Annotated in this window: 200 protein-coding genes, 4 tRNA genes and 2 pseudogenes (2 of these 206 running past the window's edge); 105 read left to right on the top strand and 101 right to left on the bottom strand. The window is 70.7% G+C overall.

The features are described 5' to 3' along the window. Positions 1 to 1054 carry the 5' portion of a cytochrome P450 gene (locus CRP49_RS22040; RefSeq protein WP_097254939.1) on the bottom strand. The gene continues 182 nt to the left of window position 1, outside the view, so the window shows 1054 of its 1236 coding nt (coding positions 1-1054); the start codon lies at positions 1052 to 1054; its stop codon lies off the left edge, out of view. 230 nt (positions 1055 to 1284) lie between these two features. Between CRP49_RS22040 and CRP49_RS22035 the strand changes: the two genes are divergently transcribed. After that, entirely contained in the window at positions 1285 to 2454 is a 1170-nt protein-coding gene (locus CRP49_RS22035; RefSeq protein ID WP_097254938.1) for a steroid 3-ketoacyl-CoA thiolase, read from the top strand. Here CRP49_RS22035 and CRP49_RS22030 read toward each other — a convergent pair. After that, positions 2438 to 2695: a DUF397 domain-containing protein gene (locus CRP49_RS22030; RefSeq protein ID WP_097254937.1), complete on the bottom strand. Its 258-nt coding sequence runs from the start codon at positions 2693 to 2695 to the stop codon at positions 2438 to 2440. The genes CRP49_RS22035 and CRP49_RS22030 overlap by 17 nt on opposite strands. After that, positions 2676 to 3503 carry a helix-turn-helix transcriptional regulator gene (locus CRP49_RS22025; protein WP_097254936.1) on the bottom strand — a complete coding sequence of 276 codons (828 nt, stop codon included), beginning with the start codon at positions 3501 to 3503 and terminating at the stop codon, positions 2676 to 2678. The genes CRP49_RS22030 and CRP49_RS22025 overlap by 20 nt, the downstream gene beginning before the upstream one ends. 72 nt (positions 3504 to 3575) lie before the next feature. On the opposite strand from CRP49_RS22025, the gene CRP49_RS22020 reads away from it, so the two are divergent. The 3 genes from CRP49_RS22020 to CRP49_RS22010 are packed head-to-tail and all read left to right on the top strand — an operon-like array spanning position 3576 to position 6588. Next, complete coding sequence (locus tag CRP49_RS22020; protein WP_306459745.1) at positions 3576 to 4073, top strand: ATP-binding protein; 498 nt, start codon at positions 3576 to 3578, stop codon at positions 4071 to 4073. 56 nt (positions 4074 to 4129) lie between these two features. After that, entirely contained in the window at positions 4130 to 4576 is a 447-nt protein-coding gene (locus CRP49_RS22015; RefSeq protein WP_097254935.1) for a hypothetical protein, read from the top strand. Further along, positions 4573 to 6588, top strand: coding sequence for a hypothetical protein (locus CRP49_RS22010; RefSeq protein WP_097254934.1), 2016 nt, complete (start codon positions 4573 to 4575; stop codon positions 6586 to 6588). The genes CRP49_RS22015 and CRP49_RS22010 overlap by 4 nt, the downstream gene beginning before the upstream one ends. Here CRP49_RS22010 and CRP49_RS22005 read toward each other — a convergent pair whose 3' ends face one another. Beyond that, positions 6589 to 8616, bottom strand: coding sequence for a bifunctional glycosyltransferase 87/phosphatase PAP2 family protein (locus CRP49_RS22005; protein WP_179851706.1), 2028 nt, complete (start codon positions 8614 to 8616; stop codon positions 6589 to 6591). It abuts the gene before it with no gap. 364 nt (positions 8617 to 8980) lie between these two features. On the opposite strand from CRP49_RS22005, the gene proP reads away from it, so the two are divergent. Together proP and CRP49_RS21995 are read left to right on the top strand one after the other, a co-directional pair. After that, entirely contained in the window at positions 8981 to 10324 is a 1344-nt protein-coding gene (gene proP / locus CRP49_RS22000; protein ID WP_257033690.1) for a glycine betaine/L-proline transporter ProP, read from the top strand. A 364-nt stretch (positions 10325 to 10688) separates the two neighbouring features. Further along, positions 10689 to 11360, top strand: coding sequence for an O-methyltransferase (locus CRP49_RS21995; RefSeq protein ID WP_097254931.1), 672 nt, complete (start codon positions 10689 to 10691; stop codon positions 11358 to 11360). Between the two features lie 18 nt (positions 11361 to 11378). Here the strand turns inward: CRP49_RS21995 and CRP49_RS21990 are convergent, their stop codons facing one another. Beyond that, a complete protein-coding gene (locus CRP49_RS21990) occupies positions 11379 to 11771 on the bottom strand; it encodes an FHA domain-containing protein (protein ID WP_097254930.1) in 393 nt (130 codons plus the stop codon). Positions 11772 to 11897: 126 nt separating this feature from the next. Between CRP49_RS21990 and CRP49_RS21985 the strand changes: the two genes are divergently transcribed. Beyond that, positions 11898 to 12341 carry a DUF1992 domain-containing protein gene (locus CRP49_RS21985; RefSeq protein ID WP_097254929.1) on the top strand — a complete coding sequence of 148 codons (444 nt, stop codon included), beginning with the start codon at positions 11898 to 11900 and terminating at the stop codon, positions 12339 to 12341. A gap of 4 nt (positions 12342 to 12345) precedes the next feature. On the opposite strand, the gene CRP49_RS21980 is transcribed toward CRP49_RS21985, so the two are convergent. Further along, on the bottom strand, positions 12346 to 12870 hold the full coding sequence (locus CRP49_RS21980) for a hypothetical protein (RefSeq protein WP_306459744.1): 525 nt from the start codon (positions 12868 to 12870) through the stop codon (positions 12346 to 12348). Between the two features lie 222 nt (positions 12871 to 13092). On the opposite strand from CRP49_RS21980, the gene CRP49_RS21975 reads away from it, so the two are divergent. Then, positions 13093 to 13611, top strand: a complete 519-nt coding sequence (locus CRP49_RS21975) for a GNAT family N-acetyltransferase (protein ID WP_097254928.1) — start codon at positions 13093 to 13095, stop codon at positions 13609 to 13611. Here CRP49_RS21975 and CRP49_RS21970 read toward each other — a convergent pair. Further along, complete coding sequence (locus CRP49_RS21970; RefSeq protein ID WP_097254927.1) at positions 13604 to 15643, bottom strand: MDR family MFS transporter; 2040 nt, start codon at positions 15641 to 15643, stop codon at positions 13604 to 13606. The two genes, CRP49_RS21975 and CRP49_RS21970, sit on opposite strands and share 8 nt — an antisense overlap. 161 nt (positions 15644 to 15804) lie before the next feature. Here CRP49_RS21970 and CRP49_RS21965 point away from each other — a divergent pair, with 161 nt between their 5' ends. Next, a complete protein-coding gene (locus CRP49_RS21965) occupies positions 15805 to 16740 on the top strand; it encodes a peptidoglycan-binding domain-containing protein (RefSeq protein ID WP_097254926.1) in 936 nt (311 codons plus the stop codon). A 114-nt stretch (positions 16741 to 16854) separates the two neighbouring features. Here the strand turns inward: CRP49_RS21965 and CRP49_RS21960 are convergent, their stop codons facing one another. Both CRP49_RS21960 and CRP49_RS21955 read right to left on the bottom strand, forming a co-directional pair. Further along, complete coding sequence (locus CRP49_RS21960) at positions 16855 to 17511, bottom strand: HAD-IA family hydrolase (RefSeq protein WP_097254925.1); 657 nt, start codon at positions 17509 to 17511, stop codon at positions 16855 to 16857. Positions 17512 to 17656: 145 nt separating this feature from the next. Next, the gene (locus CRP49_RS21955; RefSeq protein ID WP_097254924.1) at positions 17657 to 18238 is read right to left on the bottom strand and encodes a TMEM165/GDT1 family protein; all 582 of its coding nucleotides are present in this window, start codon (positions 18236 to 18238) and stop codon (positions 17657 to 17659) included. Positions 18239 to 18615: 377 nt separating this feature from the next. Between CRP49_RS21955 and CRP49_RS21950 the strand changes: the two genes are divergently transcribed. Beyond that, complete coding sequence (locus CRP49_RS21950; protein WP_097254923.1) at positions 18616 to 19260, top strand: HNH endonuclease family protein; 645 nt, start codon at positions 18616 to 18618, stop codon at positions 19258 to 19260. A gap of 102 nt (positions 19261 to 19362) precedes the next feature. On the opposite strand, the gene CRP49_RS21945 is transcribed toward CRP49_RS21950, so the two are convergent. From CRP49_RS21945 to CRP49_RS21920, 6 genes are all read right to left on the bottom strand, one after another. Next, the gene (locus CRP49_RS21945) at positions 19363 to 19968 is read right to left on the bottom strand and encodes a DedA family protein (protein WP_179851705.1); all 606 of its coding nucleotides are present in this window, start codon (positions 19966 to 19968) and stop codon (positions 19363 to 19365) included. Between the two features lie 226 nt (positions 19969 to 20194). Beyond that, entirely contained in the window at positions 20195 to 20650 is a 456-nt protein-coding gene (locus tag CRP49_RS21940) for a DoxX family protein (RefSeq protein WP_097254921.1), read from the bottom strand. A gap of 122 nt (positions 20651 to 20772) precedes the next feature. Continuing rightward, positions 20773 to 22695 carry an FAD/NAD(P)-binding domain-containing protein gene (locus CRP49_RS21935; RefSeq protein WP_097254920.1) on the bottom strand — a complete coding sequence of 641 codons (1923 nt, stop codon included), beginning with the start codon at positions 22693 to 22695 and terminating at the stop codon, positions 20773 to 20775. 145 nt (positions 22696 to 22840) lie between these two features. Continuing rightward, complete coding sequence (locus tag CRP49_RS21930) at positions 22841 to 23419, bottom strand: GNAT family N-acetyltransferase (RefSeq protein ID WP_097254919.1); 579 nt, start codon at positions 23417 to 23419, stop codon at positions 22841 to 22843. A gap of 29 nt (positions 23420 to 23448) precedes the next feature. Then, on the bottom strand, positions 23449 to 24399 hold the full coding sequence (locus CRP49_RS21925; protein WP_097254918.1) for a MerR family transcriptional regulator: 951 nt from the start codon (positions 24397 to 24399) through the stop codon (positions 23449 to 23451). 107 nt (positions 24400 to 24506) lie between these two features. After that, a complete protein-coding gene (locus CRP49_RS21920) occupies positions 24507 to 24740 on the bottom strand; it encodes a DUF2277 domain-containing protein (protein WP_097254917.1) in 234 nt (77 codons plus the stop codon). 93 nt (positions 24741 to 24833) lie between these two features. On the opposite strand from CRP49_RS21920, the gene CRP49_RS21915 reads away from it, so the two are divergent. Together CRP49_RS21915 and CRP49_RS21910 are read left to right on the top strand one after the other, a co-directional pair. Further along, complete coding sequence (locus CRP49_RS21915) at positions 24834 to 25730, top strand: ketopantoate reductase family protein (RefSeq protein ID WP_097254916.1); 897 nt, start codon at positions 24834 to 24836, stop codon at positions 25728 to 25730. Between the two features lie 83 nt (positions 25731 to 25813). Beyond that, positions 25814 to 26167 carry a hypothetical protein gene (locus CRP49_RS21910; protein WP_097254915.1) on the top strand — a complete coding sequence of 118 codons (354 nt, stop codon included), beginning with the start codon at positions 25814 to 25816 and terminating at the stop codon, positions 26165 to 26167. Positions 26168 to 26216: 49 nt separating this feature from the next. On the opposite strand, the gene CRP49_RS21905 is transcribed toward CRP49_RS21910, so the two are convergent. Next, positions 26217 to 26291 (bottom strand) — tRNA-Val (locus CRP49_RS21905). 208 nt (positions 26292 to 26499) lie between these two features. On the opposite strand from CRP49_RS21905, the gene CRP49_RS21900 reads away from it, so the two are divergent. Beyond that, positions 26500 to 27876 (top strand): hypothetical protein, encoded by a 1377-nt coding sequence (locus CRP49_RS21900; RefSeq protein WP_097254914.1) that lies wholly within the window; start codon positions 26500 to 26502, stop codon positions 27874 to 27876. A gap of 77 nt (positions 27877 to 27953) precedes the next feature. Beyond that, the gene (locus tag CRP49_RS21895) at positions 27954 to 28502 is read left to right on the top strand and encodes a DUF4383 domain-containing protein (RefSeq protein WP_097254913.1); all 549 of its coding nucleotides are present in this window, start codon (positions 27954 to 27956) and stop codon (positions 28500 to 28502) included. Here CRP49_RS21895 and CRP49_RS21890 read toward each other — a convergent pair. The 3 genes from CRP49_RS21890 to CRP49_RS21880 all read right to left on the bottom strand — a co-directional run bounded on the left by CRP49_RS21890 (position 28490) and on the right by CRP49_RS21880 (position 33211). Continuing rightward, complete coding sequence (locus CRP49_RS21890; protein ID WP_179851704.1) at positions 28490 to 29668, bottom strand: amidase domain-containing protein; 1179 nt, start codon at positions 29666 to 29668, stop codon at positions 28490 to 28492. The genes CRP49_RS21895 and CRP49_RS21890 overlap by 13 nt on opposite strands. A gap of 108 nt (positions 29669 to 29776) precedes the next feature. Next, complete coding sequence (locus tag CRP49_RS21885) at positions 29777 to 31057, bottom strand: hypothetical protein (RefSeq protein WP_097254912.1); 1281 nt, start codon at positions 31055 to 31057, stop codon at positions 29777 to 29779. Positions 31058 to 31108: 51 nt separating this feature from the next. Beyond that, positions 31109 to 33211 (bottom strand): transglycosylase domain-containing protein, encoded by a 2103-nt coding sequence (locus tag CRP49_RS21880; protein ID WP_097257482.1) that lies wholly within the window; start codon positions 33209 to 33211, stop codon positions 31109 to 31111. 360 nt (positions 33212 to 33571) lie between these two features. Between CRP49_RS21880 and CRP49_RS21875 the strand changes: the two genes are divergently transcribed. Then, positions 33572 to 33793 carry a zinc ribbon domain-containing protein gene (locus tag CRP49_RS21875; RefSeq protein WP_097257481.1) on the top strand — a complete coding sequence of 74 codons (222 nt, stop codon included), beginning with the start codon at positions 33572 to 33574 and terminating at the stop codon, positions 33791 to 33793. Between the two features lie 5 nt (positions 33794 to 33798). On the opposite strand, the gene CRP49_RS21870 is transcribed toward CRP49_RS21875, so the two are convergent. The 3 genes from CRP49_RS21870 to CRP49_RS21860 are packed head-to-tail and all read right to left on the bottom strand — an operon-like array spanning position 33799 to position 38247. Then, positions 33799 to 34611: an HAD family hydrolase gene (locus tag CRP49_RS21870; RefSeq protein WP_097254911.1), complete on the bottom strand. Its 813-nt coding sequence runs from the start codon at positions 34609 to 34611 to the stop codon at positions 33799 to 33801. Then, positions 34611 to 37058: a phosphoribosyltransferase gene (locus CRP49_RS21865; protein ID WP_097254910.1), complete on the bottom strand. Its 2448-nt coding sequence runs from the start codon at positions 37056 to 37058 to the stop codon at positions 34611 to 34613. Before CRP49_RS21865 ends, CRP49_RS21870 begins: the two co-directional genes overlap by 1 nt. A gap of 22 nt (positions 37059 to 37080) precedes the next feature. Then, positions 37081 to 38247: an HpcH/HpaI aldolase/citrate lyase family protein gene (locus tag CRP49_RS21860; RefSeq protein WP_097254909.1), complete on the bottom strand. Its 1167-nt coding sequence runs from the start codon at positions 38245 to 38247 to the stop codon at positions 37081 to 37083. Positions 38248 to 38422: 175 nt separating this feature from the next. On the opposite strand from CRP49_RS21860, the gene CRP49_RS21855 reads away from it, so the two are divergent. After that, on the top strand, positions 38423 to 39220 hold the full coding sequence (locus CRP49_RS21855) for a TerD family protein (RefSeq protein WP_097254908.1): 798 nt from the start codon (positions 38423 to 38425) through the stop codon (positions 39218 to 39220). Between the two features lie 26 nt (positions 39221 to 39246). Here CRP49_RS21855 and CRP49_RS21850 read toward each other — a convergent pair whose 3' ends face one another. The 6 genes from CRP49_RS21850 to CRP49_RS21825 form a co-directional block, all read right to left on the bottom strand. After that, entirely contained in the window at positions 39247 to 39981 is a 735-nt protein-coding gene (locus CRP49_RS21850) for a Tellurium resistance (protein WP_097254907.1), read from the bottom strand. Positions 39982 to 40127: 146 nt separating this feature from the next. Beyond that, a complete protein-coding gene (locus tag CRP49_RS21845; protein ID WP_097254906.1) occupies positions 40128 to 41273 on the bottom strand; it encodes a DUF475 domain-containing protein in 1146 nt (381 codons plus the stop codon). A gap of 163 nt (positions 41274 to 41436) precedes the next feature. Continuing rightward, a complete protein-coding gene (locus CRP49_RS21840; RefSeq protein WP_097254905.1) occupies positions 41437 to 42015 on the bottom strand; it encodes a TerD family protein in 579 nt (192 codons plus the stop codon). A gap of 105 nt (positions 42016 to 42120) precedes the next feature. Next, entirely contained in the window at positions 42121 to 42696 is a 576-nt protein-coding gene (locus CRP49_RS21835) for a calcium homeostasis/redox stress adaptation protein (RefSeq protein ID WP_097254904.1), read from the bottom strand. 140 nt (positions 42697 to 42836) lie between these two features. Continuing rightward, positions 42837 to 43295: a peroxiredoxin gene (locus CRP49_RS21830; protein WP_094218011.1), complete on the bottom strand. Its 459-nt coding sequence runs from the start codon at positions 43293 to 43295 to the stop codon at positions 42837 to 42839. A gap of 161 nt (positions 43296 to 43456) precedes the next feature. After that, a complete protein-coding gene (locus CRP49_RS21825) occupies positions 43457 to 43897 on the bottom strand; it encodes a DUF3052 domain-containing protein (RefSeq protein ID WP_067314036.1) in 441 nt (146 codons plus the stop codon). Positions 43898 to 44301: 404 nt separating this feature from the next. Here CRP49_RS21825 and aceE point away from each other — a divergent pair, with 404 nt between their 5' ends. Together aceE and CRP49_RS21810 are read left to right on the top strand one after the other, a co-directional pair. After that, positions 44302 to 47049 carry a pyruvate dehydrogenase (acetyl-transferring), homodimeric type gene (gene aceE / locus CRP49_RS21815; protein ID WP_097254903.1) on the top strand — a complete coding sequence of 916 codons (2748 nt, stop codon included), beginning with the start codon at positions 44302 to 44304 and terminating at the stop codon, positions 47047 to 47049. 74 nt (positions 47050 to 47123) lie between these two features. Continuing rightward, complete coding sequence (locus CRP49_RS21810) at positions 47124 to 47867, top strand: potassium channel family protein (RefSeq protein ID WP_097254902.1); 744 nt, start codon at positions 47124 to 47126, stop codon at positions 47865 to 47867. A gap of 328 nt (positions 47868 to 48195) precedes the next feature. Here CRP49_RS21810 and CRP49_RS21805 read toward each other — a convergent pair whose 3' ends face one another. Next, complete coding sequence (locus tag CRP49_RS21805; protein WP_097254901.1) at positions 48196 to 49815, bottom strand: MFS transporter; 1620 nt, start codon at positions 49813 to 49815, stop codon at positions 48196 to 48198. 67 nt (positions 49816 to 49882) lie between these two features. On the opposite strand from CRP49_RS21805, the gene CRP49_RS21800 reads away from it, so the two are divergent. From CRP49_RS21800 to CRP49_RS21790, 3 genes are all read left to right on the top strand, one after another. Beyond that, a complete protein-coding gene (locus CRP49_RS21800; protein ID WP_097254900.1) occupies positions 49883 to 50509 on the top strand; it encodes a TetR family transcriptional regulator in 627 nt (208 codons plus the stop codon). A gap of 92 nt (positions 50510 to 50601) precedes the next feature. Continuing rightward, entirely contained in the window at positions 50602 to 51819 is a 1218-nt protein-coding gene (locus CRP49_RS21795; protein ID WP_097254899.1) for an alpha/beta hydrolase, read from the top strand. A gap of 66 nt (positions 51820 to 51885) precedes the next feature. Beyond that, positions 51886 to 52734 carry a DUF4429 domain-containing protein gene (locus CRP49_RS21790; RefSeq protein WP_097254898.1) on the top strand — a complete coding sequence of 283 codons (849 nt, stop codon included), beginning with the start codon at positions 51886 to 51888 and terminating at the stop codon, positions 52732 to 52734. Here CRP49_RS21790 and CRP49_RS21785 read toward each other — a convergent pair whose 3' ends face one another. After that, positions 52735 to 53178 (bottom strand): MerR family transcriptional regulator, encoded by a 444-nt coding sequence (locus CRP49_RS21785; RefSeq protein ID WP_097254897.1) that lies wholly within the window; start codon positions 53176 to 53178, stop codon positions 52735 to 52737. A 96-nt stretch (positions 53179 to 53274) separates the two neighbouring features. Here CRP49_RS21785 and CRP49_RS21780 point away from each other — a divergent pair, with 96 nt between their 5' ends. Together CRP49_RS21780 and CRP49_RS21775 are read left to right on the top strand one after the other, a co-directional pair. Further along, positions 53275 to 53745, top strand: a complete 471-nt coding sequence (locus tag CRP49_RS21780) for a GNAT family N-acetyltransferase (protein ID WP_097254896.1) — start codon at positions 53275 to 53277, stop codon at positions 53743 to 53745. 18 nt (positions 53746 to 53763) lie between these two features. Further along, entirely contained in the window at positions 53764 to 54585 is an 822-nt protein-coding gene (locus CRP49_RS21775) for a serine hydrolase (RefSeq protein ID WP_097254895.1), read from the top strand. Positions 54586 to 54703: 118 nt separating this feature from the next. Here CRP49_RS21775 and CRP49_RS21770 read toward each other — a convergent pair whose 3' ends face one another. Further along, positions 54704 to 55357: a pirin family protein gene (locus tag CRP49_RS21770; protein ID WP_097254894.1), complete on the bottom strand. Its 654-nt coding sequence runs from the start codon at positions 55355 to 55357 to the stop codon at positions 54704 to 54706. Positions 55358 to 55431: 74 nt separating this feature from the next. Between CRP49_RS21770 and CRP49_RS21765 the strand changes: the two genes are divergently transcribed. From CRP49_RS21765 to fabF, 5 genes are all read left to right on the top strand, one after another. Next, a complete protein-coding gene (locus CRP49_RS21765) occupies positions 55432 to 56637 on the top strand; it encodes a CdaR family transcriptional regulator (RefSeq protein ID WP_094218000.1) in 1206 nt (401 codons plus the stop codon). 89 nt (positions 56638 to 56726) lie between these two features. After that, positions 56727 to 57650 (top strand): ACP S-malonyltransferase, encoded by a 924-nt coding sequence (locus CRP49_RS21760; RefSeq protein ID WP_097254893.1) that lies wholly within the window; start codon positions 56727 to 56729, stop codon positions 57648 to 57650. Positions 57651 to 57665: 15 nt separating this feature from the next. Next, a complete protein-coding gene (locus tag CRP49_RS21755; protein WP_097254892.1) occupies positions 57666 to 58697 on the top strand; it encodes a ketoacyl-ACP synthase III in 1032 nt (343 codons plus the stop codon). A gap of 79 nt (positions 58698 to 58776) precedes the next feature. After that, positions 58777 to 59025: an acyl carrier protein gene (locus tag CRP49_RS21750; RefSeq protein WP_097254891.1), complete on the top strand. Its 249-nt coding sequence runs from the start codon at positions 58777 to 58779 to the stop codon at positions 59023 to 59025. An 87-nt stretch (positions 59026 to 59112) separates the two neighbouring features. After that, the gene (gene fabF / locus CRP49_RS21745) at positions 59113 to 60375 is read left to right on the top strand and encodes a beta-ketoacyl-ACP synthase II (RefSeq protein WP_097254890.1); all 1263 of its coding nucleotides are present in this window, start codon (positions 59113 to 59115) and stop codon (positions 60373 to 60375) included. A 57-nt stretch (positions 60376 to 60432) separates the two neighbouring features. Here the strand turns inward: fabF and CRP49_RS21740 are convergent, their stop codons facing one another. After that, on the bottom strand, positions 60433 to 60927 hold the full coding sequence (locus CRP49_RS21740; RefSeq protein WP_094217995.1) for a DUF3145 domain-containing protein: 495 nt from the start codon (positions 60925 to 60927) through the stop codon (positions 60433 to 60435). Positions 60928 to 61183: 256 nt separating this feature from the next. Between CRP49_RS21740 and CRP49_RS21735 the strand changes: the two genes are divergently transcribed. Both CRP49_RS21735 and CRP49_RS21730 read left to right on the top strand, forming a co-directional pair. Further along, positions 61184 to 62080, top strand: a complete 897-nt coding sequence (locus CRP49_RS21735; RefSeq protein ID WP_097254889.1) for an SGNH/GDSL hydrolase family protein — start codon at positions 61184 to 61186, stop codon at positions 62078 to 62080. Between the two features lie 15 nt (positions 62081 to 62095). Continuing rightward, positions 62096 to 63070, top strand: coding sequence for an aldose epimerase family protein (locus CRP49_RS21730; protein ID WP_097254888.1), 975 nt, complete (start codon positions 62096 to 62098; stop codon positions 63068 to 63070). Positions 63071 to 63115: 45 nt separating this feature from the next. On the opposite strand, the gene CRP49_RS21725 is transcribed toward CRP49_RS21730, so the two are convergent. Next, a complete protein-coding gene (locus CRP49_RS21725) occupies positions 63116 to 64567 on the bottom strand; it encodes an endonuclease/exonuclease/phosphatase family protein (protein WP_143670017.1) in 1452 nt (483 codons plus the stop codon). 238 nt (positions 64568 to 64805) lie between these two features. Further along, entirely contained in the window at positions 64806 to 67244 is a 2439-nt protein-coding gene (locus tag CRP49_RS21720) for a beta-glucosidase (protein ID WP_097254886.1), read from the bottom strand. A gap of 104 nt (positions 67245 to 67348) precedes the next feature. On the opposite strand from CRP49_RS21720, the gene CRP49_RS21715 reads away from it, so the two are divergent. Together CRP49_RS21715 and CRP49_RS21710 are read left to right on the top strand one after the other, a co-directional pair. Continuing rightward, positions 67349 to 67930, top strand: a complete 582-nt coding sequence (locus CRP49_RS21715; protein ID WP_097254885.1) for a TetR/AcrR family transcriptional regulator — start codon at positions 67349 to 67351, stop codon at positions 67928 to 67930. Positions 67931 to 68099: 169 nt separating this feature from the next. Further along, positions 68100 to 69356, top strand: coding sequence for a pyroglutamyl peptidase (locus CRP49_RS21710; RefSeq protein WP_097254884.1), 1257 nt, complete (start codon positions 68100 to 68102; stop codon positions 69354 to 69356). Here CRP49_RS21710 and CRP49_RS21705 read toward each other — a convergent pair. Both CRP49_RS21705 and CRP49_RS21700 read right to left on the bottom strand, forming a co-directional pair. Then, complete coding sequence (locus tag CRP49_RS21705; protein ID WP_097254883.1) at positions 69346 to 70137, bottom strand: EI24 domain-containing protein; 792 nt, start codon at positions 70135 to 70137, stop codon at positions 69346 to 69348. The two genes, CRP49_RS21710 and CRP49_RS21705, sit on opposite strands and share 11 nt — an antisense overlap. Before the next feature lie 39 nt (positions 70138 to 70176). Beyond that, the gene (locus CRP49_RS21700; protein ID WP_097254882.1) at positions 70177 to 70614 is read right to left on the bottom strand and encodes a MarR family winged helix-turn-helix transcriptional regulator; all 438 of its coding nucleotides are present in this window, start codon (positions 70612 to 70614) and stop codon (positions 70177 to 70179) included. 90 nt (positions 70615 to 70704) lie between these two features. Between CRP49_RS21700 and CRP49_RS21695 the strand changes: the two genes are divergently transcribed. Both CRP49_RS21695 and CRP49_RS21690 read left to right on the top strand, forming a co-directional pair. After that, positions 70705 to 71703, top strand: coding sequence for an NADP-dependent oxidoreductase (locus CRP49_RS21695; protein WP_097254881.1), 999 nt, complete (start codon positions 70705 to 70707; stop codon positions 71701 to 71703). 108 nt (positions 71704 to 71811) lie between these two features. Then, positions 71812 to 72231: an organic hydroperoxide resistance protein gene (locus tag CRP49_RS21690; protein ID WP_097254880.1), complete on the top strand. Its 420-nt coding sequence runs from the start codon at positions 71812 to 71814 to the stop codon at positions 72229 to 72231. A gap of 186 nt (positions 72232 to 72417) precedes the next feature. On the opposite strand, the gene CRP49_RS21685 is transcribed toward CRP49_RS21690, so the two are convergent. Continuing rightward, positions 72418 to 73575: a serine hydrolase domain-containing protein gene (locus CRP49_RS21685; RefSeq protein ID WP_097254879.1), complete on the bottom strand. Its 1158-nt coding sequence runs from the start codon at positions 73573 to 73575 to the stop codon at positions 72418 to 72420. Positions 73576 to 73780: 205 nt separating this feature from the next. Beyond that, positions 73781 to 74734, bottom strand: a complete 954-nt coding sequence (locus tag CRP49_RS21680) for a hypothetical protein (RefSeq protein ID WP_257033461.1) — start codon at positions 74732 to 74734, stop codon at positions 73781 to 73783. A 297-nt stretch (positions 74735 to 75031) separates the two neighbouring features. On the opposite strand from CRP49_RS21680, the gene CRP49_RS21675 reads away from it, so the two are divergent. The 8 genes from CRP49_RS21675 to CRP49_RS21640 all read left to right on the top strand — a co-directional run bounded on the left by CRP49_RS21675 (position 75032) and on the right by CRP49_RS21640 (position 85369). Continuing rightward, positions 75032 to 76192 (top strand): mandelate racemase/muconate lactonizing enzyme family protein, encoded by a 1161-nt coding sequence (locus tag CRP49_RS21675; RefSeq protein ID WP_097254877.1) that lies wholly within the window; start codon positions 75032 to 75034, stop codon positions 76190 to 76192. Beyond that, on the top strand, positions 76189 to 77202 hold the full coding sequence (locus CRP49_RS21670) for a zinc-binding dehydrogenase (RefSeq protein WP_097254876.1): 1014 nt from the start codon (positions 76189 to 76191) through the stop codon (positions 77200 to 77202). The genes CRP49_RS21675 and CRP49_RS21670 overlap by 4 nt, the downstream gene beginning before the upstream one ends. 113 nt (positions 77203 to 77315) lie before the next feature. Continuing rightward, positions 77316 to 78284, top strand: coding sequence for a hypothetical protein (locus CRP49_RS21665; RefSeq protein ID WP_097254875.1), 969 nt, complete (start codon positions 77316 to 77318; stop codon positions 78282 to 78284). Positions 78285 to 78320: 36 nt separating this feature from the next. Further along, positions 78321 to 79430 carry a multiple monosaccharide ABC transporter substrate-binding protein gene (gene chvE, locus CRP49_RS21660; RefSeq protein WP_094217979.1) on the top strand — a complete coding sequence of 370 codons (1110 nt, stop codon included), beginning with the start codon at positions 78321 to 78323 and terminating at the stop codon, positions 79428 to 79430. 44 nt (positions 79431 to 79474) lie between these two features. Further along, positions 79475 to 81025, top strand: coding sequence for a multiple monosaccharide ABC transporter ATP-binding protein (mmsA, locus tag CRP49_RS21655; protein WP_097254874.1), 1551 nt, complete (start codon positions 79475 to 79477; stop codon positions 81023 to 81025). Further along, positions 81022 to 82266 carry a multiple monosaccharide ABC transporter permease gene (mmsB, locus tag CRP49_RS21650; protein WP_094217977.1) on the top strand — a complete coding sequence of 415 codons (1245 nt, stop codon included), beginning with the start codon at positions 81022 to 81024 and terminating at the stop codon, positions 82264 to 82266. The genes mmsA and mmsB overlap by 4 nt, the downstream gene beginning before the upstream one ends. 58 nt (positions 82267 to 82324) lie before the next feature. After that, entirely contained in the window at positions 82325 to 83488 is a 1164-nt protein-coding gene (locus CRP49_RS21645; RefSeq protein WP_097254873.1) for an aldose epimerase family protein, read from the top strand. A 132-nt stretch (positions 83489 to 83620) separates the two neighbouring features. After that, complete coding sequence (locus CRP49_RS21640) at positions 83621 to 85369, top strand: histidinol-phosphate transaminase (protein ID WP_097254872.1); 1749 nt, start codon at positions 83621 to 83623, stop codon at positions 85367 to 85369. 129 nt (positions 85370 to 85498) lie between these two features. Here CRP49_RS21640 and CRP49_RS21635 read toward each other — a convergent pair whose 3' ends face one another. The 3 genes from CRP49_RS21635 to CRP49_RS21625 form a co-directional block, all read right to left on the bottom strand. Next, complete coding sequence (locus CRP49_RS21635) at positions 85499 to 86455, bottom strand: arabinan endo-1,5-alpha-L-arabinosidase (protein WP_097254871.1); 957 nt, start codon at positions 86453 to 86455, stop codon at positions 85499 to 85501. Positions 86456 to 86913: 458 nt separating this feature from the next. Beyond that, a complete protein-coding gene (locus CRP49_RS21630; protein ID WP_097254870.1) occupies positions 86914 to 88344 on the bottom strand; it encodes a family 2B encapsulin nanocompartment shell protein in 1431 nt (476 codons plus the stop codon). Between the two features lie 195 nt (positions 88345 to 88539). Beyond that, positions 88540 to 88977 (bottom strand): ATP-binding protein, encoded by a 438-nt coding sequence (locus CRP49_RS21625; protein ID WP_097254869.1) that lies wholly within the window; start codon positions 88975 to 88977, stop codon positions 88540 to 88542. Between the two features lie 171 nt (positions 88978 to 89148). Here CRP49_RS21625 and CRP49_RS21620 point away from each other — a divergent pair, with 171 nt between their 5' ends. Both CRP49_RS21620 and CRP49_RS21615 read left to right on the top strand, forming a co-directional pair. After that, the gene (locus CRP49_RS21620) at positions 89149 to 89934 is read left to right on the top strand and encodes a helix-turn-helix transcriptional regulator (RefSeq protein ID WP_097257480.1); all 786 of its coding nucleotides are present in this window, start codon (positions 89149 to 89151) and stop codon (positions 89932 to 89934) included. Beyond that, entirely contained in the window at positions 89931 to 90116 is a 186-nt protein-coding gene (locus CRP49_RS21615; protein WP_097254868.1) for a DUF397 domain-containing protein, read from the top strand. The genes CRP49_RS21620 and CRP49_RS21615 overlap by 4 nt, the downstream gene beginning before the upstream one ends. A gap of 97 nt (positions 90117 to 90213) precedes the next feature. Here CRP49_RS21615 and CRP49_RS21610 read toward each other — a convergent pair whose 3' ends face one another. Together CRP49_RS21610 and CRP49_RS21605 are read right to left on the bottom strand one after the other, a co-directional pair. Then, complete coding sequence (locus CRP49_RS21610; protein ID WP_097254867.1) at positions 90214 to 90861, bottom strand: DUF4360 domain-containing protein; 648 nt, start codon at positions 90859 to 90861, stop codon at positions 90214 to 90216. A gap of 176 nt (positions 90862 to 91037) precedes the next feature. Continuing rightward, positions 91038 to 91496: an Rrf2 family transcriptional regulator gene (locus CRP49_RS21605; protein WP_097254866.1), complete on the bottom strand. Its 459-nt coding sequence runs from the start codon at positions 91494 to 91496 to the stop codon at positions 91038 to 91040. 75 nt (positions 91497 to 91571) lie between these two features. Here CRP49_RS21605 and CRP49_RS21600 point away from each other — a divergent pair, with 75 nt between their 5' ends. Further along, positions 91572 to 94541 carry a beta-galactosidase gene (locus CRP49_RS21600; protein WP_097254865.1) on the top strand — a complete coding sequence of 990 codons (2970 nt, stop codon included), beginning with the start codon at positions 91572 to 91574 and terminating at the stop codon, positions 94539 to 94541. Positions 94542 to 94547: 6 nt separating this feature from the next. Here the strand turns inward: CRP49_RS21600 and CRP49_RS21595 are convergent, their stop codons facing one another. From CRP49_RS21595 to CRP49_RS21575, 5 genes are all read right to left on the bottom strand, one after another. Beyond that, entirely contained in the window at positions 94548 to 96062 is a 1515-nt protein-coding gene (locus tag CRP49_RS21595; RefSeq protein ID WP_097254864.1) for an alpha-N-arabinofuranosidase, read from the bottom strand. 81 nt (positions 96063 to 96143) lie between these two features. Next, a complete protein-coding gene (locus tag CRP49_RS21590; RefSeq protein WP_097254863.1) occupies positions 96144 to 97112 on the bottom strand; it encodes an arabinan endo-1,5-alpha-L-arabinosidase in 969 nt (322 codons plus the stop codon). Positions 97113 to 97124: 12 nt separating this feature from the next. Further along, a complete protein-coding gene (locus CRP49_RS21585) occupies positions 97125 to 97976 on the bottom strand; it encodes a carbohydrate ABC transporter permease (RefSeq protein WP_097254862.1) in 852 nt (283 codons plus the stop codon). Continuing rightward, positions 97973 to 98920 carry a carbohydrate ABC transporter permease gene (locus CRP49_RS21580; RefSeq protein WP_097254861.1) on the bottom strand — a complete coding sequence of 316 codons (948 nt, stop codon included), beginning with the start codon at positions 98918 to 98920 and terminating at the stop codon, positions 97973 to 97975. The genes CRP49_RS21585 and CRP49_RS21580 overlap by 4 nt, the downstream gene beginning before the upstream one ends. Further along, entirely contained in the window at positions 98917 to 100275 is a 1359-nt protein-coding gene (locus CRP49_RS21575; protein ID WP_097254860.1) for an extracellular solute-binding protein, read from the bottom strand. The genes CRP49_RS21580 and CRP49_RS21575 overlap by 4 nt, the downstream gene beginning before the upstream one ends. A gap of 222 nt (positions 100276 to 100497) precedes the next feature. On the opposite strand from CRP49_RS21575, the gene CRP49_RS21570 reads away from it, so the two are divergent. From CRP49_RS21570 to CRP49_RS21560, 3 genes are read left to right on the top strand one after another with little or no spacing between them, the layout of a single operon-like run. Beyond that, the gene (locus tag CRP49_RS21570) at positions 100498 to 101103 is read left to right on the top strand and encodes a toxin-antitoxin system, toxin component family protein (protein ID WP_179851703.1); all 606 of its coding nucleotides are present in this window, start codon (positions 100498 to 100500) and stop codon (positions 101101 to 101103) included. Then, positions 101100 to 102329: an MAB_1171c family putative transporter gene (locus CRP49_RS21565; protein WP_097254859.1), complete on the top strand. Its 1230-nt coding sequence runs from the start codon at positions 101100 to 101102 to the stop codon at positions 102327 to 102329. Before CRP49_RS21570 ends, CRP49_RS21565 begins: the two co-directional genes overlap by 4 nt. Continuing rightward, positions 102322 to 103725 (top strand): NAD(P)/FAD-dependent oxidoreductase, encoded by a 1404-nt coding sequence (locus tag CRP49_RS21560; protein WP_179851702.1) that lies wholly within the window; start codon positions 102322 to 102324, stop codon positions 103723 to 103725. The genes CRP49_RS21565 and CRP49_RS21560 overlap by 8 nt, the downstream gene beginning before the upstream one ends. Before the next feature lie 171 nt (positions 103726 to 103896). Here CRP49_RS21560 and CRP49_RS21555 read toward each other — a convergent pair whose 3' ends face one another. Further along, entirely contained in the window at positions 103897 to 104742 is an 846-nt protein-coding gene (locus CRP49_RS21555) for an SMP-30/gluconolactonase/LRE family protein (RefSeq protein WP_097254857.1), read from the bottom strand. Further along, positions 104739 to 105512 (bottom strand): IclR family transcriptional regulator, encoded by a 774-nt coding sequence (locus tag CRP49_RS21550; protein WP_097254856.1) that lies wholly within the window; start codon positions 105510 to 105512, stop codon positions 104739 to 104741. The genes CRP49_RS21555 and CRP49_RS21550 overlap by 4 nt, the downstream gene beginning before the upstream one ends. 131 nt (positions 105513 to 105643) lie before the next feature. Between CRP49_RS21550 and CRP49_RS21545 the strand changes: the two genes are divergently transcribed. Further along, positions 105644 to 106207 carry a hypothetical protein gene (locus CRP49_RS21545; RefSeq protein WP_373560361.1) on the top strand — a complete coding sequence of 188 codons (564 nt, stop codon included), beginning with the start codon at positions 105644 to 105646 and terminating at the stop codon, positions 106205 to 106207. A gap of 6 nt (positions 106208 to 106213) precedes the next feature. On the opposite strand, the gene CRP49_RS21540 is transcribed toward CRP49_RS21545, so the two are convergent. Then, positions 106214 to 107044 (bottom strand): oxidoreductase, encoded by an 831-nt coding sequence (locus CRP49_RS21540; RefSeq protein WP_097254854.1) that lies wholly within the window; start codon positions 107042 to 107044, stop codon positions 106214 to 106216. Positions 107045 to 107142: 98 nt separating this feature from the next. Here CRP49_RS21540 and CRP49_RS21535 point away from each other — a divergent pair, with 98 nt between their 5' ends. Then, a complete protein-coding gene (locus CRP49_RS21535; protein WP_097254853.1) occupies positions 107143 to 108048 on the top strand; it encodes a LysR family transcriptional regulator in 906 nt (301 codons plus the stop codon). Here CRP49_RS21535 and CRP49_RS21530 read toward each other — a convergent pair. Beyond that, on the bottom strand, positions 108039 to 108914 hold the full coding sequence (locus CRP49_RS21530) for a RimK family alpha-L-glutamate ligase (protein WP_097254852.1): 876 nt from the start codon (positions 108912 to 108914) through the stop codon (positions 108039 to 108041). The two genes, CRP49_RS21535 and CRP49_RS21530, sit on opposite strands and share 10 nt — an antisense overlap. Positions 108915 to 109067: 153 nt before the next feature. On the opposite strand from CRP49_RS21530, the gene CRP49_RS21525 reads away from it, so the two are divergent. Genes CRP49_RS21525 through CRP49_RS21510 form a run of 4 tightly spaced genes read left to right on the top strand, consistent with a single transcriptional unit; the run spans position 109068 to position 113600 of the window. Further along, entirely contained in the window at positions 109068 to 110138 is a 1071-nt protein-coding gene (locus CRP49_RS21525; RefSeq protein WP_097254851.1) for a MerR family transcriptional regulator, read from the top strand. A 10-nt stretch (positions 110139 to 110148) separates the two neighbouring features. After that, positions 110149 to 110754, top strand: a complete 606-nt coding sequence (locus CRP49_RS21520) for an O-methyltransferase (protein ID WP_097254850.1) — start codon at positions 110149 to 110151, stop codon at positions 110752 to 110754. Between the two features lie 52 nt (positions 110755 to 110806). Next, complete coding sequence (locus CRP49_RS21515; RefSeq protein WP_097254849.1) at positions 110807 to 112255, top strand: acyl-CoA synthetase; 1449 nt, start codon at positions 110807 to 110809, stop codon at positions 112253 to 112255. After that, a complete protein-coding gene (locus tag CRP49_RS21510) occupies positions 112248 to 113600 on the top strand; it encodes a carboxyl transferase domain-containing protein (RefSeq protein ID WP_097254848.1) in 1353 nt (450 codons plus the stop codon). The genes CRP49_RS21515 and CRP49_RS21510 overlap by 8 nt, the downstream gene beginning before the upstream one ends. 1 nt (position 113601) lies before the next feature. On the opposite strand, the gene CRP49_RS21505 is transcribed toward CRP49_RS21510, so the two are convergent. Next, the gene (locus CRP49_RS21505; RefSeq protein ID WP_097254847.1) at positions 113602 to 117219 is read right to left on the bottom strand and encodes a S8 family serine peptidase; all 3618 of its coding nucleotides are present in this window, start codon (positions 117217 to 117219) and stop codon (positions 113602 to 113604) included. A gap of 211 nt (positions 117220 to 117430) precedes the next feature. Between CRP49_RS21505 and CRP49_RS21500 the strand changes: the two genes are divergently transcribed. Together CRP49_RS21500 and CRP49_RS21495 are read left to right on the top strand one after the other, a co-directional pair. Further along, positions 117431 to 117793 (top strand): CU044_2847 family protein, encoded by a 363-nt coding sequence (locus tag CRP49_RS21500; protein ID WP_097254846.1) that lies wholly within the window; start codon positions 117431 to 117433, stop codon positions 117791 to 117793. Between the two features lie 127 nt (positions 117794 to 117920). Next, the gene (locus CRP49_RS21495; protein ID WP_097254845.1) at positions 117921 to 118958 is read left to right on the top strand and encodes a rod shape-determining protein; all 1038 of its coding nucleotides are present in this window, start codon (positions 117921 to 117923) and stop codon (positions 118956 to 118958) included. A gap of 239 nt (positions 118959 to 119197) precedes the next feature. On the opposite strand, the gene CRP49_RS21490 is transcribed toward CRP49_RS21495, so the two are convergent. From CRP49_RS21490 to CRP49_RS21465, 6 genes are all read right to left on the bottom strand, one after another. After that, positions 119198 to 120415 (bottom strand): serine/threonine-protein kinase, encoded by a 1218-nt coding sequence (locus CRP49_RS21490; protein WP_097254844.1) that lies wholly within the window; start codon positions 120413 to 120415, stop codon positions 119198 to 119200. 80 nt (positions 120416 to 120495) lie between these two features. Beyond that, complete coding sequence (locus tag CRP49_RS21485; protein WP_097254843.1) at positions 120496 to 121413, bottom strand: hypothetical protein; 918 nt, start codon at positions 121411 to 121413, stop codon at positions 120496 to 120498. Further along, complete coding sequence (locus CRP49_RS21480) at positions 121410 to 122582, bottom strand: ferritin-like protein (protein ID WP_097254842.1); 1173 nt, start codon at positions 122580 to 122582, stop codon at positions 121410 to 121412. Before CRP49_RS21480 ends, CRP49_RS21485 begins: the two co-directional genes overlap by 4 nt. Then, positions 122579 to 124516 carry a GMC oxidoreductase gene (locus tag CRP49_RS21475; RefSeq protein ID WP_097254841.1) on the bottom strand — a complete coding sequence of 646 codons (1938 nt, stop codon included), beginning with the start codon at positions 124514 to 124516 and terminating at the stop codon, positions 122579 to 122581. The genes CRP49_RS21480 and CRP49_RS21475 overlap by 4 nt, the downstream gene beginning before the upstream one ends. A 4-nt stretch (positions 124517 to 124520) precedes the next feature. Beyond that, positions 124521 to 125192: a hypothetical protein gene (locus CRP49_RS21470; RefSeq protein ID WP_097257478.1), complete on the bottom strand. Its 672-nt coding sequence runs from the start codon at positions 125190 to 125192 to the stop codon at positions 124521 to 124523. Between the two features lie 2 nt (positions 125193 to 125194). After that, complete coding sequence (locus tag CRP49_RS21465; RefSeq protein ID WP_218892966.1) at positions 125195 to 126925, bottom strand: GMC oxidoreductase; 1731 nt, start codon at positions 126923 to 126925, stop codon at positions 125195 to 125197. A gap of 333 nt (positions 126926 to 127258) precedes the next feature. On the opposite strand from CRP49_RS21465, the gene CRP49_RS21460 reads away from it, so the two are divergent. After that, positions 127259 to 127729, top strand: coding sequence for a TNT domain-containing protein (locus CRP49_RS21460; RefSeq protein WP_097254840.1), 471 nt, complete (start codon positions 127259 to 127261; stop codon positions 127727 to 127729). Positions 127730 to 127749: 20 nt separating this feature from the next. Here CRP49_RS21460 and CRP49_RS46915 read toward each other — a convergent pair whose 3' ends face one another. Next, positions 127750 to 127914 (bottom strand): hypothetical protein, encoded by a 165-nt coding sequence (locus tag CRP49_RS46915; RefSeq protein WP_179851701.1) that lies wholly within the window; start codon positions 127912 to 127914, stop codon positions 127750 to 127752. Positions 127915 to 127950: 36 nt separating this feature from the next. Here CRP49_RS46915 and CRP49_RS21455 point away from each other — a divergent pair, with 36 nt between their 5' ends. Further along, complete coding sequence (locus tag CRP49_RS21455) at positions 127951 to 128334, top strand: hypothetical protein (protein ID WP_097254839.1); 384 nt, start codon at positions 127951 to 127953, stop codon at positions 128332 to 128334. Positions 128335 to 128404: 70 nt separating this feature from the next. Here CRP49_RS21455 and CRP49_RS21450 read toward each other — a convergent pair. From CRP49_RS21450 to CRP49_RS21440, 3 genes are all read right to left on the bottom strand, one after another. Beyond that, a tRNA-Ile gene (locus CRP49_RS21450) sits at positions 128405 to 128481 on the bottom strand. A gap of 176 nt (positions 128482 to 128657) precedes the next feature. After that, a tRNA-Asn gene (locus CRP49_RS21445) sits at positions 128658 to 128730 on the bottom strand. A 6-nt stretch (positions 128731 to 128736) separates the two neighbouring features. Further along, positions 128737 to 128809, bottom strand: a tRNA-Asn gene (locus CRP49_RS21440). A gap of 159 nt (positions 128810 to 128968) precedes the next feature. Between CRP49_RS21440 and CRP49_RS21435 the strand changes: the two genes are divergently transcribed. From CRP49_RS21435 to CRP49_RS21420, 4 genes are all read left to right on the top strand, one after another. Then, positions 128969 to 129274 (top strand): hypothetical protein, encoded by a 306-nt coding sequence (locus tag CRP49_RS21435; RefSeq protein WP_097254838.1) that lies wholly within the window; start codon positions 128969 to 128971, stop codon positions 129272 to 129274. A gap of 110 nt (positions 129275 to 129384) precedes the next feature. Continuing rightward, positions 129385 to 130827 (top strand): FGGY-family carbohydrate kinase, encoded by a 1443-nt coding sequence (locus tag CRP49_RS21430; protein WP_097254837.1) that lies wholly within the window; start codon positions 129385 to 129387, stop codon positions 130825 to 130827. A gap of 131 nt (positions 130828 to 130958) precedes the next feature. Beyond that, positions 130959 to 132692, top strand: a complete 1734-nt coding sequence (locus tag CRP49_RS21425) for an ABC transporter ATP-binding protein (protein ID WP_097254836.1) — start codon at positions 130959 to 130961, stop codon at positions 132690 to 132692. Beyond that, on the top strand, positions 132692 to 134620 hold the full coding sequence (locus CRP49_RS21420) for an ABC transporter ATP-binding protein (protein ID WP_097254835.1): 1929 nt from the start codon (positions 132692 to 132694) through the stop codon (positions 134618 to 134620). Before CRP49_RS21425 ends, CRP49_RS21420 begins: the two co-directional genes overlap by 1 nt. A 50-nt stretch (positions 134621 to 134670) precedes the next feature. Here the strand turns inward: CRP49_RS21420 and CRP49_RS21415 are convergent. The 5 genes and pseudogenes from CRP49_RS21415 to CRP49_RS21395 form a co-directional block, all read right to left on the bottom strand. Beyond that, positions 134671 to 135910: pseudogene (locus tag CRP49_RS21415) on the bottom strand (RNA polymerase sigma factor). Between the two features lie 143 nt (positions 135911 to 136053). Next, positions 136054 to 137958 (bottom strand): DNA primase, encoded by a 1905-nt coding sequence (dnaG, locus tag CRP49_RS21410; protein ID WP_097254833.1) that lies wholly within the window; start codon positions 137956 to 137958, stop codon positions 136054 to 136056. A 29-nt stretch (positions 137959 to 137987) separates the two neighbouring features. Continuing rightward, the gene (locus CRP49_RS21405; RefSeq protein ID WP_097254831.1) at positions 137988 to 139253 is read right to left on the bottom strand and encodes an NAD(P)/FAD-dependent oxidoreductase; all 1266 of its coding nucleotides are present in this window, start codon (positions 139251 to 139253) and stop codon (positions 137988 to 137990) included. A gap of 104 nt (positions 139254 to 139357) precedes the next feature. Beyond that, entirely contained in the window at positions 139358 to 140632 is a 1275-nt protein-coding gene (locus CRP49_RS21400; protein WP_097254830.1) for a deoxyguanosinetriphosphate triphosphohydrolase, read from the bottom strand. Between the two features lie 172 nt (positions 140633 to 140804). Then, the gene (locus CRP49_RS21395) at positions 140805 to 141665 is read right to left on the bottom strand and encodes a sirohydrochlorin chelatase (RefSeq protein ID WP_097254828.1); all 861 of its coding nucleotides are present in this window, start codon (positions 141663 to 141665) and stop codon (positions 140805 to 140807) included. A 181-nt stretch (positions 141666 to 141846) separates the two neighbouring features. On the opposite strand from CRP49_RS21395, the gene CRP49_RS21390 reads away from it, so the two are divergent. From CRP49_RS21390 to CRP49_RS21380, 3 genes are all read left to right on the top strand, one after another. After that, positions 141847 to 142524, top strand: coding sequence for a vancomycin high temperature exclusion protein (locus tag CRP49_RS21390; RefSeq protein WP_097257476.1), 678 nt, complete (start codon positions 141847 to 141849; stop codon positions 142522 to 142524). A gap of 103 nt (positions 142525 to 142627) precedes the next feature. After that, positions 142628 to 145204: a molybdopterin oxidoreductase family protein gene (locus CRP49_RS21385; RefSeq protein ID WP_097254827.1), complete on the top strand. Its 2577-nt coding sequence runs from the start codon at positions 142628 to 142630 to the stop codon at positions 145202 to 145204. A 58-nt stretch (positions 145205 to 145262) separates the two neighbouring features. Next, entirely contained in the window at positions 145263 to 146093 is an 831-nt protein-coding gene (locus CRP49_RS21380) for an arylamine N-acetyltransferase (RefSeq protein WP_097254826.1), read from the top strand. 1 nt (position 146094) lies between these two features. Here CRP49_RS21380 and CRP49_RS21375 read toward each other — a convergent pair whose 3' ends face one another. Continuing rightward, positions 146095 to 146526, bottom strand: coding sequence for a gamma-glutamylcyclotransferase family protein (locus CRP49_RS21375; protein WP_257033460.1), 432 nt, complete (start codon positions 146524 to 146526; stop codon positions 146095 to 146097). A 228-nt stretch (positions 146527 to 146754) separates the two neighbouring features. Here CRP49_RS21375 and CRP49_RS21370 point away from each other — a divergent pair, with 228 nt between their 5' ends. Beyond that, entirely contained in the window at positions 146755 to 148404 is a 1650-nt protein-coding gene (locus tag CRP49_RS21370) for a M4 family metallopeptidase (RefSeq protein WP_097254824.1), read from the top strand. 65 nt (positions 148405 to 148469) lie between these two features. On the opposite strand, the gene CRP49_RS21365 is transcribed toward CRP49_RS21370, so the two are convergent. Further along, positions 148470 to 149966 (bottom strand): MFS transporter, encoded by a 1497-nt coding sequence (locus CRP49_RS21365; RefSeq protein ID WP_097254823.1) that lies wholly within the window; start codon positions 149964 to 149966, stop codon positions 148470 to 148472. A 154-nt stretch (positions 149967 to 150120) separates the two neighbouring features. Between CRP49_RS21365 and CRP49_RS21360 the strand changes: the two genes are divergently transcribed. The 9 genes from CRP49_RS21360 (at position 150121) to CRP49_RS21320 (ending at position 159360) form a co-directional block, all read left to right on the top strand. Beyond that, complete coding sequence (locus CRP49_RS21360) at positions 150121 to 150846, top strand: TetR/AcrR family transcriptional regulator (RefSeq protein WP_097254822.1); 726 nt, start codon at positions 150121 to 150123, stop codon at positions 150844 to 150846. 287 nt (positions 150847 to 151133) lie between these two features. After that, entirely contained in the window at positions 151134 to 151655 is a 522-nt protein-coding gene (locus CRP49_RS21355) for a hypothetical protein (RefSeq protein WP_097254820.1), read from the top strand. 153 nt (positions 151656 to 151808) lie between these two features. Continuing rightward, positions 151809 to 152429 carry a class F sortase gene (locus tag CRP49_RS21350; RefSeq protein WP_097254819.1) on the top strand — a complete coding sequence of 207 codons (621 nt, stop codon included), beginning with the start codon at positions 151809 to 151811 and terminating at the stop codon, positions 152427 to 152429. A 129-nt stretch (positions 152430 to 152558) separates the two neighbouring features. Then, positions 152559 to 153773, top strand: coding sequence for an NAD(P)/FAD-dependent oxidoreductase (locus CRP49_RS21345; protein ID WP_097254818.1), 1215 nt, complete (start codon positions 152559 to 152561; stop codon positions 153771 to 153773). Beyond that, complete coding sequence (gene nirB / locus CRP49_RS21340) at positions 153773 to 156370, top strand: nitrite reductase large subunit NirB (RefSeq protein WP_097254817.1); 2598 nt, start codon at positions 153773 to 153775, stop codon at positions 156368 to 156370. Before CRP49_RS21345 ends, nirB begins: the two co-directional genes overlap by 1 nt. Beyond that, on the top strand, positions 156367 to 156726 hold the full coding sequence (gene nirD, locus CRP49_RS21335) for a nitrite reductase small subunit NirD (protein WP_097254815.1): 360 nt from the start codon (positions 156367 to 156369) through the stop codon (positions 156724 to 156726). Before nirB ends, nirD begins: the two co-directional genes overlap by 4 nt. A gap of 131 nt (positions 156727 to 156857) precedes the next feature. Continuing rightward, positions 156858 to 157901 (top strand): hypothetical protein, encoded by a 1044-nt coding sequence (locus CRP49_RS21330; protein ID WP_097254814.1) that lies wholly within the window; start codon positions 156858 to 156860, stop codon positions 157899 to 157901. A gap of 33 nt (positions 157902 to 157934) precedes the next feature. Continuing rightward, a complete protein-coding gene (locus CRP49_RS21325) occupies positions 157935 to 158519 on the top strand; it encodes a TetR/AcrR family transcriptional regulator (RefSeq protein WP_097254813.1) in 585 nt (194 codons plus the stop codon). A gap of 73 nt (positions 158520 to 158592) precedes the next feature. Further along, positions 158593 to 159360: an SDR family NAD(P)-dependent oxidoreductase gene (locus tag CRP49_RS21320; RefSeq protein WP_097254811.1), complete on the top strand. Its 768-nt coding sequence runs from the start codon at positions 158593 to 158595 to the stop codon at positions 159358 to 159360. A gap of 144 nt (positions 159361 to 159504) precedes the next feature. Here the strand turns inward: CRP49_RS21320 and CRP49_RS21315 are convergent, their stop codons facing one another. The 4 genes from CRP49_RS21315 to CRP49_RS21300 all read right to left on the bottom strand — a co-directional run bounded on the left by CRP49_RS21315 (position 159505) and on the right by CRP49_RS21300 (position 163487). After that, positions 159505 to 160338, bottom strand: coding sequence for a carbohydrate ABC transporter permease (locus tag CRP49_RS21315; protein WP_094217918.1), 834 nt, complete (start codon positions 160336 to 160338; stop codon positions 159505 to 159507). Then, complete coding sequence (locus CRP49_RS21310) at positions 160331 to 161233, bottom strand: carbohydrate ABC transporter permease (protein ID WP_097254810.1); 903 nt, start codon at positions 161231 to 161233, stop codon at positions 160331 to 160333. The genes CRP49_RS21315 and CRP49_RS21310 overlap by 8 nt, the downstream gene beginning before the upstream one ends. Further along, on the bottom strand, positions 161230 to 162477 hold the full coding sequence (locus CRP49_RS21305; RefSeq protein WP_179851700.1) for an ABC transporter substrate-binding protein: 1248 nt from the start codon (positions 162475 to 162477) through the stop codon (positions 161230 to 161232). The genes CRP49_RS21310 and CRP49_RS21305 overlap by 4 nt, the downstream gene beginning before the upstream one ends. 86 nt (positions 162478 to 162563) lie before the next feature. Further along, a complete protein-coding gene (locus CRP49_RS21300) occupies positions 162564 to 163487 on the bottom strand; it encodes an oxidoreductase (RefSeq protein WP_097254809.1) in 924 nt (307 codons plus the stop codon). A gap of 211 nt (positions 163488 to 163698) precedes the next feature. On the opposite strand from CRP49_RS21300, the gene CRP49_RS21295 reads away from it, so the two are divergent. Both CRP49_RS21295 and CRP49_RS21290 read left to right on the top strand, forming a co-directional pair. After that, the gene (locus CRP49_RS21295) at positions 163699 to 164166 is read left to right on the top strand and encodes a hypothetical protein (protein ID WP_097254808.1); all 468 of its coding nucleotides are present in this window, start codon (positions 163699 to 163701) and stop codon (positions 164164 to 164166) included. A gap of 128 nt (positions 164167 to 164294) precedes the next feature. Continuing rightward, complete coding sequence (locus CRP49_RS21290; protein WP_097254807.1) at positions 164295 to 164828, top strand: DUF4232 domain-containing protein; 534 nt, start codon at positions 164295 to 164297, stop codon at positions 164826 to 164828. A gap of 82 nt (positions 164829 to 164910) precedes the next feature. Here CRP49_RS21290 and CRP49_RS21285 read toward each other — a convergent pair whose 3' ends face one another. After that, a complete protein-coding gene (locus tag CRP49_RS21285) occupies positions 164911 to 165375 on the bottom strand; it encodes a hypothetical protein (protein WP_257033459.1) in 465 nt (154 codons plus the stop codon). 104 nt (positions 165376 to 165479) lie between these two features. Here CRP49_RS21285 and CRP49_RS47995 point away from each other — a divergent pair, with 104 nt between their 5' ends. After that, positions 165480 to 166178, top strand: a complete 699-nt coding sequence (locus CRP49_RS47995) for a nitronate monooxygenase (RefSeq protein WP_097257473.1) — start codon at positions 165480 to 165482, stop codon at positions 166176 to 166178. A gap of 389 nt (positions 166179 to 166567) precedes the next feature. Continuing rightward, entirely contained in the window at positions 166568 to 167368 is an 801-nt protein-coding gene (locus CRP49_RS21275) for a hypothetical protein (protein WP_097257472.1), read from the top strand. 373 nt (positions 167369 to 167741) lie between these two features. Here CRP49_RS21275 and ppdK read toward each other — a convergent pair whose 3' ends face one another. Together ppdK and CRP49_RS21265 are read right to left on the bottom strand one after the other, a co-directional pair. After that, a complete protein-coding gene (gene ppdK / locus CRP49_RS21270; protein WP_097254805.1) occupies positions 167742 to 170462 on the bottom strand; it encodes a pyruvate, phosphate dikinase in 2721 nt (906 codons plus the stop codon). Positions 170463 to 170880: 418 nt separating this feature from the next. Then, positions 170881 to 172101 (bottom strand): ROK family transcriptional regulator, encoded by a 1221-nt coding sequence (locus tag CRP49_RS21265; RefSeq protein WP_179851699.1) that lies wholly within the window; start codon positions 172099 to 172101, stop codon positions 170881 to 170883. A 120-nt stretch (positions 172102 to 172221) separates the two neighbouring features. On the opposite strand from CRP49_RS21265, the gene CRP49_RS21260 reads away from it, so the two are divergent. The 3 genes from CRP49_RS21260 to CRP49_RS21245 all read left to right on the top strand — a co-directional run bounded on the left by CRP49_RS21260 (position 172222) and on the right by CRP49_RS21245 (position 177946). Beyond that, positions 172222 to 173652: a hypothetical protein gene (locus CRP49_RS21260; RefSeq protein WP_097254803.1), complete on the top strand. Its 1431-nt coding sequence runs from the start codon at positions 172222 to 172224 to the stop codon at positions 173650 to 173652. Further along, complete coding sequence (locus CRP49_RS21255; protein WP_097254802.1) at positions 173649 to 175586, top strand: glycogen debranching N-terminal domain-containing protein; 1938 nt, start codon at positions 173649 to 173651, stop codon at positions 175584 to 175586. The genes CRP49_RS21260 and CRP49_RS21255 overlap by 4 nt, the downstream gene beginning before the upstream one ends. A gap of 290 nt (positions 175587 to 175876) precedes the next feature. Further along, the gene (locus CRP49_RS21245) at positions 175877 to 177946 is read left to right on the top strand and encodes a sulfatase-like hydrolase/transferase (RefSeq protein WP_373560360.1); all 2070 of its coding nucleotides are present in this window, start codon (positions 175877 to 175879) and stop codon (positions 177944 to 177946) included. Between the two features lie 18 nt (positions 177947 to 177964). Here CRP49_RS21245 and dusB read toward each other — a convergent pair whose 3' ends face one another. Beyond that, on the bottom strand, positions 177965 to 179107 hold the full coding sequence (gene dusB / locus CRP49_RS21240) for a tRNA dihydrouridine synthase DusB (RefSeq protein ID WP_097254798.1): 1143 nt from the start codon (positions 179105 to 179107) through the stop codon (positions 177965 to 177967). An 82-nt stretch (positions 179108 to 179189) separates the two neighbouring features. Between dusB and CRP49_RS21235 the strand changes: the two genes are divergently transcribed. Beyond that, positions 179190 to 180641 (top strand): MFS transporter, encoded by a 1452-nt coding sequence (locus tag CRP49_RS21235; RefSeq protein WP_097254797.1) that lies wholly within the window; start codon positions 179190 to 179192, stop codon positions 180639 to 180641. Between the two features lie 51 nt (positions 180642 to 180692). Here the strand turns inward: CRP49_RS21235 and CRP49_RS21230 are convergent, their stop codons facing one another. Beyond that, positions 180693 to 181568 (bottom strand): helix-turn-helix transcriptional regulator, encoded by an 876-nt coding sequence (locus CRP49_RS21230; protein WP_097254795.1) that lies wholly within the window; start codon positions 181566 to 181568, stop codon positions 180693 to 180695. Positions 181569 to 181669: 101 nt separating this feature from the next. On the opposite strand from CRP49_RS21230, the gene CRP49_RS21225 reads away from it, so the two are divergent. The 4 genes from CRP49_RS21225 (at position 181670) to CRP49_RS21210 (ending at position 185906) form a co-directional block, all read left to right on the top strand. After that, the gene (locus CRP49_RS21225; RefSeq protein ID WP_097254794.1) at positions 181670 to 183097 is read left to right on the top strand and encodes an MFS transporter; all 1428 of its coding nucleotides are present in this window, start codon (positions 181670 to 181672) and stop codon (positions 183095 to 183097) included. A gap of 113 nt (positions 183098 to 183210) precedes the next feature. Then, entirely contained in the window at positions 183211 to 183435 is a 225-nt protein-coding gene (locus tag CRP49_RS21220) for a hypothetical protein (RefSeq protein ID WP_097254793.1), read from the top strand. A gap of 81 nt (positions 183436 to 183516) precedes the next feature. Further along, a complete protein-coding gene (locus CRP49_RS21215) occupies positions 183517 to 184662 on the top strand; it encodes a serine hydrolase (RefSeq protein ID WP_097254792.1) in 1146 nt (381 codons plus the stop codon). 122 nt (positions 184663 to 184784) lie between these two features. Beyond that, entirely contained in the window at positions 184785 to 185906 is a 1122-nt protein-coding gene (locus CRP49_RS21210; RefSeq protein WP_097254791.1) for a sorbosone dehydrogenase family protein, read from the top strand. Here CRP49_RS21210 and CRP49_RS21205 read toward each other — a convergent pair. Together CRP49_RS21205 and CRP49_RS21200 are read right to left on the bottom strand one after the other, a co-directional pair. Beyond that, the gene (locus CRP49_RS21205; protein WP_097254790.1) at positions 185899 to 186486 is read right to left on the bottom strand and encodes a TetR family transcriptional regulator; all 588 of its coding nucleotides are present in this window, start codon (positions 186484 to 186486) and stop codon (positions 185899 to 185901) included. The two genes, CRP49_RS21210 and CRP49_RS21205, sit on opposite strands and share 8 nt — an antisense overlap. A 25-nt stretch (positions 186487 to 186511) precedes the next feature. Next, complete coding sequence (locus tag CRP49_RS21200) at positions 186512 to 187522, bottom strand: aldo/keto reductase (RefSeq protein ID WP_097254789.1); 1011 nt, start codon at positions 187520 to 187522, stop codon at positions 186512 to 186514. 178 nt (positions 187523 to 187700) lie between these two features. Here CRP49_RS21200 and CRP49_RS21195 point away from each other — a divergent pair, with 178 nt between their 5' ends. Beyond that, positions 187701 to 188753 (top strand): chitinase, encoded by a 1053-nt coding sequence (locus tag CRP49_RS21195; protein WP_097254788.1) that lies wholly within the window; start codon positions 187701 to 187703, stop codon positions 188751 to 188753. Positions 188754 to 188759: 6 nt separating this feature from the next. Here CRP49_RS21195 and CRP49_RS49140 read toward each other — a convergent pair whose 3' ends face one another. Next, positions 188760 to 189491 carry a helix-turn-helix domain-containing protein gene (locus CRP49_RS49140; RefSeq protein ID WP_097254787.1) on the bottom strand — a complete coding sequence of 244 codons (732 nt, stop codon included), beginning with the start codon at positions 189489 to 189491 and terminating at the stop codon, positions 188760 to 188762. Between the two features lie 238 nt (positions 189492 to 189729). Here CRP49_RS49140 and CRP49_RS21185 point away from each other — a divergent pair, with 238 nt between their 5' ends. After that, the gene (locus CRP49_RS21185) at positions 189730 to 190395 is read left to right on the top strand and encodes a DUF4097 family beta strand repeat-containing protein (RefSeq protein ID WP_097254786.1); all 666 of its coding nucleotides are present in this window, start codon (positions 189730 to 189732) and stop codon (positions 190393 to 190395) included. Between the two features lie 34 nt (positions 190396 to 190429). On the opposite strand, the gene CRP49_RS21180 is transcribed toward CRP49_RS21185, so the two are convergent. Beyond that, the gene (locus CRP49_RS21180; RefSeq protein WP_097254785.1) at positions 190430 to 191041 is read right to left on the bottom strand and encodes a LysE family translocator; all 612 of its coding nucleotides are present in this window, start codon (positions 191039 to 191041) and stop codon (positions 190430 to 190432) included. Positions 191042 to 191238: 197 nt separating this feature from the next. On the opposite strand from CRP49_RS21180, the gene CRP49_RS21175 reads away from it, so the two are divergent. After that, on the top strand, positions 191239 to 192351 hold the full coding sequence (locus CRP49_RS21175) for an endonuclease/exonuclease/phosphatase family protein (protein WP_097254784.1): 1113 nt from the start codon (positions 191239 to 191241) through the stop codon (positions 192349 to 192351). Between the two features lie 115 nt (positions 192352 to 192466). On the opposite strand, the gene CRP49_RS21170 is transcribed toward CRP49_RS21175, so the two are convergent. Beyond that, positions 192467 to 193849 carry a glycine--tRNA ligase gene (locus CRP49_RS21170; protein WP_097254783.1) on the bottom strand — a complete coding sequence of 461 codons (1383 nt, stop codon included), beginning with the start codon at positions 193847 to 193849 and terminating at the stop codon, positions 192467 to 192469. A gap of 163 nt (positions 193850 to 194012) precedes the next feature. Between CRP49_RS21170 and CRP49_RS21165 the strand changes: the two genes are divergently transcribed. The 4 genes from CRP49_RS21165 to CRP49_RS21150 are packed head-to-tail and all read left to right on the top strand — an operon-like array spanning position 194013 to position 197139. Next, positions 194013 to 194969, top strand: coding sequence for a metal ABC transporter substrate-binding protein (locus CRP49_RS21165; RefSeq protein ID WP_097254781.1), 957 nt, complete (start codon positions 194013 to 194015; stop codon positions 194967 to 194969). 5 nt (positions 194970 to 194974) lie between these two features. Beyond that, positions 194975 to 195763: a metal ABC transporter ATP-binding protein gene (locus tag CRP49_RS21160; RefSeq protein WP_097254780.1), complete on the top strand. Its 789-nt coding sequence runs from the start codon at positions 194975 to 194977 to the stop codon at positions 195761 to 195763. Beyond that, on the top strand, positions 195763 to 196665 hold the full coding sequence (locus CRP49_RS21155) for a metal ABC transporter permease (RefSeq protein ID WP_094217892.1): 903 nt from the start codon (positions 195763 to 195765) through the stop codon (positions 196663 to 196665). Before CRP49_RS21160 ends, CRP49_RS21155 begins: the two co-directional genes overlap by 1 nt. 60 nt (positions 196666 to 196725) lie before the next feature. Further along, a complete protein-coding gene (locus CRP49_RS21150; protein ID WP_094217891.1) occupies positions 196726 to 197139 on the top strand; it encodes a Fur family transcriptional regulator in 414 nt (137 codons plus the stop codon). A 110-nt stretch (positions 197140 to 197249) separates the two neighbouring features. Here CRP49_RS21150 and CRP49_RS21145 read toward each other — a convergent pair whose 3' ends face one another. The 4 genes from CRP49_RS21145 to CRP49_RS21130 form a co-directional block, all read right to left on the bottom strand. Next, positions 197250 to 198575, bottom strand: coding sequence for a histidine-type phosphatase (locus CRP49_RS21145; protein WP_097254779.1), 1326 nt, complete (start codon positions 198573 to 198575; stop codon positions 197250 to 197252). A gap of 40 nt (positions 198576 to 198615) precedes the next feature. Next, entirely contained in the window at positions 198616 to 199464 is an 849-nt protein-coding gene (locus CRP49_RS21140; protein WP_097254778.1) for an isoprenyl transferase, read from the bottom strand. 17 nt (positions 199465 to 199481) lie between these two features. Next, positions 199482 to 200231, bottom strand: a complete 750-nt coding sequence (gene recO / locus CRP49_RS21135) for a DNA repair protein RecO (protein ID WP_097254777.1) — start codon at positions 200229 to 200231, stop codon at positions 199482 to 199484. Between the two features lie 278 nt (positions 200232 to 200509). Further along, positions 200510 to 200725 carry a hypothetical protein gene (locus CRP49_RS21130; RefSeq protein WP_094218243.1) on the bottom strand — a complete coding sequence of 72 codons (216 nt, stop codon included), beginning with the start codon at positions 200723 to 200725 and terminating at the stop codon, positions 200510 to 200512. Positions 200726 to 200931: 206 nt separating this feature from the next. On the opposite strand from CRP49_RS21130, the gene CRP49_RS21125 reads away from it, so the two are divergent. The 6 genes from CRP49_RS21125 to CRP49_RS21100 all read left to right on the top strand — a co-directional run bounded on the left by CRP49_RS21125 (position 200932) and on the right by CRP49_RS21100 (position 208963). Beyond that, positions 200932 to 202245: a (2,3-dihydroxybenzoyl)adenylate synthase gene (locus CRP49_RS21125; protein ID WP_257033457.1), complete on the top strand. Its 1314-nt coding sequence runs from the start codon at positions 200932 to 200934 to the stop codon at positions 202243 to 202245. A gap of 218 nt (positions 202246 to 202463) precedes the next feature. After that, positions 202464 to 204098 (top strand): ABC transporter substrate-binding protein, encoded by a 1635-nt coding sequence (locus CRP49_RS21120; RefSeq protein ID WP_097254776.1) that lies wholly within the window; start codon positions 202464 to 202466, stop codon positions 204096 to 204098. A gap of 4 nt (positions 204099 to 204102) precedes the next feature. Then, positions 204103 to 205059: an ABC transporter permease gene (locus CRP49_RS21115; protein WP_097254775.1), complete on the top strand. Its 957-nt coding sequence runs from the start codon at positions 204103 to 204105 to the stop codon at positions 205057 to 205059. Next, positions 205059 to 207035, top strand: coding sequence for a dipeptide/oligopeptide/nickel ABC transporter permease/ATP-binding protein (locus CRP49_RS21110; RefSeq protein ID WP_097254774.1), 1977 nt, complete (start codon positions 205059 to 205061; stop codon positions 207033 to 207035). The genes CRP49_RS21115 and CRP49_RS21110 overlap by 1 nt, the downstream gene beginning before the upstream one ends. Then, positions 207032 to 208036: an ABC transporter ATP-binding protein gene (locus CRP49_RS21105; RefSeq protein WP_097254773.1), complete on the top strand. Its 1005-nt coding sequence runs from the start codon at positions 207032 to 207034 to the stop codon at positions 208034 to 208036. Before CRP49_RS21110 ends, CRP49_RS21105 begins: the two co-directional genes overlap by 4 nt. Further along, on the top strand, positions 208037 to 208963 hold the full coding sequence (locus CRP49_RS21100; RefSeq protein WP_097254772.1) for a dihydrodipicolinate synthase family protein: 927 nt from the start codon (positions 208037 to 208039) through the stop codon (positions 208961 to 208963). On the opposite strand, the gene CRP49_RS21095 is transcribed toward CRP49_RS21100, so the two are convergent. Both CRP49_RS21095 and CRP49_RS21090 read right to left on the bottom strand, forming a co-directional pair. Then, positions 208960 to 209154 (bottom strand): DUF397 domain-containing protein, encoded by a 195-nt coding sequence (locus CRP49_RS21095; protein WP_097254771.1) that lies wholly within the window; start codon positions 209152 to 209154, stop codon positions 208960 to 208962. The genes CRP49_RS21100 and CRP49_RS21095 overlap by 4 nt on opposite strands. A gap of 9 nt (positions 209155 to 209163) precedes the next feature. Further along, positions 209164 to 209982: a helix-turn-helix transcriptional regulator gene (locus CRP49_RS21090; protein ID WP_306459743.1), complete on the bottom strand. Its 819-nt coding sequence runs from the start codon at positions 209980 to 209982 to the stop codon at positions 209164 to 209166. A 236-nt stretch (positions 209983 to 210218) separates the two neighbouring features. On the opposite strand from CRP49_RS21090, the gene CRP49_RS21085 reads away from it, so the two are divergent. Beyond that, on the top strand, positions 210219 to 210626 hold the full coding sequence (locus tag CRP49_RS21085) for an ATP-binding protein (protein WP_097254769.1): 408 nt from the start codon (positions 210219 to 210221) through the stop codon (positions 210624 to 210626). Between the two features lie 33 nt (positions 210627 to 210659). Then, on the top strand, positions 210660 to 211544 hold the full coding sequence (locus CRP49_RS21080) for a hypothetical protein (RefSeq protein WP_097254768.1): 885 nt from the start codon (positions 210660 to 210662) through the stop codon (positions 211542 to 211544). A 537-nt stretch (positions 211545 to 212081) separates the two neighbouring features. Here the strand turns inward: CRP49_RS21080 and CRP49_RS21075 are convergent. Then, positions 212082 to 212987 carry a LysR family transcriptional regulator gene (locus CRP49_RS21075; protein WP_097254767.1) on the bottom strand — a complete coding sequence of 302 codons (906 nt, stop codon included), beginning with the start codon at positions 212985 to 212987 and terminating at the stop codon, positions 212082 to 212084. Positions 212988 to 213133: 146 nt separating this feature from the next. Between CRP49_RS21075 and CRP49_RS21070 the strand changes: the two genes are divergently transcribed. The 3 genes from CRP49_RS21070 to CRP49_RS21060 are packed head-to-tail and all read left to right on the top strand — an operon-like array spanning position 213134 to position 216123. Then, the gene (locus CRP49_RS21070) at positions 213134 to 214252 is read left to right on the top strand and encodes a PrpF domain-containing protein (protein WP_097254766.1); all 1119 of its coding nucleotides are present in this window, start codon (positions 213134 to 213136) and stop codon (positions 214250 to 214252) included. Further along, entirely contained in the window at positions 214249 to 215664 is a 1416-nt protein-coding gene (gene dctA, locus CRP49_RS21065; protein ID WP_097254765.1) for a C4-dicarboxylate transporter DctA, read from the top strand. Before CRP49_RS21070 ends, dctA begins: the two co-directional genes overlap by 4 nt. A gap of 30 nt (positions 215665 to 215694) precedes the next feature. Next, positions 215695 to 216123, top strand: coding sequence for a transposase family protein (locus CRP49_RS21060; RefSeq protein WP_179851698.1), 429 nt, complete (start codon positions 215695 to 215697; stop codon positions 216121 to 216123). Between the two features lie 636 nt (positions 216124 to 216759). Here CRP49_RS21060 and CRP49_RS21050 read toward each other — a convergent pair. From CRP49_RS21050 to leuA, 10 genes and pseudogenes are all read right to left on the bottom strand, one after another. After that, positions 216760 to 217179, bottom strand: a complete 420-nt coding sequence (locus CRP49_RS21050; protein WP_257033686.1) for a contact-dependent growth inhibition system immunity protein — start codon at positions 217177 to 217179, stop codon at positions 216760 to 216762. A 20-nt stretch (positions 217180 to 217199) separates the two neighbouring features. Further along, a pseudogene (locus CRP49_RS21045) lies at positions 217200 to 220200 on the bottom strand (polymorphic toxin type 28 domain-containing protein); the annotation flags it as partial. A gap of 31 nt (positions 220201 to 220231) precedes the next feature. Continuing rightward, on the bottom strand, positions 220232 to 221077 hold the full coding sequence (locus tag CRP49_RS21040; protein WP_097254763.1) for a hypothetical protein: 846 nt from the start codon (positions 221075 to 221077) through the stop codon (positions 220232 to 220234). Further along, entirely contained in the window at positions 221074 to 221394 is a 321-nt protein-coding gene (locus CRP49_RS21035) for a PadR family transcriptional regulator (protein WP_097254762.1), read from the bottom strand. Before CRP49_RS21035 ends, CRP49_RS21040 begins: the two co-directional genes overlap by 4 nt. 89 nt (positions 221395 to 221483) lie before the next feature. After that, a complete protein-coding gene (locus tag CRP49_RS21030) occupies positions 221484 to 222665 on the bottom strand; it encodes an exo-alpha-sialidase (protein ID WP_097254761.1) in 1182 nt (393 codons plus the stop codon). Positions 222666 to 222668: 3 nt separating this feature from the next. After that, positions 222669 to 223334 (bottom strand): response regulator transcription factor, encoded by a 666-nt coding sequence (locus CRP49_RS21025; protein ID WP_097254760.1) that lies wholly within the window; start codon positions 223332 to 223334, stop codon positions 222669 to 222671. Beyond that, positions 223331 to 224518, bottom strand: a complete 1188-nt coding sequence (locus tag CRP49_RS21020; RefSeq protein ID WP_097254759.1) for a sensor histidine kinase — start codon at positions 224516 to 224518, stop codon at positions 223331 to 223333. Before CRP49_RS21020 ends, CRP49_RS21025 begins: the two co-directional genes overlap by 4 nt. 15 nt (positions 224519 to 224533) lie before the next feature. Further along, positions 224534 to 226612, bottom strand: coding sequence for an MMPL family transporter (locus CRP49_RS21015; protein WP_097254758.1), 2079 nt, complete (start codon positions 226610 to 226612; stop codon positions 224534 to 224536). Positions 226613 to 226806: 194 nt separating this feature from the next. Next, complete coding sequence (locus CRP49_RS21010) at positions 226807 to 227502, bottom strand: TerB family tellurite resistance protein (protein ID WP_097254757.1); 696 nt, start codon at positions 227500 to 227502, stop codon at positions 226807 to 226809. A gap of 197 nt (positions 227503 to 227699) precedes the next feature. After that, on the bottom strand, positions 227700 to 228599 hold the 3' portion of the coding sequence (gene leuA, locus CRP49_RS21005) for a 2-isopropylmalate synthase (RefSeq protein ID WP_097254756.1). It continues 822 nt past the right edge of the window; 900 of the gene's 1722 nt are visible here — the last part of the coding sequence; its start codon lies off the right edge, out of view — the gene reads right to left on this strand; its stop codon occupies positions 227700 to 227702.

Below are 228599 nucleotides of genomic sequence, written 5' to 3'. Positions count from 1 at the left end.
GGTGGGGGTTGGGATCGCGGGTGATGTCGAAGGCGTCGGGGTCGGTGAAGACCTCGGGGTCGTGGTTGGCGGAGGCGTAGAAGAGGCCCACCCGGTCGCCCTTCTTGATCTGGACTCCGCCGAGTTCCGTGTCCTGGGTGGCCGTGCGCTGGAAGGAGTTGACCGGGGTCGCCCAGCGGACGATCTCCTCGGCCGTCGTCGCCGGGCGCTCGCGCTTGAAGAGGTCCCACTGGTCGGGGTGGGTGAGGAAGGCGTGCATACCGTGCGTGATGGCGTTGCGGGTCGTCTCGTTGCCCGCCACCGCCAGCATCAGCACGAAGAAGCCGAACTCGTCGGAGTTCAGGTTGCCTTCGTCCTCCGCGGCCACCAGGGTCGTCACGATGTCGTGGGCCGGGCACTGCTTGCGCTCGGCGGCCATGTTCATCGCGTAGGCGAGGATCTCGGTGGCCGACTCCGCTCCGACCTCCTCGGTGATCGCGTACTCGGGGTCGTCGTAGGCGATCATCTTGTTGGACCAGTCGAAGATCTTGGACCGGTCCTCCTGCGGTACGCCGATCAGCTCGGCGATGGCCTGCAGGGGCAGTTCGCAGGCGACCTCGGTGACGAAGTCGAAGGGACCCGAGCGGGCCCGGGCGGCCGCGACGATCGCCCCGGCGCGGGCGCGCAGCCGCTCCTCCAGGGCGCGTATGGAGCGTGGCGTGAAGCCACGTTGCACGATCTGACGCACCCGGGTGTGCTCGGGCGGGTCCATGTTCAGGAGGATCAGCCGCTGGGCGTCGATCGCGTCGCGCTCGATGTGCTCGTTGAACCGGATGATCGCGGTATTGAGGGTCGAGGAGAAGAGTTCCGGGTGCGTGGAGACGTACTTGACGTCCGCGTGCCGGGTCACGGCCCAGTAGCCGTCGTCGGCGAAGCCCGCCAGGCCGTGCGGCTGCGGGATCCAGCGGACCGGCTCGGTACGGCGCAGCTCGGCGAACTCCGGGAGCGGAACGCGGTGGTGCAGCAGGTCGGGGTCGGTGAAGTCGAACCCGTCGGGCAGCGCGGGGCAGTGCATGGGCGACTCCCAACCATCTGACGGCCCATCAGTAAGTGCCGAGAACGTAGTAACGGGTTCTAAAACTGGCAAGAGGTACGGCACCCCCAATCCGTGCGGAGTTCGTGCAGATCACGCCTTCGGCACCTGCAAGACCCTTGCGGCGATGGACATCACGTCAGCAGACTGCACAGGGAACTAGAACGCGTACTAGTTCTGGAGGAGAGCCCTCTCGGAGAGGACCCGCACCCATGGCCGCCGAACCCGTGATCGTCGAAGCCGTACGCACCCCCATCGGCAAGCGCGGCGGCGCGCTCGCCAATCTGCACCCCGCCTACCTCCTGGGCGAGACCTACCGTGAACTCCTCGGCCGCACCGGCATCCCCGCCGACGCGGTGGAACAGATCGTCGGCGGCACGGTCACCCACGCCGGCGAGCAGTCCATGAACCCCGCGCGCACGGCCTGGCTGACCATGGGGCTGCCGTACGAGACGGCGGCGACGACCGTCGACTGCCAGTGCGGCTCCTCGCAGCAGGCCTCGCACATGGTGGCCAACATGGTCGCGGCGGGCGTGATCGACGTGGGGATCAGCTGCGGCGTCGAGGCCATGTCGCGCGTACCGCTGGGCTCGGGCTCCAAGCACGGCCCGGGCAAGCCCTTCCCCGACGAGTGGAACGTCGACCTGCCCAACCAGTTCGAGGCGGCCGAGCGGATCGCCCGGCACCGGGGGTTGACGAGGGAGAACGTGGACGCACTGGGGCTGTTGTCCCAGGAAAGGGCGGCCCACGCGTGGGCGGAGGAACGTTTCAAGCGGGAGACCTTCGCCGTGCAGGTGCCCACCACCGAGGAGGAGCAGCACGCCGGGCAGGGCATGTGGCGCCTTGTCGACAAGGACGAGGGGCTGCGGGACACGTCGATGGAGGCGCTGGCCGGGCTGAAGCCGGTGATGCCGACGGCGGTGCACACGGCGGGCAACTCGTCCCAGATCTCGGATGGGGCCGCGGCCATCATGTGGGCGTCGAAGCGGATGGCTCGCGCCCTGAAGCTGAAGCCGAGGGCGCGGATCGTGGCCCAGGCGCTGGTGGGTGCCGACCCGCACTTCCATCTGGACGGGCCGATCGACGCGACCAAGGCGGTGCTGGGGAAGGCCGGGATGTCCCTGAAGGACATCGACCTGGTCGAGATCAACGAGGCTTTCGCGTCGGTGGTGTTGAGCTGGGCTCAGGTCTTCGAGCAGGACCTGGAGAAGGTCAACGTGAACGGCGGTGCGATTGCCCTGGGGCACCCGGTCGGCGCGACGGGCGCCCGCCTGATCACCACCGCCCTGCACGAACTGGAGCGCGCGGACAAGGAGTTCGCACTGGTCACGATGTGTGCGGGCGGTGGGCTGGCTACCGGGACGATCATTCAGCGGCTGTAGAGGCCCAGTTCACGAAGGTGGTGAAGGTGGCGGGGTCGATCGTGAGGATCGGTCCCGCCGGGGTCTTTGAGTCGCGGATGGCGAGGGTGGCGCAGGGGGTGTCGGCGATCTCTACGCAATCGCCGCCCTGGTCACCGCTGTACGACGACTTACGCCAGGCGAGCGGGCCGAGCGGCACGCACTCGACGCATTGGCCGCCCTGGTCGCCGCTGTAGCTGGACTTACGCCAGTTGCTCCCCATAGCGGTCCTCCATCACCTCTCGGATCAGCCCCGCCGAGTCCTTGATCGAGAGCGCGGCGGCTCGTAGATGATCGTAACGGAGCGAGCAGTCCCTGACGGTGTCCGGGTTGGCGGTCGTATGCCCGCTGCCGTACCCCTCGGTATAGACGATGGTCGGATCGCCGACGAAGCGGTAGACGTTGAACGAGCCTTGCAGTCCCGCGTGCGCCCCGGCCGAAAACGGCAGCACCTGGATGTTGATCCGCAGGTTGTTCTCGAAGCTCAACAGGTGGGCCAGTTGCCCGCGCATGATCTCCGGCCCGCCGATCTCCTGTTTCAGCGCTGCCTCACTGAGCACGCTCCAGAAGACCGGCGGCTCCTCCCTCTCGAAGATGCGCTGGCGGGCCAGCCGTACGGTCGAGCGGTCGTCGAGGTCGGTGTCGTCCAGCGCGCCGAGCACCGCACGCACGTACTCCGGAGTCTGCAACAGCCCGTGAATCATGCCCATCTGGAACGTACAGATCTCCGTCGCCCGCACCTCCAGCTCCGCCACCTGCTGAAACCACGCCGGAAGTTGACTTCGCATCACCAGCGGATGGAGCCGGGACAGTAACCCACCCGTCCCCAGCGCCGCATCCGCACGCTCGCTGAAATCCAGGGTTGGCAGCTTTCGAGCCGTCTCCACCTGGCCGACCAACGACCCCGTGAAGTTGATGATGTCCCCGAGCTGCCGCTGGGTCAGCCCCGCCGCCTCCCGGCACCGGCGCAGCTCGAAGCCGTAGTAGTCGAGCGGCGAGGCGCCTGGGTCGAGGGCGTTGATGTTCACCATGCCAAGTCCCCTCTCGGACCTGTTGTGTTCATCCCGTAGCCCAGAGTAGTGATGCGAGGTCAGCCTCGTACTGTGAACCTCTACTTTCCCCAGTACCGCATGAACCTCACCGTCGGCGAGCACTCGGTCCGCCACATCCGCCGTATCGTCCGCTCGCTGCTCGGGGAGTGGGAGCTGGCCCACCTGACCGACACCCTCGAACTGGCCGTGAGCGAGCTGGTCACCAACGTCGTACGCCATGTCCCCGACCGCCGCTGCTCCCTTGTCGTGCTGCGGCAGGCGGCGGGGGTGCGGGTGGAGGTGACGGACGGGTGGCTCCAACTGCCGTGCGTTCCCGACCAGTCGGCGCCGGAGGCGAATGGTGGACGTGGGCTGCTGCTGCTCGATGCCCTGGTCGGGAAGTGGGGGGTGGAGCCCGCGCCCGGGGCGGCAAGACGGTGTGGTTCGAGTGCGTGGTGGCCTGACCAGTCGACGTCCGCCGCGTATTCCCGCAATCCGGGGACGGAGAGTGCCCCGAGGATTACTGTGCTCGGCATCGCGGTCGACGGGGGGCGTTTCACCGGGGGGTGACGGCGCGAGGACCGCGTGGTGCGCGTATCGGGTGATCCGGCTTGGGGGGAGTGGGCATGGCGCTGCTCGACGAAATGGCGGTTCTGGCGCAGGCCGGAGGAGCGGCGGTCATGGCGGCGGCGGCCACCGACGGCTGGCACCGGTTCAGCGACCGGGCCGCGCGTCTCCTCGGGCGGGGCGATCCCGCTCTGGAGGGCGCGGCGGCCGACCGTCTGGACCGCACGGCCGCCGCCCTGCGAGCCGCCTCCGACGGGGACGAGCAGGAGCGGGTACGGACGGAGCACGCGCGGCTGTGGCGGGACGAGTTCGCCGACCTGTTCGCTGCGCCCGGGCCCACGGACGTGAACCGGGTGATGGCCGAACTCCGCGCTCTCGCCGAGGAGTTCGGTGCCGCGCCGAGCACGTCGGGGCAGACCATCGTCAACACGACCTTCCACGGTCCGGCCAACGTCCAGTACGGCCACCACAGCCGCCAGGACATCCGCTTCGGATCCGCGGAATGACCGGCTCGGACCACGAGTTCCACGGTCCGGCCTTCGTCCAGTACGGCTCCGGCAGCGTCCAGGAGATCACGACGAGCTACACGCTCGCCGCGTCGCCCCTGGACCGGGCCGCCGACAGGCTGGCGGAGCAGGTGTACGCCTGGTGGGACGAGGAGGCGGGCAACCGGGGCCTGCTGAGCCCGGCTCCGCTGCCCGTCCGCTGGCAGCTGAGCGAGGCGGGCAGCACCGCGCGGGTTGCCGCGGCCACCGCCGAGGGCACCCGGCGCCGGTTCGCTCCGCTGCCCGGTGCCACGGCGGTCACCGAGGAGCGGCTTCGCGCGGGCGGTGGCCTCACCGAGCTGTTCGAGGTCTACGCGGGCCTGGCCTCCGGCCGGATCCTGCTGGTCGGACCCGAGGGATCGGGCAAGACGGCAGCCGTCGTCCTGCTGCTTCTGGACGCGCTGCGACACCGGCAGGACGAGCCGGACCCGCAGCGGCGGGCGCGCATCCCGGTGCCCGTGCTGATGTCACTGAACGGGTGGGAGCCGCAGGAGGAGCGGCCGATCGACTGGGCGGTCAGGAGACTGTCCCGGCGGCACGGGCACAACGTCCGTGAGCTGCTGAAGGCCGGCCGGATCGCTCTCCTGCTGGACGGCTTCGACGAAGTCGCCAAGGAAGTGCGGGCCGACGCGGTCGCCGCGCTGGCGGCTGCCCCGTACCGCGTGCTGCTGGTCTCCCGCACCGTGGAGGCACTGCACACCCCGGGCCAGGCGCAGCTGAGCGACGCCGTGGCCCTGGCTCTCCGGTCGGTCCGCCCCGCCGACGCGGCCGACCATCTGCTCAGGCTGCCACTGCCCGATCCCGTACCCGAGGCCTGGCAGGAACTCAGTCGCCGCCTGGTGAAGCAGCCGAACAGCGCCGTGGCCAAGGCGCTGACCAAACCCCTGGCCATCAGCCTGCTGCGGGAGCTGGGCCCCGACAGCGGGGCGGTGGAGGAGATCCTCGGCCTGCGCGGCTCCCGTGCCGTCGAGGACCGCCTGCTCGATCACGCGGTCCGGGCCGCCTACACGCCGAGACCCGGCTGCAAGCGTCCCCGCTACTCCCCCGAGCAGGCGGAGCGGACGCTCAGGTACATCGCCGAGCGGCTCACCGAGGAGAAGACGTACGACCTGCGGTGGTGGCAGATCCCCTGCTGGGGCCGCCCGCGAGCCAGGGCGGTCCTCACCTGGTCGCTTTCCATCTGGATCTATCTGGCGATCATGGCGTACATGCTGACGCTCGCGACGAGTTACCTGACCGTCGTCACGGCTCTGGGAGTGCCGGTCGGGGCCGGTGTCGACCTGGCTCTGCGGCTGCGGCAGCTCAACCACCCGCAGCCGCTGGAGAGCGCGGGCTGGCGGGATGTGTTCCCCCGCGGAGCGATCGCCGCGGGCATCGCCACCTGGCTCGCCACGGTCGCCGTGTACGGGGCCTCGCGGTGGCTCTGGGGCAGCCCCGCCCCGGTGTGGATGTGGTTCCTGATCACCGTTCCTTTCGGCCTCGGCATCGCGATGGGCAGTGGCCGTGGTGCCACGCTGATGGGCCGCACCATGCTCGCTCCCCAGGCGCCTTCCCCGTACGAGCCCCGTGAAGAGGAGTTCCTCCCGAGCCCGACGTCCGAGAGCCGGGTGATCGACCCGAGCGACGTGTGGCGGCACCACGTCCGGCTGCGGCTGCCGCTCGGCCTGATGGTCGGCGCGGCCATCGGCTCGTTCTGGGGCTGCGTGGCCGGGGACGCGGCCGGGCTCGTGCCCGGCATCGTCGTCGGCGTGATCACGAGCCTCGGACCCGCCGTCAGGTGCGGCGTGGTCCCCAACCTCGCCGTCGCCACCACCCTCACCGCCGTACAGCTGTCGCGGAGCGAGGGCACCCCCGTCCGCCTGATGTCCTTCCTGAAGGACGCCCACGAGCGCAACCTGCTGCGCGCGACGGGCCCGGTGTACCAGTTCCGGCACGCCCGGTTGCAGGAACGGCTGGCCCGGCCGGTGAAGTGATCAGCCGGCCTGCACCGGGTCCAGCTCCTCCTGGGCCGCGACCGCCGTGACCACCCGCGCCCGCGGCCCCTGGAAGACGTACGACAGCCCGAAGCCCGCGGCGACGACCACCGCGCCGCCGACCGCGTCCAGCACCCAGTGGTTGCCGGTCGCGACGATGGCCGAGACGGTGAAGAAGGGGTGCAGCAGGCCGAGGGCCTTCATCCACCACTTCGGGGCGAGGAGCACGATGACGATCCCGCACCACAGCGCCCAGCCGAAGTGCAGGGACGGCATCGCCGCGTACTGGTTGGTGAGCGCGGTCAGGGTGCCGTAGTCCGGCTTGGAGAAGTCCTGGACGCCGTGGACGGTGTCGATCATGCCGAGGGTCGGCATCAGACGCGGCGGGGCCAGCGGGAAGAGCCAGAAGCCGATCAGGGCGAGGAAGGTGGCGAAGCCTAGGGAGGCGCGGGCCCAGCGGTAGTCGACCGGGCGGCGCCAGTACAGGACGCCGAGGATGGTCAGCGGGACGACGAAGTGGAAGGACTCGTAGTAGAAGCCGAAGAAGTCCCGCAGCCAGTCGATCTTCGCCACCGCGTGGTTGACCGCGTGCTCGATGTCGATGTGCAGGAAGCGTTCGAGGTCGAGGACGAGGTGGCCGTGCTGTTCGGCGGTGGCGCGGCCCTTGGAGTTGCTGCCGCCGGTCGCGGCCAGGCGGACCTGCTGGTAGGCGGCGTACACCACGCGGAGGAGCAGCAGCTCCAGCAGCAGGTTCGGGCGGGTCAGCACCCGGCGCAGGAACGGCAGCAGGGGGACGCGCCGGAAACGGGCCGGGACCGCCGGGGCGTACTGCGCCGGGATCGGCTGCTGGTAGTACGGCGAGGTGCGGGACAGGAACGGTACGGCGGTGGCGGCGGCCAGGGCCGCGAGCAGCACGATGTTGTCCCGCAGCGGGTACAGGGCCGACATGTGCGGCAGCATCATCTCGGCCGGCAGGGTCGTGACCAGGACGACGGCGACCGGCCAGACGTAGCGGTCGGAGGCCCGCTTGCCGACCCGGCCGACGACCGCGAGCAGCACCCACAGCAGCTGGTGCTGCCAGGTGGTCGGGGAGACGGCGACGGCGGCGCAGCCCGTGATGGCGACGGCGAGCAGCAGCTGGCCGTCGCGGGCGTAGCGGACGGCGCGGCGCAGGGAGAGGGCGGCGACGGCCACGCCGAGCAGCAGGAAGAGGACGATCTCCAGGTTGCCGGTGAGGCCCAGCCGGAGCAGGCCGCCGTGCAGGGACTGGTTGGCGAGGGCGTCGGCCTTGCCGCCGAGGCCGACGCCGGCCATGTGGTGCACCCAGTAGGTGTACGAGTCGTGCGGCATCGCGGCCCAGGCGAGCGCGGTGCACGCGGCGAAGGTGCCGGCCGTGGTGAGGGCGGCCCGGCGGCGGCCGGTGAACCACAGCAGCGGGGCGAACAGCAGGACGGTCGGCTGGAGCGCGGCCGCCAGGCCTATGCACAGGCCGCTCTCGCGTTGCCCGCGTGCGGCGAAGCAGCCGAGCAGCACCAGCAGGACCGGGATGATGCTGGTCTGGCCGAGCCACAGGGTGTTGCGGACCGGCAGCGACAGCATGAGCAGGCTGATCGCGATCGGTGTGGCCAGGAGTGAGGTGCGCCGGCTGACGGGCTTGGGCAGCGCCCGGGCGGCGACCACTCCGAGGGCGACGACCAGCAGCAGGGTGCCGAAGGTCCAGCCCCAGCCGAGGGCCTGCTCGGCGGACTTGGTGAGCGGCTTCAGCACGAGCCCGCCGAAGGGGGTGCCGGTGAATCTCGTGGAGTCGTACAGCGAGCCCTTGACGTGCAGGACGCCGTTGGGCCCGACCCAGGTCTCCAGGTCGGTGAGGCGTTCGCCGCTCGGGGTGGTGAGGACGACGGCCATCTGCCGTACCGCGAGGATCGCGGCCACCGCCCACAGGGCCAGCCGGGTCGCTCTCAGACGAGCTCCGTGCGCCGTCTGCTCGAAAGCTTCCGTCGATGCCCCGCTGGGCTCCAGGTTCGCCACGCCGCGTCGGCCTCCCGCCCCGTTCGCTCGCTGGGGGAACCCTCCGAGGGTCCCACCCCCTCTGGACGGAGACGCAGGCAACCCCCTCTTCACCTGACGTCCGCCCGCCTTTGGTCCGGAAGACGCCGGTGCGCGGGGGGTGAGGTTGCCCCGGCCGGGCGCGACAAGGATCACAGTGCGGGGCACGCTTGCGGCCGTGGGAGCGGGCACACGTACCTGCGTACACCGCATTTAGCTGCACTCTGCATCGATTCACGTACGCCACGTAACAGGGCGAAGTGCACCTAGGGTCGCTTTCCGTCCCGTCCCCGATGAAAGGTAGGCGAGTTCCGTTTTGGCGTCCGCCACAGCAGTCACCCCGTCCCTGAAGACCCCCGGGGCCCGGAAGGCCTCCGACGTCACCGTCACCGACCCCGCTCTCGTCAAGCGCGCCGTGAAGGCGGCCGCGCTGGGCAACGCGATGGAGTGGTTCGACTTCGGTGTGTACAGCTACATCGCGGTCACCCTGGGCAAGGTCTTCTTCCCCTCAGGCAACCCGACCGCACAGCTGCTCTCGACGTTCGGCGCCTTCGCCGCGGCCTTCCTGGTCCGCCCGCTCGGCGGCATGGTCTTCGGCCCGCTGGGCGACCGCGTGGGCCGCCAGAAGGTCCTCGCCCTCACCATGATCATGATGGCGGCGGGCACGTTCGCGATCGGCCTGATCCCGTCGTACGCGACAATCGGCGTGGGCGCCCCACTGCTTCTGCTGGCCGCTCGCCTGGTGCAGGGTTTCTCCACCGGTGGTGAGTACGCGGGCGCCTCGACGTTCATCGCCGAGTACACGCCGGACAAGAAGCGCGGCTTCTTCGGGAGCTGGCTGGAGTTCGGCACGCTGGCCGGTTACATCGGCGGCGCGGGTCTGGTGACGGTGATGACGGCCGTGCTGTCCTCCGACGACCTGCTGTCCTGGGGCTGGCGGATCCCGTTCCTGATCGCGGGCCCGATGGGCATCATCGGGCTGTATCTCCGGATGCGCCTGGAGGAGACCCCAGCGTTCGCCGCCGAGGTCGAGAAGGCGGAGGCCGCCCGGCCGAAGGTGCCGCTGCGCGAGATGGTCGCCGGTCAGTGGAAGGCCCTGCTCATCTGTATGGGCCTGGTGCTGGTCTTCAACGTCACCGACTACATGCTGCTGTCGTACATGCCGAGCTACCTCACGAGTGAGCTGAAGTACGACGAGACGCACGGGCTGCTGGTCGTGCTCGGTGTGATGGCGCTGATGATGATCGTCCAGCCGTTCGCGGGCGCGCTGACCGACCGTGTGGGGCGCCGGCCGGTGATCGCGGCGGGCTGTGCGGGCTTCCTGCTCCTGTCCATCCCGGCCCTTCTGCTCATCCGCCAGGGCAGTCTGCTCGCCGTCGCCCTCGGCATGGGTGCGCTGGGTCTGCTCCTGGTCTGCTTCACGGCGGCCATGCCGGCCGCGCTGCCCGCCCTCTTCCCGACCCGGGTGCGCTACGGCTCCCTGTCCATCGGCTTCAACGTGTCGGTGTCCCTGTTCGGCGGGACGACTCCGCTGGTCGTGACGGCGCTGATCGGGGCGACGGGGAACATGATGATGCCCGCGTATTACATGATGGCGGCGGCTGTGGTGGGCGGGTTCGCGGTGTGGCGGATGGCGGAGTCGGCGGGGCGGCCTCTCCCTGGGTCGGCGCCGTCTGTTGAGCAGCGGTAGCGCCGTAGGTCTGCGGGCGGTCTTTCGGGTGCGGGTGCGTGGGGGGCTGGTCGCGCAGTTCCCCGCGCCCCTGGGGGTTGCAGCGCCGTCGGCCGCATAGGTGCCGCAGCCTGCCGCGGGCGCGCACTCCCCGCATAGCTGCGGGCAGTCGTGCCGCTGGGGCGGCACGGGTGGGCGCAGCGGCACCCTGGCAGCGCCGGGAAGCGTGCCCACCCCCGGCCGGCGCCGACACCGGCACCCTCTGTAGCCCCGCCCAACGAACAGTCGTTGCCCCCGTCCGCGCCCCTCGGCTGCGACCATTCAAGGTGAAGCCAAGGAGCCTCGGAAAGAGACTCCAGCGGACACTCGGGAAAGGCAGCAGGCGATGAGCGGGTCGCAGCTCTGGGACGACGTCGACTTCTACTTCAGCAGCCATCTCTCACCGGAGGACGATGCGCTCCAGGCGGCCCTGCGCGACAGCGAGGCCGCGGGCTTGCCGCACATCAGTGTCACGGCCCCCCAGGGCAAGTTCCTCCAGCTGCTCGCCGAGATCCAGGGTGCCCGCAACATCCTGGAGATCGGCACGCTCGCGGGTTACAGCACGATCTGGCTGGCCCGCGCCCTGCCGGAGGACGGCAGGCTGATCTCGCTGGAGTACAGCGCCAAGCACGCCGACGTGGCGACCCGCAACATCGCCCGGGCCGGTCTCGACCGGATCGTGGAGGTGCGGGTCGGCCCGGCCCTGGAGTCGCTGCCCAAGCTCGCCGACGAGAACCCGCCCCCCTTCGACCTGGTCTTCATCGACGCCGACAAGGCCAACAACCGGCACTACGTGGAGTGGGCGCTGAGGCTGTCCCGGGCCGGCAGCCTCATCGTCGTGGACAACGTGGTGCGCGGCGGCAAGATCGCCGACGCCGACAGCACCGAACCGGACGTCGTGGGCACCCGCGCCGCGATCGAGCTGATCGCCGCCCACCCGAGGCTGACCGGTACGGCGGTGCAGACGGTGGGCAGCAAGGGGTACGACGGCTTCGCGCTGGCCCGGGTGCTCGGCTGAACCGTGCCGGGCCGGGGCTCACGCCTCGTGGTAGAAGCCCACGTTGATGCTGCGCGGCGCGGTGCGGTCCTGGACGACGACCTCGCCGGAGCCGCCGCGCGGCAGCGCCACGAGCCCGCCGTAGGGGACGGTCTGCGCGTACTCGCCTACGATCAGCCGCACTTCGGCGGACGGCTCGGCCTGTGAGCCGCGCAGCCAGGACAGTTGCCAGCCGCCGTCGGGGCCGCACAGGAACTCCAGGTGGACCCGGGAGACGAACAGCCAGTCCTCGGGCGTGACCAGCCGGCACACGGACGCGTCCCGGCCCACCCGGAGCACGGCGCCCGGCTCGCTGGGCGCGTCGGCCATCGTCATGCCGGCCGTGGCGCCCGCGTCGGCCCCGGAGACGGTGGCCATGGTCAGTTCGAGCACGTGCGTTCCCCCTGGAGAACCCGAAAGAGCTGCGACGTCGGAAACGTCCTTGTGCGGTGGTCCGATTGCCGTACCGCCGCCGCATGATAAAACGCCCGGCCGGGCCGCGTCCGGCACAATGGGTTCATGACCGAGCGAAAGCCACCGGGTGTCCCGTTCGAGTCCTGGGTCGACCACCAGATCCGCGACGCCCAGCAGCGCGGAGAGTTCGACCATCTGACTGGCGCGGGCGAGCCGCTGCCCGCCGACCTCGACTCCACGTACGACGAACTGTGGTGGGTCAAACGGAAGATGGCCCGCGAGGGGCTGGCGGTGCTGCCCCCGGCGCTGGCGCTGCGCAAGGAGGCCGAGGACGCGCTCGCGGCGGCCTATGCGGCGCCCTCGGAGCGGATCGTCCGGAAGATCATCACCGACGTCAACGTGAAGATCCGCGACATGATGTTCAAGCCGCCGCCCGGCCCGCCGCTGGGCAAGAAGCCGTACGACGTCGAGGAGGTCGTACGGGAGTGGCGACAGCGCAGGGCCGCCGCCACAGGGGACGTACCGGGGTCTGCGGGGTCGGCGAGATAGCCGGTCAGAAGTGCAGCAGGCGTCCGGCCAGCTCCTCGTAGTCCCGCAGGGCCAGACGCAGCTGCTCGGTGTCGCTCTCCACTCCTTCCTGCCAGGACATGCGCAGCGTCCGGCGGCGTCGCGTCACGGCCTCGGTGAACCGCGCGGCGATCTCCTCCAGCTCCCGGTCGGCCTCCTCGACCGCGGTGCGCGGCGCGTCCAAGAACCCGGCGGCCGTCTGCAGCAGCCGGGTCTCCCACTGCTCCCGCTCCGCGTGCGGCAGCAGCGGGACCCGCAGCCCGGTGGCCGCCGGGCTGGGCGGGGCCGGCCAGGCGTCCGCCGCCCGGCCCTCCGTCGTCGCCGCCTCGCGCCCGGTGATCTCACCCGGGGAAGGTACGCCGAGCCCGTCCTCGGGCATCTCGTCGTCCATCGCATGGGCCTTCCGACGGGACCCGACCGAACCCAGGGCCTGCTCCCCTCGCGCATCCGCCGCCGGCCCCTGCGCAGCGGACCCGGGCCGCACCGGCCCGGTCTCCCAGTCCTTGACCATGGCCCACCTCTCCTTCGGCCGGTTCTCCCCCCCGGGTGACCCGGAAGCCGGGCGACAAAACGCCGGCCTGGGCGCGAAGCGGCGCAATACGATCAGCGGCCCCAGACGCCGTCGCCCGACGGTGCGGACGCGGCACACGGCCCGCACCCCTACGGCGCAGGTGCTGGACTCTCCGGAGGTCACGCATATTCGCTTGCGGGAGGTCCGCGACGGCGCCTGAGAATGGCCCGCATGACCTGGACGACCGCCCCGGAACCGTACGACTGCCCGGCCGCCGCCGCCCTCTGGCGGGCGTACTACACGGAGGTCAGCGACCGCTGGTACCTCCTCCACGAGGGGCGCCGCACCGACCCGGACGAGTTGGAGCGCGAGATCGCGGCCCGGAGCGGTTCCGAACTCGCGCCGCCCACCGGGCAGTTGCTGATCGCCCGGTACGACGGTGAGCCGGCCGGCTCGGCGGGCGTGCGGCTGCTCGACGCGGACACGGCCGAACTCACCCGGGTGTTCGTGTACGAGGGGATGCGCGGCCGGGGCGGGGCGGCGCTCCTGGTCGCCGCCGCCGAGGAGGCCGCCCGCGCCCTGGGTGCCCGGCGGCTGATCCTCGACACCCGCGGCGACCTGGTGGAGGCCCGCGCCCTGTACGCCCGTCTCGGCTACACGGAGACCGGGCCCCACAACGACGACCAGTACGCCGAACACTGGTTCCGCAAGGACTTGTTGGCCGCCGGGGCCGTCAACTGAGCCTCGTCGCCGCCCCGTCGCGCGGTCGCTCGCGTTCCGAGCCGCACAGTTCGCCGGTGAGTTCCTTCACCAGCCGGTCCAGGTCGGGGGACCGGCCCGGCTGCCACCAGTCGCCGAGCAGCTCGGCCAGGGACTCCTCGCGCGCTTTGTGGAGCCGTTCGGCGACCTCGCGGCCGGACTCGGTGAGGGTCACGTCCAGGCCCCGGCGGTCGACCAGGCGCCGCTCCTCCAGCTGGCGTTCGGCGGTGAGGACGACCTGCAGCGGGACATCGGTGCGCTCGGCGAGCACCCCCGGTTCCACCGAGCCGTACCTGCGGATGCGCAGCAGCATCCAGCTGGCGGCGGGCAGCAGGTCGTACCCGGCCCGCTCGGTGATCTTCCGGTAGATCTCGCGGCGCCCCTCGCGGGTGCCGAGCACGGACAGCGCGCGGCAGCACTCGTCGTAGGAGGAGCGTTCGACCGGGTTGGGCGGGATGGTCTCGGAGACGTCCGGCGCGGTGACCGAGCCGCGCAGCCGGTCCTCCTTCAGGAACCACGCCAGCACGAAACCGAGGAAGGCGACCGGGGCGGCGTACAGGAAGACGTCGGTGATGGAGGACGCGTAGGCCTGCAGGGCCGCCGGGCGCAGCGCGGGCGGCAGGGCGGCGATGCCGCGCGGGTCGGACTTGAGCGTGTCGGCCGAGACACCGGGTGGCAGGCGCACGCCCCGGAAGGCGTCGGTGAGCTTGTCGCCGAGGCCGCTCGCGAAGACGGTGCCGAAGATGGCGACGCCGAAGGAGGCTCCGATGGAGCGGAAGAAGGTGGCGCCGGAGGTGGCGACGCCCAGGTCCTCGTACGAGACCGCGTTCTGCACGATGAGGATCAGGACCTGCATGACCAGGCCGAGGCCCAGTCCGAACACGAAGAAGTAGACGCTCATCACGGCGGTCGAGCTGTGCTCGTCCAGCCGGTGCAGCAGGAGCAGGCCGATGGCGGTGACGGCCGTGCCCGTGATCGGGAAGACCTTCCAGCGTCCGGTGCGGCTGACGATCTGCCCGGAGACGGTCGAGGACAGCAGCAGGCCGATCACCATCGGCAGCATGTGCACACCGGACAGGGTCGGCGAGATCCCGTGCACGACCTGGAGGAAGGTCGGCAGATAGGTCATCGCGCCGAACATGGCGAAGCCGACGATGAAGCTGATGACGGCGGCGAGGGTGAAGGTGCGGATACGGAAGAGCTTGAGCGGGAGGACGGGTTCGGCGGCCCTGCGCTCCACCGCGACGAACGCGACGGCGAGGACGACGCCCAGCACGGCGAGCCCGATGATCTGCGCGGAGCCCCAGGCCCACGTCGTACCGCCCAGCGACGCGACGAGCACCAGGCAGGTGGCGACCGCGGCGATCAGGAAGGTGCCGAGGTAGTCGATGACGTGGTGGGCGGCCCGGCGCGGGATGCGCAGGGCGGTGGCGATCACGGCGAGGGCGACGACGCCGACGGGAAGGTTGACGTAGAACACCCAGCGCCAGCTCAGGTGCTCGGTGAACACCCCGCCGAGCAGCGGCCCGAGCACACTGGTGGCGCCGAACACGGCACCGAACAGCCCCTGGTAGCGCCCGCGTTCCCGGGGCGGCACGATGTCGCCCACGATCGCCATCGACAGCACGATCAGCCCACCGCCGCCGAGCCCCTGCAGCGCCCGGAACCCGATCAGCTCGCCCATGTTCTGCGCCATCCCACACAGCGCGGAGCCGATCAGAAAAATGACGATCGCGGTCTGGAACAGCCGTTTCCGCCCGTACTGGTCGCCGAGCTTGCCCCACAGCGGGGTGGCGGCGGTCGAGGCGAGCAGATAGGCGGTGACCACCCACGACAGATGTTCCAGCCCACCCAGGTCGCTGACGATGGTGGGCAGCGCGGTCGACACGATGGTCTGGTCGAGCGCGGCGAGCAGCAGCCCCAGCAGGAGCGCACCGATCGGCACGAAGACGTTGCCGGGAACCTGCTCGGCGGCCTTCGCCTCCTTCTCCGTGCCGTGCGTGTCCAGGGTCATGGAGACCTCCCGGGGCTCGGGTACTCCTACCATCCTCGGCGGTGCGGCCGTTTATGGCCTGTTGAGGTCCCTGTATGGCCGGTTTGCCGCGTGTTCCGGTTCGGCGGATGTGGAGGAGGTCTGCATAAACTCGGGAGTTCCCAAGGGGAGGGGACGAACGCGTGACGGAACCGACCGGACACACCTGCCCGGAGTGCGGGGCGCCGAGGGGGGCGGACAACACCCCGTCCTGCGACTGCACCCAGCGGGCGTCGGACGCCCTGCGCGAGGCGCGTACGGCACAGGCGGCAGCGGCGGAGGACTTCGACCCGCTGCGCATCCGCCCGTACGTCGAGGTCGCCGACGCGGGCATCTCCGACGAGGGTGCGGCGGCGGAGACCCACTCGCTACCGGCCGTCGAGGCCACCCTGCCGCTACGCCCGGTACCCGGCGCGCACACCGCCGACCTGCGCCTCTTCGAGCCGGAGCCGCCGCACGAACCCGAGGCGAGTCCGAAGCCGCGGCGTCGCCGTTCCCGCCGCACGGTCCTGCTGTCCGTCGCGGGTGCGGGGGCCGCGGTGGTGGCGGCGGCCGGCATGGCGAGCGGCCTGTTCGCGTACCACCCGCCGGCCCGGGACCGGGCGGCGGCCCAGGAGGTACGGCCGAGCGTCCCGGTGTCGTCGCCTGCGGCCACCTCGTCGGCCCCCGCGCCCCCCGCTTCACCTCACCCCGCCGCGCCGCCCGCTTCCCCCTCGACCGACCCGAGCCCGACCCCTACGGCCACGTCCGCGTCCCCGACCCCCACGGCATCCCCCAGCCCGTCCCGCTCCTCCGCCTCCCCCACCCCCTCGGCGACGCTCGCCCGCACCCCGAACGCGGCGCCCACCGCCTCGGCACCCGTGCTGCAACGCGGCGACAAGGGCCCAGAGGTCACCGAACTCCAGCTCCGCCTCAAGCAGTTGAACCTCTACGGCGACCAGGTGAGCGGCGCCTTCACCCGCCCCGTGGAGGACGCGGTGAGCAACTACCAGTGGGCCCGAGGCATCACCGACGACCCCCTCGGCGTGTACGGCTTGGCCACCCGAAAGAGCCTGGAGTCGGAGACAACGAAGCCGTGAGCCTCTCCGGCCCATCCAGCGGAGTTACGCCACCGTCCCAGGGGGCTCCGACCTATACCCACCCACCACCCGACTCGGTGGGCAGAAAAGCGGAGGTCCGGGTGAAAACCCCGCTCACCCCACGTGCAGTCGGATGAATCCGTCCCCCACGGCCTCGACCCGCACCTGCGTGAGGTCCCGCACGACGACATCGGGCCCATGGAAGCCGGCCCGCGGCCCCACCCCCACCACCCGCATCCCAGCAGCCCGCCCAGCCGCGATACCGGCCCCGGAGTCCTCGAAGACCACACAGTCCCCCGGATCGGCCCCCAGCTCGGCGGCCCCCTTCAGAAACCCCTCGGGATCAGGCTTGCTCGCCCCGACCGACTCCGCCGTGATCCGCACCTCGGGCAGCGGCAGCCCGGCGGCGGCCATCCGCGCGGTGGACAGCGCAACGTCCGCGGAGGTCACCAGCGCATGCGGAAGCCCCTGCAGAGAGGCGAGAAAGCCGGCCGCCCCCGGAACCTCGACCACCCCCTCCACATCAGCGGTCTCCTCCGCAAGCATCCGCGCATTGTCGGCAAGGTTCTGCTCCACCGGCCGCTCAGGCAACAGCACCGCCATCGACGCATGCCCCTGCCGCCCATGGACGACCTTCATCACCTCGTCACCGTCCAGCCCGTGCCGCTCGGCCCAGCGCCGCCAGATGCGCTCGACCACGGCGTCCGAGTTGACGAGGGTGCCGTCCATGTCGAGCAGGAGGGCGCGGGCGGTGAGGACGGTGGCCGGCATCGGCAGCTCCAAAAGGGGAGAACGGGACAAGGCGGCCCCGCCCGCCGGTCAGGGAAAACGGGCGGGAGCCACTTTGTTCCTCCACGGTACAAAACCCGGCCCGCTCCCGCCACCGCCTCCGGCAAGGGTTCACCGACCGTTCAGCTCAGCCCGCCACAGCCTCGTACAGGCTCCACGCACCCAGCCCCAGCATCAGCAGCGCCGCGATCTGCGTGATCAGCCGCAGCGGCACCCGCTTCATCAGTGCCTTTCCGCCGACGATGCCCAGCCCGGCCACCGCCCACAGACCGAGCACCGCACCCAGACCGACGGAGATCGGGTCGTCGTAACGGGCCGCGAGGTTCGCGGTCATGATCTGCGTGAGGTCACCGAACTCGGCGACGAGGATGAGCATGAAGCCCGTACCCGCGACCTTCCAGAAGGACTGGTCGGCCGGCTTGCGGATCTCCTCCTCGTCCTCGTCCTTCTTCATCAGCAGCACCGCGGCACCACCGAGGAAGAGGACACCGGTGATCGCGTGCACGATCTGCTGCGGCAGCAGGGTCAGCACACTGCCGGCCGCGACGGCGAGGACGACATGCAGGAGGAAGGCGGCGGCGACGCCCGCGAAGACGTACGAGGCGCGGTAGCGGGTGCCGAGGACGAGGCCGGCGAGCGCGGTCTTGTCCGGCAGTTCGGCAAGGAAGATGACGCCGAAGACGAGCGCCGTCACGGTGATGCTGATCAAGATCCCTCAATCGGTCGGGGGGCTGCCCCACCGAGAGTGCTGAACCTCACATGAGACACCTCGGCATGGCAGCACACTCGGCGCCCGTGCCGTGGGGCACGGGCGTGCACTGCTTGCCGAAGGTCTCGCTGGGCGGTCCTGGAAGGACCCGCCTCCGGGCGCCGGCTCAGGCTGGCTGAGCAGTATGTCGACGGTCCGGCGAAGAGCTACTCCCCTTCTGCGCATCCCATAGTACGCGACGCGAAAGTTCCGCCCTGGAGCTTGTCGTGTCATGAACACGTCACTAAGTTCTTACCGAGCGCTCACCTTCCGGCAACACGGCACCGCGAGCATTCCCTCGCTCGCGCCCAACACCCCCACCCCACCAGGGAGTTCGCATGCCGAAGTTCTACGCGCGTCGACGGCTGAGCATACTCGGCGTCCTTACCGGACTCATAGCCTCTGCCGCCCTGTTCAACTCCCCGAGCGCCTCCGCCGCCCTCCCGACCCCGGTCAGCGCCGCCACCGCCCGCAGCTACCTCTCCCAGCTGACCGTGGCCACCGAGGACCGCACCGGTTACAGCCGCTCCCTCTTCCCGCACTGGATCACCATCAGCGGCAGCTGCAACACCCGCGAGACGGTCCTCAAGCGGGACGGCTCGAACGTCGTCACCGACTCCTCCTGCGCGGCCACCAGCGGCTCCTGGTACTCCCCGTACGACGGCGCCACCTGGACCGCCGCCTCCGACCTGGACATCGACCACCTCGTCCCGCTCGCCGAGGCCTGGGACTCCGGCGCCAGCCAGTGGACCACCTCCCAGCGCCAGGCCTTCGCCAACGACCTGACCCGCCCGCAGCTCATCGCCGTCACCGACAACGTGAACCAGGCCAAGGGCGACCAGGACCCGGCCACCTGGATGCCCTCGGTCACGTCCTACCGCTGCACCTACGTTCGCGCCTGGGTCCAGGTGAAGTACTACTACGACCTCTCGGTCGACTCCGCGGAGAAGACCGCGCTGACGAACTACCTGGCGAGCTGCTGATCGCCGCCCACCTCGTGAGCCGCTGATCGCCGCCGCCCTCCGCCCTCCTCGACCACCGCCCGCGGGCGGACCGTCGCGGAGGGCGGTCCCCTGTCCGGACGGCTACGCCGGCCGCCGCCGCACCAGGAAGCCGGCCGCGGCCCCCGCCCCGAACAGTGCCGCCACCGACACACCCGTGGCCAGCCAGGTGGCGCCGAGCCAGCGGGCGCCGTAGTAGCCGAGGGCGACGCTGTAGGCGGCCCAGGACAGGCCGGCCAGGGCGGACCAGGGGACGAAGTCGCGGGCGCGGCGATGGGCGGCGCCGGCGCAGAACGAGACGATGGAGCGGCCGGCGGGGGCGAAGCGGGCCAGGACGACCAGGGCGCCGCCGCCCCGGGACAGGGCCTCGCCGAGACGTTCCTGCGCGGCGGTCAGACGGCGGGACCGGGCGATCGCGCGGTCCAGGCGCTCACCGCCGCGCCAGGCCAGCCGGTAGGCCACCAGATCGCCGAGGACCGAGGCGGTCGCGGCGGAGAGGATCAGGGCGAGGATGTCCGGCACGTCGTGGCCGCTCGCCGCCGCGCCCGAACCCGCCGCCGCTGCCGTGGCCGCCGTGATGACGAGCACTCCGCTCGGCAGCACCGGCACGAACACGTCGAGCAGTACCGACAGGGCCACCATGACGTAGATCCATGGGCCGGCGGCCAGTGACCCCACGCTCTCCCACACGACAACTCCCCCATTGCTCCCCCGATGACAGCCATACAGCGTACGCCGGGGGTGTGACAGGAGGTTCGCGGGGGGCACGTGTGATCGACACAGCGCGTTCACGCAGGTGCTCGTGCACGACCTGTTCACGCACCCGCTCATGCGCGACGTGTTCACACAGGTGCTCATGCGCGACGGCGCCCCTCCCCACGCAGCAGGGGAAGGACGCCGTCGGCGGGCGGGGCGGTCAGGCCGCTATCGGGGCCTGCTCCGCGGCCGGCTGCTGCGTCGCCGCCGTACGCCGGGCGAGGAGCCGGTCCAGGCCGAAGGCGCCGGAGCCGGTGAAGACCAGCAGGAAGAACGTCCAGCTGAACAGGGCCGACAGCTCGCCGCCGTTCTGGATCGGCCACAGGGCGGCCTGCTGGTGGACGTCGAAGTACGCGTACGCCATCGAGCCGGAGGCGATCAGCGCGGCGCCGCGGGTACCGAGGCCGAGCAGGACCAGGCCGCCGGCGACCAGCTGGATCACGGCCGCGTACCAGCCGGGCCAGGTGCCGGACGGGATCGTGCCGCCGTTGGTGCCGGCGGCGCCGCCGAGGACGCCGAAGAGCGAGGCGGCGCCGTGCACGGCGAACAGCAGGCCGATGACGATGCGGAAGAAGCCGATGACGTACGGCTGAGCGGAGTTGAGGCGTGCGGACATGGGGGGTTGCTCCTCTTCGGTGTCGGTGGGGCCGGCCAGGCCGTCCGGCGTTGCCGGACAAAGCGGTGCCAGGCCGGTCGTGGGGGCGGCGGTACCGAATGAGGGACCCAGGTTAGGCGGACCTAATCGATGCTTGCAAGTTCAACATTTGGCCATGGTTCCGCTTCCGCTTGCGGTTCCGCATCGGCCACAGCCGCACGTAGGACGGCTCGCGCCACCGCGTCGGCGTCCGAAAGCGTGACCGAATCCACTCCTGGACGGGCACCCGCGGCGGTCACCCAGTGCACACCCTCGGTCGGCACACCGAACGCGAACCGCCTTGCGTGGACGCGTTCTTGACGATCGATCAGACGATAGGGCCGCTGTGTTACATCCAGCCCTCCGGTTTCGTAACCGTCCACCGTGTGCGGCCGGCAGCCGCCGCTCGCCAGCAGTCCCGCGAGCAATTCGTCCGCCGTCCGCCGTAGATCGGGTTCCGGAAGACGCGCCTCTATGAGGGTGGTCACACGCACCGCCGTCCCCGGCACGTCCGGCGAGTGCGCCACCCACGCCCCCTGCTCGGCCCGCACCTTGAGACCCGGACCCAGCACATCGACCACACCCGCCTCGACCAGGGCCGCCAGTTCCTCGATCCGGCGCCGGGGCGGGCCGATGGACAGGAAGGCGTTGAGCGGGGTGTACCAGCGGTCCAGGTGCGCACGCCGGGAGTCGCCGGTCAGGCCGCCGTGGTCCACCACCAGGCGTATCTCGTTGCGCAGGTCCCGCAGCACGTCCAGCGCGGCCTTCAGCGGACCGCGTACGTTGCCCAGGGCGGCCTGCGCCGCGTCCTCCCGCAGATACCCCAGCAGCCACGTCCGCCACTGCCCGGCATCCGCGAACTCCCGGTCCCCGTACGGCCTGGAGATCCGCTCCCAGCTCCAGCGGTCCTCGGCGCCGACCCCGAACTCCGCCAGCAGCGCGGCCTCGCGGGGATCGCCGTGCGGCACGGCGAGGAAGCGGTCGGCGAAGTCGGGCCTGCCGGTCAGCGCGCCGTAGTAGACCGTCTCCACCTCCTTCGCGACCAACGGCCATATCTCCGCGAGGAAGTCGGGCGCCTCACCGGAGTCGGCGCGCTTGCGGAAGCCCGCGATCACCTCGGGGGTGAGCACCAGCGGGAGGTGACGGCCGTACGGGCCCTTGGCGTTGTCGCCGCGCGCCTGGTACGGCACCCCGCGCCGCGAACCCGCGTACAGACGCGGCTCCCGCCCGGAGGGCCGGTAGCGCAGGACGCCGTCGGCACCGCGGACGAAGCGGCCGCCCCGGCCGGTGGTCAACAGGGCCATGTGGTCGAAGAAGTTGAGGCCCAGGCCGCGCAGCAGCACCGGTTCGCCGGGCGCGAGCGGGGAGAGGTCGACGTCGGCCGGATTGGCGGGGGGTATGTGGCGCAGGCCGTGCCGCTCGGCGTATCCCGCCGCCCGCCGCTGCTCCTCGTCCGCGGCCGCCGGCAGGTGTCCCTGGGCCAGCACCACCGCGGCCAGGCCGGACAGCACCCGGCCGTCGTCGAGGGTGAGCACCTGGCCGCCGTCGGGGCCGTCGTCCAGTCGTACGGCGCGGGCCCGATGGGTCTCGACGCGCACCGCGCGCGGGGCGGTGCGGACGGTCCGCGCGAACACCCACTCCAGATAGCGGCCGTAGTGGGCGCGGGTGGGGTACTCGTCCGGGCCCAGCTCGCCGTCCGCCCACTCGTGCAGGCTGGGGCCCGGGCGGATCGGGCCCGAGCAGTCCACGCTGGCGTCGGTGAACAGCGTCACCTGGCTCGCCACGGTGTTCATCAGCAGCTCGGCCGACTGCGCGGTCCGCCAGACCCGGCCCGGGCCGGGCGGCGCCGGGTCGATCACGTGGACCGCCAGCCGGACGCCCGGCGGAAGGAGTTCCGGTGCGGAGGCGCAGAGGCGCTCCAGGACGCTGGTTCCACGGGGTCCGGCCCCGACCAGGGCGACGGAGACCGTGGGGGATTCCTGGATCGGTGCAGACAACGGCGTGACTCCCGGGCGTGTGGGGCGCATGGCAGCAGACCGCCCACAGGAAGCGGACGGTCCGCCTCATCATGCCTGTCCACGACTCGCCGAGCGGGGAGACCCCTGGGCCCGCCCGGTTCAGGACCCCTTTTCCGGGCCCGAGTTGTCCGTCATTACGGTCATGGGCGCACACTCAGGGCGCGACGGCCTCGCGCGACCGGCCGTTCTCCCGCACGTGCACATGCCCGTCTCGGGGGTAGGCGGGCGGCGCCGCCGGCAACAGCCCGGTCAACTCGTAGCCGCACTTCCGCGCGACCCGGCACGAGGCCGCGTTGTCCGCCTGGTGGAGCAGTTCGAGGCGGGTCAGCCCGTCACCGCCGAAGGCCGCGAAGGCCCAGTCGCTCAACGCGTCCAGCGCGCGCGGTGCCACTCCCCGGCCGCGCGCGGGGGCCGCCGTCCAGTAGCCGACCTCGGCGGAGTCGCCCGGGGCCTCGGCGAACTTCAGGACCGCGTGCCCCAGCACCCGTTCCGGCCCGGGACCGGACTCCACGACGGCGAAGGAGAACCGGCGCCGCTCCTCCCACCCGCGCGCCTGCTCCCGAATCCACCGGGCCGCGCCCGCCTCGCCCTCCACCACCCCGCTGGTCCAGCGGCGCAGGGCGTCGTCGCGGTACGCCTCGACCAGGGCGGCCGCGTCCGCCGGGCACCACGGCCTCAGCAGGAGAGCGGGGCCCGTGGGGGTGGCGGCCACTTCCAGCCGTGCCGTGGGCATGCGGTCCCTTCGGTCGCTCGACGGCCCCGTCACCGGGCCGTTGCCGTTCCCGTGTTGCCCAGCGCCTCAACGGCCCAGTCAATCACCGGAGTCAGCGAATCCGGTGCGGGCCAGCCGTTGATCAGGGCGAGGAGTCGGGCGTACCGGTCCCGGCGGGGATCGTTCGCCGTGGCCAGGTGACGCACCAGCCAGGCGCGCAGCTCGGTGTCGTCGGGCCGGCCGACGGCGACCGCGCAGGCCGCGGTGAGCCGGGCGACGACGGGCTGGGCCTGCGGCGACCCCGGTTCGACCCCCGAGGACACGGCCGCCGCCACGACATCACGGGTGACGGCGACGGCGCCCGGCCGCGGCGGCACGGCGGCGCCGTCGGGCCGCGCGCCCGCATGTTCCTCGACCAGCCCCCGCATCCGGGCCCGGAAGTCCGGGTCCAGGGACAGTTCCGCCAACTCCACCCACGCCGTGACCTGCTCCTCCGTGGGCCGCTCTGGCAGCTCGGGGGTCAGCGACCGCCGGGCGGCCGCGGCAGGGCCCGTACGATCCACCGGGCCGCCGAAGACGGTGCCGAGGAAGTCGTCGATCAGGCGCCGGCGTTCGGCCTCGGACAGGGTGGCGAGCTGATGCATGCGTTCCATCTCCTCGAAGGTGGCCTCGCGCCCGGCCGCCGCGACCAGCACCGCCCGTCGCAGCCGCAGGATGCCGATCTGCGCGTCCAGGGCAGCGGCGTGCTCCGCGGCGACCCGGCCGAGCGGGAGGTCCCGGTCCAGGACACGGCGGATCGTGTCGAGGCCGAGCCCCAGCTCGCGCAGGGTCCGTACGAGGGCGAGACGGGCGACGGCGTCCGGGCCGTAGCGGCGGTAACCGGCGGGCGTGCGGTCGGCCGGCGGCACCAGGCCGCGATCGGAGTAGAGCCGGATCGTCTTGACCGTCAGCCCGGTACGCCGGGCCAGCTCACCGATCGAGTAAAGGGTGCCGTCGTCCATGACCCCACCTTCGGGTCTCCCCCGGCGGGAGACTCAAGCGCCCGGCCATGGCACGACCGACCAGAGCGCCGACCGGCCGCGGCTCCGGCATCTCGAGACGCGGGCCCCTACCCCGCCGCCCCTCGCACGGACTGCCCCCGCACCTCCAGATCTCCCAGCAGCTCCGCCGTGGCCTCCGCCACGGCCTGTACGGCTCGTTCGAACACCTCGCGGTTGTGGGCGGCGGGCGCCCGGAACCCCGAGACCTTGCGTACGTACTGCAGCGCGGCGGCGTGGATGTCGTCCTCGGTGGCCTCACCGGGCAGTACGGGCGGACGCAGCGTCTTGATACTCCGGCACATGCCCCCAGTCTCACGCACGGATCGCGCCCCTGCGAAGATCCCGGCGAAGGCGGCCACCGAACCCCGGGGCCGACCGACGAGAGGAACATCCTCATGACGAAGCACACCGTGGCGATCCTGGGCCCGGGCGGTACCGGCGGCCTCCTCGCCGCCCTCCTGTCCCGCTCCGGCCACCGCGTCATCTGCCTGGCCCGGGAAGCCACCGCCGAGACCCTGCGCGGCACCGGCATCCAGGTCCGCAGCCGCCACTTCGGCGACTTCACGGCACCCGTCGAGGCGGACACGGAGTTGCGCGAGCCGGTGGACGCCTGCCTGATCGCCGTCAAGCACACCTCGCTGGACGCCGCCCTCACCCGCGTCCCGCCCGCCGCCCTCGGCGACGCCCTCGTCGTACCGCTCCTGAACGGCGTCGAACACCCCGCGGCCCTGCGCACCCGCTACCGCCCCGACCACGTGGCCCCCGCGGTGATCCGCGTGGAGTCCACCCGCCTGACCCCGGGCATGATCGAACACGGCAGCGGCTTCATCGAGATGGACCTGACGGGGGACACGACCCCCCGCCCCCGCCTCGACGCCCTGGCCGCCGTCCTCTCCACCGCGGGCGTGACCACGCGCGTACTGGAGGACGAGACGACCGCCCTCTGGTCGAAGATGTCCTTCCTGGCCCCCTTCGCCCTGCTCACCACCCGCTACGGCCTCCCCCTCGGCGAGATCCGCACCCGCCACCGCGAGGAACTGGAGGCCCTGGTCGCCGAGACCACCGCGGTCAGCCGCGCCTGCGGCGCCCCCACGGACCCGGCCCAGGCCCTGGCCCGGTACGACGCCTTCCCGGCCGCCACCAAGTCCTCCATGCAACGCGACGCCGAGGCGGGCCGCCCGCTCGAACTCGACGCCATCGGCGGGGCGTTGCTGCGCGCGGCGGACCGGCACGGCGTACCGGTGCCGGTGACGACCCGCCTGGTACGGGAGCTGCGCGCCGCCGGCCACTGAGCCGGCGGCGCGGGCACTACCCGTTCGCGTGAACCTCACAACCGAACTCGCCACCCAAAATCGAACAGGCGTAGCATTGCCGCGTGGCTACGACCTATGAATTCCCCAGTGACCTCCTCGCCGGTCAGGAGGAGCTGCATCAGGTCCGGGCCGAGCTGTCGGCCCTGCTCAAGCGGCTGCCCTGGTCGGTCGAGCCGATGGACGGCTTCAGCGACGACAACGGCTGGCGCAAGGTGGAGCGGCCCGCCTCCCCCGGCTGGACGGCGGACGAGCAGGCCGAGGTGGAGAAGCTGCGGCGCCGCGAGCACGAGCTGGCGGTGTTCGTCAGCGGCCACCGGTTCTGGTCCGAGGTCGCGGGGGCGGAGCGGGTCGAGGCCCGCACGAAGCTGAAGCACGCCCACGAAGAGGCCGCCGAGGACACCCCGGACAAGGAGTGAAGCGAGAAGCCCCCCGACCGGGACCGGTCGGGGGGCTTCTCGCTCGTGCTGGTGGGCGCGGACGGTTTCGAACCGCCGACATCCTGCTTGTAAGGCAGGCGCTCTACCCCTGAGCTACGCACCCGATCCCCAGGCCATACGCCCAGGACGAGTCGACAGCCTACCTTGCCGGGGGCAGTGCACGGCAAACCCGTATCGCGGGATCACGGTCCTCTCACCTCCTCGGACGGGAAAGTGACGGTGCCCACGGCGAACTGACCGACCCGTGTGTTCGTCTTCAACGGGTGGGAGAATGACACCACCCAGGGCGAACAACAGCACGGGAGAGGGATGTGACGGCGACACCGGGCACGCCAGCGAAGCGGTCGTACCCGCCGGCGGCCGTCCCCTCGGTTCTGCGGGACACCCTCACCCTGATGAGCCTGCCGCTGCTCGCCGCGCTCGCGCTGCCCGCCGCGTTCGCCGGCGGCGGCACCCGGCGCTGGTTCGGCGGGCGCGCGGAGAGCCAGCGGGCCCAGGCGCAGGCCGCGAAGGACGCCGCGGCGGCCGCGTTCTACGAACTCGACACCGCCCAGCGGGACCTCCGGATCTCCATCGAGACCATCTCGGCCGTCGACGACTCCCCCGCCGCCCGGCGCGCGGTGGCCGACTTCGCGGCGCTGGGCGGGCGGATCGACGAGGTCAGTCAGCACTACATCCAGGCCGTGGACGCCCACGACCTGGACCGGGACGACCTGGAGGCAGCGACGGCCGCCCGGGCGCGCGGCGAGCTGAACGCGGCCAAGGACGAACTGCTCCGGGTCAAACAGGAGCTGGACCGTTTCGGCAGCTCGCTCGGGCCGCTGCTCGGCAAGGCCGAGACCCAGCTGGCCCGGCTCGCCCCGGCCGTGGAGCGCGCCCGGCAGGCGCTGCTGGGCGCGAGCAACGCGCTGGACGCCGTACGGGAGCAGGGCCTCAGGGCCGACGACCTGGCCGCGCGGCTCGCCGTGCTGTCGCCCGAGCTGACCAAGCTGAACCAGGGCGCCGGTCAGCACGGGGTCGCGCCGACGCTGGAGCGGGCCGAGCGGGTGCAGCGGGAGGCCGCGGCGATCCGGGCCGAGGCGGAGCGGCTGCCCGAGAAGGCGGCCGAGATCGACCACCGCCTGGTGAGCCTGCGCACCCGGGCGCAAGCGCTGACCACCCGGGCGGGGCAGGTGGACCCGGTGCTGAGCGAGCTGCGGCGGCGGTTCGCGGCCGCGTGCTGGCAGGATCTGCAGCAGGTGCCCGCGCAGGCCCAGGAGAACGTGCGGCAGGCCGAGCTGAAGCTGCGCGAGGCCCGGGCCGCCCGGGACGCCCAGCGCTGGCCGGACGCCACCTCGCTGCTGTCGACGGTACGGGCGCTGCTGAACACCACCGACGAGGCCGTGTCGGCCGCCGGTGACCGGCTGACCCGGCTGAACGCCGTGCAGAAGGATCCGCAGCAGGAGATCGAGCGGACCCGGTTCGCGATCCGGGACGCCCAGCGGCTGGCCATGACCGGCCGTACGACCCCGGATCCGCGGCACGCCCGGCCGCTGGACGACGCGGTGGCCCGGCTGGAGCGGGCGATCGGCACGCTGGAGGGCCGGCACCCCGACTACTGGCACTTCCTGACCGAGACGGAGGCCGTGCGGCAGACGGTGGCCCGGGTGGTGGGGCAGATACGGGAGGAGCGCGGGGGCGCCCACTGAGCCGTTTGCCGTCCAGGCGTGGCGGGCGGATATTGGGACGTACGTATGGCCACCGCTGGCACACGAAGGAGGCGGATATGGCCACACATTCAGTGCACCGGGAGACGCGGCATCGGATCCGGATCGACGATCATCTTCCGGTCGACCACCGTCTGAACATGGTCTACCGGATCGGTGCGGGCCTGATGGGCCTGTTTCTGCTCGCCTTCGGCATCCTCGGCCTGACCAACAACATCGGCTTCTTCGACACCGGCGGGAACACCGCCATGGGTCTGAACACCAACGGCACGCTCAGTGTCCTGTCCGTGTGTGTCGGGCTGCTGCTCTTCGTCGGCATGGTGATCGGCGGAAACTTCGCGTCGACGCTGAACATGACCCTCGGGATCCTGTTCATCCTCAGCGGCTTCCTGAACCTGGGCCTGCTGGACACCTCGCAGAACTTCCTGGCCTTCAAGATCCAGAACGTCCTGTTCAGCTTCGTGGTCGGTGTGCTGCTCATGGTGTTCGGGATGTACGGCAGGGTCGGCTCCACCCTGCCGCACGACAACCCGTACTGGCGGGCCCGCCACCCCGACGCGGTGCAGCCGGAGCAGCGGGCCGTTGAGGGCGGGGATCAGGTGCGGTAGGCGTAGTAAGCCGCGTTGGGGTACGACGCGACGAGGCTCGCCACCGACCGGTTGTACGTGTTGTTGGAGTGGTACGTCACGTACGGCACGCCCTGCGGGCTGCGGTACGTGACGATCATGGAGTGGTCCTTGGACCCGTCCTTGTTGAAGTCCATCTGCAGCACGTCGCCGATGTCCATCTGGTAGACGTTGGCGAGGCTGGTGACGCGCTTGGAGGACAGGGCGAACCAGGAGAACTCGTTGACGCCGACGAACGAGTCCGACTGGATGTCGGCGTTGCCGAACCACTTGTGGAAGTCGTACGTGTAGCCGGGTACGTGCTTCCAGCCGCCCGCCTTCAGGGACTGGCTGACGAAGTTGGTGCAGTCGCCGCCGGCGCCCTGCCCGTTGTAGTCCGGGTAGGCCGGGTTGTAGTTCTTCCAGTACTTGGTCGCGTACGTCACCATCGCCTTGTAGTTGTACGCGCCGGTGGTGATGTTCTTCCGCTTGGCCGGAGCGGGCCAGCTGGTGGCCGCGCGGGGCGCCACGGGCGGGCTGTCGTCGGCCGGGCTGGCCTTCACCGAGGTCGGCTGGGCGACCTGGTTCACCGCGAGGTAGCCGCCGTCCGTGTCACGGACGCTCGCCAGCTGCCAGTTGCCCTGCTGGTCGGCCTTGAAGGTCAGCTCGTGGTGGGCCTGGAAGCCGGTGGTCCTCGGCTCGGTGCCCGTGGCCTTCGCGTAGGTCAGCGTCGTGGTCTCGGTGACGTCGGCCTTGGCCTGGCGGCCGGTCACCCGCGTCGCGTCCAGCGTGACACGGGTGCTGGCCTTGCTGTACTTCTCGCCCAGCTTCGCGAGGCGGGACTGGCGGCCGCGCAGTTCGGTCAGCGCGGAGTTCTCCTCGCGCGACTGCCCGGCGGACAGCTTGACGTCGCCGGAGAAGGCGGCGGCCAGCGGCTTGGCCCGGTGCTGGTCGCCCCGGTCCACCAGGGCGTCCGTGCGGTCGGTGAAGACCGCGTCGGCCAGCCGCTGGAAGGTCGCCTTGGTCGCGGCGTCCACCGTCGGGTCGTCGATGACCGCCGCGCCCGCGCTCCAGTTGGGCACCAGGGCCACTCCGGCGACGACCGAGGCGGCCGCCACCGTGACTATGCCGGCGCGGCGCCCCTTACGGCTCAGTTTTCTGGATTTCAATGATGTTCCCCTCTACACCGGCACACCGGCCGGGCGAGGGCATCTTCGCATGACGTGTGTGCACGTTGTGAAGGGGGTTGCACAAGTGGAACTCGCGGCGCACATACGTCACTTGACCACCGAGGACCAGTCGGGCGCCTGGGCCGGGTCGAGGGCGCGCAGCCGCTGCAGGGTCGCCGGCTTCTGTACGTCGAGCCAGTCGGCCAGTTCCTTGAAGGAGACGCACTTGACGCCCTTCTTGGTGCACACCTTCTTGACCACCTGGTCGATGGCCTTCATGTAGATGCCGCCGTTCCACTCCTCGAAGTGGTTGCCGATGAACAGCGGGGCACGGCTGCCGTAGTACACGCGGTCGAAGCCGGCCAGGTAGGTGTCGACGGTCTGCTTCTCCCACTGCGGGTAGTCGGCGGGGTTGCCGTGGGTCTCGCCGTCGGACTGGTTGGCGAGGAAGTTGAAGTCCATCGACAGGCCCTGGTACTTGCCGCCCTCGTACGGGAGCAGCTGGAGCGGGAAGTTCCACATGCCGTTCTTCTTCGCCGGCCAGATCTGGAAGTCGCCGGTGGAACTGGCGTCGTAGCGCCAGCCGTAGCCCTTGGCGGCCTTCAGCAGGTTCTTCTGGCCCTCCAGACAGGGCGCGCGGCCGCCGGTGACCTCCTTCCTGAAGTCGAAGGGCAGTGCCGGAACGTCCTTGAAGCCGGTGTGGGTCTTCCAGTGCTCCACGAGGCCGTAGAACTGGTCGATCTCGCTCTTCCACTCCTCGACGCTCCAGTCGTCGCCGCCCTTCTTGTCGCAGAAGTGGCCGTTGAAGTGGGTGCCGATCTCGTTGCCCTGGTCGTAGGCCTGGCGGAGCTGGTCCAGGGTGGTGCGTATGTGGTCGTCGGTGGCGTAGTCGATCGCGGCCTCGCCGGGGGCGTGCTGCGGGCCGTGGTAGAGGGTCTTCTTGCTCTGGGGCAGCAGGTAGATGCCCGTGAGGAAGAAGGTCATGTGGGCGTCGTACTCCTCGGCCAGCTCCCGGTAGTGCGAGAAGAGGTGGTCGCTGCCCTCCAGCGCGCCGTCCCAGGAGAAGACGACGAACTGGGGCGGCTTCTCACCGGGTTTGAGCGGCTCTGCCTTCAACTGCCCTTCCTGGGGGCCGGTGTAGGAGGTGGAGCCGTCGCCGAGGATCTTCGTCCTGCCGTCCCACTCGGGCTTCTTGGCCTTCGGTGCCGAGGTGGGGGTGTCCTTGGCGGAGGCCGTGGGCGTGGTGCCGTCCTGGCGGTGGAGCACCAGGAAGCCCGCGATCGCCGAGGCGACGGCGAGGAGGGCGGCCAGGGTCCGCATCCCGAGGCCGGCGGGACGGCGGCGTGGTTTGGCCCGGCGGCGACGGCCGGTCGGCGGCTTCTTGTTCATGAGGGGGGCTCATTCTGCGAGGGGTGGGGGGTCGGCGCGGGGCCTCGGGGGTCAGCCGAGGCCCGTGGCTCGCGCCCAGACGCCGTACGGGACGCTGTCGGCGGTGGTGCCGGCGACGCCGTCGAGCGACAGGGGTTCCAGGGACTTGGTCAGGTCGATGCGGTAGACGACGACGGCGGTGGACACGGACGCGGAGGTGCCGACGTACCAGGCGGCGCTGTCGTCCTCGGCGGTGCCGGCCTTGCCCGACACCTTCGCCGCGGCGGGGGCGTCGGCCGGGTGGGCGGTACGGAAGGACTCCGTCAGCGCTCGCTCGACGTGTTCGGCGACGTCCGCGCCGACCGCCCGTTGCGGGCGCGGGGCGGCCATGGGCACCGTGGAGCCGTTGCGGGTGATGCGGCGCACCGAGTACGGCTCGGTGTGGTCGCCGGCGGCGGCGAAGGTGGCGTACCCGCTCGCCATCCGGATCGCGCTGGGCGTGGAGTTGCCCAGGGACAGGGCGGGCACCTGCGGGCCCATGCTGGAGGAGAGCAGGCCCGCCGCCACCGCGGTCCGGCTCACGTTGTCCAGGCCCGTGTCCATGCCGAGCTGCACGAACGGTGTGTTCACCGAGCGGGCGAGGGCCTTGTCCAGGGTGATCCGCCCGAAGGACTTCCCGCCGTCGTTGTGGGCGGCGACCACTTTGCCGTTGCGGTCCCAGTAGGGGCCCTCGGGCGTGGTGACGGCGACGGCGTCGTCGCCGTCGTAGACGGTCTCGGGCGTGACGGGTGTCGCGGGTCCGCCGCGGGTCTTCTTGACCCCGTGCTCCAGACCGGCGGCGTAGACGAACGGCAGGAACGCCGAACCGGCCTGCACGGTGGTCGCGTTGGACTCGTTGTAGCCCTGCTTACGGTGGTCGGGGCCGCCGTAGACGGCGAGGATCCGGCCGTCGGTGGTGACCGAGGCGGCGCCGTAGTGGGCGGTCTTCGCCTGCTCGGGGTGGTCCTTCCGCGCCTGCTTGCGGGCCTTGGCCACGGCCTCGGTCAGCGCGGTCTCCCGCTTGCGGTCGAAGGTCGTGTAGATCTGGTAGCCGCCGAGGTCGAAGTCCCGGTCGGAGATGTGGGCGGCCTTCTTGGCGTACTGCTGGGCCAGTTCGACCAGGTAGTCGCTCTGCTTGCCGGTGTCGTAGGTGCGGCCGGACTTGAGCGGCTCGGGGAAGGTCCGGTACGTGGCCCGCTGGGCCGGCGACAGTTTGCCGATGTCGACCATCCGGTCCAGGATCCAGGACCAGCGCTCGACGGCCCGCTTGTGGTTGGCCTTGCTGAGGGTGGGGTCGTAGAGCGCGGCGCCCTTCAGCAGGGAGGCGAGCACGGCCGCCTGACTGGCGTCGAGCCGGCTGACGTCCTTGCCGTAGTAGGCCTGGGAGGCGCGCTGGATGCCGTAGGTGCCACGGCCGAACCAGCTGGTGTTGAGGTAACCCTCCAGGATCTCGTCCTTGCTCATCTTGTTGTCGAGCTTGAGGGAGATCATCGCCTCGGTGAACTTGCGGCTGAGGGTCTGGTTCTGGGTCAGATAGACGTTCTTGACGTACTGCTGGGTGATGGTGGAGCCGCCCTCGGTGTCCCCCTCCCCCACCGTCCGCCACAGGGCGCGCGTGATGCCCTCGACCGAGATGCCGGGGTCGGAGTAGAAGTCCGCGTTCTCCGCCGCGAGCACCGCCCAACGGACCTGCTCGGGTATGTCCTTGAGCGGCATGTCCTGGCGCCGCACCCAGCCGGTGCGGGCCATCGGCGTCCCGTCGGACCAGAAGTAGACGTTGTCCTGCTGGGTGGCGAAGGAGTTGAGGTTCTTCGGAACGTCCGTCAACTCGTAGGCGACGAACAGCGACAGGCTGAGCACGACGAAGCCCGACAGCACGCCGCCCACCCACTGGCGCCAGGAGGGTATCCAGCGGCGCCAGCCGCTGCGGCCGGGGCGCGGGTAGCGCGGTCTGAGGCGACGGGCGTACGGCGCGAGCGGCGCGAGCCGGGGGCCCGCGGCGGCTCGCAGTCGGGCGAGGGCGGAGCCGGCGGCGGCGGTGAGGCGGGCGCGCACCGATCGGCGGGCGCTGCGCCGCCGTTGTGCGCGGCCACCGGTGGCGGAAGGTTCCGGCGGCGGGGGCACACGCAGTTGCATGGTGACGTCGGCGCGGAGGGCGTCGACCTTCAGATGCAGGGTGGCGTCCGCCTCCTGTGGCTGCCGCTCCCCGGGCCGGTCGTTTCCCCCGCGGCCATCCGATCGCTGCCATGACTCGGCCAAGGCTGCGTCTCCCCTCGCACTGGTCCTTGCGCGCGTGGTTCAGACACAGCAGGTGGACACGGCCGCGTGGTCATCGCGGCGCGGTGAACCCGCTCTTTCCCCCGGTCTTACGGCCCTCGCGGCTCAGCTAAGTTATCAGCGATCTTTTCAAAATCTCCGCACAAGTTTCGGGCAGAAGCGAACACTCATAAAACTTTGAAGTGTTGTGACAAGCGCCACTCCGGTTAGCCTGTGCGCATGCCTCGCTACGAGTACCGCTGCCGTACCTGCGGTGACACCTTCGAACTGAGCCGTCCGATGGCGGAGTCCGCCGCCCCGGCGTCGTGCCCTGCGGGGCACGACGACACGGTCAAGCTGCTGTCGACGGTGGCGGTGGGCGGCTCGTCCGCCGCGCCCGCCCCGGCACCCCGGGCGGGCGGGGGCGGGGGCGGTTGCTGTGGTGGGGGCTGCTGCGGGTAGCTCCGCTAGGTGGGCTGCCGTACCGCTCTCAGGAACTCCCGTGCGATGCGTTCCCCGGCCAGCACCCCGCGCTCGGGGAGCGCGCTGATCGCCGGTGCGCTCCAGCCGCTGTCGGCCAGCTCGCCATGTCCCGGGCGCCAGCCCTGGTCGGCGGCCAGCAGCAGGTCGGCGTCGAGCAGGGAGTCGCCGGCGGCCAGGGTGAGGTGGGCGCCCGTGCGGCGGGCGACCTCGCGTACGGCCGCGCTCTTGGTGAGGGGCTTGGGGACGGCGTAGATCTTGCGGCCCTGGAGCGAGACGGTCCAGCCCCGGTTCTCCGCCCACGCCGCCAGCTCCTTCACCCACTCCTCGGGCAGCAGCTCGCGTTCGACGACGAGATAGGCGAACAGGTCTTCGGCGACCCGGTGCTTGCGCACCCAGGCGGGGTCGGCGGAGGCCATCAGATGCTCGCGGATCTCGTCCAGCGGCGCGCACTCGTCGGCGAGCCGGGCCAGCACCTGGGCGTGCCAGTCCTGGTCCGTGACGCCGTCGACCAGCAGATGGCCGCCGTTGGCGCAGATCGCGTACGCCGGCTGGGGGCCGGGCAGGTTGATGCGCTGGTACTGCTTGCGGGTGCGGGTCGTGGTCGGCACGAAGACGGCCGAGTCGCCGAGGTCGGTCAGCAGCTGGGCCGCCGTCTCGGTCATGTAGGACAGCGGCCTGCTCTCGTGCACCTCGACGCAGAGCAGCCGGGGCGCCCGCGCGTCCGGCATGGTCAGCGCGAGGGCCGCCGAGGAGTAGATCAGCGTGCGGTCGAGGTCGCTCGCCACCAGCACCGGCATCAGACGTTCACCGTCCGGCCGTCGGCACCCGTGGCACCCCGGGTGTACTGAGGGTGGATCAGTCCGACACAGGTGTACGGCAGTTCGCCGACCTCCTCCACCGGGACTCCTCTCTGCTCGGCGAGCAGCCGCACATGGTCGAGGTCGGCGCCCGCGCCCGCCTTGGCGAGGATCTTCCACGGTACCCGGCGCAGCAGCACCCGGGTGGTCTCGCCGACGCCGGGCTTGACCAGGTTGACGTCGTGGATGCCGTACTCCTCGCTGATCCGCTCGACGGCCCGCCAGCCCTCCCAGGTCGGGGTGCGGTCCTCGGCCATCAGCTCCTTGGCCGCCGCGTCGACGGTGTCGGCGACCTCGGGGAAGCGGGCGGAGACGGCGTCGAGGAAGGCCACCGAGACGTCGGCGCCGGCGAGTTCGCGGTAGAACTTCGCGCCGTGGAAGTCGTTCGGGCCGACCAGGTCCGCGCGCAGGACCGTACGCGAAATCAGCCCGGACACGGTCGAGTTGAGGCAGGCGGACGGGATGAGGAAGTCCTCACGGGTGCCGTACGTCCGCACACAGGAGCCCGGGTCGGCCAGCACCGCGATCTCCGGGTCGAAGCCGGTGATCCCCTCGGCGGCCTCGAACTCCTCGATGGCCTGGGTGAGTTCGCGGGTGATCGCACCCTTGCCGGTCCAGCCGTCGACGAAGACGACGTCCCGGGGGTCGTGGTGGGCCGCCAGCCAGCGCAGGGCGTTGGCGTCGATGCCGCGGCCGCGGACGATCGAGACGGCGTAGTGCGGAAGTTCGAGGCCGTGCCGGAACCGGGCCCAGCGGCGCATCAGCACGCCGACCGGAGTGCCCGCGCGGGCCAGGGACACCAGCACCGGGCGGGGCGACCGCTCGGCGATGACGGTCTCGGTCACGACACCGACCGCCTGGGCTATCCGGGCGGCGGAGGCGTCCAGGGCGGAGTGGAACAGCTCCTGGTACTGCTCGCTGGGCTGGTACTCGACCGGCAGCGACTCCGCGTAGTGGGCGCCACCGCTCTGGATGGCCTCCTCGCGCTCCTCGGTCGGCGCCTCCAGGGTCACGTCCGAGAGGTCCTGCAGCAGCCAGCCGACCTCCTCCGGGGCGTACGAGGAGAAGGCGGGGCCGCGGAGGGGCTCGGGCAGCATGGCCGGCCTTTCGGGGGAGACGAGGGGCTCGGGGGCGTACGAGGGGACGACCGCGAGCAGGACGTGCGGAGTGTGGGCGGCGAGACGGGCCGGCAGGCCGTCCGGGGCGTGCAGTGCCGGGGTGTCGGCGACCGAGTCGACCACGGCGACGACGGCGTCGAAGCCACCACCGGCGACGTTGTAGGCGTATCGCTCGCCGGGGCCGTCGGCCGGGTCGTCATGGGCGGGGAAGACCAGGCGGCTGCGTATCGCGTACCCGGGGTCGTCGACCGCGAGAACGGGCGAACGGGTGGTGGTGGAGAACCGCACCTCGGCGGAGATGACCTGCTCCAGTTCACGGGCGATCCGCAGCGGGGCGTACATCAGCTCCTCGAAGCCCAGCACGAGCACCCGCCGGGCGTCCGCGGGCAGCGCCTCGGCAACCCGAGCGGCCATGGCGGGCAGCGCGGCCTCCAGCCGGGCCCGGTGCGCCGGGGTGAACCCGTGCCGACCGCCGTCGGGGAGGCCGGGGGGCCAGTGGAGGTCGACGCGGGTGATCCGGCCGTATGACGGCTCGGGCTCCTCCTGAACCGTCTCGTGCTGGGCGACCAGCTGCTGCCCCATCTCCAGCACGCCCTCCGGCAGCCGTACGGTCCCGGTTGCCGCCGCGACGAGGTCCACCCTGGCGCCGATCTCCGCGGCGAACCGTTCCAGCCGGGCGGAGTCCTCAGCAGAACGCATATCGACCAGGGCCACCACCACATACCGCCGCCGCGGATAACGCTCATGCAGGTCACGGATGGTGTTGAGCACCGTGTTACCGGTGGAGAACTCGTCGTCGACCAGCACCAGCGGTCCATCTCCGGCCAGGAGCCCCGCATCCTCGGGAAGCAGCAGATGGGACGTGGCGTGGGAGTGGGACTCCTCGAAGCCGCCCGCCCGGGCGACCCCGGCCACCGGGCGGCGCGTGGAGTGCAGGTACGGGGCGAGGCCCAGCCCGTCGGCGACCGAGTGACCGAGGCCGGTGGCGGTCTCCGCGTAGCCGAGGACGACCGCCGACGCGGCCTCCGTCTCGCCGAGCAGCTCGCGGACCCGGCGGCCGAGGCGGAAGCCGTGGCCGTAGACCACGGACGGCGACTGCGGTACGTGCTTGCCGAGCACGTGGGAGACCAGCAGGTGGGCCCGCTTGGGGTTGCGCCGCAGCGCCAGCCCGAGCAGGGCCTGGAGCCCGTCGTCGCCCTCCAGTCCGACCCCGAGCCGCTCGGCGACCCAGGTGCCGGACCAGACCCCGTCGTTCACTGCGTTCTTCATGCGTTCCTTGGGTTGATGCGGGTCAGCCGGGTATCCCGGCGGCGAGCAGCTCGACGAAGCCGACGTCCTCGCCCGCGACGCCGAAGACCTCGGCTCGCAGCAGGGTCCGCTCGGCCCAGGCGCGGTGCGGTTTCACTTCATTCATCTTGTTCGTGTAGGCCGACCGGAGTACACCCCCGCCACCGCGTTCCGGCCGCAGAATGTCCTGGGCGTCACTGAACTCCTCATGGCTGACCACGGACAGTGCGTGCACGGGCAGGACGTGGGAGGGGTGGATGCAGGTCTTGCCGAGCAGGCCGTTGGCCTGGTCGAGGGAGATCTCCCGCAGCAGGCCGTCCATGGCGTGCTCGATGAGCTTCTCGCGCAGCTCGACGGCCTGTACCTCCAGGAAGGGGCTCTGCCGCAGCTGCGGCTTGAACATGCGCTCGGGGACCCGGAAGTACTCCCAGACGGGCCCGGTCACGGTGAACCCGGTGCCGTCGGCACGGCCCAGCATGTTGACCACGTCGGCGATCACGGAGGCGACGATCTGGACGTCGTAGGCGGTCATGTCGGGGGCCCGGCGCAGGCCGTAGGAGGAGCAGAAGTCGGTGACGCCGAGGCGCAGGGCCAGCACGCGGTCGCGGAACTTGTCGACCGCGCGGGCGATGCCCTCCAGGGTGTCCACGCGGGACTCGCGGTACAGCAGCTCGGGCGACTCCAGGACGGGCATGGCGAACAGCCGGCGCCCGCTCTCGGCCTCGGCGGCGGTGAGGGCCTCCAGGAACGGGATGCCGCGCTCCTCGGTGAACTTCGGCATGACGAACCCGGACAGCAGCCGCGCGGAGTCGCCCAGGCGCCGTACGAGGTCGGGGATCTGCTCGGGGACGCGCACCCGGATGAAGAGCAGGGGCGGTTCCACCCCCGCGCGGGAGTCGAGGTCGGCGAACTGCCGGACGAGGTTCTCCTCGCCGGCCACGACGTCCGCGTCGTCGATCGAGTCCTCCAGGCACAGCACCATCGAGACCACGCCATTGCCGGCCTGCTTGACGATGTCGTCGGCGAGCCGCGGCCGGGTTGCCGGGCTGTACAGCGTGGCGCCCAGGGCCGCGGAGAGCAGCCGGGCCGAGGAGTCGACGGTGAACTCGCACGGCTCCTGGTGGAAGAGGCGCTGCCGCACCTCGGGGGCGATGTGCCCGAAATGACGCATAGCACTCCTCAGTGCGCAAGCCGAGCTTGTGGATTCGGTAAAGGGTGGCCGGTAATAGTACGTAGGGATCCATGTCGAAGGTTCCCCTCGGGCATGAATTTCCGGTAACTCGCCCGTGTCGGCGACAACACCCCCCGCATTGTCGTGGCCAGGACCGAGAAGGCAGGATGACGGCATGACGCACGCGATGCTGAAGGGGTCGAACGTCCCGCTCGAAGCCACCACGGTGCGCGCCGTGTTGCGCTGGACGCCCGGGCAGGGGGTCCCGGACGTGGACGCCTCGGCGCTGCTGCTGGGCACCGACGGCCGTGTGCGCTCCGACGAGGACTTCGTCTTCTACAACCAGCCCCGGCATCCCTCGGGCAAGGTCTGGCGGCTGGGCAAGAAGCGGATCACCGAGGGCCTGACGGACACGATCCAGTCAGACCTCTCCGGGGTCGAGCCCGGCGTCGGCCGCATCCTGGTGGTCGCCTCCGCGGACGGGGTGTCCTTCGACCGCGTCCCGGCCCTGTGCATCCTGCTGTACGACGCCGCCGTCACCGACGGTGAGCCGCTGGCCCACTTCGAGATCAAGCCGGAGACGGGCGCGGAGACCGCCATGATCTGCGGCGAGCTGTACCGGCGCGGGGAGGGCTGGAAGTTCCGCGCGCTGGGCGAGGGCTACTCGAACGGCCTGAAGGGTCTGGCCACGGACTTCGGCATCTCGGTCGACGAGTCGGAGCCGGAGGAGGAACCGCGCCACCCCCTGCCCGAGACCACGTCCCAGCCCCTGCCCCCCGAGCAGCCGACGTCGGTCCCCGCCCAGCCGGCCTACGGATACCCGCAGCCCACGTCACCCCAGCAGCCGGCGTACGGCTATCCCCAGCCGGCCGGCCAGCCCGCCTACGGCTATCCCCAGCCCCAGCCGGCCCTGACGGCTCCGGACCCGAACTTCCAGCTGCCGCCCCAAGGGCCCCAATTCATCGGGCGCTGAGGGCAGCCCGCCCAGGGGCGCGGGGACTACTTCTCCACCTTCGTCTTGTATCCCCGCCCCCAGGTCAGCCCCCACCCGTACAACCGGTCCAGCTCGCCCTGGAACCCGTACACGAACTTCACCTCGCGTCGGACGACCAGCTCCCCCTTCACGTTCTCGATCATCACAACCGCACATGACCGAGCCTGGGGATGCCGCTCGTCCAGGCCTATCTCGATACGAGGGCCATTGCTCGGGTAAAGAGTGACGATCGCGTGCGTACGGTCGAACGCCGGCGTCTGGTCGTAGATGTACACGAAGACCAGCAGCCTCTTGATCGCGTCCCGGTGGTCCAGGTTGACGTACATCGTCTCGCCGGACGCCGACCCGAAGCGGTCGTCCCCGCTGAGCTTGATGTACGGCGGTGCGTTGACATCGCCGAGGTAGCCGCCGAGCGGCTGGACGACCCCCTTGGTGCCGTCGGCCAGCTCGTACAGACAGCCCAGGTCGAGGTCGACATTGACCATGCTCTGCCCGTGTCCGAGCACCTCCGGCGGCTTGAGCGCCTTGAAGGGGTGCCGGAAGAGACTCGTGCGCTGGTTGCTGTCGAAGTCGGAGGTCCGCATCCGCCAGGTCAGGTTGATGCGCAGATGCCCGGTGGCCGCGTCCTGCTTGGTCAGTGACACCTGGTGGTGCCGCCTGGTCAGCTCGATCGCGTTGCTCGCGGCGCTGCCCGAGTCGAACTCGGCCCGGCCGCCCCGCAGCCCGTCGAAGAACCCCATTCCCGCCCCCACGTACTCGTCCCAACGCCGTCGGGGCGGCCGACCACGTCGGCCGCCCCGAACAGAGCGTTCCTCACCGGACGGGATGCCACACCCCGTCCCGTCCCTGATCTTGCCCGTAGGGGGCGCTCAGGGCTTGCCGGACGTCAGACGCCGGACGGGATCTCGGCCTTCTCGTCCGAGCCCGCTTCCCCCTCCGCGGCCGCCAGCGCGCGGTTGCGGCGGACGGAGGACCAGAAGGACCAGGCGATCAGGACGACGCCGACGAGACCGGTGATGACCTCGTTGATCTCGTACTGGATGGTGACCATGAGGAGCACGGCCAGGGCGCCGATCGCGTAGTGGGCGCCGTGCTCCAGGTAGACGTAGTCGTCGAGGGTGCCCTGGCGGACCAGGTAGACCGTCAGCGAACGGACGTACATCGCGCCGATGCCGAGGCCCAGCGCCATCAGGACGATGTCGTTGGTGATGGCGAAGGCGCCGATCACACCGTCGAAGGAGAAGGAGGCGTCCAGGACCTCGAGGTAGAGGAACATGAAGAACGCGGCCTGTCCGGCCAGGACCACCGGCGAACGTTTCTTCCCGCTGCGCGCGGCCTCTTCCTCCTCCTCGTGCTCGCGCTCCTCCTCTTCCTCCAGCTTGTCCTCGAAGTAGCCGGAGAGACCACCGACGATCATGTACGTGATCAGGCCGGCGATACCGGCGATCAGGACCGTCTGCGCCTTGTCGGCATGGGCGCCGCCGTGCTGGTGGGCGTGGGTGGCGAAGGTGAAGGAGGTGATGAGCAGGACGATCAGGGAGATGCAGACCGACAGCATGTCGACCTTGCCGAGCTTGGCCAGGGGCCGCTCGATCCAGCGCAGCCACTGGATGTCCCGGTCCTCGAAGATGAAGTCGAGGAAGATCATCAGCAGGAACATGCCACCGAAGGCAGCGATCGCCGGGTGGGCGTCGGTGACCAGTTCCTGGTAGCGGTCCTTGTTGTTGAGGGCGAGGTCGACGGCCTCGATCGGGCCCATCTTGGCGCTGATCGCGACGATGACGACGGGGAAGACCAGGCGCATGCCGAAGACCGCGATGAGGACGCCGACCGTGAGGAAGATCTTCTGCCAGAAGGCGTTCATCTTCTTCAGGATTCCGGCGTTGACCACCGCGTTGTCGAACGACAGCGAGATCTCGAGGACGGAGAGGATCGCCACGATGCCGAAGGCCTCCCACCCCCCGTAGAAGACCGCAGCGACCAGACCGATCGCGGTGACCGCGAACGACCAGCCGAAGGTTTTCAGAAGCACTGGCTACCCCATCGTGTTGGTACGGGTCTCCCCCGCGCCGTACTCAGCTTTGCTAAACGTTGACCACGAGTCTAGAGGGGCGCCCTGTCCGCGGTCCCCGCCAGGGCGACGTACACGGAAAAGCCACAGGTCCCGAGGGGTGGGTCCGAAGGCCCGTGCGGTCTTACGAGACGTTGACCCCGAAATCCAGGGCGATGCCCCGCAGCCCGGACGCGTACCCCTGGCCCACCGCGCGGAACTTCCATTCGCCCTGGTAGCGGTACAGCTCGCCGAAGATCATGGCGGTCTCGGTGGAGGCATCCTCGCTGAGGTCGTAGCGGGCCAGCTCCTGGGCGTCGGCCTGGTTGACCACGCGGATGAAGGCGTTGGAGACCTGGCCGAAGGTCTGGCCGCGCTCGTCGGCCTGGTGGATCGAGACGGGGAAGATGATCTTCTCGCACTGGAGCGGGACCTTGGTCAGGTCCACCAGGATCGATTCGTCGTCGCCCTCGCCCTCACCGGTGAGGTTGTCACCGGTGTGCTCGACCGAGCCGTCGGGGCTCGTGAGCTGGTTGTAGAACACGAACCACTCGTCGCCCAGCACCCGGTTCCCGGCGCCGCACAGCAGGGCGCTGGCGTCCAGGTCGAAGGGGGCGCCGGTGGTGGAGCGCGCGTCCCAGCCGAGCCCGATCATGACGTTGGTGAGGTTCGGTGCGGCCTTGGAGAGGGAGACATTGCCTCCCTTGGCGAGCGTGACGCCCATGATGCTGGTCCTCCCCTAGTGGTGCTTCCCTGTTGTCCTGCGCGTCCGGCGCCGACCGTAAACGGTGCGGCGCCGGACGGTAGGGGTGTCGGAACCCTGCCGGGATCAGACGTTGACGCCGAAGTCCTGGGCGATGCCGCGCAGGCCGGAGGCATAGCCCTGACCGATGGCGCGGAACTTCCACTCCGCGCCGTGCCGGTACAGCTCGCCGAAGACCATGGCGGTTTCGGTGGACGCGTCCTCGCTCAGGTCGTACCGGGCGATCTCCGCCTCGTTGGCCTGGTTGACGACGCGGATGAACGCGTTGCGGACCTGGCCGAAGGACTGCTGGCGGTTCTCGGCGTCGTAGATCGACACCGGGAAGACGATCTTCTCGACGTCGGCCGGGACGCCGGCCAGGTTGACCTTGATCTGTTCGTCGTCGCCCTCGCCCTCACCGGTGATGTTGTCACCGGTGTGCTCGACCGAGCCGTCGGGGCTCTTGAGGTTGTTGAAGAAGACGAAGTGCTGGTCGCTAGCGACCTTGCCGGAGGTGTTCAGCAGCAGCGCGCTGGCGTCGAGGTCGAAGTCCGTGCCGGTCGTGGTGCGCACGTCCCACCCCAGACCGACGATGACGGCGGTCAGGCCGGGGGCCTCCTTCGTCAGCGATACGTTGCCGCCCTTGCTGAGGCTGACTCCCACGAGTCCTCCATGTGGTGTCCAGGGGCGGGGAGCCCCGTCGTGCTTCGGATATGGGATCAACGTGCAGATCCTAGTGACGGGTTCCCGCCCCCCGCAGACCCTGGACCCGAGCAATCACAGGTGTCGGCCCCGAGGCCGGATCACAGGGTGTCGAGCGCCTTCACGTACTCGTTCAGGTCGCGCGCGTCCGGCAGGCCGTTGACCACGGTCCACCGCACGACGCCCTCCTTGTCGATGATGAAGGTGCCGCGGACGGCGCAGCCCTTGTCCTCGTCGAAGACGCCGTAGGCACGCGAGACGTTGCCATGCGGCCAGAAGTCGCTGAGCAGCGGGTACTCCAGGCCCTCCTGCTCGGCGAAGACGCGCAGGGTGTGGATGGAGTCGTTGGAGACGGCGAGCAGCTGGGTGTCGCGGTCCGAGAACTTCGGCAGGTTGTCGCGCAGCTCGCACAGCTCGCCGGTGCACACGCCGGTGAAGGCGAAGGGGTAGAAGAGCACCACCACGTTCTTCTCGCCGCGGAAGTCGGAGAGCTTCACGGTGCGGCCGTGGTTGTCCTTGAGCTCGAAGTCGGGCGCCTTGTCGCCGACCTGGATCGCCATCGTCGTGCATCCCTTCGGTGGGCTGATCGGGTGAGCGCACAGCGACGCTCGGAACCACCCTACGCAGCGATCACCGCGGGTTCAGCGCGGACTTTCGGACGGGCCGGGTGCTCCCGGCCCGTCCGACGCCCCGGGGGCGGGGCGGTTTGCTTCCTGCCGGGCTACTTCTTGCCGGACTTCGCGGCCTTCGGCGTCGCCAGACGCGAGCCGCTCCAGTCCTTGCCGACGCTGACGCTCTTGGACGCGGTCAGACCGGCGGTCGTCGCGGCTTCCGAGATGTCGCTCGGCTCCACGTACCCCGTACGGCCGGTCTTCGGCGTGAGCAGCAGGATGGCGCCGCCCTCTTCGATGTACGTGGTGGCGTCGACGAGTACATCGGTCAGGTCGCCGTCCTCGTCACGGAACCACAGCACGACGGCGTCGGCCACGTCGTCGTAGTCCTCGTCCATGAGGTCGCTCTCGATGGCTTCCTCGATGGCCTCGCGGAGCTCCTGATCGACATCGTCGTCGTAGCCGATCTCCTGGACCACCTGCCCGGGCTGGAAACCCAGCCTGGCGGCAGGGTTAGTCCGCTCCTCCGCGTGGTCCGCGGTCGCGCTCACGGGTTGCCTCCTGATCATGTCTTGGTGAATATCTCAGCCACGCGCGTGCGCGAAGCATTGGCCGTAGTCCACACGGGCGGGACGGATCGCGCAAGTACCCGGCCGTTCAGACCGCCGAAACGGTGACGATCCCGGCCGTGTCGCCGCAACTTCTGGCACCGTACCCCGATTCATCGTGGCCCACATCACACCGATGTGCCCGCTTTGTGCGGTTCGGAATCATCCGGCGATACGACCCTCGAACACTTTGCCATGCCCGTCACACCCCGGGCGTATCGTTGCGTTTTGACCGGCCCGCGCCTCGGTTACCCCACGGTAGAGGTGACGTGCGCCTTCCCGAGGTACACGATGGGGAACGGTGTAGGCACCAGGAAAAAGTGGCCCTCTGACAGGTAAGGAACAGCGTGGCTTCCGGATCCGATCGCAATCCGATCATCATTGGCGGCCTTCCGAGTCAGGTTCCTGACTTCGATCCCGAAGAGACCCAGGAGTGGCTCGACTCCCTCGACGCCGCCGTGGACGAGCGGGGCCGTGAGCGGGCCCGCTACCTCATGCTGCGCCTGATCGAGCGGGCCCGCGAGAAGCGCGTGGCCGTGCCCGAGATGCGCAGCACGGACTACGTCAACACGATCCCCACCCGCGCCGAGCCGTTCTTCCCCGGCAACGAGGAGATCGAGCGCAGGATCCTCAACGCGACCCGCTGGAACGCGGCCGTGATGGTCTCGCGCGCGCAGCGCCCCGGCATCGGCGTCGGCGGCCACATCGCCACCTTCGCCTCCTCCGCCTCCCTGTACGACGTGGGCTTCAACCACTTCTTCCGCGGCAAGGACGAGGGCGACGGCGGCGACCAGGTCTTCTTCCAGGGCCACGCCTCCCCTGGCATCTACGCGCGCGCGTACCTGCTCGACCGGCTCACCTCGGACCAGCTCGACGGCTTCCGCCAGGAGAAGTCGAAGTACCCGAACGCGCTGTCCAGCTACCCGCACCCGCGCTCCATGCCGGACTTCTGGGAGTTCCCGACCGTCTCCATGGGCCTCGGCCCGCTGGGCGCGATCTACCAGGCGCGGATGAACCGCTACATGCAGGCGCGCGGCATCGCGGACACCTCCAAGTCGCACGTGTGGGCGTTCCTCGGCGACGGCGAGATGGACGAGCCGGAGTCGCTCGGCCAGCTGACCATCGCCGCGCGCGAGAACCTGGACAACCTGACCTTCGTCGTCAACTGCAACCTGCAGCGCCTGGACGGCCCGGTGCGTGGCAACGGCAAGATCATCCAGGAGCTGGAGTCGGTCTTCCGGGGCGCCGGCTGGAACGTGATCAAGCTGGTCTGGGACCGCACCTGGGACCCGCTGCTCGCCCAGGACCGCGACGGCGTGCTGGTCAACAAGATGAACACGACCCCGGACGGCCAGTTCCAGACCTACGCCACCGAGTCCGGCGACTACATCCGCCGGCACTTCTTCGGCGACGACCACCGGCTGCGCGCGATGGTCGAGAACATGACCGACGACCAGATCCTGCACCTGGGCCGCGGCGGTCACGACCACCGCAAGATCTACGCGGCCTTCAAGGCGGCCGTCGAGCACAAGGGCCAGCCCACGGTCATCCTCGCGAAGACGATCAAGGGCTGGACGCTGGGCCCGAACTTCGAGGGCCGCAACGCCACGCACCAGATGAAGAAGCTGACGGTCGACGACCTCAAGGGCTTCCGGGACCGTCTGCACCTGCCGATCTCCGACAAGGAGCTGGAGTCCGGCGTGCCGCCGTACTACCACCCGGGCCGGAACTCGGAGGAGATCCAGTACATGCACGACCGGCGCAAGGGGCTCGGCGGGTACGTCCCGACCCGCGTCGTGCGCTCCAAGCCGCTCGCGCTGCCGGACGACAAGACGTACGCGACCGTGAAGAAGGGCACCGGCCAGCAGTCCATCGCGACGACCATGGCCTTCGTCCGGCTCCTCAAGGACCTCATGCGGGACAAGGAGATCGGCAGGCGGTTCGTGCTGATCGCGCCCGACGAGTACCGCACGTTCGGCATGGACTCCTTCTTCCCGAGCGCGAAGATCTACAACCCGCTCGGCCAGCAGTACGAGGCGGTCGACCGCGATCTGCTGCTCGCGTACAAGGAGTCGCCGACCGGCCAGATGCTGCACGACGGCATCTCGGAGGCCGGCTGCACGGCGTCCCTGATCGCGGCGGGCTCGGCGTACGCCACGCACGGCGAGCCGCTCATCCCGGTCTACGTCTTCTACTCGATGTTCGGTTTCCAGCGCACCGGCGACCAGTTCTGGCAGATGGCCGACCAGCTGTCGCGCGGATTCGTGCTGGGTGCGACCGCCGGACGTACGACCCTGACCGGCGAGGGCCTCCAGCACGCGGACGGCCACTCCCAGCTGCTCGCCTCGACGAACCCGGCATGCGTGGCCTACGACCCGGCGTACTCGTACGAGATCGCGCACATCGTGCAGGACGGTCTGCGCCGGATGTACGGCTCCGACGCTGAGCACCCGCACGGCGAGGACGTCTTCTACTACCTCACCGTCTACAACGAGCCCATCCAGCACCCGGCCGAGCCGGCGAACGTGGACGTCGAGGGCATCCTCAAGGGCATCCACAGGATCGGTGAGGCCACGGCGGGCTCCATCCCGGCGCAGATCATGGCGTCCGGTGTCGCGGTGCCCTGGGCGCTGGAGGCCCAGAGGATCCTCGCCGAGGAGTGGAACGTGAAGGCCGACGTCTGGTCGGCGACCTCCTGGAACGAGCTGCGGCGCGAGGCCGTGGCCGTGGAACAGCACAACCTGCTGCACCCGGAGGAGGAGCAGCGGGTGCCGTACGTGACGCAGAAGCTGAGCGGTGCCGAGGGTCCGTTCGTGGCCGTGTCCGACTGGATGCGCTCGGTTCCGGACCAGATCGCCCGGTGGGTGCCCGGTACGTACCAGTCGCTGGGCGCCGACGGCTTCGGCTTCGCGGACACCCGTGGCGCGGCCCGCCGCTTCTTCCACATCGACGCCCAGTCGATCGTGGTGGCGGTGCTGACCGAGCTGGCCCGGGAGGGCAAGGTCGACCGGTCCGTGCTGAAGCAGGCCATCGACCGGTACCAACTGCTGGACGTCTCGGCGGCGCATCCGGGGGCCGCGGGCGGCGACGCGTAGCCCTGCGCGGCTTGAGCGGTCAAGGGGGCGGTGCCTGTGCACCGCCCCCGTTACTTTTTCTTTACTATGCGGCCATGAACGAACAGTCGGCGCAGGCCCGTTGGGAGCAGCGCACCCAACGGCCGCTGCTGGCGCTCGCGGTGGCGTTCGCCGTCGCGTATGCCGTACCGATCGTGGACAACCCCGCCAGCCGGTCCCTGACAGTTGCCTGCACGGCCACGGAGTGGGTGGTGTGGGGGGCGTTCGCCGTGGACTACGTGATACGGCTGGCGCTCACCCGGCGGCGCCGGGAGTTCGTCCGGACGCACTGGATAGATCTGTGCGCCGTGGTGCTGCCGCTGCTGCAGCCGCTGCGGTTGCTGCGGATGGTGTCGACGCTGCTGCTGGTGGGGCGGCGGGCGCGGATGGCCTCGCAGATCCGGCTCACGACCTATGTCGGCGGGGCGGTGGTCGGGCTGTTGATGTTCGGGTCGCTCGCCGTGCTGTCGGTGGAGCGGGAGTCGCCGGACGGGAACATCCGGACGCTGGGTGATGCGGTGTGGTGGTCCTTCACGACGATGACGACCGTGGGGTACGGGGATCACGCGCCTACGACCGGGCTGGGGCGGATGATCGCCGTCGGGCTGATGCTGTCCGGGATCGCGCTGTTGGGTGTCGTCACCGCGAACATCGCCGCGTGGTTCATCTCGCGGTTCGAGAAGGATGACGTGGAGGAACGGCGGCAGACGGAGGCGATCGCTTCTTTGGCGGAGGAGGTTCGGCTGCTGCGGGCGGAAGTGGCTCGGCTGGCTGCGGACCGGGAATCACAGCGGAGTTGACCTGGCATCCGGTGCCGATGCTGGGCGGGGGTGGGTTTCGCTCGCCCGCGCTTGCGGGGTGCCGCTGCGCCCACCCGTGCCGCCCCAGCGGTACGACTGCCCGCAGCTACGGTGCGATGTGAGTACGGCCGCCGCAACTCCCCACCGGCCCGCAGACGAAGCACAGCCAATTCGCCGAAGGCGAAGGCGCGCGCCGCCCCCTCCGCAGCGCGCGCCGCGGCCCGGTCGTCCTCCTATGCCCTGCGGAGGACTTGACCCACTGTGACCTGCGGCGCGCGTCGAGGGCGAGGGATCTTTAGGGGAGTCACCCTGATAGGGGAAACTCCCCTCAGATGTGGCCGACTCCCGCGCCCGCCTCCGCGTTCTGCCCCCGCTTGGTGAGCAGCGCGACGAGGACGGCGACCGCCGCCACGCCCGCCGCCACCAGGGACGCGAGGCTCATGCCGGAGATGAACGTGTCGTGGGCGACGGCGGTGATCTTCGCGACGATCGGCTCCGGGGTGCCCTTGGCGACCGGGGCCACGCCGACCTGAACGGCCTCGGAGGCCTTGTCCAGCTGATCCGGGGTCAACTTCGGCAGCCCCGCACCGGTCCAGTTGCCCGGCAGGTCGCTGTCGACCTTGGAAGCCATCACCGCACCCAGCACCGCCGTACCGAGGCTGCCGCCGATCTGCATGGCCGCCTGCTGGAGGCCGCCCGCGACACCGGACAGCTCCATGGGCGCGTTGCCGACGATGACCTCGGTGGCGCCGACCATGACCGGTGCGAGGCCGAAGCCGAGGAGGGCGAACCAGATCGACATCACGCCGCTGCCGGTGTCGGCCTCGAGCGTCGACATGCCGTACATGGCGATGGCGGTCGCGGCCATGCCGCCGGCCAGCGGGATGCGCGGGCCGAGCTTGGTGATCGCGGCGCCCGCGAGCGGGGAGCCGACGATCATCATGCCGGTGAGGGGCAGCAGGTGCAGACCGGCGTCGATGGGGCTCATGCCGTGCACGTTCTGGAGGTAGAACGTCACGAAGAACAGGCCGCCCATGAAGGCGATCGCCATCAGGACCATCAGCACGACGCCCGCGGACAGCGGCACCGAGCGGAACAGCCCCAGCGGGATGAGGGGTTCGGCGACCCTCGTCTCCCAGAAGGCGAAGAGGCCGAAGAGCAGCACCGAGGCGGCGATGAACGCCCAGGTCTCGCCGGAGCCCCAGCCCCACGTCGGCGCCTTGATCAGGGCCCACACCAGGCAGAACATCGCGCCCGACAGCAGGGCGATGCCGAGGATGTCGAAGGAGCGCGGCGCGTTCTCGGCGCGGTGGTCGAGCAGGATCAGCACGCCCAGGACCAGGGCCAGCAGACCCACCGGCACGTTGATGAAGAACACCGACTGCCAGTTGACGTGCTCGACCAGGACGCCGCCGAGGATCGGGCCGCCCGCGGTGGAGGCGCCGATCACCATGCCCCAGATACCGATCGCCATGTTGAGCTTCTCGGCCGGGAAGGTGGCCCGCAGCAGACCGAGCGCGGCCGGCATCAGCAGCGCGCCGAACAGACCCTGGAAGACACGGAAGGTGACGACCGCGGCGATGCTGTGGGACAGGCCGATGGCGCCCGAGGCGGCGGCGAAGCCGGTCACGCCGATGAGGAAGGTCTGCCGGTGCCCGAAGCGGTCACCGAGCTTGCCCGCGGTGATCAGGGAGACCGCGAGGGCGAGGAAGTACCCGTTGGTGATCCACTGGACGTCGGCGAAGCTCGCCTTGAGGTCCTTCTGGATGGCCGGGTTGGCGATCGCCACGATGGTGCCGTCGAGGGCCACCATCATGACCCCTACGGCGACGGTTATGAGGGTGAGCCACGGGTGGCCGCGCAGCCCCGTGGCCGGGGTCGCCTCCGACGGGGCTGCCGGTGCCTTGTCCCCCGGCCCCGTCGTCTCGATGGTGGTCTGACTAGTCATGCGCGCGAGGCTAGTGACAGCCACTGACAATTGACAAACCAATTCACAAGTCGGTAACTGACACATCATGGAAACTCTGCGTGAGCGCAAGAAGCAGCGCACCCGGGACGCCCTGCTGCGCTCCGCCCTCGAACTGTTCACCACCCAGGGGTACGAGCACACGACCGTCGACGAGATCGCCGAGGCCGTCGGGGTCTCGCAGCGGACCTTCTTCCGCTACTTCGCCGGCAAGGAGGAGGTGGCCTTCGCCGTCCAGGACATGGCGGAGGCCCGCTTCGTGGCGGCGGTGCGGGAACGGCCGCCGCACGAGGCCCCGATGGAGACGCTGCGGCAGGCGGTGCTGGAGGGCTGGGACGGACTGAGCGAGGCCATCGAGGCCGTCGTACCGGTCGAGTTGTACGTGCGCATGTACCGGGCGATCGAGTCGACCCCGTCGCTGCTCGCCGCCCATCTGCTGCGCTCCGCGGCCACCGAGGAGACCCTCGCGCGGCTGCTCGCCGAACGGGAGGGTGTCAACGTGGACGCCGATCCTCGGCCGCGGCTGGCCGTGGCCGTCTTCGGCGGAGTGATAAGGGTCACGGAACGGCAGTGGAGCACGGGCGACGACTTCAGCCTGGAGGCGATCCGCGAACTCACCGCGTCGTACCTCGATCAGGTGGGTTCGGCACTCACCGGGAACTGGCGCGTCGCGTGAGGTCGTTCGCGGTTCGTTCGACGCTTCACGAAACGTGATACCTGTCACTCGGTTACCCCGAGACCCTCCCGTTCTCCTAGTGTGTCCTCCCAGTGACTTCCTTCGACACCTCCCCGCAACTCAACGTCTGGCGCATGCTGCTCGCGCTGGCCGTGGTGTTCGTGATGCTCGCGACCACCGGCTGGACCGCACTGCGCACCCACCGGGAGTCGACCGCACTGCAGGCCTCGCTCGCCAAGTGGGAGCACGGCAGCATCCACGGCCTGCACCTGCCGGACCCCGAGGCATCCCCCGCGCAGCTCGCCCGCTTCTTCGCCTCGCTCACCCCGCACGAGCAGGACCGCCTCGCCCACCGCTACCCCCTGGCGGTCGGCAACATGAACGGCGCGCCCGTCTCGCTGCGCTACCGCGCCAACCACGTCGCGCTGGACCAGGCGCGCAAGGTCGAGAAGAAGCGCATGCACGACAGCAGGCTCAGCACGGCCGGCCAGCAGGACGCGGGCCGCCGTATGCACCGCTACGAGTCGCTGCTGAACCCCGGGCGGCACATCCTCGCCTTCGACCCCGAGGGCTCCGGCCGGGTCGCCGAGGTGTTCGGGAACCTCACCAAGGCCGAGCGGATCTCCGTCGTCGTCCCCGGCGTCGACACCGACCTGCTCACCTTCCAGCGCACGAACCGCAGGTACAGCGCCCCGGTCGGCATGGCCAAGGCCCTGTACGCGGCCGAGCGGGAGCAGAGCCCCACGACCCGTACGGCCGTGATCGCCTGGGCCGACTACACCACGCCGGACGGGCTCGGCGTGGACGCGGCCACGGGGCTGCGCGCCGCGGAGGGCGCCCTGCGCCTGAACGCACTGCTGGACGCCCTGCCCGGCCGGGCGCCGGTGTCGATGTTCTGCCACAGCTACGGCTCGGTGGTCTGCGGGGTCGCCGCGGACGACATGCCCCGCCGGGTGACCGACATAGCGGTGGCCGCGAGCCCCGGCATGCGCGTCAGCAAGGCCTCCCGCCTGGGCACCTCGGCCCGGGTGTGGGCGATGCGGGACGCCACCGACTGGGTGCAGGACGTGCCGTACCTGGAGGTCGGCGGACTCGGGCACGGTGCCGACCCGGTGTCCTCGTCGTTCGGCGCGCGAGTGCTGTCGGCGCGGGACGCACAGGGGCACGCGGGCTATTTCCAGCCGGGCACGGACAGCCTGCGCAACCTCGCCGACATCGGGGTGGGCGCGTACGACGCCGTCACGTGCGCACGCGAGAACGATGCGTGCCGGGCCGATCTGCCCCGCACGTCGACGGCCCAACGCGCGTAGAAACAGCAGGAAGTGCGGTCTGCGCGGGTGGCGACGGAGGAGCACGTGCCGCATACGATGAGCCGCATGGGTGACGTACTGGCGGGTTTTCATGCCGTCTGGGAGTTCGAGTCCGACTCCGTGCTCATCCGTTACGAACGGGGGATTCGAACACCGAAGCTGTTCCAGGCGCTGGGCGAACGGCGGATCCCGCTGTCCGCGGTCGAGGAAGTGACCCTCACGCAGGGCAAGCGCGGCACCGTCGCGCTGCGGCTGCGGCCGCGCCCCGGCGCCGATCCGCTGATGGAGGCGGCGGCCGGGCAGCTGCGCGAGGGCTCCGATCCGTACCGGCTGGCGCTGCCGGCCGAGCGGTCGACGCTCGCCGAGTACTACGCCGACGAGCTGAAGGGGCTGCTGACCGAGTCCGGGCCCACCGACCGCTATCTGGTGGCCGCGCCCGAGGCGCCGCTGCAGTTCAAGGCGTACGACGGGAAGGCGTCCTTCGACGGGACGACCGTACAGTTCCGGTGGTCCTGGACGGGGGCGTCCTCGACGAAGTGGAAGGCCGGGGACCAGAGCTTCGCGGTCGCCGGCCTCAGCGGGGTGGAGTGGCGGTCCCCGGAGGTCTTCGAGGGGCATCTACGACTGCTGCCCCGCGAGGGCGGCTCCGCCCGGCCGACCCAGCCCGACCAGGATCCGGCGTCCGTCGTCTTCGGGCTCGGGTACGGGCCGGTGCACGAGTCACTGCCGTTCGCCGCGGCTGTCCTTGCCGGGGTGCGCTCGCGAGGGCCGGTACCGGCGGTACCGGCCCCGGCGCGTCGGGATCCCGCCGACATCGCGGAGCGGATCCGTCACCTCGGCGAACTGCATCAGGCAGGGCTGGTGACGGACGAGGAGTTCGCGTCGAAGAAGGCCGAACTGCTGGCGGAGCTGTAGTCAGCGCTCCGTGGCGTAGAAGCTGATCTTCCGGTCCAGTACCGCGAGGGTGTCATGCAGTTCCGCGATCCTGGACAGCACGTCGCGGCGGGTCGACTCCAGTAGGGCCTGGCGTTCCGCGTAGGTGGTCTCGCCCTCGCGTACCAGTTCCGCGTAGCGGACCATGTCCGCCACCGGCATGCCGGTCAGGCGGAGCTTGGTCACGAAGTCCAGCCAGTCCAGATCGCGGTTGCTGTAGCGGCGCTGGCCGGTGTGGGAGCGGTCGATGTGGGACATCAGCCCGATCCGCTCGTACCAGCGCAGGGTGTGCGCGGTCAGGCCGGTGAAGGCGACGACCTCGCTGATCGTGTAGCGGTCCTGGCCGTCGGGGCGTGGGTGCCGCCGGGGCGGGGCTGCGCAGATGTCGGTCCCGCTCGCGTTCTCCTCGGTCTGCATCACCGTCATGGCCCCACGCTATGGCCTTGGAGTGCACTCCAAGCAAGCGGAACCCGGTAAGAAATCCCACGACGGGCCCGGGGCGCGGTCGTTAGCGTGCGGGACATGAGTCTCGTACGCCGGGCGCTGCCCGAGGATGCCGAAGAAGTGCTGCGCCTGCGGCAGGTGATGATCGACTCGATGGCCGACGCCGATCATTCCACCGACTGGCACGCGAAGTCCCTGCCGGGGCTGCGGGCCCGGCTGGGCGAGCCGGACGGGGACTTCGCGGCCTTCGTCGTGGACCACCCGGAGCGGCCGGGGGCGCTGGCCGCACTGGTGGCCGGGACGGTCGACTACCGGATCGGGAAGGCGGGCGATCCGTTCGGGACGGTCGGGTTCGTCTTCAGTGTCGCCACCGACCCGGGCACGCGCCGCCGCGGGTACGCGCGCGCGTGCATGGACACGCTGCTGGAGTGGTTCTGCGAGCGCGGCGCCGGTCGCGTCCATCTCACCGCGTCCGCCGAGGCCGCGCCGCTCTACGCCGACCTCGGCTTCCTGCCCAAGCCCGACCCTTTGATGGAGCTGAAGCTCTGAGCGCTTAGGCTCGACGGCATGTCGCTGAAGAGCCTCGCGTTGATCGAGAACTGGCCGGTTCCCACCGCCGCGGCGGGTGTCGTACGGGCCGACGGGACCGTCCTCGGGACGCATGGGCCCGTCGGGCACCGGTTTCCGCTGGCCTCGGTGACCAAGCCGCTGGCGGCGTACGCGGCGCTGGTCGCGTACGAGGAGGGTGCCGTCGAGCTGGACGAGCCGGCGGGCCCGCCCGGGGCGACCGTCCGCCATCTGCTCGCACACACGTCCGGACTGGCCTTCGACGAGCACCGGGTGACGGCGGCTCCCGGGGAGCGACGGCTGTACTCCAACGCCGGGTTCGAGCAGCTCGGGGATCACATCGCCAAGGCGACGGACATTCCGTTCGGGGAGTATCTGCGGCAGGCGGTGCTGGAGCCGCTGGGCATGACGCGGACCTCGCTGGACGGGTCCCCCGCCAAGGACGGGGTTTCGACCGTGGAGGACCTGCTGCGGTTCGCGGCGGAGGTGCAGGCGCCGCGGTTGCTGGATCCGCGTACGGTCGCTGCGGCGATGACCGTGCAGTATCCGGGGACGAAGGGGGTTCTGCCGGGGTACGGGCACCAGAATCCCAACGACTGGGGGCTGGGTTTCGAGATCCGTGACTCCAAGTCGCCGCACTGGACGGGGTCTTCGTCTTCGCCGCGCACGTTCGGGCATTTCGGACAGTCCGGTACGTTTCTGTGGATCGACCCGGATGCGGGTGTGGCCGGGGTTGCGCTGACGGACCGGGCGTTCGGGCCGTGGGCGATCGAGGCGTGGCCGGTGTTCACGGACGCGGTGCTCGGCGAGTTGCGAGGCTGAGGTCCGCTGCTGCTGGCCGGGGGTGGGCTTCGCTTGCCCGCGCTTGCGGGGTGCCGCTGCGCCCACCCGTGCCGCCCCAGCGGCACGACTGCCCGCAGCTATGTGGCGCAGCCAAGCGTTACGGCGCCATCTCCCACAGCAGCAGTTCCGCCGGCGTGACCCCGACCGCCTCCAGTCCCTCCGCCCCCGTGATCCGCGCCGAGTCGCCCGGGGCCAGAAGCTCCCCCGCCAGTTGGACCTCGCCCCGCACCACGTGCACGTAGACGTATGCCGCGTCGGGCACCGCCGTCCGCTCCCCAGGCGCCAGGCGGCGTACGTGGAGCATGGCTCCGGCCTCGGGGACGGCGTACGGGGTGGAGTCGGCGATGCCCGGGATGATCGAGTACGACGGTTCGCCGCCCGGCTCCAGTGGCGCAAGCCACATCTGGATGAAGGTCAGGGTGGCCGTACCGTCGTTGCGCTCCACGTGGCGCACGCCCGCCGCGGAGCTGAGGCGCTGCACGTCTCCTGGGCGGACCCGGGTCTCGTTGCCTGCCGAGTCCCGGTGGGTCAGCTCGCCCTCCACCACCCACGTCACGATCTCGGTGTGGCTGTGCGGATGCTCGTCGAAGCCGGCGCCGGGGGCGAGCCGCTCCTCGTTGCAGGCGATGACCGCGCCGAAGCGTAGGTTGTCGGGGTCGTAGTGCGGGCCGAAGGAGAAGGCGTGGCGGGACTCGATCCCGGCCTCCGGATCGCCCCCTGGGTAGCGCTCGGCGGCGCGCCTGACGTCCATCACGCACACCACCGTAGACCGCAGTACCGACCCGGCAGCGCACGCTCCCGTCCGGATAAGGCAGTCTTGTCCACGTGCCCGAACCCGAATCCCGTCACAGCGAACCCGCAGTACACGCCGTCCACCCGCACTCCGCGACCCTGAAGCGGCTGGAGAAGTCCTCCGGGAGTCTCGCCGCGCAGGCCATCGCACGCATGGACGAGACCCTGCCGTGGTACCGGGCCATGCCCCCGGAGAACCGTTCCTGGATCGGGCTCGTGGCCCAGGCGGGCATCGCCGCGTTCACCGAGTGGTTCCGGCATCCCGATGCTCCCCAGGCGATCTCGACGGATGTCTTCGGGACGGCGCCTCGCGAGCTGACCCGGGCCATCACGCTCCGGCAGACCGTGGAGATGGTCCGGACCACCATCGAGGTCATGGAGAGCGCCATCGACGAGGTGGCGGCTCCGGGGGACGAGAGCGTGCTGCGCGAGGCCCTGCTCGTGTACGCGCGGGAGATCGCCTTCGCGACCGCCCAGGTGTACGCCCAGGCCGCCGAGGCACGCGGTGCCTGGGACGCGCGGCTGGAGTCGCTGGTCGTCAACGCCGTGCTGAGCGGGGAGGCCGACGAGGGGGCCGTCAGCCGGGCCGCCGCCCTGGGCTGGAACTCGCCGGAGCATGTGTGTGTCGTGCTCGGGACCGCACCCGACGGGGACAGCGAGCTGACCGTGGAGGCGATCAGGAGGGCGTCGCGGCACGCGAAGCTCCAGGTGCTCACCGGGGTGCTCGGCGACCGGCTCGTCGTGATCGCGGGTGGCAGCGCCAATCCGCTCGGCGTCGCCAAGTCGCTGATCGGTCCGTTCGCCGCGGGGCCGGTCGTCGCCGGGCCCGTCGTACCCGATCTGCTGGCCGCCACCCGGTCCGCGCAGGCCGCCGCCGCGGGGCTGAAGGCGTGTTCTGCCTGGCAGGACGCTCCGCGGCCGGTGCTGGCGGACGATCTCCTGCCGGAGCGTGCCATCGCGGGCGATCCGGGCGCCCGAGACCAGCTGGTGGAGGAGATCTACAGACCGCTGGAGGAGGCCGGCTCGGCGCTCCTGGAAACGCTGAGTGTCTACCTGGAGCAGGCGAGCAGTCTGGAGGGCGCGGCCCGAATGCTCTTCGTTCACCCGAACACCGTGCGCTACCGGCTCCGACGTGTGACAGACGTCACCGGCTGGTCGCCTTCGGATGTACGATCCGCCTTCACACTGCGGATCGCGCTGATCCTGGGGCGTCTGGCCGAAGGAGACGCCCAACCCTAGGCTTTTGTCGGGGCCCCACAAAAGCCACTCGTGTTCTTCGTCCCTGTCCCCACGGGCGGCCTCGGCCGTCCCCAAGAGAGAGTGTGAGAGTGCTCGTACTCGTCGCTCCCGGCCAGGGCGCCCAGACGCCCGGCTTCCTGACTCCCTGGCTCGACCTCCCCGGTGCCGCCGACCGTGTCGCCGCATGGTCGGACGCCATCGGACTGGACCTGGTCCACTACGGCACCCAGGCCGACGCGGACGCCATCCGCGACACCGCGGTGGCGCAGCCGCTGCTGGTCGCCGCCGGGATTCTGTCCGCCGCGGCACTCGGTGACATCTCCGAGATCGCCCCGGGCGCCGTCGCCGGCCACAGCGTCGGCGAGATCACCGCTGCCGCCTTCGCGGGCGTCCTGGACGACACCGCCGCGCTCGGCCTCGTCCGCAAGCGGGGTCTGGCCATGGCCGACGCCGCCGCGATCACCGAGACCGGCATGTCCGCGCTGCTCGGCGGTGACCCCGAGGTCTCCGTCGCGCACCTGGAGAAGCTGGGCCTGACCCCGGCGAACGTCAACGGCGCCGGCCAGATCGTCGCCGCGGGCACGCTGGAGCAGCTCGCCGCGCTGAACGAGGACATGCCCGAGGGTGTCCGCAAGGTCGTCCAGCTGAAGGTCGCCGGCGCCTTCCACACCCGCCACATGGCTCCTGCCGTGGAGGCGCTGGCCAAGGCGGCCGCGGAGCTGGCCCCGGGCGACCCGAAGGTCACCTACGTCTCCAACAAGGACGGCCAGGCCGTCGCGACCGGCGCCGAGGTGCTGGAGCGGCTGGTCGGCCAGGTCGCCAACCCGGTGCGCTGGGACCTGTGCATGGAGACCTTCAAGGCGCTCGGCGTCACCGCGCTCATCGAGGTGTGCCCGGGCGGCACGCTGACCGGCCTGGCCAAGCGGGCCCTGCCGGGCGTGAAGACGCTGGCCCTGAAGACCCCCGACGACCTCGAAGCGGCCCGCGAGCTGATCTCCGAGCACACCGCCTAAGGAGCCGTACCGATCATGGCGAAGATCAAGCCCAGCAAGGGCGCCCCGTACGCGCGCATCCTCGGTGTCGGCGGCTACCGGCCGACCCGGGTCGTGCCCAACGAGGTGATCCTGGAGAAGATCGACTCGTCCGACGAGTGGATCCGTTCGCGCTCCGGAATCGAGACCCGGCACTGGGCCGGCCCCGACGAGACGGTCGCCGCGATGGCCATCGAGGCCTCCGGCAAGGCGATCGCCGACGCGGGCATCGACGCCGAGCAGATCGGCGCCGTGGTCGTCTCGACCGTCTCGCACTTCAGCCAGACCCCGGCCGTCGCCACCGAGATCGCCGACAAGCTGGGCACCGACAAGGCCGCCGCCTTCGACATCTCGGCGGGCTGCGCGGGCTTCGGCTACGGCCTCACGCTCGCCAAGGGCATGGTGGTGGAAGGTTCCGCCGAGTACGTGCTCGTCATCGGCGTGGAGCGGCTGAGCGACCTGACCGACCTGGAGGACCGGGCCACGGCCTTCCTGTTCGGTGACGGCGCCGGCGCGGTCGTGGTCGGCCCCTCCCAGGAGCCGGCGATCGGCCCGACCGTATGGGGCTCCGAGGGCGACAAGTCCGAGACCATCAAGCAGACCGTCCCCTGGGACCGGTTCGCCATCGGTGACGTCTCCACCCTGCCCCTGGACAGCGAGGGCAACATCAAGTTCCCTGCGATCACGCAGGAGGGCCAGGCGGTGTTCCGCTGGGCCGTGTTCGAGATGGCGAAGGTCGCCCAGCAGGCGCTGGACGCGGCCGGAATCACCCCGGACGACCTGGACGTCTTCATTCCGCACCAGGCCAACGTGCGGATCATCGACTCGATGGTGAAGACGTTGAAGCTGCCGGAGCACGTCACGGTCGCCCGTGACATCCGCACCACCGGCAACACCTCGGCCGCCTCGATTCCGCTCGCGATGGAGCGGCTCCTGGCGACCGGGGAGGCGAAGAGCGGCGACACCGCGCTCGTCATCGGATTCGGGGCGGGTCTCGTCTACGCCGCCACGGTCGTTACCCTCCCCTAGGCACTCCGTGCCGGATCATGCGAACCGGTGCGGGATCATCTGCCACAAACCGTCTGATTATCGAAGAAGGAGCGCCAACATGGCCGCCACTCAGGAAGAGATCGTCGAAGGTCTCGCCGAGATCGTGAACGAGATCGCCGGCATCCCGGTTGAGGACGTCCAGCTGGACAAGTCCTTCACCGACGACCTGGACGTCGACTCGCTGTCCATGGTCGAGGTCGTCGTCGCCGCCGAGGAGCGCTTCGACGTCAAGATCCCCGACGAGGACGTCAAGAACCTCAAGACCGTCGGCGACGCCACCAGCTACATCCTCACCCACCAGGCCTGAGCCACCCCTTAGGCCCGAGGGCTGCAAGGCCCCGCCACCCGGCGGTGGCGCCGTATGAATCCCGCATCCGTTGGAGAAAGAATTCCCGTGAGCCCGACCAATCGCACCGTGGTCGTCACCGGTATCGGCGCAACCACACCGCTGGGTGGCGACGCAGCTTCGTTCTGGGAGGCCCTGATCGCCGGCAAGTCCGGCGTCAGCGCCCTCGAGCAGGACTGGGCGGCCGAACTGCCGGTCCGTATCGCCGCGCAGATCGCCGTCGAGCCGGGCGAGATCATCCCCCGCCCGCAGGCCCGCAAGCTGGACCGGTCCGCGCAGTTCGCGCTGATCGCCGCTCAGGAGGCCTGGAAGGACGCCGGTTTCACCGCCAAGGCCGGTGAGGACGCGTCCGTGAACCCCGACCGGCTGGGTGCGGTCATCGCCTCCGGAATCGGCGGTGTGACGACGCTCCTGGACCAGTACGACGTGCTCAAGGAGAAGGGCGTACGCCGTGTCTCCCCGCACACCGTGCCGATGCTGATGCCCAACTCCCCGGCGGCCAACGTCGGTATCGAGATCGGTGCCCGCGCCGGTGTGCACACCCCGGTCTCGGCCTGCGCCTCGGGCGCGGAGGCCATCGGGTACGCGATCGAGATGATCCGCACCGGGCGTGCGGACGTGGTCGTGGCCGGTGGTACCGAGGCCGCCATCCACCCGCTTCCCATCGCCGCGTTCGGCAACATGATGGCGATGTCCAAGAACAACGACGACCCCGAGGGCGCCTCGCGTCCCTACGACTCCGGTCGTGACGGCTTCGTGCTCGGCGAGGGCGCCGGTGTGATCGTCCTGGAGTCCGAGGAGCACGCGAAGGCCCGCGGCGCGCGGATCTACGCGGAGGCGATCGGCCAGGGCATCTCCGCCGACGCCCACCACATCACGCAGCCCGAGCCGTCCGGCAACGGGATCGCGCACGCGCTGCAGAACCTGCTGGACAGCACGGATCTGAAGCCGGCCGAGATCGTGCACGTGAACGCGCACGCCACCTCGACGCCGCAGGGTGACGTGGCCGAGATCAAGGCGCTGCGGAAGGTGTTCGGCGACGACGTCGACCACATGGCGATCTCCGCGACCAAGTCGATGACGGGTCACCTGCTGGGTGGTGCCGGTGGTATCGAGACGGTCGCGTCGATCCTGGCGCTGGTGAACCGTACGGCTCCGCCGACGATCAACGTGCGCGAGCTGGACCCCGAGGTCAACGCGGACGTCGTCATCGGTGAGGCGCGTCAGCTGCCCGAGGGCCGTATCGCCGTGCTGAACGACTCGTTCGGCTTCGGCGGGCACAACGTGGTCCTGGCGTTCCGGACCATCTGAGAGACATGAGGAAGGGCCCCCGCCGGCAGGCGGGGGCCCTTCCTCATGTCCCGGTACTCACACCACCTGGTGCAGCCAGCGCACCGGTGCTCCCTCTCCCGCGTAGCGGAACGGCTCCAGTTCGTCGTCCCAGGGCTTGCCCAGGAGCTTGGAGAGTTCGGCCTCCAGGTCGGTCTCTCCGCGCTGGCTGCGGAGCAGGGCCGCGCGGAGGCGGTCCTCGGGGATGAGGATGTCGCCGTGGATGCCGGTGACGGCGTGGAAGATGCCGAGGTCGGGGGTGCAGCTGTAGCGCTCGCCCTCGGCGGTGGGGCAGGGCTCCGCGGTGACCTCGAAGCGCAGCAGGTGCCAGCCGCGCAGGGCGGAGGCGAGCTTGGAGGCCGTGCCCACCTCGCCCTGCCAGGAGAACTCCGAGCGCCAGGTGCCGGGGGCCGCGGGCTGCCGGATCCAGTCGAGGCTGACGCGCGTGCCGAGCACCCCGGCGACGGCCCACTCGACGTGCGGGCACAGCGCGCGCGGCGCGGAGTGCACGTACAGAACTCCACGTGTCGTCACCGGAACCTCCGGGCAGAGCGGGACATCTTGCTGACTGGCTGGGCGGCAGTGGCGCGACGGCCGCGTTGATGGCGAGGCTACCGTGCGGCGGCGCAAGGAGTGTGACGTACCGTCGGTCCCAGTGCCAGGAAACTCCCACCATTCACCCAGGGGGACGCTTGTACGGGGGTGAGCCGTTCCAAGGTCCCCGGGCCGGGAACCCTCGCGCGTTGTCATAAGAGCGACCACTCCACATCGAGCGAGGAGATCAGCAGGGATGCGGAAGCGAAGCCACCGTGCGCGGGCTGCCCTTGCCGTCGTGGCGGCGGCCGTGCTGAGCATGGCGGGGTGTGACGCCTTCGGTGGCGGCGGCGGGACGAAGGATTCCGGGGCGAGCGCGTCCCGCCCCTCGGCCCGGCCCGCGCCGGTGTGGAACCGCAGCCCGGACTCGATCGCCGCGGTCGGGGACTCCATCACGCGCGGGTTCGACGCGTGCACGGTGCTCTCCGACTGCCCCGAGGTGTCGTGGGCGACGGGCAGCGACGCCAAGGTCGACAGCCTGGCGGTGCGGCTGCTGGGCGTGACGGGGGCGGCGGAGCGCAGCTGGAACTACGCGGTGACCGGTGCCCGGATGGCCGATCTGCCGGAGCAGATGACCCAGGCGGCCGCCCGCGCCCCCGAGTTGGTGACGGTGATGATCGGCGCGAACGACGCGTGCCGCTCCTCTGCCCGGGCGATGACCTCGGTGGCCTCCTTCCGCGCGGACTTCGAGGAGTCGCTGGCCACCCTGCGCACGGCGCTGCCGAAGACGCAGGTGTACGTGGCGAGCGTGCCGAACCTGAAGCGACTGTGGTCCGAGGGCCGGACGAACCCGCTGGGCAAGCAGGTGTGGAAGCTGGGCATCTGCCCGTCGATGCTGGGTGAGGCGGACGACCTGACCGGCAAGGCCACGCTGCGCCGGGACAAGGTGCAGAAGCGGGTGGAGGCCTACAACACGGTGCTGAAGGAGGTGTGCGCCAAGGACCGCCGCTGCCGCTTCGACCGGAACGCGGTCTTCGACTTCCGTTTCGACACGGAGCAGCTGAGCCACTGGGACTGGTTCCACCCGAGCCGGAACGGCCAGGCCCGGCTCGCCGAGATCGCCTACCGCACGGTGACCGCGGAACGCCCGTGACCTAGGGTTTCCCACATGAGCGAACTTTTCGGCACACTTTCCGACGGCACCCCGGTGCACCGCTTGACGCTGGAGCGGGCCGGGGTCCGGGTGCGGGTGCTGTCGTACGGCGGGATCGTGCAGTCGGTCGAGGTCCCGGACCGGGACGGGCGCACCGCGGACGTGGTGCTCGGGTTCCCCGGGCTCGACGGCTATCGGGAGCACCCGGAGCCGTATCTGGGCGCTCTGGTCGGCCGGTACGCCAACCGCATCGCGGGCGGCCGCTTCCCGCTGGACGGCCGCACGTACGCGCTGGAGCCGAACAGCGGGCCCAACACGCTGCACGGCGGCGAGCGGGGCTTCGACAAGCGGGTGTGGGACGTGGAGCCGGTCGAGCACGGGCTGCGGCTGAGCCGGGTCAGCCCGGACGGCGAGGAGGGGTTCCCGGGCCGGCTGGAGGTGACGGCCACGTACACGCTGGACGCCTCGGGTGCGCTGCGGATCGCCTACGAGGCCGTCACGGACGCGCCGACCGTCGTCAACCTCACCAACCACACGTACTGGAACCTGAGCGGCTCCGGTCACGCGGGCGGCCACGAGCTGCGGCTGGCCGCCTCCCGCTACACCCCGGTGGACGCCGACCTGATCCCGACCGGAGCGCTTGCGGACGTGTCCGGCTCCCGCTTCGACTTCCGTACGGCCCGCAAGGTGGGCTCCGGCTACGACCACAACTTCGTGCTGGACAAGGGCGTGACCGAGTCGGCCGAGGAGGTCGCCGAGCTGTACGACCCGGCATCGGGGCGGGTGGTCACCGTGGCCACGACCGAGCCGGGCCTCCAGCTCTACACCGCCGACCACCTCACGGACCCCTTCTCCCCCGGCGACGGCATCGCCCTGGAGACCCAGCACTTCCCGGACTCCCCCAACCACCCGGACTTCCCGAGCACCGAGCTGCGCCCGGGCGGGGTCTTCCGCTCGGAGACGGTGTACGGCTTCGGCGTGCGGGGCTAGGACCGGCGCCGTCCCCGGTGTGATCGCCGGGGACGGCGGGCCGGCTCACTTCGCCGGCAGGGTCACCAGGCCGTGCAGGGACCAGTGGTCGGACTTGCCGTCCGTCGCCGAGACCTTGCAGTTGACGAACTTGGCCGTCCGCGGCGCGAAGATGTAGTCCAGCTTCCTCGTGGGCTTGCCGCCCGAACCGTTGGCGGTGAAGTCGCCCTTGCGCGGGTTCGAGGGGTCGTCCCCCTGGGAGCACTCCAGGTAGTGGTCGTAGACGGGGACGAGCGCGGAGCTGGGTCCGCCATGGGCGACGTCCGCTTCGAGAGCGGGCGGTACGACGTTCATGTCGCCGCCGAACACCGGGCGGTAGCCCCATTTCTCCCACTGGGCCGCCAGCTCCTGCAGCTCACGGCCCTGCGTGATGCGCCAGTAGCCGTCCTTGGTGAGGTCGTCGTAGGGCGGGCCCGCGCTGAGGTGTCCGGTGCACAGGACCGCGGCCTTCGAGGGGATCGACGCGCACAGCCCGCTGCGCTGCTCCTTGTCGGACGGGGAGGAGAAGTCGTACCGCTGGTAGAAGGTGTTCTCCTCCGGCACGGCGATCGCCACGCCGTAGGCGCCCCGGTCGAGTCGGTCCGGGGCCGGGCCCATGGCGCACTGCTTCTGGACGTCGACGCCGTCCACCCGGTTGTGGATGGGCGCGAACCTGACGTCCCACTGGCGGCCGGTCTCGGTCTCCAGCATCCGCTCGACGGGCTTGGCGTGCTTCTCGCAGAACTCCTGGAAGAAGACGGCGTCGGGATACTGCCCGTTCACCTTGAGCCGTGCCTTGATGGCATCGGTGAGTTCCGCGGCCCCGGCGCGTTCGTCCGTCCAGTCGCAACCGTCGTTGTTGTTGCCGCAGACGTTCCAGGTCATCACGTTGAGCTGGGTCTCGGCGACCGGCCCGAAGGCCTGCGGAGGAGTTCCCTGTCCGGGATTGCGCGAGCTGTCCACGGGCTGCAGCAGGAACTTGACGGGGGTGTCGGACGTCGCCCGCAGCGTGCCGTCGGTGTCGATGTCGACGTACCGCTGGGCGTATCCGTCCGCCACGGTCTTGAAGGTCACCCAGTGGGACCCGGCCTTCTCGCCCGGTGCGTCGGAGAAGTCCGTCTCGAACTGCTGCCACGAGCCGAGGTTCCATCCCCGGGCCCGCAGCATGCCCTGGCGGTCACCGGTGTCGACGAATTCGGGCGTGGCGAAGAAGCCTGTGCTCTCGGAGCGCAGGCTGGTGATGTTCTGATTCGGGTGGTTGGTGTGGACCGTGAACCGCTCCCAGGACTTGACCTCGGAGCTCACGGCCTTCAGCCGCCACTCGTACTTCCCGGTGTCGTTCATCTCGACCCGGACGTACTTGTTGTTGGGTGCGCGCAGCGCGTACTTCTGGCCGGCCGACTTCTCGACCCACTCCTGGTCCGCCGACACGTCGGTGGCGGCGGCGGTCCCGGCCGCGGCCAGAACGAGTGCGGTCAAGAGCGTGACGACGGATGCGAATGCGCCTGTCAGACGACGCATGTACTCCCCCTGATGTGCGGTGGCCGGCTCCGCACGGGTGCCTTGGTCACCGCACCTTCGGGGGCCCTGGGGCCACGGCCCGGATGATCGCCCCCCACCCGACCCTACCTGCACGATTGCCCCGGTCCAGGGGTCAGGTCCCGGACCGGGGCGGTTCGTGGGGGCTTTGTCCCCGGTGTGTGGGGACTGTCCCGGATCAGACGTTAATCGTCGCGGTCAGTCTGTGGTCCGAGATCGAGCGGGCGGCGGTGATCTCGTACGAACCCTTCACAAACGCCCACGCCTTCGCCGTGTCGTCCCAGACCTCGAAGGTGCGGCGGGGCAGTTCGACGGTCACCTCGACGCTCTCGCCGGGTCCGGCCTCGGCGCCCGCGAATCCGGCCAGCCGGCGTGCCGGGCGCTCGGTGTCGGGCTCGGCCGGGGAGACGTAGACCTGGACGACCTCGCGGCCGGGCCGCTCGCCGGTGTTGCGCAGGCGGACGCGGGCGGTGGTGCCGTCCGTCTCCAGGGCCTCGTAGGTCCAGTCGGTGTACCCGAGGCCGTGCCCGAAGGGGTACGACGGGGTGCGGCCGGCCTGCTCCCAGGCGCGGTAGCCGATGAAGAGGTCCTCGGTGTAGGGAAGTTCGCCGTCGGCGGGGACGACCTGGGTGACGGGGGCGTCGGTGAGGGAGCCCCAGGTGGTGGGGAGCCGGCCGCCGGGCTCGTGGGCGCCGGTCAGGACGTCGGCGAGGGCGGCGCCGCCCTCCTGGCCGGGGAACCAGGTCAGCAGCACGGCGGCGACCTCGTCGCGCCAGGGCAGTTCGACCGGGGAGCCGGAGTTGACGATGACGACGGTGTTCGGGTTGGCGGCGGCGACGGCGCGGACCAGTTCGTCCTGGCGTCCGGGGAGCCGCAGGTCGGTGCGGTCGAAGCCCTCGGACTCGACGCGGTCGGTGGTGGCGACCATGACGAGGGCCGTGTCCGCGCCGCGGGCGGCCTCGACGGCCTCGGCGATCAGCTCGTCGGGGTCGCGCTGGGGCGCGGAGTGGGCGAGGGCGAAGGTGACGACCTTCATCGGGATGTCGTCGGGGAGCTGGACGACCTGGGTGAGGGAGACCTCGACCGGCTGGCCGGCGGTGAGTTCGGCCTGGGCGCGGGGTACGGGGGCGCCGAAGAAGGCCTCGAAGGGGTCGTCCTTGTCCGGGCGCTGGACGTCGTCGTAGTACGTCGTCCCGTCGACGGTGAGCGCGAAGGCGCCCATGCCCTTGACACCGAAAGTGTGCGGGCCGGACTCGCGCGGGGTGAAGGTGCCGGTCAGCTCGACGGTGTGGAGGGTGTCGTGCGTGACGCCTTCGGGCAGGTCGGAGCCCATCCACTGGATCAGCCCGTTGGGGGCGGAGCGGGTGCCGATGACGGTGCCGTCGGCGTCCCGGCAGACGGCCCTGAGGCTGAATCCCTGGTCGGCGACGGCGAGTTCGGTGGCCGGGTCGGCGCCGACGGCGTAGCTGAGGGTGCCCTCGGGGAGGGCGGCGGTGAGGCCGTCGAGCGGGGAGACGATCCGGGCCGGGAAGACGGTGGCGGAGCCGCCGCCGAGGACACGGGCGTCGCGGGCGGCGGCGCCGATCAGGGCGACCGTGCCGGCCTTCAACGGGAGTGCGCTGTTCTCGTTGCGCACGAGGACGAAGGAGCGGCGGGCGATCTCGCGGGCCAGGGCCTCGCCGTCGACGGGCGCGGGCGGCTCGGCGACGACGGGTTCGGCGCCGTCCAGGATCCCGACCCGGGCGGCGAGCCGCAGCACGCGCCGTACGGCGGCGTCGACGGTGGCCTCGGCGACCCGGCCGTCCCGGACGGCCTGGGCGAGGGCGGCGCCGTAGACGGTCCGGGGGCCGGGCATGGCGACGTCCAGGCCGCCCTCGATGTCACCGACGGTGTCGCGGGCGGCCATCCAGTCGGAGACGTTGAAGCCGTCGAAGCCCCACTCGCCGCGCAGGACTTCGTTGACCAGGTGGTGGTGCTCGGTCATCGTCGTGCCGTTGACCTGGTTGTAGGCGGTCATGATCCCCCAGGGGTGGGCGTTCGCGACGATCGCCTCGAAGGGGGCCAGGTACAGCTCGCGCAGGGCGCGTTCGGAGACCAGGTTGTTCACGGTGAAGCGGTCGGTCTCGGCGTCGTTGGCGACGAAGTGCTTGACGGTGGTGCCGACGCCGCCGGACTGGACGCCGGTCACATAGCCGGAGCCGATCTCGCCGGTCAGGTACGGGTCCTCGCTGTAGGCCTCGAAGTGGCGGCCGCCGAGCGGTGAGCGGTGCAGGTTGACGGTGGGGGCGAGCAGGACGTGGACGCCCTTGCGGCGGGCCTCCTGGGCGAGCAGCACGCCTGCGCGGCGGGCGAGCGCGGGGTCCCAGGTGGCGGCGAGCGCGGTCGGCGAGGGCAGGGCGACGGAGGGGTCGTCGGCGGTCCAGCGCACGCCCCGCACGCCGATCGGGCCGTCGGACATGACGAGGGACTTCAGGCCGATCTCCGGCAGGGCGGGCAGGGTCCACATGTCCTGGCCGGCCAGCAGCCGCGCCTTGGCATCGAGTTCGAGCCGGCCCAGTGCGGCCTCCACGACCGCTTCGCGGGCCTCGTCTGCGCGCGCCTTGTCTGTCTCCGCCACGGCGGTACCTCCTCGCTGAAGTGCCTGGGATCCCTCTCATCCTGCACGCGTTACCTGTAGAGCGGTAGGTTTTGTTATCTTGCCGTTACATTTGGGCTGTGGGGATGTCGTACGGTGACGTCATGAACGCGAGGGTCAGGAGCGAGGAGCGGCGCGCGGACATCGTGGGGGCGGCCCTGGAGGTGATCGCCGAGCGCGGTTACCGGGGCGCGAGCCTGGCCGCGGTGGCCGAGCGGGTCGGACTGACCCAGCAGGGGCTGCTGCACTACTTCCCGACGAAGGACGCCCTGCTGGTGGCCGTGCTCCAGGAGCGGGACCGGTGGGACGCGGTGCCGGACACCCGGTGGCGGGTCGACCTGCTGGCCTCGCTGGTCGAGTACAACGCGATGCGCCCGGCCATCATCCAGACGTTCTCGGCGCTGCTCGGCGAGAGCGTGACGGAGGGGCACCCGGCGCGCTCCTACTTCACGCAGCGTTACGCCCAGGTCCGCGAGACCATGACGGAGGTGCTGCGCGCCGAGTACGGCGACCGGTTGCCCAACGGCCTCACCCCGGAGCGCACCGCCCCCCTGCTCGTCGCGGTCATGGACGGCCTGCAGTACCAGTGGCTCCTGGACCCGGAGTCGGTCGACATGCCGGGCGCGTTCCGGGACTTCCTGCGGCTGCTGGGCGAGCCGGTGGAGTGAGGGTCACCGGTTCCAGGCGCAGGCGAGGAACTTGACGGCCAGGCACACCAGGGCGAAGGCGAAGGCCGCGCGGCTCCCCCGCACCATGGCGTAGACCACTCCCCGCACGCGATACTTCCGCCGTCCCCCGCACCACGCGCCCCACAGCGACGGAAGGACCTCAACTCCCGTGACCTCGCTCCGCATACGGACCGCCGTGCTCGGCATCGCCCTGCTGGCCGGCCTGTCGGCTCCCACGACCACGGCATGCGCCGCCCAAGCGGCCCCCTCCCCCACCGTCGAGGAACAACGGCTCGACAAGGCCGTACCGCAGGAGATCCTCCGCCGCTCCGGATTCGACGACGTGGCACCGGAGTTCGCCGCCGCCCTGGAGCGCACCCGCTCCTACGCGCAGGCCCGCCGGCTCGTCGTACGCGAGGGGTCGGCGTTGTGGCGGCGGGCCGTGGAGCGGGCTCAGGGACGGGGCCCGGCGGGCGGCGACCTCAGCCGGGACGACGACCGGCCGCTGTACTGGGCGCGTCTGGGGATGACCCGGGAAGTGCGCACCTGGGAGCCTGAGTTCCAGGTCAGTGACGCCCAACGCTCCACCCTACTGGACCAGTTGGAACGCACCTCGCGCGGTCAGACCGACATCCGCTATCCCGGGCAGCCGCACGTCAGGCGTGTCCTCCTCACCGGCTTCGACCCCTTCACGCTCGACCGGGACATCCGCATCTCCAACCCGTCCGGGGCGAGCGCGCTGGCGCTGGACGGCACGGTGATCGAGACGGCCGGGGGTCCGGCCCGGGTGGAGACGGCCCTGTTCCCCGTGCGCTGGGCGGACTTCGCGGACGGCACGGTGGAGCGGACGCTACGGCCCTGGCTGCCGAAGGTCGACCTGTTCACGACCGTGAGCCAGGGCCGGGTCGGGCGGTTCGACATCGAGCGCAGCAACGGGGCCTGGCGCGGCGGATTCCCGGACAACGACAACGCCTCCCGCACCGAGACCGTCCCCGTCACCGATCCGGCCACCCAGCCCCAGTGGACGACGACGACCCTGCCGTACACCGCCATCGCGGCGGCGGACACGGGCCGGTTCCCGGTGTACGACCACACGGAGGTGACCGAGATCCCGGCGGGCGGCACCGATCCCGTCGTACGGCCGGACGGCCCGACCTCCGGCTCGACGGCCCGTGCGGGCGGCGGCGGCAACTACCTCTCCAACGAGATCGCCTACCGCGCGACCCTGCTCCGGGACCGCCTGGGTCTGCACGACATGCTGCCGGGCGGCCATGTGCACACGCCCGTGCTGCAGTTCGGCACGGGCAACACCGACCCGGCGACGGGCACGGTGACCGACCCGGAGTTCGTCCGCAACCGGCTGGACATCATCGCGCAGGTGCGGTCGATCGTGACGGTGGCGGCCGAGGCCACGCTCAGGAGGTGACCCGCTCGCCGTCCTCGGCGTTCTCCTCCTCGGCGCTCTCCTCGCCCAGCAGGTCACGGGCGAGGAGCGTGGCGCCCGCCACCGCGCCCGGCATCAGGAACACCGCGACGAACGGGACCAGGAAGGCCAGGCCGAGGGGGGTGCCGAAGCCCCAGACCAGGGTCTTGCGGGAGCGGAGCAGGGTGAGGCGGGAGCGGAGTTCGACCCCGCGGCGCTGGAGGGCCACGGCGGTCAGTTCCTCGGTGAGGAAGAACCCGGTGACGAAGAAGCCGATCACCGGGACGGCCGTCTGGCCGACGACGGGCAGGAAGCCGAGGGCGAAGAGCAGGACGCCCCACAGCAGGGCCCGGACCAGGATCCGCAGGCTGTCCCGGGCGGAGATCCACAGCTCGCGCCAGAGCGGGAGGCCGGACCGGGGTGCGGTGCCGTCGGGCGAGACGTCCTCGTCGACCTTCTCCGACAGGTTCTCGTAGAAGGGCTGGCCGATCAGCAGGGTGACGGCCGTGAAGGTGAGGACGGCCAGCAGCAGGCCGAGGGCGAAGAGGACGACCGTGAGGAAGCCGCGGAACAGCCCCTGCCAGGGGCTCGACCAGTCGTCCGCGAACGGGGTCGCCCAGGCGACGCCGTCCTCGCCCCATACCCCCAGCGCGACCAGCGCCGCCGCGTACAGGACCAGCGTGATCAGGCCGGGCAGCAGGCCGAAGCCGTACTGCTTGCCGTGCCGGCCCACCCACCGCTGGCCCTTGAGGAGATAACCGAAACCCACCCCGAGATCGCGCATGGCGAAGACTTTACCGAGCGGGTACGAACGGGAAGAACCTCAGGCGTCGAGCATCCGGCGCAGCAGGTCCCTCAGGGAGCCTCGTTCCTCGTCGGTGAGGCCGGCCAGGGGTTCGCGGGCGAAGCGGAGGCCCTCGCGCAGGTCGCGGGCGACCTGGAGTCCCTCGTCGGTGGCGGCGGCCAGCTTCACCCGGCGGTCGGCGGGGTCGGGGCGGCGCGCCACCAGGCCGCGCGCCTCCAGGCGGTCCACGATCCCGGTCACGTTCGACGGCTCGCACTTCAGCTTCTGGGCCAGCTTGCGCATCGGCAGCGGCTCCAGCGACAGCAGGCTGAGCAGGCGCGCCTGCGGACCGGTCAGCGCGTGCTCGCCGGCCGCCAGCTCGTAGTCCGCGTAGAACCGGGCCACTACGTCCCCGATCAGCTCGACGACCTCCATGGTCAGGGCGTCGGGGCGGCGGGTCTTCTGTGGGGTGGACATGGACTCCAGAGTACCGCGTTACTTGACATCCTGAAATATTCAGGCGCATGGTTGTTTCAGGTACTGAAGTAAATCTCGAAAGGCACTGTCATGATCAACCGCGAATGGCACCTCCTCAGCCGCCCGGTCGGCTGGCCGAAGCCCGAGGACTTCGCCCTGGTCGAGACAGAGGTCCCGACGCCGGGTGAGGGCCAGGTTCTCGTACGGAACAAGTACCTCTCCGTGGACCCGTACATGCGCGGCCGGATGAGTGCCGCGAAGTCGTACGCCGCCCCGTTCGAGCTGGGCAAGGTCATGCAGGGCGGCGCGGTCGGCGAGGTCGTCGCCTCCAACGCCGAGGGCATCGCGGTCGGCGACCACCTCCTGCACTTCTTCGGCTGGCGCGAGTACGCGGCCTTCGACGCGCAGCACGCCGTCAAGGTCGACCCCGCGGCCGCGCCGCTGTCGACGTACCTCGGCGCGCTCGGCATGACCGGCCTGACCGCCTACGCCGGCCTGCTGCGCACCGCCTCCTTCAAGGAGGGCGACGTCGTGTTCGTGTCCGGCGCGGCGGGTGCCGTGGGCAGCCAGGTCGGGCAGATCGCCAAGCTCAAGGGCGCCTCGCGGGTCATCGGCTCGGCCGGCTCCGACGAGAAGGTCAAGCTACTGGTGGAGGAGTACGGCTTCGACGCCGCCTTCAACTACAAGAACGGCCCGGTGGCCGAGCAGCTGCGCGAGGCCGCTCCCGACGGCATCGACGTGTACTTCGACAACGTCGGCGGGGACCACCTGGAGGCGGCGATCGGGTCGCTGCGCGAGGGCGGCCGGATCGCGGTCTGCGGCATGATCTCCGTCTACAACAACACCGAACCCGCCCCCGGCCCGCGGAACCTCACCCGGCTGATCCAGACCCGCGGCCGTATCGAGGGCTTCCTGGTCGGCGACCACTACGACCTGCAGCCGCAGTTCGTGGCCGAGGTCGGCCCGTGGGTGGCCTCCGGTCAGCTGAAGTACCGCGAGACGGTCGTCGAGGGCATCGAGAACAACCTGGAGGCGTTCCTCGGGGTCCTGCGCGGCGACAACACCGGGAAGATGATCGTCAAGCTCTGACGAGCCCTGACCCCTGGCCTGAGCTTTCCGGCATGCGGTAACTTCTTTCCGAAATCCGTCGTCGATCGTGGGCGCGAGTCGCGGCGGACCGAGGAGGAAGACAACCGCATGCCCATTCAGCAGTCCGACGTCCTGTACACGGCTGTCGCCACCGCCGAGAACGGCCGCGACGGCCGTGTCGCCACCGACGACGGCAGGCTCGACGTCGTCGTGAACCCTCCCAAGGAGATGGGCGGCAACGGCGCCGGCACCAACCCCGAGCAGCTGTTCGCCGCCGGATACAGCGCGTGCTTCCAGGGCGCGCTCGGCGTGGTCGCCCGTCAGGAGGGCGCCGACGTCTCCGGCTCGACCGTCACCGCGAAGGTGGGGATCGGGCGGAACGAGGAGGGGTTCGGGATCATCGTGGAGATCTCCGCGAACATCCCGAACGTCGGGGAGGCCGCTGCGCGGGAGCTGATCGAGAAGGCTCACCAGGTGTGCCCCTACTCGAAGGCGACGCGCGGCAACATCACCGTGACGCTGGTCTGATCACCGTCGTTGCGTATAACGGCAGCCGCATCCTTGGACGTGGGGTGCGGCTGTCGTTTTGCGGGGCGGTCGCGTCTGCCGGGTGCGGTTCGATTCGGGGTGCGGGTTGTGGTGGGCTGGTCGCGCCCACGCGGCGGAGCCGCATATCGACACAGCCCCGCGCCCCTTAGGGAGTTGCCCGCGCCCTTAGTTTGCAAGCGCCGCCTGGTGTGTCACCAGCACCAATCTTTCGTTCTCCGGTGCCGCCCCGCCCGGAAAAGCGAACCTGCGTCGCGTGTAGCCGTACGCCAAGCCGCTGCGCGGGTCCGCGAAGGCCTGGGAGCCGGAGGCGCCGCTGTGGCCGATCGTGCCGGCGCCGAGGAACGGGTGCCAGGTGTCGGCCGTGGCCTGGAAGCCGAGGCCGTACGACTTGTGGGTGCGGGCCACCAGGTCGTACCCGACGGAGTGGAGCTGGCCGAACTCCGCGACCGTGTCCTCCTTCAGCAGCGGTGCCTTGCCGTCGACCTCGCTGATCATCGCCGCGTACATCCCGGCCAGACCGCGCGCCGAGGAGACACCGCCCACCGAGGCCGGGCCCTTGGCGCGGACGCCGCGCTCGTTCGGCAGGGCGGCCAGGTCGGTCGGGTCGGGCGTGTGCCGGTTGAAGGCGATGGCGGCGAGGGTGTGCGGGCCGGACGGGAGTGCGTCGAGCACCGCCTGCTGCTCGGGGGTCGGCAGCATCGGCTGGACCGCGCGGTAGCGGGGCTCGCGGGAGACGGGCAGGCCCAGGTGGAAGTCCAGGGCGTACGGGGCGCGCACCCGCTCCTCGTACAGCTCCTGGATCGTACGGCCCGTCGCCCGCCGGACGACCTCGCCGGTCAGCGCGCCGATCACCAGGGCGTGGTAGCCGAAGGCCGTGCCCGGCCGCCAGAACGGCCGCTGGTCGGCGAGGCGTTCGGCCAGCGCGCGGTCGTCGGCCAGCTCCGCCGCGCTGAAGCCGGTGTCGGTGCCGACCAGGCCGGCGCGGTGCGCGAGCAGGTCGCGCAGGGTCAGCGCGCCCTTGCTCTCGGCGCCGAACTCCGGCCAGTAGTAGGTGACTTTGCGGTCCAGTTCCAGCGTGCCGTCCTGCACGAGCAGGGCCACGACGAGATGGGCGGCGCCCTTGGTGGACGAGAACACGCCGTACAGCGAGTCCCCTTCGGCGCCCTCGCCCGCCCACAGGTCGACGACCCGCCGGCCGTGGACGTAGGCGCACAACTGCCCCTCGTAGTCGTCCCGCTCCTCGGCGACGAAGGCGGTGAACTCCTCGCGCACCGCTTCGAATCCCTCGGCGACCGTGCCGTGCACGGTGGTCCTGTGCGTCATCCGCTCTCCTCGACTGAGCCGCTGCTCGCTGCTCCCCCTGTGCACAACGCCCGGTCCGCAGTCGGGCGTTCCCGTGATCGTGTACGGCGAGATGTACCTGTCCGACTCAACCGTCTCAGGGGCGGGTTGGTGTCATCGATGACCCCGGATGGCCCATGGCCCGGGGCAGTACGTGACGGAGAGGGATCGCGGGGAGGCGACCTGCCTACGTGCACCACCACAGGAAGCGGTTGCACGTCTTCGTCGGCGACGGCTCCGGAGTCGGGTCCGAGGTCGTCGGGTCGGCCGTCGGGGTGGACGGCGGCTGGGAGGTGGCGGGGGCGGTCGGCGCCGTGGTCGGCCTGCCCGCGCCCGACGTCGCCGACTGCTGCGCCTGGTCCGAGGCGGACGGGGACTTGGAGGCCTTGTCCTTCGGGGACTTGGAGGCGGAGGCCGAGGCCGAGGCGCCCGGGGAGGCGGAGGCGCCCGCGTTCCCCGCGGTGCCCGAGGCGTCGTCGAGGGGGTTCGCCGTACGGTCCGGGGACGCGGAGGAGCTGCCGCCGTCCGCCGACGTGTCCCCGGACGTGGCCGGCTCGTCGCTGGAGAACGGGGAGAAGGGGGCGTCCGTGCCGAGTTCGGCGACGCTGAGACCGCCGGCCGCCAGCACGAAGCCCGCGGCGATCAGGACGGTACGACGCCGGCGGCGCCGGTGCGCGGCGGCCTTGCGATCGCGACGGCTGGCGTCGGCGGCTGCAGGGCCGCTGTCCTCCTCGCCGCCGCCCGTGGCTCCACCGCGGCCGCGGCCGCGCGACTGACGCCGGGCGGCACGGCCCACGGGCTCGTCGGGGGCGTCATCGGCATCGCCGTATCCGTCGTCATGAACGTCGCCATGAGCCTCATGAGCGTCGCCATGAGGCTCGTCATGAGCCTGATAAGCGTCGCCGTGAGCCTCGTCCTGGCCGTCCTGGCCGGCGTAGTCGCCCGGGCCGTCGTACGCGTACTCGCCCGCGCCCGCATAGGCGTCCGGAACCTGGGCCGCGGTGTACTGCGGGGGCACGCGGACGGCGTCGTGGGGGTAGTAGGCGGCCTGCCCGGCGTACGGCTGGGCCGCTGCATTCGTGAAGGTTTCCTGACCGTATGGACCCGCCGTGGCGCCCGCGTGCCCGTGCGCGACGGGCATGTCCGCGCGCGCGGTGACAGAGGGCGCCGGCGCGCCGCACCCGGGGCAGGCCAGGGCGCCGTTGAGGTGCCGTTGGCACGGGTGGCAGAAGTCCATGACGCCGGAAGACTAGATTCCAAGCCGGTCACGTTCCTAGGCGCCGCTGTGAAGGTTTGGTGCGGGACCGAAAAGGTTCTCGAAAGTCTTGTCGAAACCGTTACCCGTTCGACCCATTGACACCCCTGCCGCCCCGTCCTTACTGTCACGCCAGCATTTCGAACGTGTGACGAAATCTCGAACAGCTGAGGGGCAACTGCCGTGCGCATCACCGGAATCAGCACGCACGTGGTCGGCACGCCGTGGCGCAACCTGACCTACGTCCAGGTGCACACCGACGAAGGGATCACGGGAGTCGGCGAGACCCGGATGCTCGGTCACACCGACGCGCTGATCGGCTATCTGCGGGAGGCCGAGGCCAACCACATTCTCGGATCGGACCCGTTCGCTGTCGAGGACCTCGTCCGCCGTATGAAGTACGGCGACTACGGCCGGGCCGGCGAGATCGTCATGTCCGGCATCGCGGTCGTGGAGATGGCGTGCTGGGACATCAAGGGCAAGGCCCTCGGCGTGCCGGTGTGGCAGCTGCTGGGCGGCAAGGTCACCGACAAGGTCAAGGCGTACGCCAACGGGTGGTACACGACCGAGCGAACGCCCGAGGCGTACCACAAGGCCGCCCAGGGGGTGATGGAGCGCGGGTACAAGGCGCTGAAGATCGACCCGTTCGGCACCGGGCACTTCGAGCTGGACCATGACCAGACCCTGTACGCCGTCTCGCTCATCGAGGCCGTGCGCGACGCGATCGGTCCGGACGCCGAGCTGATGCTGGAGATGCACGGCCGCTTCTCCCCCGCCACCGCCGTACGGCTGGCGAAGGAGCTGGCCCCCTTCAAGCCGGCCTGGCTGGAGGAGCCGGTGCCGCCGGAGAACCTGAAGGCGCTGGAGAAGGTGGCCGCCAAGGTGGACATCCCGGTCGCCACCGGCGAGCGCATCCACGACCGGATCGAGTTCCGCGAGCTGTTCGAGAGTCAGGCCGTGGACATCATCCAGCCGGACGTCGGCCACATCGGCGGTATCTGGGAGACCCGGAAGCTGGCCGCCACCGCCGAGACCCACTACATGCTCGTCGCCCCGCACAACGTGGGCGGGTCCGTGCTGACCGCCGCCTCGCTCCAGGTCGGCTTCACCTCCCCGAACTTCAAGATCCTTGAGCACTTCAACGACTTCGCGGACGCGGAGATCAAGAAGGTCGTGAAGGGCGCGCCGCAGGTCGTCGACGGGTACTTCCACCTGTCCGAGGCGCCCGGTCTCGGTGTCGAGTTCGACGCCGACGCGGCCGCCGAGTTCCCGCAGCAGCAGGCCCGGTTCGACCTGTGGGCCGAGGGCTGGGAGCAGCGCAAGCCGAAGGGCAGCACGAAGTGAGTTCCCAGGTCCTGATCGAGGCGCCGGGCGTGCACCGGGTCGAGGAGCACACGCCCCGGGACCCCGGTCCCGGGGAGGCGCTGGTCGCCGTGCACGCGGTGGGCATCTGCGGCAGCGACCGCGAGGTGTACCAGGGCAACCGGCCCGAGGGGTACGTCCGTTACCCGCTCACGCCCGGCCACGAGTGGTCGGGGACCGTGCGGGCCGTGGGTGCCGGGGTGCCTTCGACGCTCGTCGGCCGCAAGGTCGTCGGCGAGGGCTTCCGCAACTGCCAGGTCTGCGACCGCTGTCACGCGGGCGAGACCACGCTGTGCACGGCCGGGTACGAGGAGACCGGGTTCACCCAGCCGGGTGCCATGGCCGCCACCCTCACCCTGCCCGCCCGGCTGCTGCACCCGCTGCCGGACGACGCCGACCTCACCGCCGCCGCCCTGCTGGAGCCGGCCGCGTGCATCGCGGCCGCCGCGCTGAAGGCGAAGGCCCAGCCGGGCGAGCGGGTCGCGGTGGTCGGTACCGGAACGCTCGGGATGTTCGCCGTGCAGTTCCTGAAGGCGATCTCGCCGGTGGAACTGCTCGTCGTGGGCACCCGGAACGACCGGGAGGCGCTCTCCCGGCAGTTCGGGGCGACCGACTTCCGGATCAAGAACGCTGAAAATCCAGCACTGCCCGACGACTTCGACGTCGTGATCGAGACCGCCGGGTCCGCGTCCGCCGCGCGCACCGCCGCCTCCCTGCTCAGGCGCGGCGGACGCCTGGTCCTGACGGGCATCCCGGCAGTGGGCGCCGACGGGCTCGACCCGACCGATCTGGTCGTACGGCAGCTGGAGGTGCACACCGTCTTCGGGGCACCGCCGGACGCCTGGGCGCACACCGTGCGGGTGTTCGGCGCCGGGCTGCTGGACCCGCTGCCGCTGGTCACGCACGAGCTGCCGCTGACCGAGTTCCCGCAGGCCATCGAGCTGGTGGGAGCCGGCGATCCGAAGGTGGGCAAGGTGCTGCTCCGCCCCTGACCGTACGCCGGTCAGGGCGTTACCTGACGACGCCCTGACCGGCGTACCACCAAGGCCTTTTTCTACCCCGAGCCGCGAACCTTGTCCGAAATACCGAACACGAAGGACAGCTTGTGACCGACGCTTCCGCCCCGGCAGCCCGCAGGCCCGGCGAGCAGGTGCTCGCCGCACTCGGCCTGGGCGCGCCCGCGCTCGACCCCGCCGACACCTCCGCCCACAGCTTCCCGGGCGGTGGCCGCTGGCGCACCGAGATCCCCTCGTGCGAGGGTCCCGAGGCGCTGGCGGTCGTACTGAAGGAGGCCTCCCGCCTCGACGTGCCGATCCACCGGATCAGCCAGGGCAGCGGCGTGTGGATGCTGACCGACGCCGAGATCACCGAGATGGTCGACGCGACCGACGAACGTGACATCGAACTCTGCCTGTTCACCGGCCCGCGCGGCACCTGGGACATCGGTGGCTCGGTGCGCTCCGACTCGCGGGGGGCCGGACTGCGCGCCCGTGGCCACGACGCCGTCGCCGGCTGCGTCGAGGACGCCGTCCGCGCCACCGAGCTGGGCGTCAAGTGCCTCCTCGTCGCCGACGAGGGCGTGCTGTGGACCCTGCACCGGGCCCGCGAGGCGGGGATCATCCCGGCCGACACCACCCTGAAGGTCTCGGCGCTGATCGGACCGGTCAACCCCGCCTCGTATGCGGTGTACGAGGGGCTGGGGGCCGACTCCGTCAACGTGCCCAGCGATCTGACGCTGGATCACCTCACCGAGATCCGCCGGGTGTCCGGCGCCCCCATGGACATGTACATCGAAGCTCCCGACGACCTCGGCGGCTATGTGCGGATGTACGAGGTCGCCGAGCTGATCCGGCGCGGCGCACCGCTCTACCTGAAGTTCGGCCTGTCCAAGGCTCCCGGCATCTACCCGTGGGGCACCCATCTGCGGGACGTGACCCTGGACACCGCCCGGGAGCGGGTGCGGCGCGGCCGGCTCGCCCTGGACCTGCTCGCCCGGCACGGCGCGGACGGCGACATGGCGCCGCTCGGCTCCCGGTTGCCCGGCCCGCTCAACCGCTTCCCCATCAACGCGTGACCCCTCTCAACGACGAGACGAACAAGGACTGATCACATGCGCAACCGCAGAGCCGCCCTCGCCGCGATAGCCGGAGCCGCCTCCCTCGCCCTCACCCTGTCCGCCTGCGGCCAGAACAGCGACGGCGGCAGCAAGGAGGAGAAGGGCAGCGCCAAGGGCGGCACCATCGGCATCGCGATGCCGACCAAGTCCTCCGAGCGCTGGATCAACGACGGCAACAACGTCGTCAAGAACCTCCAGGCGGCCGGCTACAAGACCAAGCTGGTCTACGGCGAGGACGACCCGGACACCCAGGTCTCCCAGATCGAGAACCTGATCACGCAGGGCGTCAAGGGCCTGATCGTCGCGGCCATCGACAACAAGTCCCTGAACAACGTGCTCCAGGAGGCCGCGGACGCCAACATCCCGGTCATCGCCTACGACCGCCTGATCCTCGGCACCAAGAACGTCGACTACTACGCCTCGTTCGACAACACCAAGGTCGGCGTGTTGCAGGGCACGTACATCGTGCACAAGCTCGGCCTGGACAGCGGCAAGAAGGGCCCGTTCAACATCGAGCTGTTCGCCGGCTCGAACGACGACAACAACACCAAGTACTTCTTCGGTGGCGCGATGAGCGTGCTCCAGCCGTACATCGACAAGAAGCAGCTGGTGGTCAAGTCCGGCCAGACCGCGCTGAACAAGGTCACCACCCTGCGCTGGGACGGCGCGACCGCGCAGAAGCGCATGGAGGACATCCTCACCTCCTCCTACAAGAGCGGCAAGGTCGACGCCGTGCTCTCGCCGTACGACGGCATCTCGATCGGCATCCTCGCCGCGCTGAAGTCGGACGGCTACGGCTCCAAGAGCCAGCCCCTGCCCGTCATCACCGGCCAGGACGCCGAGCTGGCCTCGGTGAAGTCGATCATCGCCGGTGAGCAGACGCAGACCGTCTACAAGGACACCCGCCAGCTCGCCAAGGTCGCCGCGACCATGGTCGACGACGCGCTCAAGGGCAAGAAGCCGCAGGTCAACGACACCAAGACGTACAACAACGGCACCAAGGTCGTCCCGGCCTACCTGCTCCAGCCGGTGAGCGTCGACAAGTCCAACTACGAGGACGTGCTGGTCAAGGGCGGCTACTACACGGACGCCGAACTCAAGTAATCCAGACGAACCCGGCCGAACAACACTGATTGGAAGGCACGACCATGGCGGGACCCGTCCTGGAAATGCGCTCGATCGTCAAGACCTTTCCCGGTGTCAAGGCGCTGTCGGACGTCACCCTGACCGTCCGGCAGGGCGAGGTCCACGCCATCTGCGGCGAGAACGGCGCCGGAAAGTCCACCTTGATGAAGGTGCTCTCCGGAGTCCATCCACACGGCACGTACGAGGGCGACATCCTCTTCGAGGGAGAGGTCTGCCGCTTCAAGGACATCCGGGCGAGCGAGCAGCACGGCATCGTGATCATCCACCAGGAGCTGGCGCTGTCGCCGTACCTCTCCCTGGCGGAGAACATCTTCCTCGGCAACGAGCACGCCAAGAGCGGGTTCATCGACTGGAGGGAGACCCTGCGGCACGCGACCGAGCTGCTGCGCCGGGTCGGTCTGGACGACCACCCGGAGACCCGCGTCGCCGACATCGGCGTGGGCAAGCAGCAGCTCGTGGAGATCGCGAAGGCGCTGTCGAAGAAGGTGAAGCTGCTCATCCTGGATGAGCCGACGGCAGCGCTGAACGACGAGGACAGCGACAAACTCCTCCACCTCATCCTGGAGTTGAAGAAGCAGGGCATCACCTCGATCATCATCTCCCACAAGCTCAACGAGATCCGCAAGGTCGCCGACTCGGTGACGATCATCCGCGACGGTCATTCCATCGAGACGCTGGATGTGAAGTCGCCGGAGACGACCGAGGACCGGATCATCAGCGGCATGGTGGGCCGCGACCTGGACCACCGCTTCCCCGAGCGCACGTCGTACGACGGCGAGGCGGACGCGGCCCCGGCCCTGGAGATCCGCAACTGGACCGTGCACCACCCGATCGACCAGGAGCGCAAGGTGGTCGACGACGTGTCGATCAACGTGCGCCGCGGGGAGATCGTCGGCATCGCCGGCCTGATGGGCGCGGGCCGCACCGAGCTGGCGATGAGCGTGTTCGGGCGGACGTACGGCCGGTACGCGGGCGGCTCGGTCCTCAAGGACGGCACGGAGATCCGTACGAAGTCCGTCGCGGAGGCGGTCGACCACGGCATCGCGTACGTCACCGAGGACCGCAAGCACTACGGCCTCAACCTCATCGACACCATCAACCGCAACATCTCGCTGACCGCGCTGAAGAAGGTCGCCAAGCGGGGCATCGTCGACGAGCACGGGGAGCGGCAGGTCTCCGAGGGCTTCCGCAAGTCCATGAACATCAAGGCGCCGACCGTCTTCGAGCGGGTGGGCAAGCTGTCGGGCGGCAACCAGCAGAAGGTCGTCCTCAGCAAGTGGATCTTCGCGGGTCCGGACGTGCTGATCCTGGACGAGCCCACGCGCGGCATCGACGTGGGCGCCAAGTACGAGATCTACACGGTCATCGACCAGCTGGCCGCCGAGGGCAAGGCGGTCGTCTTCATCTCCTCCGAGCTGCCCGAACTGCTCGGCATGTGCGACCGCATCTACACGATGGCCGCCGGACGGCTGACCGGTGAGGTGCCACGGGCCGAGGCCACGCAGGAAGTGCTGATGCGCCAGATGACGAAGGACAAAGAGGTAACGCGATGAGCACCGATGTCACCGACAAGATCCCGGCCTCGGCGCCGCCGGGCAAGAGCGGATCGGCCTCCGGCGCCGGCCTGCTCCAGCTGATGCTGGACGGCCTGCGCCGCAACATGCGCCAGTACGGCATGCTGATCGCGCTCGGTCTGATCGTCGTCCTCTTCACCGTCTGGACCAACGGGGACCTGCTGCTGCCGCGCAACGTCTCCAACCTGGTGCTGCAGAACAGCTACATCCTGATCCTCGCGATCGGCATGATGCTGGTCATCATCGCGGGCCACATCGACCTGTCGGTCGGCTCGCTGACGGCGTTCGTCGGCGCCTTCGCCGCCGTACTGACCGTGCAACACGGGGTGTCCTGGCCGATCGCCCTGGTGCTGTGCCTGCTGATCGGCGCGGCCGCGGGCTCCGTCCAGGGCTTCCTGATCGCCTATCTCGGCATACCGTCGTTCATCGTCACCCTCGCCGGCATGCTGCTCTTCCGCGGCCTGACGGAGATCCTGCTCAAGGGGCAGACCCTCGGCCCGTTCCCGGACGGTCTGCAGAAGATGGGCAACGGCTTCCTCCCCGAGGTCGGCCCGAACACCAACTACCACAACCTGACCCTGCTGCTCGGGCTCGCCCTGATCGTGGCCGTGGTCTGGCAGGAGGTCCGCGACCGCAGCCGCCAGCAGGAGTTCGCGCTGGAGGTGCTGCCCACCCGGCTCTTCCTGCTGAAGCTGGTCGCCCTGGTCGCCGCGATCCTCAGCCTCACGATGCTGCTCGCCAGCTACAAGGGCGCCCCGATCGTGCTGATCATCCTCGGCGCGCTGGTCGTCGGCTACGGCTACGTCATGCGCAACGCGGTGTTCGGCCGCCACATCTACGCGATCGGCGGCAACCTGCCGGCGGCCAAGCTGTCCGGCGTCAAGGACAAGAAGGTCACCTTCTACGTCTTCCTGAACATGGGCGTGCTCGCGGCCCTGGCGGGTCTGGTGGTCGCCGCCCGTCTGAACGCGGCCTCTCCGAAGGCGGGCGTCAACTTCGAACTCGAGGCGATCGCCTCGTCGTTCATCGGTGGCGCGTCCATGAGCGGCGGTGTCGGCACCGTCCTCGGCGCCATCATCGGCGGTCTCGTCCTCGGCGTGCTGAACAACGGCATGAACCTCCTCAGCGTCGGCACCGACTGGCAGCAGGTCATCAAGGGCCTGGCCCTGCTGGTGGCGGTCGGATTCGACGTGTGGAACAAGCGCAAGTCCGGTTCGTAAGTCAGATCGGGCCCCACCGGAAAGCCGGTGGGGCCCCTCCTTTGTGCAGGAGCCGCACATGGAACTGAACAGACGTACGGTCATAGCAGGCGCGGCGGCCGCGGGCCTCGCCGCCACCACCCTCGGCACGGGCAACGCCCAGGCCGCTACGGGTTCGGCCTCGGGAAGGAAGCCGGTGAAGGAACCCTTCGGCAAGCTCGCCGACGGCACGAAGATCTACCGCTGGTCGCTGGAGAACGGCGGCACCCGGCTGAAGGTCCTCAACTGGGGCGGTGTCGTCCAGAGCCTGGAGATCCCCGACCGGCACGGCCACCACGCCAACGTCTCGCTGGGCTTCGACAACATCGACGACTACGTGGCGAAGACGCCGTACTTCGGCGCCCTGATCGGCCGCTACGGCAACCGCATCGCCAAGGGCCAGTTCACCCTCGACGGCAAGAGCTACCAGCTCTCGGTCAACGACGGTGTGAACAGCCTGCACGGCGGCAAGCAGGGCTTCGACAAGCACGTGTGGGACGTGGAGCCGTTCACCAAGGGCTCCGACGTCGGCCTGCACCTGCACTACACCAGCGTCGACGGCGAGATGGGCTACCCGGGCACGCTCAAGGCGAAGGTGACGTACACCCTCACCAAGCACGGCGACTGGCGCATCGACTACGAGGCCACCACCGACAAGGCGACCGTCGTCAACCTCACCAGCCACGTCTACTGGAACCTGGCCGGCGAGGGCAGCGGCACGATCGAGGACCACGAACTCCGCATCGCCGCCGCCCGCTACACCCCCACCGACTCGGGCCTGATCCCCACCGGCGAACTGGCCAAGGTCGGGGGCACCCCCTTCGACTTCCGGCACGCCAAGCCGATCGGCCGCGACATCCGCGCCGGCCACGAGCAGCAGGTGCAGGCCAAGGGCTACGACCACAACTGGGCCCTGGACAAGGGCATCACCGCCAAGCCCGAGCACGTCGCCACCCTTCGCGACCCGCGCTCCGGCCGCACCCTGAAGATCGCCACCGACCAGCCGGGCCTGCAGTTCTACTCCGGCAACTTCCTCGACGGCACCCTGACCGGCACCGGCGGCCGCACCTACCGCCAGGGCGACGCGCTGTGCCTGGAGACCCAGCACTTCCCGGACTCGCCGAACCACGCCAACTTCCCGTCGACCGTGCTGCGGCCCGGCCAGACGTACCGGACGACGACGATCCACACGTTCTCGGCCTGAACGTTCCCGGCCTGGACGTCCCTGGCGTGAAGCGGCTCACACAGCGGGTGAGTTGAACGCCACTGCCGTCCCCTCCGTATCCATGGGTGGCCCGTGCTCCCCCGCACGGGCCACCCATGGACGGAGGTTCCCTTGCCCGACAACGTCACCTCGTTGTTCCGCGGTACCGCCGCGCACAGCCCCTCGATGGCGGCGCTGACGCGCGAGGGCGGCGACGGGTCGGGCCCGGTGGACTTCTGTATCCCGTGCAACCCGTACTTCCCCACTCCCGCCATGTTCGAGGAGATGGCGGTCCGGCTGCGCGAGATCATCACGTACTACCCGAGCAGCGCCGACACCATCACGGCCGAGCTGTGCAGCCTGCTCCAGCTGCCGCCGCAGTGCGTGGCGATGGGCAACGGCTCGACGGAGCTGATCACCTGGATCGACCATCTCCTGGTCCGCGAGTCCCTGGCCATCCCCGTCCCCACCTTCGGCCGCTGGACGGACCAGCCGATGGAGACCGGCAAGCGGGTCGACATGTTCCCGCTCCAGGAGGCGAACGGCTTCGCGCTGGACCTGGCCCAGTACGCCGAGTTCATCCGCGCCCGAGGCACCCGCGTGGCGGTCATCTGCAACCCGAACAACCCCGACGGGGGCTATCTGCGCAAGCAGTCCGTCGTGCAGTTCATGGACGCGATGGCGGACCTGGACCTGGTGGTCGTGGACGAGTCGTTCCTGGAGTTCGCCGACGCGGAGGCCGACCCGAGCGTCGTCCAGGAGGCGATGCTCCGCCCCAACGTGGTCGTGCTGCGCAGCCTCGGCAAGAACTTCGGGCTGCACGGCATACGCTTCGGCTACCTGGTCGCGAACCCGGCGCTGGCGGGCAAGGTCCGCTCGATGCTGCCGAAGTGGAACCTCAACTCCTTCGCCGAACACGTGGTGTTCATGCTGAAGGAGCACGGCATGGAGTACGCGCAGAGCCTGATGCAGGTACGCCGTGACCGCCTGGACATGACCAACCACCTCTCGGCCCTGCCCGGCCTCACGGTCTACCCCTCCCAGGGCAACTTTCTGTTCGTGCGCCTCCCCGTAGGAGCCGAGGGCACGGTGGTCCGGGACCGGATGCTCACCGAGCACCGGATCCTGGTCCGCGAGTGCGGCAACAAGATCGGCTCCTCCAGCCGCTTCCTGAGACTCGTGGTGCGCCCCCAGGTCGACGTGCGTCGCCTGGTGTCCGGCCTGGAGCAGGTGCTCTACGGGACCAGGAGGGGAGCCGCCGTACCCGAGCTGGGCACCGGGACCAGCTACAGCTCGGGTACGGCGGCCGTGGACCGGCTGGTGAGCGAGACCAACGGCGCCGGAATGCTGGGGCTTGCCGCGCAGGCCGTCGGCGCCGGCGTCGCCCCGGCCGCCGGCACCGGCATGCCGCTCCCCGCCGCCGCAGCGCCGACCGGCGGCGGGATGCCGATGCCGGCGGCAGCTCAGGCGATGCCGGTGCAGCAGCCGGTGGCGGCGATGCCCCAGCCGGTGGCCGCGGTGCCCCAGCCGGTGGCCGCGGTGCCGGTACAGCAACCGGTGGCGCCCGCACCGGTACCGGTCCCTGTCCCGACTCCGGTACCCGCTCCGGCACCGGCCCCCTTCCCGACACCGGTACCCGCACCCGCACCCGCACCCGCACCTATGGCGCCCGCCCCCGTCCCAGCCCCGGCGCCCGCCCCGGCCGCCGCGCTCGGCCCCACCCCGCCGGGCGTCCCGGCCCGTGGGGGCCTCACGGCGGCCCAGGTACGCGGCATGACGGCCCCGGGCATGCCGGCCGCCGGTCTGACCCCGGCCCCGGCGACCGGCTGGCCCAACGCACAGAGCTGGCCGAACGCGGCGGGCATGGGGCAGGCGGGCTGATTCGCCGTCTCGCCGTAGAGTGCGCTGTGCGTAGGCGGCTGCGGGTCCGTTGTGGCTGGTCGCGCCCACGCGGCGGAGCCGCATATCGACACAGCCCCGCGCCCCTCAGGGCGTTGCACGGGACCGGCGTCAGTAGGCGACCGGCCAGCCCGTGCTCCAGCTCAGCAGGTTGATCCCGAGCTTCGGGGTGCCGTTGTCGTTGCCGTCGTAGTAGTGGTAGACGATCAGGTCGCCGTCGGTGTCGTTCATGATCGACTGGCCGCCGGGGCCGATGACGCTGCCGTGCGACTCCAGGACCGGGGTGCCGCCGTTGTCGGTCATGGCGACGCCGTTCTTGTCGTAGTAGGGGCCGGTGACGGAGGTGGCGCGGCCGACCTTCACCTTGTACGTCGAGCTGGTGCCCTGGCAGCAGACGTCGTAGGAGGCGAAGAGGTAGTAGTAGCCGCCCCGTTTGACGACGTACGGCGCCTCGACGGCCTTGCTGCCGGTCGGGCGGGAGGCGAGGGAGTAGCGGGTGGTGTCGCCGGCGTACTGCTTCCCGGTGGACGGGTCGACGCGGATCATCTTGATGCCGGTCCACCAGCTGCCGAAGGACAGCCACCACTTTCCGTCGGAGTCCACGAAGAGGTTGGGGTCGATGGCGTTGTAGTCGCTGGAGGTGGTGGAGGTGTAGACGGTGCCGTAGTCGCTCCAGGAGCCCGGCAGTCCCGTCGTCGAACCGGCCAGTCCGATCGCCGACTTGTTGGAGCCGAACGTGGAGACCGCGTAGTACATCAGGTACTTGCCGCCGTGGTACGAGATGTCCGGCGCCCAGGCCTCGGTGGCGTACGACGACCACCAGCCCGGCTTGGTGGAGAAGGCGTCGGAGCCGGCCGTGAAGGAGATGCGGTCGGTGGAGGTCTTGTAGGCCAGGCCGCCGCCCGTCGCGTACAGCAGGTAGCGGCCGGCCGACGTGCGGATCATCGTCGGGTCGTGGACGACCACGTCACCGGTGACCGTGCCCGGGTTGGGATACGCCGACGCACTGCTCGGGACGAGGGCGAGCAGGACGGCGGCGGGGACGGCGAGGAGTGCGGTGCGCTTCATTCCAGCCTCCTGTTTATTCGATATATCGAACTCCGATCGGCAATTCGGACGGACCGTAGAATCGAATGGTTTGCGAGTCAACAGTTCTCGCAACAACTCTCCTGCCTCATCAGGCACCTTGACGGTCCGTCACTTTGCCCAACTGACAGCCTGCGGACAGCAAGCGTTTCTACAGCGCCGTGTCCATGACAGGAAGGACCACGAGTCGGACGACGGCGGTGGCGAAGGTCTCCCCGTACTCGACCAACACGGTCACCCGCACCACCCTGGTGTGGACGCGGCTTCGGAGAGGATGCGTGCCGCCGACGTACCCGGCCCGGTGGGGCCCGCGGGGAGCCTCGGTTCGGGCGGGGCGGGCGCGGCTGTCGGCGGGCCCGCCGTCAGCAGGGACCGCACCAGCCCCGCCACGTCGTGGGCCGCGGCGGGTGCCGTGACCCGGGAGATCAACGACACCGTCGTCAGCTCCCGTTCGTACGGGCGATCTCGACGTTCTCCAGGACGCCGAGGGCGTCGGGCACCAGGACGGCGGCCGAGTAGTAGCTGCTGACCAGGTAGGAGATGATCGCCTGGTCGTCGATGCCCATGAACCGCACGTTCAGGCCCGGCTCCACCTCGTCCGGGATCCCGGTCTGGAAGAGGCCGATGACACCCTGGTCGTCCTCGCCGGTGCGCATGGCGATGATCGACGACGTGCCCTGCTCGCTGATCGGGATCTTGCTGCACGGCAGCAGCGGCACCCCGCGCCAGGCGGGCAGGTGGTTGCCGTGCAGCTCGATGCCACCGAAGTAGAGGCCCCGCTTGTTGCACTGGCGGCCGAACGCGGCGATCGCCTTGGGGTGGGCGAGGAAGCAGCGGGTCTTGCGCCGCATGCTCAGCAGCTCGTCCATGTCGTCCGGGGTCGGCGGGCCCGAGTAGGTGGAGATCCGCTGTTCGAAGTCGGCGTTGTGGAGCAGACCGAACTCCTCGTTGTTGATCAGCTCGTGCTCCTGCCGCTCCCGCAGCGCCTCGATGGTCAGCCGCAACTGCTGCTGCGTCTGGTTCATCGGCTCGTTGTAGAGGTCGGCGACCCGGCTGTGCACCCGCAGCACCGTCTGCGCCACGCTCAACTCGTACTCGCGCGGGGAGAGTTCGTAGTCGGCGAAGGTCTGCGGCAGAGTCTCCTCGCCCACGTGCCCCGCACTCAGCTCGATCGCCGCCTCGCCCGACCGGTTCAGCTTGCGGTGCCCGTTGGAACTGATCTGCTGCACGTGCGTGCGCAGCGCCTCATGGCGGTCGGCGACCGTCTTGTACGCCGTCAGCGGCAGCGCGAGCACCGTGGTGGCGGTCATCGCACGGGCCGTGAACTCCCACTTCTTGGCCTGTCCGGCCAGCACGCGACCACCGAAGGTGTCCCCGTCGGCCATCAGTCCGAGCATGGACTCGTCCCCGTACGGCCCCTCGCCGATCCTCTCGACCTTGCCGTGCGCGATCAGGTACACGTGATCGGCCTTGCGTCCCGCCTGGACGATGACCTGCCCCGGCGTGAAGTCCTTCTGCACGAACTTGTCGGCCAGCACGCCGAGCACGTCGGCGTCCGAGAAGCCGCGCAGCAGGGGCAGTTCGCCCAGTTCGGCGGGGATCACCTGGACCTTCGAGCCGGTCTTCACGAAGGACACCCGACCGTCGCCCACGGTGAACGACAGGCGGCGGTTGACCCGGTACGTCGCACCGGGCACGTTCACCCAGGGAAGCATCCGGGTCGCCCAGCGGGAGCTGATGCCCTGCATCTGGGGTTCGGACTTGGTGGTGGTGGCGAGATTGCGCGCCGCCGCGGTGCCGAGGCTCTGCTGCTCCCGCTGCTGGACCGACTCCGCGCCTGCGGCCGGTACCGTCGTCGTCTCGAGTGGCATGACTCTCCCTCGTATCCCGTGACACATGCTGTGGGCACAGGACTACCAGGTCTTCGTCACGTTGGGTAAGCAAAACAGGCGGCGCGCGAAGGGTTTCCCGTGCACGGCCCGCGCCCCCGCGCGCCCCAACTACCAAGAATGGCTGATCAGATCAATCGATGGTCAACCGTCGACCATGCACCACCCTCGCGGGCGTCAAACACTCACAGTAATCGAAGCGCGTCGAGGCAGCGGCAGGTCCACCTCGGCCCGCACCGTCTTCCCCGGCGGATCACGGTCGACCACGTCCCACCGGTCAGCCACCGCGTCGACCAGCACGAGACCGCGCCCCGCGTTGGCGAGGGGTGCGGGCGGGTGCAGGTCCCGGGGGCCGGGCGGGCGGTGTTCGGCGCGGGTGTCGGTCACCTCGATCCGCACGCGTCCGGGGAGGAGGGAGACACGCAACTCGAAGTCACGCCCCGGTACGCGCCCATGAATCACGGCATTGGCGGCCAGCTCGGCGACGATCACGGCCACGGCGTCGGCGGTCTCGGTGCCGTGCGGGATGCCCCAGGCGGCGAGTTGGGCGAGGGCGAGGTGCCGGGCCAGGCGGGCGCCGCGGGGAGTAGGGCTGAGTCGCTGGGTGAGCGTCATGTGCCCAATGTGGAGGGTGTGCAGCGGGGTTCACCAGGTGCGGCGCGCGTACGCTGCGCGAGCGTACGCGGTCACGGACTGGACAGTACTCGTGACTGGCCGTAACCATGGGCCCGGGAGGTGACCGCGGTGGTCGACGGGCGGGTGGGCGAGCCGGAGTCTTCGGACAGCATGCGGACGTTCGGGGCGGTGGTGCAGGCGCTTCGCGAATATCACGGGTTGACCAGGGAGGAGTTCGGCCGGCTTGTGGGGTACTCCAAACACACAGTGGCGTCGGTGGAGTTGGGGAGGCGGATGCCGGATGTGGGGTTCGTGGAGGCGGCGGAGAGGGTTCTGGGCAACACCGGGGCTTTGAGGAGGGCGGCGGGGTTTCTGGAGCGTCAGCCGGGGTTGGCTTCTTGGTTCCGGCGGTGGGCTCAGCTGGAGACGACCGCGATCAACCTCTACACGTACGAGTGCCGCATGATCCCTGGGCTGCTGCAAACGGATCCGTACGTACGGGCTCTGGCCGCCGACCAGCTACCACCCCTGTCGGACGCAGAGATCGAGGAACTGTGGGCCGCTCGCCTGGACCGGCAGCGGCTCCTGCACGAGCGGCCCAACACAGCGTTCAGTTTCATCCTCGAAGAGCACGTGTTCCTGCGGCGCACAGGTGGCATCGAGGTCACGCGGGGACTGATCGACCGCGTACTGGAAATCACCGAGTTGCGCAACGTGGAGATCCAGGTGATGCCGCTGGTCCAGGAGAAGCACGCTGGCCTACAAGGGCCCATCCGCCTGCTGGAAACCCCGGCGAACAAGTGGTCTGCTTACAACGAGGGCCAGGAAAGCGGGCAGTTGATCTCCGACCCGAAAGTGGTCAGCGTTCTTCAGGCTCGGTATGCCAGGATGCGCTCACAGGCTCTCACCATGCGGGACTCCGTGAGCCTGTTGCGGCGGATGCGAGAGGACTTATGAGCAGCAACTCGGAACTGACCTGGTTCAAGAGCAGCTACAGCAGCGCATCCGGGGACGACTGCGTAGAGGTGGCCCACACCCCCACCACCATCCACATCCGCGACTCCAAGGCCAAGGAAGGCCCCACACTCACCCTCTCCCCCACCACCTGGGCCAACTTCCTCACGTACGCGGCCGGTTAGGGCACCGCCCGCGCCGCCCGGCACTACCAGCGTCACCGCGCCTCCGAGGCGCGCGCGTGAGCACCGGCCGGGCGACGCGGTCACGCGTCACACCCGGCTACGAGCCCGGGCAGTGCTTCCACGCGAAGTGGTACACCGTGCTGATGTCCCCGTCGGTCGAGTCCATCGTCATGAAGCTGACCTTGCTCGGCGTGCTGCCCGCGGACACCCGCAGCTCGGTGTTGATGTTGAAGTTGCGCAGGACGCCGCAGGGCGCCCAGACCAGCTGGGCCCAGTCGGTGCTGTCGGTGGCCTGCCAGTCGTCGTTGTAGGGGCCGCTGAAGGGGTGGCTCTTGGCCGCGGTGTTCGAGGAGCCCTGGAAGTAGTACGACGCCTTCTGGGTGCCCGACGCACCCGGCTGGAGCGAGAGGAAGCCCCGGTAGTCCGCGCTGGCGACGGCGTAGGTGAAGCCCTGCGGGACGTGCACGACCAGGTTGAGCTGGCAGTTCTTGCGGAAGGCGGTCGGGTCGGAGTTGCCGCCGGCCTGCGCGAGGTAGTTGCTGTAGGTCACCGTGAAGGCGGTGTTGTCCGGGGAGACGGCCACGGCGGCCGTGCCCGCGGGACAGCCGGAGCCGTTCACCGTGGCGACGTCGATGACGATCTTGTCCGGGGGCGGGTCGTCGAAGACGGGAGAGGAGCTGGAAGCCGGTATCGCGGTGGTGAGCAGAGCGGCTACGGCGCCGCTCAGCAGGAGTCCACCAGCCATGGTTTCTCCAGGTTGTCGAGTGGGGGGTTCGACCTCCGACCCATCCGTTCAACATTGAAGAAACTGTGTGGAACCTGTGAAGGATGGGGAGGCGTGGGCATCGTAGGAAGCCCCACTCCACCCCGGCAGGGCGAACTCCGGCCATTCACTTCGGGCCGTTCACACGCCCCCGAGAATCACGGGTTCTCCCACGCCGCCGGCTCCGCCGCCAGGGCCCGTACCGGCTCCGGAAGTGCGTCCGCCGCGAGGTCGGCGATCGTGACGCCCTCCAGGATGCGTCGGACGTTCGCCCGCAGGGCGATCCACAACGGCAGCAGCGGCTGGGCGGTGCCGGTGTAGGCGAGGCCCGTGGGCCGTTCTCCTCGCACCGACACGATCGGGCCGTCCACCGCGCGAATGACATCCGCCACAGTGATCGCGGCCGCGGCCCGGGCCAGCCGGTAGCCGCCGCCCCCGCCGCGCCGGCTGCCGACGATTCCGGCGCGCCGGAGGTCGCCCAGGATGCCCTCCAGGAACTTGTGCGGAATGTCCTGTACAGCGGCGATTTCCTCGGCCTTCATCGGGCCGTCACCCTCCCGTACGGCCAGCTCCAGTACCGCCCGTACCGCGTAATCCGCCCGCGCCGAGATCCTCATGGGTCCATTGTGGGGCGTATCTCCATGGAGAATGGCCGGACCGCGCCCCCGTAAGATCGCCCGGGAGGATCCACCTTGGCGCTCAGCAGACGTACCTTCAGTGCCCTGGCCGGCTCGGCCGCGCTCGGCTTCGCCCTGGGTGGCAGCGGCGGCCCCGGGGCGCCTTCGGCGTACGCGGCGCGCAGTGTGCCGACCGGCCCGGCGCCCGCCCCGCCGAGCGCCGACGGGGAGCGCCACACCATCGGGTACGACCACTACTCGCTGCTGGTCGACGGCCGGCGGCTGGTCGTGTGGTCCGGCGAGATGCACCCCTTCCGGCTGCCGAGCCCGTCCCTGTGGCGGGACGTGCTGCAGAAGATGCGGGCTCACGGGTACAACGCCGTGAGCATCTACGTGTCGTGGAACTACCACTCCCCCGCGCCCGGGCAGTACGACTTCTCCGGGGTCCGGGATCTCGATCTCTTCCTGCGCACGGCCGCCGAGACCGGGCTGTACGTCATCCTGCGGCCCGGCCCGTACATCAACGCCGAGATCGACGGCGGCGGCTTCCCGGGCTGGCTGACGGCGACGAAGGGGACGGCCCGCACCGCCGACCCGACCTATCTGTCGCACGTCGACGAGTGGCTGACCCAGGTGAACCGGATCGCCCGGCGGCATCTGTTCACGCAGGGCAAGGGCACGATCCTGCTCTACCAGATCGAGAACGAGTACGACGCCCACGTCGGGGAGGCCACCGGGCGGGACTATATGTCCCATCTGTACAAAAAGGTCCGGGGAGATGGGATCGATGTCCCGCTCTTCCACAACGACAAGGGCCGGAACGGCCACTGGGTGCCGGACTCGTTCGACACCGACGGGGAGAAGGGCGGCTGGCTGTACGGGTTCGACGGGTATCCGTCGCCGTCCCAGACGCCGCCCGACTGGGGGACCTTCGGGCCCGGCGGGGCGACCGGCGGGTCCACCGCCTCGCCGCGCACGCCCGGGTTCATGCCCGAGTTCGGGGGCGGCTGGTTCGACCCGTGGGGCGGTTCCTGGTTCGACGGCAAGGGGTACGCCGAGTCGCGGCGCACCCGGGACGCGGCCTACGAGCGCCGCTTCTACCTCACCAACCTCGCCAACGGGATCACCCTGCACAACGTGTACATGACGTTCGGCGGGACGTCATGGGGCTGGCTGCCCGCACCGGTCGTCTACACGTCGTACGACTACGGCGCCGCCATCGACGAGGGCCGGAACGTCACGGAGAAGATCGCGCCGATGCACCAGCTCGGGCATCTGCTGCAGCGCGTGCCCGACTTCGCCCGCCTCGACCGGGCGGCGGAGGTCAAGGCGGAGGGTGTGAAGGTCTACCACCTCGCCAACCCGGACACCGGCACCCAGGTGTACGTGGCCCGCAACGACGGGACCGAACCGGTCACCACCGATCTGCCCACGGACGCGGGGAACCTGCGGATCACCGTGCCCGCGCACGACGCCCGCATGCTGACCACCGGACTCCCGCTGGGCAAGCGGACGCTGAAGTACTCCACCGCGCAGCCCATGCTGTGCATGACGGCCGGGCGGCAGGACATCGCCGTGTTCGCGGGCCGCCGCGACGACATGGCGGACCTGGTCCTGAAGTGCCCGGAGGAGCCCTTCGTCACCCGGCTCGACCCGGAGGCCGCCTGGGCGTTCGAGGGCGACGAACTGCACGTCAACGCGCCCCTCGGGCAGGGCGGTCTCACCCGGGTGCTGGTCGCCAAGGGCGAGAGCGAGACCCCGCTGCTGCTGCTCTTCGCCGACGACGCCACCGCCGTGCGCATCTTCCCGTACGACACCCCGTCCGGCACCCTGCTGGTGTACGGCCCGTCGCTGCTGCGCCACGCCGAGCTGCGCGGTTCCGAGGTCCACCTGACGGGTGACGTCATCGGGGAGACCAGCGTGGAGGTGTGGGGGCCGCGCGGGATCGCGAGCCTGGTGTGGAACGGGCGGAAGGTACCGACCCGGGTCACCCTGTCCGGAAGCCTGATGACGACCGGGATGCTGCCCTCCGTGCCCGAGGTGGTACTGCCCCGGCTGGGCCGCTGGCGGATGCGGACCGAGAACCCGGAGGCCGGGCCCAACTTCGACGACTCGTCGTGGAAGAAGGCGGACAAGACGTCGTCGTACAGCGTCACTCCGGTCCCGGACGGCCGGCCCGTGCTGTTCGCCGACGACTACGGCTTCCACTACGGAGACGTCTGGTACCGGGGCACGTTCACCGACTCCTCCGGCATCGAGGAGGTCTCCCTCGCCTACACCACGGGCACGCAGGGCCTGTTGATGGCGTGGCTGGACGGGGAGCCGCTGGGCACCCACCGGATGCCCGTGCCGGACAAGAACACCACCGTCAGGAAGGGCAGTTGGGACGCCACCGCCGTCTTCCCGGTGGGCGAGAAGCTGCGCTCGCCCGGCCGGCACGTGCTGTCGGTCCTGGTCCGGCGCATGCAGCACGACCAGGACGGCAAGGGCCTCGACACCCACAAGGTGGCGCGTGGACTGACCGCCGCCCTGTTCAAGGGGGCCGCACCCGAGGTGACCTGGCGGATCCAGGGCGAGGCGGCCCCGGATCCGGTGCGGGGGCCGCAGAACAACGGCGGCCTGTACGGGGAACGGGAAGGCTGGCACCTGCCCGGCTTCCGGGACCGGGACTGGAAGGCGGTGACCTTTCCGCGGGCCGAGCGGCGGCAGGGCGTGACCTGGTACCGGACGACCTTCCGGCTGTCGGTGCCGGCCGACATCGACGCGTCGATCGGGCTGACCCTGGAGGACGATCCGTACCGGGCCTACCGGGCGCAGATCTTCCTCAATGGCTGGAACATGGGCCAGTACATCAACAACGTCGGCCCGCAGCACACCTTCGTCCTGCCGAACGGCATCCTGCGCACCCGGGGCACCAACACCCTCGCGCTGGCGGTCCTCTCGGAGTTCACCTCGCAGTCCGGCCCGGGGAACGTCCAGCTGACCCTGCTGGGCCGGGCGGCCGGGGGGACACCGGTGGCTCCGGTGCTCTCCCCCGGCCGCTGAGACCGCTCAGGCGAGCCTGATCACGTTCCAGGACAGGGGCTCCAGTACGGCGGTGAGGGTGCCGTCCTGCAGGGCGGTGCCCTCGACCGGGTGCGGGGTGACCCGCTCGGGGTCGTCCAGGGTGTTACGGGCGTCGGGATCGGCGTCCGCGAGCGCGCTGTGCTCGGTGACGGACGTCAGGTCGAGGCCGTTCAGGGCGACTTCGAGCGGGAGCGGCTCGGTACGGCTGCGGTTGACGGCGAAGACGGTGACCGTGCCGTCCTCCGCGCGGACGGCGGTGGCGTGCAGCAGGTCCGTCTCGCCGTACTTCCGCGTCTCGTACGTCGGCGAGTCCACGCGGACGTCGAGGACCTCGCCGCGGCCGTGGCGGGAGGCCTGCGCGAACGGGAAGAACGTCGTCTGCCGCCAGGCCGGGCCGCCCGGCTCGGTCATGATCGGGGCGATCACGTTGACCAGCTGGGCGAGGCAGGCGACGGTGACGCGGTCGGCGTGCCGGAGCAGGGCGATGAGCAGGGAGCCGAAGACGACCGCGTCGGTGACGCTGTAGTTGTCCTCCAGCAGGCGCGGGGCCTTTGGCCAGCCGGTCTTGTCGATGGTCTTCGCGTACTCCTCCCAGCGGGAGAGGTACCAGACGTTCCACTCGTCGAAGGAGAGGTTGATCTTCTTCCTCGACTTGAGACGGGCGCCCACGTGGTCGGCCGTGGCCACCACGTTCTCGATGAAGGACTCCATGTCCACGGCGGAGGCCAAGAAGGAGTCCAGGTCGCCGTCGACGGGCTCGTAGTAGGCGTGCAGGGAGATGTGGTCGACCAGCTCGTACGCCTCCTGGAGGACCGTCGCCTCCCATGCGGCGAAGGTGGGCATGGACTGGCTGGAGGAGCCGCACGCCACCAGTTCCACGGAGGGGTCGATCTGACGCATGGCCCGGGCCGTCTCGGCGGCGATACGGCCGTACTCCTCGGCCGTCTTGTGGCCGGTCTGCCAGGGGCCGTCCATCTCGTTGCCGAGGCACCAGAGCTTGATGCCGAAGGGTTCCTTGTCGCCGTGGGCCGCCCGGAGGTCGGAGAGGGCGGTGCCGGAGGGGTGGTTGGCGTACTCCTGGAGTTCCAGGGCCTCGGCCACGCCTCGTGTGCCGAGGTTGACGGCCATCATGGGTTCGGCCTGGGGGCCGATCTTCTTCAGGAAGGCGATGTACTCGGAGAGGCCGAAGCGGTTGGTCTCGGTGGAGTGCCAGGCGAGGTCTAGGCGGCGGGGGCGGTCCTCTACCGGGCCGACCGAGTCCTCCCACTTGTAGCCGGAGACGAAGTTGCCGCCCGGGTACCGGATCGCTGTCGCTCCGAGTTCGCGGACCAACTCCAGTACGTCGGTTCGCAGTCCGGCCTCGTCTGCAGAGGGGTGGTCGGGTTCGTAGATGCCGGTGTAGACGCAGCGGCCGAGGTGCTCGACGAAGGAGCCGAAGAGGCGGGGGTTGACCGGACCGATGGTGAAAGCGGGGTCGAGGGTGAAGCGGGCGGTGCGCATGTTCGCCTTTCGAGGTGGGTGGCTTGTGATTCGTCGGCGTGTGCGGGTGCGTTGTGGCTTGTCGCGCAGTTCCCCGCGCCCCTAAAGCAGCTCCGGCCAGCCCTTATTGGTCCAGCTGAGCTTGTTCAGCCCCAGCTTCGGGGTGCCGTTGTCCGTTGCGTCGTAGTAGTGGTACGCCAGCCAGGTCTTGCCATGCGTGCGGAACGTGGACTCTCCGCCGGGGCCGATGTAGCGGCCGTGCGATGCGAGGAACAGGTCGCCGCCTCCCTCCAGCATCGGCTTGCCCGTGCTGTCCACGTACGGCCCGGTGATCGACGTCGAGCGGCCCACCCTGATCTTGTACGTCGAGTTCACGCCCGCGCAGCAGGCGTCGTAGGACGCGAAGAGGTAGTAGTAGGCGCCGTGGTGGAGGATCGAGGCGCCCTCCACGGCGTAGGGGGCGTCGGGGCGGGTCGCCAGGTGGTGGACCGGGGCGTCCGGGAGGGCCTTGCCGGTTCCGCGGTCCAGTTCGACCATGCGGATGCCGGTCCAGTACGAGCCGAACGCCATCCACAGCTTGCCGTCGGCGTGGATCAGGGCCGGGTCGATGGCGTTCCAGGTGTCCGTCTTCTCCGAGGAGAAGGCCTTGCCGTGGTCGGTCCAGGTGCCGGGGAGGCCGGTGGGTGAGGTGGCCACGCCGATCGCGGAGTGGTTGGTGCCCCAGGAGGAGACCGCGTAGTAGAGCCAGTAGCGGCCGTCGCGGTAGCTGAGGTCCGGGGCCCAGGGGTCGGCGGTGGAGTTGTAGTCGTACCACCAGCTCGGCGGGGTGGCGAAGGCGTTGCCCGCGTCGTCCCAGTGGTGGAGGTCGGTGGAGAGGCGGGCGCCGATGATGCCGCCGGTGGAGTAGGCGACGTACTGGCCGTTCCTCAGCTGGTGGACGGTGGGGTCGTGGATGATCTGCTGGCCGGTGAGGGGGATCGGGTCCGGGTAGGTCACGTCCGCGGACGCCGTGGTGGGGAGCAGGGCGAGGGCGGCCGCGGCCAGTACCGCGGCGAGTCTGAGGCGCTTCAACTCACTCTCTCCTTACTGGCCGGCCAGGCCCGTGTGGGCCACGCCCCGCACGATCTGGCTCTGGAAGAAGACGAAGACGATGATCAGCGGCAGGCCCGCGATGAGGCCGCCGGCCATGAGCTGGGGCCAGACGATGCCGAAGGCGTTCTGCACGGTGGCGATGCCGTTGGGCATGGTCATCAGGTCGGGGTTGTTGGTCACCATGTACGGCCAGATGAAGTTGTTCCACGAGGCGATTAAGGTGAAGATGCCGACCGCCGAGAGGGAGGGCTTGGAGAGCGGGAGGACGATCGTGAAGAAGATCCGCCAGCGGCCGGCGCCGTCGATGAACGCGGCCTCCTCCAGCTCCTTCGGCAGCGACTGGAAGAACTTGTAGAGGATGTAGACCATGGCGGCCGGGGCGCACTGGGGCAGGATCATGCCCCAGTAGGTGTCGACCATGCCGAGCGACTGGACCGTGGTGAACAGCGGGACGCCGAGGATCGCCGGGGAGAACATCAGGCCGGCCATCGTGAGGGCCAGCAGGGCCGACTTGCCGCGGAACTCGGTGCGGGCGAAGCCGTATCCGGCGAGGGCGCTGACCAGCAGCACGATCACGGTGACACAGACGGACACCACGACCGAGTTGACGAACCAGTTGGGGATGTTGCCCGCCTCGAAGACCTTGTCCCAGGAGTCCAGAGTGATGTGGTCCGGGATCCAGTGCGGCGAGGTGACGGACTCGGTCGGGGTCTTCAGCGAGGTGGACAGGGCCCAGGCGAGGGGCGCCACCCAGATCAGGGACAGGGCCGCGGCGACGACCGTGAGGGCGATCTGGCCCGGGGTCCAGGTGCTGCGGGGCTTGCGCAGGACGGGAGTGGTCATCGGGCAGCGCCCTCCTCGCGGTTGCGCAGCAGCCACATCCGGCTGAGTGCGACGACGGCGATGATGAGGAAGAGGATGAAGGAGATCGCGGAGGCGTAGCCCACGCGGTAGCTGGTGAAGCCCTGTTCGAGGGTGTACTGGACGAAGGTGCGGGTCGATTCCTCCGGGCCGGGGCCGAACTGGTACATGACCACGGCCTGGTCGAACACCTGGAGCGAGGCCAGGATCTGGAGGGCGAAGACGAGTCCGGTGATGTTGCGCAGGTTCGGCACGGTGATGTGGAGCATGCGCTGGAAGGCGTTGGCTCCGTCCAACTCGGCTGCCTCGTAGAGGTGTTGGGGAATGTTCTGCAGGGCCGCCAGGTAGAGGAGGAAGCTGAAGCCGACCGTCCACCACAGGGTCGCGATGACGACCGCGAGCATCGCCGTCGACTTCTGGGTGAGCCAGGGCGTGTCCAGGCCGAGGACGTGGTTGACCATGCCGTTGGTGGGCTGGAACAGCCACCACCACAGGTTGCCGACGACGGCCGACGGGAGGAGGAAGGGGGCGAAGAAGCACAGCCGCCACAGCCACTTGAAGTGCGCGGTGTGGTGGGCGATCAGTGCCATCAGCAGCGCCACGACGACGATGCACGGCACGACTTCGAGGGTGAACTGGACGCTGTGCCACAGTGAGTCCCACACCAGGGGGTCCTTGAGGGCCTCACGGTAGTTGGAGAGGCCGATGAAGCTGGTGTGGTCGCCGGAGATGTTGGCGTCGGTGAAGCTGAGGTAGAGACCGCGGACGACGGGCACGATCACGAACAGCCCGTACAGGACGAAGAACGGGGCGACGAACCAGCCGCCGTGCTGGAGGCGGCGGCCCCAGCGCAGCCGGGCGGAGTCGGCGACGGTGGCGGTACGAGGGCGCGCCGCTGTGGCGCCCACGACGGTGGTGCTGCTCATGCGCCCGCTCCCTTCAGCTCCTGGGCGGCGGTCCGGCCGTCCATGGGGTTCTTGGCGGCAAGCAGTTTCCGCAGTTCGGACCTCATACGGCGGGCGGCTGCGTCCGGCTTGGCGGAGCCGACGTTGGAGGCGGCGACGACCGGGCCGATGCGCTGGGCGAGGACGCCGGTGGAGCCGGCGAACCAGATGTGGGGTTCGGTGGCCGGGTGTTCCATGGCGGGCCTGGAGTACTCGTTCTGCGGGGTCAGCTCGAGGTAGGCCGGGTCCTTGAAGGTGGGCAGGTAGGCGGGGACGTGACCGCCGCCCGCCCAGGCGGTGGCGTGCTTGACCATGTAGGCGGCCAGCATGTGCGCGCCCTCGTCGACGGCGCCGCCGCGGCCGGCCTGGTGGGGCAGGACGAACGAGTGCGACTCGGCGTGGGTGGCCGGGGTGCCGAAGACCGGGGGCAGCGGCTGGGCGCCGTACTCGATCTTCTCTCCGTTGAAGTAGGGCACCGACCAGTTGCCCTCCCAGGTGAACGGCGACCCGGCGATGAAGGCCTCGCCGTCCGCCGCGCCGACGGTGACGTAGCCCTCGGTGACGTTCCTGCGGAGGAACTCCAGGACCTGGGTGGCCTTGTCGGCGTCGAAGGTGACCTGGGTCTGGTCGTCGTTGAAGTAGGTGCCGCCGAGCTGCTGGTAGAAGGCGACGAAGAACCACCAGGAGAAGTTCTGGTCGTTGGCGTGCAGGCCGAGGGTCTGCTGGCCCTTCTTGAGCTGCCCCTTGGCCGCCTTGAGGATCTCGAACCAGTCGTCGGGGGAGGACGCGGCCGGCAGCCGGCCGTCGGCGTCGAGCAGGCCCGCCTTCTTGCAGACGTCCTTGCGGTAGAAGTTCAGCTGGACGTGGATGTCGAGGGGCAGGGCGTAGAGCTTGCCGTCGACGATGCCGCGCTTCCACAGCACGGGGTTGAAGTCGGCCTCCCTGACGCCGTACTTGGTGAGGAGGTCCATGTCCCAGGGGTCCAGGAGGCGGCCCGGCGCGAAGCCGGGGACGCGGCCCTGGTGCATGACCGCGAGGTCCGGGGCGCGGTTGCCGGCGGCGGCCATGGCGAGCTTGGTGTAGTAGGGGCCGCCCCACGTCAGGGTGGAGGCCTTGACCGCGACGTCGGGGTTGGCCTTGTGGAAGGCGTCCACCATCGCGACCATGTTGCCGCCGTCGCCGCCGCTGAAGAGGTTCCAGTAGCGCACCCGCGTACGGGCACTGGAGGCGAGCGCGTCGGCTCCGCTGCCCAGGGCCGCGAAGCCGAAGCTCGCGGCTACCGCCAATCCGCCTGCCGCCCCTAGAAGTTGCCTGCGATTCAGGCCAGGTTGTCCCATACCTTGCCCCACCGTTCGGTATATCGAATAACGCTCGTAACTTCGAACGGACCGTAGAATCGAAGCGCTTGCGCGTCAATGGGTTGGACGCAGACTTTCGCTCACCCGGGGAGCGGAGGCGGTCGTTCCTCGTTGAACAACGGTCGTCGGATCACCTGACGCGAACACATCCAGGCGCGTACGCTCGGACGAACCGCACACCGGCGGTGAGAAGGGGGAACGATGATCATCGCGGGTGCGCGGCAGCGGGCGGCGCGGCTGGCCGCATGGCTGTGCGGCTCCCGCCCGGGCCCGGCGATGCGCACCCTCGCCGCCGACCTCGCCGCCGCCGTTCGCGCGCGACCGCAACCGCCCGACGGTGTAGGGGAGTTGTGCCGGGCGCTGTGCGAGGAGATGACCGCACGGCGGGCCGGACGGCCGGTGGAGCTGCGCTTCGAGCGCTTCCCGGACGAGATCGAGGTCACCGGCCTGTGGGTGGAGTTCCAGGACTTCGACCTGGTCATCGTGGAGGAGCGCGCCGAAGCCGTGCAGCAACTGGTCATCCTCGGCCATGAGTTGTGGCATCTGCACGCCGGGCACCGGCACCACCACCTGGCCGGGGCCGCGGCGGCCCGCGCGCTCGCGGGCGAACCCCGCTGGCGGGACATGGCCCTGACGGTGGCCGCCCGCAACGGCTCCCGCGAGGTCGACGAGGCCGAGGCCGACGACTTCGGACACCGCCTGGCCACCCTGTTCCGGCCCTACCTCACCGGCCCCGGCCCCGGCACGCCCCTCGACCCGGTCCAGCGCTCCCTCGGCTACCGCGGACGCGGAGGAGCCGCGCGGTGACCCTGCTGGCGCCGGACCCCTCGGACTTCCTCAGCGAGTTCTACATCTCCTTCTGGATCCCCACCGCGGTACTCACCGCGGCCCTGGTGATCAAGCTGCCCTCCATCATCCGGCTGTGGCGGGACCCACTGCTGCGCGCGGTCGGCGGACTGCTGCTGCTCGCCTGCGGGGTGTTCGTCTTCTGCACCCCGTCCACGATCGCCGCCGTCAACCGGCTCACCGGTGTCCCCAACATCTCGGCGCCCTGGTGCTATTCGCTGATCACCGCGTTCTGCGGGTCCTGCCTGCTGCTGATCATCACCTGGCGCAACGGCCTGTCCGACCGCTCGGCCGCCACCCGGCGTGCGATGCGCTGGGTGATCTCGGTGTACTCCGGGGTGATCGTCGCGCTGTGGGTGCTGTTCCTGCTCGCCGACGCCCCCGAGGAGCGGCTGCGGGACCTGGACACGTACTACGCCACCACCCCGTTCATGCGCGAGGAGATCCTGCTCTACCTCGTCGCGCACGCCGTGGCCTGCCTGATCACCTCCAGGCTGATCTGGAACTGGGTGCGCGCCGAGGGCCTGGACGCCTGGCTGCGCTGGGGGCTGAAGCTGCTGGGCGCCGGCTACGTGCTGAACCTGATCTTCGACGCGACCAAGCTGATCGCCGTCGCCGCGCGCTGGTGCGGGCAGGACCTGGACTGGCTGAGCACCAACCTCGCCCCGCCGATCGCCGCCCTGTCCGCCATCCTGATCGCCGTCGGCTTCATCCTGCCGCACGCCGGCCAGTACCTGCACGACCGCTGGCGGGTCCGGCTCGCCCACCGCGAACTGCGGCCCCTGTACCAGCTGATGCGGTCCGTGAGCGGCGAGGGCGTGCCGTTCGTGCTGCGGGCCACGCCCGAGCTGCGGCTGACCCGGCGCGAGACGTTCATCCGGGACGTGCTGCTGCCACTGGCCCGGCACATCGACACCGGCCTGGGCAGGCGGTCGTACGACGCCGCGCTCGCCCTCGGGCATCCGCCGGAGCAGGCCCGGGCACTGGCGGCCGCGGTCAGCATCCTCGACGCGATCGAGGCGAAGGCCCGCGACCCCGAGCCGCCGGAGTCGGCCGCCGGGCCCGACACCACCAACCTGCTCCAGGAGATCGGGGCCGTCTCCCGGGCCCTGCGCCGTCCCGACGACATCGAGACGGTCCGCGCGCGTGCGGCCGTCCCAGCAGAGAGCGTTGCCGTACATGACTGAACGCAAGCCCGTCGCCGTGGTGCTCGGCGGCTCCCTCGCCGGCCTGCTCGCGGCCCGCGCCCTGGCCTCGACCGGAGCCCGGGTGACCGTGGTCGAGCGGGACGCGCTGCCCGCGGGGCCCGAGCCGCGCAAGGGGCTGCCGCAGGCCCGGCATGTGCACCAGCTGTGGTCGGGCGGGGCGCGGGCACTGGAGCAGCTGCTGCCCGGGGCGATCGGGCGGCTGCGGGCCGCCGGGGTGAGCCGGGTGCCGATGACCACGGACATGGTGGCCCTGTCGCCGCACGGCTGGTACCGGCGGTGGTCCGAGTCGGCGTTCATGCTGCCGGCCAGCCGGGACCTGCTGGACTGGGTGGTACGGCAACTCGTCCTGGCCGACGGGGACATCGAGCTGGTCGAGCGGGCCGAGGCGGTCGCCCTCACGGGCACGGACGCGGCGGTGACCGGGGTACGGATCCGGACCCACGACGCCGCCGAGCGCACCCTGTCGGCCGACCTCGTCGTCGACGCCACCGGCCGCGGCTCCCGGGCCTCCCACTGGCTCACCGAGCTGGGGCTGCCCGGGCCGGAGCGGCGGGAGGTCGACTCGGGGCTGGCGTACGCCAGCCGGTTGTTCCGGGCGCCGGAGCAGGCGGCGCGGGACGGCTTCCCGATCGTCAACATCGAGCCCGATCCGCGGGGTGCGGGGACCGGTCGTGGGGGCGTGCTGATGCCGGTCGAGGACGGCCGGTGGATCGTCACGCTCTTCGGCGGCCGAGGCGACGACATCCCCAAGGACGCCGACGACTTCGACCGGTACGCCCTCAAGGAGCTGCGCCATCCGCTCATCGGGGAGCTGCTCGCGAACGCGGAACCGCTGACCGAGGTGGCGACCACCCGGACCACCGCGAACCGCCGCTACTTCTTCGAGCGGATGCCGGTGTGGCCGGAGAACTTCGTGGTGCTCGGGGATGCGGTGTGTGCGCTGAACCCGGTGTACGGCCATGGGATGGCGGTGTCGGCTCAATCCGCCTTGGCATTGCGTGATGTGATCCGCCGTCATGGCCCCCTCGGCACCACCCCGGGCCTCTCCCGTCACATCCAGAAGGCGGTGGGGCGGACCGTGCGGGCGGCGTGGGACCTGGCGATCGGGGCGGACGTCTTCTATCCCGGCGCGACGGAGACGGGCCCTACCCTGCGGGACCGCCTCCTGTCCGCCTACGTCGGCCGCCTCCTGTACACCGCGACGGGCAACGGCCGCGTGGCCCGCCGGATGACGGACGTGACGGCGCTGCAGCGGGGGGCGGAGGCGTTGCTGGCACCGAGCGTGCTTGTCGCTGCCGCGGTGGGGCCACTGAAGCCTGCGCTCACGGCTCCGCCGCTGACTGTGGAGGAACGGAAGGCGGCGGGGGTTCTGTAGGCGGGTTCACTTTCGGCTGCGGGTGCGTGGGGGCTGGTCGCGCAGTTCCCCGCGCCCCTTGGGGCGCGCTTAGCTGCGGGCAGTCGTGCCCCTGGGGCGGCACGGGTGGGCGCAGCGGCACCCCGTAAGCGCCGGGCTGCGCGACCCACCCCCGGCCGGCCCCGGATCCGGTCAGCCGGCGAACGCCGGTTGCGGCAACCCCTTCCCCACCCCCGGTACCACCAGCAGCGAGCCTGACATCGGATGTGGCGCCGACAGCCCGATGCGAGCCGTCGTGATGTACAGGTCGGTCAGGTCCGGGCCACCGAAGGCGCAGGCCGTCGTGCGAGGGGTCGGCAACGTGATCACGCGGTCCAGGTCACCGGACGGGGTGTAGCGGCGGATCGCCCCGCCGTCCCACAGCGCCACCCACACACACCCCTCCGCATCGACAGTCAGCCCGTCGGGAAAGCCGGCCCCCTCCTCGATCTCCGTCAGCGTGCGGCGGTTGCGGATGCCCTCGGCGTCGTAGTCGAAGACGTCCACACGCCGAGTCGGGGTGTCGGCGTAGTACATGAGGCGGCCGTCGGGGCTCCAGCCGGTACCGTTGCTGACGGTGACGTCGGGAAGGACGACCCGTACGTCCCCGTCCCCGGTCAGCTGGGTCAGCGTGCCGCCGCCCGCCGCCTCGTCGTACCGCATCGTGCCCGCCCAGAGGGCCCCGTCGGGTGCGACGGCCGCGTCGTTGGCACGGCGCCCGGGCACCGGCTCGTGGTGCAGCCAGCGGAAGGTGTCGTCGGGGTCCAGCAGGCCGACGCCGTCGCGCAGGTTCAGCACCAGGCCGCCCCCCGCGCGGGGCTTCGCGGCGCCCACGTGCTGCTCCGTCGTACGGCTCGTCCGGCGGCCGGAGAAGGGGTCGTACGTGTGGACGCGCATGCCCAGTATGTCGAGCCAGATGAGGCGGCCGGTCGCCGAGTCCCAGGTCGGGCCCTCGCCGAGCGTCGCCTCCGCGGGCACGGCGACCTCGTACGCCGTCATGCCACGCTCCGGTGGCCGAGCCGCTCCGACAGCTCCGCCGCGCCCTTGGCGACCAGCTGCTCCAGCTCGGCCCGGCGCTCGTCGCTCCAGCGGATCATGGGGACCGAGATGGAGAGCGCGGCGACCACGTGACCTGCGCGGTCGCGCACCGGGGCCGCCACGCACGACACGTCCGGGTTGGACTCGCGGCTCTCCACCGCGATGCCCCGCTGCCGGATCTCCGCCAGGGCCTCGCGCAGCGCGCCGGGATCGGTGATGCTGTTGGGCGTCATCGCGGTCAGCTCGGCATCGTCCGGGATCCGCGCCGCCAGCTCCTGCTCCGGCAGCGAGGCCAGCAGCATCTTGCCGACGGAGGTGCAGTGCGCGGGCAGCCGTCGCCCCGCGGCCGAGACCATGCGCACGGCGTGCGTGGAGTCGACCTTGGCGATGTAGATGACGTCGGTGCCCTCGAGGATGGCCACGTGGACCGTCTCGTCGCAGGTCTCCGCGACCGAGCGGGCCACCTGCTGGCCCTCGGCCGCGAGGTCGAGCTGCTCGGCGTAGCGGCTGCCGAGCTGGTACGGGCGTACGCCGAGCCGGTACCGTCCGGGCTGTCCCGGCACCTGCACGATGTACGAGCGTGCGGCGAGCGTGGTGACCAGCTCGTGCACGGTGGTGCGCGGCAGCTGCAGCTTGCGCACGATGTCGGGGGCGGAGAGAGTCCCGTCCCCGTCCAGGAACAGCTCCAGAATGTCCAGAGCCCGGGTCACGGCAGGCACGAGGCGTCCCATGTCCGGCCCCCTCCCTTGGGTCTAAGCGTCTGTGTTCGAGATTTCAACAGACGATCGGCATGACGAACACAGGCTAGTCATGCAGGGTTGCGCGGGCAATGGCCAGGAGCGAGCCGGGCACCATGGGTGCCATGCAACTCGACTTCCAGCTGGTGCTGCTGCGCCGCATGGCCGACCACAACCCGGACCTGGTCGAGAACGCCCGGCGCTCGCTCGGCGCGTCGATCGCGGACATGCGGGAGGCCAACAAGCGCTGGCAGGCCATGGTCCGGTCGCCGAGGTCGCGGTCCGCCGCCGCCCGGTACCGCTCGGTCCTCGGCGAGCCCGAGGCCGTCGTCCCGCGCCGCCTCGGTGACGTCGACTGCGAGGCCCGGCAGTGGGCGCTGTCCCTCTGGCCCGGTCTGCGCTTCGAGGTGCTGGTCTCTCCCGACGGTGCGGTCTGGAACGAGTGGCTGGTGCGCGCGCCGGGCGCCCCGGCCCCGGCCCCGGCCCTGCGCACCCTGGACGACCTCACCCCGTGGTCCTGCACGGTGGACGAGGCCGCCCGCGCCTTCGCCCCGGCCCGCCCGCTGGAGGGCACGGCCCCCACCCGCTGGGGGCTGGCCTTCACGGCCCCCGACGGGGACGGCGTACGACACGAGGTCGTCGCCGAGTTCACCTGGGGGCTGCTCCAGCGGACGGCGATCCGCACCTGAGCGGGCTCAGGCGTCGAAGGCCGTAGCCCTCGCCTGCTTCTCCCACGCGGTGACGTCCTCGCGGACCTGGTCGAGGTGGCCCAGGACGGCGCTCACCCCGTCGTCGCCGAGCGGCAGCCGCAACGGGGTCCGCTCCGCCTCCAGCGCGGCCAGGATGAGGGCCGCCGCCTTGGCCGGGTCACCGGGCTGCGTACCGTCGCCGCCCGCGACGAGCCCGCGGGTGTCGCTCACCTTGGCGTAGGTCCCGCTGTCCGCGCTGACCCCGGCGCGGGCGGGGTCCATCAGCGAGGTCCGGAACCCGCCCGGCTCCACGATCAGCACCTTGATGCCGAACTCCCGCACCTCGTCGGCGAGCGCCTCGGACATGCCCTCCAGCGCGAACTTCGTCCCGCTGTACGCCCCGAAGCCCGCGAAGGACATCTGCCCGCCCATGCTGCTCATCTGCACGATCGCGCCCGAGCGCCGCTCCCGCATGTGCGGCAGCACCGCCCGCACGAGGGCCGCCGGGCCGAAGAAGTGGAGGTCGAACAGCTCCCGCAGCTCCTGGTCGGTGGTCTCCTCGACGGCACCGACATGCGTACGCCCCGCGTTGTTGACCAGCACGTCGATCCGCCCGTGCCGGGCCACCACGTCCCGTACGGCCTCCTCGATCGCGGACGGGTCGGTGACGTCCAGCCGCAGCGCCTCCACCTGGTCGGGGTGCGCGGCCACCAGGTCGTCCAGCGCCTCGGGACGCCGGGCCGCGCCGACCACCACATCACCCGCGGCGACCGCCACCTCGGTGATCGCCCGCCCGAACCCACTGCTCGCACCGGTAACCAGCCATACCTTGTTCACGGCAACTCCCCGTATCCACCTCGTGTGTGTCCTGACACGAACCACCTTGGTGCCTAATGCCGTTGCCCGTCCAAGACCCACGGTGATAGCCAACGGTTATGACCATGGACGTCCATGCCCGGGACCTGCGCTACTTCGTCGCCGTCGCCGAGGAGCTGCACTTCACGCGCGCCGCCGAGCGGCTGTACGTGTCGCAGCCCGCGCTCAGCAAGCAGATCCGGGCGCTGGAGCGCCAGTTGGGGGCCGAGCTGCTGCACCGCGACCGGCACGGGGTGGCGCTGACGGCCGCGGGCGAGGCGCTGCTGCCGCACGCCCGGCGGGTGCTGGCCGCGTGGGAGGAGGGCGCGGCCGCGGTGGAGGCAGCCAAGGCGGCGCAGCGCAGCACGCTCACGGTGGGCATGAGCACCAGCCCCGGCCGGGGCGGGCTCCTCCCGGCCATCCGCTCCCGCTTCACCGCGGCGCACCCCGAGGCCACCGCCCGGCTGCGCCAGGTGAGCTGGGAGGACCCGACGGCGGGCCTCGCGGACGGCAGCGCGGACGTCGCCTTCGTGTGGCTGCCGCTGCCCGACGAGGAGCGCTACGCCTGGACGGTCCTCGCCGAGGAACCCCGCCTGGTCGCCCTCCCCGACACGCACCCACTCGCCGCCCGCGCCGAGATCGACTTCGCGGACCTGCTGGACGAGCCGTTCCTCGCCCTCCCCAGGACCGCGGGCCCGCTGCGCGACTACTGGCTCGCCCTGGACGCCCGGGCGGGCCGCCCGCCGCGCATCGGCGCCGAGATCGCCGGGGTGGAGGAGACGTACGAGGCGCTGGTCGCCGGCCTCGGCGTCTGCCTGCTCGCCGAGGGCAACGCCCCGCTGATCACCCTGGGCGGCGTCACCACCCGCCCGGTCCGGGGCATCGGCCCCAGCCGCTACGCCCTGGCGTGGCGCCGCGAGGACGAGGGGCGCCCGCTGGTCAGGGCGTACGCCGAGGCCTGCCGGGCCACGGTCGGTCAGTCCTGAGCCGCCGCCAGGATCGCCTCCGTGACGCGCGGCAGCGAGCCCGGGTGCAGGAACAGGAACAGGTTCGGCTCCACCAGCTCCAGCTCCATCACCCGCGGCTGCCCGTCCTCCCCGTCGACAAGGTCCACGCGTGCGTACAGCAACTCGGGCGCACCACCGGGCACGACGGTCAACGCCTTCTCCGCAACGGCGAGTTCGGCGTCCGTGGGCTGCCAGGGCTCCAGGTCGGGGTGGGCGACCTTGTCGGCGTCGTAAGGGGTACCGGGCGAGAGGACGGCACCCTTCCGGCTGGCGTGCAGCAGCCCGCCGCCGAAGAACTGCAGCGCCCGCTCCCCGCTGACGTCGATGCCCCGCACATACGGCTGCACCATCGCCGTGAACCCCTCCGCGTGCATCCGCGCCAGCTGCCGTACCGCCGTCTCGCGCTCGGCGGGGGCATAACGGGCGGCGAACCGAGCGCCCGCACCGGAGGTCGGCTTGATCACGTACTCGTGATCGAGAGGCAGGTCAGCAGGCTCACCCGGAGCGATGTAGCGCGTGGGAACGGTGGGCACACCGGCCACCGCCAGCTCCCCGAGATACCGCTTGTCGGAGTTCCAGCGCACCACGGCGGACGGATTGGCCAGGCGCGACACGGCGCCGACCCGCTCCACCCACGCCTCGAACTCCTCGGCGCGCCAGCTGTAGTCCCAGGTCGACCGGATGACCACGAGGTCGTAGCCGCCCCAGTCCGTGTCCGGGTCGTCCCAGGCCCGGCTCTCGGCCTCGGCCCCCGCCTCCCGCAGGGCCCGCACCAGCACCGGCAGGTCGCTGTCCTTGCTCGGCTCGGCTCCGGGGTCGTAGGTGGCGAGGGCGATACGGGGCACGGCGGGCTCCCTGTCGTACGACGGTTCGATCGGCTGTGAGGCTAACAAGCGCGGCAGGAACCACGACAACGCATTTGACCTTCACCTTTGGTGAAGCCCCAGCATCGGTGGCGGAAGCGAGGAACGCGAGGTCTCGATGACGGCGAGGTTTTCATGGAACTGCTGACGATCGGGGCCTTCGCCAAGGCGAGCCGGCTGTCCCCCAAGGCCCTGCGGCTCTACGACGAGCTGGAGTTGCTGCGGCCCGCCCGGGTCGACCCGGACACCGGCTACCGGTACTACGCCGTGGCACAGCTCCAGCAGGCCCGGCTCGTGGCCTGGCTACGACGGCTGGGCATGCCGCTGACCGAGATCCGCGCGGTGTGCGCCCTGGACCCGGCAAATGCCGCGCGGGAGATCCGGGCGTACTGGGCCCGGGTCGAGGCGGAGACGGCCGTACGGCGGGATCTCGCCGCGTTCCTCGTCGACCAGCTGACCGGCGAATCGAGAAGGGACCACACCACCATGCTGGAACTCCGTTACTCCGCCCACTCCGACCGTGGGCACGTCCGCCCGGCCAACCAGGACACGGTGTACGCGGGCCGCAGGCTGCTCGCCGTGGCCGACGGCTTCGGTCCGGCGGGGGCGCCGGCGAGCAGCGCGGCCGTGGAAGCGCTGAAGTTCCTGGAAGAGGGAGAGGAGATCGCCGCCGGCAACGTGCTGAACCTGCTGGAGGACGCGGTGCGCTCCGCTGGTGAAGCGGTACAGGAGCTGGCGGGCGGAGGTGATGTCGGCACGACGCTGACCGCGCTGCTGTGGACGGGGTCGAAGCTGGCGCTCGTGCACATCGGGGACTCGCGGGCGTATCTGCTGCGGGACGGGGAACTGTTCCGGATCACCCACGACCACAGTGTCGTGCAGTCCCTGATCGACGAGGGGCGGCTGACGCCGGAGGAGGCGGAGAGTCATCCGCAGCGGGCGCTGCTGTTGAAGGCGCTCGGTACAAGTACGCGCCCGGTTCCGGATCTGCGGCTGCACGAGGCTCGGGCCGGCGATCGGTACCTGCTGTGCTCCGACGGGTTGACCGGTGTTGTCCCTGACGAGCGGATCAAGGAGCTGCTCGCTGCCGAGGACGCCGTACATGTGCTGATCGACGAGGCCAATGCAGCGGGCGGTCCTGACAACGTGAGCTGTGTTGTCGCTGATGTTGTTCTGTCCACCCGCCCACCCGTGGCTGTCGGGTAGAAGTGGACGTGTGGCGAACAACGGTACCGACGCGTACACCGGCGTGGACGGCCTCCCGCCCCTCGTGCGGCAAGCCCTCACCGCTGCCCGCGCCTCCGGCTTCCCCTACTCCTGCCGCCCCGAACAGGGCCGTCTGCTGCACGCCTTGGCGGGCGGTGCCCGGGCCCGGATCGGGGAGACGGGGACGGGGCTGGGCGTCGGCCTGGCCTGGCTGGCCTCGGGGGCAGGGCCGGGAGTCCGGTTGTACAGCGTGGAGCGGGATCCGGAGCGGGCACGGTCGGCGGCCGAGGTCTTCGCCGACCGCCCCGACGTCCGAGTGCTCACCGGCGACTGGCGGTGCATCGAAGCACACGCCCCCTTCGACCTGCTCGTACTCGACGGCGGCGGGCAGGGCAAGGTCCCCGGCGACGCGCCCGCCGACGTCGAGAGCCTGCTCGCACCCGGCGGAACCGTCGTCGTCGACGACTTCACCCCGGCGACCGGCTGGCCGCCGCTGCACGAGGGCACCCCGGACCTCACCCGGCTGCACTGGTTGGAGCATCCCGCCCTCCGCGCGACGGAATTGCGCCTCGCGCCCGATCTGAGCACGGTCGTGGGGACGCGGCTCCTGGTGTAGGAAGGGTGCCGAGAGCCTTTCCGACAGCCAAGACAGCCAAGGAGTGCGCCGCGTGTCCTCCCTCTTTCCCGCCCTGGCGGACGGTCCCGGTGACCGGGTCGCCCTGCGGTTCGGCGAACGGTCGTTGACGTACGGCGCACTCGCGGGCGCGGCCGGTGCGCTCGCCGCACGGATCCGCGAGGCCGGCCGGGTGGCCGTCTGGGCGACCCCGGAGCTGGAGACCGCCGTGGCGGTGACCGGCGCGCTGCTCGCCGGGGTGGCCGCGGTGCCGCTCAACCCGAAATCGGGTGAGAAGGAGCTGGCGCACATCGTCTCCGACAGCGCACCGGGCCTGATCCTGGCCGCTCCCGGCGCCGAACTCCCTTCCGTCCTCAGTGACTTGGACCGGCTCGACGTAGACGCGTCCGCCACCGGCGCCACCCCCGAGGATCAGCCCTCCGACACCACCCCCGCCCTCATCGTCTACACCTCCGGCACCACCGGCCCTCCCAAGGGCGCCGTCATCCCCCGCCGAGCCCTCGCCGCGACCCTGGACGCGCTCGCCGACGCCTGGCAGTGGACGGAGGACGACGTGCTGGTGCACGGGCTGCCCCTGTTCCATGTGCACGGGCTCGTGCTGGGCATCCTCGGCCCGCTGCGGCGCGGCGGCTCGGTGCGGCACCTGGGGCGCTTCACCACCGAGGGCGTGGCCCGGGAGCTGAACGACGGCGCGACCATGCTGTTCGGGGTGCCGACGATGTACCACCGCATCGCCGAGGCCCTCCCCGGCGACCCCGAGCTGGCCAAGGCCCTGGCCGGGGCCCGGCTGCTGGTCTCCGGCTCGGCCGCGCTGCCCGTGCACGACCACGAGCGGATCGCGGCCGCGACCGGGCGGCGGGTGATCGAGCGGTACGGCATGACGGAGACGCTGATGAACACCAGCGTGCGGGCCGACGGGGAGGCCCGCGCCGGGACCGTCGGTGTGCCGCTGCCCGGGGTCGAGCTGCGGCTGGTGGAGGAGGACGGCACGGAGGTGGCCTCGTACGACGGGGAGACCGTCGGCGAGATCCAGGTGCGCGGCCCGAACCTGTTCACCGAGTACCTGAACCGGCCCGACGCGACCGCCGCCGCCTTCACCGCCGACGGCTGGTTCCGCACCGGCGACATGGCCGTGCGCGAGAGCGACGGGTACGTGCGGATCGTCGGGCGCAAGGCCACCGATCTCATCAAGAGCGGCGGTTACAAGATCGGGGCCGGCGAGATCGAGAACGCCCTGCTGGAGCATCCGGGGGTGCGGGAGGCGGCGGTCACCGGGGAGCCGGACGCGGACCTGGGCGAGCGGATCGTGGCGTGGATCGTCCCGGCGGACCCGCAGTCGCCGCCCGCCGCAGAGGAGTTGGCCGGTCATGTGGCCCGGCGGCTGGCCCCGCACAAGCGGCCGCGGGTGGTCCACTACCTGGAGGCGCTCCCCCGCAACGACATGGGGAAGATCATGAAGCGGGCGCTGGTGGCCGATGCCTGAGCGACTGTCGGCGCGGGAGATCCTGGCGCTGGTCGCGGACGAGACGACCTTCGAGGAACTCCCGGGCAGGATAAGGAATCCGAAGGCCGACGGCCCGCTCGGCTGGCAGGGTTACGACGCCTCGCGCGCCCGTGCCGCCGAGCGCACCGGCGAGGAGGAGTCGGTCGTCTGCGGCACCGCGAGCGTCGGGGGCACCCGGGCCGTGCTGATCGCGTTCGAGTTCGGCTTCCTCGGCGGTTCCCTCGGCGAGCGCACCGGCGACCGGCTGGAGGCGGCGTACCACCACGCCCGTGCCCACCGGCTCCCGGTCGTGCCGTTGGTCGCCACCGGCGGCAGCCGGATGCAGGAGGGCATGCTGGCGCTGACCCAGCTGCAGCGCGTGGCCCGTGAGTCGGCGCTCACCCGGGAGGCGGGCCTGCCGCAGATCGCGGTGTTGCGGGACCCCACGACCGGCGGCGGCTGGGCCACTCTCGGTGCCGGGGCCGATGTGATCCTGGCGCTCCCGGGCGCCCAGGTGGGCTTCGCCGGTTCCCGGGTCCGGCCCCCGGACGCGGACCCGGCCGCCTACACCGCCGAGGCACAGGTGGCGGTGGGGTCGGCGGACGCGGTGGTACGGCCGGAGGAGCTGCGGGAGACCCTGGGGGCATGGCTGCGGCTGCTCACCACTCCCGCGCAGGAGGCCGCGGCACCGCACGCCCTCGCCATCCCCGACCTGCCCGCCACCGGCTGGGAAGCCGTGCGGCGCGCCCGCGCCCCCGAACGCCCGGGTGCGCAGGCCTACTTGGACGCCTACTTCACCCGCCGGGTCTCCCTGAGCGGCGACCGCTGCGGCGGTACGGATCCCGACGGCATGCTGTGCGGGTTCGGTGAGCGGGACGGCCGTACCGTGGCGTACGCGGCGCAGACCGGGGCGGCGACCCGGCCCGCCGGGTATCGCACCGCGGCCCGGCTGATCCGGCTCGCGGACCGGCTGGACATCCCGGTGCTGACGCTGGTGGACACGCCGGGTGCGGCCAATGACGCCGAGGCGGAGCGGCAGGGGGCCGGGGCGGCGATCGCCGAGGTGTTCGGGGCGGTGGCCGCCGCCAGGGTGCCGATCACCACGCTGGTCGTCGGCGAGGGCGGCTCCGGCGGTGCGCTCGCGCTGGCCGCTCCGGGCAACACCTGGGCCACGCCGGACAGTTACTTCTCGGTGATCGCCCCGGAACTCGCGGCGGCGATCCTCAAGCGCCCGCCCAAGGAGGTGGAGGCGACCGCCGACCAGCTGCGCATTCGGCCTCAGGACCTGGTGGAGCTGGGGGTGGTCCGAGGCATCGTCGAAGCCGCGGACCACCCCCGGACCTGAGCTACTTCACGGTCACCGCCCGGATGATCTCCTGGGTCACCGAGCCGCCCTTGTCGTCGTGGGCCGAGGCCCGCAGGGAGACATGGGCGGCGCCGCGCGGCACGGTCAGCGTGCCCCGCCAGGAGGCGCCCGGGCCGGTGGTCAGGGGGACCGTCCGCCAGGTCGTGCCGTCGTCGTACGACACCTCCAGACGGCCGCCGCCGAGGGTGCCGGTGCCGGCCGCCTTCGCCACGTACTCGGCGCCGAGTCCGACCGGAATGCGCTGCCCCGCGCGCACCCGGCCGGAAAGGTCGGTGTCGAGGTCGAAGGCGAGGTTGATCAGCGGCAGATAGGTCCAGCGGTCCTCCGGGGTGGCCGCCGAGCGGAAGGTCCACTCGGTGTGGCCCCTGGTGGCGGGCTGCCAGTGGCCGGCGTCCAGGGCGGTGTCGGTAACCACCTTGTAGGTGTGCTCGTCGGCGGGCGCGTCCCAGACGTAGACACCGGAGCTGGTGCGCCGGTCGACCAGCGTGCCGTCCAGGTAGAGGGCGGTGGTCTGGCTCATCCCGCTGCCGTCGCTCCACACGTCGCCGAAGCCGGTGTGGTCGGGCCCGGAGTCGCCCCAGCCCGGAGTGTTCAACTGGATCTGGTTCCCGGCGCGTTGCTGGCCCCAGCCGAGACCGGTGCCCAGCCACGGGTGCCACACGGGACGGAACCAGTTCAGCTCAGGCCGCGACCCGCCCTCGTAGCGCACCAGCCCGCTGCGCTCCTCCAGTGCCCCGTCGCGGGCGGTGACGGACTCGTGCCACAGCTGGCCGGGGCCGGTGGACACGTAGTCGGTGCGCTCGGCGGGCAGGTCGACGCGCTCCTGGAAGCCGAGGCCGATCGGGAAGGTGCCGGTGATCGAGTACCGGAACTCACCGCCGCTCACCGGCTGGGCGGCGTGGAACTTCACGTGCACTGCGGCGAGTTGGCTGCCCTTCGGCCGGTAGGTGAGGTCCCGGTCCGGGATCGCGCCCCGGTGCCCCTCCGACAGGTCGTACACGTACGGCGAGTTACGGGTGCCGGTCATGTCGACGCGTCCCGCCGCCCGCAGCCGGGCCGCGTCGGCCCTGTTCACCGTGGCGATCTGCAGCGGCCGGTCGGCGTTGTCGTCCGTGCCCCACCAGGCCATCAGGCGGCCGGGCGCGTCGTCCGTCACGAACAGCGCCTTGGCGCCCGCGTCCTGGGCGGCCTGGGCCAGCGCGGCCGGGTCGGCGCCGTCGGCCAGGCGGGCGAGCACCGCCTTGCCGGCCACTCCGGTGAACGGCCCGTCCCCGACGTCGACCAGCGGCAGCTTCGTATGTCCCTCGATCAGCGTCCCGCCCGCCTGTACGGTCGCCTCGCCGACCCCCTTGACCTGCAGCATCGGCTTGGCCAGCCGCCACACGGTCCGGTACGCGAAGCCGCCCTGGGTGACCTTCTCGGTGGGCGCGGCGAAGACGCTGTCGTAGGTCAGGGGTACCTGGACCGCGCCGAACAGGTCGGCGCCGTTCGCGGTCCGGTCGTACTCCATGAGGAGTTGGTGGGTCTCGGTGCGGCGGTCGACGTCCGCCTTGACCTCCCGCAGCTCGCGTCCGTCGAGGGTGATGTCGCGGTCCCGGTCGAGGGTGATCTCGGGGGCGGCGAGGAAGCCGAGGCCGAGCGAGTCGGCGCCGTGGCTGCCGCGCACGTCGAGGAAGGAGGCCAGGCTGTAGGCGCCGGGCTTGAGGCGGAGCTTCAGGGTGCCGGAGTCACCGACGTGCGCGGGCTGGGCGTCCTCGCCCGCGGCGAGCCGCTGTACGGCGAGGTCGGCGGGCGTGGGCGTGCCGTCGCGGTCCTTCACGTGGACGGTGAGCGTGTACCGCTCCTCCTCCTTGACCAGCCCGAACACGGTGTGCGCGAGCGGGGTGCCGTCCGGCGCGGAGGCCACGATCTGCCCGCTGCTCTCCCCGACCGGTGCCTTCGATCCGTCACCGGTGACGGTGGTGGACGCGGTGCCGTGCGCGGGGACGGTGAGGGTGGAGTCGGCGAGGGTGGCGACGCCGTCCGGGCCGCCCTGGACGGAGAGCTTCAGCCGCACGTCCTTGTCGGACGAGTTGCGGTAGGTGAGGAGCCGGGTGACCGGCTGGTTCGCCGCGTAGGGCCAGCTGTAGAAGCCGAGGTCGGCGCTGCCGGTGGCGGTGAGGTCCGCCGTCACGGCGTCGGCGACGCTCACCCGCCCCGCGCCCAGCAGGTACGCGGACACGTCGAGCTGCCTGGAGCTGGACATCAGCGCGTCCTTCAGCTGCGCGCCGGTCCAGTCGGGGTGCTCCTCGGCGAGCAGGGCGGCCGCTCCCGCGACATGCGGGGTCGCCATGGACGTACCGCTCATGGAGGTGTAGTAGCCGCTGCCGGAGACGAGCTGGGAGCGGGCGGCGAGGATGTCGACGCCGGGGGCCGAGAGGTCCGGCTTCAGGGCGTTGTCGCCGTACCGGGGTCCGGCGCTGGTGAAGTAGGCGGCCTGGTCGGCGGAGTCCACCGCGCCGACGGTGAGGGCCGCGTCGGCGGCGCCGGGCGAGCCGATGGAGGACGGGGAGCCGGTGTTGCCGGCGGCGACGACGAAGAGGGCGCCGGTCTCCTTGGAGAGGGTGTTCACCGCCTGGGCCATGGGATCGGTGCCGTCGCTGGCCTCGGTGGAGCCGAGGCTCATGGAGATCACCCGGGCGTGCACGTCCCGCGCCGCCCACTCCATGCCCGCGATGATCTGGGACTCGCTGCCCGAGCCCTGGTCGCTGAGCACCTTGCCGACGGCGAGGGTGGCGCCGGGCGCGACCCCCTTCTCCTTGCCGTCGGAGGCGGCCCCGCTGCCCCCGACGGTGGAGGTGACATGGGTGCCGTGCCCGTTGCGGTCGGCGACCTCCTGCCCGTCGATGAAGCTCCTGGTGGCGGTGACCCGGTCCTTGAGGTCGGGATGGCTCAGGTCGACGCCGGTGTCGAGGACGGCGACCGTGACGCCCTTGCCGGTGAACCCCGCGTCCCAGGCGGCCTGGGTGCCTATCCGCGCGTTGCTCTCGGCCATGTCGGCCTTGACCCGTCCGTCGAGCCAGACCTTGCCGACGGTGTGGCGGTGCGTGAAGGAGCGCCAGAAGGTGCGGCCCCGGTCCGCCTCGACGGCGGCGCCACTCAGGCTCGGCAGCGCCCGGGTCTGCTCGGCGCCGGCCGGGGTGACGGCACGCGCGCCCTTCGCATAGGTCACGATCAGCGGCAGCGCGTCGGCCTTGGCGTCCGTGAGCCCCTGCCGGATCAGCCCGCTCACGTCGAACAGCCGCCGGTCCAGGGTGCCGGCCCGCAGGTAGGGCAGCGCCTCGTCCGGTACGACGGTGATGTCGCCGTCGCCGACCTGCGTCCGCACCGCGCCGGTGGCGCCCCGCGGACGCTGCACGGTGACCGTCTTCCTCCCCTGCCCGAGGTCGGTGACGGTCACCCGGTCGCCGGTGACGAGGGTGACGGTGGTGGCGGCGTCCGGGGTGCGCGGGGCCGCGGTGACGGCCTGCTGCGCGACCGCCGGGGCCGTCGGCGACAGGGCGATCACGAGCCCCGTCGCGAGCAGCGCCGCCCCGCGTCTGACTGGTCCTCTGGTCATCCACGCCTCTTCTCGTGTCGAGCGCGTCGAGTGCTGGGACGAGTGTCATGTGCCGCGTGTTGCGGGGGTGTTGACCGTCGGTGGCGGAAAGGCGTCCTGGCGGCTTCCCGCCAACGGCGCCGCGTGGCACGGGCCGAAGCGGGGACATCCCCACTCCCCGTCAGCAACAATGGAGTTGGCACATCGGCCAGGAACACGGGGGTAAGGCGCCATGAACAAGCTGATGGAGTTCACCACGGAGGACGGCGCCGTCGTCGTGGTGGAGGCCACGGACAGCACGGGCGGCACCCGGCTCGTCTCCCGCGGCGAGGGCGGCGGCCCGGCGGCCCAGGCCGCCCGCACCTTCGAGGGCACCCTGGACGGCGTCCGCTCGGCGGCCCAGTCCGCGCTCCGGGTCTTCCGCGACGGCACACTGCGACCCGACTCCGTGGAGCTGGAGTTCGGCGTGAAGCTGAGCGCGGAGGCCGGGGCGGTCATCGCCAAGGGAGCGGCCGAGGGACAGCTGGTCGTCAAGCTGAGCTGGTCGTCGAAGGACGCGGCACCGGCCGCCGCGGACGACGCGGGGACCCGCTGACCGGAAACCCCCCATTCAGCCGCGCCCCGCCCGGCCCCCTCCCGCAGGCGCGCCACCGGAATCCCCCAGAGGATGCGAAAGAAGCCACCATCCGGCCCCAAGAACCGCGCACTCGGGAGGATCTGCCGTGACCGTCAGTCTGGAGCAGCTGCGCCGTTGCCACTTCGCCGTCGACCTGGGTGCGGCCCGTACCCGGGTGTATGTGAAGGGTGCCGGTCTCGTCGTCGACCAGCCTTCGGTCGCGGCCGTGAACACCCGTACCGGAGGGCTCATCGCGGTGGGCGAGTTCGCGGAGAAGATGACGGGGAAGACGCCGGCGTACATCAGGGTCGTACGGCCCGTCTCCGGTGGCACGATCGTCGACATCGAGATGGCCCAGCGCATGCTGCGGCACCTGCTCGGCGACAAGATGCGCCGCACGCTGCGCCGCAAGCCCCGGCTGCGCGCGGCGGCCTGCACCCCGCACGACGCGGACCCGCTGGCCCAGCGGGCCACGATCGAGACGCTGGTCGGGCTGGGCGCGCGGCGGGTGGAGCTGGTGGACACGCTCATCGCGGCCGCGGTGGGGTGCGGACTGCCCGTGGAGCGGCCCGAGGCCACCATGATCATGGTGTGCGGGGCGGCGGCCACGCAGGTGGCGGTGCTGTCGCTGGGGTCCATCGTCACCGCCGAGCGGATCCCGGTCGGCGGGGAGGCCGTGGACCACGCGATCGTTCAGCATCTGCGGCACCGGCACGAGCTGATGCTGCCCAGCCAGGCCGTACGGCCGCTGCAGCTCGCCCTGTCCGGCAACGGGCTCACCCCGCACGGGCCGGCCTCGACGGAGATCCACGGGCGGGACGTGGCCACCGGACTCGCGCGCAGCGTGCACGTCGACACCGCCGCCGTGCGCGACGCCATCCAGACCCCGCTGACGGCCGTCCTGGACGGGATCGGCAAGGTGCTGCGCGACTGCCCGCCCGACCTGGTGGCCGACCTCGCCGACCGCGGGATCATGATGGTCGGCGGCTCGGCGCTGCTGCCCGGCCTGGACCAGATGCTGCGCCGGGCGACCGGCATTCCGGTGCACATCGCCGAACGGCCCGACGTGTGCGCCGTACAGGGTCTCGGGGCCATGCTGGAGGGCCGGATCGACCCACTGCTCCTCGACCCACTGGCCGCCTGAGCCCCAGCCCTCTGATCCTTCAGGCCGTCAGTACGGCAGGATGCGCCCCGAGGGCGTCCTGCGGTCGATCTCCTGCCCGCGCGGGGCGGCGGGCCGACGACTGACACGTACCCGGATGCGACGGTCCATGCCGCCCTCCTTCTGCCGGCACCGCCCCCGCGGCGGCTCCTGTAGGAGGTCCGTGCCCAGGACAGGGCATGTCCAAGCCAAGTACAGGCCACGTATTGGTTCTTGAACGGCTACCGGCCGGCCAGGTAGCGGCCGAGGACGGGGTCGAGGTGTGCGATCCATTCGGCGAGCCGGGCCGACCGGCGGGCGTTCAGCTCGCAGGCGTACACGCCGCCGTCCCACAACCGCACCGTCACGGTGAGCCGGCTGCCCAGTGTGGAGGGCGTACGGACGACACCGGCGATCTCCGCCCACTCGAAGTCCGCCGCGACACCGGCGACTTCGAGGATCACCCCGGTCGCGTTCACGACGACCCGGGACTCCCGGTCGGCGAGCACGGCCTCGGGTGGGCCGTACGGAAGCGGCGGCCCGAACCCGTACGCGACCGGAGGCGCGGTCACGGGTGGCGGAGGGAGGTACGGGGGCGTCGCCGGGACGTGCGGATGCGGCGTGGGCGGCGTGGGTGCGGCGACCGTCGGGGTGTACGGCGGCGCGGTCGGCGGGGTCTGCTCCTGCGGTTGGCCGGTCAGGCGGTCCAGCAGTGCGGTGGGCGTCGGCCGGTCCGCGGGGTTCTTGGCCAGGCACGCCGACACCAGGTCCACGAGAGGGGCGGGGACGGCGGACACGTTCGGCGGCTCGTGCACGGAGCGGTACATCAGCCCCATGGGCGTGCCCTCGCCCCAGGCGCTGCCGCCGGCCGCGGCAACCAGGACGGCGCCGAGGGCGAACACGTCGGCGGCGCCGGTCACATCGTTGCCGAGGGCCTGTTCGGGGGCGAGGAAGCCGGGCGTGCCGAAGGCGGTGCCAGTGGCGGTGAGACGGGTGGACTCGACGGCCCGGGCGATGCCGAAGTCGAGGACCCGCGGCCCGTCCTCGGCCATGATGATGTTGCCGGGCTTGAGATCGCGGTGCACCAGACCGCAGGAGTGGATGGACTCCAGCGCCTCGGCGAGCGCGGCGGCCAGTGCCCGCAACTGCGGTTCGTCCATGGCGCCTTGGGCGGCGAGCCGGGCCACGAGGGTGGGTCCGGGAATGTAGGCGGTCGCCAGCCACAGCGGATCCCCGTCGACGTCCGCGTCCACCACCGGCGCCGTGTGGAAGCCGCCGACCGCGCGGGCCGCCTCGACCTCGCTGCGGAACCGCTCGCGGAAGACCGGGTCCGCCGCCAGCTCGGCCTTGGCGACCTTCAGCGCGACCGCACGACCGCCCCGCGTCCGCGCGAGAAAGACGGTCCCCATCCCTCCCTCACCGAGCTTCCGCTCGACGAGGTAGCCCCCTATGCGTTCCATGCGCACAGTATGGCGGCCGGCCCCGGCGGCCCTGGAACGAGCCCACGGTCACACCGGGTGCCGGCCACGGGATCCGGGTCTCAGGCCTTCCTGACCCAGTACGGCCGGTTCTGCGCCGCCACGGGCGGCGACTGGTAGACCCACGCGCCCACCGGGCTCTTGTCCACGATCAGGTCGAGGAGGGCCTTGCTCCGGCCCTGGGGGTCGGCCTGGCCGAGGGCCAGCTCGAGCGGCTCCTCGCCGTCTCTCAGGTCGTACCAGGCGTACGGCGAGAAGACGTTGAGCGGTGCCGCGAGCGGGCGGAAGTGCAGGCTCGCCTCGTCCTTGTGCACATGCCTGCTGCCGTACTCGGTGAACGGCGCCGCGCTGACCGGCTGCGAGGTCAGACCGCTGAGGTCGGCCTCGAAGGAGAAGTAGGTGTTGGCCGGGGTGAAGGAACCGTCGGCCGCCGCCGTGCCGTACTTGCCGCACACCACCTTCCACTGGTCGACCGCCTTCGGGTCGACGGTGGTGGCGTTGGGCACCGGAAGGGTGTGCCGGAAACCGGCCTTGTGCTTGGGCTCGTTGAACAGCTCCACGCCCGCCTTGATGGCGATGTCGCTGTCGCACGCCACGTGGATACGGCAGAACCCGAGGGTGCGGGTCTGGTCCTCGCCGTGCGCGTACTGCGTGTACGTGAGCCTGGGTACCCGGTGGGCCTCGGCCGTGGGGTGGGCGACGACGTTGAGTTCGATCTCCTGCGTGACGCCGGTGCCGCTGCCGAACTGGGCGAAGTACAGCTGGTAGTTGAAGGACAGGCACACGCTGCCTTCGAAGACGGCGGGCGACAGGTACTGGCCCGCCGCGTCCTCCCGGAGCAGGGCCTTCACCGCCTGGTGCTCGTCGGCGTCGTCCAGCAGGTAGTCGAAGCCGATGTTGGTGAAGGTGCCGTAGAAGAAGGGCAGGGTGAAGCCTTGGGGCAGGGGTGGAAGGTCGTGGCGGGCCTTCTGGTCGCTCATGGCGTGTACTCCTCGGTCGTGGCGGTGCGGTGTGCCCGGATGGTTTCGGCGGCCTCGGTGTGTGCCGCGTCGAAGTACTCCTCCACGAGTTCGAAGGTGGGGCTGGCGTGGAGGTCCTGATGCACCGAGATCGGGTCGGGGTACGGGTTGCGGTACAGCCGCTCCGAGAGGTCGCGCATCTCCAGCATCACCGGGACCGCGTCCCCCATGACGCCCGGGTGGCCGGTGAAGGCCAGCTGCAGCAGGGTGAGCAGGTAGGCGTACCGCTGGTTGAAGTGCTGTGCCTGCCATCGGACCTGGGAGCCCTCGGGGTAGTCCCGCACCTTCGCGGCCCCGTGGATGGGGTACGCGTCGTCCCAGGTGACGTCGATGAGCGGACCGCTGGGCTCGGTGCGCGGCAGGTCGTGGCGGCCGTAGCGGCGGCCGACCCGGATCTCCTTGAAGCGGAAGTAGTGGGCGACCTGGCGTTCCTCGTCGAAGATGGTGTCGTCGCTGTCCCAGATGGTGTCGGCGGCGCCCTCGCCCTGGTCGCTGATCACCTCGACGGCCAGGAGCGCGCTCTTCAGGTCGGTGACGGCGAACACCTCCCCGCCCGAGTTGTAGAAGTCCTCGGGGCCCACCTGGCGTTCCGGGGGGCCGGTGAAGATGGTGGGCGAGGTCGACCTGCCGTCCTGGTGGTCGCGTCGCCGTTTCTCCTCCAGGTCGATCAGGCCCTGCCGGATGAGGTCGTAGAACTGGCCGATGGAGGTCCAGCCGGTCTGTCCGGGCTTCGAGGGCACGAACGAGCGGGGGCGCTCGATGAGCATGAAGGTGTCGAGCGCCTGCGGCGAGAAGTGCTGGAGCGGGATCTTCGGCAGGCTCGGGTCGCTGAACGGCAGCTGTGCCGGGTATCCGGCGACGAACCGGGGGTTGTCGACGTTCGGCGTCCCGCCGACCGCGTTGAGCAGGTTCGCGGCGAGCGTCAGGTGCAGCATCTCCTCCAGAACCACGCTGCGGATGGCGTCGTGGGCGTAGCGGTTGGTGCCGGGCTTGATGGTGTACATCCCCGTCATGTAGACGGGGATCGTCAGGTGCTCGACCTCCAGGGCCGCCTGGAGGTAGGTCCGCAGCTCCTCGACGTTCGCCGGCGGTCTGGGGCCGCTCCGGGTGAGCGCGTAGGCGGTGATCATCGGGTGCCCTCCGTCGCCAGGGTGACCGGCTGGTGCAGCTCGGCCAGGTCGCGGTGGATCTTCTCGGCGCTGCGCAGAGCGAGCGCGGCCATGGTGAGCGTCGGGTTGCTGGTGCCGATCGAGGGCATGCTGCCGCAGCCCACGGCGAAGAGGTTGGGGTGGTCGTGGGTGCGCTGGTAGGAGTCGACCACCGACGAGCCCGCGCTGGATCCCATGATGTGCGTGCCTGCGCCGTGCCCGGCCCCGTGGTACGCCAGGTCCAGTACCTCGCCGCCCGGTTCGGCCTGGTGCTTGAAGTGGCCCACGGGGGCGACGCCGTCCGGGCCCGGGCCGTGGTGGGTGAAGTCCTTCTCCACGCCGAGCGCGGCGAAGATCTTCTGGGAGACCTTGCGGGCGGCGAAGACCCCGTCCCGGACCCGCTTGTCGAGGTCGTAGTGGAGGATGGGCTTGGGGTTGCCCACGCCGTCGCGGTGCCTGCGCGGGTCGATGGTGACCCGGTTGGCGGGGTCGGCGTGCTGCTCGACGGCGATCTGGAGCTGTACCTGGCGGTTGATCTCGTCGCCCAGCCGGTTGCGCAGCTCCGGGCCGAAGAGCCCCTCCGCCTTGATCTCGCCCTTGGCGTCGCCGCCGAGCCCCAGCATGGCGCCGACGTTGCTCAGGGGGGCGCCGGTCGCCCAGCCCCAGCCCCAGTTGCCGATCTCGATGCGGAACGGGGCGCGCCTGCCGCGTCCGTCACCGAACCGGAAGCACTCCAGGCCCGTGGTGTGTCCGGGGCCGCGGAACGGTCCGACGGGCACGCCCTGCGGCATCCTGGCCCAGGCCAGCATGGTGGGGTGGTCCATGAGGTGGCAGCCGACGTAGCCGCTGCTGTTGGCCATCTCGGAGGCGAGCAGCAGTACGGCGTTCTCGATGGCGTGTGCCGCCAGGACGACGATGTCCGCCTCGGCGGTGTACGGGGTGCTCACCGGGGTGGCCGGATCGCCGTACTCCCGGAACTCCACCCCGCGCACGGTGTTGCCGCGGCCCGGCAGGACCCGGCTGACCACGCAGCGCGTGGCGAGATGGACGGAGTCGGTGAAGTCCTGCTGGAGCCTGAGCGGTGAGGACTTGGCCTGCACCGGGCAGATCGGGGTGCAGCTGGAGTTGCCCACGCACCGCTCGCCGAAGTTGGGCAGTCCGACGGCACCGCGCGGGCGGTAGCCGCCGTCGAAGAGCGGGTTGGGGGTGCTGTTGCGGCCCTGCGGCAGCCCGTACACCTTCAGCGCGTAGTCGACGCCCGCCAGGGCGTCCCGTACCGTCTTGCCGTCGAGTCGGTCCTGGAAGATCCAGTCCTGGTGGCTCCAGGGGATCTCCTGCATCGGGTACTCGTAGTCGGCGTCCGGTACGACCCCGAGCCCCCACTGTGCGGTCGCGTCGCCCGCGGAGCCGATGAGCAGCTCCGCGTCGCGGACATGGCGCTCCAACTCGGCTGCGGAGACCGGCCAGTTGCGTCCGTAGCGGTAGCGGTCGCGGGTCGCGTAGTCCTCGGGGTGCATCCGCGGTACCGCGCCCAGCCAGTGCATCGCCGCTCCGCCGAGCGCGCGGATGTAGTCGGTGCCGTAGGGCAGTGGGCCGGTCTGGACGAAGTGTCCGGTGGCGGTGTAGCCGGGCGGGTCGGCGGTGGGGCGCAGGTCGAGGACGTCCGGGAAGGGGGCGGCCGCGTTGCGCCGGTAGGCGGCGTTGGGGACCTTGATCACCGCGCCGGAGAAGGTGTCGACGGTGTCCTGGTAGCCGGCCCAGGTGTCGGTGCCGCCGTTGCCGGCCTCCAGCACCAGGACCTGCCAGCCCTGCTTGCCGAGGTGCCGGGCGACCAGACTGCCGGCCCAGCCGCTGCCGACGATGATGACGTCGTAGCGGCGGCCGCTGACAGCGGGACCCGTTGTGGTCACGGTCATCGCTTCACTCACTCGCTTCCTCGGGTTCCGTGTCCGGCGGCGCGGCGGCGGCCGGAACGGCGGACGGGGCGACGGCGCGGGAGGGGCGCGGCCCGGGCATCAGATGGGCGGGGACGCTGCCGGACGGCACCTCTGCTCGGTACGCGGCCGGGGCGCACGCGGCCTGTACCGCGGGGTCCTCGGCGGCGGCACGCAGTTCCTCGACGATCTCCTCCAGGGTCGGCAGCGCCGGTGGCTCGTTCGCCCAGGTGCCGAAGCCCGGCGGTTTGGCCCCGGCCGGGTGCCCGGCGAAGGTGCGCCAGACGAGTCCTTCGGGGTAACTGCTGGGCGAGGCCACGAACTCGGTGTTCGGCACCTCGCGGCGCAGTGCGGCGTGGGCGGCCGGGGCGAGCCGGGGCCAGCCGCCGGTGTACCAGAGGTAGGTCACCGCGCGGGCGATCTCCCGGTCGAGGGGCGAGAGCTGCCGCGCTCCCTCGATGGTCGCGAGGGCCGGCTGCCAGGTGTCGAGGAAGTCGGTCAGACGGCTTGCGCCCAGCTGGCCGCGCACGGTGTCGAGGTACAGCTGTGCCATGCCGGTGGCGTACAGGTCGTACGTGGCGAAGCCGGTGAGCGGCATCGACAGTTCGACGAACCGCCGGAGTTCGGGGTCGGGCGAGGTGGTGTCGGAGGTGTGCATGGTCACCCCTTCTTCCGGCGGTCGAGGAGGTGATCGGCCAGCCGCTGGGCCATGGCGACCGCGGCCAGGGTCGGGTTCCAGGAACCCGAGGTGGGGAAGGTCGCCGCGCCGCCGACGTACACGTTGGCGACCTGGTGCAGGCGGCAGTCGGGGGTGGTCACCGACTCGGCGGGGCTCTCTCCCAGCCACAGCGTTCCGGACTCGTGGACCAGGGCGTCCTTGAGCCGGCCGGGGGGAATCTGCGCCTTCCAGGCGCCGGGCTTTCCGTTCTCGCCGGGGTGCCAGTACTCGATCTCCGAGGCGTCCAGCCCGTTGGCGAGGATCCGTTGGACGACCTGCTGGGCCTGCTGGTCCATGGTCGTGCGGAGCTTGAGGTCCGTCTCGCCCGGCCTGAGGTCGAGCACGGTGTCGCCCTTCTCGACGTAGACCCGGCTGCCTTTGACGTCCTTGGGACGGCTGCGCCATTCGCCGAGGCAGTGGACGAGGAAGCCGATGTGCTCGCGGTCGCTGAGCTGTTGCAGGAACTCCTGGTCGAAGGAGTCGGGGATCAGGCGGTAGAGGTCCGGGACCGCGGTGGCGGGTGACGGGTTGGAGGCGCCCATCAGATGGATGTGGAAGTCCCGCGCCCCCTGGGTTCCTCCGTTCTCGACCCGGCCGCGCAGGTACATGCACGCGACCTGCAACCCCTTGTCCTCCAGGCCCTGCCAGGCAGCACGCGGTACCCGGGCCGAGAACCAGGAGGCCACGTGTCCGCCGAGGTTGGTGCCGGCGAACGGCGGCAACACGTCGGCGAAGGAGTCCAGCAGCAGCCCGGTGGGCTCGACGATGCCGTTGGCCAGCACCAGGTCCGTGTGGGGGCCCAGCCTGAACACACCCTGGGTGGTGGAGATCTCGGTGGCCCGGCACACGGGCCCGGCCCCGCCGGCGGCCGGTGTGCTGTGCCGGATCTCCAGCACCTCGCATCCGGTGACGATGTCCACCTGGCCGGGGTACGACTCGGCCAGCTCGATCAGCACCGGAACGGGGCTGAACTTGCGATAGCCGAGGCTGGAGGTGGTCGCCCGCGAGGCGAGCGGTACCTCGAGGCCGGGGGCCTGGATTTTGTTCGGGAAATGCCCGATACTGCTCAGCTTCGCCTTGAGCTGTTCCAGCAGTTTGGACTGGAACACCTTGAATTGTTCGCCCATATGACTGGGCTTGACGGCACCCAGGAACGCGTCGGCGGAATCCCAGTAACGCTCGAGCGAAACCTTCACCAATGCGGGCCATTCGGGCATTTGCTCATCGCTCGGCCGGGGGATCCAGGTGCTCCAGAATTGGGCACGGCCGCCGAGATAAGGGATCTGCGGCGCCAGATCGAATGTCGTACCAGTGGCGCGACGCCAGGGCCGGGCGACGGCGTCCTTCATCAGGCGCTGATAGCGGGGATGAAGGTTCTGCACATGTTCGGGAAGGAGAAAACTTCCCTTTTCGAACACGAGCACCCGCAGCGCCGTGTTCTTCTTCTGCCTCATCAGCCGGTCGAGGACGGCCGCGCCGACCGCACCGCCCCCGACGATCACGATGTCGTACTGGACAGCGCTGACCTGCTTCAGCGTCTTACAGTAGTACGTGGCGACCGGGTCCCGGTCGGCCGGCACGGGTGGGACCACCGCGCGCGGTGCGTCGCCGACATCGAGCAGGGTCGTCCCTTCCGCGATCACCGGTGGCGGGTCGGAATCGGAACCTGGCACGGGCGTACCTCCTTACGACAGAGCCGCAATCACTGTGCCGAAGGATTCTGCGCGTCCGGCAATCACCCGGCAATGGGTGTGGATAACGCGTGATCAATTCGGCGAAACGTCCCGGCATAGACCGCCCTCCGGGGGAAACGCTTTTCCTGACCGCCCCATGGACGCCCATCCCCCTGGCATATTCATCAATGTGGGTTAATGCCGAACGCGCGCGCATCCACATTCATCCGTACGTGCCGAAGACACCACGCATGAGCGCCCCGGAAAGGGAGCAACTCCTCAGCGGCAGAACGCCACCGAATCCCTCATCCGATCGCCCGAGAAAGGGTGCTTATGCGACTGCGCATGCTCACCGCCACCGCGCTCACCACCGCACTCGCAGCCCTCGCCGCGCTCACCCCGGCCGCAGCCACGGCCACCCCGGCTCCGCACTCCGCGCCGACCGCGGCGTCCGCCGCCGGGGAGGACTGGAGCTACAAGTGCGCCGGACCGGTCCTGCCGGGCGGGCGGTACCTGTGCGACAACGAACACCTCGGCCCGCGCTACCGACCCGACGAGGAACCGGTCGCCAAGCTGGTCAAGGACTACACGTCGCGCTCGCTCCCCCCGGACGCGCTCAACGGCCCGAAGGACCACTACCACTGCTACAAGGTCACCAAGGCGTTCAGGGTGGACGCCGGCCCCGTGGCCCCCGCCTTCGAGCTGCCGGGCGACTCGATCCAGTACCACCTGGCCTACAGCCCGTCCAACCCCAAGCTGAGCGGTTGCGGCATACGGGTGGCGGCGGCCCCTCCGAACAGGTGAGCGGAACCGTTCCGTGGCGATCACCGGCAGCCGATGGTGCCGCCGGCGGTGATGGACCTGGCCCGCAAGGCGTCCGGCATCCGGCTGGCCCCCTGGGAGATCCAGGCCATCCGCGAACTACTGGACCCCTCCCCCGCCTGCTGCGCCAGATCCTCATCGAGAAGGCCGCCGACGACGACAGTCACCCGCCCTACATCCGCGTCGCGTGCACCGGCCGCGGCGTGTACGACGACTTGGCCCGCGACTACGGCTACGAGCCCGACGGCGGCCAGATGACCGGCTCCCCGGTGGTGCTGGAGATCTGGCCCGCCCAGCACTACTCCCCCATCCACTCCCACGGCGAGACGACCGGCATCATCTACTGCCTGGCCGGCCAGCTGGACGTGATGTCCTACAGCAAGCTCGAGTGGAAAGCCGAAAAACGCGCGCTGGTGACCCTCACCCCCGGCCAGTGCGCCTGGCTGACGAAGCAGACCAACGCCGTCCACAAGGTTTCCACTACATCAACGAGAAGACGAAGGAGCCAGGCGTCTTCGACACCTATTTCGGACCTGTCGTGGACCGCTCTGCGAAAGGCGCTGGCCACCACCGCCGCGAAGTGGTGACCTTCCGAACGGTCACGTCATGAAGCCATGCGACTACAACCCGTCACATCGTTTCTGCGCCTGTGGCGCCTGGTGGGGCGGGTGGGACTCGAACCCACGGCCGACGGATTATGAGTCCGCTGCTCTAACCGGCTGAGCTACCGCCCCATAGCGGCGTGTCGCGTACATGTGTGCGCGCCGTCTGCCGCAGCATAGCCGCTCATACGATCTCCTGCTTCGGATGGTCGGCTTCTGGGCTGCTTCCTGACCTTGAGGACTTCGGCGCGCGCGCCGTGGTTCCCGCGGACATGAAAAAGGACCCCGAAGGGTCCTCGTTCAGCGTGCTCCCCCGACTGGACTCGAACCAGTAACCTGCCGGTTAACAGCCGGCTGCTCTGCCAATTGAGCTACGGAGGACCGAAGCTCCCCCGACTGGACTCGAACCAGTAACCTGCCGGTTAACAGCCGGCTGCTCTGCCAATTGAGCTACGGAGGATCGCCTCGTTGCATCGAACGTACCTACCTGGGTATTCGCCAGGGGGCGCTCGCTCGCTGCGACACATACATTAGCGCAAGCAGGGGGGTGCTCCGCCAATCGGTATCCCCCGGTCCCGACGTCGCACCAGAGACCTACCCCCAGGGAAGGGTGGCAGCCATGCGCTACCGGCTCACATTCGTCGCCGGACTGGCCCTCGGTTACGTACTCGGCACGAGGGCTGGTCGCGAACGCTACGAGCAGCTGAAGAAGTCCGCTCGCCAGATCGCGCAGAACCCCGCCGTCCGCAACACCGCCGAGACCGCCGCCCAGCAGGGCCGCGAGTACGCCGGCAAGGCCTTCCACTCGGTGAGCCACAGGGTCGGCGACCGAGTCCCGGAGTCGGTGGCCCAGCGGGTCCGCTCCCTACGAGAGCGAAACCTGAACGGCACCCCAGAGGACGACTGGGGCACCAGCAACACGTAGGTGCACGTTCCAGCATGGGTGGCTGTCCCCACCCAGGGGGACGACAGCACCCCACAACAAGTAGGCGCCCTCGGCCGAAGCAAGCGCCGCGGTACGGCAAAATTCTCGGTATGGGGATAGTTGCCGGCTTGGACAGCTCACCGGACTTCACGCGCATCGTGGTCTGTGACGCGGACACGGGTGCCGTGCTCCGCCAGGGGTACGCCCCGCACCCGATGGAGGAGGGTCGCCCGAGCGACGTCGACCCGCAGGCCTGGCTGCTGTCCCTGGGCGAGGCCGCGGGGGGCGGCCTGCTGGAGGGCGTGCAGGCCATCGGGGTCTCCTCGCAGCAGAACGCGCTGGTCCCGCTGGACGCACAGGGCAACACCGTGCGCCCCGCGCTGGTCGGCGGCGACAAGCGGGCGCAGGTCGCGGCGGCCGACCTGGTCGACGCGCTCGGCGGCCGGGAGGCCTGGGCGCAGGCGGTCGGCTGTGTGCCGCAGGCCGCGCAGCCGGTCACCAAGCTGCGCTGGCTCGCGAAGAACGAACCGGAGAGCGCCCGCCGAATCGCTGTGCTCCTGCAGGCTCATGACTGGCTGGTGTGGCAGTTGCTCGGGCGGCCCGTGCGCCGGACCACCGACCGCGGCGGAGCCTCCGGCACCGGGTACTGGTCCGCCGCCACCGGCGGCTACCGGCCCGACCTGGTCGAGCTGGCGCTCGGCCACCAGGCGATGCTGCCCGAGGTGATCGGCCCGGCGGACGCGGCCGGTACGACCCCGGAAGGGCTGCTGATCTCGGCCGGGACCGGGGAGACCATGGCCGCCGCGTTCGGGCTGGGGATCGGGCTCGGGGACGCGGTCGTGTCGCTCGGGGCCTCGGGGTCCGTGATGGCCGTGCACCCGGAGGCACTTGCCGACCAGACCGGGATGATCACGTCCCTCGCCGACGCCACCGGCATGCACCTGCCGGTCGTCACCACCCTGAACGCCGTGCGCACCCTGCGCGGCACCGCCGAACTCCTCGGCCTGCCGGACCTGGAGAGCCTGTCCGACCTGGCGATGAAGTCGACGCCGGGGGCGCACGGGCTGGTGCTCCTGCCCTACCTGGAGGGTGAGCGGACGCCGAGTCTGCCGCACACCGCCGGGACCCTCGCCGGGCTGCGGCGCGAGTCGATGAAGCCCGAGCATCTGGCGCGGGCCGCGTTCGAGGGCATGCTGTGCGGGCTGGCCGACGCGCTGGACGTGCTGCGCGGGCGGGGCGTGGAGGTGCGGCGGGTCTTCCTGCTGGGCCAGGCCGCCGAGCTGCCCGCCGTGCAGGCCGCGGCGCCCTCGCTGTTCGGCGCGCAGGTCGTCGTACCGCAGCCCGCCGACTACGCGGCGATCGGCGCGGCCCGGCAGGCCGCCTGGGCGCTCGGTGTGTCGCAGGGCACCCTCGACCCGCGCACCCCGCCGGCCTGGCCGGGGCCGGCCGCGCAGGTCCTGGAGCCGGGCGACGAGCTGGCCGTGGGTCAGGCCGTACGGCAGCAGTTCGTGTCGGTGCGGGAGCAGACCCACCCGGGGGCGTTTCGCCCGTAATGCCATAAACCCGACAGAACGCGCGAGCACCGCCGTTGGGTTAATCAGTTGAGGTAACGCGGGTGGAGTGTTCGACGATAGGGGCCAGGGGCAACCGACCAGCCCCTACCGCCGACTCCGAGAGACGTAGCGTGCTCATACGACTTCTGCGGACCTATCTCAGGCCCTACAAGAAACCCATAGCTCTGCTGGTGCTGCTGCAGTTCCTGCAGACCTGCGCCACCCTCTACCTGCCCACCCTCAACGCCCACATCATCGACAACGGTGTCGTGAAGGGTGACACGGGTTACATCCTGACCTTCGGCGCCCTGATGATCGGCATCTCGCTGGCCCAGGTCGTCTGCAACATCGGCGCCGTGTACTACGGCGCCCGCACCGCCTCGGCGCTCGGCCGGGACGTGCGCGGCGCCGTCTTCGACCGGGTGCAGTCCTTCTCCGCCCGTGAGGTGGGTCACTTCGGGGCGCCCTCGCTCATCACCCGTACGACCAATGACGTACAGCAGGTCCAGATGCTGGCCCTGATGACGTTCACCCTGATGGTGTCGGCGCCCATCATGTGTGTCGGCGGGATCGTGCTGGCGCTCGGCCTGGACGTGCCGCTGTCCGCGGTGCTCGTCGCCGTCGTTCCCGTGCTCGGCATCTCGGTGACGCTGATCGTGCGCCGGCTGCGGCCGCTGTTCCGGTCCATGCAGGTCCGCCTGGACACGGTGAACCGGGTGCTGCGCGAGCAGATCACCGGCAACCGGGTGATCCGCGCCTTCGTCCGGGACGAGTACGAGCAGGGCCGGTTCGGGAAGGCGAACGGCGAGCTGACCGAGATGCAGCTGGCCACCGGCCGGATGCTCGCGCTGATGTTCCCGATCGTCATGACGGTGGTGAACCTGTCGTCGATCGCGGTGGTGTGGTTCGGCGCGCACCGCATCGACAGCGGCGGGATGCAGATCGGCGACCTGACCGCGTTCCTCGCCTATCTGATGCAGATCGTCATGTCCGTGATGATGGCCACCTTCATGTTCATGATGGTGCCGCGCGCGGAGGTGTGCGCCGAGCGTATCCAGGAGGTCCTGGACACCGACTCCAGCGTGGTGCCGCCACGCGCGCCGGTCACCGAGCTGCGCCGGCACGGGCATCTGGAGATCCGGGGCGCGGGCTTCCGCTATCCGGGTGCCGAGGAGCCGGTGCTGAAGTCCATCGACCTGGTGGCCAGGCCCGGTGAGACGACCGCCGTCATCGGCTCGACCGGCAGCGGCAAGTCGACACTGCTCGGTCTTGTCCCGCGGCTGTTCGACGCCACCGAGGGCGAGGTCCTCGTGGACGGTGTCGACGTCCAGGAGGTCGAGCCGAACCTGCTCGCGAAGACCGTCGGTCTCGTGCCGCAGAAGCCGTACCTGTTCGCCGGGACGGTCGCGACCAACCTGCGCTACGGCAACCCGGACGCCACCGACGAGGAACTGTGGCACGCGCTGGAAGTGGCGCAGGCCAAGGACTTCGTGCAGAAGCTGGAGGGCGGCCTGGGCGCGCCGATCGCGCAGGGCGGCACGAACGTGTCGGGCGGTCAGCGCCAGCGCCTCGCCATCGCCCGCACGCTCGTACAGCGCCCGGAGATCTACCTCTTCGACGACTCCTTCTCCGCCCTCGACTACGCGACGGACGCCGCTCTGCGCAGCGCACTGGGCCGCGAGACCGCCGAGGCGACCGTCGTCATCGTCGCCCAGCGGGTGGCGACCATCCGGGACGCGGACCGGATCGTCGTGCTGGACGAGGGCCTGGTGGTCGGCACCGGCCGGCACCACGAGTTGATGGCGACCAACGAGACGTACCGGGAGATCGTGCTCTCCCAGCTCACGGAAGCGGAGGCTGCCTGATGGCCGGGCCCATGGGACGCATGATGGCCGGGGGCGGCCCCGACCAGCGCTCGATGGACTTCAAGGGGTCGGGCAAACGGCTCGTCGCCCAGTTCAAGCCCGAACGGGTCACCATCTACGCCCTGCTGCTGTGCGTGGTCGTCAGCGTGGCCCTGAACGTGATCGGCCCGAAGATCCTCGGCAAGGCCACCGACCTGGTCTTCGCCGGCATCATCGGCCGGCAGATGCCGGCCGGGGCCACCAAGGAGCAGGTGCTCCAGTCGATGCGCGACCGGGGCCAGGGCACCGTCGCGGACATGCTGAAGAGCACCGACTTCACCCCCGGCAAGGGCATCGACTTCGATGCCGTCGGGAACGTACTGCTGCTCGCGCTGTGCACCTTCCTGGTCGCCGGTCTGCTGATGGCGGTCGCCACCCGGCTGGTCAACCGGGCCGTGAACCGGACGATGTACCGGATGCGCGAGGACGTACAGACGAAGCTGTCGCGGCTGCCGCTGTCGTACTTCGACAAGCGCCAGCGCGGCGAGGTGCTCTCCCGGGCCACCAACGACATCGACAACATCGGGCAGACGCTGCAGCAGTCGATGGGCCAGCTGATCAACTCGCTGCTGACCATCATCGGCGTGCTCGCGATGATGTTCTACGTCTCCTGGATCCTCGCGCTGGTCGCGCTGGTGACCGTACCGCTGTCGTTCGTGGTCGCCACCCGGGTCGGCAAGCGGTCGCAGCCGCACTTCGTGCAGCAGTGGCGCACCACCGGCAAGCTGAACGCGCACGTCGAGGAGATGTACACCGGGCACACCCTGGTGAAGGTGTTCGGGCGTCAGGAGGAGTCGGCGAAGCAGTTCGCCGAGCAGAACGACGCGCTGTACGAGGCCGGGTTCAAGGCGCAGTTCAACAGCGGGGTGATGCAGCCGCTGATGATGTTCGTGTCGAACCTGAACTACGTGCTGGTGGCGGTCGTCGGTGGCCTCCGGGTCGCGTCGGGCGCGCTGTCCATCGGTGATGTGCAGGCCTTCATCCAGTACTCGCGGCAGTTCTCGATGCCGCTGACGCAGGTCGCGTCGATGGCGAACCTGGTGCAGTCGGGTGTCGCCTCGGCCGAGCGGATCTTCGAACTCCTGGACGCGGAGGAGCAGGAGGCGGATCCGGTGCCGGGCGAGCGGCCGGAGCAGCTGCGCGGGCGGGTGGCGCTGGAGGACGTGTCCTTCCGGTACGACCCCGAGAAGCCGCTGATCGAGGACCTGTCGCTGAAGGTGGAGCCCGGACAGACGGTGGCGATCGTCGGCCCGACCGGTGCCGGCAAGACCACGCTGGTCAACCTGCTGATGCGGTTCTACGACGTCTCGGGCGGGCGGATCACCCTGGACGGCGTGGACATCCGGAAGATGTCCCGGGACGAACTGCGGGCCGGGATCGGCATGGTGCTGCAGGACACCTGGCTGTTCGGCGGGTCCATCGCGGACAACATCGCGTACGGCGCCGCGCGCGAGGTCACCCGGGGCGAGATCGAGGAGGCGGCGCGGGCGGCCCACGCGGACCGGTTCATCCGTACGCTGCCCGAGGGGTACGACACCGTGATCGACGACGAGGGCACGGGGGTCAGCGCCGGTGAGAAGCAGCTCATCACCATCGCGCGGGCGTTCCTGTCCGACCCGACGATCCTGGTGCTGGACGAGGCGACCAGCTCTGTGGACACCCGCACCGAGGTGCTGATCCAGAAGGCGATGGCCAAACTCGCCGACGGGCGGACCTCGTTCGTCATCGCGCACCGGCTCTCCACCATCCGGGACGCTGACACGATCCTGGTGATGGAGAACGGCTCGATCGTCGAACAGGGCGCCCACGCGGAGCTGCTGGAGGCGGACGGGGCGTACGCGCGGCTGTACAAGGCGCAGTTCGCGCAGGCTGTGGCCGAGGTCGACTGATCCCAGGGTGATGCTCGGGGGGGGTCGCTCACGTCAGGTGAGCGACCCCTTCATTCCAGGTACCCCCGCAGCTGATCGGCGAAGGCGTGGTCCCTGAGCTTGTTCAGGGTCTTGGACTCGATCTGCCGTATCCGCTCCCGGGTCACGCCGAACAGGCGCCCTATCTCCTCCAGGGTGCGGGGGCGGCCGTCGGCCAGGCCGTAGCGGAGCTGGACGACCTTGCGTTCCCGTTCGCCGAGGGTGGAGAGCACGGCCTCCAGGTGCTCGCGGAGCAGCAGGAACGCGGCCGACTCGACGGGGCTCGTGGCGTCGCCGTCCTCGATGAGGTCGCCGAGGGCGACGTCGTCCTCCTCGCCGACCGGGGCGTGCAGGGACACCGGCTCCTGGGCCAGGCGCAGCACCTCGGAGACCCGCTCGGGGGGCAGTTCGAGGTGGGCGGCGACCTCCTCGGGCGTCGGCTCGTACCCGCGTTCCTGGAGCATGCGGCGCTGCACGCGCACGACCCGGTTGATCAGCTCCACGACGTGCACGGGGACGCGGATGGTGCGGGCCTGGTCGGCCAGGGCGCGGGACATGGCCTGCCGGATCCACCAGGTGGCGTAGGTGGAGAACTTGTAGCCACGGGCGTAGTCGAACTTCTCCACGGCCCGGATGAGCCCGAGGTTGCCCTCCTGCACGAGGTCGAGCATGGTCAGTCCGCGGCCGACGTACCTCTTCGCCACGGAGACCACGAGCCGCAGGTTCGCCTCGATGAGACGGCGCTTGGCCATCCGCCCCATCACCACCAGCCGGTCCAGGTCGAGCGCCAGCTCGCTGTCCAGGTCGGGGGTGTTGCTCAGCTTCTCCTCGGCGAACAGTCCGGCCTCGACCCGGCGGGCGAGTTCGACCTCCTCGGCCGCGGTGAGCAGGGGGATGCGGCCGATCTCGCGCAGGTACTGCCGGAACAGGTCCGAGGAGGGCCCGCCGCTCTCGGCACGGGCGGCGACCGGGGCCTCGACGGGTTCGGGGGCCTCCTCCGGCGCGTCGGGTTCCTCCGGGGGGACCCCTTCCGGGTGGCCGTGGGCGCGGCTCTGCGGGGGCACGGCCACGAGGACCTCGGACTCGGCGTCCGGCTCGTCGGCGGTGGTGCTGGTGCTGCTGTCGGTCTGGGTGAGGGTCTGGGTCTGCACGGGGGCGACCTCCAGGATGATCGCTGCTCAAGGTGTGCGGCAGCGGTACTTCGGGAGCGGAGAGTCGACGGCCTGCGCTCCGCGGACTCGGGCACCGCCCCCAGTGTGGGGTAAGACACATCCCCGCCACGAGGGGCTTGCGGTGACTTTTTGCATCCGGTCCGTGACCGGCCCGTTACTCAGGTCGTCGGACCATCCGACTGGCATATGCGAGCCCTGGGGCGCGCCGAGTTGAGGCAGGCAGGACTGATCCCGCGCGGTGCGCTACAGCGCCTGTGCGCCCCGTTCGCGGAGTGTCTGGTCGTACTGCTGGAGGACCCACATCTCGTTCTGCACGGCGGCCAGCTGGGCGGGGTCGCCGCCGGTGGAGAGGCGGGTGAGCTGGGACTGGATGTCGCGGATGCGGCGCTCCACGGCGCGGCGGCGGATCTGCACCAGGACCGTGCCGGAGTACGTCTCGTCCACGGTGCGGCGCAGGATCGGCTCGACGGCCAGTTCGGTGACCATCGCGCGGACGGCGTCGTCGGGCGCGGCCTCGCGGACGCGGACCAGGTACTCCTGCGAGTCCGGGATGCCGTACTCGGCGCCGCCCGCCTCCGCGATCGCCTGGCGTACGGCGGCGTAGGGCGGGGCGGTGAACTCGTCGATGCCGTACGCGTCGAAGGCCGGGGAGACCAGTTCGGGCCGCTGCAGGGCGAGTTTGAGGAGTTCCCGCTCGGCGGCGAAGACGGGGTTGCGCAGGGTGAGGGCCGGGCCCGAGGGGCCAGGGCGGGGGCCGGTCTCCCACTGTTGCTGGGGCGTGCGGGGCTGCTGCGGCCCGCCCTTGCCACCGCCCTCGCGGGCCCAGCGGGCCAGCTGGCCCACGCGCTTGACCACGAACTGGGTGTCGAGGATGCCGAGCATGCCGGCGAGTTCGACGGCCACCTCGTGCTGGGAGGCGCTGTTCTTGATGCGGGCGACGATCGGCGCGGCCTCGTCCAGGGCGGCCGCGCGGCCGGCCGGGGTGTCGAGGTCGTAGCGGCTCACGATCTGGCGCAGCGCGAACTCGAAGAGCGGGGTGCGGGGTTCGGTCAGGTCGGCGACCGCCTCGTCGCCCTTGGCCAGGCGCAGCTCGCAGGGGTCCATGCCGTCCGGCGCGATGGCGATGTACGTCTCGGCGGCGAACTTCTGGTCGTCCTCGAAGGCGCGCAGGGCGGCCTTCTGGCCGGCCGCGTCGCCGTCGAAGGTGAAGATCACCCGGGCCGAGCCGTTGTCCATGAGGAGCCGGCGGAGGATCTTGATGTGGTCGCCGCCGAAGGCGGTGCCGCAGGTCGCGATGGCCGTGGTCACACCCGCCAGGTGGCAGGCCATGACGTCCGTGTAGCCCTCGACGACGACGGCCCGGCTGGACTTGGCGATGTGCTGCTTCGCCAGGTCGATGCCGTACAGGACCTGGGACTTCTTGTAGATCGCCGTGTCGGGCGTGTTCAGGTACTTCGGGCCGTTGTCCGCCTCGTACAGCTTGCGGGCGCCGAAGCCGACGACCTCGCCGCCGATGTCCCGGATGGGCCACATGAGGCGGCCACGGAAGCGGTCGATGGGGCCCCGGCGGCCCTCCTGGGAGAGGCCGGAGAGGACCAGCTCCTTGTCCGTGAAGCCCTTGCCGCGCAGGAAGCGGGTGAGGTGGTCCCAGCCCTGGGGGCTGTAGCCGACGCCGAAGTGCACGGCGGCGGCCTGGTCGAAGCCGCGCTCGGCGAGGAAGATCCGGCCGGTCTCGGCCTCGGGGCTGGTGGCGAGCTGCTCCGCGTACCACTGGGCGGCGATCTTGTGCGCCTCGACCAGGCGGATACGCTCGCCGCGCTGGTGGGCAGGGTTGTACCCGCCCTCCTCGTAGCGCAGGGTGATGCCGGCCTGGGCGGCCAGGCGCTCGACCGCCTCCGAGAAGGAGAGGTGGTCCACCTTCATGACGAAGGTGATGGTGTCGCCGCCCTCCTGGCAGCCGAAGCAGTGGAAGAGTCCCTTGCTCGGGCTGACCTGGAAGGACGGCGACTTCTCGTCGTGGAAGGGGCACAGCCCCTTGAGGTTGCCGCCACCGGCGTTGCGCAGCTGGAGGTACTCGGAGACCACGGCGTCGATCGGGACCGCGTCCCGTACCGCCTTCACGTCCTCGTCGTTGATCCGTCCTGCCACGCGTGAATTCTACGGGGGCGGACGGACACTCAAGGGACGAGGCTTTCGAGCGGAACGTGCGGGTCCGCCAGGGACTCCGTGTTCACCTGGGCCTGGGAGCGGACCAGGTTCTGGATCTGCTCTGTGACATCCCACACGTTCACGTTCATCCCGGCCAGGACGCGCCCCTCCTTGATCCAGAACGCGATGAACTCCCGCTTGCCCGCGTCGCCCCGGATGACCACCTCGTCGTAGGACCCCGGCGGCGCCCAGCCGCTGTACTCCATCCCGAGGTCGTACTGGTCGGTGAAGAAGTAGGGCACGCGGTCGTAGGTGACGTCCCTGCCGAGCATCGCGCGGGCCGCGGCCGGGCCGCCGTTCAGGGCGTTCGCCCAGTGCTCCACCCGGATGCGCGTGTCGAAGAGGGCGAGCGGGAAGGCGGCGACATCGCCGGCCGCGTAGATGTCGGGGTCGGCGGTGCGCAGGTGCTCGTCCACCACGACACCGCCGCCGTGCGCCCGGTCGGCCAGCTCCAGCCCCGCCGCCTCGGCCAGGCCGGTGCGGGGCGCCGCGCCGATCGCCGCGAGGACGGCATGCGCCGGGTGCTCCTCGCCGTCGTCCGTACGCACCGCGAGGACCATGCCGTCCTGGCCGACGATCTCGGTGAGCCGGGCGCCGAAGCGGAACCGGACGCCGTGCTCGCGGTGCAGCTCGGCGAAGACGTTGCCCAGCTCCGGGCCGAGCACGCTGTACAGCGGGGTCGCCGACGGTTGGATGACGGTGACCTCGGCGCCGTACTCGCGGGCCGCCGCCGCGACCTCCAGGCCGATCCAGCCGGCGCCCGCGATCACGAGGTGCCCGTTGTCCCGGCCCAGGTGCTGGAGGACGCCCTTGAGGCGCTCGGCGTGGGCGAGGCGGCGCAGGTGGTGGACGCCCACGAGGTCGGTGCCGGGGATGTCGAGGCGGCGGGGCTCCGCGCCGGTGGCGAGCAGGAGCTTGTCGTAGTGGACGAGGGTGCCGTCGTCGCCGAAGCGGACGGTCTTCGCGGTGCGGTCGATCCGGTCGACGGTCTGGCCGAGGTGCAGCTCGACGTCGTTCTGCGCGTACCAGCCCGGTTCGTGCACGAAGACGCTGTCGCGCTCCTCCTTGCCGAGCAGAAACCCCTTGGACAGGGGCGGGCGCTCGTACGGGTGGTCGCGCTCGTCGCAGATCAGTATCACCCGGCCGCTGAAGCCCTCCGCACGGAGCGTCTCGGCCGCCTTCGCGCCGGCGAGACCGCCTCCGACGATGACGAATGTCTGATCCGCGTCGACCACTTGATGCCTCCTCGTAAGGGTGCCGCCACATGCGAGCGTCCCGCACGCAGCGTGATGCGGGAAGAGGGAGTGCCCCGATCAGGCCACCCAGGGTCACGTTCCCTTCACATATGCCCCGTCAGTCTCGCGTGCAGCGAGCGTGCGGAGGCGTCGGTGAGGGAGGCGATCTGGTCGACGATCACCCGCTTGCGCGCATGGTCGTCGGGTGCCTCCTCGAACAGTGCCCGGAACTGCGGCTCCAGACCGTCCGGGGCTCGGGCGGTGATCGCCTCGGCCAGCTCGGCGACGACCACCCGCTGGTCGGCACGGAGCCGCTCCTGCTCGGCGCGCTGCATGACGTACCGGTCGGCGACCGCCTTGAGCACCGCGCACTCCATGCGGGTCTCGCGGGGTACGACGAGTTCGGCGCCGTAGCGGGTGAGGCGGCCGGTGCCGTACGCGGCGCGGGTGGCGGTCTCGGCGGCCAGGCAGAACCGGCCGATGAGCTGGCTGGTGGCGTCCTTGAGGCGGGCCTGGGCGACGGCCGTGCCGTCGTAGCCGTGCGGCCACCACTCCTCGTCCTGGAGGCGGTCGAGGGCGGCGGCCAGCTCCGCCGGGTCGGTGTCCGCGGGGACGTAGCGGCCGATGGCCACCTCGAACACCGCCTGCCGCTCGGGTTCGGCGTGCAGGCAGTTGGGGTCGATGTGGCCTGCGTGCAGGCCGTCCTCGACGTCGTGCACCGAGTAGGCCACGTCGTCCGACCAGTCCATGACCTGGGCCTCGAAGCAGGTGTTGGTGCCGGGGGCGGTCTTGCGGACCCAGTCGAACACCGGGCGGTCGTCCTCGTACACGCCGAACTTCGGGGACGCCGGGTCGGTGGGATGGGCGCCGCGCGGCCAGGGGTACTTGGTGGCGGCGTCCAGGGCGGCGCGGGTGAGGTTGAGGCCGACGGAGCCCTCCGGGGTGAAGCGCTTGGGCTCGATGCGGGTGAGGAGTCTGAGGGACTGGGCGTTGCCCTCGAAGCCTCCGCAGTCGTCGGCGAACTCGTTCAGCGCCTGTTCGCCGTTGTGGCCGAACGGGGGGTGGCCGAGGTCGTGGGAGAGGCAGGCCGCCTCCACCAGGTCGGGGTCGCAGCCGAGGGCTGCGCCCAGCTCTCGGCCGACCTGGGCGCACTCCAGCGAGTGGGTCAGTCGTGTTCTCGGGCTGGCGTCCCAGGCCTGGCTGCGGGTGCCGGGCGTGACCACTTGGGTTTTTCCGGCGAGGCGTCGTAGGGCCGCGGAGTGGAGGATGCGGGCGCGGTCGCGTTGGAAGGCTGTGCGGCCTGGGCGTTTGTCGGGCTCGGGGGCCCAGCGGTCGACTGACGTCGGGTCGTAGGCCGAAGAGGGTGCGGTGCCTTCCATGATTCGACAGTACGGGTCGGCAGTGACAATTGGGTGGTGGCGGTGCGCCTAGTCGTCTGCCAAGTCCTGTTTTCGGGCGGGTGCGGGTTGTGTGTGGCTTGTCGCGCCCACACGGCGGAGCCGCAAATCGATACAGCCCCGCGCCCCTGGGGGGTTTCCGCCGGCCCTTGTTTCAGGCTGAGGCGAGTTCCGCCTCTGTCATCGCCTGTGCCTGGTCGTAGCGGTGGAGGATCAGGTGGGCCATTGCTGCCTGCGCTCCCAGGGGAGCGGAGGCGATCCAGGGGGCCTGCTCCGCACACTGCGTCGCGAATCGTCCCGGTGCCGTGAAGTAGGAGGCCACAGCAACCTTGTGGCGGCCCCTTGCCGCCAGTGCACGCAGCGCCGTCTCCACCGTCGGGGTCGCCGCCGAGGCGTATGCCGGGACCACCGGGACGCCCAGGCGGTCGGCGAGGAGGCGGGCCGTGCGGCGGGTGTCGGTGGCCGAGTCGGGGTCGCGGGAGCCTGCTGCCGCGAGGACGACGGCGGTCGAGCGGCGGGTGGTGTGGTCCATGGTGGTGGGCCAGCCGGACTCGATCAGGCGGGTGTGCAGGGCGTCCGCCAGGAGGGGGTGCGGGCCGAGCGGGGCGGCCACGCGGGCGCGTGTCGGGGCGGCCGCGGCCATCTCCGGGATGTCCTGCTTGACGTGGTAGCCGCGGCCCAGGAGCAGGGGGACGAGGACGGCGGGGATGTCGCCCAGGGCGGCGAGGGTGTCGGGGAGCAGGGGCTCGTTCAGCTCGATGTGACCCAGGTGCACGGGGAGGGCGGGGCGCAGCTCGCGTACCCGGGCCATCAGGGCCCGTACCGTGTCGAGCGCGCGCGGGTCGCGGCTGCCGTGGGCGACCAGGACCAGGGCGGGCGGGGCCGGGCGGCGGCGGCCGATCGGGGAGACCAGCCGGAGCTGGCCGGCGAGCTGGCTGCTGATGCTGTTCATGAGGTGCGCCGTGCTGTCGAGGTGGATGCGGGACTCGTCGCGAGGAGGGTTCGACGCCGTCATGGAAGGATCCTGGCGCGGGGAGGTTGCGCCGCCGTTGCCGGGCCGTCACGGGTATTTTCCGTGCGTTCACGTCGTACGTATGGACGATGTGAGGCGAACCGGATCGGTGTTCCTCGCGTCCTCCAAGGTCGGAACCGATCACTGGGGACCGATCACCGGGGGACCGATCACTGGGGGCCGTATGAAGATCCGTCGACCGCGGCTGCCGCGCACCCGTAAGGGGCAGCGGCGGCTGGTGCAGGCCGTGATGGCTGTGTGTGTGCTGGCGCTGCTGCCGGCCACCTGGCTGTACGTGTCGACGGCGGACCGGCTGCGGACGACGGCGGACGTGCCGCGCACCGATGTCGCGGTGGTGTTCGGGGCCGGGCTGTGGGACGGGGAGCCGTCGCCGTATCTCGCGCACCGGCTGGACGCGGCGGCGAAGCTGTACCGGGCGGGCCGGATCAAGGTCGTGCTGGTCACCGGGGACAACAGCCGCAAGGACTACGACGAGCCGGACGCCATGCGCGCGTACCTCAGGAAGCACGGGGTGCCGGACGACCGGATCGTCAGCGACTACGCGGGCTTCGACACCTGGGACTCCTGTGTGCGGGCCAGGAAGATCTTCGGGGTGCACCGGGCCGTGCTGATCAGCCAGGGGTTCCACATCCGGCGGGCGGTGGCGCTGTGCGAGGCCGCGGGGGTGGCGTCGTACGGGGTCGGGGTGGACGCGAAACACGATGCGACCTGGTACTACGGCGGCACGCGCGAGGTGTTCGCGGCGGGCAAGGCGGCGCTGGACGCGGTGTTCCATCCGGATCCGACGTTCCTCGGGCCGCGGGAGCCCGGGGTGGCGCGGGCGCTGGCCGCGGGGCGCTGACGGCTGCCTCACGGCGCTCGCGTGGGCGCGGGGAGGTCGGCTTCCCGGCCGTGTAACAGGGAGCCGTCACGGGACGTAACACGCCCGAAGCACGCTGGTCGGCATGGAGACCACCTCGACGCCCACCCACTGCCCGTACTGCGCCTTGCAGTGCGGGATGAACATCACGCCCCTGCCGCAGGGGGGCGTCGAGGTGACCGAACGCGCCGACTTCCCGGTGAACCGGGGCGCGCTGTGCGGCAAGGGTCGTACAGCGCCCGCGGTGCTGTCGTCGGCGGTGCGGCTGACCTCGCCGCTGGTGCGGTCGGGTGGCCGGCTGGTGCCCGCCTCCTGGGGCGACGCGCTGGATCTGATCGCCGAGCGGCTCGGGGCGGCGCGGGAGCGGTACGGCCCCGACGCGCTGGGGGTGTTCGGCGGGGGCGGGCTGACGAACGAGAAGGCGTACACGCTCGGCAAGTTCGCGCGGGTGGTGCTGGGCACCTCGCAGATCGACTACAACGGCCGCTTCTGCATGTCGTCTGCGGCGGCCGCCGGCATGAAGGCGTTCGGTCTGGACCGGGGGCTGCCGTTCCCGCTGGAGGACATCCCGAGGACCGGGTGTGTGATCCTCGTCGGCTCCAACCTCGCCGAGACCATGCCGCCGTCGCTGCGCTTCTTCAGCGAGCTGCGGGAGAACGGCGGCACGCTGATCGTCGTCGACCCGCGCCGTACGAAGACCGCCGAGCAGGCGGACCTGCACCTGGCGCCCCGCCCGGGCACCGATCTGGCGCTCGCGCTCGGTCTGTTGCACCTGGTGGTGGCGGAGGGCCGTACGGACGAGGCGTACATCCAGGAGCGCACGACCGGCTGGGAGGAGGCCCGGGCGGCCGCGATGGCCCACTGGCCGGAGTACGTGGAGCGGATCACGGGGGTGTCCGTGCCACAGCTGCGGGAGGCGGTGCGGCTGTTCTGCGAGCCGGAGTCGGCGATGGTGCTGACCGCGCGCGGGCCGGAGCAGCAGGCCAAGGGCACGGACACGGTGGGCGCGTGGATCAACCTGTGCCTGGCGACCGGCCGCGCGGGCCGTCCGCTGTCCGGGTACGGCTGTCTGACCGGGCAGGGCAACGGGCAGGGCGGGCGGGAACACGGCCAGAAGGCCGACCAGTTGCCCGGCTACCGCAAGCTGGACGACCCGGCGGCGCGGCGGCACGTGGCCGAGGTGTGGGGCGTGGACCCCGACTCGTTGCCCGGGCCGGGGCGCAGCGCGTACGAGCTGCTGGACGCGCTCGGCACGGACATCCGGACGCTGCTGCTGATGGGGTCCAACCCGGTGGTGTCGGCCCCGCGCGCGGCCCACATCGAGGAGCGGCTGCGCTCGCTGGACTTCCTCGCGGTGGCGGACGTCGTCCTGTCGGAGACGGCGGAGCTGGCGGACGTCGTCCTGCCGGTCACCCAGTGGGCCGAGGAGACGGGCACGACGACCAGCCTGGAGGGCAGGGTCCTGCTGCGCCGGCAGGCGATCGCCCCGCCGCCGGACGTCCGCAGCGACCTGCACGTCCTGCACGAGCTGGCCGCCCGGCTGGGCGTGGAGAAGGGCTTCCCGACCGACCCGGAGGAGGTCTTCGAGGAACTGCGCAGGGCCAGCGCGGGCGGCCCGGCGGACTACTCCGGGATCACGTACCGGCGGCTTGCGGAGGAGAACGGGGTGTTCTGGCCGTGCCCGCAGGTCTCGACGCAGGGCGCGGACGGCGAAGCCGGCCCGAGTGCGCGCGGTGACGGCGAGGCCCGGGTGGATACGGGCGGTCACACGGAAGCCGGCCCGGCGGTCTCCGGGACCGCCGCCGGCCAAGAGGCAGCCCGCACCGATGACGGCGAAGACGCCGCGCTCGACGCCCTTCCCGACGACCCCGCCCGGGACACCGAGGCCGGCATGCTCCCCGCCTCCGCCCTGGCCGACGCCCCTGCCCGGGACGCCGAGGCCGGCATGCTCCCCGCCTCCGCCCTGCCCGACGCCCCTGCCCGGGACACCGAGGCCGGCATGCTCCCCGCCTCCGCCCTGCCCGACGCCCCTGCCCGGGACACCGAGGCCGGCATGCTCCCCGCCTCCGCCCTGCCCGACGCCCCCGCCCGGGACACCGAGGCCGGCATGCTCCCCGCCTCCGCCCTGCCCGACGACCCCGCCCAGGACGCCGAGACCGCCACGCTCTCCGCCCCCGCCCTGCCCGCCGTACACCCCGGAACCCCCCGGCTCTTCCTCGACCGGTTCGCCACCGAGGACGGGCGGGCGCGGTTCGTCGCCGTGGCGCACCGGGCCAGTGCCGAGGAACCGGACGCCGAGTACCCGCTGCTGCTGACCACCGGCCGGGTGGTGTCGCAGTACCAGTCGGGGGCGCAGACGCGGCGGGTCGCGGAGCTGAACGCGGCCGCGCCCGGCCCGTTCGTGGAGCTGCACCCGCGCCTCGCGGCCCGGCTCGGGGCGGGCGAGGGCGACCCGGTGGCGGTGGTCTCCCGGCGCGGCCGGGCCGTGGCCCCCGCCCGCATCACCACCGCCATCCGCCCCGACACCGTCTTCATGCCGTTCCACTGGCCGGGCGAGGGCCGCGCCAACACGCTCACCAACCCGGCCCTGGACCCGACTTCGCGGATGCCGGAGTTCAAGACGTGTGCGGTACGGGTGGAGGCCCTGGGTCCGCGGGAGTAGCCAGGTTCCGTCCGCGGGACGCGGCGTCGGTGGGCCGGTCTGGCGTAGGTTCGCTGTCATGTCCGACACCGAGCAGTTCGACCTCGACGCCTATCTGGAGCGCATCGGGTGGGCGGGCGGCAGGCGGGCCGATCTCGCGACCCTGCGGGGTGTGCATCTGGCCCATGCGCTGTCCTTCCCCTTCGAGAACCTGGACGCCTGGTCCGGCAGGGCGCCGTCGCTCGCCCCGGCCGATCTGATGGCCAAGATGGTCCGGGGCCGTCGCGGCGGCTACTGCTACGAGCACAACACCCTGCTCAGGCTGGCCCTTGAGGCGCTCGGCTTCGGGGTGACCGGGCTGGCGGGGCGGGTGGTGCTGGGTGCCGAGACCGTGGAGAGCCGTCCGCGTACGCACATGATGCTGCGCGTGGAGGTGCCGGGCGATCCGCGGCCGTATCTCGCGGACGTCGGGTTCGGGGCGGCCGGGGCGCTGCTGCAGCCCGTGCCGCTGACCGCCGGGGAGGAGTTCGAGGGCGCGGGGCGCCGGCACCGGCTCGTGCACCTGCCGCACGGCGGGCCGCTGGAGCTGTGGGCGCTGCAGGCGTACGACCGGGACGCGCGGGACTGGGTGAACCAGTACGCGTTCACGCTGGAGCCGTTCTTCGCGCCCGACTACGAGGTGATCAACTGGCACATCGGCACCAACCCCCGCTCCCCCTTCACCCAGCGCCCCTACCTCCAGCGGACCACCCCCGAGCGGCACCTCGCGCTCGACGGCGCCCGGCTGGTCGAGACCCGGGCCGACGGCACGGTGACCGAGCGCAAGCTCACCGACGAGGCGGAGGCGCGGCGCGTGGTGGAGGAGGAGTTCGGGATCGCCGTGCCCGAGGGGCTCACGCTGCTGCGCTGAGTCAGCGGCGGGCCGGCCAGTCCCCGCCCGCTATCAGCCGCCCGCCGGCCCGCAGCCGGGCGGCGATGCGCGGCGCGGCCACGTACACCCAGGCCCGGACGGCCGTGCCGTCGGCGCGTACGACGTCCCGGGCGACGCGCTCGTACAGGTTGCGCGGGTCGCCCGGGGTGTACTCCTCCAGCCGGTCCAGTTCCGCGAGCAGCCGGCCGTACGCCTGCGGGAGCGCGGTGATCAGGTCCCCGCTGACCGCTTCCCCGGGTGCCTCGACGGCGTAGGGGTAGCCGGGCCCGTCGTAGAGCACCGCGTCCGGGAGGCGGGCCGGTTCCTCCGTGTGCGTGCGGCCGCGCAGGAACAGGTCGTGGTTGGCCTCGCCGGGGCGAAGGGTGCCGTAGACGAAGAAGGGCAGCGGGTCTCGGTGGTCCGGAGTGATCACGGAAACGATTCTGTACCCCCTTCGACTCCGCACACATCTCCATGGCGGCGCTATGGACATGACATGTCATGCCCTCTTAAATCTCAGTCGACATCAGCGCCATCCGTACGCCTCACCCCAAGTCTGACCCACACGCCTCGCCCCCACGTCACACCCGTACGTCTCACCAGCACGTCTCACCAGCACGCCTAACCCCCACGCCTCGAAGGCGCCTCCCCAAGGAGACAGATGAGTCGGATACGTCAGCACGTCCGAGGAACCCGTCGTCTCGCCACCGCCGGTGTCGCCGTCACCACCGCGACCCTGCTGGCCGCCGCCCTCTCCCCCGCCGCCCACGCCGACGGCCGGCCGACCCGGGCCGGCGCCGTCGAGAACGCGGCCTCGGCCCTCCTCGCGCACGCCGCGAGCCTGGGTCTGACCTCCGCCCAGGACACCAGCGTCCGGGACGTGATCGTCGACCGGAACGGCACCCAGCACGTCCGCTACGACCGCACCTACCACCAACTCCCGGTGCTCGGCGGCGACTTCGTGGTCCACCTCGCTCCGAGCGGCGCCTTCCGCAGCGCCGACCGGGCGACCAGGAGCCGTATCGCCCTGTCCTCGATCGTCCCCAAGGTGTCGGGCCCCAAGGCCGCCGACCTCGCGGTGAACGCGCTGCGCGCCGCCAACCTCGGTGACGCGCTGAAGCAGATCAAGGCGAAGCCGGAACTCGTCGTCGACGCCCTGCACGGCGCACCGAAGCTCGCCTGGCGCACCAACGCCGTCGCCCAGGACTCGCTCGGCAACCCGGTCGCCCGGACCGTGCTGACCGACGCCCGCACCGGCGCCCAGATCGACGCCTGGGACAGCATCGAGACGGCCACCGGCGACGGCAAGTCGCTGTACAGCGGGACGGTTCCGCTGGAGACCACCCAGTCGGGGTCGTCGTACCAGCTGAAGGACCCGACGCGCGGCAACACCTACACCGGTGACGCCGAGAACAAGACCGACCTGTGCTTCTTCGGCATCTGCTTCAGCCGGGCCCCCGCGACCCTGTTCACGGACGCCGACAACCACTGGGGCACGGGCACCACCTCCGACCGCTCCTCGGCCGCCGTCGACGCCCAGTACGGCACCAACGAGACCTGGGACTACTACAAGAACGTCCAGGGCCGCAACGGCATCGCGGGCGACGGCAAGGGCTCGTACAACCGCGTCCACTACGGCAGCAACTACAACAACGCCTTCTGGGACGACAGTTGCTTCTGCATGACGTACGGCGACGGTGACGGCTCCACCTTCGGGCCGCTGGTCGCGCTGGACGTGGCCGGCCACGAGATGACCCACGGCGTCACCTCCAAGACGGCGGCGCTGACCTACTCGGGCGAGTCCGGCGGGCTCAACGAGGCCACCTCCGACATCCTCGGCACGATGGTCGAGTGGTACGCGAACAACCCCTCCGACCCCGGTGACTACCTCATCGGCGAGAAGATCGTGAAGTCCGGCTTCGGCAAGCCCGCCCTGCGCTTCATGGACAAGCCGTCCAAGGACGGGAACTCCGCCGACTACTGGAGTTCGTCGGTCGGGAACCTCGACGTCCACTACTCCTCGGGCGTCGCCAACCACTTCGCGTACCTGCTCGCGGAGGGCAGCGGCGCGAAGACCATCAACGGCGTCAGCTACGACTCGCCGACCTCCAACGGCTCGACGGTCACCGGCATCGGCCGGGACAAGGTCGGCAAGATCTGGTACCGGGCGCTGACGGTCTACATGACGTCCTCCACGAACTACGCGGGGGCCCGGACGGCGACCCTGAACGCGGCGAAGGACCTCTACGGCGCGGGGAGCACGGAGTACAACGCGGTGGCGGCGGCGTGGAGCGCGGTCAACGTGAACTGAGCCCCACGACGACGCCGGAAGGCCGGTGCCCGCTCGGGCACCGGCCTTTCCGCTGTGCGCTCCGGTCAGACAGCCAACTCCGCCTCCTGGGCCGGGGATTCCTCCGCCTCCTCCGGCTTGCCGTCCCGCATCACCACCGTGGCCAGCACCGCCGCCGCCAGAACCCCCACCGCGCTGAGCGCGAAGGTGGTGGACATCGAGGAGGTGAAGGCCTCGCGGGCGGTGCGCAGGAGGTCCGGGTGGGCCGCGGCGACGGCGCCGGCGATGGACTGGCGGGCCTGGGCGGGGGCGTTGGCGGGCATCCGGTCGGTGTAGCCGCTGGAGAGCAGCGAGCCGAGGATCGCGATGCCGAGGGCGGTGCCCGCCTGCTGGACGGTGTCGTTCAGGGCCGAGCCGACGCCCGCCTTGTCCGCCGGGATGGTGCTCATCAGGGCGCCGACCGCCGCCGGCATGGCCGCACCGGCACCCAGGCCGAGCAGGCCGAGGGCGATCGCCGGGACGGTGAAGCCGGAGCCCGCGTCGACCGTGGTGAGCAGGGCGAAGCAGGCCACCATGATCAGCATGCCGGTCAGGATCACGAAGCGGTTGCCGATCTTCGCGGCCAGCTTCACCCCCGCGGTGTTGCCGATGATCGCGGTCACGGCCAGCGGCAGGAAGGCCAGGCCCGCCTTGATCGGCGAGTAGCCGAGGACGAACTGCAGGTACTGGGTGAGGACCAGCAGCAGGCCGCCGTTGCCGATCTGGACCAGGGCCAGGGAGAGCGAACCGCCGCTGAAGTTGCGGTGCTTGAAGAGGACCAGCGGGACCATCGGGGACGCGCTGACGTTCTCCCAGACCACGAAGGCGGCGAGCGCGACGACCGCGACCGACAGGCTGACCAGGGAACGGCCGCCGAAGGCACCGTGCTGCGGGATCTCGATGATCCACCAGACCAGCGCGGTCATCCCGGCCGCCGACAGCACCGCGCCCAGCGGGTCGGCCTTCTGCCACGGCGCCTTGGACTCCGGCATCAGGGTCACACCGGCGAGGACGGCCAGCGCGACCACGGGGACGTTGAGGAAGAAGATCGAGTGCCAGGAGAAGTGGTCGACCAGCACACCGCCCAGCACCGGGCTGCCGACCAGGCCGAGCATCGACACCGAGCCCCACGCCGCCATCGCCCTGCCGCGCTCCTCCTCGTCGAAGACGGTGATGAGGATGGAGAGGGTGGACGGCATGATCAGCGCCCCGCCGACGCCCATCGCCACGCGTACGGCGATCACTTGAGCCGGATCGGCGGCGAACGTGCCGGCGAGTGAGGCCGCGCCGAACAGCAGCAGGCCGATCAGCATCACCTTCCGGCGGCCGAAGCGGTCACCGAGGCTGCCGGAGGTGAGCAGCAGGCCGGCGAAGACCAGGACGTAGGAGTCGAGGATCCACTGGACGTCCTGGGCGCTCGCGCCGAGGTCCTCGGTCATCGCGGGCACCGCCACGGTGAGCGCCATGCTGTCGATCACCAGGACCAGCGTGCTCAGGCAGAGCACGACGAGGATCCACCAGCGTCGGGGATTGCGGCTTTCCATGGGGTTCCCTCTCCTCTTGCGCACACCGTTCCGGTGATGCGTACAGCGTTCCGGGCTGCGTTGCGAACACTGTACGCAGCCCGGAACAGTGTGCGCAACCCTTGAACGCTGTACGCTGAATGCGCACGAGGTACGCACCCAGAGGAGTCCGCCGATGGCCGCCAGGACCAAGCCGAACCCGATCCCCTCCGTGTGGGCCCGGGAGCGGCGCGAACCCGAACAGCCCTCGCTCAGCCGGGAGTCGATCGTGCGCGAGGCGGTGGCGATGCTGGACGCGGACGGCGTCGAGGCGCTCAGCATGCGCAAGCTCGGCGCCCGCCTGAACGCCGGCGCGACCTCCCTGTACCGGCACGTGGCCACCAAGGACGAGCTGATGGAGCTGGCCGTGGACGAGGTCGCGGCCGAGATCCGGGTGCCGGCCACCGCGGACCCCGACTGGCGGGCCGCCGTGGCCGAGGCCGCGCAGTCCTTCCGCGCGACCGCCCTCAGGCACCCGTGGGTGTCCTCGGTGATGGGCCAGGCCGGACTCGTCTACCTGGGCCCCAACCTGATGTCGTTCTCCGAGCGGCTCGCCGCGCTGTTCACCTCGGCCGGCTTTCCCGAGCCCGATCAGGCGATCAGCACCCTGCTGGCGTACACGCTCGGCATGAGCACCACCGAAGCCGCCTGGCTCACCACGGTCGCCCGGTCCGGGCAGACGGAGGCCGAGTTCATCGACCGGCTGATGCCCGCCGCCCAGGAGGCCGCCGCCGGCCACGCCAACCTCGCCGCCTCCTACGCCGAGTCCGCCCCCCGGGACCCGGCCCGGGACCGGGACGCCAAGTTCGCCTACGGACTGGACGTCGTCCTGGACGGACTGGCCCTGCGACTGCCGCGTTAGCCCCGGACTTCAGCGGGGCAGCGGCCCGCGATCACCCCCGGTCACCCGTTCACCTCCGACCGGGGTGCCATTTGTGCTTTTTTCATACGACCCCTCGCGCACGCCCGTGACCTGCCGGAACTCGGCCCCCACTAGGCCGTGCGGGGGTCGCGGGCGCCACCCGTTCACCGCATTCCTGACGGAGTTTCAGGAAGCGGACGGGCTCGAGTGCGACTTACCTCGGAAGGGCAGGGGCGCGCCCCCTGTACGAGTCGGATCAACGAGTCGGACAAGCCCTGGGGAGCACCATGCGACGCACCGCCCGTCTGCTGACCGGTACCTCGCTCGCCGTGGCCGCGGCGGGACTCGCCACGGCGCCGGCCTACGGCGAGACCGGCAGCAGTCTGCAGGTGTACCCGTCCACCACCCTGCCGGGCAGCCAGGTCACCGTGAACACGGCGGCCTGCGGGGACCGGGGCATGGCGGTCGGGGACGCGGGCGCGGTCGGCGCCGGGACGTTCCCACTGGCGCCCAGCACGCACGAGGGCGAGGCGATCGGACAGTTCCGGGTGCCGTCGAGCGCGCAGCCGGGGACGTACGAGATCGTCGCGAAGTGCGCCGAGGGCACCAAGCAGGTCACGGGCGACCTGGTCGTGGCGTTGGGCGCGGCGCACGAGCAGGTGCAGCCGCGAGGAAGCGTGAAGACGGGGGTCGGCGGCGCACTCGGCACCGACCCCGTGCAGACCACGGCGGGTGTGGCGGCTCTGGCCGTCGCCGCCGCGGGCGGTACCTGGCTCCTGCATCGCCGGGCGAGAGGCGACGGGATCTGACGGACACCCTCCGCTGTCCGTCCGCCGGTACCGCAAGTCCCGCCCCCTCCGGGTCCGATGCCCCTCGCGGCTCGGAGGGGGACGGGGGTCCGCATCAGGGATCCACCCAAGTCCCGCCTCGCGGGAGGCTCGCCTCCGGGAGAGGGGTTTCGTATGCGCAGGATCGGGGACACCGCCATAGCCGCGGTCACCGTCGTAGCCCTCGGCTCGGCGGTGTGGCTGCTCGGCGCGGGGGCCGCGACACACGCGCCGCCGCAGCCGACGGCCGCCGAGGGCCGCCCCGACCCGGGCGAGGAGCGGCTCGCGGCCCCCGCGCTCGACCCGTCCCCGCCGACCCGGATCCGCATCCCCGCGATCAAGGTGAACGCCCCGCTCATGGGCCTCACGCTGACCAGCGCCGGAAGCCTGGACGTGCCGCCCGCCGCGGAGAAGAACCTGGCCGGCTGGTACGAGGCCGGCACCACGCCCGGCGAGACGGGCACCGCGATCGTCGCGGGCCACGTCGACAACACCGAGGGACCCGCCGTCTTCTACAACCTCGGTGCCCTGAAGCGGGGCGCCGTCATCGAGGTGGACCGCAAGGACGGCAGCACCGCCGTGTTCACCGTGGACGCGGTGGAGGTGTACGCGGCCCGGAACTTCCCCGACGAGAAGGTGTACGGCGCGGCGGCGCGCCCCGAGCTGCGGGTCATCACCTGCGGCGGTACCTACTCGAAGGCCACCGGCTACCAGGGCAACGTGGTGGTCTTCGCCCATCTGACGGGCAGCCGCTGAACCTCACAGCGCCCCCAGCCGCCCGCGCGGGACCCTCACACCCCCCGTCCGCCCCCGCTGAGGGCAGCGTTCCTCGTGGGAAACAGGAGTGATGCGGCCGGGTAACGTCGGGGCCGCACGCTCCTTTGCATGACCTCGAATACGCGTGTGGTGGTGATCGGCGCCGGCCTCGCGGGCGTACGGCTCGCCCGGCGGCTCGGTGAGCTGGGCACGCCCGCGCTGCTCGTCGGCGACGAGGAGCACCGGCCGTACAACCGGGTGCTGCTCGCCGAGGTGCTGGCCGGCCGGTACGCCCCGGAGGTGATCGCCCTCCCCGCGCCCGGCGGCCTGGTGCGCGCCCGGGTCACCGGCATCGACCGCACGGCGCGGCAGCTGCGGTGCGCCGACGGCACGTCGATCGCATACGACACGCTGGTGCTGGCCACCGGCTCCAACCCCGTGCTGCCGCCGCTGCGCGGCCTGTTCACCCCTGACCACCAGCTCCCGGAGGGCGTGCACGCGTTCCGCACGATGGACGACTGCCTGGGCCTGTCCAAGGCGGTACGCCCGGGGGTCCGGGCGGTCGTCATCGGCGGCGGGCTGCTCGGGGTCTCCGCGGCCCGCGCGCTGGCCGTGCGCGGCGCCCAGGTGGTCCTCGCCCAGCAGGCCGAGCGGCTCATGGAGCGCCAGCTCGACCCGAACGCCTCCCGGCTGGTGCTGCGGCACCTGAAGGACCTGGGAGTCGAGGTGCACACCGAGTGCCGGGTGCGGGACGTGCGCTGCGTCGGCGGCGCGGTCCGCTCGGTGGAGATGGCCGACGGGTACGCCCTCGACGCCGACCTCGTCGTCCTCGCCTGCGGGGTACGGCCGCGCGCGGGTCTGGCGGAGCAGGCGGGCCTCGCCGTCCACAAGGGCGTCCTCGTCGACGACGAGCTGCGCACCTCCGACCCGCACATCCACGCCATCGGCGACTGCGCCCAGCACGACGGCAACGTCTACGGCCTCGCCGCCCCGGCCCTCGAACAGGCCGACCTGCTCGCCGAGTTGCTCGCCGGCGACGCGAACGCCCGCTACACGGGCACCCGCGCCCTGACCCGGCTGACCCTGACGGGTCCCGACTCCCCCTTCGACCTCGCCGCGTTCGGCGAGACCGAGCCCCGCCCCGGCGACGACGTCGTGCAGCTCACCGACGCCACCCGGGGCACCTACCGCAAGGTCGTCGTCCGCGACGACCGCCTGGTAGGCGGGGTCCTCGTCGGCGAACTCGGCACCGTCGGCGCGCTCGCCCGCGCCTGGGAGGGAGCAGAGCCGCTCCCCGACGACGGCCCCCTGCTCCACCTGCTCACCAACGATGGAGGCTCCTGATGACCGCCAACCTGGGGGCCACCCCCACGATCGTGCTCGTCGGCCACGGCATGGTCGGCCAGCGCTTCCTCGAAGCGCTCGCCGAGCGCGGCCTGACCGCCACGCACCGCGTGGTCGTGCTGTGCGAGGAGCCGCGTCCCGCGTACGACCGCGTCGCCCTCACCTCGTACTTCTCGGGCAAGACGCCCGAGGACCTCTCCATGACCGACATGGAGTTCATCGACACGCACGGCATCGAGCTGTACGTCGGCGACCCCGCGGAGACCATCGACCGCGAGGCGAAGAAGGTGACCGCCAGGTCCGGCCAGGTCTTCGAGTACGACGCCCTCGTCCTCGCCACCGGCTCGTACCCCTTCGTACCCCCCGTCCCCAACAAGGACGCCGAGGGCTGCTTCGTCTACCGCACGATCGAGGACCTGCTCGCGATCGAGGCGTACGCGAAGTCGAAGGCCACGGTCGGTGCGGTGGTCGGCGGCGGTCTGCTGGGGCTCGAGGCGGCCGGCGCGCTGAAGGGTCTCGGACTCACCTCCCACATCGTGGAGTTCGCGCCCCGGCTGATGCCCGTCCAGGTCGACGAGGGCGGCGGCGCCGCGCTCCTGCGCACCATCGAGGAGATGGGCCTGAGCGTCCACACGGGCGTCGGCACGCAGGAGATCGTGGTCGGCCCGGACGGTGCCGTCACCGGCATGAAGCTGTCCGACGGCTCCGAACTCGCCACCGACATGGTGGTGTTCAGCGCCGGTGTCCGCCCCCGCGACCAGCTGGCCCGCGACTGCGGCCTGACCGTCGGCGAGCGCGGCGGCATCGCCGTCGACGAGCAGTGCCGTACCGTCTCCGACCCGCACGTGTTCGCGATCGGCGAGTGCGCGCTGGCCGCCGACGGCCGGGTCTACGGCCTGGTGGCCCCCGGTTACGAGCAGGCCGCGACGGCCGCCGCGACCATCGCCGCCGACGAGGCCTCCTTCACCGGTGCCGACCTGTCCACCAAGCTGAAGCTGCTCGGTGTCGACGTGGCCTCCTTCGGTGACGCGCACGGCGCCACCGAGGACTGCCTGGACGTCGTCTACTCCGACTCCCGCGCCGGCCTGTACAAGAAGCTGGTCATCGGCCGGGACGGCACGCTGCTCGGCGGCATCCTGGTCGGCGACGCGGACGCGTACGGCACCCTGCGCGCCCTGACCGGTTCGGTCCCGCCCATCTCCCCCGAGTCGCTCGTCCTGCCCGCCGGAGCGGGCTCGGGGGCCCAGCTCGGCCCGTCCGCGCTGCCGGACGAGGCGATCATCTGCTCCTGCCACAACGTGTCCAAGGGCACGATCCGCGGCGCGGTCACCGACCACCGGTGCACGACCGTGCCCGAGGTGAAGAAGTGCACCAAGGCCGGTACGGGCTGCGGAAGTTGCGTCAAGGTGCTCGGCCAGCTGGTCACCGCCGAGCTGGAGGCCTCCGGCGTCGAGGTCGACAAGGGCCTGTGCGGCTGCTTCGGGCAGACCCGCGAGGAGCTGTACGAGATCGTCCTCGCCCTGCGCATCAACACCTACCAGGACCTGCTCGACCGCTACGGCCGCGAGGAGGCCCGGGGCGGCGGCGGCTGCGAGGTCTGCAAGCCGGCGGTGGCCTCGATCATCGCCTCCCTGGCCCCGACGATCGGCGCGAGCGGCTATGTCCTGGACGGCGAGCAGGCGGCCCTGCAGGACAGCAACGACCACTTCCTGGCCAACCTCCAGAAGAACGGCTCGTACTCGGTCGTCCCGCGTATCCCCGGCGGTGAGATCACCCCCGAGGGCCTGATCGTGATCGGTGAGATCGCCCGCGACTTCGGCCTCTACACGAAGATCACCGGCGGTCAGCGGATCGACATGTTCGGCGCGCGGGTCGAGCAGCTCCCGCTGATCTGGACCCGCCTGGTGGACGCCGGCTTCGAGTCGGGCCACGCCTACGGCAAGGCGCTGCGCACGGTGAAGTCCTGTGTCGGGCAGACCTGGTGCCGCTACGGCGTCCAGGACTCGGTCCGCATGGCGATCGACCTGGAGCTGCGCTACCGGGGCCTGCGGTCCCCGCACAAGCTCAAGTCGGCGGTCTCCGGCTGCGCCCGCGAGTGCGCGGAGGCCCAGTCGAAGGACTTCGGCGTGATCGCCACCTCCAACGGCTGGAACCTGTACGTCGGCGGCAACGGCGGCGCCACCCCGCGTCACGCGGACCTGCTGGCGCAGGACCTCACCGACGCCGAACTGGTCCGCCTGATCGACCGGTTCCTGATGTTCTACATCCGTACCGCCGACCGGCTGGAGCGCACCTCCACCTGGCTGGAGCGGATCCCCGGCGGCCTGGACCACGTGCGCGACGTGGTCGTGGAGGACTCCCTCGGCATCTGCGAGGAGCTGGAGTCCCTGATGGCGGACCACGTGGCGCACTACGCCGACGAGTGGGCGACCACCATCAACGACCCCGAGAAGCTCGCCCGGTTCGTGTCCTTCGTCAACGCGCCGGACACCCCCGACCCGGTCGTCGGCTTCGTGCCCGAGCGCGACCAGATCAAGCCCGACCTGCCGCTGCTGACCATCGGCCACCGTCCCCTGGAAGGAAGCGCCCAGCGATGACCCTGGCACCCGAGACGACCGACCTGAAGGTTCAGATCCGGCTGGACTCCCCAGAGGGCGCGTGGTTCACGGTCTGCGACCTGAGCCGGCTGCTGCCCGGCCGGGGCGTGGCCGCCCTGCTGCCGGACGGCCGCCAGGTCGCCCTGTTCCGCGACCGCGACGGCCGGCTGTACGGCATCGACAACCGCGACCCGTTCGGCGGCGCGGCGGTCCTCTCCCGGGGTCTGACCGGCACCCATCAGGGCCGCCCGTTCGTGGCGTCCCCGCTGCTCAAGCAGCGCTTCGACCTGGAGACCGGGCAGTGCCTGGACGACGAGTCGGTGCGGGTGGCCACGTATGAGGTACGGACCGCCTGACCCGGACCCGGTCAGCCACTTGGATCAGCCGGCTCGTGCGGGCCGGAGGCGAACCCTAGCCTGAATCCGAACATACCGTCAGATATCTGCCCGTATGTTCGGATTCGGTGTTTCCGCAGAAGGGTTGCCCCATGCCCGGACGTCCGAGGCCTCGACGACGTGCGCCCCGACTGATCACGGCGCTCGTCGGCGCTCTGGTCGGCGCCACCTCGATGGCCGCCCCCGCCCGGGCCGATGCGGGGGACGTGGGGCATGCGGGGGACGCGGGACACGTGGGGGACGTGACGAAGTACCCGATCACGACCACGGCCGGCAGCTTCCCCGCCGGCATCACCGCCGGTCCGGACGGGGCGCTGTGGTTCGCGGAGTCCGGGGTGTCCATGATCGGGCGCATCACGACCGACGGCACCGTCACCGACTACGACGTCCCGACCGCGGACAGCTCTCCCCTCGACATCACCCGGGGACACGATGGCGCCCTGTGGTTCACCGAGGTCGCCGCCGACAAGATCGGCCGGATCACCACGAAGGGCCAGATCACGGAGTTCCCGTTGCCGAACGGTACCGGCCCGACCGGGATCACCGGCACCCCGGACGGCGCCCTGTGGTTCACCGAGGACGGGGTCAACAGCATCGGGCGGAGGGCGCCCGACGGCACCGTGACGCAGCATCCGATCCCGACACCGAAGAGCGGCCCCTACCGGATCGCCGCCGGGCCGGACGGCACCGTGTGGTTCACCGAGACGGCCGGCGGCAGGATCGGCCGCGTCGGCAAGGACGGCCGGATCACCGAATTCCGGCTAGGGGACTCCGACTTCCCCTTCGACATCACCGCGGGCCCCGGCGGGATGTGGTTCACCGCGCCCGGCGCGAACGCGGTGGGGCGGATCACCGACGCAGGGAAGATCACGAAGTTCCCGCTGCCGTCCGCCGACGCCGGACCGGACGGCATCACCCCCGGCCCCGACGGCAGCCTCTGGTTCGCCGAGCAGTCCGGCCGCATCGGCCGGGTGACGCCGGCCGGCGTGATCACCGAGTTCCCGGTGCCGGGCGGCGCGGACGACGTTCCCTTCCAGATCACGGCCGGCCCCGACCGGCACCTGTGGTTCACGGAACTGATCGGCAACGCCATCGGCCGCGTCCAGGCCACGCCCGACCAGGAGTCGATTGCTTGACCGATCGTTCCAGAAATACCTAGGCTGGGCCACGTGGCCAGGACCAAGGAATTCGACCCGGACGCCGCACTGCAGTCAGCCCTGGAGCTGTTCTGGCGGCGCGGCTACGAGGCGACGTCGATGACCGACCTGGTCGAGCACCTGGGCGTCGGCAGGGCGAGCCTGTACGCGACGTTCGGGAACAAGCACGAGCTGTATCTGAAGGCGTTCGACCGGTACGAGCAGACCGGACTCGCGCGGATCGTGCGCGAGCTGTCCCAGCCGGGCCCCGCGCTGCCGGCCGTACGAGCGGTCGTACGCCGCTACGCGGACGAGGCCGCCCACGGGGAACTGCGCCTCAACGGCTGCCTGGTGACCAACACGGCGGCCGAGCTGGCCCCGCACGATCCGGCCGCCGCCCGGCGCGTCGAGCGCAACTGGGACCACCTGGAGACGGTCCTGCACACCACGCTGGTGCGCGCCCAGGCCCAGGGCGAGCTGCCGTCCGACCGCGACCCGCTCGCCCTGGCCCGCACGCTGCTGGTGCTGATGCAGGGACTGCGGGTCGTCGGCAAGGCGTCCTCGGACCCGGCCCGCGTACGGGAAGCGGCGGAGCAGGCACTGACCCTGCTCGACTGACACACCGCCCTCCACCGGAGGGCCTCTTCGCTTGCCTCATACTGAATCGATCGGTCAAGAATAAGGGGAGATCATGACCACCACTCGTTTCACCGGCAGGACCGCCCTCGTCACCGGCGCAGGCTCCGGCATCGGACGGGCCGTCGCCCTCGCGTTCGCCGCGGAGGGCGCTCAGGTCGTCGTCGCCGGGCGCCGGCGGGAGCCCCTGGACGAGACCGTCCGGCTGATCGAGGAGCGGGGCGGCAAGGCCCTCGCGGTGACCGCCGACGTCTCCCGTGCCGGCGACGCGGAGGCGCTGGTCCGGGCCGCCGTCGAGTACTTCGGCTCACTGGACATGGCCGTCAACAACGCCGGCGTCTTCCGGGGCGGGCAGCCTCTCGCCGACCTGCCGGAGGAGGACTGGCACACCCAGCTCGCCGTCAACGTCACCGGCGTCCACCTGGCCCTCCAGGCCCAGATCCGCCGGATGCGCACCCAGCCGTCGGGCGGCGCGATCGTGAACGTGTCCTCCACGTTCGGCCTGCACGCCACCTCCCCCGGCGCCGCCGCCTACTCCGCGACCAAGGCCGCCGTGACCGCCCTCAGCCGGGGCGCCGCCCTGGACCACATCGGCGAAGGCGTCCGGATCAACGTGGTCAGCCCGGGCGCCACCGCAACCTCGATGTCGCTCCGCCCCGGCGAGACGGAGGCCGGCCGCACCGAACGCGCGAAGGCCACCCTCCCGCTCGGCCGGATCTCCACCACCGAGGAGGTCGCCGCCGCCGTCCTCTACCTGGCCTCCGACGACGCGGCCTCACTCGTCGGCACCGACCTGGTGGTGGACAGCGGCGGCTCGCTGTGACCACGCGGGTTCACGGGCCGGAGCTGTCGGACACCCCGTAGTGGTGCGGCTGGGCCCCATCGCTCACCCGAGGTCAGCTCCCCGACCGGACTCAGCCGGTCCGAACCGCATATCCAGCACCGCACGCCGGGAACCATACGGGCCCTAGTCGATCCCCGACCGCTCCACCCCCGCCACGATCCACCGCTGGAAGCACAGGAACACCAGCAGCAGCGGCAGGATCGACACGGCGGCGGCCACGAACAGCTCGTGCAGCCGGATCACCTGGGACGTCGTGAAGGACGACAGCGCCACCTGCACGGTCCAGGCGCTCTGGTCCTGCCCGATGACCAGCGGCCACAGGAAGGAGTTCCACGCGCCGAGGAACACGATGGTCCCGACGGCGGCGAACACGGGCCGGGCGTTCGGCACGACGACCAGCCAGTAGGTGCGCCAGTACCCGAGCCCGTCGACCTGTGCCGCGTCCTCCAACTCCCGGGGAAATCCCAGGAAGTACTGCCGGAAGACGAAGCAGGCGAAGGCCGAGAACAGGGTCGGGACGATCAGGCCCCGGAGCGTGGAGATCCAGCCCAGCGACGACACCAGCACGAAACTCGGTACGAACGTCACGGCGGCCGGGACCAGGAGGGTGCCGAGGATGCCGTAGAAGACCTTGTTCGCGTGCCGGTAGGGGATGCGGGCGAGGCCGTAGCCCGCGAGGGAGGCGAGGAGGAGGGTGCCGAGCGTGGTCGCGACGGCGATCAGCGCGCTGTTGAGGAGGGAGCGGGCGAAGGGGACGGAGGGATCGTCGAACAGCTCCCGGACGTTCCCCCACCTCAACTCCCCCGGCACGAAGGTCCATTCGGGCGAGGTGATGTCCTGCTCGCTCGACAGGCCGTTGCGGACCAGCAGATAGAAGGGGATCAGGAAGAGCAGGGCGAGCGCGATCAGCAGCACCAGCCGCAGCGCCCGCCCGGCCCGCACCAGGGCGTCATCCATCGGCGTCCGTCCTCCCCAGCCTCAGCCACCGCGCCTGTCCCACCGTGACGACGGCGACGACCAGCGCCAGGATCACCGCCCCCGCACTGCCGAGCCCCAGGTTCTGCCCCTGCCCGAGGGCGGTGTAGTAGAGGTAGACGAGCGGCGGCCGGGCGTACGGCGGGTACCCCCGGGCATCGGACAGCAGGTTGTAGAACTCGTCGAAGGCCTGGAAGGCGTTGACGACGAGCAGCAGCACCACCGCGACCGAGGTGGCCCGCAGCTGGGGCAGGGTGATGTGCCGCAGCACGCTCCAGCCGGGCCGGGCCCCGTCGACGGCGGCCGCCTCGTACAGCGCCGGGTCGATCCGCTGCAGCCCGGCGAGGAAGAGAATCATGTAGAACCCGGCCTGCAACCACAGCCGTACGGTGACGATGACCAGCCAGTACCAGGGCGGCTCCGTGGTGGACAGCCAGGCGACCGGATCACCGCCGAACCACCCCAGCACCGTGTTCACCAGCCCGAACCGCACCCCGCTGAAGAGGGACATCTTCCAGACGAGGGCCGCGACGACGTAACTGCACGCGGCCGGCAGGAAGAACACGGACCGGAAGAAGGCCCGGGCGCGCCCGACGCGGTTGACCATAAGGGCTAGAGACAGCGAGAACACGTACGTGACGGGCACGATGAACGCGGTGAAGACCAGGAAGGTCCGCAGGCTGTCGACGAACGCGTCGTCCCGCAGCATCGCCGTGTAGTTGTCCAGCCCGACGAAGCGCGTGGGCGTGACGGTGTTGTGCGCGTCGAAGAAGCTGAGCGCCATGCTCCACAGCAGCGGGACGTATGTGAACAGGGCGAGACCGAGGGCGAAGGGCCCGACGAAGACCCAGAACCAGAGGGCTCGGTTGCGCCTCACGACGACTTCTTCTTCACCCGGTCCAGCTCGGCCGACACCTTCCGTACGACCGCTCGCAGTTCGCTCTCCGGACTCGCACCGCTCCTGATGATCCGGCTGAGCGCGTCCTGGTAGGCGGTCTGGCTTGCCGGGGTCCACAGCAGGGGCTGCGCGTAGCCGTACTCGGTGGTGAACCGGACGGCGTCGGCGGCCGCGCCCGACCTCAGCTTGGTGGCCTTCTTGGCGAGGGAGATCCGGGTGGGGATGTGGAAGCCGTAGGAGAGGGCGAAGTCCTCCTGGTAGTCGGCGCGTTCGACCCACAGCCACTTCACGTACGCCTTGGCGGCCTCCTTGTGCCTGCTGCGCGCACTGACGGCGGCCCCGTACGCACCGACGGGAACGGAGGGTCGGCCATGGGCGCCGTCCTTCGGGAAGGGAAGCACCCCGAAGTCGTCGCCCAGTTCCTTCTGGACCTGGGGAAGCGCCCACAGTCCGGACCACTGCATGGCGGTCAGCCCTTGGAGGAAGGCGGACGGATCGGACCAGTCGGCGGGTGCGCCGAGGAGGAGGGACTTGTCGGCGTGGAGCCGGTGCAGTTTGCCGAGGGTGCGGGCGGCGGTGGGGTCGTCGAAGCCGACCTTGCCGTCATCGGTCACCAGTCGAAGTCCGGCCGCGTACAAGGGAGTTCCACCGAGCACCCCCGCTCCCCCGTCGTTGCCGAGGAAGAGCCCCTTGACCTTGCTGCTGGTGAGCTTCCCGGCGGCGTCGACGAGGGCGTCCAGGGTGGTGGGCGGCTCGACTCCCGCGTCCGCGAGGAGGCTCTTGCGGTAGTAGAGCAGCTGCATGTCGATGACCTGGGGGATGCCCCAGATCTTCCCCTCGTACGTCTTCGGCGTGAGGACGGCCGGGTTGAAGTCGTCCCTGACCCCGTCGAGGAGATCGGTGAGGTCGACGACCTGACCGCCCTGGATCTGGTCGAGCGTGGGACTGCCCTCGAAGACGTCCGGCCCGGAGTCGGTGAGCAGGGCGGCGGCGGTCTGCTGGTCGTAGTCGCCCGGCCGCCACTGCACCCCGACGTCGGCCTTCTTGTAAGCGGCGGCGTACCGCTGCACGGCCTGCTGGGTGCCGGCCTCGCCGTACTGGTGGTACCACTGCGACAGCGCCGGCCCCGAGCCGCCCCCGCGTCCGGTGTTGGACCCGCACGCCGTGACCAGTCCGCCACCCACGCCCGCCGCCAGCAGCGCCCTGCGGCTGATGCCCCTCATCATGTGCCCCCTGACGTTCGTCATCGATGCACGGCCCAACGATCAACCATGCGCCGGGATTACGAAGGGGGTGTTGCGGCGGTGTGTCACACCTTGAGGGCGCCGAAGTCCACGCCCGTGAGCTGCACCGAGGCATCCCAAAGCCTGTCGGCCGCCTGGTCATTGAGCGTCCACGGCGCCCGCCAGGAGGGCGCCGGCGCACCCCGCCACATCGCGAACGAGGGCCCGAAGAAGGAGTCCGGCCGGACCTCGTCCGCGGTCGCCGCGTACAGCGTGGGCAGCGCGCCCGCCTCCGCCGGCTGGGCGAAGACCCGGTTGCCGATCTCCATGGCCCGCTCGGCACCCCTGCGCCCCTCGGCCCGCGGCCCGGCGGTCTGGAGGTTGGTGGCGGCATAGCCCGGGTGGGCGGCGGCCGCGACGAGGTCGGTGTCGTGCGCGGCCAGCCTCCGCGCCAGCTCATGGGTGAAGAGCAGATTGGCGGTCTTGGACCGGGCGTAGGCGATCCAACGCCGGTACTTTCGCTCGCTGTTGAGGTCATGGAGGTCGATGTTGGCGAGGGCGTGCATCATGCTGGACACGGTCACGATGCGCGCGCCCGGGGTCGCGAGCAGGGCGGGCAGCAGCAGCCCGGTGAGCGCGAAGTGGCCGAGATGATTGACCCCGAACTGCGTCTCGAACCCGTCGGCAGTCGTCCCGTACGGCGGCGCCATCACACCCGCGTTGTTGACCAGCAGATCGATCCGCGCGTACGGCACCCGGTCCGCGAAGTCCCGCACGGACGCCAGATCCCCGAGGTCCAGCCGCTCCACCTCGACCTCGGCCCCCGGCGCCTCCACCACGAGTCGCTCCGCGGCAGCACGCCCCCGCGCCTCACTCCGACACGCGAGCACGACCCGCGCCCCCTTACGTGCCAGCTCCCGCGCGGTGACGTACCCGAGCCCGCTGTTGGCACCGGTGACGACGGCCACGCGGCCGGTCTGGTCGGGGATGTCCTGCGCGGTCCAGCCCATGCGGGCTCCTCCTCGCGGTGCTCGACGGGAAGGGCGGACCGGGGCCCGGCCCTGGGCTGACGGGTCCAGGGTAGGCGTGGGGGTCCTGTTTCCCGCGACGCCGTGCCCGATCCCTTGGCGCGGATCATTGTCCGGGCTCGGGGCAGCCCGCAGAGACGTCACGAAGTCCCGTAAGGCACCATGGAGTTCATGACCACACTCCGAAAGGCCGATGCCGCGTAACCGGCCCGGCGCCCTGCGCGGCGCACGACCCGCCCCCGACCCCCGCTTCTGGGAAGAGCCCCCTCCGGCCCGCATACCCGGCCTGTCCGCCCGTACCAGCCTCGCCATCCACCGCGCGGAGCGCCTCTCCCCCGGCTTCTGGTTCTCGCGCGGCGCGACCGAGACCGCCCTGCGGCGCTACCGCGCGTTCCTCCACCCTCCGGGACGCCGCCCCCGCTACCCCCGCGAGTCCTACTGCCCCAGCTGCCCGGGCTGCGCCCTCGACGACGTACGGCAGGCCCGGGACGCCCTGGCCGACATCCTGCCCCTGCTCCCTCCCCGGGCACGGGCCGAGCTGCGGCGCGCGGTGACGCCGCTGGACCGCCGCTACCTGCGCCTCACGCTTCCCGACCCGCTGGCCGGGCCGGCCGCGCCTTGGTGGCACCGGCGGCTCGCGAAGGGTGTGGAGGGGTGGTGAGCCCCGGCCGGGAGGCGCCTGTGGCCGGGCGGGACTTTTCCCGGCGAACCGCACAACTTTTTCCGGCGAGGGCGCATCCAACACAATGACCTACATCCACCCATTCGCCCGATGGAGGCGGATGCGCCATGTCTCTGCACTCTCACCACTTCTCCCGCCGCGGCACGGTCGCCCTGCTGACCGCCGCGCTCGCCGGGCTCACGGCCGGCGGAGCCGCCTGGGGCGTGACCTCGACGGCGGCACAGGCGTCGGCCGGGGCCCGTACCTGCGCCGTGAGTGATCTCTACCTCTCCATGGGGCGTAAGGAAGGCGCGGCCGGATCGCTCTACTGGACCATCCGATTCACCAACACCAGCACCACCAAATGCGCCCTGCGCGGCTACCCGGGCGTCAGCGTCCTGGACACCGCCCATCACCAGATCGGACCGGCCGCCACCCGCACAAGTGAGTCCTACTCGACAGTGACTCTCGCCCCCGCCCACTCCACCTTCGCGGTCATCCGCACCACCAACGGCCCCATCGGCGGCCCCTGCCTCCGCACCGGCGCCTACCTGAGGATCTATCCACCGGCCTCGCACAGCGCGGCCCTCGTCCCGGCTCGCTGGACCATCTGCTCCGGCGTCTTCCAGGTCGGCCCGGTCAACAACGAGGGCACGCTCTGACGGTGCCGCCGTGGCAGTCGGGGCGGCGGTACCCCCGCGCAGGTGCCGCCGCCTCGACGAGCCCTGTCCGACAGATCGGGGATCAGACCGGCAGATCGGGGATCAGGCCGGGGTCGGCGCCCAGCGCCACCACGTCTTCGCGCACGGCGCTCACGAACCGTTCGATCTCCGCGACCAGCACCTCCCAGCCGACCGGTGCCGTCCACGAGTCCGGCTCGGAGACGGAGCCGACCCGCCATCCCTCGGAAGATCCCGAGATCCCCGAGATCCGCGAGATCCGCACCTCACCCACATCCGCGTACGACATCGAGTCGAACTCGAAATCACCACGCTCACCGGCCTGCCGCCCCAGCCAACCCACCAGCGCTCGCGCCAGCTCGGCCACCGGGAACAGCCCCTCCGCCATCACCACATGGTCCCCGTCCCGGATGGTCAGGTCGGCTTCGATGTCCACGAGCAGCACGGCCGTGGGCGCTGTCTCGGGACGCAGGCCGCGCCGCTCCAGGTCCGGCGCCCCCACGTTCTCGTACGCGAACTTCACCGTCATCCGGCCCTCCCCGGAGTCCAAGGGCCGCCGACGTGCAGTCCTTCCGGGCCGCGAACCCTAGCAAGCAGCTCCCTGCACGGACCGCCCAGGGAATGATGGCGGTCATGGCATTGTCGACGGCGTTCACGAAGTTGTTCGGTGTGCGGCATCCGATCGCGTCGGCACCGATGGGCGGATCGGCCGGGGGTGCGCTGGCGGCGGCCGTCTCCCGTGGGGGCGGGCTCGGACTGCTGGGTGGCGCGTACGGGGACCGGGACTGGCTGGCGGGCGAGCTGCCGATCGTGGCGGATTCCGGGCAGCCGTGGGGTGTGGGGTTCCTGAGCTGGGCGATCGATGTCGGTGCGGTGGACCAGGCGCTGGAGCACAACCCCAGGACGGTGATGCTGTCCTTCGGGGATCCGAGCCCGTTCACCGAACGCGTCCGCGCGGCCGGCGCGGCGCTGATCATCCAGGTCACCGAACGCGGCCGAGTCAACGCGGCGTGCCGCTCTCTCGCTCGCGACCGAGTCCGACCACCCCGAGGTGGCGGGGTGGGCACACGAGATGCGGGCGTGGTTCGCCCTCACGACCGGCGACAGGTTGAGGTGGCTCTCGACAAGGGGCGCCGACTGCTAGAAGGGATGCCGTATCCCGAGAACTTGGACAATCACTTTGTCGTCGACCCTGCCAAGTTCGACTTCACTGCTACCGGCTGGTTGGGGAAGACCGACTTGCGCGGACGCTCGCGGAAGAGGTTCTGCGTACGGGAACTGACTTCGACGGCACGGAGCGGTCCCCCATGCGGAACGCCGAAGCGCGAGTAACCCTGGGGGTCACCGCAGCGCTACAGCACCGAACCGGCAGCACAGGACTACCTGAACCACCAGCAAGAGCTAGGCAGGGAGACGCCCGGGTTCCTGCCTTCCTGACCGGCAGGAACTGAGACGGGCGGGGCCTCGCTTTGATACGGCAGCTGTAGATAGCTGCTGCTGAGCTTTCTGATCACGGTGTGATGTCGGCGTAGGCGTACCAACGGCGGTGGCAGAGGCGGGCGTGGAGTTGGGGAGGGGAACGCGCGCGCGAGTCTCCGGGGAGGGATCGAGGAATCCCCTCATCTCGTCGTGGCTCGAAAGGATCTGTACGATGCGTGCGCCCATGGGCTCTTGTCGGGAAACGTCCCGCGGGGGCCCTTCTTCTCACCGTGGGGATGCACATGCGCATACGCGCTTCGGTCGCCGCTCTGTCCGGCGCCCTGGTTCTCGCTTCGGCTCTGGTGTTTCCCGCCGCCGCGCAGGCGCACGCGAGACCGATGGACAGTGACGACACGACGATCACGAAGGTCGTCGTCAACGGCGGCAAGGACATCGTCCTCGGTACCTCCGCCAAGCAGTCGTTCACCGCCACGGTGGACGCGGCCGACCCGGACGGCGTCACCGGCGGCTGGGTCGCCCTGTGGCACGGCACCTCCTTCGACGACCAGGGCAGGGACGGCGCACTGTTCCCCGCCGAACAGGGATCGGGCTCCTGCGTGGCGACCAGTGGCCAGACCGCGACGTGCACGGTCCACTTCACCGTGGACCCGAAGGCCGACCTGACCACGAACGCCTATGCCGGCACCTGGCACGCGTACGCCACCGCGTACGGCATGCCGAGCGGTTCCACCAGCGACGGATACGCCGGCTCCGTGCACATCAAGCGCAACACCACGCTGACCGCGAATGCCTCGCCCGAGCCGGTGGTCCATGGCCGGACCATCACGGTCAAGGGCACGCTCACCCGGGCCAACTGGGAGACCCATGCGTACGCGGGCCTGAGCAACGTGTCGGTGAAACTCCAGTACCGCAAGTCGGGCACCAGCACGTACACGACCCTCAAGACCGTCACCAGCGGCTCCGGCGGAGCGGTGAAGGCCACCACGACCGCGACGAGCGACGGGTACTACCGCTTCTCCTACGCGGGTACCACGGCCACCGACGCCGCGACGTCGGCCAGCGACTTCGTCGACGTCCAGTAGGGGTGGGTGGGGGCGCGGGGACGGCCGCCTCTCAATATGCCAGCTGTTCCAAGCAAGGCGGTGACTGCAGGGTCCGGGAGGTCGAAAAATGCAACTGCCGCAGCGGTGCCCGCCATGACCAGGTAGGTCCCGCGTGGGCTGGCCTCCGGCACTTCGGCTCCTCTCACGTCGCTCCAACGCTCGGTGCCAAGGGCCCCGCAGCCGCGGCGTGCAGAGACGTCCTGGACTGGCGCAGATGATGCGCGAAGGGGCGCCACCCCCGCACAGGGTGGCGCCCCTCCTCTTTCGTGCGCCGGAGCCGTCGTCGATCGGTCTGAGGGTCGGGGACCGACGACGGCTCCGGGGTCGGGGGAGGCCAGGCCTCCGGCGGAGATCAGCGGTGGTCGCTGCCCTCCGACTGGGTGGCCGCGCGGCCTGCCTCCAGGCGGGCGACCGGGATGCGGAACGGGGAGCAGGAGACGTAGTCCAGGCCGACCTCGTGGAAGAAGTGGACCGACTCGGGGTCGCCGCCGTGCTCACCGCAGACGCCGAGCTTGAGGTCGGGGCGGGTGGCCCGGCCGGCCTGGGCGGCCGCCTTCACCAGGGAGCCCACGCCGTCCTTGTCGATCGTCTCGAAGGGGGAGACTCCGAAGATGCCCTTCTCCAGGTAGGCCGTGAAGAAGGAGGCCTCGACGTCGTCGCGGCTGAAGCCCCACACCGTCTGGGTCAGGTCGTTCGTGCCGAAGGAGAAGAACTCCGCCGCCTCCGCGATCTGGCCGGCCGTGAGGGCCGCTCGCGGCAGCTCGATCATCGTGCCGATCGCGAGCTTCAGCTTCGTACCCGTCGCCGCCTCGACCTCCGCGATGACCTGGTCGGCCTCCTCGCGGACGATCTCCAGCTCCTGGACCGTGCCGACGAGCGGGATCATGATCTCGGCGCGCGGGTCGGCCTTGCCGTTCTTGCGCTCGGCCGCGGCCTCGGCGATCGCCCGGACCTGCATGGTGAACAGGCCGGGGATGACCAGGCCGAGGCGGACGCCGCGCAGGCCCAGCATCGGGTTCTGCTCGTGCAGGCGGTGGACCGCCTGGAGCAGGCGCAGGTCGTTCTCGTGCGGCTCCTGGCGGGACTCGGCCAGGGCCACACGGACCGACAGCTCCGTGATGTCGGGCAGGAACTCGTGCAGCGGCGGGTCCAGGAGACGGACCGTCACCGGGAGGCCGTCCATCGCCTCGAACAGCTCGACGAAGTCCTTCTTCTGCAGGGGCAGCAGCTCCCGCAGGGCGGCCTCGCGCACCTCCTCGGTGTCCGCGAGGATCAGCTTCTCGACCATCTCACGGCGCTCACCGAGGAACATGTGCTCCGTGCGGCACAGGCCGATGCCCTGCGCGCCGAAGCGACGGGCGCGCAGCGCGTCCTCGGCGTTGTCCGCGTTGGCGCGCACCCGCAGGCGGCGCTTGCGGTCGGCGAAGGCCATCATGCGGTGCACGGCCTCGACCAGCTCGTCGGCCTCGTCGGCACCCGGGTGCATCCGGCCCTCGAAGTACTCCACCACGGGGGACGGGACCACCGGGACCTCGCCGAGGTACACCTTGCCGCTCGACCCGTCGATGGAGATCAGGTCGCCTTCCTCCACCACGTGGCCGCCGGGGACCGTCATGCGGCGGCGCTTGGTGTCGACCTCGAGCTCCTCGGCGCCACAGACACAGGTCTTGCCCATGCCGCGCGCGACGACGGCCGCGTGAGAGGTCTTGCCGCCGCGGGAGGTCAGGATGCCCTCGGCCGCGATCATGCCGTCGAGGTCGTCGGGGTTGGTCTCCCGGCGGACCAGGATGACCTTCTCGCCCGAGCGGGACCACTTCACGGCGGTGTACGAGTCGAAGACCGCCTTGCCGACCGCGGCGCCCGGCGAGGCCGCGATGCCCCGGCCGACCTGCTCGGCCTTGGCGTGCTCGTCGAAGCGCGGGAACATCAGCTGCGCCAGCTGGGCGCCGGTGACGCGCTGGAGGGCTTCCGTCTCGTCGATCAGGCCCTGGTCGACGAGCTGGGTGGCGATGCGGAAGGCCGCGCCCGCCGTGCGCTTGCCGACCCGGGTCTGGAGCATCCAGAGCTGGCCGCGCTCGATGGTGAACTCGATGTCGCAGAGATCCTTGTAGTGGTTCTCCAGGGTCTCCATGATCTGCATGAGCTGGTCGTACGACTTCTTGTCGATCGACTCCAGCTCCGCGAGCGGGACGGTGTTGCGGATGCCCGCGACCACGTCCTCGCCCTGGGCGTTCTGCAGGTAGTCGCCGTAGACGCCCTGGTGGCCCGAGGCGGGGTCACGCGTGAACGCGACGCCCGTGCCGGAGTCGGGGCCGAGGTTGCCGAAGACCATCGAGCAGACGTTGACGGCCGTGCCCAGGTCGCCGGGGATGCGCTCCTGGCGGCGGTACAGCTTGGCGCGGTCGCCGTTCCAGGAGTCGAAGACCGCCTTGATGGCGAGGTCCATCTGCTCGCGCGGGTCCTGCGGGAAGTCCCGGCCGGCCTCGGTCTTGACGATCTTCTTGAACTTGGTGACCAGCTTCTTCAGGTCGGCGGCCTCGAGGTCCGTGTCGACCGTGACCTTCTTGGCCTCCTTGGCCGCGTCGAGGGCCTCCTCGAACAGCTCGCCGTCGACGCCGAGGACGGTCTTGCCGAACATCTGGATGAGGCGGCGGTAGGAGTCCCACGCGAACCGGTCGTCGCCGGCCTGCTTGGCCAGGCCCTGCACCGACTTGTCGGAGAGGCCGATGTTCAGGACGGTGTCCATCATGCCGGGCATGGAGAACTTGGCACCGGAGCGGACCGACACGAGGAGGGGGTTGTCGGCCTGCCCGAGCTTCTTGCCCATCCGCTGCTCGAGGGCGTCGAGGTGCGCACTCACCTCGTCACGCAGTGCCGCGGGCTCCGTACCGCTCTCCAGGTAGACCTTGCAGGCCTCGGTGGTGATGGTGAACCCGGGAGGGACCGGGAGGCCCAGGTTGGTCATCTCGGCGAGGTTGGCACCCTTGCCGCCGAGGAGATCCTTGAGGTCCTTGTTGCCCTCGGTGAAGTCGTAAACGAACTTCGCTACGTGGGGTTCTTTGTTTTCCGACACGGGTCTCGACTCCTTGAGGCCGCGGTGGCTGCCCTGACGGCGAGGAACATACCCAGATCGAAGGCGTCTGGGTACGTCCACTTGTGCGTCATGGGCCTGTAACCAGTCGTCCGCCAGCGGATCGAAAGTCAAAGCTTGACAAGCAGAGCGGCGTAGATGTTTTCACTTCTTGAAGGCAACAGTGCCCACAGGCGCGATTTTTCGCTCAGATGAGCGGATCCCCAGCACATCTGATTTCGATCGATGAACGATCAAGGGGTGGCACCGAGTGCCACCCCTTGGAGAAGTGCAGTCGCCCATGATCCGCTCATCTGAGCGCAACCCTTATCAAGGGTGGCGATAATCACGCTGCCACAGGCGGCCGGATTTCACCATGCGGACGGGTTCCTGGGACCGAAAGCAGATGGAAACGCACACGTCACACGCCCAGCGCGCCGAGCCGCTCCTCCACCCGCTCCGGCGCGTACAGATGCTCCACGACCAGCGCCCCGGCCCCCAGCAGCCCGGCCCGCTCGCCCAGCCGGGACGTCACGACGTCCAGGTGGGCGGTGGAGCGGGGCAGTGCCCGCTGGTAGAGCAGCTCGCGGACGCCGGTGAGGAAGGGGGTTCCGGCCAGATCCCCGGCGATCATCAGGACGCCCGGATTGAGCAGGGTCACCACCGTCGCCAGCACGTCCCCGACCCTGCGCCCGGCCTCCCGGGCCAGCGCGGCCGCCTCCGGGTGCCCGGAGGCCAGCAGGTCCCGTACGTCCGAGCCGGACGCGGCCGGCACCCCGGACTCCGCCAGCCGCCGGGCCACGGCGCCACCGCTGGCGACGGCGGCGAGACAGCCGTACGACCCGCACCGGCACAGCGCCTCGGCGCCCACCCGGATGTGCCCGATGTCGCCCGCGCCGCCGTCGACGCCCCGGAAGATCGAGCCGTCGACCACCACTCCGGCGCCAATACCCGTGGACACCTTGACCAGCACGAACGCCGAGCAGTCGGGGTGTCCGGTGCGCTGTTCGCCGTAGGCCATGAGGTTGGCGTCGTTGTCCACCAGGACCGGCACCGCGGGGGCGCCGGTGTGCTCGGTGAAGGCGCGGGAGAGGCGGCCCCGTATGTCGTAGCCGTCCCAGCCCGGCATGATCGGCGGCTGCACCACCCGGCCGGTCTCGCTGTCCACCGGTCCGGGCACCGCGAGCCCGATGCCGCACACCTCCTCCGCAAGGTGCCCCGCCTTGGTCAGCAACTCGGCGAACCAGCGGCCGAGTTCGCCGAGGACGACCTCGGGCCCGTCCTCGACGACCAGGGTGCCGGAGTGTTCGGCGAGGATCTCGCCGGTCAGGGTGAGGACGGCCGCCCGGGCGTGCCGGGTGTCGAGGTCGGCGGCGAGCACGATCGCGTGGGAGTCGTCGAACTCCAGGGTGATGGAGGGGCGTCCGCCGAGCGGCGAGTCGACCGGGCCGCCGGCGCCCTCGCGCAGCCAGCCGGCCCGGAACAGCCGGTCGAGGCGCTGGCCGACGGTGGCGCGGGAGAGCCCGGTGGCCTGCTGGAGCGCGCCGCGGGTCACGGCTCGCCCGCTGCGCACGAGTTCGAGCAGATCTCCGGCGCTGGCCTGACTGCTGCCCTTGCCGGTCCTGCCGGGCCGTCCGGTCATGCGCACCCCCTTGTGTTTCTCAAGTTTGCATTACATATTGAGTTTTGCGTGTTAAATAGACGTAACCCTACGGTAGCCACAACCAAACCCGGTCGGCCGGACGTCTTCGGGGAGCCCCGAGTGGATCGCACTGCCCAGCTCACTGCCCGTGTCACGGAGCGCGAGATCGCATACGATCCGCCGCCCGCCGACACATCCCTGCACGTCAGGGCGGCCCGGGTGCTGGAGGCGAACTGGACGGGGGCCTCGACCGTGCCCTCCCGGAGCCTGTATCCGCACCAGTGGTCGTGGGACTCGGCGTTCATCGCGATCGGCCTCAGGCACCTCTCGCCGCTGCGCGCGCAGACCGAGCTGGAGACGCTGCTGGCGGCCCAGTGGGGCGACGGGCGCGTCCCGCACATCGTCTTCAACCCCTCCGTACCGCTCGACGCGTACTTCCCGAGCCCCGACTTCTGGCGCTCCTCGACCGCGGGGCGCGCTGCGGGCGCCCCGCGCACCGTACAGACGTCGGGCATCGTGCAGCCACCGGTGCACGCGCTGGCGGCCTGGCTGGTGCACTGCGCCGACCCCGGTCTGTCGCGGGCCCGCGGCTTCCTCGCGGGGGTGTATCCGCGGCTGGCCGCCTGGCACCGGTATCTGCTGCACCGGCGGGACCTGGGCGGGGGCGGGCTGGTGTCCGTCGTGCACCCCTGGGAACAGGGTATGGACAACAGCCCCTGCTGGGACGCCCCGCTCTCGCGCATCACCCCGGCCCCGGCCCGCTCCTTCCGCCGCGCCGACCTCGACCACGGCGCCGCCGAGGACCGGCCGACCGATCTGGACTACGGGCGGTACGTGCGGCTGGCCACGGACTACCGGGACGCCGGATATGCCGACGGGGGCAGGGGGTTCGCCGTCGAGGACCCGGCGTTCAACGCGCTGCTGATCGCCTCCGAGCACGCGCTGGCGCGGATCGCCGGGGAGCTGGGCGCGCCCGGCACCGCCCGTCACGCCCGTGCCGAACGGCTGACGGCGGCCCTGGTCGAGCGGCTGTGGGACCCGTCGAGCCGGATGTTCCTGTGCCGGGACCTGCGGGGCGGGGGGCTCGTTTTGGAGCGCAGCGTCTCCGGCCTGGTCCCCCTCCTGGTCCCCGGCCTGCCGCGCGACCTGGTCGCGGCCCTCGTCCGCACCCTCGGCGGCCCGCACTTCGGGCTCGGCGACAGCACCCGGCTGGTGCCGAGCTACGACCTCCTCGGCGAGGCCTTCGACCCGCACCGCTACTGGCGGGGCCCGGCCTGGTTCAACACGAGCTGGCTGCTGGAGCGGGGGCTGCGCACCCACGGCGAGCGGGAGCGGGCCGACGCGCTGCGGGAAGCGGTGCTGAGCCTCGCCGGGGCCACCGACTTCGCCGAGTACGTCGACCCGTACACCGGCGAGGCATGCGGCGCGACCGGCTTCGGCTGGACCGCCGCACTCGCGCTGGATCTGCTCCACCAGCCCGTGGGACCCAGCGTGTCCCCCACGGGCCCCAGCACGTTCGACAGGAGTGACAAGGGAGGGGACCGGGCATGACGGACCGGCATCATCTGCTCGTGCACGGGGCGACGTTCGCCGCCGTGAGCGACCGGGGCGACATCAGCGGGGTGCGGGGCGGCGGCTCCCCGGACGGGTTATTCGTACGGGACGCCCGGCACCTCAGCCGGTGGCAGCTCACCGTCGACGGCGCGGTGCCCGAGGTGCTCACCCCGGTCGCGGACGGCGACGCGACCCGCTGTGTTCTGGTGCCGCGCGGCGGCCGGCAGGAGCCGCCCGCGCACACCCTCTTCCGTGAACAGGCCGTCGGCGACAGCTCGTTCGTCGAGTCCCTGCGGGTGACCAGCAACCGCCCCACGCCCACCACCGTCCGGCTCGCCATCACGGCCGACGCCGACTTCACCGACCAGTTCGAGCTGCGCTCCGACCACCGCACCTACGTCAAGGCCGGCGCCGTACGCTCCCGCCAGGTCCTGGACGACGGCATCGAGTTCACCTACCGGCGGGCCGAATGGCGGTCCTGTACGACCATCACGGCCGACCCCGCCCCCGACGCGGTCGAGGAGACCGGCACGGGCGCCCGCCGCCTGGTGTGGACCCTGGACCTGGAACCCCACGGCACGGCCGAGCTGACACTGCGCGTGATCGCCCGTCCGCACGGCGACAAGCGCGCCCTGCGCGTGCCGCGCTCCCCCGCCTCGGTCAACGACCACGTCCTCGCCCTGGAGGAGAGGTTCGTGGAGGGCGTGGCCTTCCCGACCGGCTGGCCGGAGCTGGCGGCGGCCTGCGCCCGCGGTCTGTCCGACCTGGCCGCGCTGCAGGTCCCGGCGACCGGACCGGACGGCGAGGAGCTGCGCGTCCCGGCGGCGGGCGCCCCCTGGTTCCTCACCCTGCTCGGCCGGGACGCCCTGCTCACCGCCCTGTTCACGCTGCCGTACCGCCCGCAGCTGGCCGCGGCCACGCTCCCCGCGCTGGCCGCCACCCAGGCGACCGGGACCGGGGCGTCCAGGGTCGCCCAGCCCGGCAAGATCGTGCACGAGGTGCGGCACGGCGAGCTGGCGCACTTCGGGCAGGTGCCGTTCGGGCGGTACTACGGCTCGGTCGACGCGACCCCGCTCTTCCTGATCCTGCTCGGGGCGTACGTCGAACAGACCGGGGACGCCGTCCTCGCCCGCCGCCTCGAACCGCACGCCCGCGCGGCCATCGGCTGGATGCTGGACCACGGCGGGCTGACCTCGCGCGGCTATCTCGTCTACCGCGCCGACGAGGGCGGCCTCGCCAACCAGAACTGGAAGGACTCCCCCGGCGCGATCTGCTGGTCCGACGGCACCCGGCCCACCGGCGCGGTGATGGCGGCGGGCGCCCAGGGCTACGCGTACGACGCGCTGCGCCGCACGGCGTGGGTGGCGCGCACGGTGTGGGCCGACGACACGTACGCCTCGCTGCTGGAACAGGCGGCGGCCGACCTGCGGGACCGCTTCCAGCGGGACTTCTGGATGCGGGAGCAGTCCTTCCCGGCGCTCGCGCTGGACGGCGAGGGCCGCCAGGTCGACGCGCTGGCGTCGGACGCGGGGCATCTGCTGTGGTCGGGGCTGCTGGACAAGGAGTACGGCGAGGTCGTCGGCCGGCGGCTGCTGGAGGCGGACTTCTTCTCCGGCTGGGGCGTGCGCACCCTCGCCTCCGGCCAGTCGGCGTACCACCCGCTCTCCTACCACCGGGGCTCGGTCTGGCCGCACGACAACGCGCTGATCACGCTGGGCCTGGCCCGCTACGGCCTGCACGACGAGGCCCGTACGGTGGCGCACGCCCTGGTCGACGCGGCGACGGCCGCCGGGCACCGGCTGCCCGAGGTGCTGGCGGGCTACGGCCGCGACACCCACCCCGAGCCGGTCCCGTACCCGCACGCCTGCATCCGCGAGTCCCGCTCGGCAGCGGCTCCGCTCGCACTGCTGACCGCGGTCGGGGGCGCGTAGTACTCCGTTGGGAGGGCCGTGTGCACCGTAGAGGGCTCTGCCGTCTCGGTGCTGCGGGCCGTCCTGGGCTGATCGCGCCCGCGCGGCGGAGCCGCACATCGACACAGCCCCGCGCCCCTGACGGGCGCGGTAGTTTGCCGGGTGTTTGCCCGGTGCTGTGAACAGGGGCCAGAGAGCGGCCGTACGAAATGACGGCGGGCCAGGCGGGCCGGGGTTTCTCCGGCCCTGCCCAGCCTCCCCAGCGTGGCCCGCCGACTCCGTCACGGGTCTCGCACGGAAGGACCTCCGGGTTGCCTCAGCACACGAGCACGCGCCAGTCATCGGGTACGGCCGGGGGAGCCGAGGCTGTCCTCGACGAACGGGACGAGGAACGAACACCGGCGGCGGAGGCCGCCGGCTCCACGGAGGCCACGGAAGTCAGCTCTGAAGAGGCCGCGCCGGCGGCCGGGGTCGCGGACTCCATAGCCGAGGAAGCGCCCGCGGAAACCGTCGAGAAGCCCGCTGCGGAAAGCCTCGAGGAACCTGCCGAGGAACCCACCGCGGAAACCCCCGAGAAGGCGCCCGAGGAACCCGCCGCGGGAACCGCCGACGAGGCCCCCGAGGAACCCGCCGAAAAAGCCGCTGAACAAGCCGCTGAACAAGCCGCTGAAGCAGCCACCCCCCGCCCCACCCGCCGCACCTGGTCCGCCTGGTCCGCGCGGACGCGGCGCTGGCGGGAAGCGCACCCGACCGCCGCCCAGGCCCTCTCCGTGAGTGTCAACGTGCTCGCCGCCGTCCTCGTCGTCGCCGCGCTCGTGATGCCCAACAGCGTGGTCCGGCTCGGGCCCGAGAAGTTTCTGCGGATACCCGGCGAGGCGGTCATCGGCGCCGCGGTGATGCTCGCCCTGCCGCGTCGGCCCCGGATCGTGCTGGCCGCCGTGTCCGGGGTCGCACTGGGCGCGATGACCGTGCTGAACCTGCTCGACATGGGGTTCAACCAGTACCTCGGCCGCAGCTTCAACCTCGTCCTCGACTGGAGCCTGCTCGGCGACGCGGAGTCGTACCTGGAGGACTCGCTGGGCCGTACGGCCACCCTCGCCGCCGCCGGCGGCGTCATCGCCGTCGTCCTGCTGCTGTTCGTGCTGCTGGCGCTGTCCACGGTCCGGCTGAGCAACCTCCTCGCCCGGCACACCGGCACCGCGACCCGCGGCACGCTGATCGCGGGCGTCGTCTGGATCACCTGCTCCTCCCTCGGCCTGCAGATCTCCGGCGTGCCGCTCGCCTCGGACCGCACCGCCACCGCCGTGAAGATCCAGGCCCGCCGGGTGGCGGACACCCTCAGGGACGAGGCGGAGTTCCAGAAGGTGGCCAAGGTGGACGCCTTCGGCAACACCCCCGCCGCCCAGCTCGTGCCCGACCTGCGCGGCAAGGACATGATCTTCACGTTCATCGAGAGCTACGGCCGCAGCGCCATCGAGGACCCGATCATGGCGCCCGGCGTCGACAGCACCCTGGACGCGCGCACCAAGGCGCTCGCCAAGGCCGGCTACCACGCCAAGAGCGGCTGGCTGACCTCGGCGACCTACGGCGGCAGCAGCTGGCTCGGCCACTCCACCACCCTGTCGGGGCTGTGGATCAACAACCAGCAGCGCTACCGCACGGTCATGGCGAGCGACCACCTCAGCCTCACCAAGGCCTTCAAGAAGACCGGTGCGTGGGACACGGTCGGCGTCATGCCGGGCGTGCAGAAGGCCTGGCCGGAGCAGAGCTTCTACGGCCTCGACAAGGTCTACAACGCCTTCGAACTCGGCTACAAGGGACCGAAGTTCAGCTGGTCGACCATGCCGGACCAGTACGCGCTGGAGCAGTTCCAGCAGCGGGTGCACGGCAGGAAGCACGACAAGCCGATGATGTCGGAGCTCATCCTGACCTCCAGCCACCAGCCCTGGGCGCCGATCCCGAAGATGGTCGGCTGGGACCAGCTGGGCGACGGCTCGATCTTCAAGGGCATCCAGGCGGCGGGCAACAAGCCGGCCGACGTCATCGCCGACACCACCAAGTCCCGCCAGGAGTACGGCAAGTCGATCCAGTACTCGGTGACCGCGCTGACCGAGTGGCTGGAGCGCTACGGCACCGACGACACCGTGCTCGTCTTCCTCGGCGACCACCAGCCCATCGCCCGCGTCAGCGGCAACCACGCCAGCCGTGACGTACCGATCTCGATCGTCGCCAAGGACCCGAAGGTCCTGGACAAGATCACCGACTGGGGCTGGACGGACGGCCTGCGCCCCGCGCACGAAGCGCCGGTCTGGAAGATGAGCGCGTTCCGCGACAAGTTCCTGACCGCGTACGGCTCGACTCCGCACCCGAAGAAGGGGTGAGACCGGTCCTCGGCGGAGTCAGCCTCCGGACGTGTCCAGCTCCGCGTCCTCGCTGACGCCCGCGCAGTCGTACGGGTCCTTCAGCCAGCCGTCCGGCAGCACCACCCGGTTGTTGCCGGACGTACGGCCGCGGGGCCCGTCCGCGCCGGTCGGCCAGGGCTGGTCGAGGTCCAGCTCGTCCAGTCCCGCCCGCAACTCCTCCAGCGAGGACGTGATCGCGAGCCGCTTGCGCATCTCGGAGCCGACCGCGAAGCCCTTCAGGTACCAGGCCACGTGCTTGCGGAAGTCGATGACACCCCGGGACTCGTCGCCGATCCACTCGCCCAGGAGGGTGGCGTGGCGGACCATGACGTCGGCCACCTCACGCAGAGCGGGACGCGCGATGTCCTCCGTCCGCCCTTCGAACGCCGCCACCAGGTCCGAGAACAGCCACGGCCGGCCCAGGCACCCGCGTCCGACGACCACCCCGTCGCAGCCGGTCTCCCGCACCATCCGCAGCGCGTCCTCGGCGGACCAGATGTCGCCGTTGCCGAGCACCGGGACCTCCGGGACGTGCTCCTTCAGGCGGGCGATGGCGTCCCAGTCGGCCGTGCCGCCGTAGTGCTGGGCGGCCGTGCGGCCGTGCAGCGCGATCGCCGTGACGCCCTCCTCGACGGCGATGCGGCCGGCGTCCAGGTAGGTGATGTGGTCGTCGTCGATGCCCTTGCGCATCTTCATCGTGACCGGGATGTCACCGGCGCCGGAGACCGCCTCGCGCAGGATCGCGCGCAGCAGGTTCCGCTTGTAGGGCAGGGCGGACCCGCCGCCCTTCCTCGTCACCTTCGGGACCGGGCAGCCGAAGTTCAGGTCGATGTGGTCGGCGAGGTCCTCCTCCGCGATCATGCGGACGGCCTTGCCGACGGTCGCCGGGTCGACGCCGTACAGCTGGATCGAGCGCGGCTTCTCGGTCGCGTCGAAGTGGATCAGCTGCATGGTCTTCTCGTTGCGCTCGACCAGCGCCCGGGTCGTGATCATCTCGCTGACGAACAGCCCCTTGCCGCCGCTGAACTCCCTGCACAGCGTGCGGAAGGGCGCGTTGGTGATCCCCGCCATGGGTGCGAGCACGACGGGCGGCTGCACGGTGTGCGGGCCGATCTGCAAGGGGGACTCGGGCATGGGCATTGCCCCATTGTCGCGTATCGGCAATGATCATGTACCACTCATTAGTTAGAAACACTATTGAAATCGGCGTACGATGAGGCCCATGCCCGAGCTGAGCCACCGCCGACGTCTGCTCGTGCTCGCGATCTGCTGCATGAGCCTGCTGATCGTGAGCCTCGACAACACCGTGCTGAACGTGGCGCTGCCCTCGGTGCAGCGCGACCTGGACGCCCCCACCTCCGGCCTGCAGTGGACGATCGACGCCTACACGCTGGTGCTGGCCTCGCTGCTGATGCTCGCGGGCTCCACGGCCGACCGGATAGGCCGCAAGAAGGTCTTCATGGCGGGCCTGGTCGTCTTCTCGATCGGCTCCCTGCTGTGCTCGCTCGCGCCGAACCTGGAACTGCTGATCGTCTTCCGCATGGTCCAGGCGGTCGGCGGCTCGATGCTCAACCCGGTCGCCATGTCGATCATCACCAACACCTTCACCGACCCACGTGAGCGCGCCCGCGCGATCGGCGCCTGGGGTGGTGTGGTCGGCATCTCCATGGCGGCCGGACCGCTGGCCGGCGGCCTGCTCGTGGAGTCGGTCGGCTGGCGCTCCATCTTCTGGGTCAACATCCCGGTCGGCCTCGCGGCCCTGCTGCTCACCCTGCGCTTCGTCCCCGAGTCCCGCGCACCCAGGGCCCGCCGCCCCGACCCGGTCGGCCAGGTGCTGGTGATCGCCCTGTTCGGCTCGCTGACCTACGCGATCATCGAGGCCCCGGACTCGGGCCCCGGCACGGTCGTCCCCTTCGCCGTGGTGGCCTGCGCCGCTCTGCTGGCGCTGCTCCGGTACGAACCCCGGCGCGCCGAACCCCTCATCGACCTGCGCTTCTTCCGCTCCGCTCCGTTCAGCGGGGCCACCGTGATCGCGATCAGCGCCTTCGCCGCGCTGGGCGGCTTCCTGTTCCTGTCCACGCTGTACCTGCAGAACGTGCGCGGCCTCGACGCCCTGCACGCGGGCCTGTGGATGCTGCCGATGGCCGCGCCGTGCTTCCTGTGCGCGCCGCTGTCCGGCCGGCTGGTGGGCAGCCGGGGGCCGCGGTTGCCGTTGCTGGTGGCAGGCGCCGCGATGACCGCGAGTGGGGTGCTGTTCGCCGCGTTCGAGGCGGAGACGTCCAACGCCACGCTGTTCGCCGGGTACGTGCTGTTCGGGATCGGGTTCGGGTTCGTCAACGCGCCGATCACGAACACGGCGGTGTCGGGGATGCCGCGGGCTCAGGCGGGGGTTGCGGCTGCGGTTGCCTCCACCAGCAGGCAGTTGGGGCAGACGTTGGGGGTGGCGATAGTGGGAGCGGTGCTTGCTGCCGGGATCGGCTCGTCGTCGTACGAGGACGTGTTCGTTTCGGCCGCCCGGCCCGGGTGGTGGGTGCTTACCGGGTGCGGGCTGGCCGTGCTGGTGCTGGGCTTCGTTACGAGTGGGCGTTGGGCTCGGGGGACTGCTGAGCGTACGGCTGAGAAGCTGGAGTCGGCTGAGGTGCGACAGGTTGTGGGGGCTTCTGAGCGTGCCTAGTTGCGGGTTCGTTGTGGTTGCTCGCGCCGTTCCCCGCGCCCCTTGGGTGGGTCAGCTCCCCTTTGCTATTTCGTGCAGCTTCTCCAGGCGCTCTCGCGTCTCCTCGTTCTTCGGGGAGTAGGTGACCATCCTGGCCCCCGCCTCCGGCCCCAGCCACAGATCCGTGTGCTCCAGGACCAGGAGGCCCACGTACGGGTTGAGGAACTCCTTGGTCTTGGTGCGGGTGCCCACCACCTCGTAGCGCTCCCAGTTCTCGCGGAACTCGGGGGACTCCGCTTCCAGGCGCTTGAGGAGCATCTTCCAGGCGGGCTCGCCGAGGTGGCCGGCCATGGAGGCGCGCAGGCGGGCGGCCATCAGCCGCAGGGTCTCCTCGCGGTGCACGATCGCCGCACGCCAGTCGCTGTTCGTGTACGCGAGCAGCATGCAGTTGCGGTCCTCCGGCGGGACCTCGTCCAGGTCGCCCAGGAGGAGGGCGTAGGTGCGGTTGTAGGCGACGATGTCGTAGCGGCTGTTCTGGACGCAGGCCGGGATCGGCTCCAGTGCGCGGAGCACCTCGCGCAGGGCCGGGGTCACGCTGGGGCAGCTCGCGGCGGGGGTCGGGTCGGTGGCACCGGCCAGCTGGAAGAGATGGGCGCGCTCGCTGGCGTCCAGCATCAGGGTGCGGGCCAGGGCGTCCAGGACCTGCACGGAGACCTGGATGTCGCGGGACTGCTCGAGCCAGGTGTACCAGGTCACGCCGACCGCGGAGAGCTGGGCGACCTCCTCCCGGCGCAGGCCGGGGGTGCGGCGCCGGGTGCCGCGGGGCAGCCCCACCTGCTCGGGGGCGATGCGCTCACGCCGGCTGCGCAGGAAGGCGGCCAGCTCGTGCCGGCGGATCTCCGAACCCCGCGTCACCGGGGCGGCGGTCTCCTGGGCCATGGTGGTCATACCTACAGGGTGCCTCCGTGCTGAAGCTGTTTCCAGGTGGTTCTTGTACCAGGACAGGAAGACTCTGGTACCAGTCTGAGGGCGCGCGCAGGCTCGGAGGCATGACAGAGACCGTCACGAGTTCCGCCGTCCGTGCCCGGGCGGTATCCCCCGAGCTGAGCGGGCCGGGGCTGTTCACCGTGCTGCTGGCCGCGGCGCTGCCGTTGGTCGACTTCTTCATCGTCAATGTCGCCCTGCCCACCATCGGTGCCGATCTCGCCGCGGGTGAGGCCGTGCTCGAACTGGTCGTGGCCGGGTACGGGGTCGCCTACGCCGTGCTGCTCGTGCTCGGCGGGCGGCTCGGGGACCTGTTCGGGCGACGCCGGCTGTTCCTCGGGGGCATGGCCGCCTTCGGGCTGACCTCGCTGGCGTGCGGGCTGGCACCGGGTGCCTGGAGCCTGGTCGCGGCGCGGGTCGCGCAGGGCGCGTCGGCGGCGGCCATGCTGCCGCAGGTGCTCGCCACCATCCAGGCCGCCACGAGCGGCGGCCGGCGGGCCAAGGCCATGAGTCTGTACGGCGCCACGGCCGGGCTGTCGATGGTGGCGGGGCAGATCCTGGGCGGCGTGCTGGTCGCCGCGGACCTCGCCGGGAGCGGGTGGCGGGCGATCTTCCTCGTCAACGTGCCGGTCGTGCTGCTGGGGCTGGTGCTGGCCGTGCGCTTCGTACCGGAGACCCGGTCACAGCACCCGGAGCCCGTCGACGGGCCCGGCACCGTCCTGCTCGCGGTGTCCCTGCTGACGCTGCTCGCCCCGCTCACTGAGGGCCGGGCGGCGGGCTGGCCGCTGTGGACGTGGCTGTCGCTGGCCGCGTTCCCGCTCGCCGCGGCCGCGTTCTACGCGGTGGAGCGGCGGGCGGACCGGCAGGGGCGGACCCCGCTGGTGCCGCCGAGCCTGTTCGCGCTGGCGTCGCTGCGGCGGGGGCTGGTGCTGATGCTGCCGTTCTCGATCGGCTTCAGCGGGTTCATGTTCGTCATCGCGCTGGCGTTGCAGCAGGGGGCCGGGCTCGGGCCGGTGCGGGCGGGGCTCGCGCTCGCGCCGATGGCCGTGGTGTTCCTGTTCGTCTCGCTGGCCGGGCCGCGCCTCATCGCCCGGTACGGCACCCGGGTGGTCACCGCCGGCTCCGTCCTGCAGGGCGTGGGCGTGCTGCTGATCGTCCTCGCCGCCTGGCGGGACTGGCCGCACCTGGACCTCGGCTCGCTGCTGCCGGGCGTGGCCGTCGCCGGGGCCGGGCAGGCGCTCCAACTCCCCAACGTGATGCGGATCGTGATGTCCGAGATGCCGCCGGCCCGGGCGGGCGTCGGCAGCGGTGTGATGGTGACCACGCAGCAGTCCGCGCTCGCCCTGGGCGTGGCCACCCTCGGCACCCTCTTCCTCACCCTCGTCCCGCACCTGGGCATGCGGGACGCGCTGGTCATCACCCTGCTGGTGCAGCTGGCCGGGATCGTCCTGACCGGCCTGCTCAGCCTGCGGCTGCCCCGCACGGTCGGCTGAGCCGGGACACGGCTTGGCCAACTCGCCGTGAATGACCCCCTGTCGATGTTGGTCCTGCTGCACACTCCTGCCGTCGAGGTGTGGTCGAGGTGTGCCCGACGCAGGGAGGCGTCATGCCGCAGGACAACAGCACGAGCAAGGTCAGCCGGTGGGACCAGCACGGCCGGGAGCATGTGGTCCGGGTGCAGCGCACGGGTGTGCAGCGCACGATCAAGTGCGACACCTGCGGCTGGCGCAAGAGCGCCCAGTTCCTGCCCTGGCTGAAGGCGGAGGAGCATCTGGCCGAGGCCCATCAGGCGACGGTGGACCCGGCGGCCACCCGGCAGCCGTCCCGCTGACGTCCGGGTACGGGCGATGACTTCCGGCGGCGGCAGGAGTCGTACGTACGACGACGACGGCTGACCGGAGGGCCCAGGACCATGACCGCACTGCACGACACCCTGCGCCGGTACGTGGACGACGGGAGCGTGCCCGGCGCGGTGGCCCTGGTCGCCCGCGGGGACGAGGTCGAGGTGGTGGCCGTCGGCCATGCGGACGTCGGGGGCGAGTCGTCCATGGCCCGGGACTCGCTCTTCCGGATCGCCTCGATCACCAAGCCGGTGACCGCGGCGGCGGTGCTGATGCTGGTGGAGGAGGGCCGGATCGGTCTCGACGATCCGGTGGACGCGTGGCTGCCGGAGCTGGCGAAGCCGGTGGCCGTACGGACGCCCGCGAGTCCGCTGGACGATCTGGTGCCGGCGGCCCGTCCGATCACGGTCGAGGATCTGCTCTCCTCCCGGGCCGGCTGGGGCTTCCCCTCCGACTTCGCCCTGCCGGCGGTGCGGGCGCTGTTCGAGGTGCAGAAGGACGGCCGCGCCCCGCAGGCCTACCCGGCCCCGGACGTCTGGCTGGCCGACCTCGCCCGGGTGCCGCTGCTCCACCAGCCGGGCGAGGCCTGGCTCTACGGCACCTGCTCCGATCTGCAGGGTGTGCTGATCTCGCGGGTGTCGGGCCGTGGCCTCCCGGAGTTCCTGGCCGAGCGGATCTTCGAGCCGCTCGGCATGACGGACACCGCGTTCGAGGTGCCGGCGGCCAAGCGGGACCGGTTCACCACGTACTACCGGCGGGGCGCAGGCCGCACCCTGGAGGTCGCGGACACCCCGGGCGGCGAGTGGAGCCGGGTCCCCGCCTTCCCGTCCGGTGGCGGGGGTCTCGTCTCGACGGCCGACGACTACCTGGCCTTCGCCCGCATGCTGCTGGGTGCCGGTGAGGCGAACGGCCGGCGGCTGCTGTCGCCCACCTCGGTGAGCCGGATGACGAGCAATCACCTCACCGCCCGCCAGCGGGAGATCGGCCGCCTCTTCCTGGAGGGCCAGGGCTGGGGCTACGGCGGCCAGGTCGACGTCACTCCGTGCGACCCCTGGAACGTACCCGGCCGCTACGGCTGGGTCGGCGGCACCGGCACCACGGCCCACCTCGTCCCGGCCACCGGCACGATCACGCTGCTCCTCACCCAGGTGGGCATGGCCGACCCGACACCGACACCGCTGATGCGGGACTTCTGGCGGTGCACGGCGGGCGGCTAGGTCTGTCGTCCGTGCGGGGAAACCGGGGCCGCCGGTTGGGGGAGTTCAAGTGGCCCGCGTCTCCACGGGCCTTCGATACTCCAATGGCCATTGCCCCGCATCTCGTCAGAAAAGAGAGCAGGATGTCACGCTTCGCGCATTCGGCGCATCGTGTCCGCCCGGGCGTAGCCGCCCTCACCACCGCCACCGCCCTCCTCGCCGTCTGCGCCGTGCAGTGGGCGCCGTCGGCCGGGGCGGCTCAGGCCCCGGCCGGCGGGACCGCGCCGTCGGCCGTCTCCACCCTGTCCGCCGGGTGGTCGGAGCCCTGGGGTATCTCCTTCCTGCCCGACGGGAAGAGGGCGCTGGTGACGGAGCGTCACACCCACACGGTGTGGCTGCAGGGGCGTGACGGCTCCCGGAAGAAGGTGGGCACGGTGCCGAACACGGTCAACGGCACCGCAAGCGCCGGCGTGGGCAACGGCGGACTGCTGGGCGTCGCCCCCTCCCCGACCTGGAACGGGACGACGGATCAGGACGTGTTCTTCGTCCACACGGCCGCCACCGACACGCGGGTCGCGAAGATGCGCTTCGACGGCACCTCGCTCAGCGGCTACACCGTCGTCCTCGGCGGAATCAAGCGGGGCGGCGACCACAACGGCGGCCGCATCGCCTTCGGCCCCGACGGATACCTGTACGTCACCACCGGCGAAGCCCGCGAAGGTGCCCTGGCGCAGGACAGGAACTCGCTCAACGGGAAGATCCTGCGCATCACCAGGACCGGCGCCGCGGCGCCGGGCAATCCGTTCGGCAACCGTGTCTACAGCCTCGGCCACCGCAACCCCCAGGGTCTCGCCTGGGACGCGCGGGGAAGGCTGTGGGAGTCCGAGATCGGCGCGGACACCTGGGATGAACTCAATCTCGTCCAGCCGGGCGCCAACTACGGCTGGCCCGCCTGCGAGGGGGCCTGCTCCACCGCGGGGATGACCGACCCCAAGGCGGTGTGGAAGCCGGGCGAGGGAGGCGTGCCCGCCCAGTTGGCCGTCGTCGACAACGCGGTCTACGCGTCGACGATCCGCGGAGCGCGGCTGTGGCGGCTGCCGATCAACGCCGACGGGAAGAGCGTCGGCAAGCTGACCTCGTTCTACAGCGGCGCCTACGGAAAGCTCCGCGCCCTCGTCAAGGTCCCCGGCGCGAACGAACTCTGGCTCGCCACCGCCCGGAACGGCTACCAGCTCGACAAGATCCTCAAAGTCACCGTCAGGTGACCAGACCCCGCAGCAATAGGTCCACCACCGCGGTGAACTCCTCCTCGACTCCGGGCTGCTGCCACTCGCGTGCGTAGCCCGGGTCGTGGAAGCGGCCCGTGGCCTGGAAGACCGCGCGGGCGGTGGCGGCCGGGTCGGGCGCGGTGAAGACGCCGGCGGTGACGCCGTCCTGGATGATCCGGGTCAGCTGGGAGGTCAGGTCGGCGAGGTGCTCGCCGACCGCCGTGCCGCTCTCGTCGGTCAGCACCGTGTAGGTGGCGAACAGCTCGGGGTCGTCGCCCGCCTTGTGCCGCTTGGCCTCGAACAGCGCCGCCAGCCAGGCCCGCAGCCGGTCCTCGGGAGTGCCGTCCCCGGTGGTGATGACGGCGAGTTTCTCCGAGGTCCGGTCCAGCCACCGCTTGGTCACCGCCTCGCGCAGCGCCGCCTTGGTGCGGAAGTGCCGGTAGACGCTGCCGTGGCTGACGCCGAGCGCGCGGGCCACGTCGACCACGGTGGCCTTGGCCGGGCCGTGGCGGCGCAGCACCTCCTCGGTCGCTTCGAGGATGCGCTCGGCGGTCAGGGTCTCGGTGGGCGGTGCCATGGCTAGACGGTACCCGGCGCCCTGGTCAGCGCTCGCTGTCGAGGTGGGCCATGGCGGCGGTCGGGTAGCGGTCGCCGGCCGCCGCGTCCGCCGGTACGGCCTGCTCGATCGCCGTCAGGTCGGCCGCGTCCAGGGTCACGTCCAGCGCGCCCAGCGACTCGTCCAGCCGCTCGCGGGTGCGGGCGCCGATGAGCGGCACGATGTCCTCGCCGCGGGAGAGCACCCAGGCGATGGCGATCTGCGCGACCGTCACGCCCTTCTGCTCGGCGATCTTGCGGAGCGCGTCGACGAGGTTCAGGTTGTGCTGGAGGTTGTCGCCCTGGAAGCGGGGCGAGTAGACGCGGAAGTCGTTCGCGGCCAGCTGCCGGTCGCGGGAGAAGTGGCCGGAGATCAGGCCGCGGGAGAGGACTCCGTACGCGGTGACGGAGATGCCCAGCTCACGGGTGGTCGGCAGGATCGACTCCTCGATACCGCGGGAGATGAGCGAGTACTCGATCTGCAGGTCCGCGATGGGGGCGACGGCGGCGGCCCGCCGGATGGTCTCGGCGCCGACCTCGCTCAGGCCGACGTGCCGGACGTACCCCTGCTCGATCAGTTCGGCGATCGCGCCGACGGTCTCCTCGATCGGCACGTCGGGGTCGAGGCGGGCGATCCGGTAGACGTCGATGTGGTCGACGCCGAGGCGCTGCAGGGAGTAGGCGGCGAAGTTCTTCACCGCGGCGGGGCGGCCGTCGTAGCCGGTCCAGCCGCCGTCGGGGCCGCGCAGGGCGCCGAACTTCACGCTGACCAGCGCCTGCTCGCGCCGGGCGGCGGGCGCGGTGCGCAGGGCCTCGCCGATCAGCAGTTCGTTGTGGCCCATGCCGTAGAAGTCGCCGGTGTCCAGCAGGGTCACGCCCGCTTCCAGGGCGGCGTGGATGGTCGCGACGGACTCCGCGCGGTCGGCGTCGCCGTACAGCGCGGACATGCCCATGCAGCCGAGGCCGAGGGCGGAGACCTGGGGGCCGGTGGTTCCGAGGGTTCGGGTTCGCATCGTCATGACCTCCAGCCTGCCATGACAGCTGACAGATTTCAATATCTGTCATTCCATACCTGTCAGCACACCTCCCCACGTCACGGCTTGGTCCAGACCTATTGACGAGAGGTCTGGACCACATGCACTGTCATGCCTACGACACCTGTATGCACCCACCCCGACCCCCACCGGGAGGCTCCGCATGCTCCGCCACACGCTCAGGCTGCTCACCGCAGCGCTCACCACGGCCGTCCTCGCCCCGCTCGCGATCGCCGCCGCCCCCACCGCCTCGGCCGCCGACACCTGCGCCGTGAAGTCCCGCCCGGCCGGCAAGGTGCTCCAGGGCTACTGGGAGAACTGGGACGGCTCGGCCAACGGCGTCCACCCACCCTTCGGCTGGACCCCCATCACCGACTCCCGCATCCCCGCGCACGGCTACAACGTCGTCAACGCGGCCTTCCCCGTCATCCGGTCGGACGGCACGGCCCTGTGGGAGGACGGCATGGACAGCGGCGTGAAGGTGGCCACGCCCGCCGAGATGTGCGCGGCCAAGGCGTCCGGCCAGACGATCCTGCTGTCGATCGGCGGCGCGGCGGCCGGCATCGACCTCTCCTCCAGCGCGGTCGCCGACCGGTTCGTGGCGACCATCGTCCCGATCCTGAAGAAGTACAACTTCGACGGCATCGACATCGACATCGAGACGGGCCTGGTCGGCAGCGGGAACATCGCCCAGCTGTCCACGTCACAGGCCAACCTGGTCCGCATCATCGACGGGGTGCTGGCACGGATGCCGTCGAACTTCGGCCTCACCATGGCTCCGGAGACCGCCTACGTCACCGGCGGCAGCATCACCTACGGCTCGATCTGGGGCGCGTACCTGCCGATCATCAAGAAATACGCGGACAACGGCCGCCTGTGGTGGCTGAACATGCAGTACTACAACGGCAGCATGTACGGCTGCTCCGGCGACTCCTACTCGGCGGGCACCGTCGCGGGCTTCACCGCCCAGACCGACTGCCTCAACAAGGGCCTGGTCGTGCAGGGTACGACGATCAGGGTGCCGTACGACAAGCAGGTGCCGGGGCTGCCGGCACAGTCGGGCGCGGGCGGTGGCTATATGACCCCGTCCCTGGTCTCCCAGGCCTGGAAGCACTACGGCACCTCGCTCAAGGGCCTGATGACCTGGTCGATCAACTGGGACGGCTCGAAGAACTGGACCTTCGGCGACAACGTGAAGGCGCTGCAGGGCCGTTGAGCCCGCTCAGCTGGAACCCCGCGTTTCCCCGGGCTTGGTGTGGAGGACTTCGCGGGCCTGTTCGGCGGCGCGGGTGATGCTTTCGCTGACGAAGTCCAGGAAGCGGCCGATGTTCTCCAGGCGGGTGGCGGCGGGGGTGTGCGGGCCGAGGATGGCGACGCCTTGGCGCGCGGTTTCGGCGACCTGGGCGGTGCCGCGGGCGCTGGCCATCATCGACTGGTACCAGACGTCGTCGTCGACGAAGTAGCGCTCGCGGCGGCGTTCGTCGCGCTCCCGGCGGACGAGACCCTGCTCTTCGAGGAACGCGACCGCCTTGGAGACGGACGCCGGGCTGACCTGGAGACGCTGGACGAGCTCGGACGCGGTGAGGCTGGCCGCGTCGCTGATGCAGAGACAGGCCAGCACCCGGGCCATCATCTTGGGCGTTCCCGACTGCATGAAGACGGTGGTGAGCGTCTCCTCGTACTCGCGCACGGCCTCGGCGTCGCGTCCGTGCGGCTGGGCAACCGACTCCGGCCCTCGGGAGGCGGCGGGCCCGCGACGGTGGGCGCGGCGTTCGGTGGCGCGGTGGGCGAGGTCGGCGCGGTAGGCGGTGGGGCCGCCGTTGCGCATCACCTCACGCGTGATCGTCGAGGTCGGACGGTCGAGGCGTCGGGCGATCTCGGCGTAGGGGAGGCCGTCGGCCAGCCCCAGCGCGATCTGCTGGCGGTCCTGCTGGGTGAGCCTGCCTCCCGGCATCGCGGTCTCCTCGGTGATTCTTCGCGGCGGTCCCTGATCCCCTCACTATAGCGTTCACTTCTCATCCATTGCAACGATCAGGAAGTGGTCGTTGCATTACCGACCAAGGTCGTTGCAACACTTTTTCTGCTTTCACCTGCATAGATGTCACTTTGATGCAACAAGCGCGTTGTCGAAACACGGAAAGCAACGTAGCGTTTCCGTTGTCAGAAACGAAGCGCGAACACAGGAGAGCACGATGCAGAAGTTCGACACCCCCGCCGCGATCTCCGCCGTCCTGGACATCCCCGCCGGACGCGTGCAGTTCATCGCCGCCGACCGCGGCGACACCACCGTCGAGGTCCGGCCCGCCAACCCCGCCAAGAGCCGCGACACCAAGGCCGCCGAGGAGATCACCGTCTCCTACGCCGACGGCGTCCTGCGCATCGCGGCCCCGACCCCCGGCAACCAGCTCTTCGGTCCCTCCGGATCCGTGGAGGTCACCGTCCAACTGCCCGCCGGCTCCCGCATCGAGGCCAAGACCGCCAGCTGCGAGCTGCGCGGCGTCGGACGCCTCGGCGACGTCGTCTTCGAAGGCGCGTACCGCCAGATCAAGATCGACGAGGCCGCGAGCGTCCGCCTCACCGCGACCGACGGCGACGTCGAGGTCGGCCGGCTGGGCGGCCCCGCGGAGATCAGCACCGCACGGGGCGACATCCGGATCGCCGAGGCCGTGCGCGGCACGGTCGTGCTCCGCACCCAGTCAGGCGACATCACGGTCGGCGCCGCAGCCGGTGTCTCGGCCACCCTGGACGCGGGCACCACCTACGGCCGCGTCAGCAACGCCCTCAAGAACGACGGCACCGCCGAACTCGACATCCGCGCCACCACCTCCGCCGGCGACATCACCGCCCGCAGCCTCTGAAGGGACCAGGGCTGTCGTCAAGGTCGAGCCGCCGCTACCGAGCCGTCAGCGCGAGCTTGGTGCCGAGCGCGAGGAAGGACCCCGCGAAGCTCCGTCGCAGCCAGGTCATGACCCTCGGTCGGGACGTGACGTGGCTGCGCACGGAGGCGGCCAGCACTCCGTACAGGGCGAAGACGACGAAGGTCAGCAGCATGAAGACACCGCTCAGGCCCAGCATGCGCGGGAGCGCGTGCGGCTCGTCGGGGCTGACGAACTGGGGCAGGAAGGCGAAGAAGAAGATCGTCAGCTTGGGGTTGAGCAGATTGATCAGCACGCCCCGGACAATCACCCGCCCCGCCGACCGGGGCCCGCTGTCCTGCTCGACGACGATCGCCTCCTTGTCCCGCAGCGTCGCCCACGCCATGTAGAGCAGATAGGCCACGCCGGCGTACTTGACGATCTGAAAGGCGGCGGCGCTCGCGTTCAGCAGCGCGGCGAGCCCCGTGACGGTGGCGAGGACGTGCGGCACGATCCCGAGCGCGCAGGCGAACGCGGCGACCACGCTCGCGCGGCGGCCGTGGGACAGGGCGGCGGCAAGGGTGTAGACGACGCCGGTACCCGGAGTGGCGACGACGACAAGGGTGGTCAGCAGAAAGGCGAGACTCATGCCGCCACCCTGCTGACCCGGCCGATCCCCGGACAGGGCCAATCCAGGGCCTTCATGGGGGACCAATTCCGGGAAACCGGCTCCGTTGGACACCGTTCAGCGGTGCTCGGAGAATGGGAGTTGTCGGCGAGCAGTCTCTCAGGCGGCGCCTGCCGTCGGCCGTGCGGTGCTCTTGCGCGCCGCCGAGGAGGCCCGCGATGAGCATCCGTATCGCCACCTTCAACATGGAGAACCTCTTCCGCCGGCCCACGGCCTTCCGCCTCTCGAACCCGGCCAAGAGCGAGGAAGTCCTCAGCGACTTCAACAAGTTGGTCGCTCTCCTCGACCTGCCGGTGTATCAGGAAACGGACAAGACGGAGATCACCCGGCTCATCCTGAAGTACCGGGCGTACGCCGTCGACCCGAAGGACCCGCCGTCGATCTTCGTGAACCAGTCCCGCCCGGGCGAGGGCTCCGGGCTGTTCAGGACGCACGGGTCGGGGAAGGACACCACCATCGAGTTCCTCGCCAAGGGCCGCTCCGGGTGGGCCGGTTGGGTCGAACTGGGGCAGGACGACCTCGATCTGGACGTGGTGCGCAACACCGGCCGGGTGGTCTCCGAGGTCGACGCCGACATCCTGCTGACGGTGGAGGTCGAGGACCGGCTCACCCTGGAGCGCTTCAACAAGCAGATCCTGGAGGGGGCGCTCGGCAGGCGGCCGTACCCCTACAACCTGCTGATCGACGGCAACGACCCCCGGGGCATCGACATCGGGATCCTCAGCCGGCACCCGATCACCTCTGTCCGGACCCACATCTTCGACACCGACCCGGAACACCCCGAGGACCGTCTCTTCAGCCGCGACTGCCCCGAGTTCGAGATCCAGCTCGACGGGTCCCCCCTCGTGATCCTCGGCAACCATCTCAAGAGCAAGTTCCAGGACAACCCGGAGCTGCGGCTGGCCCAGGCGAGGCGGGTCGCGGAGATCTACCAGGCCGCGCTGGAGCGCACCCCGCACGTCATGGTCGCCGGAGACCTCAACGACGACCCGAACAGCGCACCGGCCGTGGAACTGGGGGAAACCGGTCTGCGTGACGTGATGAGTCACCACGCCTATCGCGGCGTGCCCGGCACCCACGGGGAGTGCAAGAGCGAGCGGGACAAGCTCGACTACTTGCTGCTCCCGCCGTCGTTGTGGCCCGAGGTGCAGCACGTCGGTGTGGAGACCCGCGGAATCTTCGCCGACGGCATCAAGTCCTTCGACACCGTGACGTCAAAGGGCAACGCGGCCTCCGACCACGCGGCGCTGTACGTGGACCTGGACCTGTAGACGACCTGGACCGGTGAAGCAAAACGCCCACCCTCCAGCCGACCGAGTCGGGTGGTGGGTGGGCGAAGGACGGGGGCCCGGGGGCGGAGCCCCCGGACGGCAGCCGCAGCAGACCTCAGCAGCCCAGCAGACGGCTGGCCAGGTACCCCTCGATCTGGTCGAGAGACACCCGCTCCTGCTTCATCGAGTCCCGCTCACGCACGGTCACCGCGTTGTCGTCGAGCGTGTCGAAGTCGACGGTCACACAGAACGGCGTACCGATCTCGTCCTGGCGACGGTAGCGGCGGCCGATGGCGCCCGCGTCGTCGAACTCGATGTTCCAGTGCTGGCGCAGCGCCTGGGCGAGGCCCTTGGCCTTCGGGGACAGCTCGGGGTTACGGGACAGCGGCAGGACCGCCACCTTCACCGGGGCCAGACGGTGGTCGAGGCGCAGCACCGTCCGCTTCTCCATCTTGCCCTTGGCGTTCGGCGCCTCGTCCTCGACGTAGGCGTCGAGCAGGAAGGCCAGCATGGTGCGGCCGACACCGGCCGCGGGCTCGATGACGTACGGAGTCCAGCGCTCCTGGGCCTCCTGGTCGAAGTAGGAGAGGTCCTGGCCCGACGCCTTCGAGTGCGCACCCAGGTCGTAGTCGGTGCGGTTGGCGACACCCTCCAGCTCGCCCCACTCGCTGCCGCCGAACTGGAAGCGGTACTCGATGTCGGCGGTGCGCTTGGAGTAGTGGGAGAGCTTCTCCTTCGGGTGGTCGTACCAGCGCATGTTCTCAGTCCGGAGACCCAGGCCGGTGTACCAGTTCCAGCGCTGCTCCATCCAGTACTCGTGCCACGTCTCGTCCTCGCCCGGCTTGACGAAGAACTCCATCTCCATCTGCTCGAACTCACGGGTGCGGAAGATGAAGTTGCCCGGCGTGATCTCGTTGCGGAACGACTTGCCCATCTGCGCGATGCCGAACGGCGGCTTGCGGCGCGAGGTGGTCTGCACCTGGGCGAAGTTGGTGAAGATGCCCTGGGCGGTCTCGGGGCGCAGGTAGGCGACGGAACCGGAGTCCTGGGTCGGGCCGAGGTGGGTGGAGAGCAGACCCGAGAACTGCTTGGGCTCGGTGAACTGGCCCTTGTTGCCGCAGTTCGGGCAGTTGATGTCGGCCAGGCCGTTCGCCGGGGCGTGGCCCTTCTTCTCCTCGTACGCCTCTTCCAGGTGGTCGGCACGGAACCGCTTGTGACACGAGGTGCACTCGGTCAGCGGGTCCGTGAAGGTGGCGACGTGGCCGGAGGCGACCCAGACCTCGGAGGCCAGGATGACGGACGAGTCGATACCGACCACGTCCTCGCGCGACGTCACCATGTAGCGCCACCACTGGCGCTTGATGTTCTCCTTGAGCTCGACACCCAGCGGTCCGTAGTCCCAGGCGGCACGCTGTCCGCCGTAGATCTCACTGCAGGGGAAAACGAAGCCACGGCGCTTGCTCAGGCTGACGATGGTGTCGATCTTGTCGGCGGCCACGGTGCTCTCTTCATTAACGACGACGGGCGTTGAAGCGAGATGCTTCCAGCGAATGATTCAGGTTACCGGCGCAGGCTCCCCCTCGGCCAAATCGGCCCCCCTGTCTTGGGGCCCTCACCAGCGTTGTTGACAACGGTTTCCATGTTTGTTGAAAATGACTGTCATGAACGTACGACGACAGCTCATACCCGCGGTGGCGACGACCGCGGTCACCGTCCTCGGCCTCGCCACCCTCACCGCGTGCTCCGGCGCGAGCGCCGCGGGCAACACGGGCAGGTTCGACGTCGTCGCGTCGTTCTATCCCCTGGAATTCCTCGCCGAGCAGATCGGCGGCAGCCACGTCCACGTCACCACGCTGACCTCCCCCGGCCAGGAACCGCACGACCTGGAGATCAGCCCGCAGCAGATCGCGAAGCTCCAGGAGTCCGACGCGGTCCTGTACCTGAAGAACCTCCAGCCCTCCGTCGACGACGCGGTGGCCCAGTCCCCCGTGAAGACGAAGATCGACGCGGCCTCCCTGACCACGCTGGAGGAGCACGGCAACGAGGTCGGCGGACACGCGGCCGCGCACGACACCCACAAGGGCGAGGAGGCCGGCGGCAAGGACCCGCACATCTGGCTCGACCCGGTGCGTTACGCCCAGGTCGCCGAGGGCGTCGGCAAGGCCTTCGAGAAGGCCGACCCGGATCACGCGGCCGACTACAAGAAGAACACCGCCGCCCTGGTCAAGAAGCTGGACGACCTGAACACACAGTTCAGGGACGGCCTCGCGAACACGAAGACCAAGGTCTTCATCACCACGCACGCCGCCTTCGGCTACCTCGCCGAGCGCTACGGCCTCACCGAGGAGGCCATCAACGGCCTCGACCCCGAGTCCGAGCCCAGCGCCGCGCGCGTGAAGGACCTGGAGACGATGGCCAAGGCCGACGGCGTCACCACCGTCTTCTACGAGACGCTCGTCAGCGACAAGACCGCGAAGACCATCGCCGGCGACGCGGGCCTGAAGACGGACGTCCTCGACCCGCTCGAGGGCATCACCAAGAAGTCCCGGGGCAAGGACTACTTCTCGGTCCAGGAGGCCAACCTCAAGGCGCTCCAGCAGGCCCTGGGCACCAAGTGACCGACATGGAGACGGAGGACGACACCGTGGGCGAGCCCGTCATAGCCATGCGCGGTGTGACCGCGGAACTCGGCTCGCGCCCCGTCCTGCGCGGCATCGACCTCACCGTGCGCAGCGGTGAGGTCGTCGCGCTGCTCGGCGCGAACGGTTCCGGCAAGTCGACGGCGGTGCGCAGCATCATCGGCCAGGTGCCGGTCAGTGGCGGCACGATCGAGCTGTTCGGCACCCCGCGCCGCAGCTTCCGGGACTGGGCGCGCGTGGGGTACGTACCGCAGCGCACCACGGCCGCGGGCGGCGTCCCGGCCACGGTCACGGAGATCGTCTCCTCGGGCCGCCTGGCCCGCACCCGCTTCGGCGTCTTCCGCAAGGCGGACCGAGCGGCCGTACAGCGCGCGCTGGAGCTGGTCGGCATGGCGGACCGCGCCAGGGACTCGGTGACCGCGCTCTCCGGCGGCCAGCACCAGCGGGTGCTGATCGCCCGCGCCCTGGTCGCCGAGCCCCAGCTGCTGATCATGGACGAGCCGATGGCGGGCGTCGACCTGGCCAGCCAGGAGGTGCTCGCCCGCACGCTCCGCGACCAGGTCGCGGCCGGTACGACGGTCCTGCTGGTCCTGCACGAACTGGGCCCGCTGGAGCCCCTGATCGACCGGGCGGTCGTCCTGCGCGACGGCTGCGTCCTGCACGACGGCCCGCCCCCGCAGGCCCTCGGCCAGCACGCCCTGCCCGGCCACGACCACGTACACCCGCACGCACCCGCGGGCGCCGAACCGATCCGCACGGGACTGCTGAGCTGATGGACCTCCTGAACTACGCCTTCATGCAGCGGGCGCTCATCGCGGCCGTCCTGGTCGGCATCACCGCGCCCGCGATCGGCATCTACCTCGTCCAGCGCCGCCAGCCCCTGATGGGCGACGGCATCGGGCACGTGGCGATGACCGGCGTCGGCCTCGGCTTCCTGTTGAACGCCTCGCCGGTGTGGATGGCCACGGCCGTCTCCGCCCTCGGCTCGGTCCTGATGGAACTGATCCGCTGGTACGGCAAGACACGCGGCGACATCGCCCTCGCGATGCTCTTCTACGGCGGCATGGCCGGCGGCGTCATGTTCGTCAACATCGCGCCGGGCGGCTCCAACGCCAACCTGATGTCATACCTGTTCGGCTCGCTGTCGACGGTCGCCCCCTCGGACGTGACCGCGATCATGATCCTCGCCGCGTTCGTGGTCGCCGTGACCCTGGGACTGCGCCGCCAGCTCTTCGCGGTCAGCCAGGACGAGGAGTTCGCGCGGGTCACCGGGCTGCCGGTGCGCGCCCTGAACCTGCTCACCGCCGTCACGGCGGCGGTCACGGTGACCGTCGCCATGCGGGTGGTCGGCCTGATCCTGGTCTCCGCGCTCATGGTCGTACCGGTCGCCGCCGCGCAGCAGCTCACCCGCAGCTTCGCCGCGACCTTCGCGATCGCCGTCGCGATCGGCGTCACCGTGTCCATCGGCGGCACGGTCACCTCGTTCTACCAGGACGTTCCGCCCGGTGCGACGATCGTCCTGCTGACCATCGGAGCGTTCGTCGTCCTCACCGCCCTGGCCACCCCACTGGCCCGCCGACGCGCCCGCGCGGCCGCCGCGGCACAGCCCGCGGGCGACCCCGCCGAGTGCTCGATTCCGGTCACGCGAGGGGCGGGCGACGAGGTCGGCGTCTGACCGCGCACAGCCCGGGCTGGCACAATGGCCCGGGCAGACGCGAGACGTGAGGAGACGACGGTGACGACCGCTGGACCGCCTGTGAAGGGCCGCTCCACCCGGCAGCGCGCAGCCGTGGCGGCGGCCCTCGACGAGGTCGACGAGTTCCGCAGCGCGCAGGAACTGCACGACATGCTCAAGCACAAGGGCGACTCGGTCGGCCTGACCACGGTCTACCGCACCCTCCAGACCCTCGCCGACGCCGGCGAGGTCGACGTCCTGCGCACCTCCGACGGCGAGTCCGTCTACCGCCGCTGCTCCAGCGGCGAACACCACCACCACCTCGTCTGCCGCGGCTGCGGCAAGGCGGTGGAGGTGGAGGGCCCGGCGGTGGAGAAGTGGGCAGAAGCGATCGCCGCGGAGCATGGCTACGTCAACGTGGCGCACACCGTGGAGATCTTCGGCACGTGCGCGGAGTGTGCCGCGAAGCGATGAGCGCCGCGGGGAGTACGGTCGGTGGTCGGCTGCGGGTCCGTTGTGGCTGGTCGCGCCCACGCGGCGGAGCCGCATATTGACACAGCCCCGCGCCCCTGGGGTGTTGCAGCTCAGGCTCGTCCGAAGCAGTGCTCCAACTCGTTCAGGTCGTAGAACGCGCTGCCCTTCGCGATCGGACGGCAGCCCGCCTTGAACGCCGTCTCCTGCTCGTTGTAGAGCATGCGGACCAGGTAGCGGTTGCCGTTCTGGAAGACGTCCCACTGGATGTTGGCGCCCAGGGGGGACACCGAGGCTCCCCGCCAGGGATTGCCGGCGTACGTGTACGGCTCCCCCGGCGTCGCCGGCTTCGTGCTGCCGGGCAGGTCCATCAGCGCGGCCAGCGGGATGATCTCCTCGGCGTGGGTGAAGCGGAGTTCGGCGCCGAGGTCGCTGGTGCCGTCCCGCTTGGCCTCCACCTGCTTGAAGAAGTCGTCCAGGAGGACGCCGGCCATCTTGTAGGTGATGTCGCTGTCGGCGAAGCCGGGACCCTTCTCGTAGAAGTCCTCGGCGTCGCTCAGGTACCCGAACCAGGCCGCGTCGGAGCGGGAGATGTACCGCTCCATGCCCCAGCCCTGCCCGTCGGGGCTCTCCTCGCTCATCGCGGGCGCGATGGCGTACAGGTTGTAGACGGCCTGGGCGGCCGGGACCTGGTCGGCGATCTGCTCGACGAAGGCGTCCTTGAAGATCCTGCGCAGGACGCTGTGGGCGGCCTCGTGCGTCCGGGGCTGGTCGGTGATCGAGTTCAGGGTGTCCGCGAGGCGCTGGTCGTGCGCGAGGTAGTCGCGGTAGGCCGCACCGCCCGCCGCCTTGTGGAAGTACAGCAGGTCCTTGTCGGTGCGGGTGGGCCCGATCAGCGGCTTCAGCGCCGGGTCGGTGTCGGCGAGGGCGCCCCCGAACACGTTGCCGCTGTCGACGGCCCGCCCCTGACCGGAGCTGACCACGTCGATCTTCTCGCCGTTCGCGGCGATGGTCCCGAACAGGGAGGGCAGCCGCTGCTGCAGGCGCGCGGCCGTGTCCTTCAGCTCCTGCTTGCCGCGTCCGCTGAGGTTGCCGTAGCCGACCTTCGCCATGGCGGCCTGCAGGGCGCGGACCTTCGGCCCGAACTCCTCGCCCTTGCGGGTCAGTTGGCCCTCCGCCTCGGCCTTGTCCCACAGGGCGAGGATCAGGTCCCCGTCCTCGCTGTCGGTGGCTGTGCGCGAGCCGTGCCGGGAGACGTTCTCGGTGAAGACGGGGGTGTAGCCGGCCGGGGGCCGCTGATAGGTGCCCGGGTTCTGCTCGGGCGTGTAGGGCGCCTTGGTGCCGTAGGAGTCCCGGTGGGCGGGACCGTCGGCGGCGTGCGCCGGCAGCGCGGTGAGCAGCAGGGCGCCGAGGGCGAGTACAGGCGTGAGACGTCTCATGAGACCCACATCCTCGGCGGCCCGCGTGAACCACCGATGGCTAGGAGGTGGACTCGCCCTTCATGGCGGCCTCCATGGCGAGGAGTTCCTCGTTCGGGACGGCACCGCCGAAGCGCCGGTCGCGGGAGGCGAACTCGACGCAGGCCCGCCACAGGTCACGCCGGTCGAAGTCGGGCCACAGCACGTCCTGGAAGACCATCTCGGCGTACGCGCTCTGCCAGAGCAGGTAGTTGGAGGTGCGCTGCTCACCGCTGGGGCGCAGGAACAGGTCGACGTCCGGCATGTCCGGGTAGTACAGGTACTTCGCGAGGGTCTTCTCGTTGACCTTGGACGGGTCGAGGCGGCCCGCCTTCACGTCCTCGGCGAGAGCCTGTGCGGCGTCGGCGATCTCGGCGCGGCCGCCGTAGTTCATGCAGAAGTACAGGGTCAGCCGGTCGTTGCCCTTGGTCTGCTCCTGGGCGACCTGCAGCTCCTTGGCGACCGACTTCCACAGCTTGGGCATACGGCCCACCCAGCGCACCCGGATGCCCAGCTCGTCGAGCTGGTCGCGGGTCTTGCGGATGAAGTCGCGGTTGAAGTTCATCAGGAAGCGGACCTCGTCGGGCGAGCGCTTCCAGTTCTCGGTGGAGAAGGCGTACAGGGAGATGTTGCGGACGCCGACCTCGATGGAGCCCTGGAGGACGTCGAGCACCCGCTCGGCGCCGACCTTGTGGCCCTCGGTGCGGGGCAGGCCGCGCTCCTTGGCCCAGCGGCCGTTGCCGTCCATGACGATCGCCACGTGGTTCGGGACCAGCTCGCCCGGGAGCTTCGGCGCGCGGGCACCGGACGGGTGCGGCTCCGGCGCCTTGTACTCGCGCCGCTGGCGTCCCAGGATCCCGCGTACGACCATGTGCTTCTCGTCTCCCTCTACGTCTTTTCCACATACCTGAGCGAGCGCAGCCCCCGCTCCAGATGCCAGTGCAGGTAGGCGGACACCAGCCCGCTGCCCTCCCGGACGTAGCGCGCCTCGCACGCGTCCGCCGTCTCCCAGTCTCCCGTAAGCAGCGCGCCGAGGAGTACCAGGGTCTGGGGCGAGGGTACGACGCTGCCGGGCACCCGGCAGTCGACGCAGACGGAGCCGCCGGAGGCCACCGAGAAGAAGCGGTTGGGACCGGGCATCCCGCACTTGGCACAGTCGCCGAAGCTGGGCGCGTAGCCGTTGACGGCCAGCGAGCGCAGCAGGAAGGCGTCGAGGACGAGGTGCGGGGCGTGCTCGCCCCGGGCGAGGGTGCGCAGGGCGCCCACCAGCAGCAGGTACTGCTGCACGGCCGGCTCGCCCTCGTGGTCCGTGAACCGCTCGGCGGTCTCCAGCATGGCCGTGCCGGCGGTGTAGCGCGCGTAGTCGGTCACGATCCCGCCGCCGTACGGAGCGATGGTCTCGCTCTGCGTGCACAGCGGCAGACCGCGCCCGATCAGTTCACTGCCCCGCGCGAAGAACTGCACGTCGACGTGGGAGAACGGCTCCAGCCGGGCCCCGAACTTCGACTTGGTCCGCCGTACCCCACGAGCCACGGCCCGCACCCGCCCGTGCCCGCGCGTGAGCAGCGTGATGATGCGGTCCGCTTCCCCCAGCTTCTGGGTGCGCAGGACAATGCCGTCATCCCGGAAGAGACTCATGGCCGACCCCCGCATCCCCCCGGCCGGGGGTCCGGGGGTTGCCCCCCGGGGCAGCACAGCATGATGCGGTCCGCTTCCCCCAGCTTCTGGGTGCGCAGGACAATGCCGTCATCCCGGAAGAGACTCATGGCCGACCCCCGCATCCCCCCGGCCGGGGGTCCGGGGGTTGCCCCCCGGGGCAGCACAGCATGATGCGGTCCGCTTCCCCCAGCTTCTGGGTGCGCAGCACGATGCCGTCGTCGCGGAACAGGCTCATGGCTCCATTCTGCCCGCTCCCTTCAAGGCACCTCGCCCCGGCTGCGCGCATTCGCGTGGGCCGTCGCGGCGCTCAGTCGCTCGGCCGGGGTGGCCTGGCGGACGGCCTCCGGTCTCGCGTCCCACTCCCGTCCACCGCCGTACGGCCGCAGCTGCACATACGGCCCTTCGTGCCCCATGACGATGCCGAGGCGTCCGGAACGGGTGTCGACGGCACAGGAGCCGACCGGGAGTTTCATCGCGTCCACCTCCGGTGGCTCCCCTGCCCCCGGCAATTTCACTCTTCGCATGCCACTGGTGGCCCAGCGTGCCTAGACTCGGCCGGAGTCTGTGTTCCCGACGGGCTCGCTGTTCCCAGCAGCCTCGCCGTCATTCTCTTTACGAGACCAGCGCTTCAACAATATGTTGAAGGCCGGCAACGAACACGACCCCGAAGGTACGGCCCGTGCTGCTTGACGGCTTCACCCCCTGGCCCGAGGACACCGCCGCCGCCTACCGCCGCGCCGGCTACTGGCAGGGCCGTACGCTGCCCGACCTGCTGCACGACTGGGCCGCCGCGTACGGCCCGCGCACGGCGCTCGTGCACGGCGACACCCGGCTGACGTACGCCCTGCTGAACCGCCGGGTCAGCCGCACGGCCGCGGGCCTGCGGCTGCGGGGCATCGAGCCCGGCAGGCGGGTGGTGGTCCAGCTGCCCCACACCCCCGAGTTCGTGATCGCGGTGTTCGCGCTGATGCGGGCCGGCGCGATCCCCGTGCTCTCCCCGACCGCCCGTCGCGACCCGGAGATCGCCCACCTGGTCGCCACGACCGAGGCCGTCGGCTACGTCGGCCCGGCCGTGCACCGCGGCTTCGACCACACCGCCATGGCCGCCCGGATCGCCGCCGGGTCGACGTCGCTGCGGCGGATCTTCACGCTCCTCGCGCCCGGGGAGGAGACCGGCGGCTTCTCCGTGCTGCCGGGCGGCTGCCTGGCCTTCCCGCTGCACACCGTCGACGAGGCACCCGTACCGGACCGGCACGCCGACGCCTCCGACGTGGCGTTCTTCCTGCTGTCCGGCGGCACGACGGAGCCGCCCCAGCTCATCGGCCGCACCCACGACGACTACGCCTACCAGCTCCGCGCCACCGCCGAGCCGCTCGGCCTCGGCTCCGAGGACGTCTATCTGGCGGCCCTGCCCACGGAGTCGAACCTCGCCCTCGGCTGTCCCGGCATCCTCGGCACGCTCGCCGTGGGCGGCACCGTGGTCCTGCTCGACGACCCCGCGCCGGACACCGCCTTCCGGGCGATCGAACGGGAGAAGGTGACCGTCACCTCGGTCGTGCCCACCGTCGCCGCCCGGTGGCTTGACGCCCTCGACGACGTGCGAGCCGGCCTGGACAGCCTGCGGGTGACGCAGATCGGTGGCGCCCCCCTCCACCCCGACCTGGCCGCACGCGTCGAGCCCGGCTTCGGCTGCCGGCTGCAGCAGGTGTTCGGCAGGGCCGAGGGACTGGTCACCGTCACCCGGCTGGACGACCCGGACGACGTGGTCCTGACGACCCAGGGACGCCCGGTCTCGCCGGCCGACGAGATCCGCATCGACGCTCCCGAAGGCGAGGTCGGCGAACTCCTCGTCCGCGGCCCGTACACCCCGCGCGGCTACTACCGGTCCCCCGAGCACAACGCCCGGGCGTTCACGCCCGGCGGCTTCCACCGCACCGGCGCCCTCGCCCGGCTCACCGCCGAGGGCAACCTGGTGGTCGAGGGCCGCGTCTAGGACGTCGTCATCAGCGGCGGCGGCAGGAAGCCCGGCCCCACCTGCGTCAACTCGCCCTCCCCGCCGCGCACTTCATGCCGTCATTGGTACGACCTGTGGCGACTACGCCATTCGTGTGCGATCTCTTGACCGCCCCCACAGCCGCTCTTATGGTCACGCTGACCGATCGGACGTAGGACGTCGTACCTCCCCCTCCCCCCGACCTCGCTGGAGGAACCGTGCGCGACGACGTGACCCACGACGGGCCGGCACCGCGCCGCCGGTCGTTCCTGAAGTACACGGGGGCACTGGGCGCGGCCGCCGCCCTTCCGCCGGTACTGGCGGGCTGCTCCGCCGGCCCGGAGTCCACGAACGACACCGGGAGCGGAGGCAGCGGCAAGGACCGCACGCTGACCGCGGTGATCGGCTACGGCAACGACGGCAGCTGGGATCCGACGCAGACGGCGTCCGCGTTCGCCATGGCCGCCAACAACCACATCTACGAGGGGCTGCTCGACACCGACCCGATCTCCCGGGTGCCGTATCCGGCGCTCGCCACCGAGGTGCCGAAGGACCCGAACGCCACCACCTGGCGGTTCACGCTGCGGTCCGGTGCGACCTTCCACGACGGCAAGCCGGTCACGGCCGACGACGTCGTCTTCGTCTTCGACCGGATCCTCGACCCGAAGACCCAGACCCTCGCCAAGGGCTTCTTCGTGAGCTGGCTGAAGGAGGCGCGGAAGGTCGACGCGAAGACCGTCGAGCTGGTGCTGAGGTTCCCGTTCCCGGACGGGCTCGCCCGGCTCACCCTGGCCAAGGTCATGCCGAAGCACGTGTTCTCCCGGCCCGGCGCCTGGGACGACGCGATCAAGGGGCTCGCGGTGGGCTCGGGGCCGTACCGGCAGACCGCGCACCACCCGAAGTCGAACACCACCTTCGAGGCGTTCGCCGCCTACAACGGCCCGCGCAAGCCCGCCTTCAAGCGGATGAACTGGCTGACGATCGTGGACGCGGCCCCGCGCGTGGCCAAGATCTCCGGCACGGGTGCCGGCGCGCAGATCGCCGACAACATTCCCTACGCCAACATCGCGAGACTGGAGCAGGGCGGCCTGAAGGTCGCCGGCGGCGCCGGGATGAACAACCTGTTCCTGATGTTCAACACCCGGCACAAGCCCTTCGACGACGTACGGGTGCGGCAGGCCCTGCACTACGCGATCGACACCGAGAAGATGGTGCAGGTCGCGCTGAAGGGGCACGGGAAGCCAGCGTCCTCGTTCCTCAACGAGGGCAACCCCAGCTACCGGCGGGCCAAGACGGTCTACGACTACGACCCCAAGAAGGCGAAGGCCCTGCTGAAGGCCGTCGGGGTCAAGGGCCTGAAGATCGAGATCCTCGCGGTCAACGTCAGCTGGATCGTGGACTGTCTGCCGACCATCAAGTCCTCCTGGGACGCGATCGGCGTGGAGACGACCCTGGCGCCGCAGGAGACCACGGCCGTGTTCACCAAGATGGACCAGAAGCAGGACTACCAGGTGGTGGCCGCGGCCTCGAACCCCAACCAGTTCGGGCTCGACGCCGACCTGATCATGCACTACAACTACGGCCCCCAGAACCTGTGGATGCAGTACACGCGGTGGGCCGACGACCCCGTCGCCAAGCAGCTCTTCAAGGACATGGACCGGGCGACCCGGGAGCCGGACGCGGCGAAGAAGAAGGCGATGATCCAGGACTACGTCGACGTCGTCGCCGAGCAGGCCGTGCTCTATCCGGTCGTCCACAACGAGCTGATGACCGCCTGGGACCCGCGCAAGCTCACCGGCATAAGGGCACAGCCCTACCCGGGCGTCAACCTCCTCCAGGCCACGTGGACCTGACGGCATGACGGCCGTCGTACGGATCCTGCTGCGCCGTGTCGCCCTGCTCGTGCCGCTGCTGCTCGGGATCGTGCTGTTCGTGTTCCTGGTGATGCGGTTCTCGGACGTCGACCCGGCGTCCGCGTTCTTCCAGGGCGCGAACCCGACCCCGCAGCAGCTGCACGACTTCCGGGAGCGCAACGGCCTGCTGGACCCGCTGCCGGTGCGCTACGTCCACTTCGTCGGCGACCTGCTCCACGGCGACCTGGGCACCAGCGCCCTGACCCGGGCCCCGGTCGTCGACCAGGTCACCACCGCGCTGCCGCTCACCCTCCAGCTGACCTTCCTCGGCCTCGGCATCGCGGTCGTCCTGGCGCTGGCGGGCGGGGTCACCGCCGCCGTCTACCGCGACCGGCTGCCGGACCAGGTCATCCGGGTCGTCTCCCTCGTCGGAGTCGCCGCGCCCGGCTTCTGGCTGGCGCTGCTGATGATCCAGTACCTGGCGGTGGACCGGGGCTGGTTCCCGACCGGCGGATACATCAACCCGGCCGACTCCTTCACCGGCTGGCTGAAGACGATGGCCCTGCCCGCGTTCGCGCTGTCCCTGCCGGTGGCCGCCCAGCTGACCCGGATCGTGCGGACGTCGGTGGTGGAGGAGCTGGACAAGGACTACGTGCGCACCGCGATCGGCGGCGGGCTGCCGCCCCGGGTGGTGGTCGGCCGGAACGTGCTGCGCAACGCCCTGGTCAATCCGCTGACCGTGCTCGGCCTGCGCGTCGGCTATCTGCTCGGCGGTGCCGTCGTCATCGAGACGATCTTCTCGCTGCCCGGCATGGGCAAGCTGATGATCGACGCCGTGCAGAACGGCGACCCGGCGGTGGTGCAGGGGGTGGTCCTCACCACGGCCACCGGGTTCGTCGTCGTCAACCTCGTCATCGACATCCTCTATCTGCTCGTCAACCCACGTCTGAGGGCGGCCTGATGGTCACGCGCGCGAGCCTCACCGAGCGGCTCTCCCGGCCCGGCGTCCGGCTCCGCGGCCTGCGCCGGCTGCCGCCGCTGTCGAAGGCCGCCGTCTGCTTCCTGGCCCTGGTCGTCCTGGTCGCCGTACTCGCCCCGGTGCTCGCCCCGGACGACCCGCTCGACCAGCAGGACCCGGTCGGCGGCACCGGGCACCCGTCGGCCGCGCACTGGATGGGCCAGGACAGCCTCGGCCGGGACGTCCTGAGCCGGCTGATGTACGGCGCCCGCTGGTCCCTGGCCATCGGTCTGGGCGCGACCGCGCTGGCGCTGGTCGTGGGCGCGCTGCTCGGTGCTCTCGCGGCCACCTCCCGCAAGGCCGTGGACGAGACGCTGATGCGCTGCCTGGACGTGGTGATGGCGTTCCCGGGCATCGCGCTCGCGGCCGTCCTGGTCGCCGTCTTCGGCGGCGGGATCGGCGTGCTGATCTGCGCGATCGCCTTCCTGTTCACCCCACCGGTCGCCCGGGTGGTGCGGGCCAACGTGCTCGACCAGTACGGGGAGGACTACGTCACCGCGGAGCGCGTGATCGGCGCGCGCACCCCGCACATCGTGCTGCGGCACGTGGCCGTCAACTGTGCCGCCCCGGTGCTGGTGTTCTGTACGGTCCAGGTCGCCGAGGCCATCGTCTTCGAGGCGTCGCTGTCCTTCATCGGCGCGGGTGTGCGTCCTCCTGACCCCTCCTGGGGCAGTGTCATCGCCGACGGCAAGAACATGGTGCTGACCGGCGGCTGGTGGGCGACCGTCTTCCCCGGGCTGCTGATCCTGCTCACCGTGCTGTCCCTGAACATCCTCTCCGAGGGCGTCTCGGACGCCTGGGCGGCCCCTGCGGCCCGGGAGGTGCGAGCGCCCGAGGACCACCTGGAGACACCGGAACCCGGCTCCGGTGAGGTGCTCCCGCTCCCCGGCCTGACGGAGGCCGCCCGCCGCCTGCGCTCCCGGGCCCGCCCCCGGCCCGACCGCGCGGGCCCAGCGGTGCTCGCCGTGGAGAACCTCGCCATCGGCTTCCCGGACCGGCACCGGGGCGTGGACATCGTGGACGGGGTCAGCTTCGAGGTGTACCCCGGCGAAGTTCTGGGCCTGGTGGGCGAGTCGGGCTGCGGCAAGTCGCTGACCGCGCTCACCGTCATGGGCCTGCAGCCGAAGGAGGCCCGGGTGCGCGGCCAGGTGCGCTTCCACCAGCGGGACCTGCTCGCCGAGCCGATGCGGGTGCGGCGCCGGCTGCTCGGCCACGAGATGGCGATGGTCTACCAGGACGCCCTGTCCTCGCTGAACCCGGCGATGACCATCCGCGCCCAGCTGAAGCAGCTCGTCCGGCGCGGTGGCCACCGCAGCCCGCAGGAACTCCTCTCGCTGGTCGGCCTCGACCCCGAGCGCACCCTGCGCAGCTACCCGCACGAACTCTCCGGCGGGCAGCGCCAGCGCGTCCTGATCGCCATGGCCCTCTCCCGCGACCCCGCCCTGATCGTCGCCGACGAGCCCACCACCGCCCTGGACGTCACCGTGCAGGCCCAGGTGATGGAGCTGCTGCTGCGGCTGCGCGCGGAACTGGGCTTCGCGCTGATCCTCGTCTCGCACGACCTGGCGCTGGTCGCCGACGTCACCGACCGGGTGGTGGTGATGTACGGCGGACAGATCGTGGAGACGGGCGTGACCGCCGACCTGGTGGAGGCACCGGCCCACCACTACACGCGCGGCCTGCTCGGCAGCGTGCTCTCGCTGGAGTCGGCCGAGGAGCGGATGACGCAGATCAAGGGGGTCGTACCGTCCCCCGCCGACTTCCCGGCGGGCTGCCGCTTCGCCGACCGCTGCCCGCTGGCGACCGAGGTGTGCCACGCGACCGCGCCCGTCCTCACGGGCACGCCCACACACACGGCCGCCTGCCACCACCCGGCGGTGGACCTCACGTCGGCGGAGAGCGAGGGGGCCCTGCAGTGACCGCTGTCGTGGAAGTCCGGGACGCCCACGTCGTCCACAAGGCCCGCAGCGGCGGCCTGTTCACCCGCGACCGGGTGTACGCCCTGACCGGCGCCGATCTCAGCGTGGCGCCCGGTGAGACGGTCGGCGTGGTCGGCGAGTCGGGGTGCGGGAAGTCGACACTGGCGAAGGTGCTGGTGGGCATCGAGCGGCCGACCTCGGGGACGGTGTCGTACCAGGGCCGCGACCTGTGGTCGATGCCGCCCGCCGAACGCCGGGCCACGGTCGGCGCGGGCACCGGCATGATCTTCCAGGACCCGTCGACGGCCCTGAACCGTCGGCTGACAGTGCGCAGGGTGCTGCGCGACCCGCTGGACGTCCACGGGCGCGGGACGCGGGCCGAGCGTGAGGACCGGGTGCGGGAGCTGATGGCCCTGGTGGGTCTGCCCCGGGCGCTCGCCGACGCACTGCCCGGGCAGCTGTCCGGCGGGCAGCGCCAGCGGGTCGCCATCGCCCGCGCGCTCGCCCTGGACCCCGGTCTGGTGGTGGCGGACGAGCCGACCAGCGCCCTGGACGTCTCGGTTCGCGCGCAGATCCTCAACCTGCTCCTGGATCTGAAGGAACGCCTCGGTCTCGCCCTGGTGTTCGTCTCGCACGACATCCAGACCGTACGGCGGATGAGCGATCGGGTGATCACCATGTACCTGGGCCGGATCGTGGAGGAGACCCCGGCCGAGCGGGTCACCGACCAGGCCCGGCACCCGTACACCCGCGCCCTGTTCTCCGCCACGCCCGGTCTGCTCGACCCCATCGACCCGATCCCGCTGACCGGCCCGGTGCCCTCGGCGACCCGCCCGCCGAGCGGCTGCCCCTTCCGCACCCGCTGCTGGAAGGCGGACGAGGTCTGCGCGGGTGCGATGCCGGACTTCTCGGCCGCGTCGCGGCCCGAGCACCGCTTCCGCTGCCACCATCCTGTAGAGGAGGCCGAGTCGACCCGTGACCTAGCGCGCCAGGAGCCCTGAATGACTTTTCCCACCCCGCTGACCGGTGTCGTCCCGCCCGTCTGCACCCCCCTGACACCGGACCGCGAGGTGGACGTCCCCTCGCTGCTCAGGCTGGTCGAGCACCTGGTGGAGGGCGGGGTGCACGGCCTGTTCCTGCTCGGCTCGACCTCGGAGGCGGCCTTCCTGACGGACCGGCAGCGCCGACTGGTCGTGGAGACGGTCGTGGGCCACCTCGGCGGACAACTGCCCGTCCTCGCCGGGGCCATCGACATGACCACCCCACGCGTCCTCGACCACGTCTCGGCCGTCACCGCAGCCGGCGCCCGGGCCGTCGTCGTCACCGCCCCCTTCTACGCCCGCACCCACCCCGCCGAGATCGTCCACCACTACCGCCGGATCGCGGCCGCGAGCCCGGTCCCGGTGATCGCCTACGACATCCCGTCCGCCGTGCACACCAAGCTCCCGGCGGACGTGGTGCTCGGTCTCGCCGGCGACGGCGTGCTGGCGGGCCTGAAGGACTCCAGCGGAGACCTGGCCGCCTTCCGGGAGATCGTCACCGGCGCCCGCGCGCACCCCGGCTTCAGCGTCCTGACCGGCTCCGAGCTGATCGTCGACGCGGCACTGGCGCTGGGCGCGGACGGGGCGGTGCCGGGTCTGGCCAACGTGGACCCGCATGGGTACGTCCGCCTGTACCGCCTGTGCCGGTCGGGCGACGGGGAGGCCGCCCGGGCCGAGCAGGAGCGGCTGTGCGCCCTGTTCGGGATGGTCGGGGTCGGGGACCCGGCCCGGATGGGCGGCAGCTCGTCGGCGATCGGCGCGTTCAAGGCTGCGCTGCATCTGCGGGGGATCATCGACTGCCCGGTGACGGCGGAGCCGCAGGTGCCGTTGTCGGGGGACGAGGTGACGAAGGTGGGGAAGTTTTTGGCGGGGGCGGGGCTTCTTTAGGGCCGGGTGGTCTCCTTCAGGGCTTCTATGAAGGGGGTGAAGGCTGCGGGCGGGAAGGTGAGGGTTGCTCTGGCTGGGGCCTTGGAGTCGCGTATGGCTATGTGGGTGTCCAGGTCCGCGATCTCGACACACGTGTTGCCATCGCCGCCGCCGGAGTACGACGACTTCTGCCAGCGGACGGTTCGGGTCATGCGGGTGCCTCACAGTTCCTTCGCCAGACGGTGGATGAAGTCCCGTGATTCCACGGGCTGTAGCGCTGCCTTCACCACCTTATTGAGCAGGGCCCGGAAGCGCGCCAGCTGAGAATCGGCATCGATGAAGGCGGTGCCGTGCGGAGCGTCGCGCAGCACTGTGTCCAGCTGGGGAAGCGGGCCGCCCACGTACATCATCTCGATCCCCGCCCCCGCGAATCCCTCCCTGGCCAGCGGGATGACGCGCACCGTGGCCTGTCCGTACTCGATCGCGCCCAGAACTTCCTGGAGTTGTGCGCGAGCGGTTCGGCGATCCGACACCAGGATGCGTAGCGCCGCTTCATGGATGATCGTCTCGTAGGGGACGGGAACATCACGCTGCAGTACGGTCCTGCGCCTCATCCGATGCTCGACCCGGGGCTTCAGTTCGCTGTCCGGCAGCTCCGGGACCATGTAGCCGAAGACGGCGCGTGCATAGTCCGGGGTCTGGAGCAGTCCGGGTACGTGGCTGGTGACCACCTCACGCAGGAACGTGCCGTGGTGTTCCGTCTCGGCGACATCCAGGAACACCGGGGGAAGCACTCCTCGGTACCCCTCCCACCAGCCCTCCGTGCGGTCGCTGACCATCGCGACCAGGGCGTCGATCAACGTCTCGTCGGCGCAGGCATAGTGGGCGGCGAGACGTCGTACCCGCTCCTCGCTGACGCCCGCGAGCCCTGCTTCAACCTGGCTCATCTGAGCCGAGGTGGAACTGAGCAACCCCGCCACCTCGCGTGCCTTCAAACCGGCCGCTTCCCGCAGCCTGCGTAGCTCGGTGCCCAGACGCACCTGCCGTGCCGTGGGTTGGCTCCTCGGCGCCACGTGCCCTCCCGGCCTTCAACCGCTGTGCTGACGTGCCTCGTTCGGGGACCAGACTACGCGGTCCGCTTGCGCGAGGAAAAATTTTTGCTCTACCGTCAGTGACGCGATGCACACGCAGCGGAAGTGCACCGCGCCGTCCTGCCATGACGGCTGCGGCAATGCCACCGCGCGTGAAATCCCCTCCCTCTGACTGGAGTTGAGCCATGCCTGAAACCTGGGACTACACCCTGTACATCCCGAACGACCTCAGAGCCGTGACCGTCTGTCGTCGCACCCTGCGCCTGATCCTGACGATGCACGGGCTGACCGGGCTGGCGGACACCGCGGAGCTGCTCGCGACGGAGTTGGTCTCCAACGCCGTACGGCACACGAAAGGGCCGGCCGCGCTCAGGGTTCGCCGTTCCCCGGAGGGGGTGGTCTGGATCGGGGCGTGGGACACGGACCCGGGGCCGCCGAAGCCTCCGCGGCCGCTGGAGCAGGTCGCCGAGCTGGTGGAGGAGGGGCGGGGCCTGGCGCTGGTCCGGGCGTGCGCGGACTACTGGGGCTGGCAGCCGTCGGCGAGGTTCGGGAACCGGGGGAAGTTCGTGTGGTGCGAACTCGCGGCGGCCTAGCTCGTTGATCACGTCAGACGGAAAGGAGAGCCGATGGTCGGCTCGTCGCATGAGGCGCTGCACCGGATCTTCCAGAAAGACCCGGCCCTGCTGACCCGGGCGTTACAGAGCGTGCTGCACGTCCCCTTCCCTGAGCCGCGGGAGATCGCCGCGCTGAACGTGGACCTCACCGAGATCGAACCGGTCGAACGCCGAGTGGACACACTGCTGCGGGCGGAGACGGACGAGGGCACGTATCTGCTCGTGGTCGAATCACAGGGGAAGGTGGACGACCGCAAGCGGGGCAGCTGGCCGTACTACCTCTCCTACCTGTACGAGAAGTACCGCTGCGAGCCCGTGCTCATCGTCATCACCCAGAGCAGCGCCACGGCACGCTGGGCGTCGCGCCCGATCCGGCTCGGCTTTCGCGACTGGCACTCGCTGACGGTACGGCCGCTGGTGCTGGGCCCGGACAACGTGCCGGTGATCACGAGTGAGCGGCAGGCGGAACGGGACGTCCCCCTTGCGGTGCTCTCGGCCATGACACACGGGCGGGGCCCGCAGGCTCCGGCCATACTGGAGTCCCTGGCATCCGCCCTGCGGACCATCGACCCCGACAGCGCCGCGGTCTTCGTGCAGTTCGTCGACTCGTGCCTGGCCGACCCCCAGGCGAAGCAGATGTGGAGGGACCTCATGACGGCGATCCAGTACTTCTGGCGACACCCGCTGGCCGAGCAGGTACGCGAGGAGGGGCGAGAGCAGGGCCGGGCCGAGGCCAAGGTGGAGATGATCCTTCACATCCTGGAGTGGCGCGGCATCCCGGTGCCCGACGCTGTCCGCGACCGGGTGAGCGCCTGCACGGATCTGGACCAACTCGAGGTCTGGGCCCAGCGGGCGGTGCAGGCGACGGATGCGGCGGAGCTGTTCGCCGAGAAGTGAGGGGAGCGAGAGGAGAAAGTGGGCCGGACTCTCCACCCGCCGGGGCGGTCACCGGAAGGCAATGTTGAGCCAGGGGCTGCTGCCGGGGTCCGACATCAAGATCGTCTGTCGGCGCGCGATCTCGATGTTGGTCAGAAATAGCAGGGCGCAGGGAGCGTGGTGGCGTGACAGACGTGCAGGCGGAGCTTGGTGAGGATGCGCCAGTTCTTCAGGTGGCCACCTCGAGATCGCAGTCAAGTACGTGAAAGCCGCGCCCCCGGACAGGGCGCTGCCCCGGATCCGCTGACCAGGCGAACCGCCCACTGCCATCACCCCGCAGTGGAAGACATCGACCATGCCCTCGGCCTGTCACTGCCGGAGCCGATGCTCGCCACACCCACCTCGGACCCCGTACTCCTTCCGCATCACGAATCCAACGTATGGCCAGGGTGGCTTGCCGCCGCCGGTTGCCCACGTCCAACACCGAAGTGCGGGGCCTGAATTGGCGGCGGCGAGCGCGACGGTGCCATGACCGGTGGGCGTGGTTCGGTGTCAGCGTCAGGGTGTTCGGGCCGCGGCGGTGTCGCGGAGGAGTCCGGCGAAGGTCAGGGCGGCGGGGGTGAGCGAGTGGTCGGCCATGCGAACCAGGAGGATGCGGCGGATGGGGGCCGGCGGCTGGAGGGGCAGGACGTTGACGCCGGGTCGGATGCCCTCCAGGGCCAGGGTGGGGGCGAGGGCGACGCCGATGCCGGCGGCGACCATGGCCTGGGCTTCCTGGTAGTCGTGGGCCTCGTAGGCGATGTGGGGCTCGAAGCCGACGGCGCGGCAGCCGCGGACGAGGGCTTCGGCCACCGGGTGATGGTCGGCGCGGGTGATCCAGGGGTCGTGTGCGAAGTCGGCGAGTGAGGCGGCGTCGCGGCCGGCGAGTGGATGGTGGTCGCTGACGAGAAGGGCCGGCGGGTCATCGAGGAGTGGGGTGATGACGATGTCCTCCCGGTCGATTCGGTGCCAGTCGTAGTCCCACATCAGCGACATTTCGATCTCCCGGTTCTCCAGCATCGTCCAGAGTCCGGCGATGCGGGCGCTGCGGACGGTCAGCCGTACGTCGGGGTGGGCGTCCCGGAAGGCGATCACGGCCTGCGGGAGGAGCGAGGCGCCGACGGTGGGGAAGGTGCCGATGCGCAGGGTGCCCGCGCGCAGGCCGGCGTAGTCGGCGAGTTCGTTTTCCGCGGCCTGCAGTTCGCGTGCGATCCGTTGCCCTCGTTCGGCCAGCGCCCGTCCGGCTTCGGTGAGGGTGACGCCCCGGGCGTGGCGTTCCAGCAGGGGCTGGCCTGCCTCCGTTTCCAGGCGGCTGATCTGCTGCGATACCGCTGACGGGGTGTAGTTGAGGGCGCGGGCTGTCGCGGTCACCGAGCCGCGCCGGGCGACCTCCGTGAACAGCAGGATGCGCCGGACGTCGAGCATGCCGCCACCTCCAGCATTCACTTGAGCTTAATAGCCATGCAGATTTCCGAGATTGTACTTCACGCTGCCGTAACCCACCGTGGAGGACACCACGCACGGCGAGACCGTGGGTGGGCTTCCCCTTCCATGTCTGTGAGGAGTCAGTTGTGCTGCGTCTGCAGGGCGAGATGATCCGCGGAGGAACCAGCAAGTGCTGGATCTTCGACCACCGCGACGTGGCCGCCACGGGCGTGGACATCGATGCCCTCCTGCTCGCCGCCTTCAACGCCGCCGACCCCCGCCAGATCGACGGCGTGGGCGGCGCCTCCTCCACCACCTCCAAGGCCGCCGTCGTACAGGCGTCGACCCAACCCGGTGTGGATGTCGAGTACGCCTTCGCACAGGTCGGAATCGGCGACGAGCGCGTGGAGTGGGCCAGCAACTGCGGCAACTGCGCCACCGCCGTGGCCCTGTACGCCGTCCACCACGATCTCGTGCCGATCACATCGGACACCACCACCGTCCGCATGCTCAACGTCAACACCGGGGCCCGCCTCACCGGCACGATCCCCACCCCCGCGGGCGTGGCCCCGGAGGAGGGCACGGCCGTGGTCCCTGGTACCTCGGCACGGGGCGTGCCGGTCCTGGTCGGGTTTCAGGACCCGGCAGGCTCGACGACCGGTCGCGCACTGCCGACCGGCCGGGCACTGGACGAGCTGACCGGCCCGGACGGTCCCGTCGAGGCATCCCTGGTGGACGCCGGCGCTCCGGCCGCGCTGTTCGAGGCCAAGGCGTTCGGCCTCGATGGCACGGAATCCCTCACCGCGTTCGCCACCGCAGTGCCCGCGCTGACACTGCTGCGCCGCCAGGCAGCGCTGGCCATGGGCCTGGCCCGCGAGGGCGATCCGGTCAGCCACGCGGTGCCGAAGGTGGGCATCGTCGCCCGGCCTGCCCCCTATCGCACCACACAGCGCATACTCGTCAACCAGGACGAGTACGACCTGGCCGTGCGCATGGTCTCCATGCACGCCCCACACCCGGCGATCGGCCTGACCTCCGCCGTGGCCCTGGCCGCGGCCGCCGCCACCCCCGGCACCCTCGCCCACCGCGTCGCCCGGCAGACCGCCGACGGCACGTTGCGCCTGGGCACCCCCGCCGGCGTGATCACCACCCAAGCCGTCCCCGCACCGGACGGCGCGTCCCCCACGGTGCTGCTGCACCGCGCCGCCCGGCGTATCGCCCGAGCCGAACTCCTCGTTCCCGTCCTGGAAGGACGCCCCGCATGAGCCGCAACGACGCCGCCCCGGGTACCGTCACCGCACCACCGGGCCGCATCGGCCGGATGCTGTCCCACCTCTACATCCAGTGCCTGATCGCCGTCCTCCTCGGCGCCGCCGTGGGCTGGCTGTGGCCGTCCGTCGGCGCTGACCTGAAGCCGCTCGGCGACGGCTTCATCGCGCTGGTGAAGATGTTCATCGCGCCGATCATCTTCTGCACGGTCGTCCACGGCATCGCCTCCATGGGCAACGCCCGCGCGGTCGGCCGCGTGAGCCTGAAGGCTCTGGTCTACTTCGAGGTGCTGACCACCGTGGCCATGGTGATCGGCCTGGTCGTCGTCAACGTCGTCAAGCCGGGCAGCGGTCTGCACGTCGACCTCTCGACCCTGTCCGCCAAGGGCCTGCCGCCGGAGGCGACCACGGCCCATGAGGGCTTCGCCGAGTTCGTCCTCGCCATCATCCCGGCCACCCTGGTCAGCGCCCTGACCGGCAACGAGATCCTGCCGGTGCTGCTGGTGTCGGTGCTGTTCGGCTTCGGCCTGCACGCCAGCGGAGAGGCCGGCCTGAGCATCGCCCGGGGCATCGAGAAGTTCTCCACGGTCCTGTTCACGCTCATCCGGTGGATCATGCGGCTCGCCCCCATCGGCGCGTTCGGCTCAATGGCCTTCACCATCGGCAACTACGGCCTGGGCACCCTGCGCCACCTGGCCCTGCTGGTCGGCTCGTTCTGGCTGACCGCCCTCTTCTTCGTCCTGGTCGTCCTCGGGACCGTGATGCGCCTGAACGGACTGCGGCTGCTGCCCTTCCTGCGCTACATCAAGGAAGAACTGCTGATCGTCCTGGGCACCTCCTCCACCGAGCCCGTCCTGCCGCGCATGATGGCCAAGCTCCAGCACGCGGGCGCCTCGAAACCAGTCGTCGGCATCACGCTGCCCGCGGGGTACTCCTTCAACCTCGACGGCACCGCCATCTACCTGACCATGGGCTCGGTCTTCCTCGCCCAGGCTCTCGGCATCGACCTCAGCCTCACCCAGCAGCTGGCCACGCTCGCCGTCATGCTGCTCACCTCCAAGGGCGCCGCAGGCGTCACCGGCTCCGGCTTCATCGCCCTGGCCGCCACCCTCAGCGCTGTCCCGCACGTCCCGGTCGCCGCCCTCGCGCTGATCTTCGGCGTCGACCGGTTCATGTCCGAAGCCCGCGCCCTGACCAGCCTGGTCGGCAACGGCGTCGCCACTCTGGCCGTCGCCCGGTGGGAGGGCGAGCTGGACGAGGACCGCGCCAAGGCCGTCCTGCGCGGAGAGATCCCCTACGCCCCCACCCTCGCTCCCTCCGAGGTGACAGCCGAGCTCGATCCGAAGCAGACGCCTGCACCCGAGGCGATGCCCGAACCAACCCGCGACCCGGTCCCCGCGGCAAGCTGATATTGCGTAGGGCGGGTCGGCCCAGAGCAGATGCCCCGGGCCGGCCCGGACGGCCTGCTCTTCCTCGCCCTCACCGACGACAAGGGCCGGCTGCTGTGGCTGTCCGCGGCCCGCCCGGGACGCTCCTCGGAGATCACCACCGCCCGTTACAACAAGCTCGTCGAGCGCCTGCGGGCCGTCGAGCCGGGTGCCATCGGTGACCTCGGCTTCGTCGGCCTGGACGACGACCCGGACAACCCCGTGGTCATCACCGGCTACAGAGCCGCCCGCACCAAGCCACTCATCCCTGCGAAGAAGCAGGTCAATAAGCTGATCGCGTCTGTCCGCGCGGTCTGCGAGCACGCCTTCGCGCACCTGAAGAACTGGCGCATCCTCACCAAGCTCCGCCTGCACGTCCGTCACGCCACCACGCTCCTGCGCACCCTGCTCGTACTGACCAACATCGAGATCGCGCGCTGACAGACGATCTTGACGCCAGACAATCGCCCACGACCAGCGCGAGTACACAACCCACCACCCACACCAGCCCCGTGACCAGCGAATTCAAGATGGCGGATGTTCACTGCTACTGAGCTTGACCTCGTGATGTCGGTCGGATCGTGGTGTCGTGCATGTCGGAAGACCAAGACCTCACCGGGGCACTCGCCGGCCTCGGTGACGAGCTGCGCTTCGGCCGCCACGACAGTGCCGGGGCGGGTGGGCGCGGGCTCCACCTCGCTGGTGTCGAGTTCGAAGTAGGCGGTACCGCACCTGCATGTGCAGCGCGATCGCACGCCCAGATGCGGTACTTGCTTTTGGAGCGCGACATGAACCGGATTGCCCGTGTTCAGGACTTCCGCCAGCACGTAGGCTACGTCGGCAGGCAGGCTCTCAGTCATCCCGTCACGGTATCTGACACGAATGACGTTGCCGATGTGCCCCCAGTCCCCCACGTCTGGATTCGTCTAGAGCTCGATTGGGCGATCGAGCCGCAGCTCCATCGCCGGGCGACGAGATAGCAAAGGTGGGGAAGATGCTTATGGGACATAGTTCCCCTGAGGTCCTCCAAAGCGGAGCAAGTCATCCTCCGAAAGACTCCACAATGCTCCATGTTCCTCACAGCACGTCGGATAGAGCCGCCCGAAAGTCTTCCACTTCTCGCCGAATATAGGGCGAGATATCAGTAAGCATACCCACGGTTTCGTCCAAGTGGCGCGCAAGTTGCGGCGCATCCCTCCATACAGTCGTCTTCCGTGTCAATACCGCAGAGAGCAAGTCGTCGTCATACCAGCCGGTGGCGGCCTCCTGTGGCGCCGTTTCTCGCAAGAAATCAAGCGCCACAGGCAGAAGCCATTGGAGACCGACATCCTGGCCAATCAGTCGACGCATGTCCTCTACCGACAGGTCCTTAACTGCCCGGCGCCTCAACTCGTGAACGCCACGAACCAGAGGCGTGCCGTCTTCTGGCGGTGCGGGCCAGCGACGTCCTTCCAGCTCTTCAATCGATCTATCTTTGTCAACGAAATCCGAGAGCACCAAGCCACCCCTCCTCGAAGTCATGTGCGATGCCCGATCGAATGCAGAAATCCATTGAGGCGATCGAGTTCGCCAATAACACTCTTGCGTTTCGCCATCAAGACGTCCATTCCCCGCTCGGTCAGCGTGTCAGGGGGACTCGCAATCTCGCGCTCAAGAACTCTCCTGACCCTGTCCAACCCGTCACGCGCCTGCTTCAGCTCGGCGATATGATCGAATGGCGTTCCATCGGCTTTCCGGGCAACAACTTCTCCGTTCGCCTCTCGCCTGGCCGCATCGTAGTGATTGTGATTCGGTTGCGAGTTCACATCACCGAGCGGATCTTTTTTAATGTTCTCGAACTTTTCGACAGCTCGTTGTGCGGCGTCGGAGAATCCCAACCGCCGGGGACACTCATCGGGTGCGAGTCCAAGAGAATCACTCCAGACGTGAGGGTTGTCGACGTAGGAAATTGGATTCGGGGCTGGTCCCAGTCCGAGCGGGTCTGATGTGAGGTACCGAGCGGTCTCGGGGTCGTAATGACGGAAATAATTGTAGTGGAGGCCGGTTTCGGGGTCGTAGTACTGACCCGGGAAACGCAGGGGTGTGTAGGCGGTGCTGTTGGCTGCCCACGCCGTCGTTCCCCACAGGGTGCTGCGGGTGCGCCAGGCGATCTCGCCGTGCTCGTCGATGAGTTCGCTGGGGGTACCGACCAGGTCGGTGACGATGGCGAAGAAGCGGGAGTCGATCTCGTCCTGGGGCGCGTGGGCCTCGGTGATGCGTTCCGTCTGGGTCAGGGGCCGTAGACCCTGGTAGTCCCAGGTGAGGGTGACCGGGTTGGGGAGGCCGGTGCATGTCGTGGTCTGTTCGCAGAGGGTGGTGCCGTCCCAGACGAAGTCGACTCGCTCTACGATCGTTTCGCCGTCCTCAGCGAGGCGGCATTTCGCCGTGCGGCGGCCCAGGGGGTCGTAGGCATAGCTCCAGCGCGTGCCGTCCGGAGTCGTCACCGAGGTCAGACGGTCCTCGGCGTCCCACTCGTAGCGCCAGGTGTCCGGCTTGCGGGACAGGCGTGTCTTCTGGCGGAGGGTAATGCGGCCCAAGGCGTCGTGTTCGTAGCGGACGTTGCCCGCGCGGGTGATGCGAGTGCCTGTGTAGGTGCGGGTGCCCACCGCCTCCTGGCCCGGGGTGGTCCGCCGGCCAGCTCGCCTGGGTCTGGTTACCTGTCTCGTCGTAGGCGTAGCGCTCCGTCCAGTTCGCCGCGTGGACCGCCGTCACCCTGCCTGTCGCGTCCAGGTCGAAGCGGCGGGAGCCGTTGAGGCTGTCTTCCATGCCGACCAAGTTGCCGTCGGCTCGATAGGAGTACGCCCGATATTGAACCGCTCGGCCGCCCGCTCCGGTCACCGACTGGGTCGTCAGGCGGCCCAGGGCGTCGAAGGTGTGCTCCAGAGCGATCGTTCCGCCGATCTGACGGGACAGTTCGCGGCCGGCCTCGTCGTACGTGAAGTCGATGGCGCGGCCCGAGGCCACCATGCCGGTCCGGCGGCCTGCGGCATCGTACGACCACGTTGTCGTCGCCCCGGTGGGGGTCGTGCGCCCTGTACGGCGGCCCAGTGCGTCGTACGTGTAGCTCAGCGTGCGCCCATTGACCGTCTCCGAGCGCAGGCGGCCGTGGCGGTCGCGCAGGAGGGTGAGTGTCGCCCCGTCCGGACCCGTGGCCTGGGCGAGCTGATCCGTCAGATCGTATGCATAGGTCGTGATCCGGTCGGCCGCGTTCTTGCGGGTCACCTGGCCCAGCTCATTGCGCTCGAAGGACATCACCTCGCCGACGACATTTCTGCGCGACGTGAGGCGGCCTGCCGCGTCGTGCGTGTAGGTCAACGTGTGGTCGTCGAAGTCCGTCTCCGCCACCAGGCGGCCTGCCGAGTCGTATCCGTACGTCCACGTCAGTCCCTGCGGGTTGGTGACCTTCGTCAGCCGCAGCTCGCTGTCGTGGGCGAACTCGTAGCGGACCCCGTCCGGGCCGGTGCGTGCCGTCAGCAGGTCGAAGTGGGTGTACTCGAAGCGGGAGACACCGCCGATCGGGTCGGTATGACTTGTGCAGTTCCCCTCACCGTCGTACGTCCATGTCTCGGCCGTGCCGTCGGGGGCCGTACGACGGATCAGGCGGCCCTCGATAGACCATGCCAGACGCGTCACCGCGCCGGTGGGGTCCGTGATCGCAGTCGTACGGCCGAGAGCGTCCCGCTCGTAATGGGTGGTCGCGCCCAGCGGGTCCCTGATCTCCGCGGGGAGACCGGCGCGATCGCACACCACGCTTGTGGTGTTGCCCAACGGATCCGTCACGGATACCAGATGGCCGGCCTGTGTGTAGGTGAAGTGGCTCGTGTGGCCCGCCGGGTCCGTCACCGACGTGCGGTTGCCCTGCTCGTCGAAGCCCTGCCGGATCACCGTGCCGTCCGGGTTGACCACCTTCACCGGTAGACCGAGTTCGTTGTACTCCGCCCGCGCCTCGCGGCCGTCCGGGCGGACCACCGAGGTCAGGTTGCCCTCGTCGTCGTAGCGGAACGTCGTCGTGTGCCCCAGCGGGTCCGTCTGGGACAGCAGGCGGTTGTAGCGGTCACGCCGGTAACTGGTCTCGGCGCCGAGCGGGTCGATCACGGCCACGACCTGCCGGACGTCGTTGACCAGGTAGCGACTGCTGTGGCCTTCGCCGGTGGTCGCCGTGGTCACACGCAGGCCCGTCTCCGGGTCCGGTTCTGCGTAGGAAAAGCGCGTAGCCATGTGGCCCGCGGAGCCGGTCTGGGCTGTGCAGCGGTCCTGGTCGTCGTACTCGTACGTGTAGCTGCGGTCGTTCGTGTCCGTCCAGGACGTGACCCGGCCCGAGTCGTCGTAGGTGAAGCGGAGGGGCAGCCCCGAGGAGTTAATGACCTCTGTGAGGTTGCCGTCCGTGTAGCCGAAGCGTTTCAGCTCCTGGCCGGTCGCCGCCAGGTGGTAGGCCGTCACGCGGCCCGAGTGCGTCGTGATGCGGACGCCCTGCGAAGCGCACCCTGGAGCGGGAGCATCGCAGCGTCGCTCACACGTCACCCTCAAGATCCACCGGATGCTCCCTATGGAGCCCAGCCTTGGCTCCGCGACCGGAGCTGACCAGGGCTGCTGTAGAAGCGGCAACGGTGACGGCGAGTATGGGCATCGTGACCAGCTGGGCTGCGTCAGCGGTATTCGTGATCAACGCCGCAACGCAGGCGATGCCTGTCGTCGTCACGGCGAGCGCCACCGCAACCCCGGACAGGGCGAGCAACCGCAAGACCTTGGCAGATGGCCGGCACCGGGTGACGACGACAGCAGGCGTCACCGCCACGGTAATGAGGGACGCTGCCGGCCCGAGCACTCCCAAGGCCCCGATCCAATAGGAGAACGGTTCGATGGAGGCGAACGCCAGGAGCAACGGCGCGATCAGCCACGTGGGCAGCGTCGGGATAAGAACCACCAGCGGGCGCCACGCGGTCCAGTCGCCGGTTCTGGAGGTTTCCGCAAGGAGCGCGAGGGCGCCAACCAGCAGGATGAGCCCAGCGCCGTACATGGCGTACTGCGCAACGTCGAGCAGTCGGCGCACCAGGTGCGGAGTCGGCCAAGGTTCCTCGGACAGGATGAAGTTCACTATCGGCAGGACATACAGTGCGGCGCACCAGGTGACCCAGGTGGTGGCGACGCTTGCCTGCATGCGGCGGCGGCGCCGTTCGGCGGACTCATCGGGCATCACCGGGTGAAGCCATGCCCGCAGCGCGCCGACAAGGAGGTCTGCGACGACACTCGGGCGGGCGCCGGTGTCCTCGACCAGCGCTTCAAGTTCGCAACCGTAGCGCTCCCGGAACGAGGGAGGGTATGCCCGCAAGGCCAGCCGAGCTGCCATGTCGATCACGCGTTTGCTACCCCCAGTCGGGTCAACCCGGTGCGTGCGAAGCGGGCCATCGCCCGGAGTTTGTCGTCGAGCACGGTCTGGCCTTCCGCGGTGATGCGGTAGGGCCGCCGACGCTCGTCCTCGTCCAGCGGCGCGACCAGGCCGCGTTCCTCCAGCCGCGCGATGGCGGCATACAGCGTGCCCGGTCCCAGCCTGATGGATGTCTGTTCCTCGACGTCCTTGGTGATCGCGTAGCCGTGCTTGGGGCCGTCGGCCAGGCTGGCCAGGATCAGCAGCGCGGGTTCGGCCCATCCGACGCGGTCCCGTTCACGTGGCATCGGGCACCTCCTTCGCTCCTCCCGACTACTACGTTATACGATACTCCGTAGTACGTAGTAGTGACCTTGATCAGAACTCAGGACACGCCCTAGGGCACCCCTACCCGCCGGAACTCGATGGTCTCGTACGCCCCCTTCACCCCTGTCTCGTACAGGAGGCCGACCGTGTCGTGGCCGAGCTGGACCAGGTCGGAGTAGGCGGCCGGGCGGCGGCCGGAGAGCGTGAGCAGCTCGGTGAAGGTGTGGCCGGCGTTCGTGCTGGACCACAGGGCCATGGCTCGGCGGGCCGTGGGCACGGAGGGGGCCGAGAACAGCAACGGGGCGTCAGATCCCTGGAGTTGGAGGACGCTGCCCTCTACCACCGGCACGGCGTCGAGGGTGTGCTGTACGCGGTAGGGACGGTCGAGGGTCGTGCCGCCGTCGCCGGAGTACGTGTCGAGGCGGTTGCCGGGGGCGCTGCCGTACTGGTCGCGGGCGCTGAAGTACACGCGGCCGTCCGGGAGTTGGGCGGCGCTGGTCTCGTTGGTGTTGGTCACGCCGTCGTAGGTGTCGTCCACGAAGCCGAGGTGCCAGGTGCGGCCGCCGTCGTCGCTGTAGAGCGCGTGGCCGCCGTCGTATCCGGGCCCCTGGCCGGTGTCCGGGGAGCCCGGGAGCGGGGCCGTGGAGTGGTTGGCGGGGACGAGGAGGCGGCCGGTGTGCGGGCCGCGGGTCAGGGCCAGGGCGTGGCCGGGGCCGGTCGCGTACCAGCGCCAGTCCGGTGGCTTCACCTCGGCCGTGATGTCGCGCGGAGGCGTGAAGTGGCGGCCGTCGTCCCGGCTGCGCTGGACGAACACCCGGCGGCTCTGCTCGGGCGTGACCTCGCCGCGCATGATCTGGTCCTCCGTCACGGCCCCGCTGTTGTACGAGGTCACCAGCACGACGTCGCCGGTGCGCGGGTCGACCACGGGTGCCGGGTTGCCCCGGGTGTCGCCCTCCCCCGCGGCCACCACCGTCAGCGGGCCCCAGGCGCAGCCGCCGTCGGTGGAGCGACGCAGGACGACATCGATGTCACCGGTGTCGGCGGCGCTCGTGCGCCGGCCCTCGGCGAAGGCCAGGACCGTGCCGTGCCGGGTGACGACGGTCGCGGGGATGCGGTACGCGGCGTAGCCGCCCTTCCCGCCCACGTACGGCACGGAGGAGACGCACCCGGGCGTGGAGTGGGCCGGGTGGAGGGCGGTGAGCGGGGTGAGGAACGCGGTGGCGACGAGAAGCGCGCGGCTCAGCGGGATCACGCCTCACATGCTCCCCGGAATCACCAGCCCCGACTCGTAGCCCACGATGACCAGCTGGGCCCGGTCGCGCGCCCCGAGCTTGCCCATGATCCGGCTCACGTGCGTCTTCGCGGTGAGCGGGCTCAGCCCCAACGCCTCGGCGATCTCGGTGTTGTTGAGACCCCGGGTGACCAGCGTCAACACCTCCCGCTCCCGGTCCGACAGGCACTCGGGGCCGCCCGTCACGGGCGCCGACGGGCTGCGCAGGAACCGCTCGATCAGCCGTGCCGTCGGCCCCGGGGAGAGCAGCGCCTCGCCCGCGGCGACCGTCCGGATCGCGTCGAGCAGATCACCCGGACGGGTGTCCTTCACCAGGAACCCGGAGGCGCCGGCGCGCAGCGCGTCCACGATGTTCTCGTCGGTGTCGTAGGTGGTGAGGACCAGCACCTTCACCCCGGCGAGATCCTCGTCGGCGGCGATCAGCCGGGTCGCCTCGATGCCGTCGAGGTCGGGCATGCGGACGTCCATCAGCACCAGGTCGGCGCGTTCGCTGCGGGCGAGGTCGACGGCCTCGCGGCCGGTGGCGGCCTGTCCGACGACCACCATGTCCGGCGCGGACTCCACGAGCATCGCGAACGCGGCCCGCACCAGGGTCTGGTCGTCGGCGAGCAGCACCCGGACGGGGTTCATCTGGTTCCTCCCAGCGGCAGTACGGCCGTCACCTCGAAGCCGTCGGTGTCCTCGCGCGGGCCGGCGGCCAGCGTGCCGCCGACGCTGCGCGCCCGCTCCCGCATGCCGACCAGCCCGTAGCCGGGCGTGCCGTCCGCGGCGCCCGCGCCGTCGTCGGTGACGTGGACGCGGAGGGTCCCCTCGTCCTCGTACACCTGGACCCGCACGGTCAGGTCGTCCCGGCCGCCGTGCCGTACGGCGTTGGTGAGCGCCTCCTGCACGATCCGGTAGGCGGCGGCCCCCACGGCGGGCGGCACCTCGTCCGCGGTGACCGTGAGCTTCACCTGGGCCCCCGCGGTCGAGCGGGCGAGGTCGGCCAGGCCGTGCAGGCCGGGCAGCGGGCAGCGGGCGTCCGGGGAACCGGGGTCGCGCAGCACGTCCAGGGTCGTACGGAGTTCCCCCCGGGACGTGCGGCAGGTCTCGGCGATGTCGTCGAGGGCCTGGGCGACGGCGGCCCGGTCCAGGCGGCCGGGATCGGCGGCCAGGACGTGGGCGGCGACCGAGGTCTGCACGCCGATCAGGGTGATGCTGTGGGCGAGCAGGTCGTGCAGGTCGCGGGCGATGCGCAGGCGTTCCTCGGCGACCCGGCGACGGGCCTCCTCCTCGCGGGTGCGCTCGGCCCGCTCTGCGCGTTCCAGGGCGGCGGCCGCGTTCTCCCGGTGGACGCGGATGTAGCCGCCCAGGACGAGCATGGAGACGATCCAGCCGGTGATCTGGAAGGACACCGTGAGTCCGGCCATGCCGTCGCCGATCTTCAGGATCACCATGAGCGCGACGACGGCGCAGCCGATGACCGCCGTGCGCCGGGGGCCGCTGGTGACCGCCACCGTGTAGAGGACGACCATGGAGGCGGCGGTCGGCGCGGAGTGGTTGTAGTCCTGCTGGTGGTAGACCGCGATCAGCGGGATCATGATCGCCAACACGGCCAGCGGTGCCCGCCGACGCCAGACGAGCGGCACGTGCAGGCCGAGCAGCAGGGCCCAGCCGAGCCCGTCCGGGTGCCGTCCGCTGCCGACGGTCACGGCGACCGCGGAGGCCAGGGCGGCGAGGCCGGCGGCGAGGTACGCGTCCTGCCGCAGGGGGTCGGGAGAGAGCGCCGCGAGCCGGGGCCGGGGAGCGCTGATGGTTGCCTGCACGGGGTTCATCTTCCGGTACGGGGGTCAGCCCACGGGCTCCGGTGTGCGCTTCCTCGGCGCCTCGGGTGTCCCGGACAGCCGGCCCGGCCACCACACCCACCGCCCCAGGGCCACGCTCGCGCTGGTCACCAGGTAGGTACGGACGAGGAAGGTGTCCAGCAGCACACCGACCGCTATGACGAAGCCCAGCTCGACCAGCGGGACCAGGCCCATGTTGGTCAGCACGGCGAAGGTGGCGGCGAGCACGAGCCCGGCGGAGGCGATGACCCCGCCGGTGGTGCGCAGCGCCGTCAGCGCGGCCTGTGCCGGCTCGGCCCCCTTGAGGGACTCCTCCCGCATGCGGTGCATCAGGAAGATGCCGTAGTCGACGCCTAGGGCGACCAGGAACACGAAGGAGAGCAGGCCGAGGCCGGGATCGGTGCCGTGGAAGCCGAACAGCGGCTCGAAGACCAGCCCGCCGAGGCCGAGCGCCGCACCCCACACGGCGACCACGGCGGCCACCAGGATCAGCGGCGCGACCAGGGAGCGCAGCAGGGCGATCAGGATCAGCAGCACGGAGAGCAGCACGATCGGTACGACGACCGTCCGGTCCCGGGCGTTGGTGTCCGCCAGGTCCAGCTGCTGGGCGCTGGGCCCGCCGACGTAGGAGCCGGTGAGCCGGTGCCGCAGCGCCTGAATGGTGGCGGTCTCGGCGGCGGACTGTGGCGGCGCGGACGCGGTCACCGTGATCTCGGTCCAGCCGCCGCCGGTACGACCCTCCTTCGCGCCCGCCACTCCCCGGGTGCCCTTGGCCGTCGCGAGGGTGGCGTCGGCGCGGTCGGCCGGGGTGAGGATCTCGATGGGCTGCGCGGACCGCTGTGGGTAGGCCCTGGCCAGGGTCTCCATGGCGGTGACGGATTCGGGCCGGTCGACGAAGGTGTCCAGCTGCTTCAGCGGTCCGGGCAGGTTGAGCGCGCCCAGCGCGAGCGCGCCGAGCAGGGCGGCGCCGGAGGCGAGGACGGTCAGCGGGCGGCGCCCGGCGGAGGAGCCCATCGCGGCGAACAGCGAGCGGCGGGCGGCCTTGGGCGTGCTGCCGTAGGCGGGCACGAGCGGCCAGAACACGCGGCGGCCCAGCAGCACCAGGACGGCGGGCAGCAGGGTCAGCATCGCGGCCAGCGCGCACAGCACCCCGACCGTGCCGAGCGGGCCCATGCCCCGGCTGGAGTTGAGGTCGGCGGCGAGCAGGCACAGCAGCCCGGCGGCGACCGTGCCGGAGGAGGCCAGCACGGCGGGCCCGCAGCCGCGCAGTGCGGCGCGCATGGCGTCGTACGGCCGCTCGTGGCGCCGTAGCTCTTCGCGGTAGCGGGAGACGAGGAGCAGGGCGTAGTCGGTGCCGGCGCCGAAGACGAGGATCGTCATGATGCCCGCGCTCTGGCCGGAGACGGCGGTGCCGAAGGCCTGGTTGAGGGCGTAGGCCGCGGCCCGGGCCAGGAAGTCGGCGAGCCCGGCGACGACGAGCGGGACCAGCCACAGCAGGGGGCTGCGGTAGATGAGGATCAGCAGGATCGCGACGACGGCGACCGTGGTGTAGAGCAGGGGTCCGCCGAGGGAGGCGTACACGCCGGACGCGTCGGTGGCGAGGGCCGCCGGGCCACCCACCTCGACCGCCAACCCACCCCGGTCATGGGCGACTTGGCGGACGTCGTCGACGAAGGTGTCGCGCTTGTTCTCGTCGGTGCCGGGCTCGTTGCTGGTGACCGGGTACATCAGGGTGGTGCCGTCGGCGGACGGGACGCCCCGCGGGGCGGCGGTCAGGGTGTGGCGGTGGGCGATCGTCGCCACCTGCCGTGCGGCCGTCGTCCGGTCGGCGGCGGTGAGGCCGCCCGCGCGGTGGTAGACGAGGACCAGCTCGGTGGTCTCGCCGCCCGGCAGCCGGTCCTGGAGCTTGGCCACCTGGGTGGAGTCGGCGGACGCGGGCAGGTAGTCGGTCGCCCGGTCGTGCTGGACGTCGGCGAGCTTGGCGGCGAACGGCCCCGCCACGGCCAGCAGGGCCACCCACAGCCCCAGCACCAGCCAGGGCAGACCCCGTCGCCCACCTGTCGCACGTGTTCTCGCGGCCCCCATGGAAACGGGCCCTCCCTCCGGAGCGGATGCCTGAATACGACTTCCAGACTTCCGCCGGAAAGGGGTGCGTTCGTCGGGCGCGAGGGCGAGTTCGGCGGTACTGCGCGGGGTGACCGGGCGGGGGGATTACTCCCTGGGGAGTATCGCGGGGGCGTGGCCGGAGCGGGGGTGGGTCGGCCGGAGGCCGGGGCCGGTCAGGACGGGGTTCGGGCTGCTGCCAGCAGTCGGGTCACGTCGTCGGTGCAGATGGTCAGCGCCGCGCCGATCGTGGCCAGTGCGTCGCGTTCCGCGGGTGTGTAGGGGCCGTCGGCCAGGGCGATGCGGGCGGCCTGGAGGAGCAGGGACTCGCGGCCGGTCGGGGCGAGGTGCGGGGCGAGGGGGTCGAGGGCCTCGTGCAGCTCTATGGCGAGGCTCGCGCCGCACGGCCCGCCGAGGACCCGGCCGGTGTCGGCGGCGAGGGCCTCGACCAGGGCGGCCAGCTGGTCCTCGGTGCAGTCCTCGAAGCCGGCGGCGCGGACCGCGCCGGCGGCCGTCTCCAGGGCCGTACGGGAACCGGTGCCGCCGGCGGCCAGGACGGCGAGGGCGACGGTGTGCACGGCGTCGCGGAGCATCGCGGAGAAGCGGCGGGTGGTGGGGTGGTCGAGGACGTCGGTGCCGAAGTGGTGGCGGCAGGCCGCGCACTCCACGACCGGTCCGGTCGCCCCGCGCGGCAGCACGGGCACCCCGAGGAGGGTGAAGCGGCGGCGGCCGGTGAGCCGCTGGTAGTTGCGGTCGCCTCCGCAGCCGGGGCAGTAGAACTCGCCGTCCCCCACGGGTGTCCACGCGGTGCGGGTGCCCAGAATGCGCACGGCCTTGGCGGCACGGTCGTCTCGTCCCCGTACTGGCAGCACGTCGCACCTCCGTAACGACGCGGCAACATCGCCGCGCTGGCGTGATGTTAGCCACATCCAGGAGGCTGAGTCAGTACCTCGTACGAGACCCGTCCGTGACCTGAGGGGTGCGATGGCCGATAAGCGACGGAGCCCCGGCCGCCGTATACAGCGGTCGGGGCCCCGAAAAGCGCCGGTCAGCGCGGGTTGAACCCGGGTCAGCGGGCCGCGCGGTTCACCGCGGAGACGACGGCCTTCAGCGAGGCACGCGTCGTGTTCGCGTCGATGCCGATACCCCACAGAACCTTGTCGTCGATCGCGCATTCGATGTAGGAGGCGGCCTGCGCGGAGGCGCCCTCGCTCATCGTGTGCTCCTGGTAGTCCAGCAGGCGTACGTCGATGCCGATGGACTGCAGGGCGTCGAAGAAGGCCGAGATCGGACCATTGCCGGAGCCGGTCAGGACGGTGTCCTCGCCGTCGACCGTGGCCTCGACGGTGAGGGTGTCCACGCCGTCCGTGTCGGTCGTCGACTGGCCGGTGCGGACCTGGATGCGGCCCCACGGGTTGTCCGGGTTCGGCAGGTACTCGTCCTGGAAGACCGACCAGATGTCGGAGCCGGTGACCTCGCCGCCCTCGGCGTCCGTCTTCGCCTGGATGATCTTCGAGAACTCGATCTGCATCCGGCGCGGCAGGTCCAGCTTGTGGTCGTTCTTCAGGACGTACGCGATACCGCCCTTGCCGGACTGCGAGTTGACCCGGATGACCGCCTCGTAGGAGCGGCCGACGTCCTTCGGGTCGATGGGCAGGTACGGCACCGCCCACTCGATGTCGTCGACCGTGACACCGCGAGCCGCCGCGTCGGCCTCCATCGCGTCGAAGCCCTTCTTGATGGCGTCCTGGTGGGAGCCGGAGAAGGACGTGTAGACCAGGTCGCCCACGTACGGGTGGCGCGGGTGGACCTCCATCTGGTTGCAGTACTCCCACGTACGACGGATCTCGTCGATGTCGGAGAAGTCGATCTGCGGGTCGACGCCCTGGGAGAACAGGTTCATGCCCAGGGTGACCAGGTCGACGTTGCCGGTGCGCTCGCCCTGCCCGAACAGACAGCCCTCGACGCG

Source organism: Streptomyces sp. Ag109_G2-15, assembly GCF_900215565.1.
GTDB lineage: Bacteria > Actinomycetota > Actinomycetes > Streptomycetales > Streptomycetaceae > Streptomyces > Streptomyces diastatochromogenes.
Note: the sequence above shows the minus strand (reverse complement) of the source record. Positions and strands in the feature narration are given on the sequence as shown.

Excerpts from the sequence above, each read along its gene's own strand:
- CRP49_RS21380 (WP_097254826.1), top strand. The coding sequence starts at position 145,263 with ATGTCCGACACCGAGCAGTTCGACCTCGACGCCTATCTGGAGCGCATC.
- CRP49_RS21295 (WP_097254808.1), top strand. The coding sequence starts at position 163,699 with ATGCCGCGTAACCGGCCCGGCGCCCTGCGCGGCGCACGACCCGCCCCC.
- CRP49_RS21985 (WP_097254929.1), top strand. The coding sequence starts at position 11,898 with ATGACCGAGCGAAAGCCACCGGGTGTCCCGTTCGAGTCCTGGGTCGAC.
- CRP49_RS21995 (WP_097254931.1), top strand. The coding sequence starts at position 10,689 with ATGAGCGGGTCGCAGCTCTGGGACGACGTCGACTTCTACTTCAGCAGC.
- CRP49_RS21790 (WP_097254898.1), top strand. The coding sequence starts at position 51,886 with ATGGGTGACGTACTGGCGGGTTTTCATGCCGTCTGGGAGTTCGAGTCC.
- CRP49_RS21940 (WP_097254921.1), bottom strand. The coding sequence starts at position 20,650 with ATGTCCGCACGCCTCAACTCCGCTCAGCCGTACGTCATCGGCTTCTTC.
- CRP49_RS21930 (WP_097254919.1), bottom strand. The coding sequence starts at position 23,419 with ATGCCCACGGCACGGCTGGAAGTGGCCGCCACCCCCACGGGCCCCGCT.
- CRP49_RS21200 (WP_097254789.1), bottom strand. The coding sequence starts at position 187,522 with ATGACGATGCGAACCCGAACCCTCGGAACCACCGGCCCCCAGGTCTCC.
- CRP49_RS21215 (WP_097254792.1), top strand. The coding sequence starts at position 183,517 with ATGACCGCACTGCACGACACCCTGCGCCGGTACGTGGACGACGGGAGC.
- CRP49_RS21750 (WP_097254891.1), top strand. The coding sequence starts at position 58,777 with ATGGCCGCCACTCAGGAAGAGATCGTCGAAGGTCTCGCCGAGATCGTG.
- CRP49_RS21950 (WP_097254923.1), top strand. The coding sequence starts at position 18,616 with ATGCCGAAGTTCTACGCGCGTCGACGGCTGAGCATACTCGGCGTCCTT.
- CRP49_RS22030 (WP_097254937.1), bottom strand. The coding sequence starts at position 2,695 with ATGGGGAGCAACTGGCGTAAGTCCAGCTACAGCGGCGACCAGGGCGGC.
- nirD (WP_097254815.1), top strand. The coding sequence starts at position 156,367 with ATGACCCTGGCACCCGAGACGACCGACCTGAAGGTTCAGATCCGGCTG.
- CRP49_RS21345 (WP_097254818.1), top strand. The coding sequence starts at position 152,559 with ATGACCTCGAATACGCGTGTGGTGGTGATCGGCGCCGGCCTCGCGGGC.
- CRP49_RS21395 (WP_097254828.1), bottom strand. The coding sequence starts at position 141,665 with ATGACGGCGTCGAACCCTCCTCGCGACGAGTCCCGCATCCACCTCGAC.
- CRP49_RS21320 (WP_097254811.1), top strand. The coding sequence starts at position 158,593 with ATGACCACCACTCGTTTCACCGGCAGGACCGCCCTCGTCACCGGCGCA.
- CRP49_RS21575 (WP_097254860.1), bottom strand. The coding sequence starts at position 100,275 with ATGGGACAACCTGGCCTGAATCGCAGGCAACTTCTAGGGGCGGCAGGC.
- CRP49_RS22010 (WP_097254934.1), top strand. The coding sequence starts at position 4,573 with ATGACCGGCTCGGACCACGAGTTCCACGGTCCGGCCTTCGTCCAGTAC.
- CRP49_RS21595 (WP_097254864.1), bottom strand. The coding sequence starts at position 96,062 with ATGCGCACCGCCCGCTTCACCCTCGACCCCGCTTTCACCATCGGTCCG.
- CRP49_RS21500 (WP_097254846.1), top strand. The coding sequence starts at position 117,431 with ATGAACAAGCTGATGGAGTTCACCACGGAGGACGGCGCCGTCGTCGTG.
- CRP49_RS21290 (WP_097254807.1), top strand. The coding sequence starts at position 164,295 with ATGTCTCTGCACTCTCACCACTTCTCCCGCCGCGGCACGGTCGCCCTG.
- dusB (WP_097254798.1), bottom strand. The coding sequence starts at position 179,107 with ATGCCCATGCCCGAGTCCCCCTTGCAGATCGGCCCGCACACCGTGCAG.
- CRP49_RS21525 (WP_097254851.1), top strand. The coding sequence starts at position 109,068 with ATGGAACTGCTGACGATCGGGGCCTTCGCCAAGGCGAGCCGGCTGTCC.
- CRP49_RS21545 (WP_373560361.1), top strand. The coding sequence starts at position 105,644 with ATGCAACTCGACTTCCAGCTGGTGCTGCTGCGCCGCATGGCCGACCAC.
- CRP49_RS21560 (WP_179851702.1), top strand. The coding sequence starts at position 102,322 with ATGACTGAACGCAAGCCCGTCGCCGTGGTGCTCGGCGGCTCCCTCGCC.
- CRP49_RS21880 (WP_097257482.1), bottom strand. The coding sequence starts at position 33,211 with ATGCAACTGCGTGTGCCCCCGCCGCCGGAACCTTCCGCCACCGGTGGC.
- CRP49_RS21570 (WP_179851703.1), top strand. The coding sequence starts at position 100,498 with ATGATCATCGCGGGTGCGCGGCAGCGGGCGGCGCGGCTGGCCGCATGG.
- CRP49_RS21225 (WP_097254794.1), top strand. The coding sequence starts at position 181,670 with ATGACAGAGACCGTCACGAGTTCCGCCGTCCGTGCCCGGGCGGTATCC.
- CRP49_RS21100 (WP_097254772.1), top strand. The coding sequence starts at position 208,037 with ATGACTTTTCCCACCCCGCTGACCGGTGTCGTCCCGCCCGTCTGCACC.
- CRP49_RS21470 (WP_097257478.1), bottom strand. The coding sequence starts at position 125,192 with ATGCACACCTCCGACACCACCTCGCCCGACCCCGAACTCCGGCGGTTC.
- CRP49_RS21695 (WP_097254881.1), top strand. The coding sequence starts at position 70,705 with ATGATCAACCGCGAATGGCACCTCCTCAGCCGCCCGGTCGGCTGGCCG.
- CRP49_RS21490 (WP_097254844.1), bottom strand. The coding sequence starts at position 120,415 with ATGGAACGCATAGGGGGCTACCTCGTCGAGCGGAAGCTCGGTGAGGGA.
- CRP49_RS21810 (WP_097254902.1), top strand. The coding sequence starts at position 47,124 with ATGAACGAACAGTCGGCGCAGGCCCGTTGGGAGCAGCGCACCCAACGG.
- dctA (WP_097254765.1), top strand. The coding sequence starts at position 214,249 with ATGAGCCGCAACGACGCCGCCCCGGGTACCGTCACCGCACCACCGGGC.
- CRP49_RS21510 (WP_097254848.1), top strand. The coding sequence starts at position 112,248 with ATGCCTGAGCGACTGTCGGCGCGGGAGATCCTGGCGCTGGTCGCGGAC.
- CRP49_RS21610 (WP_097254867.1), bottom strand. The coding sequence starts at position 90,861 with ATGGCTGGTGGACTCCTGCTGAGCGGCGCCGTAGCCGCTCTGCTCACC.
- CRP49_RS21305 (WP_179851700.1), bottom strand. The coding sequence starts at position 162,477 with ATGAGGGGCATCAGCCGCAGGGCGCTGCTGGCGGCGGGCGTGGGTGGC.
- CRP49_RS21235 (WP_097254797.1), top strand. The coding sequence starts at position 179,190 with ATGCCCGAGCTGAGCCACCGCCGACGTCTGCTCGTGCTCGCGATCTGC.
- CRP49_RS21480 (WP_097254842.1), bottom strand. The coding sequence starts at position 122,582 with ATGATCACCGCCTACGCGCTCACCCGGAGCGGCCCCAGACCGCCGGCG.
- CRP49_RS21285 (WP_257033459.1), bottom strand. The coding sequence starts at position 165,375 with ATGACGGTGAAGTTCGCGTACGAGAACGTGGGGGCGCCGGACCTGGAG.
- CRP49_RS21085 (WP_097254769.1), top strand. The coding sequence starts at position 210,219 with ATGCCTGAAACCTGGGACTACACCCTGTACATCCCGAACGACCTCAGA.
- CRP49_RS49140 (WP_097254787.1), bottom strand. The coding sequence starts at position 189,491 with ATGCCGGGAGGCAGGCTCACCCAGCAGGACCGCCAGCAGATCGCGCTG.
- CRP49_RS21355 (WP_097254820.1), top strand. The coding sequence starts at position 151,134 with ATGCGACGCACCGCCCGTCTGCTGACCGGTACCTCGCTCGCCGTGGCC.
- CRP49_RS21175 (WP_097254784.1), top strand. The coding sequence starts at position 191,239 with ATGAGCATCCGTATCGCCACCTTCAACATGGAGAACCTCTTCCGCCGG.
- CRP49_RS21755 (WP_097254892.1), top strand. The coding sequence starts at position 57,666 with ATGGCGAAGATCAAGCCCAGCAAGGGCGCCCCGTACGCGCGCATCCTC.
- CRP49_RS21855 (WP_097254908.1), top strand. The coding sequence starts at position 38,423 with ATGACGCACGCGATGCTGAAGGGGTCGAACGTCCCGCTCGAAGCCACC.
- CRP49_RS21805 (WP_097254901.1), bottom strand. The coding sequence starts at position 49,815 with ATGACTAGTCAGACCACCATCGAGACGACGGGGCCGGGGGACAAGGCA.
- CRP49_RS21615 (WP_097254868.1), top strand. The coding sequence starts at position 89,931 with ATGAGCAGCAACTCGGAACTGACCTGGTTCAAGAGCAGCTACAGCAGC.
- CRP49_RS21935 (WP_097254920.1), bottom strand. The coding sequence starts at position 22,695 with ATGCGCCCCACACGCCCGGGAGTCACGCCGTTGTCTGCACCGATCCAG.
- CRP49_RS21770 (WP_097254894.1), bottom strand. The coding sequence starts at position 55,357 with ATGGACGTCAGGCGCGCCGCCGAGCGCTACCCAGGGGGCGATCCGGAG.
- CRP49_RS21865 (WP_097254910.1), bottom strand. The coding sequence starts at position 37,058 with ATGAAGAACGCAGTGAACGACGGGGTCTGGTCCGGCACCTGGGTCGCC.
- CRP49_RS21015 (WP_097254758.1), bottom strand. The coding sequence starts at position 226,612 with ATGGGGGCCGCGAGAACACGTGCGACAGGTGGGCGACGGGGTCTGCCC.
- CRP49_RS21435 (WP_097254838.1), top strand. The coding sequence starts at position 128,969 with ATGCGCTACCGGCTCACATTCGTCGCCGGACTGGCCCTCGGTTACGTA.
- CRP49_RS21140 (WP_097254778.1), bottom strand. The coding sequence starts at position 199,464 with ATGGTCGTACGCGGGATCCTGGGACGCCAGCGGCGCGAGTACAAGGCG.
- CRP49_RS21635 (WP_097254871.1), bottom strand. The coding sequence starts at position 86,455 with ATGAAGCGCACCGCACTCCTCGCCGTCCCCGCCGCCGTCCTGCTCGCC.
- CRP49_RS21130 (WP_094218243.1), bottom strand. The coding sequence starts at position 200,725 with ATGAAACTCCCGGTCGGCTCCTGTGCCGTCGACACCCGTTCCGGACGC.
- CRP49_RS21535 (WP_097254853.1), top strand. The coding sequence starts at position 107,143 with ATGACCATGGACGTCCATGCCCGGGACCTGCGCTACTTCGTCGCCGTC.
- CRP49_RS21830 (WP_094218011.1), bottom strand. The coding sequence starts at position 43,295 with ATGGCGATCCAGGTCGGCGACAAGGCGCCCGACTTCGAGCTCAAGGAC.
- CRP49_RS21485 (WP_097254843.1), bottom strand. The coding sequence starts at position 121,413 with ATGAGCGACCAGAAGGCCCGCCACGACCTTCCACCCCTGCCCCAAGGC.
- CRP49_RS21025 (WP_097254760.1), bottom strand. The coding sequence starts at position 223,334 with ATGAACCCCGTCCGGGTGCTGCTCGCCGACGACCAGACCCTGGTGCGG.
- mmsB (WP_094217977.1), top strand. The coding sequence starts at position 81,022 with ATGAGCACCGATGTCACCGACAAGATCCCGGCCTCGGCGCCGCCGGGC.
- CRP49_RS21895 (WP_097254913.1), top strand. The coding sequence starts at position 27,954 with ATGGCCACACATTCAGTGCACCGGGAGACGCGGCATCGGATCCGGATC.
- CRP49_RS21870 (WP_097254911.1), bottom strand. The coding sequence starts at position 34,611 with ATGCCGGTGCTGGTGGCGAGCGACCTCGACCGCACGCTGATCTACTCC.
- CRP49_RS21080 (WP_097254768.1), top strand. The coding sequence starts at position 210,660 with ATGGTCGGCTCGTCGCATGAGGCGCTGCACCGGATCTTCCAGAAAGAC.
- CRP49_RS21160 (WP_097254780.1), top strand. The coding sequence starts at position 194,975 with ATGGAGACGGAGGACGACACCGTGGGCGAGCCCGTCATAGCCATGCGC.
- CRP49_RS21475 (WP_097254841.1), bottom strand. The coding sequence starts at position 124,516 with ATGACCGTGACCACAACGGGTCCCGCTGTCAGCGGCCGCCGCTACGAC.
- CRP49_RS21780 (WP_097254896.1), top strand. The coding sequence starts at position 53,275 with ATGAGTCTCGTACGCCGGGCGCTGCCCGAGGATGCCGAAGAAGTGCTG.
- CRP49_RS21505 (WP_097254847.1), bottom strand. The coding sequence starts at position 117,219 with ATGACCAGAGGACCAGTCAGACGCGGGGCGGCGCTGCTCGCGACGGGG.
- CRP49_RS21075 (WP_097254767.1), bottom strand. The coding sequence starts at position 212,987 with ATGCTCGACGTCCGGCGCATCCTGCTGTTCACGGAGGTCGCCCGGCGC.
- CRP49_RS21705 (WP_097254883.1), bottom strand. The coding sequence starts at position 70,137 with ATGCGCGATCTCGGGGTGGGTTTCGGTTATCTCCTCAAGGGCCAGCGG.
- CRP49_RS21630 (WP_097254870.1), bottom strand. The coding sequence starts at position 88,344 with ATGCCACTCGAGACGACGACGGTACCGGCCGCAGGCGCGGAGTCGGTC.
- CRP49_RS21390 (WP_097257476.1), top strand. The coding sequence starts at position 141,847 with ATGAAGATCCGTCGACCGCGGCTGCCGCGCACCCGTAAGGGGCAGCGG.
- CRP49_RS21730 (WP_097254888.1), top strand. The coding sequence starts at position 62,096 with ATGAGCGAACTTTTCGGCACACTTTCCGACGGCACCCCGGTGCACCGC.
- CRP49_RS21605 (WP_097254866.1), bottom strand. The coding sequence starts at position 91,496 with ATGAGGATCTCGGCGCGGGCGGATTACGCGGTACGGGCGGTACTGGAG.
- CRP49_RS21585 (WP_097254862.1), bottom strand. The coding sequence starts at position 97,976 with ATGACCACTCCCGTCCTGCGCAAGCCCCGCAGCACCTGGACCCCGGGC.
- CRP49_RS21915 (WP_097254916.1), top strand. The coding sequence starts at position 24,834 with ATGACGAAGCACACCGTGGCGATCCTGGGCCCGGGCGGTACCGGCGGC.
- CRP49_RS21330 (WP_097254814.1), top strand. The coding sequence starts at position 156,858 with ATGCCCGGACGTCCGAGGCCTCGACGACGTGCGCCCCGACTGATCACG.
- CRP49_RS21095 (WP_097254771.1), bottom strand. The coding sequence starts at position 209,154 with ATGACCCGAACCGTCCGCTGGCAGAAGTCGTCGTACTCCGGCGGCGGC.
- CRP49_RS21185 (WP_097254786.1), top strand. The coding sequence starts at position 189,730 with ATGCAGAAGTTCGACACCCCCGCCGCGATCTCCGCCGTCCTGGACATC.
- CRP49_RS21400 (WP_097254830.1), bottom strand. The coding sequence starts at position 140,632 with ATGGAAGGCACCGCACCCTCTTCGGCCTACGACCCGACGTCAGTCGAC.
- CRP49_RS21800 (WP_097254900.1), top strand. The coding sequence starts at position 49,883 with ATGGAAACTCTGCGTGAGCGCAAGAAGCAGCGCACCCGGGACGCCCTG.
- CRP49_RS21145 (WP_097254779.1), bottom strand. The coding sequence starts at position 198,575 with ATGAGACGTCTCACGCCTGTACTCGCCCTCGGCGCCCTGCTGCTCACC.
- CRP49_RS21195 (WP_097254788.1), top strand. The coding sequence starts at position 187,701 with ATGCTCCGCCACACGCTCAGGCTGCTCACCGCAGCGCTCACCACGGCC.
- CRP49_RS21775 (WP_097254895.1), top strand. The coding sequence starts at position 53,764 with ATGTCGCTGAAGAGCCTCGCGTTGATCGAGAACTGGCCGGTTCCCACC.
- CRP49_RS21840 (WP_097254905.1), bottom strand. The coding sequence starts at position 42,015 with ATGGGCGTCACGCTCGCCAAGGGAGGCAATGTCTCCCTCTCCAAGGCC.
- CRP49_RS21155 (WP_094217892.1), top strand. The coding sequence starts at position 195,763 with ATGGACCTCCTGAACTACGCCTTCATGCAGCGGGCGCTCATCGCGGCC.
- CRP49_RS21460 (WP_097254840.1), top strand. The coding sequence starts at position 127,259 with ATGCGACTGCGCATGCTCACCGCCACCGCGCTCACCACCGCACTCGCA.
- CRP49_RS21060 (WP_179851698.1), top strand. The coding sequence starts at position 215,695 with ATGCCCCGGGCCGGCCCGGACGGCCTGCTCTTCCTCGCCCTCACCGAC.
- CRP49_RS21580 (WP_097254861.1), bottom strand. The coding sequence starts at position 98,920 with ATGAGCAGCACCACCGTCGTGGGCGCCACAGCGGCGCGCCCTCGTACC.
- mmsA (WP_097254874.1), top strand. The coding sequence starts at position 79,475 with ATGGCGGGACCCGTCCTGGAAATGCGCTCGATCGTCAAGACCTTTCCC.
- CRP49_RS21850 (WP_097254907.1), bottom strand. The coding sequence starts at position 39,981 with ATGGGGTTCTTCGACGGGCTGCGGGGCGGCCGGGCCGAGTTCGACTCG.
- CRP49_RS21975 (WP_097254928.1), top strand. The coding sequence starts at position 13,093 with ATGGCCCGCATGACCTGGACGACCGCCCCGGAACCGTACGACTGCCCG.
- CRP49_RS21205 (WP_097254790.1), bottom strand. The coding sequence starts at position 186,486 with ATGGCACCGCCCACCGAGACCCTGACCGCCGAGCGCATCCTCGAAGCG.
- CRP49_RS21885 (WP_097254912.1), bottom strand. The coding sequence starts at position 31,057 with ATGAACAAGAAGCCGCCGACCGGCCGTCGCCGCCGGGCCAAACCACGC.
- CRP49_RS21685 (WP_097254879.1), bottom strand. The coding sequence starts at position 73,575 with ATGACGCACAGGACCACCGTGCACGGCACGGTCGCCGAGGGATTCGAA.
- chvE (WP_094217979.1), top strand. The coding sequence starts at position 78,321 with ATGCGCAACCGCAGAGCCGCCCTCGCCGCGATAGCCGGAGCCGCCTCC.
- CRP49_RS21785 (WP_097254897.1), bottom strand. The coding sequence starts at position 53,178 with ATGACGGTGATGCAGACCGAGGAGAACGCGAGCGGGACCGACATCTGC.
- recO (WP_097254777.1), bottom strand. The coding sequence starts at position 200,231 with ATGAGTCTCTTCCGGGATGACGGCATTGTCCTGCGCACCCAGAAGCTG.
- CRP49_RS22035 (WP_097254938.1), top strand. The coding sequence starts at position 1,285 with ATGGCCGCCGAACCCGTGATCGTCGAAGCCGTACGCACCCCCATCGGC.
- CRP49_RS21110 (WP_097254774.1), top strand. The coding sequence starts at position 205,059 with ATGGTCACGCGCGCGAGCCTCACCGAGCGGCTCTCCCGGCCCGGCGTC.
- CRP49_RS21255 (WP_097254802.1), top strand. The coding sequence starts at position 173,649 with ATGACGGACCGGCATCATCTGCTCGTGCACGGGGCGACGTTCGCCGCC.
- CRP49_RS22025 (WP_097254936.1), bottom strand. The coding sequence starts at position 3,503 with ATGGTGAACATCAACGCCCTCGACCCAGGCGCCTCGCCGCTCGACTAC.
- CRP49_RS21370 (WP_097254824.1), top strand. The coding sequence starts at position 146,755 with ATGAGTCGGATACGTCAGCACGTCCGAGGAACCCGTCGTCTCGCCACC.
- CRP49_RS21875 (WP_097257481.1), top strand. The coding sequence starts at position 33,572 with ATGCCTCGCTACGAGTACCGCTGCCGTACCTGCGGTGACACCTTCGAA.
- CRP49_RS21430 (WP_097254837.1), top strand. The coding sequence starts at position 129,385 with ATGGGGATAGTTGCCGGCTTGGACAGCTCACCGGACTTCACGCGCATC.
- CRP49_RS21020 (WP_097254759.1), bottom strand. The coding sequence starts at position 224,518 with ATGAACCCCGTGCAGGCAACCATCAGCGCTCCCCGGCCCCGGCTCGCG.
- CRP49_RS21180 (WP_097254785.1), bottom strand. The coding sequence starts at position 191,041 with ATGAGTCTCGCCTTTCTGCTGACCACCCTTGTCGTCGTCGCCACTCCG.
- CRP49_RS21555 (WP_097254857.1), bottom strand. The coding sequence starts at position 104,742 with ATGACGGCGTACGAGGTCGCCGTGCCCGCGGAGGCGACGCTCGGCGAG.
- nirB (WP_097254817.1), top strand. The coding sequence starts at position 153,773 with ATGACCGCCAACCTGGGGGCCACCCCCACGATCGTGCTCGTCGGCCAC.
- CRP49_RS21680 (WP_257033461.1), bottom strand. The coding sequence starts at position 74,734 with ATGCCCGTCGCGCACGGGCACGCGGGCGCCACGGCGGGTCCATACGGT.
- CRP49_RS21035 (WP_097254762.1), bottom strand. The coding sequence starts at position 221,394 with ATGCCACGTGAACGGGACCGCGTCGGATGGGCCGAACCCGCGCTGCTG.
- CRP49_RS21860 (WP_097254909.1), bottom strand. The coding sequence starts at position 38,247 with ATGCGTCATTTCGGGCACATCGCCCCCGAGGTGCGGCAGCGCCTCTTC.
- CRP49_RS21920 (WP_097254917.1), bottom strand. The coding sequence starts at position 24,740 with ATGTGCCGGAGTATCAAGACGCTGCGTCCGCCCGTACTGCCCGGTGAG.
- CRP49_RS21980 (WP_306459744.1), bottom strand. The coding sequence starts at position 12,870 with ATGGTCAAGGACTGGGAGACCGGGCCGGTGCGGCCCGGGTCCGCTGCG.
- CRP49_RS21420 (WP_097254835.1), top strand. The coding sequence starts at position 132,692 with ATGGCCGGGCCCATGGGACGCATGATGGCCGGGGGCGGCCCCGACCAG.
- CRP49_RS21350 (WP_097254819.1), top strand. The coding sequence starts at position 151,809 with ATGCGCAGGATCGGGGACACCGCCATAGCCGCGGTCACCGTCGTAGCC.
- CRP49_RS21230 (WP_097254795.1), bottom strand. The coding sequence starts at position 181,568 with ATGACCACCATGGCCCAGGAGACCGCCGCCCCGGTGACGCGGGGTTCG.
- CRP49_RS21700 (WP_097254882.1), bottom strand. The coding sequence starts at position 70,614 with ATGTCCACCCCACAGAAGACCCGCCGCCCCGACGCCCTGACCATGGAG.
- CRP49_RS21645 (WP_097254873.1), top strand. The coding sequence starts at position 82,325 with ATGGAACTGAACAGACGTACGGTCATAGCAGGCGCGGCGGCCGCGGGC.
- CRP49_RS21690 (WP_097254880.1), top strand. The coding sequence starts at position 71,812 with ATGCCCATTCAGCAGTCCGACGTCCTGTACACGGCTGTCGCCACCGCC.
- CRP49_RS21265 (WP_179851699.1), bottom strand. The coding sequence starts at position 172,101 with ATGACCGGACGGCCCGGCAGGACCGGCAAGGGCAGCAGTCAGGCCAGC.
- CRP49_RS21620 (WP_097257480.1), top strand. The coding sequence starts at position 89,149 with ATGCGGACGTTCGGGGCGGTGGTGCAGGCGCTTCGCGAATATCACGGG.
- CRP49_RS21165 (WP_097254781.1), top strand. The coding sequence starts at position 194,013 with ATGAACGTACGACGACAGCTCATACCCGCGGTGGCGACGACCGCGGTC.
- CRP49_RS21210 (WP_097254791.1), top strand. The coding sequence starts at position 184,785 with ATGTCACGCTTCGCGCATTCGGCGCATCGTGTCCGCCCGGGCGTAGCC.
- CRP49_RS22015 (WP_097254935.1), top strand. The coding sequence starts at position 4,130 with ATGGCGCTGCTCGACGAAATGGCGGTTCTGGCGCAGGCCGGAGGAGCG.
- CRP49_RS21385 (WP_097254827.1), top strand. The coding sequence starts at position 142,628 with ATGGAGACCACCTCGACGCCCACCCACTGCCCGTACTGCGCCTTGCAG.
- CRP49_RS21365 (WP_097254823.1), bottom strand. The coding sequence starts at position 149,966 with ATGGAAAGCCGCAATCCCCGACGCTGGTGGATCCTCGTCGTGCTCTGC.
- CRP49_RS21970 (WP_097254927.1), bottom strand. The coding sequence starts at position 15,643 with ATGACCCTGGACACGCACGGCACGGAGAAGGAGGCGAAGGCCGCCGAG.
- CRP49_RS21625 (WP_097254869.1), bottom strand. The coding sequence starts at position 88,977 with ATGACGCTCACCCAGCGACTCAGCCCTACTCCCCGCGGCGCCCGCCTG.
- CRP49_RS21300 (WP_097254809.1), bottom strand. The coding sequence starts at position 163,487 with ATGGGCTGGACCGCGCAGGACATCCCCGACCAGACCGGCCGCGTGGCC.
- CRP49_RS21925 (WP_097254918.1), bottom strand. The coding sequence starts at position 24,399 with ATGGACGACGGCACCCTTTACTCGATCGGTGAGCTGGCCCGGCGTACC.
- CRP49_RS21550 (WP_097254856.1), bottom strand. The coding sequence starts at position 105,512 with ATGGGACGCCTCGTGCCTGCCGTGACCCGGGCTCTGGACATTCTGGAG.
- CRP49_RS21735 (WP_097254889.1), top strand. The coding sequence starts at position 61,184 with ATGCGGAAGCGAAGCCACCGTGCGCGGGCTGCCCTTGCCGTCGTGGCG.
- CRP49_RS21960 (WP_097254925.1), bottom strand. The coding sequence starts at position 17,511 with ATGCCGGCCACCGTCCTCACCGCCCGCGCCCTCCTGCTCGACATGGAC.
- CRP49_RS47995 (WP_097257473.1), top strand. The coding sequence starts at position 165,480 with ATGGCATTGTCGACGGCGTTCACGAAGTTGTTCGGTGTGCGGCATCCG.
- CRP49_RS21115 (WP_097254775.1), top strand. The coding sequence starts at position 204,103 with ATGACGGCCGTCGTACGGATCCTGCTGCGCCGTGTCGCCCTGCTCGTG.
- CRP49_RS21715 (WP_097254885.1), top strand. The coding sequence starts at position 67,349 with ATGTCGTACGGTGACGTCATGAACGCGAGGGTCAGGAGCGAGGAGCGG.
- CRP49_RS21275 (WP_097257472.1), top strand. The coding sequence starts at position 166,568 with ATGCGCATACGCGCTTCGGTCGCCGCTCTGTCCGGCGCCCTGGTTCTC.
- CRP49_RS21220 (WP_097254793.1), top strand. The coding sequence starts at position 183,211 with ATGCCGCAGGACAACAGCACGAGCAAGGTCAGCCGGTGGGACCAGCAC.
- CRP49_RS21360 (WP_097254822.1), top strand. The coding sequence starts at position 150,121 with ATGGCCGCCAGGACCAAGCCGAACCCGATCCCCTCCGTGTGGGCCCGG.
- CRP49_RS21315 (WP_094217918.1), bottom strand. The coding sequence starts at position 160,338 with ATGGATGACGCCCTGGTGCGGGCCGGGCGGGCGCTGCGGCTGGTGCTG.